The 208,022-nt window shown below is 70.4% G+C and carries 193 protein-coding genes and 3 pseudogenes (1 of these 196 only partly in view); 108 read left to right on the forward strand and 88 right to left on the reverse strand.

Annotation, left to right across the window (positions count from 1 at the left end; genetic code table 11):
• The 5 genes from CLV68_RS21695 to CLV68_RS21705 form a co-directional block, all read left to right on the forward strand.
• Positions 1-228: the end of an inositol monophosphatase family protein gene (locus CLV68_RS21695; protein ID WP_121392728.1), read on the forward strand. The gene continues 495 nt to the left of window position 1, outside the view; only the last 228 of its 723 coding nucleotides appear in the window; its start codon lies off the left edge, out of view; it ends in the stop codon at positions 226-228.
• A 572-nt stretch (positions 229-800) separates the two neighbouring features.
• Positions 801-977, forward strand: a complete 177-nt coding sequence (locus CLV68_RS34135) for a hypothetical protein (protein ID WP_170224509.1) — start codon at positions 801-803, stop codon at positions 975-977.
• Between the two features lie 391 nt (positions 978-1,368).
• Positions 1,369-3,951, forward strand: a complete 2,583-nt coding sequence (locus tag CLV68_RS21700) for a winged helix-turn-helix domain-containing protein (RefSeq protein WP_121392729.1) — start codon at positions 1,369-1,371, stop codon at positions 3,949-3,951.
• 37 nt (positions 3,952-3,988) lie between these two features.
• Entirely contained in the window at positions 3,989-4,153 is a 165-nt protein-coding gene (locus CLV68_RS34140; RefSeq protein WP_170224510.1) for a hypothetical protein, read from the forward strand.
• 80 nt (positions 4,154-4,233) lie between these two features.
• The gene (locus CLV68_RS21705; protein ID WP_121392730.1) at positions 4,234-4,638 is read left to right on the forward strand and encodes a DUF7144 family membrane protein; all 405 of its coding nucleotides are present in this window, start codon (positions 4,234-4,236) and stop codon (positions 4,636-4,638) included.
• Between the two features lie 41 nt (positions 4,639-4,679).
• On the opposite strand, the gene CLV68_RS21710 is transcribed toward CLV68_RS21705, so the two are convergent.
• Positions 4,680-5,027 carry a DUF1801 domain-containing protein gene (locus CLV68_RS21710; protein ID WP_121392731.1) on the reverse strand — a complete coding sequence of 116 codons (348 nt, stop codon included), beginning with the start codon at positions 5,025-5,027 and terminating at the stop codon, positions 4,680-4,682.
• 191 nt (positions 5,028-5,218) lie between these two features.
• On the opposite strand from CLV68_RS21710, the gene CLV68_RS21715 reads away from it, so the two are divergent.
• From CLV68_RS21715 to CLV68_RS21725, 3 genes are all read left to right on the forward strand, one after another.
• Entirely contained in the window at positions 5,219-5,836 is a 618-nt protein-coding gene (locus tag CLV68_RS21715; RefSeq protein WP_121392732.1) for a hypothetical protein, read from the forward strand.
• 1,008 nt (positions 5,837-6,844) lie between these two features.
• The gene (locus CLV68_RS21720) at positions 6,845-7,645 is read left to right on the forward strand and encodes an MHYT domain-containing protein (RefSeq protein ID WP_121392733.1); all 801 of its coding nucleotides are present in this window, start codon (positions 6,845-6,847) and stop codon (positions 7,643-7,645) included.
• 473 nt (positions 7,646-8,118) lie between these two features.
• Positions 8,119-9,075, forward strand: a complete 957-nt coding sequence (locus CLV68_RS21725) for a hypothetical protein (RefSeq protein WP_147460099.1) — start codon at positions 8,119-8,121, stop codon at positions 9,073-9,075.
• Here CLV68_RS21725 and CLV68_RS21730 read toward each other — a convergent pair.
• Positions 9,072-9,491: a hypothetical protein gene (locus CLV68_RS21730; protein WP_121392735.1), complete on the reverse strand. Its 420-nt coding sequence runs from the start codon at positions 9,489-9,491 to the stop codon at positions 9,072-9,074. The genes CLV68_RS21725 and CLV68_RS21730 overlap by 4 nt on opposite strands.
• Before the next feature lie 294 nt (positions 9,492-9,785).
• Between CLV68_RS21730 and CLV68_RS21735 the strand changes: the two genes are divergently transcribed.
• The 5 genes and pseudogenes from CLV68_RS21735 to CLV68_RS21755 form a co-directional block, all read left to right on the forward strand.
• Entirely contained in the window at positions 9,786-11,066 is a 1,281-nt protein-coding gene (locus CLV68_RS21735) for an extracellular solute-binding protein (RefSeq protein WP_121392736.1), read from the forward strand.
• Entirely contained in the window at positions 11,063-11,950 is an 888-nt protein-coding gene (locus tag CLV68_RS21740; RefSeq protein WP_121392737.1) for a carbohydrate ABC transporter permease, read from the forward strand. The genes CLV68_RS21735 and CLV68_RS21740 overlap by 4 nt, the downstream gene beginning before the upstream one ends.
• A complete protein-coding gene (locus CLV68_RS21745; protein WP_121392738.1) occupies positions 11,947-12,786 on the forward strand; it encodes a carbohydrate ABC transporter permease in 840 nt (279 codons plus the stop codon). The genes CLV68_RS21740 and CLV68_RS21745 overlap by 4 nt, the downstream gene beginning before the upstream one ends.
• 148 nt (positions 12,787-12,934) lie before the next feature.
• Positions 12,935-13,690: an iron-containing redox enzyme family protein gene (locus CLV68_RS21750; protein WP_121392739.1), complete on the forward strand. Its 756-nt coding sequence runs from the start codon at positions 12,935-12,937 to the stop codon at positions 13,688-13,690.
• A gap of 294 nt (positions 13,691-13,984) precedes the next feature.
• Positions 13,985-14,824, forward strand: a pseudogene (locus CLV68_RS21755) (LysR family transcriptional regulator); the annotation flags it as partial.
• Positions 14,825-15,007: 183 nt separating this feature from the next.
• Here the strand turns inward: CLV68_RS21755 and CLV68_RS35365 are convergent.
• Complete coding sequence (locus CLV68_RS35365; protein ID WP_121392741.1) at positions 15,008-15,865, reverse strand: EamA family transporter; 858 nt, start codon at positions 15,863-15,865, stop codon at positions 15,008-15,010.
• A 123-nt stretch (positions 15,866-15,988) separates the two neighbouring features.
• Between CLV68_RS35365 and CLV68_RS21765 the strand changes: the two genes are divergently transcribed.
• From CLV68_RS21765 to CLV68_RS21800, 8 genes are all read left to right on the forward strand, one after another.
• Positions 15,989-16,531 (forward strand): CGNR zinc finger domain-containing protein, encoded by a 543-nt coding sequence (locus CLV68_RS21765; protein WP_121392742.1) that lies wholly within the window; start codon positions 15,989-15,991, stop codon positions 16,529-16,531.
• Positions 16,532-16,635: 104 nt separating this feature from the next.
• The gene (locus tag CLV68_RS21770) at positions 16,636-17,016 is read left to right on the forward strand and encodes a hypothetical protein (protein WP_121392743.1); all 381 of its coding nucleotides are present in this window, start codon (positions 16,636-16,638) and stop codon (positions 17,014-17,016) included.
• 204 nt (positions 17,017-17,220) lie between these two features.
• Complete coding sequence (locus CLV68_RS21775; RefSeq protein ID WP_121392744.1) at positions 17,221-18,417, forward strand: LLM class flavin-dependent oxidoreductase; 1,197 nt, start codon at positions 17,221-17,223, stop codon at positions 18,415-18,417.
• A gap of 13 nt (positions 18,418-18,430) precedes the next feature.
• The gene (locus CLV68_RS21780; protein WP_121392745.1) at positions 18,431-19,774 is read left to right on the forward strand and encodes an NtaA/DmoA family FMN-dependent monooxygenase; all 1,344 of its coding nucleotides are present in this window, start codon (positions 18,431-18,433) and stop codon (positions 19,772-19,774) included.
• Complete coding sequence (locus tag CLV68_RS21785) at positions 19,771-20,814, forward strand: LLM class flavin-dependent oxidoreductase (RefSeq protein WP_121392746.1); 1,044 nt, start codon at positions 19,771-19,773, stop codon at positions 20,812-20,814. The genes CLV68_RS21780 and CLV68_RS21785 overlap by 4 nt, the downstream gene beginning before the upstream one ends.
• A 50-nt stretch (positions 20,815-20,864) precedes the next feature.
• Positions 20,865-21,527: a peptidylprolyl isomerase gene (locus tag CLV68_RS21790; RefSeq protein ID WP_121392747.1), complete on the forward strand. Its 663-nt coding sequence runs from the start codon at positions 20,865-20,867 to the stop codon at positions 21,525-21,527.
• A gap of 123 nt (positions 21,528-21,650) precedes the next feature.
• Positions 21,651-22,253 (forward strand): nucleotidyl cyclase domain-containing protein, encoded by a 603-nt coding sequence (locus CLV68_RS21795; protein WP_246010033.1) that lies wholly within the window; start codon positions 21,651-21,653, stop codon positions 22,251-22,253.
• Between the two features lie 158 nt (positions 22,254-22,411).
• Complete coding sequence (locus CLV68_RS21800; protein WP_121392748.1) at positions 22,412-23,002, forward strand: TetR/AcrR family transcriptional regulator; 591 nt, start codon at positions 22,412-22,414, stop codon at positions 23,000-23,002.
• 197 nt (positions 23,003-23,199) lie between these two features.
• Here the strand turns inward: CLV68_RS21800 and CLV68_RS21805 are convergent, their stop codons facing one another.
• Positions 23,200-24,165, reverse strand: a complete 966-nt coding sequence (locus CLV68_RS21805; RefSeq protein WP_121392749.1) for an aldo/keto reductase — start codon at positions 24,163-24,165, stop codon at positions 23,200-23,202.
• 106 nt (positions 24,166-24,271) lie between these two features.
• On the opposite strand from CLV68_RS21805, the gene CLV68_RS21810 reads away from it, so the two are divergent.
• The 5 genes from CLV68_RS21810 to CLV68_RS21830 all read left to right on the forward strand — a co-directional run bounded on the left by CLV68_RS21810 (position 24,272) and on the right by CLV68_RS21830 (position 27,899).
• A complete protein-coding gene (locus tag CLV68_RS21810) occupies positions 24,272-25,621 on the forward strand; it encodes an amidohydrolase (protein WP_246010034.1) in 1,350 nt (449 codons plus the stop codon).
• Between the two features lie 2 nt (positions 25,622-25,623).
• Positions 25,624-26,376, forward strand: a complete 753-nt coding sequence (locus CLV68_RS21815) for a dioxygenase family protein (RefSeq protein ID WP_121392750.1) — start codon at positions 25,624-25,626, stop codon at positions 26,374-26,376.
• A gap of 116 nt (positions 26,377-26,492) precedes the next feature.
• Entirely contained in the window at positions 26,493-27,068 is a 576-nt protein-coding gene (locus CLV68_RS21820) for a GtrA family protein (RefSeq protein ID WP_121392751.1), read from the forward strand.
• A gap of 62 nt (positions 27,069-27,130) precedes the next feature.
• Positions 27,131-27,583: a carboxymuconolactone decarboxylase family protein gene (locus CLV68_RS21825; RefSeq protein WP_092774478.1), complete on the forward strand. Its 453-nt coding sequence runs from the start codon at positions 27,131-27,133 to the stop codon at positions 27,581-27,583.
• A 124-nt stretch (positions 27,584-27,707) separates the two neighbouring features.
• Positions 27,708-27,899 carry a ferredoxin gene (locus CLV68_RS21830; RefSeq protein WP_121392752.1) on the forward strand — a complete coding sequence of 64 codons (192 nt, stop codon included), beginning with the start codon at positions 27,708-27,710 and terminating at the stop codon, positions 27,897-27,899.
• Positions 27,900-27,905: 6 nt separating this feature from the next.
• Here CLV68_RS21830 and CLV68_RS21835 read toward each other — a convergent pair whose 3' ends face one another.
• The 12 genes from CLV68_RS21835 to CLV68_RS21890 form a co-directional block, all read right to left on the reverse strand.
• Positions 27,906-29,210 carry a cytochrome P450 gene (locus tag CLV68_RS21835; RefSeq protein ID WP_121392753.1) on the reverse strand — a complete coding sequence of 435 codons (1,305 nt, stop codon included), beginning with the start codon at positions 29,208-29,210 and terminating at the stop codon, positions 27,906-27,908.
• Positions 29,211-29,311: 101 nt separating this feature from the next.
• Positions 29,312-30,553 (reverse strand): DUF6297 family protein, encoded by a 1,242-nt coding sequence (locus tag CLV68_RS21840; protein WP_121392754.1) that lies wholly within the window; start codon positions 30,551-30,553, stop codon positions 29,312-29,314.
• The gene (locus CLV68_RS21845) at positions 30,550-31,173 is read right to left on the reverse strand and encodes an ABC transporter ATP-binding protein (protein ID WP_246010035.1); all 624 of its coding nucleotides are present in this window, start codon (positions 31,171-31,173) and stop codon (positions 30,550-30,552) included. The genes CLV68_RS21840 and CLV68_RS21845 overlap by 4 nt, the downstream gene beginning before the upstream one ends.
• A 105-nt stretch (positions 31,174-31,278) precedes the next feature.
• A complete protein-coding gene (gene htpG, locus CLV68_RS21850; RefSeq protein ID WP_121392755.1) occupies positions 31,279-33,183 on the reverse strand; it encodes a molecular chaperone HtpG in 1,905 nt (634 codons plus the stop codon).
• Positions 33,184-33,342: 159 nt separating this feature from the next.
• Positions 33,343-34,065, reverse strand: coding sequence for a hypothetical protein (locus CLV68_RS21855; RefSeq protein ID WP_121392756.1), 723 nt, complete (start codon positions 34,063-34,065; stop codon positions 33,343-33,345).
• A complete protein-coding gene (locus tag CLV68_RS21860; protein WP_211346712.1) occupies positions 34,058-34,597 on the reverse strand; it encodes an RNA polymerase sigma factor in 540 nt (179 codons plus the stop codon). The genes CLV68_RS21855 and CLV68_RS21860 overlap by 8 nt, the downstream gene beginning before the upstream one ends.
• Positions 34,598-34,727: 130 nt before the next feature.
• Entirely contained in the window at positions 34,728-35,228 is a 501-nt protein-coding gene (locus CLV68_RS21865; protein WP_121392758.1) for a DUF305 domain-containing protein, read from the reverse strand.
• A 46-nt stretch (positions 35,229-35,274) separates the two neighbouring features.
• Entirely contained in the window at positions 35,275-35,643 is a 369-nt protein-coding gene (locus tag CLV68_RS21870; RefSeq protein WP_147460100.1) for a DUF6153 family protein, read from the reverse strand.
• A 9-nt stretch (positions 35,644-35,652) separates the two neighbouring features.
• A complete protein-coding gene (locus CLV68_RS21875) occupies positions 35,653-38,835 on the reverse strand; it encodes a discoidin domain-containing protein (protein ID WP_211346713.1) in 3,183 nt (1,060 codons plus the stop codon).
• A 234-nt stretch (positions 38,836-39,069) separates the two neighbouring features.
• Positions 39,070-39,912 carry an FG-GAP repeat domain-containing protein gene (locus CLV68_RS21880; protein WP_121392760.1) on the reverse strand — a complete coding sequence of 281 codons (843 nt, stop codon included), beginning with the start codon at positions 39,910-39,912 and terminating at the stop codon, positions 39,070-39,072.
• On the reverse strand, positions 39,912-40,781 hold the full coding sequence (locus CLV68_RS21885; RefSeq protein WP_092774468.1) for an FG-GAP repeat domain-containing protein: 870 nt from the start codon (positions 40,779-40,781) through the stop codon (positions 39,912-39,914). Before CLV68_RS21885 ends, CLV68_RS21880 begins: the two co-directional genes overlap by 1 nt.
• A 111-nt stretch (positions 40,782-40,892) precedes the next feature.
• A complete protein-coding gene (locus CLV68_RS21890) occupies positions 40,893-41,195 on the reverse strand; it encodes a hypothetical protein (RefSeq protein WP_147460101.1) in 303 nt (100 codons plus the stop codon).
• 121 nt (positions 41,196-41,316) lie between these two features.
• Between CLV68_RS21890 and CLV68_RS21895 the strand changes: the two genes are divergently transcribed.
• Complete coding sequence (locus CLV68_RS21895; protein WP_121392762.1) at positions 41,317-42,822, forward strand: alkaline phosphatase D family protein; 1,506 nt, start codon at positions 41,317-41,319, stop codon at positions 42,820-42,822.
• An 11-nt stretch (positions 42,823-42,833) separates the two neighbouring features.
• Positions 42,834-44,039 carry a hypothetical protein gene (locus tag CLV68_RS21900; protein ID WP_121392763.1) on the forward strand — a complete coding sequence of 402 codons (1,206 nt, stop codon included), beginning with the start codon at positions 42,834-42,836 and terminating at the stop codon, positions 44,037-44,039.
• Positions 44,040-44,292: 253 nt separating this feature from the next.
• Here the strand turns inward: CLV68_RS21900 and CLV68_RS21905 are convergent, their stop codons facing one another.
• Positions 44,293-50,106 (reverse strand): ExeM/NucH family extracellular endonuclease, encoded by a 5,814-nt coding sequence (locus CLV68_RS21905; RefSeq protein ID WP_121392764.1) that lies wholly within the window; start codon positions 50,104-50,106, stop codon positions 44,293-44,295.
• A gap of 662 nt (positions 50,107-50,768) precedes the next feature.
• On the reverse strand, positions 50,769-50,921 hold the full coding sequence (locus CLV68_RS34145) for a hypothetical protein (protein WP_170224513.1): 153 nt from the start codon (positions 50,919-50,921) through the stop codon (positions 50,769-50,771).
• Between the two features lie 75 nt (positions 50,922-50,996).
• Between CLV68_RS34145 and CLV68_RS21910 the strand changes: the two genes are divergently transcribed.
• Positions 50,997-52,469, forward strand: a complete 1,473-nt coding sequence (locus CLV68_RS21910) for an aminotransferase-like domain-containing protein (protein ID WP_121392932.1) — start codon at positions 50,997-50,999, stop codon at positions 52,467-52,469.
• 106 nt (positions 52,470-52,575) lie between these two features.
• Here the strand turns inward: CLV68_RS21910 and CLV68_RS21915 are convergent, their stop codons facing one another.
• Positions 52,576-53,166, reverse strand: coding sequence for a TetR/AcrR family transcriptional regulator (locus tag CLV68_RS21915; protein WP_121392765.1), 591 nt, complete (start codon positions 53,164-53,166; stop codon positions 52,576-52,578).
• A 402-nt stretch (positions 53,167-53,568) separates the two neighbouring features.
• Between CLV68_RS21915 and CLV68_RS21920 the strand changes: the two genes are divergently transcribed.
• Genes CLV68_RS21920 through CLV68_RS21930 form a run of 3 tightly spaced genes read left to right on the forward strand, consistent with a single transcriptional unit; the run spans position 53,569 to position 56,870 of the window.
• Complete coding sequence (locus CLV68_RS21920; RefSeq protein WP_121392766.1) at positions 53,569-54,924, forward strand: TrpB-like pyridoxal phosphate-dependent enzyme; 1,356 nt, start codon at positions 53,569-53,571, stop codon at positions 54,922-54,924.
• 33 nt (positions 54,925-54,957) lie between these two features.
• Positions 54,958-55,644 (forward strand): beta/alpha barrel domain-containing protein, encoded by a 687-nt coding sequence (locus tag CLV68_RS21925; RefSeq protein ID WP_121392933.1) that lies wholly within the window; start codon positions 54,958-54,960, stop codon positions 55,642-55,644.
• Positions 55,641-56,870 carry a UbiD family decarboxylase gene (locus CLV68_RS21930; protein WP_170224514.1) on the forward strand — a complete coding sequence of 410 codons (1,230 nt, stop codon included), beginning with the start codon at positions 55,641-55,643 and terminating at the stop codon, positions 56,868-56,870. The genes CLV68_RS21925 and CLV68_RS21930 overlap by 4 nt, the downstream gene beginning before the upstream one ends.
• A 16-nt stretch (positions 56,871-56,886) precedes the next feature.
• Here the strand turns inward: CLV68_RS21930 and CLV68_RS21935 are convergent, their stop codons facing one another.
• Genes CLV68_RS21935 through CLV68_RS21950 form a run of 4 tightly spaced genes read right to left on the reverse strand, consistent with a single transcriptional unit; the run spans position 56,887 to position 59,592 of the window.
• Positions 56,887-57,276, reverse strand: a complete 390-nt coding sequence (locus tag CLV68_RS21935) for a DUF3037 domain-containing protein (RefSeq protein WP_121392768.1) — start codon at positions 57,274-57,276, stop codon at positions 56,887-56,889.
• A complete protein-coding gene (locus CLV68_RS21940; RefSeq protein ID WP_121392769.1) occupies positions 57,260-58,039 on the reverse strand; it encodes a HipA family kinase in 780 nt (259 codons plus the stop codon). The genes CLV68_RS21935 and CLV68_RS21940 overlap by 17 nt, the downstream gene beginning before the upstream one ends.
• Positions 58,040-58,081: 42 nt before the next feature.
• Positions 58,082-59,251, reverse strand: a complete 1,170-nt coding sequence (locus CLV68_RS21945) for an RNA polymerase sigma factor (RefSeq protein ID WP_121392770.1) — start codon at positions 59,249-59,251, stop codon at positions 58,082-58,084.
• Positions 59,248-59,592 carry a YciI family protein gene (locus CLV68_RS21950; RefSeq protein WP_121392771.1) on the reverse strand — a complete coding sequence of 115 codons (345 nt, stop codon included), beginning with the start codon at positions 59,590-59,592 and terminating at the stop codon, positions 59,248-59,250. Before CLV68_RS21950 ends, CLV68_RS21945 begins: the two co-directional genes overlap by 4 nt.
• Positions 59,593-59,794: 202 nt before the next feature.
• Here CLV68_RS21950 and CLV68_RS21955 point away from each other — a divergent pair, with 202 nt between their 5' ends.
• Positions 59,795-60,694, forward strand: coding sequence for a hypothetical protein (locus CLV68_RS21955; protein ID WP_147460102.1), 900 nt, complete (start codon positions 59,795-59,797; stop codon positions 60,692-60,694).
• On the opposite strand, the gene CLV68_RS21960 is transcribed toward CLV68_RS21955, so the two are convergent.
• Complete coding sequence (locus CLV68_RS21960) at positions 60,695-61,468, reverse strand: pentapeptide repeat-containing protein (RefSeq protein ID WP_246010036.1); 774 nt, start codon at positions 61,466-61,468, stop codon at positions 60,695-60,697.
• A gap of 70 nt (positions 61,469-61,538) precedes the next feature.
• Here CLV68_RS21960 and CLV68_RS21965 point away from each other — a divergent pair, with 70 nt between their 5' ends.
• Positions 61,539-65,618, forward strand: a complete 4,080-nt coding sequence (locus CLV68_RS21965) for a tetratricopeptide repeat protein (protein ID WP_147460103.1) — start codon at positions 61,539-61,541, stop codon at positions 65,616-65,618.
• A 16-nt stretch (positions 65,619-65,634) separates the two neighbouring features.
• On the opposite strand, the gene CLV68_RS35915 is transcribed toward CLV68_RS21965, so the two are convergent.
• Positions 65,635-65,955 (reverse strand): alpha/beta fold hydrolase, encoded by a 321-nt coding sequence (locus tag CLV68_RS35915; RefSeq protein ID WP_342772800.1) that lies wholly within the window; start codon positions 65,953-65,955, stop codon positions 65,635-65,637.
• 35 nt (positions 65,956-65,990) lie between these two features.
• Here CLV68_RS35915 and CLV68_RS21975 point away from each other — a divergent pair, with 35 nt between their 5' ends.
• The 6 genes from CLV68_RS21975 to CLV68_RS22000 all read left to right on the forward strand — a co-directional run bounded on the left by CLV68_RS21975 (position 65,991) and on the right by CLV68_RS22000 (position 71,413).
• A complete protein-coding gene (locus tag CLV68_RS21975; RefSeq protein ID WP_246010038.1) occupies positions 65,991-66,551 on the forward strand; it encodes a TetR family transcriptional regulator C-terminal domain-containing protein in 561 nt (186 codons plus the stop codon).
• Between the two features lie 17 nt (positions 66,552-66,568).
• Positions 66,569-67,468, forward strand: a complete 900-nt coding sequence (locus CLV68_RS21980) for an AraC family transcriptional regulator (RefSeq protein ID WP_121392775.1) — start codon at positions 66,569-66,571, stop codon at positions 67,466-67,468.
• A gap of 96 nt (positions 67,469-67,564) precedes the next feature.
• Positions 67,565-68,287, forward strand: a complete 723-nt coding sequence (locus CLV68_RS21985; RefSeq protein ID WP_121392776.1) for a VOC family protein — start codon at positions 67,565-67,567, stop codon at positions 68,285-68,287.
• A 219-nt stretch (positions 68,288-68,506) separates the two neighbouring features.
• Positions 68,507-68,965, forward strand: a complete 459-nt coding sequence (locus tag CLV68_RS21990) for a hypothetical protein (protein WP_121392777.1) — start codon at positions 68,507-68,509, stop codon at positions 68,963-68,965.
• 587 nt (positions 68,966-69,552) lie between these two features.
• Entirely contained in the window at positions 69,553-69,873 is a 321-nt protein-coding gene (locus CLV68_RS33460) for a hypothetical protein (protein WP_147460104.1), read from the forward strand.
• A complete protein-coding gene (locus tag CLV68_RS22000; RefSeq protein WP_170224515.1) occupies positions 69,866-71,413 on the forward strand; it encodes a Helicase associated domain protein in 1,548 nt (515 codons plus the stop codon). The genes CLV68_RS33460 and CLV68_RS22000 overlap by 8 nt, the downstream gene beginning before the upstream one ends.
• Before the next feature lie 441 nt (positions 71,414-71,854).
• On the opposite strand, the gene CLV68_RS22005 is transcribed toward CLV68_RS22000, so the two are convergent.
• The 4 genes from CLV68_RS22005 to CLV68_RS22020 all read right to left on the reverse strand — a co-directional run bounded on the left by CLV68_RS22005 (position 71,855) and on the right by CLV68_RS22020 (position 76,275).
• On the reverse strand, positions 71,855-73,330 hold the full coding sequence (locus tag CLV68_RS22005; RefSeq protein WP_147460105.1) for a hypothetical protein: 1,476 nt from the start codon (positions 73,328-73,330) through the stop codon (positions 71,855-71,857).
• Between the two features lie 744 nt (positions 73,331-74,074).
• Positions 74,075-74,467 (reverse strand): histone-like nucleoid-structuring protein Lsr2, encoded by a 393-nt coding sequence (locus tag CLV68_RS22010; protein ID WP_121392781.1) that lies wholly within the window; start codon positions 74,465-74,467, stop codon positions 74,075-74,077.
• A 264-nt stretch (positions 74,468-74,731) separates the two neighbouring features.
• The gene (locus CLV68_RS22015) at positions 74,732-75,826 is read right to left on the reverse strand and encodes a tyrosine-type recombinase/integrase (protein WP_121392782.1); all 1,095 of its coding nucleotides are present in this window, start codon (positions 75,824-75,826) and stop codon (positions 74,732-74,734) included.
• Entirely contained in the window at positions 75,823-76,275 is a 453-nt protein-coding gene (locus CLV68_RS22020; RefSeq protein ID WP_147460106.1) for a hypothetical protein, read from the reverse strand. Before CLV68_RS22020 ends, CLV68_RS22015 begins: the two co-directional genes overlap by 4 nt.
• A gap of 967 nt (positions 76,276-77,242) precedes the next feature.
• Here CLV68_RS22020 and CLV68_RS22025 point away from each other — a divergent pair.
• Both CLV68_RS22025 and CLV68_RS22030 read left to right on the forward strand, forming a co-directional pair.
• Positions 77,243-78,238, forward strand: a complete 996-nt coding sequence (locus tag CLV68_RS22025; RefSeq protein WP_147460107.1) for a hypothetical protein — start codon at positions 77,243-77,245, stop codon at positions 78,236-78,238.
• 771 nt (positions 78,239-79,009) lie between these two features.
• Positions 79,010-80,959, forward strand: a complete 1,950-nt coding sequence (locus tag CLV68_RS22030; protein WP_170224516.1) for a S53 family peptidase — start codon at positions 79,010-79,012, stop codon at positions 80,957-80,959.
• Between the two features lie 58 nt (positions 80,960-81,017).
• On the opposite strand, the gene CLV68_RS34150 is transcribed toward CLV68_RS22030, so the two are convergent.
• Positions 81,018-81,161: a hypothetical protein gene (locus tag CLV68_RS34150; RefSeq protein ID WP_170224517.1), complete on the reverse strand. Its 144-nt coding sequence runs from the start codon at positions 81,159-81,161 to the stop codon at positions 81,018-81,020.
• Between the two features lie 281 nt (positions 81,162-81,442).
• On the opposite strand from CLV68_RS34150, the gene CLV68_RS22035 reads away from it, so the two are divergent.
• The 16 genes from CLV68_RS22035 to CLV68_RS22110 all read left to right on the forward strand — a co-directional run bounded on the left by CLV68_RS22035 (position 81,443) and on the right by CLV68_RS22110 (position 98,927).
• The gene (locus CLV68_RS22035) at positions 81,443-82,405 is read left to right on the forward strand and encodes a L,D-transpeptidase (protein WP_121392786.1); all 963 of its coding nucleotides are present in this window, start codon (positions 81,443-81,445) and stop codon (positions 82,403-82,405) included.
• A 71-nt stretch (positions 82,406-82,476) separates the two neighbouring features.
• Positions 82,477-83,178, forward strand: a complete 702-nt coding sequence (locus CLV68_RS22040; RefSeq protein ID WP_121392787.1) for a hypothetical protein — start codon at positions 82,477-82,479, stop codon at positions 83,176-83,178.
• A gap of 387 nt (positions 83,179-83,565) precedes the next feature.
• Complete coding sequence (locus tag CLV68_RS22045; RefSeq protein WP_121392788.1) at positions 83,566-84,654, forward strand: DUF3558 family protein; 1,089 nt, start codon at positions 83,566-83,568, stop codon at positions 84,652-84,654.
• A gap of 33 nt (positions 84,655-84,687) precedes the next feature.
• Entirely contained in the window at positions 84,688-85,383 is a 696-nt protein-coding gene (locus CLV68_RS22050; protein ID WP_147460108.1) for a hypothetical protein, read from the forward strand.
• Between the two features lie 38 nt (positions 85,384-85,421).
• The gene (locus tag CLV68_RS22055) at positions 85,422-86,666 is read left to right on the forward strand and encodes an MFS transporter (RefSeq protein ID WP_170224518.1); all 1,245 of its coding nucleotides are present in this window, start codon (positions 85,422-85,424) and stop codon (positions 86,664-86,666) included.
• The gene (locus tag CLV68_RS22060) at positions 86,663-87,319 is read left to right on the forward strand and encodes a hypothetical protein (RefSeq protein ID WP_121392791.1); all 657 of its coding nucleotides are present in this window, start codon (positions 86,663-86,665) and stop codon (positions 87,317-87,319) included. The genes CLV68_RS22055 and CLV68_RS22060 overlap by 4 nt, the downstream gene beginning before the upstream one ends.
• Positions 87,320-87,322: 3 nt before the next feature.
• Positions 87,323-88,459 (forward strand): C40 family peptidase, encoded by a 1,137-nt coding sequence (locus CLV68_RS35730; protein WP_281274684.1) that lies wholly within the window; start codon positions 87,323-87,325, stop codon positions 88,457-88,459.
• 218 nt (positions 88,460-88,677) lie between these two features.
• Positions 88,678-89,601: a MinD/ParA family ATP-binding protein gene (locus CLV68_RS22070; RefSeq protein WP_147460109.1), complete on the forward strand. Its 924-nt coding sequence runs from the start codon at positions 88,678-88,680 to the stop codon at positions 89,599-89,601.
• Between the two features lie 18 nt (positions 89,602-89,619).
• The gene (locus CLV68_RS22075; protein WP_246010039.1) at positions 89,620-89,955 is read left to right on the forward strand and encodes a hypothetical protein; all 336 of its coding nucleotides are present in this window, start codon (positions 89,620-89,622) and stop codon (positions 89,953-89,955) included.
• A gap of 15 nt (positions 89,956-89,970) precedes the next feature.
• The gene (locus CLV68_RS22080) at positions 89,971-90,657 is read left to right on the forward strand and encodes a DUF8175 domain-containg protein (protein WP_121392793.1); all 687 of its coding nucleotides are present in this window, start codon (positions 89,971-89,973) and stop codon (positions 90,655-90,657) included.
• A gap of 20 nt (positions 90,658-90,677) precedes the next feature.
• Positions 90,678-92,927: a Na/Pi cotransporter family protein gene (locus tag CLV68_RS22085; RefSeq protein WP_121392794.1), complete on the forward strand. Its 2,250-nt coding sequence runs from the start codon at positions 90,678-90,680 to the stop codon at positions 92,925-92,927.
• Between the two features lie 2 nt (positions 92,928-92,929).
• A complete protein-coding gene (locus tag CLV68_RS22090) occupies positions 92,930-94,438 on the forward strand; it encodes an SCO6880 family protein (protein ID WP_246010040.1) in 1,509 nt (502 codons plus the stop codon).
• Positions 94,438-94,836: a WhiB family transcriptional regulator gene (locus CLV68_RS22095; protein ID WP_121392795.1), complete on the forward strand. Its 399-nt coding sequence runs from the start codon at positions 94,438-94,440 to the stop codon at positions 94,834-94,836. The genes CLV68_RS22090 and CLV68_RS22095 overlap by 1 nt, the downstream gene beginning before the upstream one ends.
• The gene (locus CLV68_RS22100) at positions 94,830-96,299 is read left to right on the forward strand and encodes an ATP/GTP-binding protein (protein WP_246010041.1); all 1,470 of its coding nucleotides are present in this window, start codon (positions 94,830-94,832) and stop codon (positions 96,297-96,299) included. Before CLV68_RS22095 ends, CLV68_RS22100 begins: the two co-directional genes overlap by 7 nt.
• The gene (locus CLV68_RS22105; RefSeq protein WP_121392796.1) at positions 96,299-98,203 is read left to right on the forward strand and encodes a type IV secretory system conjugative DNA transfer family protein; all 1,905 of its coding nucleotides are present in this window, start codon (positions 96,299-96,301) and stop codon (positions 98,201-98,203) included. Before CLV68_RS22100 ends, CLV68_RS22105 begins: the two co-directional genes overlap by 1 nt.
• On the forward strand, positions 98,196-98,927 hold the full coding sequence (locus tag CLV68_RS22110) for a hypothetical protein (protein WP_121392797.1): 732 nt from the start codon (positions 98,196-98,198) through the stop codon (positions 98,925-98,927). Before CLV68_RS22105 ends, CLV68_RS22110 begins: the two co-directional genes overlap by 8 nt.
• A 627-nt stretch (positions 98,928-99,554) precedes the next feature.
• Here the strand turns inward: CLV68_RS22110 and CLV68_RS33465 are convergent.
• Positions 99,555-99,866, reverse strand: a complete 312-nt coding sequence (locus tag CLV68_RS33465; RefSeq protein WP_147460110.1) for a hypothetical protein — start codon at positions 99,864-99,866, stop codon at positions 99,555-99,557.
• Between the two features lie 440 nt (positions 99,867-100,306).
• On the opposite strand from CLV68_RS33465, the gene CLV68_RS35735 reads away from it, so the two are divergent.
• The 8 genes from CLV68_RS35735 to cas1 all read left to right on the forward strand — a co-directional run bounded on the left by CLV68_RS35735 (position 100,307) and on the right by cas1 (position 107,454).
• The gene (locus CLV68_RS35735; RefSeq protein WP_121392798.1) at positions 100,307-101,035 is read left to right on the forward strand and encodes a CRISPR-associated endoribonuclease Cas6; all 729 of its coding nucleotides are present in this window, start codon (positions 100,307-100,309) and stop codon (positions 101,033-101,035) included.
• Positions 101,032-102,435: a hypothetical protein gene (locus CLV68_RS22120; protein WP_121392799.1), complete on the forward strand. Its 1,404-nt coding sequence runs from the start codon at positions 101,032-101,034 to the stop codon at positions 102,433-102,435. The genes CLV68_RS35735 and CLV68_RS22120 overlap by 4 nt, the downstream gene beginning before the upstream one ends.
• Positions 102,432-103,457 carry a type I-B CRISPR-associated protein Cas7/Cst2/DevR gene (gene cas7i / locus CLV68_RS22125; RefSeq protein WP_121392800.1) on the forward strand — a complete coding sequence of 342 codons (1,026 nt, stop codon included), beginning with the start codon at positions 102,432-102,434 and terminating at the stop codon, positions 103,455-103,457. Before CLV68_RS22120 ends, cas7i begins: the two co-directional genes overlap by 4 nt.
• Entirely contained in the window at positions 103,454-104,125 is a 672-nt protein-coding gene (cas5, locus tag CLV68_RS22130) for a CRISPR-associated protein Cas5 (protein WP_246010042.1), read from the forward strand. Before cas7i ends, cas5 begins: the two co-directional genes overlap by 4 nt.
• The gene (cas3, locus tag CLV68_RS22135) at positions 104,122-106,518 is read left to right on the forward strand and encodes a CRISPR-associated helicase Cas3' (protein ID WP_121392801.1); all 2,397 of its coding nucleotides are present in this window, start codon (positions 104,122-104,124) and stop codon (positions 106,516-106,518) included. The genes cas5 and cas3 overlap by 4 nt, the downstream gene beginning before the upstream one ends.
• Complete coding sequence (locus CLV68_RS35740; protein ID WP_281274685.1) at positions 106,515-106,688, forward strand: Dna2/Cas4 domain-containing protein; 174 nt, start codon at positions 106,515-106,517, stop codon at positions 106,686-106,688. Before cas3 ends, CLV68_RS35740 begins: the two co-directional genes overlap by 4 nt.
• Positions 106,689-106,732: 44 nt before the next feature.
• The gene (locus CLV68_RS35745) at positions 106,733-106,918 is read left to right on the forward strand and encodes a PD-(D/E)XK nuclease family protein (protein ID WP_281274686.1); all 186 of its coding nucleotides are present in this window, start codon (positions 106,733-106,735) and stop codon (positions 106,916-106,918) included.
• 95 nt (positions 106,919-107,013) lie between these two features.
• The gene (cas1, locus tag CLV68_RS22145) at positions 107,014-107,454 is read left to right on the forward strand and encodes a CRISPR-associated endonuclease Cas1 (RefSeq protein WP_211346714.1); all 441 of its coding nucleotides are present in this window, start codon (positions 107,014-107,016) and stop codon (positions 107,452-107,454) included.
• A gap of 695 nt (positions 107,455-108,149) precedes the next feature.
• Here cas1 and CLV68_RS22150 read toward each other — a convergent pair.
• Both CLV68_RS22150 and CLV68_RS22155 read right to left on the reverse strand, forming a co-directional pair.
• Positions 108,150-108,503, reverse strand: a complete 354-nt coding sequence (locus tag CLV68_RS22150) for a DUF397 domain-containing protein (RefSeq protein ID WP_170224519.1) — start codon at positions 108,501-108,503, stop codon at positions 108,150-108,152.
• 17 nt (positions 108,504-108,520) lie between these two features.
• Complete coding sequence (locus CLV68_RS22155; protein WP_121392803.1) at positions 108,521-109,372, reverse strand: helix-turn-helix domain-containing protein; 852 nt, start codon at positions 109,370-109,372, stop codon at positions 108,521-108,523.
• Between the two features lie 282 nt (positions 109,373-109,654).
• On the opposite strand from CLV68_RS22155, the gene CLV68_RS22160 reads away from it, so the two are divergent.
• From CLV68_RS22160 to CLV68_RS22200, 9 genes and pseudogenes are all read left to right on the forward strand, one after another.
• Complete coding sequence (locus CLV68_RS22160) at positions 109,655-110,095, forward strand: hypothetical protein (RefSeq protein ID WP_147460111.1); 441 nt, start codon at positions 109,655-109,657, stop codon at positions 110,093-110,095.
• The gene (locus CLV68_RS22165; RefSeq protein ID WP_211346715.1) at positions 110,092-110,625 is read left to right on the forward strand and encodes a 6-carboxytetrahydropterin synthase; all 534 of its coding nucleotides are present in this window, start codon (positions 110,092-110,094) and stop codon (positions 110,623-110,625) included. Before CLV68_RS22160 ends, CLV68_RS22165 begins: the two co-directional genes overlap by 4 nt.
• Positions 110,626-110,634: 9 nt before the next feature.
• A complete protein-coding gene (locus CLV68_RS22170; RefSeq protein ID WP_121392805.1) occupies positions 110,635-111,129 on the forward strand; it encodes a phosphoribosyltransferase in 495 nt (164 codons plus the stop codon).
• Between the two features lie 140 nt (positions 111,130-111,269).
• Positions 111,270-111,752 (forward strand): annotated as a pseudogene (locus tag CLV68_RS36030) (class I SAM-dependent methyltransferase); the annotation flags it as partial.
• Positions 111,753-111,939: 187 nt separating this feature from the next.
• Positions 111,940-112,659 (forward strand): hypothetical protein, encoded by a 720-nt coding sequence (locus tag CLV68_RS35385; RefSeq protein ID WP_246010043.1) that lies wholly within the window; start codon positions 111,940-111,942, stop codon positions 112,657-112,659.
• The gene (locus CLV68_RS22185; RefSeq protein ID WP_121392808.1) at positions 112,643-113,674 is read left to right on the forward strand and encodes a radical SAM protein; all 1,032 of its coding nucleotides are present in this window, start codon (positions 112,643-112,645) and stop codon (positions 113,672-113,674) included. The genes CLV68_RS35385 and CLV68_RS22185 overlap by 17 nt, the downstream gene beginning before the upstream one ends.
• On the forward strand, positions 113,671-114,729 hold the full coding sequence (locus tag CLV68_RS22190) for a DegT/DnrJ/EryC1/StrS family aminotransferase (RefSeq protein WP_121392809.1): 1,059 nt from the start codon (positions 113,671-113,673) through the stop codon (positions 114,727-114,729). Before CLV68_RS22185 ends, CLV68_RS22190 begins: the two co-directional genes overlap by 4 nt.
• Positions 114,711-115,364, forward strand: coding sequence for a 3'-5' exonuclease (locus CLV68_RS22195; protein WP_211346716.1), 654 nt, complete (start codon positions 114,711-114,713; stop codon positions 115,362-115,364). The genes CLV68_RS22190 and CLV68_RS22195 overlap by 19 nt, the downstream gene beginning before the upstream one ends.
• A gap of 44 nt (positions 115,365-115,408) precedes the next feature.
• Positions 115,409-116,140 (forward strand): nucleoside/nucleotide kinase family protein, encoded by a 732-nt coding sequence (locus CLV68_RS22200; protein ID WP_170224522.1) that lies wholly within the window; start codon positions 115,409-115,411, stop codon positions 116,138-116,140.
• Between the two features lie 9 nt (positions 116,141-116,149).
• On the opposite strand, the gene CLV68_RS22205 is transcribed toward CLV68_RS22200, so the two are convergent.
• Positions 116,150-116,683, reverse strand: a complete 534-nt coding sequence (locus CLV68_RS22205; RefSeq protein ID WP_246010044.1) for an NUDIX domain-containing protein — start codon at positions 116,681-116,683, stop codon at positions 116,150-116,152.
• Positions 116,684-116,873: 190 nt separating this feature from the next.
• Between CLV68_RS22205 and CLV68_RS22210 the strand changes: the two are divergent.
• Positions 116,874-117,243, forward strand: a pseudogene (locus tag CLV68_RS22210) (NAD-dependent DNA ligase LigA); the annotation flags it as partial.
• 1,161 nt (positions 117,244-118,404) lie between these two features.
• Here the strand turns inward: CLV68_RS22210 and CLV68_RS22220 are convergent.
• From CLV68_RS22220 to CLV68_RS22260, 7 genes are all read right to left on the reverse strand, one after another.
• Positions 118,405-118,788, reverse strand: a complete 384-nt coding sequence (locus tag CLV68_RS22220) for a DUF7674 family protein (protein WP_121392811.1) — start codon at positions 118,786-118,788, stop codon at positions 118,405-118,407.
• Between the two features lie 372 nt (positions 118,789-119,160).
• Positions 119,161-120,288, reverse strand: a complete 1,128-nt coding sequence (locus tag CLV68_RS22225; protein WP_121392812.1) for a hypothetical protein — start codon at positions 120,286-120,288, stop codon at positions 119,161-119,163.
• A gap of 137 nt (positions 120,289-120,425) precedes the next feature.
• Entirely contained in the window at positions 120,426-120,722 is a 297-nt protein-coding gene (locus tag CLV68_RS33470; protein WP_147460112.1) for a hypothetical protein, read from the reverse strand.
• Positions 120,723-121,164: 442 nt separating this feature from the next.
• The gene (locus tag CLV68_RS22235; protein ID WP_246010045.1) at positions 121,165-121,374 is read right to left on the reverse strand and encodes a DUF397 domain-containing protein; all 210 of its coding nucleotides are present in this window, start codon (positions 121,372-121,374) and stop codon (positions 121,165-121,167) included.
• Positions 121,371-122,225, reverse strand: coding sequence for a Scr1 family TA system antitoxin-like transcriptional regulator (locus CLV68_RS22240; protein WP_147460113.1), 855 nt, complete (start codon positions 122,223-122,225; stop codon positions 121,371-121,373). The genes CLV68_RS22235 and CLV68_RS22240 overlap by 4 nt, the downstream gene beginning before the upstream one ends.
• 799 nt (positions 122,226-123,024) lie before the next feature.
• The gene (locus CLV68_RS22250; RefSeq protein ID WP_170224523.1) at positions 123,025-124,752 is read right to left on the reverse strand and encodes a hypothetical protein; all 1,728 of its coding nucleotides are present in this window, start codon (positions 124,750-124,752) and stop codon (positions 123,025-123,027) included.
• A gap of 505 nt (positions 124,753-125,257) precedes the next feature.
• The gene (locus tag CLV68_RS22260; protein WP_147460114.1) at positions 125,258-125,977 is read right to left on the reverse strand and encodes a hypothetical protein; all 720 of its coding nucleotides are present in this window, start codon (positions 125,975-125,977) and stop codon (positions 125,258-125,260) included.
• Positions 125,978-126,730: 753 nt separating this feature from the next.
• Between CLV68_RS22260 and CLV68_RS33475 the strand changes: the two genes are divergently transcribed.
• On the forward strand, positions 126,731-126,928 hold the full coding sequence (locus tag CLV68_RS33475; protein WP_147460115.1) for a hypothetical protein: 198 nt from the start codon (positions 126,731-126,733) through the stop codon (positions 126,926-126,928).
• Between the two features lie 647 nt (positions 126,929-127,575).
• On the opposite strand, the gene CLV68_RS33480 is transcribed toward CLV68_RS33475, so the two are convergent.
• From CLV68_RS33480 to CLV68_RS22280, 5 genes are all read right to left on the reverse strand, one after another.
• Complete coding sequence (locus CLV68_RS33480; protein ID WP_147460116.1) at positions 127,576-127,764, reverse strand: hypothetical protein; 189 nt, start codon at positions 127,762-127,764, stop codon at positions 127,576-127,578.
• Between the two features lie 586 nt (positions 127,765-128,350).
• The gene (locus tag CLV68_RS22265) at positions 128,351-128,881 is read right to left on the reverse strand and encodes a hypothetical protein (RefSeq protein WP_147460117.1); all 531 of its coding nucleotides are present in this window, start codon (positions 128,879-128,881) and stop codon (positions 128,351-128,353) included.
• 232 nt (positions 128,882-129,113) lie between these two features.
• On the reverse strand, positions 129,114-131,123 hold the full coding sequence (locus CLV68_RS22270; RefSeq protein ID WP_121392820.1) for a pentapeptide repeat-containing protein: 2,010 nt from the start codon (positions 131,121-131,123) through the stop codon (positions 129,114-129,116).
• 156 nt (positions 131,124-131,279) lie between these two features.
• Positions 131,280-131,603: a GntR family transcriptional regulator gene (locus CLV68_RS22275; protein ID WP_121392821.1), complete on the reverse strand. Its 324-nt coding sequence runs from the start codon at positions 131,601-131,603 to the stop codon at positions 131,280-131,282.
• Between the two features lie 440 nt (positions 131,604-132,043).
• A complete protein-coding gene (locus CLV68_RS22280; RefSeq protein ID WP_483902892.1) occupies positions 132,044-133,207 on the reverse strand; it encodes an NsdA family TPR-like regulatory protein in 1,164 nt (387 codons plus the stop codon).
• On the opposite strand from CLV68_RS22280, the gene CLV68_RS22285 reads away from it, so the two are divergent.
• Both CLV68_RS22285 and CLV68_RS22290 read left to right on the forward strand, forming a co-directional pair.
• Positions 133,175-133,399, forward strand: a complete 225-nt coding sequence (locus CLV68_RS22285; protein WP_483902893.1) for a hypothetical protein — start codon at positions 133,175-133,177, stop codon at positions 133,397-133,399. The two genes, CLV68_RS22280 and CLV68_RS22285, sit on opposite strands and share 33 nt — an antisense overlap.
• Positions 133,400-133,899: 500 nt before the next feature.
• Positions 133,900-134,130, forward strand: coding sequence for a hypothetical protein (locus CLV68_RS22290; protein ID WP_147460118.1), 231 nt, complete (start codon positions 133,900-133,902; stop codon positions 134,128-134,130).
• Here CLV68_RS22290 and CLV68_RS22295 read toward each other — a convergent pair.
• Positions 134,127-134,783, reverse strand: coding sequence for a YdcF family protein (locus CLV68_RS22295; RefSeq protein ID WP_121392825.1), 657 nt, complete (start codon positions 134,781-134,783; stop codon positions 134,127-134,129). The two genes, CLV68_RS22290 and CLV68_RS22295, sit on opposite strands and share 4 nt — an antisense overlap.
• An 11-nt stretch (positions 134,784-134,794) precedes the next feature.
• Positions 134,795-136,021: a helix-turn-helix domain-containing protein gene (locus CLV68_RS22300; protein WP_211346717.1), complete on the reverse strand. Its 1,227-nt coding sequence runs from the start codon at positions 136,019-136,021 to the stop codon at positions 134,795-134,797.
• Positions 136,022-136,400: 379 nt separating this feature from the next.
• Between CLV68_RS22300 and CLV68_RS33485 the strand changes: the two genes are divergently transcribed.
• The 20 genes from CLV68_RS33485 to CLV68_RS34165 all read left to right on the forward strand — a co-directional run bounded on the left by CLV68_RS33485 (position 136,401) and on the right by CLV68_RS34165 (position 157,351).
• Entirely contained in the window at positions 136,401-136,610 is a 210-nt protein-coding gene (locus CLV68_RS33485) for a hypothetical protein (RefSeq protein ID WP_147460119.1), read from the forward strand.
• A gap of 217 nt (positions 136,611-136,827) precedes the next feature.
• Entirely contained in the window at positions 136,828-137,931 is a 1,104-nt protein-coding gene (locus CLV68_RS22305; RefSeq protein WP_121392826.1) for a hypothetical protein, read from the forward strand.
• 94 nt (positions 137,932-138,025) lie between these two features.
• Positions 138,026-139,144, forward strand: coding sequence for a S1 family peptidase (locus CLV68_RS22310; protein ID WP_147460120.1), 1,119 nt, complete (start codon positions 138,026-138,028; stop codon positions 139,142-139,144).
• A 129-nt stretch (positions 139,145-139,273) separates the two neighbouring features.
• Entirely contained in the window at positions 139,274-140,446 is a 1,173-nt protein-coding gene (locus tag CLV68_RS22315) for a hypothetical protein (RefSeq protein WP_121392828.1), read from the forward strand.
• A 32-nt stretch (positions 140,447-140,478) separates the two neighbouring features.
• Positions 140,479-141,567, forward strand: coding sequence for a hypothetical protein (locus tag CLV68_RS22320; RefSeq protein WP_121392829.1), 1,089 nt, complete (start codon positions 140,479-140,481; stop codon positions 141,565-141,567).
• 46 nt (positions 141,568-141,613) lie between these two features.
• Positions 141,614-142,024 (forward strand): RNA polymerase-binding protein RbpA, encoded by a 411-nt coding sequence (locus CLV68_RS22325; protein WP_121392830.1) that lies wholly within the window; start codon positions 141,614-141,616, stop codon positions 142,022-142,024.
• A complete protein-coding gene (locus CLV68_RS22330) occupies positions 142,021-144,030 on the forward strand; it encodes a tetratricopeptide repeat protein (RefSeq protein ID WP_170224524.1) in 2,010 nt (669 codons plus the stop codon). The genes CLV68_RS22325 and CLV68_RS22330 overlap by 4 nt, the downstream gene beginning before the upstream one ends.
• A 17-nt stretch (positions 144,031-144,047) precedes the next feature.
• The gene (locus tag CLV68_RS22335) at positions 144,048-144,599 is read left to right on the forward strand and encodes a MarR family winged helix-turn-helix transcriptional regulator (RefSeq protein ID WP_121392832.1); all 552 of its coding nucleotides are present in this window, start codon (positions 144,048-144,050) and stop codon (positions 144,597-144,599) included.
• An 89-nt stretch (positions 144,600-144,688) separates the two neighbouring features.
• Positions 144,689-145,387 carry a helix-turn-helix domain-containing protein gene (locus CLV68_RS22340; RefSeq protein WP_121392833.1) on the forward strand — a complete coding sequence of 233 codons (699 nt, stop codon included), beginning with the start codon at positions 144,689-144,691 and terminating at the stop codon, positions 145,385-145,387.
• Between the two features lie 40 nt (positions 145,388-145,427).
• Positions 145,428-146,624 carry a tetratricopeptide repeat protein gene (locus tag CLV68_RS22345; RefSeq protein ID WP_121392834.1) on the forward strand — a complete coding sequence of 399 codons (1,197 nt, stop codon included), beginning with the start codon at positions 145,428-145,430 and terminating at the stop codon, positions 146,622-146,624.
• Positions 146,621-147,088 (forward strand): hypothetical protein, encoded by a 468-nt coding sequence (locus CLV68_RS22350; RefSeq protein WP_121392835.1) that lies wholly within the window; start codon positions 146,621-146,623, stop codon positions 147,086-147,088. The genes CLV68_RS22345 and CLV68_RS22350 overlap by 4 nt, the downstream gene beginning before the upstream one ends.
• A gap of 239 nt (positions 147,089-147,327) precedes the next feature.
• Positions 147,328-148,050, forward strand: a complete 723-nt coding sequence (locus tag CLV68_RS22355; protein WP_121392836.1) for a CPBP family glutamic-type intramembrane protease — start codon at positions 147,328-147,330, stop codon at positions 148,048-148,050.
• Positions 148,051-148,385: 335 nt separating this feature from the next.
• Positions 148,386-149,282 (forward strand): tetratricopeptide repeat protein, encoded by an 897-nt coding sequence (locus CLV68_RS22360; protein WP_147460122.1) that lies wholly within the window; start codon positions 148,386-148,388, stop codon positions 149,280-149,282.
• Entirely contained in the window at positions 149,279-152,101 is a 2,823-nt protein-coding gene (locus CLV68_RS34160; RefSeq protein WP_170224525.1) for a hypothetical protein, read from the forward strand. Before CLV68_RS22360 ends, CLV68_RS34160 begins: the two co-directional genes overlap by 4 nt.
• On the forward strand, positions 152,098-153,720 hold the full coding sequence (locus CLV68_RS22365) for a helix-turn-helix domain-containing protein (protein ID WP_170224526.1): 1,623 nt from the start codon (positions 152,098-152,100) through the stop codon (positions 153,718-153,720). The genes CLV68_RS34160 and CLV68_RS22365 overlap by 4 nt, the downstream gene beginning before the upstream one ends.
• Before the next feature lie 360 nt (positions 153,721-154,080).
• Positions 154,081-154,431 (forward strand): hypothetical protein, encoded by a 351-nt coding sequence (locus tag CLV68_RS33490; protein ID WP_147460123.1) that lies wholly within the window; start codon positions 154,081-154,083, stop codon positions 154,429-154,431.
• 405 nt (positions 154,432-154,836) lie between these two features.
• Positions 154,837-155,436 (forward strand): hypothetical protein, encoded by a 600-nt coding sequence (locus CLV68_RS22370; RefSeq protein ID WP_121392839.1) that lies wholly within the window; start codon positions 154,837-154,839, stop codon positions 155,434-155,436.
• 120 nt (positions 155,437-155,556) lie between these two features.
• Positions 155,557-156,195 (forward strand): Crp/Fnr family transcriptional regulator, encoded by a 639-nt coding sequence (locus CLV68_RS22375; protein ID WP_170224527.1) that lies wholly within the window; start codon positions 155,557-155,559, stop codon positions 156,193-156,195.
• A 312-nt stretch (positions 156,196-156,507) separates the two neighbouring features.
• Entirely contained in the window at positions 156,508-157,218 is a 711-nt protein-coding gene (locus CLV68_RS22380; RefSeq protein WP_147460124.1) for a hypothetical protein, read from the forward strand.
• Complete coding sequence (locus CLV68_RS34165) at positions 157,211-157,351, forward strand: hypothetical protein (protein ID WP_170224528.1); 141 nt, start codon at positions 157,211-157,213, stop codon at positions 157,349-157,351. Before CLV68_RS22380 ends, CLV68_RS34165 begins: the two co-directional genes overlap by 8 nt.
• Here CLV68_RS34165 and CLV68_RS22385 read toward each other — a convergent pair.
• Positions 157,327-158,604, reverse strand: a complete 1,278-nt coding sequence (locus tag CLV68_RS22385) for a hypothetical protein (RefSeq protein WP_147460125.1) — start codon at positions 158,602-158,604, stop codon at positions 157,327-157,329. The two genes, CLV68_RS34165 and CLV68_RS22385, sit on opposite strands and share 25 nt — an antisense overlap.
• A 913-nt stretch (positions 158,605-159,517) precedes the next feature.
• Here CLV68_RS22385 and CLV68_RS22390 point away from each other — a divergent pair.
• Both CLV68_RS22390 and CLV68_RS22395 read left to right on the forward strand, forming a co-directional pair.
• On the forward strand, positions 159,518-160,183 hold the full coding sequence (locus tag CLV68_RS22390) for an HNH endonuclease family protein (protein WP_246010046.1): 666 nt from the start codon (positions 159,518-159,520) through the stop codon (positions 160,181-160,183).
• Between the two features lie 1,198 nt (positions 160,184-161,381).
• Positions 161,382-162,014 carry a hypothetical protein gene (locus CLV68_RS22395; protein ID WP_121392844.1) on the forward strand — a complete coding sequence of 211 codons (633 nt, stop codon included), beginning with the start codon at positions 161,382-161,384 and terminating at the stop codon, positions 162,012-162,014.
• A gap of 9 nt (positions 162,015-162,023) precedes the next feature.
• On the opposite strand, the gene CLV68_RS22400 is transcribed toward CLV68_RS22395, so the two are convergent.
• The 3 genes from CLV68_RS22400 to mobF all read right to left on the reverse strand — a co-directional run bounded on the left by CLV68_RS22400 (position 162,024) and on the right by mobF (position 169,818).
• Entirely contained in the window at positions 162,024-163,217 is a 1,194-nt protein-coding gene (locus CLV68_RS22400; protein ID WP_170224529.1) for an RES family NAD+ phosphorylase, read from the reverse strand.
• Between the two features lie 800 nt (positions 163,218-164,017).
• A complete protein-coding gene (locus CLV68_RS22405; protein WP_147460126.1) occupies positions 164,018-164,338 on the reverse strand; it encodes a hypothetical protein in 321 nt (106 codons plus the stop codon).
• A gap of 947 nt (positions 164,339-165,285) precedes the next feature.
• On the reverse strand, positions 165,286-169,818 hold the full coding sequence (gene mobF / locus CLV68_RS22410; RefSeq protein WP_121392847.1) for a MobF family relaxase: 4,533 nt from the start codon (positions 169,816-169,818) through the stop codon (positions 165,286-165,288).
• A gap of 365 nt (positions 169,819-170,183) precedes the next feature.
• Here mobF and CLV68_RS22415 point away from each other — a divergent pair, with 365 nt between their 5' ends.
• Genes CLV68_RS22415 through CLV68_RS22430 form a run of 4 tightly spaced genes read left to right on the forward strand, consistent with a single transcriptional unit; the run spans position 170,184 to position 175,190 of the window.
• Positions 170,184-170,825, forward strand: a complete 642-nt coding sequence (locus tag CLV68_RS22415) for a TnsA-like heteromeric transposase endonuclease subunit (RefSeq protein WP_281274689.1) — start codon at positions 170,184-170,186, stop codon at positions 170,823-170,825.
• Positions 170,822-172,870, forward strand: coding sequence for a Mu transposase C-terminal domain-containing protein (locus CLV68_RS35750; RefSeq protein WP_211346719.1), 2,049 nt, complete (start codon positions 170,822-170,824; stop codon positions 172,868-172,870). The genes CLV68_RS22415 and CLV68_RS35750 overlap by 4 nt, the downstream gene beginning before the upstream one ends.
• Positions 172,861-173,931 carry an AAA family ATPase gene (locus CLV68_RS22425; RefSeq protein WP_121392849.1) on the forward strand — a complete coding sequence of 357 codons (1,071 nt, stop codon included), beginning with the start codon at positions 172,861-172,863 and terminating at the stop codon, positions 173,929-173,931. Before CLV68_RS35750 ends, CLV68_RS22425 begins: the two co-directional genes overlap by 10 nt.
• Positions 173,931-175,190 carry a hypothetical protein gene (locus tag CLV68_RS22430; protein WP_121392850.1) on the forward strand — a complete coding sequence of 420 codons (1,260 nt, stop codon included), beginning with the start codon at positions 173,931-173,933 and terminating at the stop codon, positions 175,188-175,190. Before CLV68_RS22425 ends, CLV68_RS22430 begins: the two co-directional genes overlap by 1 nt.
• A gap of 369 nt (positions 175,191-175,559) precedes the next feature.
• Here CLV68_RS22430 and CLV68_RS22435 read toward each other — a convergent pair whose 3' ends face one another.
• Positions 175,560-176,891, reverse strand: coding sequence for a hypothetical protein (locus CLV68_RS22435; protein ID WP_121392851.1), 1,332 nt, complete (start codon positions 176,889-176,891; stop codon positions 175,560-175,562).
• Positions 176,892-177,178: 287 nt separating this feature from the next.
• Positions 177,179-177,331, reverse strand: a complete 153-nt coding sequence (locus CLV68_RS35395) for a Tn3 family transposase (protein WP_246010048.1) — start codon at positions 177,329-177,331, stop codon at positions 177,179-177,181.
• Positions 177,332-178,075: 744 nt separating this feature from the next.
• On the opposite strand from CLV68_RS35395, the gene CLV68_RS22445 reads away from it, so the two are divergent.
• Positions 178,076-178,597, forward strand: coding sequence for a hypothetical protein (locus CLV68_RS22445; RefSeq protein ID WP_147460127.1), 522 nt, complete (start codon positions 178,076-178,078; stop codon positions 178,595-178,597).
• Here the strand turns inward: CLV68_RS22445 and CLV68_RS22450 are convergent.
• From CLV68_RS22450 to CLV68_RS22460, 3 genes are all read right to left on the reverse strand, one after another.
• Entirely contained in the window at positions 178,594-178,782 is a 189-nt protein-coding gene (locus CLV68_RS22450; RefSeq protein ID WP_147460128.1) for a hypothetical protein, read from the reverse strand. The genes CLV68_RS22445 and CLV68_RS22450 overlap by 4 nt on opposite strands.
• A 548-nt stretch (positions 178,783-179,330) precedes the next feature.
• The gene (locus tag CLV68_RS22455; RefSeq protein ID WP_121392854.1) at positions 179,331-179,576 is read right to left on the reverse strand and encodes a hypothetical protein; all 246 of its coding nucleotides are present in this window, start codon (positions 179,574-179,576) and stop codon (positions 179,331-179,333) included.
• A 94-nt stretch (positions 179,577-179,670) separates the two neighbouring features.
• Positions 179,671-180,087, reverse strand: coding sequence for a single-stranded DNA-binding protein (locus tag CLV68_RS22460; protein WP_170224530.1), 417 nt, complete (start codon positions 180,085-180,087; stop codon positions 179,671-179,673).
• Positions 180,088-180,829: 742 nt separating this feature from the next.
• On the opposite strand from CLV68_RS22460, the gene CLV68_RS22465 reads away from it, so the two are divergent.
• Positions 180,830-181,135 (forward strand): hypothetical protein, encoded by a 306-nt coding sequence (locus CLV68_RS22465; protein WP_147460129.1) that lies wholly within the window; start codon positions 180,830-180,832, stop codon positions 181,133-181,135.
• A gap of 62 nt (positions 181,136-181,197) precedes the next feature.
• On the opposite strand, the gene CLV68_RS22470 is transcribed toward CLV68_RS22465, so the two are convergent.
• The 19 genes from CLV68_RS22470 to CLV68_RS22560 form a co-directional block, all read right to left on the reverse strand.
• Complete coding sequence (locus tag CLV68_RS22470; protein WP_121392857.1) at positions 181,198-181,545, reverse strand: hypothetical protein; 348 nt, start codon at positions 181,543-181,545, stop codon at positions 181,198-181,200.
• A gap of 714 nt (positions 181,546-182,259) precedes the next feature.
• A complete protein-coding gene (locus CLV68_RS22475; RefSeq protein ID WP_121392858.1) occupies positions 182,260-182,877 on the reverse strand; it encodes a hypothetical protein in 618 nt (205 codons plus the stop codon).
• Positions 182,878-182,990: 113 nt separating this feature from the next.
• Positions 182,991-183,203, reverse strand: coding sequence for a hypothetical protein (locus CLV68_RS22480; protein WP_147460130.1), 213 nt, complete (start codon positions 183,201-183,203; stop codon positions 182,991-182,993).
• A gap of 181 nt (positions 183,204-183,384) precedes the next feature.
• Positions 183,385-184,104 carry a hypothetical protein gene (locus tag CLV68_RS22485; RefSeq protein WP_121392860.1) on the reverse strand — a complete coding sequence of 240 codons (720 nt, stop codon included), beginning with the start codon at positions 184,102-184,104 and terminating at the stop codon, positions 183,385-183,387.
• 80 nt (positions 184,105-184,184) lie between these two features.
• Positions 184,185-184,415 carry a hypothetical protein gene (locus CLV68_RS22490; RefSeq protein WP_121392861.1) on the reverse strand — a complete coding sequence of 77 codons (231 nt, stop codon included), beginning with the start codon at positions 184,413-184,415 and terminating at the stop codon, positions 184,185-184,187.
• Positions 184,416-184,485: 70 nt separating this feature from the next.
• Positions 184,486-184,620, reverse strand: coding sequence for a hypothetical protein (locus tag CLV68_RS35755; RefSeq protein WP_281274687.1), 135 nt, complete (start codon positions 184,618-184,620; stop codon positions 184,486-184,488).
• A gap of 533 nt (positions 184,621-185,153) precedes the next feature.
• Positions 185,154-186,104 (reverse strand): bifunctional DNA primase/polymerase, encoded by a 951-nt coding sequence (locus CLV68_RS22495; protein ID WP_121392862.1) that lies wholly within the window; start codon positions 186,102-186,104, stop codon positions 185,154-185,156.
• Positions 186,105-186,147: 43 nt separating this feature from the next.
• On the reverse strand, positions 186,148-186,777 hold the full coding sequence (locus CLV68_RS22500) for a hypothetical protein (protein WP_121392863.1): 630 nt from the start codon (positions 186,775-186,777) through the stop codon (positions 186,148-186,150).
• Between the two features lie 726 nt (positions 186,778-187,503).
• Positions 187,504-187,776 (reverse strand): hypothetical protein, encoded by a 273-nt coding sequence (locus CLV68_RS22505; RefSeq protein WP_121392864.1) that lies wholly within the window; start codon positions 187,774-187,776, stop codon positions 187,504-187,506.
• A 302-nt stretch (positions 187,777-188,078) separates the two neighbouring features.
• Positions 188,079-188,495: a DUF7715 family protein gene (locus CLV68_RS22510; RefSeq protein ID WP_121392865.1), complete on the reverse strand. Its 417-nt coding sequence runs from the start codon at positions 188,493-188,495 to the stop codon at positions 188,079-188,081.
• Between the two features lie 204 nt (positions 188,496-188,699).
• A complete protein-coding gene (locus CLV68_RS22515) occupies positions 188,700-189,200 on the reverse strand; it encodes a hypothetical protein (protein WP_121392866.1) in 501 nt (166 codons plus the stop codon).
• A gap of 971 nt (positions 189,201-190,171) precedes the next feature.
• Positions 190,172-190,762, reverse strand: coding sequence for a hypothetical protein (locus CLV68_RS22525; protein ID WP_121392867.1), 591 nt, complete (start codon positions 190,760-190,762; stop codon positions 190,172-190,174).
• A gap of 125 nt (positions 190,763-190,887) precedes the next feature.
• On the reverse strand, positions 190,888-191,154 hold the full coding sequence (locus CLV68_RS22530) for a hypothetical protein (protein WP_121392868.1): 267 nt from the start codon (positions 191,152-191,154) through the stop codon (positions 190,888-190,890).
• 393 nt (positions 191,155-191,547) lie between these two features.
• Positions 191,548-193,281 carry a ParB N-terminal domain-containing protein gene (locus CLV68_RS22535; RefSeq protein ID WP_121392869.1) on the reverse strand — a complete coding sequence of 578 codons (1,734 nt, stop codon included), beginning with the start codon at positions 193,279-193,281 and terminating at the stop codon, positions 191,548-191,550.
• Positions 193,282-193,718: 437 nt separating this feature from the next.
• Complete coding sequence (locus tag CLV68_RS22540) at positions 193,719-194,132, reverse strand: hypothetical protein (RefSeq protein ID WP_121392870.1); 414 nt, start codon at positions 194,130-194,132, stop codon at positions 193,719-193,721.
• Between the two features lie 482 nt (positions 194,133-194,614).
• A complete protein-coding gene (locus CLV68_RS22545) occupies positions 194,615-194,809 on the reverse strand; it encodes a hypothetical protein (RefSeq protein WP_121392871.1) in 195 nt (64 codons plus the stop codon).
• A 121-nt stretch (positions 194,810-194,930) separates the two neighbouring features.
• Positions 194,931-195,188: a hypothetical protein gene (locus tag CLV68_RS22550; protein WP_121392872.1), complete on the reverse strand. Its 258-nt coding sequence runs from the start codon at positions 195,186-195,188 to the stop codon at positions 194,931-194,933.
• Positions 195,189-195,270: 82 nt separating this feature from the next.
• Positions 195,271-195,768, reverse strand: coding sequence for a single-stranded DNA-binding protein (locus CLV68_RS22555; protein WP_121392945.1), 498 nt, complete (start codon positions 195,766-195,768; stop codon positions 195,271-195,273).
• Positions 195,769-196,178: 410 nt separating this feature from the next.
• Positions 196,179-196,667, reverse strand: a complete 489-nt coding sequence (locus CLV68_RS22560) for an AcrVA2 family anti-CRISPR protein (protein WP_121392873.1) — start codon at positions 196,665-196,667, stop codon at positions 196,179-196,181.
• Positions 196,668-197,039: 372 nt separating this feature from the next.
• Between CLV68_RS22560 and CLV68_RS22565 the strand changes: the two genes are divergently transcribed.
• Positions 197,040-197,228, forward strand: coding sequence for a hypothetical protein (locus tag CLV68_RS22565; RefSeq protein ID WP_121392874.1), 189 nt, complete (start codon positions 197,040-197,042; stop codon positions 197,226-197,228).
• 229 nt (positions 197,229-197,457) lie between these two features.
• Here the strand turns inward: CLV68_RS22565 and CLV68_RS34170 are convergent, their stop codons facing one another.
• From CLV68_RS34170 to CLV68_RS22625, 12 genes are all read right to left on the reverse strand, one after another.
• A complete protein-coding gene (locus CLV68_RS34170) occupies positions 197,458-198,387 on the reverse strand; it encodes an NADAR family protein (protein WP_170224531.1) in 930 nt (309 codons plus the stop codon).
• A gap of 261 nt (positions 198,388-198,648) precedes the next feature.
• Positions 198,649-199,029, reverse strand: coding sequence for a hypothetical protein (locus CLV68_RS22575; protein WP_147460131.1), 381 nt, complete (start codon positions 199,027-199,029; stop codon positions 198,649-198,651).
• A 362-nt stretch (positions 199,030-199,391) separates the two neighbouring features.
• Entirely contained in the window at positions 199,392-201,260 is a 1,869-nt protein-coding gene (locus tag CLV68_RS22580) for a vWA domain-containing protein (protein WP_121392876.1), read from the reverse strand.
• The gene (locus CLV68_RS22585) at positions 201,257-202,228 is read right to left on the reverse strand and encodes an AAA family ATPase (protein ID WP_121392877.1); all 972 of its coding nucleotides are present in this window, start codon (positions 202,226-202,228) and stop codon (positions 201,257-201,259) included. Before CLV68_RS22585 ends, CLV68_RS22580 begins: the two co-directional genes overlap by 4 nt.
• Positions 202,225-202,620: a WGR domain-containing protein gene (locus tag CLV68_RS22590; protein WP_121392878.1), complete on the reverse strand. Its 396-nt coding sequence runs from the start codon at positions 202,618-202,620 to the stop codon at positions 202,225-202,227. Before CLV68_RS22590 ends, CLV68_RS22585 begins: the two co-directional genes overlap by 4 nt.
• 205 nt (positions 202,621-202,825) lie before the next feature.
• Positions 202,826-204,043 (reverse strand): FHA domain-containing protein, encoded by a 1,218-nt coding sequence (locus CLV68_RS33495; protein WP_147460132.1) that lies wholly within the window; start codon positions 204,041-204,043, stop codon positions 202,826-202,828.
• Positions 204,040-204,771, reverse strand: coding sequence for a hypothetical protein (locus tag CLV68_RS22600; RefSeq protein ID WP_147460133.1), 732 nt, complete (start codon positions 204,769-204,771; stop codon positions 204,040-204,042). The genes CLV68_RS33495 and CLV68_RS22600 overlap by 4 nt, the downstream gene beginning before the upstream one ends.
• 578 nt (positions 204,772-205,349) lie before the next feature.
• Complete coding sequence (locus tag CLV68_RS22605) at positions 205,350-205,940, reverse strand: hypothetical protein (RefSeq protein WP_121392881.1); 591 nt, start codon at positions 205,938-205,940, stop codon at positions 205,350-205,352.
• A 441-nt stretch (positions 205,941-206,381) separates the two neighbouring features.
• Positions 206,382-206,990: a hypothetical protein gene (locus CLV68_RS22610; RefSeq protein ID WP_121392882.1), complete on the reverse strand. Its 609-nt coding sequence runs from the start codon at positions 206,988-206,990 to the stop codon at positions 206,382-206,384.
• Positions 206,983-207,171 (reverse strand): hypothetical protein, encoded by a 189-nt coding sequence (locus tag CLV68_RS22615; RefSeq protein ID WP_121392883.1) that lies wholly within the window; start codon positions 207,169-207,171, stop codon positions 206,983-206,985. Before CLV68_RS22615 ends, CLV68_RS22610 begins: the two co-directional genes overlap by 8 nt.
• A gap of 104 nt (positions 207,172-207,275) precedes the next feature.
• A complete protein-coding gene (locus CLV68_RS22620) occupies positions 207,276-207,674 on the reverse strand; it encodes a hypothetical protein (RefSeq protein ID WP_121392884.1) in 399 nt (132 codons plus the stop codon).
• Positions 207,675-207,700: 26 nt separating this feature from the next.
• Positions 207,701-208,022 (reverse strand): transposase family protein (locus CLV68_RS22625; protein ID WP_147460134.1); only part of this gene is annotated, 322 nt, incomplete at its 5' end.

A 208,022-nucleotide genomic window follows, 5' to 3' on the forward strand; every position in this document is an offset into this window, starting at 1 on the left:
GTCGCCGAGGTCGGCGCGGGTCGTGTCGACCTGTTCTGGGTGTTCGGCCGGGACGCGGAGAACCTGCTCGGCGCCGGTCTCGTCGCGACCGAGGCCGGGGCGGTCGTGTCCTCGGTCGACGGGTCGCCGTGGACGCCCGAGGCGCCCGGGTTCCTCGTGGCCGCACCGGGTCTGCACGCGGCCGCGGTCGCCGCGCTGGCCGGACGGGATCTCCCCCGCTCCAGGTGATGATCTTCGCAGGCGCGCCGCGGCAGACTTGTCCCAGACGGCGCGACCGGGACCACCACGGAACCGAGGTCCCCGAGTCCCCGTCACCCGGTGTCGGGTCCGCCGCCCGAGGCGCGTGCAGCGAAGTCGGGGTCGCGACCACGCAGCCCAGCGGCCGACCCGACACCGGGGTAAACCACCCACGACCGCCACCGAGCCACGCGGAACGCCGAGGCATCAACGCAGTCCACTCCCCGGAACCAGCCTGCCGCGGGCGATATGGCCGTGGCCCACGCGCCTGAATCGAGCGGCAGACCTATCCGACAAACCGAGGCGTACGTCGCGGATCCGCCAAGCCACTCGCACACACAGTCGAACGATCCACACATCGACGACGCACCCGCGCACCCGAACTCGGCGGTCAGAGCGGCACGACGCCGATCCCGGGGCAAGCGGCGAACCACGGACTTATCAGGTCATTGCCATCCGCGCCGAACACCAGTCCGCGGGCACCCGGGCGCCGCGGCGCGTCATCCCGGCCTTACAGCGAATAGCGCGACCGACAGGGGTCGCGGCGAAACGGAGGAGGACCGATGAGCACGAGGACGTCGTTGGACGCGGCCTACGCGTTGTCGCAGCCGCGCAGACGGGGCAGGCGGCGGGTGCGGGCCACGGCCAGGCTGCTGCTGCTGTCGTGCTCGATCGGCCTCGCGCTGGCCGTGGCCGCGCTGCCCTCGGTCGCCACCGCGGCCCGGGTGTTCGCGGGCTGAACCCGCACCCGCGAAACGCCCCGTGTCCGGCCAGGACGCGGGGCGTTCGCGCGTGGTCGGCCGCTGGGATCGTCACCCGCGCCGGGTGATTCCGGCGGCTCGTTCCCATTTGCCACCGAATACTGGGAATGCCCGGAGGGGCGGGCGTCGGGCATTCGGGCCGGATTCGCGGTCGAGGCACGAGGCGTGAATCACAGAGTGGCCGCCCGCGGCACCGAATCGGGACGGACAAACCGATCCGAGCGGACACGATCTTGGTCTTTCGCCCGTCGGAGGTGACGCCGGTCATTCAGTCGTACCGCTCTACTCGCCGAAAAGAAGATATCGGCCCCGCTATTCGCGACGGATAACCCGGGGTCGGGCGAAACAGCGAACAGGAGTGCGACAACCGATGTCCGAGCACGACCAGATCCTCGTCATCGACGACCACCGCGCCGTCCCAGCCGGGAAAGTGCGCGTCCCGTCCACCTCAGCCGCGGGCCCGTGGCGGGACCGGCTGGCCGCGGTGGTGGAGCGCAACGTCCGCGCGGCCTGCACCCCGCCGCCGGTGACCGTGGTGCACGGGCCCGCCGGGTCCGGCAAGACCACCGCGCTCGCGGCGTGGGCGAGCACGGCGACCGGCCCGGTGCGGTGGGCGACGCTCGACCAGCGCGACAACGAACCCGCGCTGCTGTGGGCGACCGTCCACGCCGCGCTCGGCCTGCCCAGCGCGGCGACGTGCGCGGGCGACCCCATCGGCGACCTGGTGCGCGCGGTGGCCGCGCTGTCCGACCCGGTGTGCCTCGTCCTCGACGACGTGCACGAGTTGCGCGAACCCGCTGTCGTGCAGGCGATGGCCACGCTCATCCGGCACACACCGGACAACCTGCGGTTGGTGCTCGCGGGCCGCGTCCCGCCGGTGCACCTGTCCCGGTTGAGCCTGGAGGGCCGGTTGCGGGAGGTCGACGGCCACCAGTTGGCGATGACCGGGCCGGAGGCGGCGGCACTGCTGGCCGAGCACGCGGCCGGGCTGGGCCCGGAGCACGTCGAGCCGCTGCTGGCGCGGACCCAGGGTTGGGTGGCCGGTACCCGGCTGGCCGCGCGGTGGTTGGCCCGCGAGGACCGGGACCTGGCGGGGTTCCCCGCGGAGGACCCGTTCGCGACCGCCTACATCGCCGAGGAGGTGCTGGGCGCCCATCCCCCGCACACGCGGCAGTTCCTGCTGTCGACGAGCGTGTGCGACCGGGTGAGCGCGGAGTTGGCCACGGCGCTGTCCGGGTTGCGGCACGCGGGGACGGTGCTGCCCGGGCTGGTGCGGACGAACTCGATGGTGGTGCGGTGCGACGACGTCCCCGGTGAGTGGTACCGCTACCACCCGCTGCTGCGCGACCACCTGCGGGCCGAGTTGGCCAGGACCAGGCCGGGTGCGCCGCAGCGGTTGCACCGCACGGCGGCCAGGTGGTTCCGCGACGACGGCGACCTCGCCGCCGCCCTGCGGCACGCCGAACTGGCCCAGGACTCGGACCTGGCCGCGGAACTGGTCGAGTCCGACGGGGTCAGGGCGGTGACCCGGGGTCAGGGCGCGAGCGTCGCCGCCGTGGTGGCGACGCTGCCCGACGAGCGATTGGCCAAGCCCCGGGTGGCCGTGATCGCGGCGCTCGCGGCGCTGGAGGTCCCGGACCCCCTTGCCGCGGACGGATTCCTGTCGCGGATAGCGGGCACCGACGCGACACCGTGGCCGGACCGGGACCGCGCGCTGCACGACACCGTCCAATCGCGACGCTCGCACCTCGACGCGACGCGCGTACCGCGGCAGAGCAGGGCCAAGCCGACCGGCGACACGCACGTCGACGTGCTGTCGCGGCACGCCCGCGGTGTGTCGGCGTTGTGGGCCGGGGACCTGGAGGCCGCGGAGTCCGAGCTGAGCCGGGTCGTGCAGACCTGCTTGCGCGACGACCTGCCGTGGCTGGCGCTGCGGGCGAAGGCGCACTTCGCGGTGGCCGCGGCGATGCGGTCGGACCTGCCGGAGATGGAGCGGCGGGCGCGGCGGGCGTTGCACCTGGCGAACTCACGCGGGTGGCAGCTGAGCTGGCCGTGCTCGGTGGTCTACGTCGTGCTCGGCGCGTACGCCTACCAGCAGGGCGACACCGCGGAGGCCAAGCGGTTGGCGGCGTTGGCGGTCCAGACGGCGCCCGCGCACCAGGAGCCGACGATCGCGTTGGCCTCGCACAGCCTGACCGCGTTCGTCGAGTTCGAGGGCTCGGACGACCCGCACGCGGTGGTGCGCACGGCCGCGCGGCACTGGCACCGGTTGGGCGGGAACCGGGTCTGCCCCCGGGTATCGGCCCTGCTGCTGCCCACGCTGGTGCGGATGGCGCTGCGCGTCGGCGAACCCGGCCGCGCGGTCGAACTTGTCGACAGTGGACACTCCGCGTTGGAGGGTCGGGCGGAACTGTCGGTGTTGCACGCGATCCTGCACGCCCACCACGGTCGGGTCAGCCAGGCGCGCAGGCTGCTGGTGCCGGTGCTGGCCGGGACGATGCCCCCACTGGTCGCCACCACGACCATCGACGCCTGGCTGCTGGAGGCGACCCTGGTCGACCGGGCGGAGAACCCGCACCGGGCGCACGAGGCGCTGGCGAAGGCGTTGCGGGTGGCCGAACCCCTCAGCGCGGTGCGGCCGTTCCTCACCGCGCGCCGGTCGGTGCGGGACCTGCTCGCCGAGGGGGCGGGCCGGTTCGGCCGACTGGACGGCTTCGCGGTGCGCACGCTCTCGGCACTGCCCGCGGCCGCGGCGACCACGGACCCGTTGACCACCAGGGAACTGGAACTGCTGCTGGAACTGCCGTCGATGCGCACGGTGGACGAGATCGCCGAGTCGATGTTCGTCTCGGCGAACACGGTGAAGACGCACCTGCGCGGCATCTACCGCAAGCTCGGCGTCCGCCAGCGGCGCGACGCGGTCGTGGTGGCCAGGCGGCAGGGCCTGTTGTGAGGAACCTCTTTGTCCACACGGGAGTGAGGGAGGCAGCATGCGGGTTCGCGGAAAGGCGTTGATGTCGGTGTTGTTCGTGCTGGTGGTGCTGGCGGCGCAGAAGCGCTCGGCTCGACCAGAGGACCCCCCTGACCCGGTGGCGAGCGTCGTGCTCGGCGCGTTCGAGGTGTGGCAGTGGGGCGGGCGGCTGCTGACCCGGTAGCCGCTCACCGGGATCGGGCGATGCGCGGGCGGCGCGGGCGGCGAAGAGTCCACGGTGACACGACGAATCGGAGGTAGTCGATGAACACACCGGTACACCAGAGCACCCGGCCGACCGGCTGGACCGGCTGGATCCTCTTCGCCGCGATCGTGATGGTCCTGGTCGGGCTGTTCACCGTCGTCTACGGCCTGGTCGCCCTGCTGCACGGCGACTACTACACCGCCACCCCCGGCGGTCTGCTCGTGTTCGACCTGACCGGCTGGGGGTGGACGCACCTGGTGATCGGCACCGTCGCCGCCGCGGCGGGCATCGCGCTGCTGACCGGCGCGGTGTGGGCCAGGGTCGTCGCGGTGCTGCTCGCGGGGGTCAACGCGCTGTCGCAGATCGCGTTCCTGCCCGCGTCCCCGGCCTGGTCGATGATCGCGATCGCGCTGGACGTCCTGGTGATCTGGGCGGTGGTCGTGCACGGCAGGGAACTGGCCTGAGCCTGAGGTGAACGCCCGGAGCTCCCGGGCGTTTCCTCATCTCAGCCCTCGAGGTCGCGGGCCTGCCGCAGCCAGCCGGCGAACCGCGCGGCGTCGACGTCGGCGAGGGCGGTGAGCCTGACCGACGCCATGGTCCGGGAACCGGGTTCCAACCCGGCCGGGTCGGCGATCTCCTGACCGCGCCAGAGGCCGAAGGTGACGTGGCGGGGGTACGCCTTGACCAGGCAGACCGGCTGCTTGCCCGGCGCGGGGCCCAGGCTCCACACGGGGTGCCCGTGCCACACGGCGCCCCTGCCGGGCAGGACGGTCTCGATCAGGGACATGAGCGCGTCGGCGATCTCCTTCTGGTGCGCGGGCAGGGTGGCGTTGTACTCGGGGACGGTGGTCATGGCGGGGTGTCCTCTCCCTGGTCGGCGGAGCTCGGCGGTGGTCAAGGTGGTTGCCGCTCGGTGCCGGGTGCTCGACCAGACGTCGACCTGCCGATGTGACAGGGAACGCGCGGTGGTGGGGAATGGTGGCGAGCGAGATTGTGGATGAGTCGACGTATTCTCCTGGTCGGGCTGTGTGCTAATTTCCGGGAATGCGCTCATCGGGTTTCGGCAAGGTATTCGCCGCCTTTGTGCTGGCGGGATCACTGCTCGGTTCGGGAACGGTCGCGGTGGCCGAGGGCGGATTGTCGTCGCGGCCCGGGTGCGAGTGCGCGACCCCGTCGATCGACCGCTACCAGCAGTGGCTCGCCTCCGGTGAGGGCACGACGGTGCCCGCCACCGGCAGCCTGCTCGTCCGCGACGGCCGCCAGTACACCGCGAAGGTCACCTTCCTCAACGCCGAGTGGCACGTCGTGGTCCTGTGGCTGGCCAACCAGTTCGAGGCCCAGGCCGACCTGTCGCGCTCCAAGGGCTTCTGGCTGACCTACAGCGCCACCGCCGACCTGCACGTCCAACTCCGCCCCGCATCGGCCTGGAGCGGCGGCGACAAATGGCTCACCCGCATTCCGTCGACCGGCGGCAAGGTGGTGCGGAAGTTCTTCAGCCTGTCGCCCGACAATTGGACATGGCTCCCCGAACTGGGCAAACCCACCCACCCGTTCAGCACCGCCACAAAAGAAGCCCGCGGCCTGGTCTTCGTCGGCAAAACCGCCAACACCCTCACCTTCCACGGCCTCACCGTCGACGGCTACCGCCCCCCCTGCCGCTGACCGCCCCACCCGCCCCCTCGTAAACCACCCCGCCCCACCCGCCGCGCCCTTCCCCACCGCGCTCCACCACGCCGCGCCCCGCACCGCCTAGCCCCGCCTTGCCCTGCCCTGCCCCACCGCACCGCGCCTCATCCCTGCCCCACCGCGCCCTACCGCGCCGCGCCCCGGCCTACCTCGCTCCGCCGCGCCGCATCTCACCGCGCCTCACCCCTGCGCCGCGCCTCACCGCGCTCCGCCTAGCTCCGCCCCACCGCGCCCCACCGCACCGCGCCTCGTCCCTGCCCCACCGCACCGCGCCCTACCGCGCTCCGCCGCACCCCACCCCACCGCGTCTCGCCCCTGCTCCGCGCCTCACCGGGCTCCGCCCCACCGCGCTAACTCCGCCCCACCGCGCCGCGCCTCGCTCTGCCCCACCGCGCCCCGCCCCACCGGGCTCCACCTCACTCCGCCCAGCCCTACCCGCGCTCCGCCCGCCCCGCCCCACCGCGCCGAGCCCCGCCTCGCGCGCGCACGCCAGTCCTGCCCCAGCCCCCACCCACTCCGGGGGGCGTCCCGGTGCCAGTCTATTGGGAGGCGCCGACAGTCGATCTTGAAACGGGGCGCTGAAGATCCACATGTGGATAACTTCTGTCGCTGGAACGGGTGAACATCCAGGCAGGTGGCGGCAGGAAACGCCTGGTCAGGGGCCCGGTGGCGCGGGCGAGGGGGCGGTGCGGGTGCAAGTCGCACGGACGTAGATCGACAAGTCGCGGGCCTGTCCGATTCGCGTCCATAGTGGACAGTTCGCCACCTCCCGGCGACAAGGGGATCGGGGCAGGTCCCGAGGGGGGCGAAATCGGGTGACGGTCCGTGGTCGGCCGGGCGCCGGGGTCGAGGTCCGCGCGGGTATACCCCCAGGTCCAAGGGGTCCACAAGAGACAGTGAGCATGAGTCATCTCTCACGCCGGGGAATTGGAGTGGCGGGGGTGCGCGTGGTCTGCTCGCGGGGACTCCTCGACCGTCGAACGGATGACCATGGACCACGTGCACCACTTCTCGGCGGGCGCGGTGACCCCGGCGTTGTCGTACCTCATCTCGTGCCTGGGGTGCGCGCTCGGGCTGATGAGCATGCAGCGGGCCAGGGCGCACAGCGGGTGGTCGCGGCGGGCGTGGTTGGCGCTGGGGGCGGTGTCGATCGGCGGGACCGGGATCTGGGTCATGCACTTCGTCGCGATGATGGGGTTCGCGGTGGACGGCACCGAGATCCGCTACGACCTGTTCCGCACCGTGATCAGCCTGGTGCTGGCCGTCGGCATCGTGGCGATCGGGCTCAGCGCGGTGGTCAACGGGCACGCCGGGTGGGCACGGCTTGTCGGGGCGGGCACCATCACCGGCATCGGTGTCGCGTCCATGCACTACGTGGGCATCTCGGCCATGCGGATGAGCGCGTCGGTCACCTACGTCGTCACGTTGCTCGTGCTGTCCATCGTGATCGCGGTCGTCGCGGCCACGGCGGCGCTGTGGGCGACGCTGAACGTGCGGGGCATGGCGGCGACCGTCGCCGCGGCGCTGATCATGGGTGTGGCCGTCAACGGCATGCACTACACCGGCATGGCCGCCATGGAGGTCACCACCCCGACCGGCCGCACCGGCACCGTCACCGGCCTCGACGCGTACGCCTTCTTCGGTCCGCTGGCCATGGTCCTCGGCGTCCTCACGGCGCTGTCCCTGCTCGCGGTCGGCATCGGCTCCACCGAGAAGGAGATCGAGGAAGACCTCTGGGCCGAGCAGCAACTCCGCACCCTCCTCGGCGACCGCGCCGACAACTGACCCGAGGGGCAGACTGCCGACCCAGGCAGGCAAGCCCGCGTCCGACGCCGACCGCGAGAATCCTGACCGAGCCGCCGACGGTCACGAGCGCCACCGCCGAACAGACCGGGGCCACGACCACAGCAGCGAGCACCGAACCCGGCCCGAGTCAGTCCGGACTCTGGGCTTCCCAACCACGCGGGCAAGCAAGACGCCGTGGCCACCGCGCGGGCAACCGACCCGAGGCGGACGACCAGCCCGAGGCCGACAACCCTCCGGGACGACAACCTTCCCGAGACGACAACCTTCCCGAGACGACCACCCTCCCGAGAAGACAGCCGGCCCGAGAAGACCACCGACCCGAGGCCGACACCCGAGCGGACGCAGGCGAACCCCGACTGGGGCACGCACCCGACACGCCGACGCGGACCGCGGAACCCCGGTCGAGGCGCGGAGTAGTCTCTGCGGCTCAAGGCGATCAGGTGGAGGTGCCGGTGACCGAGGTGCGGTGGCCGGAGGTGGCGGTGCCGGTGGGTGACCAGGAGGTCCGGCTGGCGACCGAGGCGCTGCGGGCGGGGCAGGGTTGGGCGGTGCAGTTCACCGCGGCGGCGTTGAACGAGCGGCTCGAGGACCTGTACCGGCGTGGTTGGTGCAACCAGGCCGTCACCAGGGCGGTCGTGTTCCGCCCGGACAACACCCGCTACGGGCAGCCCCCCACCTCGGCGCAGGACACCGCGCGGCGGTGGGCGGCGTGGTCGTCTCCCCCGGTCATCGGCCACGAGCTCGGCATCGCCCTCGCCGCGCAGTTCCGGCGCGACAGCGAGCACACCGTCCGCGACGACTGGGGGAACAAGACCATCCCCACCGATCCGGTGCAGGTGTTCCGGGCCGCGCGGTGGATGCGGTTCACCTGCGGGTGGTCCACCTTCGGCGCGCTGAAGTCGCTGGTCGTGGTGTTGGCGCCGTGGTTCGCGGCGGGGTGGTGCCCGGCGGCGATCGTGTGGGCGGTGGAGAACCGGCCCAAGGGCACCAAGTACCCGGCGACGGCGGAGAACATCGAGCAGATCCGGTCGCGGCTCTCGGCGTGGGAGAGCAGGCGGGACTCGCCGCCGATCGCGGGGGCCACCTGGGAGCGGACCGTCACCCAGCGCCGGGAGCGGGCCAGGCGCGAGTCGTCGGCCTCCGGGGACACGGTGCGGCGCTGGCGGGGCACTCGGCAGGTGCACGACGAGCGCTGGAAGTACCGGCGCACCGTGCACGCCAAGCGGGAGGCCGACCAGCGCACCCAGCAGGTCATGGAGGCGCTGCACCCCGACCCGCGGCGCATGGTCGGGACCGACGCCAGGTCGACCTACCGCGCCAACCCCGAACTCTGCCGGTGCAAGCGGTACGAGCGACTTCCCGGCCAACCGCTGTGCGTCGCCTGCATCAACGAACGGCGCGGCCGCTAGGCGTACTTGGCCGTCAGGTCGGTGAAGAATGCCTCGGCCAGCGCGAGGAACCCCGCTTCCCGCACCTCGATCCGGTCCCCCGGCGCGTACCCCAGCACGGTCGACGGCGGGTCCCACCTGATGCCCTTGTCGACCCGCAGCACCCCGTCGTCGGCGAGGACCGAGGCGCTGATCAGCCGGACCTCGTTGAGCGGGTTGCCGTCCTTGTTCTCCTTGCCGCGCAACCGGTGGACGAACGAGGTCTCCAGGACGTGCACCAGGTTGGTGAAGAACACCGGCTCGAACGCGGCCACCGCGGCGGTGAACTCGGCCCCGTCGCCGGTGGCGGTCATCGCCCGGTAGGCCGACACGTGGTCGGCGACCCTGGCGCGGCAGGTGTCGATGTACTCCTGGCTGTACGTGCTCACCGCGAGCATGCGGCTTCCTCCGAGGTCCGGACCGAGACGCCGATGGGACGACCCATCCCGGGGGCGGCGGACGCCCGGCGCGGGTGGGTGCCCTGGACGCGGTGGGTGGTCCGCGCGGGGCCGGACCGCCGGGATCACCGGCCGGACCGCGCTCCATCGTGCCACGCCGGGGCGCTCGGTGAGCATTCACGCGAATGGTCCAGACCTTGCCATGCTCCGGCATCCCTCTTACGATCGCCGACACGTTGCTCTCCATGAAACGGAAATTGCGCCGAGCGCAACATCCGGGGACGGGGTCGAGAGATGCGCAAGGTATTAGCCGGTCTGGCCGCGCTGGTCGTGGCCGCGGGGTGTGCGCCGGTGCAGTCGGGTCCGGCGGCCTCGGACACCGATGAGAAGTCCGGGCAGCTGCGGGTGTGGCTGTTCGACGAGGTCAACCGCTCCGCCAAGGAGAAGGTGATCCAGGAGGCGGTCGCCGAGTTCCAGGGCGGGCACGCGGGGGTGAGCGTGGACGTGCAGTACATCCAGGTGCAGTCGCGGGCCGAGCGGTTCAAGGCGGCGTTCAGCGACCCGGCCAGCGCGCCGGACGTGGCCGAGTTCGGCAACACCGACCTCGCGGGCTACGTCGCCGCGGGCGGGTTCGCCGACATCACCGCGGATGTGACGGCCTGGGACGAGGGCAAGGACCTGGTGCCCGCGGTGCTCGACACCGCCAAGGTCAACGGCAAGGTGCACGGGATCCCCTGGTACGTCGGGGTTCGAGCGCTGTACTACCGGACCGACGTGTTCGCCGAACTCGGCGTCCAGCCACCGTCCACTCTGGACGAGATCGCGCCGCTCGCCCGCCGGATCCGCGCCGCGAAGCCGGAACTGCTCGGCATCTCCGTCGGTGGCAAGTACGTCTACGGCGCGCTGCCGTTCGTGTGGGCCAACGGGGGTGACATCGCGACCAAGTCCGGCGACAAGTTCACCGCCGCGATCGACTCGCCGCAGGCCAAGGCCGGTATCGCGAAGTACACCGAGCTGCTGCGCGACGACATCTGCCCGCCCGCCCAGTGCGCGGGCAACGGTGGCGACGCCAGCGTGGAGAACTTCCGCGGCGGCAAGGCGGCGATGACCATCGGCGGCGACTTCAACCGCAAGTCGGTCGACGCGAGCGCGGCGGCGGGCAAGTACGGGGTGGTCCCGCTGCCGGGCAAGGACCCCGGCTCGGTCGCGCCCGCGTTCTCCGGCGGCAACCTGCTCGGCGTGCTGTCCGGTACCAAGCGCAAGACGCTGGCGACGGAGTTCACCAGGCTGTTGGCGGGCAAGCAGTACCAGCGCAAGATGTACGACGCCATGGGCAACCTGCCCACCTTCGCCGACGTGCAGCGCGCGGTCGCCGATGCCGACCCCTTCCTCAAGCCGTTCACCACCACGCTCGAGTCCGGCACCCGGTTCGTGCCGGTCACCCCGAGCTGGGCCAAGATCGACGCGCAGGCCGTGCTGCCGACCATGCTCCAGGAGATCGTCAGCGGCGGCAAGGACGTCGACACCGCCACCAAGACCGCCGCCGACGCGATGAACGCGGCGTTCTCGTCGTGACCACCGCCCGCGGGCAGGGCAGGGCGGCGCTGGCGTACCTCAGCCCCGCCCTGCTCGTGCTCGTCGCGCTGCTCGGCTACCCGGTGTACCAGCTCGTGGTGATCTCCTTCTTCGACTACGGGCAGGAACAGGTCAGCGGTGGCGCGCCGCTGGAGTTCCTGGGGCTGGGCAACTACTCGACACTGCTGGGCAGCGCGAAGTTCTGGTCCGTGCTCGGGCAGACAGTCGGGTTCGCCGCGGTCTGCGTCACCGGGACGCTGGTGGTCGGCGCCGTGCTCGCGGTGCTGTCCACCAGGATCCGGCCGTGGGCGCGGACCTGCCTGTTCCTGGCCGCGCTCGGCGCGTGGGCCACGCCCGCGGTGGCGGGGTCGACGATCTGGCTGTTCCTGTTCGACGCGAACTTCGGGCTGGTCAACAGCCTGCTCGGGCTCGACGGGTTCTCCTGGACCTACGGCAAGTGGACGGCGTTCGGGCTGGTGGCCGCCGAGGTCATCTGGTGCTCGTTCCCGTTCGTCATGATCACCCTCTACGCCGGGATCCGCGCCGTCCCCACCGAGGTGCTGGAGGCAGCGGCCCTCGACGGCGCGTCCGGGTGGCGCACGGCGCGGTCGGTGCTGCTGCCGCTGCTGCGGCCACTGCTGATCGTGGTCACCATCCAGTCGATCATCTGGGACTTCAAGGTGTTCACCCAGGTGTACGTGATGACCGGGGGCGGCGGCATCGCCGGGCGCAACCTGGTGCTCAACGTCTACGCCTACCAGGAGGCGTTCGCCGCGTCGGAGTACGGGCTCGGCGCGGCGATCGGCGTCGTGACGACCCTGATCCTCCTTGCCATCACGGTGTTCTACCTGCGCGCGCTGCGCCGGTCCGGGGAGGTCCTGTGAGGGCGGGCCGCTCGCTGGCCGAGGCGGTGGCCGTGATCGTCGCGGGGGTGGTGGCGTTCCCGTTGTTCTGGATGGTGTTGACCGCGGTCAAACCGCGCGACGAGGTGATCTCCACCGAGCCGCGGCCGTGGACCACGCGCCCCACCCTGGACAGCTTCGTGCGGGCGCTGACGGTGCAGGACTTCGGCCGCTACTTCCTCAACAGCGTGGTCGTGGCGGTCGCGGTGGTGGCGTTGAGCATGCTGGTGGCGTTCCTCGCCGCGGCCGCGCTCACCCGCTTGCGCTTCCGCGGCCGCACGACCATGTTGGTCATGCTGCTGGTCGTGCAAATGGTGCCGGTGGAAGCGCTGACCGTTCCGTTGTTCTTCCTCATGCGCTCGGTGGGGCAATCGGTTCCCGCGTTCGGGTTGAACCACCTCGGTTCGCTCGTGCTGGTGCACCTGGCGTTCAGCCTGCCGTTCGCGATCTGGATGCTGCGCGGTTTCGTCGCGGCGGTCCCGGTGGAGTTGGAGGAGGCCGCGACCCTCGACGGCGCGAGCCGGTTCCGCTTCCTCTGGGGCGTGCTGTTCCCGCTGGTGGCGCCCGGTCTGGTGGCCACCAGCGTGCTGTCGTTCATCCACGCCTGGAACGACTTCCTGTTCGCCAAGACGTTCATCATCTCCGCCGCCGACAACCAGACGCTCCCGCTGGCGCTGCAGGTGTTCGTCAAGCCGGACGACAACGACTGGGGCGCCATCATGGCGGGCTCCACCCTGATGACGATCCCGGTCCTCGTATTCTTCGTTTTGGTCCAGCGCAGGCTCGTCTCCGGGCTCGCCGGTTCGGTGAAGGGGTGAGGGCGGTGAAGGGCTGACCGGCGCCGATAGCGGAATGGAATAATGGTCATCAGGCAATGCGACTGGACTGCCGGAGCGGGCCGTGGATACGGTCGCCGGGCACGGGCGCCATTCGGGCGCCGCGACGAGCGAAGGGGATCCTCCTCCGATGACGCTGGTCCACCAACCCACGGCCGACCGCGCCGCGCGCATCGCCGCCACCGTCGCCGACATCGACACCTCGGCGGCCATCGACAACGACTTCTACCGGCTGTGGATGGGCGGCCCGCTGCCCTACTCGGCGGTAGCCGTGTTCGCCAGGGAATACCTGGCGCGCACGAGGTTCACCGCGGTGATGGTCGCGCTGTCGGTGCTCAACACCACCGATCTCGCCGCCCGGGTGGAATGCGTGAAGAACCTGTACTCCGAGTACGGCAACGGCAACGCCGAGAAGGCGCACCTGGTGCTGCTGGAGAACTTCCTCGCCGACCTGCTCTCCCGGCTGGCGGGCCGCGAGGTCAGCACCGGGGAACTGACCCTGGAGGAGCCGCTGCCGAGCACCACGGCGTTCAGCGCCGGGCAGCGGGAACTGTTCTCCGACACCGACCAGCGGGTGGTCCAGGGCGCCCTGCTCGCGCAGGAGCACCTGGCGTTCGCGATGCTGACCCGGCTCTACGAGGGCGTGCGCAACTACAAGCCCCTGTGGCCGCGCGAGGACGACTTCCACGAGGCGTGCGAGTACTTCTACGTCCACATCGGCGAGGCGGAGAAGGAGCACAAGCGGGAGGCGGTGGTCTCCGCGGCGGCGGTGTCGCGCACCGAGGCCGACTTCGCGGTGGTGCTGCGCGCCTACGACACCTTCGTCACCCTCACCGCCGACTACTGGCGCGGTGTGCACCAGGCGGTCACCGCCGCGGCCGCGTGAGCCCCCCGCGCATTCCCGGGTGACCTAAAGCACTATTTCTTCGGATAACTGGGAACACCACCGGAAAAAGGTCCTAATACCACCGGTAGCGGGCGGCAAAATGCCAGGTCACGCCTCGTGCGGGTTGTCCTACCCAGTGCGAAACAATCCGGCGATCAACGGATGTGGTCACCCGATCGGCGGTAGCCGCGTGGAGTTCCGCGTCGATATTTTAAGCCTCGACCCGCCCTTTTCGGTGGTGACATCCAGTCAGGGTGGACTGATCAGCGCGAACACGCCGACTTCGGGTGTGGCATGCCCATTGCGGTGAGCGAACGCCGAGGCGGTGCGGTGGTGGTGAGCGACCGGTTCCCCGGTACCGAGAAGGTGCGGTCCTTCCTGGTGCTGGCCGACGAGTTGCACTTCGGCCGCGCCGCGCGGTACCTGCACCTGAGCCAGCCCGCGCTGAGCCAGCAGATCGCGGCGTTCGAGCGGGAGATCGGGCTGCGGCTGTTCCACCGCAGCACCAGGCAGGTGCGGCTCACCGAGGCGGGCAGGGACCTGCTCGCGGTCGCCACCTCCGCGATCTCGGTGCTGGACACCGGGTTGGCCGACGTGCGCAGGCGCGCGGGGGCGGGCAGGCCGCAGGTGCGCATCGGCCACGTCGGCTGGGGCACCGGGCAGGTGATCGCCAGGGCGGCGCGGGTGTTGGCGCCGGAACCGGTGCAGCTGGTGCCGACCTACACGAACTTCGGCAACCAGCTCAACCAGTTGCGGCACGGCCAGGTCGACACCGCGCTGCTGTGGCGGCCCTACCTGCCCAAGTCCCCCGGCGACGTCGAGGAGGCCACCGCGGCCGTGGTGCCCACCTGCCTGGTGGTGCCGTGGGACCACGCGCTGGCGGGCCGCTCGTCGGTGGCGGTGGCCGAGGTGGGCGCGGAGCGGCTGATCCGCATCGGGGTCGAGGACGCCTTCCCCGTTGCCGGGATGCGGTTCGTCGAGCACACCGCCGACTACGCGGTGGACACGCTGGCCGCGGTCGCCGCCGGGGTCGGTCTCGCGCTGTGCCCGCGGTTGGCCGAGTGGGACGCGGTGCACCGGGACCTGCGGTTCATCCCCATCGAGGGCGCGGAGTCGGAGCTGGTGGTCGCTTGGCGCTCGACGACCGACACCGCGGACGGCTCGGCGGTGCACCGGGCGGTGCGCGGCCTGTGCCAGGCGGGGCGGGAGACCGCGGCGATGCTGCCGCACCACTCCGGCACCGCGCATCCCGTTGGGGCGCACCCGGTCCCGGGGCACACCGGGTCGGTGCAGCTGCCCAGCGCGCCCGCGGACGGGTCAGCCGGTCTGCTCGACGCGCGGCGTGGTGAGCACGCTCGCGGTCCCCGCCAGCACGACCGCGCCCACGCCGCACCACTGCGGCGGGGAGAGGCCCTGCCCGAGCAGCACCAGTCCCGCGAGCGCGCTCACCGCCGGTGACAGCGCCAACAACACGCTGAACGACGCCGTCCGCAGCTTGCGCAGCGACGCCATGTCGCACAGGTACGGCACCGCGGAGGACAGCACCGCCACCGCGGCCGCGAGCCCGAGGACGCCCACGTCGCCGAAGCCGGGGAAGGTGCCCACCGCGAACGGCGCGGCGACCACGGTCCCCACCAGCAGCGCGACGAACAGCCCGGACGCGCCGTCGAACTGGTCGCCGACCGCGCGGGTCAGCACGATGTAGCCCGCCCGGCAGCCCGCGGCGAGCAGCCCGAGCGCGAGCCCGGTGCCGCTGACCTCCCCCACGCCCGCGATCAGCACCACCCCGGCCGCGGCGACCAGCGACCACAGCAGGTCGGCGGCCTGCCGTGCCGAGACCAGCCCGACCAGGAACGGCCCGAGGAACTCGATGGTGGTGGCCAGCCCGAGTCCCAAGTGGACGACCGCGCCGAAGTAGGCGGTGTTCATCACCGCGATCACCACGCCGAGCGCGGCGGCGAGCAGCAGCGAGCGCCGGTCGGCGACGCGCGGGCGGGGCCGCAGCAGCACGCCGACCACCGCGCAGGCCAGCGCGACCCTGGCGAAGGCGGCGCCGACGATGCCGACGTGCGCCATCAGGCCCACCGCGACGGCGGCGCCCACCTGCAGGCTGAGCATCTGCACGGCCACCAGCACCAGCGGGTTGGCCGCGCCCGGGGTCGGCGCCCGGCTCATCCCCGGCGCCCCCGGGCGCGCGGGGCCGACCGGCGTGGGGCGCTCGGCGCAACGGGTAAGGCCGGGAGGTCGGCACCGGGTTGGTCATTGCCAAACACACCGGGAGTGTGGAGTAATGGCAATATGCGCTTCAACACTTATGGCGGAGCGGCCGCGGCGATGGCCGCGGACCTGGTCAACCTCGGCCGGGGCGGCACCTTCGACCGCGAGCAGGTGGCCACCGTCATCCACCGCCACGCCCCCACCCTCCCCGAACCCGCGGGCCCGGAGGCCGCGCGGATCATGCAGTGGACCCAGCAGTTGGACGCCGCCTTCGGCGAGATGTCCCAGCAGCGCCGGGTCGACGTGATCAACGCGCTGCTGCAGCAGGCGGCCAGCCGACCGATGATCTCCACCCACGACAACCAGCCACCGCACCTGCACTACCACGGCGAGGGCGAGGGCGTGGTCAACCGCGTCCGCGCGGTCACCGCGACCGGGCTCGCCTACGTGCTCTGCGACGAGGGCGGGCACCGCCTCGGCCGCTGCGCCGACGACCGCTGCGCGGTGGTGTTCATCGACATCTCCAAGGGCGGCAACCGGCAGTTCTGCACCACCAGGTGCGCCAACCGGGTCAACGCGGTGCGGCACCGGGCCAGACAGCGGGCGATGGCGATGGCGGGCTGACCCCGCGGCGCCCGGCGGCGGCCCCATCCGCGCCCAGCCGTACACTTCGGACAGTCTTGAGTGCTGGTTGTCCGGACCACGCACGGCTCGGGGAGGGGCTTCGGATGGGGTTGTTCGGCCGGGAGCGCAAGCTCGGGCGACACGCGGGTGAACGGCAGCCGAACACCGGTGCGACAAGGGTTTCGGTCGCGGGCGCGCAAGCGGCGCTGACCGCGTCGGCGTCGCTGCCCGCCACCGCCCAGCACCTGCTGGCCATGGGCGCGCAGGCGACCAGGGCGCGGGTCGAGTCGGTCACCGCCACCGGGCACGTCGTCGACAGCGACCCGGTGGTCGACCTGCTGGTGCGGTTGGAGGCCGGGTCGCGGCGACCGGTGCCGCTGCGCACCGTGGTGCCCAGGATCACCGTGCCGCGCCAGGGTGAGGCGGTGCTGCTCGTGGCGGACCCGAACACGGGCGCATACCTCTACGCCGGTCTTTCGCTGTAACGCTTCCTCCCGCCGCTCGTCCCGCCCGGCACCGTTCCCGACTTGGCGGGGCCGGGCAGGCACCCGCGCCGTCGCCGCGGCGTGGCGCACTAGCGGTTTATTCCCGGCCCAGGTCGGATTCCCATCCCGTGGCCGTCCCTGCCCCGGCGCGCCCGTGCGGCGCACAATCCGGTTCGGGACGATCACGAGGGAAGGGAGCCGCCGGTGACAACCGGACCACATCTGGCGGTGGCGTTGGACGGCGCGGGCTGGCACCCCGCGGCGTGGCGGGCGGCGGACGCCCGTCCCGGCGAGCTGCTCACCGCGGGGTACTGGGTCGACCTGGTGCGCGCGGCGGAGGCGGCGCGGCTGGACTTCGTCACCATCGAGGACACGCTCGGGCCCAGGACCGACGCGGCCAACCCGGGCGGGAACGGCACCGACCGGGTCGTCGGGCACCTGGACGCGGTGCTGGTCGCGGCCAGGGTGGCGCCGCTGACCGCGGGGATCGGCATCGTGCCGACCGCGGTGGTCACCCACACCGAGCCGTTCCACCTGTCCAAGGCGATCGCCACCCTCGACTACGTCAGCTCCGGCCGCGCCGGGGTGCGGGTGCGGGTCGCCTGGACCGAGGAGGAGAACCGGCTCTTCGGCAGGCGCGAGATCGGCGCGGTCGACCTCGACGACGCCCGCGACGGCGACCTGGTCAGCCCGGTGTCGGAGCTGTTCGACGAGACCGCCGACTACGTCGAGGTGCTGCGGCGGCTGTGGGACAGCTGGGAGGACGACGCGGAGATCCGCGACGCCGCGACCGGCCGGTTCGTCGACCGCGACAAGCTGCACTACATCGACTTCGCGGGCAAGTGGTTCTCGGTCAAGGGACCGTCGATCACGCCGCGGCCGCCGCAGGGGCAGCCGGTGGTGACCTCGTTGGCGCACACGGTGATCCCGTACCGGCTGGCCGCGCGCTCGGCCGACGTCGTCTACGTCACGCCGAACGACCGCGCCGAGGCCGCCGACACCCTCGCCGTGGTGCGCCAGGAGCAGGCGAACGCCGGTAGGGAAAGTGAGACGCTGCACGTGTTCGGCGACCTGGTGGTGTTCCTCGGCGAGACCGCCGCGGCCGCCCGCGAGCACAAGGCGCGGCTCGACGACCTCGCGGGCGCCGAGTACGCCTCGGACACCCGGATCTTCGTCGGCACGCCCGCCGAGCTGGCCGACGACCTGCTCGACCACCACGCGGCCGGGCTCTCCGGTTTCCGGCTGCGGCCCGCGGCGCTGCCGCACGACCTGACCGCGATCACCGGCGGGCTCGTGCCGGAGCTGCGGTCGAGGGGCGCGTTCCGCTCCGAGTACGAGGCCAAGACCCTGCGCGGGTTGCTGGGGCTGGGCAGGCCCGCCAACCGCTACGCGGCAGTCTGAGGAGGACGAGCAGATGAGCAAGCCGGTCAAGCAGATCCACCTCGCCGCGCACTTCCCCGGGGTGAACAACACAACGGTGTGGAGCGACCCGCAGGCGGGTAGCCACATCGAGTTCGAGTCCTTCGTGCGACTGGCCCAGACGGCGGAGCGGGCGAAGTTCGACTTCTTCTTCCTCGCCGAGGGCCTGCGGTTGCGCGAGCAGGGCGGCGAGATCTACGACCTGGACGTGGTCGGCCGGCCGGACACGTTCACCGTGCTCGCCGCGCTGGCCGCGGTCACCGAGCGGCTCGGGCTCGCCGGGACGATCAACTCGACGTTCAACGAGCCCTACGAGGTCGCCCGCCAGTTCGCCTCGCTCGACCACCTCTCCGCCGGTCGGGCCGCGTGGAACGTGGTGACCTCGTGGGACGCGTTCACCGGCGAGAACTTCCGCCGCGGCGGGTTCCTGCCGCAGGACGAGCGCTACACCCGGGCGCAGACGTTCCTGGACACCGCGTTGGAGCTGTTCGACAGCTGGCGCGGCGACGAGATCGCCGCGGACGCCTCGACCGGGCAGTACCTGCGCGACGCCGCGGCCGGGTCGTTCCAGCACGAGGACGACCACTTCGACATCGCGGGCCGGTTCTCCGTGCCGCGGTCGCCGCAGGGCAGGCCGGTGGTGTTGCAGGCCGGTGACTCCGACGGCGGCCGCGAGTTCGCCGCCGCCTCGGCCGACGCGATCTTCAGCAGGCACGGCACGCTGGAGGCGGGGCAGGCGTTCTACGCGGACGTGAAGGGGCGGCTGGCCAAGTACGGCAGGCGGCACGACCAGCTCGTGGTGCTGCCCGCGGCGACCTTCGTGCTCGGCGACACCGACGCCGACGCCCAGGAGCGGGCCGTGGTGGTGCGCCGCCAGCAGGTCAGCGGGCAGACCGCGATCAAGCTGCTCGAACAGCTGTGGAACGCCGACCTGTCCGGCTACGACCCGGACGGGCCACTGCCGGACTTCGACCCGGTCGTCGGCGAGAACACCATCGCCAAGGGCCGGGCCAGCGTGCGGATGCACCGCGACCCGGTGGCCACCGCGCGCGAGTACCGGGCGCTGGCCGAGGCGAAGAACCTCTCCATCCGGGACGTGATCATCCAGGTCGGCGGGCGGCAGACGTTCATCGGCTCGGCGGCCACCATCGCGACCCGGATCAACGAGCTGGTGCAGGCCGACGCGAGCGACGGGTTCATCCTGGTGCCGCACGTGACCCCGGGCGGGCTCGACGGGTTCGCGGACTCGGTCGTGCCGCTGTTGCAGGAGTGGGGCGTGTTCCGCGAGGAGTACACCGGGACGACGCTGCGCGAGCACCTGGGGCTGGACGCGCCGTGAAGTTCCTGCTGATCACGCTGATCACCCACACCGCGGACCCGGTCACCGGCATCCAGCTCAGCCCGCGTGACCGGTTCCGCGAGGTGGTCGACACCGCGGTGCTGGCCGAGGAACTGGGGTTCGACGGCTACGGCGTCGGCGAGCGGCACGAGCGGCCGTTCATCTCGTCCTCGCCGCCGGTGGTGCTGAGCAACATCGCCGCCCGCACCTCGCGGATCCGGTTGTTCACCGCGGTCACGACGTTGAGCCTGCTCGACCCGGTGCGCGCCTACGAGGACTACGCGACGCTGGACAACCTGTCCGACGGCAGGCTTGAGCTGATCATCGGCAAGGGCAACGGGAGCGCGCAGCGGGAACTGTTCCACGTCACGCCGGAGGACCAGTGGGACCGCAACGCCGAGGGCTACGAGCTGTTCCGGCGGCTGTGGCGCGAGGACAAGGTCACCTGGTCCGGCCGGTTCCGGCCCGACCTGGTCGACGCCGAGGTGTGGCCGAAGCCGTTGCAGCAGCCGATCCGGGTGTGGCACGGCAGCGCGACCAGCCGCGACTCGGTCGACCTGGCCGCGAGGTGGGGCGACCCGCTGTTCTCGGCGAACGTGACCAACCCGATGGAGCCGTACGCGGAGCTGATCTCGTACTACCGGGACCGGTGGGCGCACTACGGCCACAACCCGGCGAAGGCGATCGTCGGCGCGGGCACGGCCGCGTTCTACGTGGCGCCGACCTCGCAGGAAGCGCTGGCGGTGTACCGGCCGGTGTTCGAGGCCAGGCAGAACCTCCAGCTGCGACTGGGGTTGGCGCCGGTGTTCACCACGCTGGAAGACTTCGTCGAGCGCAGTTCGGCGCTGGTGGGATCCCCGGAGCAGGTCGTGGACAAGGTCGGGCGGTACCACGAGCGGTTCGGGCACCAGGTGCTGCACATCAGCGCCGACCGCGACGGGCTCACCCCCGCGCGGCACCGGGCCACGTTGGAACTGTTCCAGTCCGAGGTCGCGCCGGTGCTGTCGAAGGCGATCCCGGACCCGCACTGGCTCGGCTGAACCGTTTCCGCGGCCGGGCAGGGGTTGCGTCGGCCGCTAGCGTGCGGGGCATGAAGCGAATCTTGGTTGTCGCTGCCCTGGCGCTGGCGGCCACGACCCTGCCCGCCGTCCCCGCCCTCGCCTCCCCCGCCCTGGCGGGTGGGACCGTGAAGTGCCAGTTCACCCCCACCCCGGAAAACCCGGCCGCCCGTCCCGTGACCGTGCCCAAGGCGCGGGTCAAGGCCCACGGCAAGGTCGAGGTCACCATCCGCACCAATTACGGCCGCATCGATCTGCTGCTGGACCGGGACAACGCGCCGTGCGCCGTGCAGAACCTGGTGCACCTGGCGAAGGCCGACTTCTACGACGACTCGCAGTGCTTCCGGCTCACCAACAGCGCCCGGCTCGGCGTCCTGCAGTGCGGTGACATCTACCGCGCCGAGGAAGGCGGGCCCGGCTACAAGTTCCCGGACGAGGTCACCGGCAAGGAGACCTACCCGCGCGGGACGATCGCGATGGGCAACCAGGGTCCCGGCACCAACGGCAGCGAGTGGTTCATCGTCCACTCCGTGGCCAACATCAGTCCCGTATACACCGTATTGGGGCACGTGACCCGGGGCATCGAGGTGCTGGACCGGATCGTGGCGGCCGGGATCACACCCGACGGCGCGACCGACGGGGCACCGAAGCGGCCGGTCCGCATCCACGACGTGCGGCTGGGCCGAGGCTGCTGAGCTGGGCCGAAGTCGTGTTCCGAGGGGCCGGTCACCTGACCGGCCCCTTTTCTTGGGTTCCTCTCAGGGAGATCTCCGCGCCGCCCGCCACGTCCCGGTCAGCATCGGTGGTGTGGAGGGAGAGTGGTTCGAGTGGCGCAGCGGGTGCGGCCGGAGCACCGGTCCATCGTGGTCGTGGACATGGTGGGGTCGTCGCGGTGGGGGAACGTGACCCAGTTCCACGCGCGGGCGGCGTTGCAGCGGTTGGTCCGGCGGGCGTTCCGCCGGGCCGGGGTGCCCTGGTGGCGGCTGGCGGTCGAGGACCGCGGCGACGGGATGATCATCCTGGTGCCGCCGTCGGTGTCCAAGGTGGACCTGCTCGACCCGCTGGTCCCGGCGCTGGTGGCCGGGTTGCGCGCGCACAACGCCCGCTCGGGGTCGCGGACCCGGCCGCGGATCCGGCTGCGGGTGGCGGTGCACTCGGGTGAGGTGCTGCGGGCCAGGACCGGGTGGGTGAGCGCGGACGTGAACCTGGCCTGCCGGTTGGTCGCCGGTGAGCCGCTGTACCGGGAGTTGGCGCGCACCGGCGCGGACCTGGTGCTGGTGGTGTCCGAACGGGTGCACGACGGCGTGGTGCGGCACGGGTACCGGGGCATCGACCCGGCGGCGTACGCGCCGGTGCGGATCGTGGTGAAGGAGGCCGATGTGGCCGCCAGGGTCACCGTCCCGGCGGCTTGCGGCGGGTGAGCGGTTCGTGCGTCCCCGGTCGTGGACGTTCCCAGTGGACGGATCCACCCCCCGGTCGGCGGAAAACCGTCGCGAGTCCCCCGGATGTGTGCGCACATCCCACCTGTTGACCGTTACACTACCGCGACTGATCGGCCGACCCACCCCGAAGGAGCACGATGCCCAAGGTCATCGACCACGACGAGCGTCGCGCGCACATCGTGGAGGTGACCTGGGGCCTGATCATGCGGGGCGGCCTGGAAGCCGCCACGATGCGCGAGATCGCCGAGGCGGCCGGGTTCGCCAACGGTGCGCTCAAGCGGTACTTCCCCAGCAAGGACGTGCTGGTGGAGGCCACCTTCGAGCGGGCGCTGACGATGGTCGACACCCAGGTGGACGTCTCGGCGGGCCAGTCGGGGCTCGAGGCGCTGCGGGCGCTGTGCAGCGTGACCATGCCGCTGGACACCAAGCGGGTGACCGCGGGGCGAGTCCTGCTCGCGTTCTGGGAGATGTCGCTGTCGAACAAGCGGCTGCACGACCGCTACCTGGTGCACCTCAAGGCGTGGCGCGGTCTGCTCACCGACCACATCCGCCGGGCCCGCGCCGAGGGCGACATCCGCACCCCGGTGCCCGACGCGCAGTTGGTCGACGAGTTGGTGCTGCTGCACGCGGGCGCGAACGTGATGAGCCTGGTCGGCGCCCGCTACTCGACGCGCAAGCTGCAGAAGGCGCACCTGGAGGCGTTCTTCGACCGGATCACCAGCGCCTAGGCCGGGGACCGGGTGGGGGACCTGTTCGACAGGCAAGTCCCCCACCCGCCCGCGCGTCGCCGCGCGGTACCACGGTCGGACCCGGTGTCCAGGTCCCCAACCGTAGACGCAAACCGGTCAAAGAAGAACCACCGGCGACCGGCGCTCCACTGTGGACCGACGGCATAAGCCGGGGCCATCAGGTCCGGGCTACCGGGTCACCAGGTGCCGTCGGCGTTGACCGCCTTGTCGGCCCAGAGCGGGTCGAGGGCGGCGCGCAGGGCGGGCCCGTGCTCGTCGGCGAGTGCGATCGCGGCGAGGTTGTCCTCGAGCTGCTCGATCCTGCTGACGCCGAACAGCACGTTCGACACCGCCGGGTTGAGCAGGCAGAACGCGATCGCGACCTGGGCGGCGGTGACCCCGTGCGCCGCGGCCACCTCGGCGACGGTGTCGGCGGCCTCGCGGATGCGGTCGCGGATGCCGCCGGGGTCGGCGCCGATCTTGCGCTCGGGGAACTTCCGGCCCGCCAGGATGCCGCCCTCGAAGACGTCCGACGCCTGCAGTGCCAGCCTGCCCTCGGTGAAGTGCGGCTGGTAGAACGGGCCCTCGGCCATGGTGCGACGCGCGATGCTGTACTTGAGCTGCGCGAAGATCGGCGGCGTCATGCCTTCCGCCCCGGCGAAGTCCAGCGCCCGCCGCAGGTCGGCGGCGACCCAGTTGTTGACGCCCCAGTGCGCGAAGCGGCCGGCGCGGATCTGCTCGTTGACGTCGGTGACGATCTGGGCGATGTCCGGCGGGGACATGTAGTCGCCCACCACGACGCTGTCGGCGCGGTCGGTGCCGATCCGGTCGAGCGAGGTGGTCATCTGCTGCTCGAAGCTGGTGGTGGGGTACTCCCACAACCACAGCTTGCCGCACAGGTGGTAGTCCTCGCGGGCCAGACCCGCGGCCCTGGTGACCTCGCCGAAGATGATGTCCGTGCGGGCCTGTTCGGCGTGCGGGCCCATGTTGTAGTGCGCGACGTCGAACAAGGTCACCCCGGCCCCGATCGCCCGGCGCACCAGCGCCACCGCGTCGTCGAACTCCATCCGGTCCCAGGTGTTCCACGATCCGAGACCGAACAGCGACACCTCCGGGCCACCCGGTCCCAACGGCCGGACGGGGATGCCGTTGACCTGCGCCATATGTCCTCCTCGGCACTGAACTCGTGTCGTTAGTCTACATGTATAGACGAAAAACGGGGATATTCCGGCTGATGACCCTATACTGGCCCAGCTTCATCTACGCCTGTTGACGGAGGACACCGTGGCCGACAAGATCACCGCCGACCTCGTGCTGACCGGTGGCACGGTGCTCACCTTCGACGCCGCCGACACCGAGAGCACCGCGCTCGCCGTGGCCGGTGGCCGGGTCATCGGCCTCGGCGACGTCGCCCACCTGATCGGCCCGAACACCCGGGTGGTCGACCTCTACGGCCGCACCGTGCTGCCCGGCATCAACGACTCGCACCTGCACGGCGCCTGGCTCGGCGCGTTATGGCCGGGGACCCTGATGGGCGCGGGCGGGATGGGCGATGGCGCGCCCGCCCCGCAGCTGACCAGCCCGGCCGAGCGGCGCGCCGCCATCACCAAGGCGGGCGACGTCCTCGCCGCGCTGGGCATCACCAGCTACACCGAGCCGGGCCTCGGCCCCGGCGAGGACAGCGGGCAGACCGGCTGCTTCTCCACCGGCGTGCTCGACGAGTACGCGGCGATGGCCGCCGAGGGCCTGCTGCGCGCCAGGGTCACCGTGCTGCGCCTGTTCGGCGAGCTGGACGGGCCGAGCACGCTGGCCGACTTCGAGCGCGGCATGGCCAGCCGGGTCCCGGCGACCGACCCGCGCTGGCTCGACATCACCGGCGTGAAGATCTTCGCCGACGGCATCCCGCCGATGCGCTCGGCGTGGACGCACCGCTGCTACGCCGACGGCAGCCAGGGCCACCTGCTCGTCGACGGCACCGACGCCGCCGAGCGCGAGGCCAACCTGCGCAAGATGATCGACCTGGCGCACCGGGCAGGCGCGCAGATCGGCGTGCACGCGACCGGCGACCGGTCCATCGAGGTCACCGTCTCGGCGATGGCCGACGCCATCGAGGCGCACGGCCACGCGGGCAGGCACTACCTGATCCACGGCGACCTGGTCGGCCCGGACGTGCTGGCGCGGCTGCCCGGGCTGGGCATCGGCCTCAACACCCAGCCGGGCATCGCGGTGCTGACCGCCCCGTGGCTGGCCGCCGCGCTCGACGAGGACGCCGCCGCCGGGGCGTGGCCGCTGCGCCGGGCCCTCGACCTGGGCGTGCGCGTCTGCCTGAGCTCGGACGCCCCGGTCATCGAACCGGACTGGCGGCGCTGGGTCGCCGCGGCCGCCGAGTGGATGGCCGCCTCCCCCAGCCCCGAGCTCATGCGCCACCTGCTGCGCGCCTACACCGTGACCCCGGCCGTGCAGGACGGCGCCGAGTCGTGGAAGGGCACGCTGGAGATCGGCAAGGCCGCCGACCTGTGCGTCCTGGAGGCCAACCCGCTCGACGCGGCGCCAGCGGACCTGCCGCACATCGGCGTCACGCTGACGGTGGTCGACGGCCGCGTCGTGTTCGAGGTCTGACGGTGGGGCACGACGACCCCGTCGGGCGGGTGCTGGGCAGGCGGCAGGTGCTGCTCGGGCTGGCCGCGCTGGGGGTCGTCGGGTGCTCCCCCGCCGTGGTCGACTGCGTGGTGCGGCCGGAGCAGATGGAGGGCCCGTACTTCGTCGACGAGAAGCTGGACCGCTCCGACATCCGGGCCGACCCCGACACCGGTGTCCAGGCGGTCGGCACGCGGTTGCAGCTGGGCCTGACGGTGTCGCGAGTCGACGGTGACCGGTGCGTCCCCCTCCCCGGCGCCGTCGTCGACATCTGGCACTGCGACGCCGCGGGGAACTACTCGGACATCGCCAGCGAGGGCACCACGGGCCGAAAGGAACTCCGCGGCCTCCAGGTCTCCGATCCCGACGGCGCGGTCACCTTCACCACCGTCCTGCCCGGCTGGTACGAGGGCAGGACGGTGCACATCCACCTCAAGATCCGCACCACCACCCCCGACGGCAAGCCCTACGAGTTCACCTCGCAGCTCTACCTCCCCGACGAGTTCACCGCCCAGTACCTCGCGACCGGGCCGTACAGCTCCCACGGCCCAGCCGACACCACCAACAAGACCGACCAGCTCTACGCCCTCAACGGCGACCAACTCCTCCTCCCCACCCCCACCCGGGTCGACTCCGCCCCCGCCTACCGGGCCGCCTTCAGCGTCGCCATGGACCTCGCCAACGCCAAGACCGCCGCCGACGACGCCATGGCCCCCGGGGCCTTCCCCACGCCCTGATCCGGCACTCGCCCGAGCCGGTGTGGCCGCATCCGGGTGCGCACTGGCAAGGAAAGGTCTGGACCAATTTGCGTTCGTACAGGTCCGCGTAAAGGCGGGTCGGTTAGCCTGAGCGCATGTCCCTTCGCGCCGCGGTCCTGCGGGTGTTGCCTTCCCGGGTGCGGCCGCTCGCGCTCAAGCACCGGGAGTTGTTGAAGTTCGCCGCGGTGGGCAGCGTCGCCTATGTGGTGGACAACGGCACCTGGTACCTGTTGAAGCTGACCGTGCTCGAGCCCAAGCCGGTCGCGGCGAAGGCCATCGGGGTCATCCTGGCCACGATCGTGTCGTACGTCCTCAACCGCGAGTGGTCGTTCGACACCCGCGGCGGGCGGGAGCGCCACCACGAGGCGGCGTTGTTCTTCGCCATCAGCGGGGCGTCGCTGTTCTTCTACACCGCCCCCCTCTACGTCTCGCGGTACGTCTTCGACCTGGAGCAGCCGCACGTGAGCGCGGTGTCGCAAGAGGTCGCGGACTTCCTCTTCGGATCCATCGTGGGCACCGTCATCGCGATGCTGTTCCGCTGGTGGGCCTTCAAGAAGTGGGTCTTCCCGAACGCCGACGCCCGGGCGCCGCGGCGCGATCGCAAGCTCGGCAAGCTGGTCCCCTACCCGGCGCCCGTGAGTGTCGTGGATCACACCGCAAGCAAGAACTGACCTGTCACGTCCCCCGCCGCCACCCCGTCTTCCCCGGGACAGCGAGTGAAGGGACAGGACACATGCAGGCACGTATGGACAATCCGGCCATCGTCATCCCCGAGGCCATGAAGGCGCTCGTCGCGTTCGGCAACACCGCGGCGGGCAAGGGCGTGCCGGAGTCGACCATCGAGTTGGTGAAGCTGCGCGCCAGCCAGGTCAACGGGTGCAGCGCGTGCGTCCACATGCACGCGCGGGACATGCGCAAGGCCGGGGAGAGCGACGAGCGGCTGTTCACCGTCGCGGCGTGGCGGGAGGCGCCGTTCTTCTCGGAGCCGGAGCGGGTCGCGCTGGAGCTGACCGAGGTGCTGACCCGGCTGGCCGACACGGCGAACCCGGTCACCGACGAGCTGTGGGGGCGGGTCAGGGCGCACTACGACGAGCGCGCGGCCTCGGCGCTGCTGGTGGCGATCGCCAACATCAACGTGTGGAACCGGCTCAACGCCGCCGTGCACCAGGTCGCCGGGACCTTCTGAGCACTCGGCCCTCCCGGGCGCTCGGTCGTTCCGGGCGCTCGGCCTTTCCGGGCACGGCGCGTGCCCGGGTGGGCGCGGTGCGTGCATGATGGTGGGGTAACGCCAACTCGGGGGAGGTCGGTCGATGAGGGTCGTTGTGGACAGCCACCGGTGCGTCGGGTCGGGCATGTGCGTGCTCACCCAGCCCGACGTGTTCGACCAGGACGAGGACGACGGGACGGTCGTGCTGCTGCGCGCCGAGCCGGGGCCGGAACAGGAGCGGGACGTGCGCACCGCCGTCCAGTCCTGCCCGGCCCAGGCGATCAGCGCGACCTGACGGCGCTCACGCGGTCCGCGCGGCGTCGGCGTCCCAGGTGACCGGGAGCGCGTGCACGCCGTAGATGGCCATGTTGTCGCGCAGCGGCACCTCGTCGGCGGGCACCGCCAGCCGCAGCCCGGGCAGCCTGCGCAGCAGCTCGGTGAACCCGACGGTCATCTCGACCCTGGCCAGCTGCTGGCCGAGGCACTGGTGGATGCCGTGCCCGAAGGCCAGGTGCGGGCCGCGCGGCCGGGTGAGGTCGAGGGTGTCCGGGTGCTCGTAGTGCTCTTCGTCCAGGTTGGCCATCTGGGCGGAGATCACCACGTTGTCCCCCGCCCTGATGTGGTGACCCGCCAGCTCGACGTCGACCAGCGGGGTGCGCCGGATGCCGAGGTGCAGGATGGTCAGGTACCGCAGCAGCTCCTCGACCGCGGTGCCGACCAGCGCCGGGTCGTCGCGCAGGACGGCGAGCTGGTCCGGGTGCTCCAGCAGCGCGAAGGTGCCCAGCGCCAGCATGTTCGCGGTGGTCTCGTGGCCCGCGATGAGCAGCAGGTTCGCCATGCCGACCAGCTCGTCGTCGGTGAGCGGGGTGTCCTGGTCGGCGTGCACGAGACCGGACAGCAGGTCGTCGGTCGGCGTCGCGCGCTTGGCCGCGACCAGGGCCCGCATGAACTCGCGCAGCGCCTCGGCCTGCTCGACGACCTCGTCGAGCGGGGTGTCGAGGTTGAGCAGCTTGGCGGTGCGCTGCTGGAAGGTGCCCCGGTCGGCGTAGTCGACGCCGAGCAGTTCCGAGATGACCAGCGACGGCAGCGGGAGCGCGAAGGCGGGCACCAGGTCGGCCGACGGCCCGGCGGCGATGAGCGCGTCGAGGTGCTCGGTGACGATCTGGGTGATCCTGGGCTCCAGCTGCCGCATCCGGCGCACGGTGAACTGGCCGGTGAGCAGCTTGCGGTAGCGGGTGTGCTGCGGGGCGTCCATCCCGAGGAAGTTGCCCGCCCGGTTGCGCGGCGACAGGAACTGCTCGCGGATCTGCTCGGGCAGCCGGTTCATCGCCACGGTGGAGCGGGTCAGGTCGGAGCTGAACCTCGGGTCGGACAGCAGGGCCCTTGCCTGGGCGTGGCCGGTGACGACCCAGATGTCCTCGCCGTCGTCGCCGACGACCCGGTGCACGGGTCCGGTGGCGCTGAGCGCGGTCAGCTTGGTGGCGGGCGAGAACGGGCAGCCCGCGGGCCGCTCGGTCAGTTCCAGCGGGAGGCCGAGCAGTCGGATGGAGCGCGGCTGCTCGGGAACCGGCGGGTTCTCGGGTGCGGTGGTGGTTGGCGTGGCCATGGGAGCTCCTGTTCCCGGGCCGATCCCCAGCCGACCCGTAGCGTCTAGGGGCTGTTAACCCACGGTACCAGCGCGCGCACTCTCAGCTCCGCGATTTTCGGCTAGGCCAGCAATGCTGCCGCGCCGAGGGCGATGACCACCGGGATCTGGCCCGCCGCGAGGAAGGTGGCGCCCAGCAGGAGGGCGTCGGGCCCGCGCGCCACCTGCACCACGAGTCCCATGGGTACCAGGACACCGCCGAGGTCGACCACGCCGACATTGGCGAAGTCGATGGGGTCGCGGGTAACCGACCGCACGGCCGCGGCGGCCGCTAGAGCTACCGCGACCAAGGATGTGGTGTTCCAGTCGATGCCGAGCGCGGTCACGGCGGCCAGCCACAAGGTGGAGACAAGAGTCAGTACGACGGCCGCGGTGAGCTTGACGGCTAGTGTGGAGTTGTTGAGCCAGCGGCGAAGTCCTGGTGTGCGGCGTAGTTGGGCGACGGGGGCGGCGAACGGGATCGCCGCTAGGTAGGCGCCGATGGCTATCCACCAGACGGGCGGTACGGCGGGGAAGACGCGGTGTAGGGCGGCCGCGATAAGAGCGATCAGCGCGGCACCTACCAAAGCCCTCGGACGCGCCAAGAGTCCAGCGAACAGGTAGCGGAGCAGGATGGGCCTACCGGCGAAGATCCTCGGTAGGGCAAGAGGTTGCGCTGACGGGAGCAGGCCCCACACATCCAAGAACGCCACCGAGACGCGTTGGGTCATACGGGCGGCGAAGTTGCGGACCAGTTCTTCGCGGCTTGCGGTCTCGGCCAGCGAAGTCTTGCGTAGCAACAAGAAGCCAGCGACAGCGGCGGCTACGGCGGCAATGGCGAGCGGGATCTCGAAAGCGGCGTAGGAGCCCAGGGCCGCCAACAGCAACGGGAGGGCGCTTTCCCATACCCCAGGTGAACGGACGCGCGCGACGGACAGTGCCAGGAAGCCGAAACCGGCGAAAAGGACAGCGGTGTAAGGGATCCCGTGCCAGCCTAGGACCGCGCCTGACACGGCCGCGCCATACGCGAGTGCGGACCACCTGGCTGCCCATCCGAGCGTGAGCCGTCTACCCAGTACGGCGGATCTTGGCGCGGTCAGGTCGTCCCAGGTCAGTTTCGCCGGGTCGGCCCAGAGGTAGCCGCGACCCTGGGTCGACCACCAGGCCACGGCGACACCCAGGCACATCACCACCAGGGCGGCATTCGGCGCCGGGACGGTGTCGCCCAACAGAGCCAGGCGGGTGGCATCGGACTGGTAGAACGGCGCCCCACCAATACCGACTGCGAGGACGACCCCGAGGGTCCGACTTGCGGTGTCACTCACCCGAGGTCGATTCGAGTGGCAGCTACCCGCTCAGCCAGGGAACTGTGGTGGCTCGCGACCACGACAGCGGCTCCTCGGCGGGCATCGGCGGCGATGAGGGTGGTCATCCACTCGCGGCCCGCGGTGTCGAGGGCGCGTTCGGGCTCGTCCAACAGCAGGACGTCGTGGGAACGGGCCACCGCGCCGATGAGCAGCAGGCGTCGCCGCTGCCCCGCCGAGAGATCGATCGCCGGGACGTCCGCCCGCTCGTCCAGCCCCGCCGCGACGAGCCACTTCGGGACGCCGCGGCTGTCCACGGCGGGGAAGGAGCGCAGCAGGAGGTCGAGGTGCTGGCGGGCGGTCAGGTGGTCGAACAGGGCGGAGTCGTCGAGCACCACCGAGACCTGGCGGCGGAACCCGACCTTGCGCTCGTCAGGCGCGGAGCCGCCTACCCGGACGATCCCGGCTGAGACCTCGTGCGTGCCATAGAGACAACCAAGCAGGGTGGACTTACCGGAGCCATTGCGGCCGGAGAGCACAACGCACTCCCCCGACCCCGCGGTGAAGCTGACGCCCTCGAACAGCACCGCGCCACCCACCCTCGCGGCGATAGCCAGCGCCTCAACGCCCGTCCCTCCCACGGCCACCACCGTAGGGCCTGCGGTGACAGTGGCGCAGAGTGGACACCCACCCGCAAACGTCAGGTGGGGCGGTCTCGGGTAAGAGGCCGCCCCACCTGACGAGGACTAGAGGGCCTTCTCCAGCTTGGTGGCGAGCAGCCGGACAAAGCGGGTGGGGTCGGGCAGGTCCCCGCCCTCGGCCAGCAGGGCGGCGCCGTAGAGGAGTTCGGCGGTGTCCGCCAGGTCGGGGCGCTGCTCGGCGTGGGCGGTGCGCAGGGCGGTGACCAGGGGGTGGCTCGGGTTGAGCTCGAGTACCCGCTTGACCTGGGGCATGTCCTGGCCCATCGCCCGATACATCTTCTCCAGGGTGGGGGTCAGGTCGTACTCGTCGCCGACGACGCAGGCCGGGGAGGTGGTCAGGCGGGAGGAGAGGCGGACCTCCTTGACGGCGTCGCCGAGCTGCTCGGTCAGCCAGGACAGCAGGCCGGAGAACTCCTCCTCGCGCTCCTTGGCGGCTTCCTTGTCCTCGTCGGCGTCCAGGTCGACCTGGCCCTTGGCGACCGACTGGAGCCGCTTGCCCTGGTACTCGGGCACCGAGCCGACCCACATCTCGTCGATGGCGTCGGTGAGCAGCAGCACCTCGTAGCCCTTGGCCAGGAACGCCTCCAGGTGCGGGGAGTTCTCCAGCGCCGCCCGGGACTCGCCGGTCAGGTAGTAGACGTGCTCCTGGCCGTCCTTCATCCGCTCCAGGTACGCGGCCAGGGTGGTCGGCCGCTCCTTGTCGTGGGTGGAGTCGAAGGAGGCGATGTCGAGGATGGCGTCGCGGTTGTCGGCGTCGTCGAGCAGGCCCTCCTTGACCGCGCGGCCGAACTCCGACCAGAACGTGGTGTAGGACTCGGGCTTGTCGGCCATCAGCGACTTGACCGTGGCCAGCACCTTGCGCACCAGCCGCCTGCGCATCAGCTGGATCTGCCGGTCGCGCTGCAGGATCTCGCGGGAGACGTTGAGCGAGAGGTCCTGGGCGTCGACCACCCCCTTGACGAAGCGCAGGTACTCGGGCATCAGCTCCTCGCAGTCGTCCATGATGAACACGCGCTTGACGTAGAGCTGCACCCCCCGCTTGCGGTCGCGGGTGAACAGGTCGAACGGCGCCCGCTTGGGCAGGAACAGCAGCGCCTGGTACTCGAACACGCCCTCGGCGGAGAGCCGGATGGTCTCCAGCGGCTCGGTCCAGTCGTGGCTGACGTGCTTGTAGAACTCGGTGTACTCGTCCTCGGTGACCTCGCTCTGCGAGCGCGCCCACAGCGCCTTGCGGGAGTTCACCGTCTCCGGCTCGCCGCCGCCCTCGGGAGCCATCCGGATCGGCCAGGTGATGAAGTCGGAGTAGCGGCGCACGATCTCGACGACCTTGCCCCGGGAGGCGTAGTCGTAGAGGTGCTCCTCGGTGTCCTCCGGCTTGAGGTGCAGGGTCACCGCGGTGCCCTGCGGGGCGTCCTCGACCGGCTCGATGGTGTAGGTGCCCTCGCCGGTGGACTCCCAGCGGGTGCCCCCGGTCTCGCCCGCCTTGCGGGTCAGCAGGGTCACCTTGTCGGCGACCATGAAGCTGGCGTAGAAGCCGACGCCGAACTGGCCGATCAGGTCCTGGCCGCCCTGGTTGTCCTTGAGCTTGCGCAGGAACTCGGCGGTGCCGGACTTGGCGATCGTGCCGATCAGGGTGACCACCTCGTCCCTGCTCATCCCGATCCCGTTGTCGCGCACGGTCAGCGTCCGCGCGCCGGGGTCGACCTCCAGGTCGATGTGCAGGTCCTCGGTGTCGGCGGCCAGTTCCTTGTCGCGGAACGCCTCCAACCGCACCTTGTCCAGGGCGTCCGAGGCGTTGGAGACCAGTTCGCGCAGGAAGGTGTCCTTGTTCGAGTAGATCGAATGGATCATCAACTGCAGCAACTGGCGAGCCTCGGACTGAAACTCGAGCGTCTCGACATTCGCGCTCACGGGAAACCTCTCGTCCGGCCTGCGAAACAGCGCGGGCATCGTAGCGAAACCCGGTCGTGCCGCCCGCGGTTCCACGCCGCCGCTCACCCGTGTGGCACAGCTCTCGTCGGCCAAGTAGGGCCCGGGGGCCGTACCCACTCCCCTTTGGGTGCGGCCCCCGGTCCCGCGGGCGGCGTGGGCCCGCCGCCCGCCCCCAGGTCAGGGCATGCTCGTGGCCAACTCGACCAGCGTCGTCTCCTGGACGGTGCCCGACAGCGCGAAGATGGTGCCGTTCGGGGTGAGCCAGGTGAGGCGGCTGCCGTCGCAGATGATGGAGACGCGGTCGAGGACGCCGGTCGAGGACTCGATGGTCGTGTTGACCCGGTAGAAGCTGTCGGTCCGAGGTCGTGCCCACTGCGCCGGATATGAACCGATCTCGGTTGTCTCCACGTCGCCCGCGCCCACGGGGTGCGGGTCCATGCGCATCGGCGGTGGGTAGAACTCCAGGGTGAGCATGTCCTCACCGCGGGTGTACTGGACCATGGCGGCGGGCTTGTTCGTGCTGGTCGGCCGGGTGAAGTACTGGTGCGCGGTCCACATACCGAGGTCGGCCGGGGGTGACCAGCCGGTCTCGACGGTCATGTCGGTGCGGGAGACCACGTCCATCGCCGCCCACGCGGAGCAGTCGCCCGCGTTGGGGCCGGGGCGCGCGCCCGTGCCGTCGGTCTCGACGCGCAGCAGGTCGTCGGCGTGGACGCTGAGCACGAGCACCGCGGCGACGGCCGCCGCGGCCAGCAGGACGCGGGTCCGGGGCGGCCGGGGGGCCCGTTCGGCGGCCTTGGCCACGATGGTCGCGACCGCGCGCGGGGACGGCGGGCGGTCCATGGCGCGACCGAGTTCGACCAGGTCCCTGCCGAGCAGCCACTCCTCGTGCTCACCCATGTCGCCGCTCCCCCGCCATCTCCGGTTCCACCAGGACCCGCAGCCGGGCCAGCGCGCGGGAGGTCCGCGACTTGACCGAACCGCGCGGCCAGCCGAGCACCTCCGCCGTCTCGGCCTCGGACAGGTCGAGCAGGAACCGGCACCCGAGCACCTGCCGGTCCTTGTCCGGCAGCGTGCGCAACATCGCCAACAGCCTCTTGTCCCGCTCGGCCACCAGGACCACACCTTGCGGGTCGAGCACGTAGCCGTCGGCGCGCAACTGAGCGGCCCGGAACACCAGGCCCGCCCTCCGCACCCGCGACCGGTAGGAGTTACGGGTCAGGTTGACCACGATCCGCAGCAGCCACGGCCGAAACGCCGAGTCGGCCCGGAACTGCGCCAACGCGTTGTAGGCACGCACAAACGCCTCTTGGACGACGTCGTCCGCGTCATCACCCGCCCCGGACACCAAGGCGAGCCGGTGCGCCGCAGAGTGATGCCGCCGCACAATCTCGGCGAACGCGCCCAAGTCCCCGGCGCAGGTCCGCGCCACCAACTCCCCGTCCTCGTCCGTGACGCCCCCAACCCTCGGCGTTGTCGAACCCCATGCCCGCTCTTACACCAGGCACGTCGGGTTGGTTCCACTTGGCCGGGCCCCGCGAACGGGACCCGGCCAAGGTTGTCTAACGCAAGAGCTCTCGCATCTGGTCTATCTCGGCTTGCTGCGCATCGATGATGCGCCGCGCCATGGCCTTGGCGTCAGCGTTGACGCCCTCGGCGAGCTGAGCACGGGACATGGCGACGGCGTCCTCGTGATGCGCGGTCATGAGGGTGAGCCACTCCTCGTCGAAGTCGGCGCCAGTACTGCCCCGCAGCCGCGAGTCGTCCATGTGGCCGCTGTGGCCGTTCTGGGGGGACACACCCCAGTCGTCGAGCCACCGGGTGAGGGCCGTGATCTCGGCGTCCTGCGCGGCCGCGACCCGGTCGGCGAGGGCCAGCACCTTGGGGTTGGTGGTACGCCCCGCGGCGAGTCCGGCCATGTCGACGGCCTGCTGGTGGTGCGGCACCATCCCCCGCGCGAACGCCACGTCGGCCTGGTTGTGATCCGGCTGCTCTTGAGCTGAGCAGGCGGGAAGAGCGATCAGGAGGGCGAGCGCCAACCTGACCAGGGGTTTGCTGGTCATGAGGTTTCCTCTGTGCTGGGCGGACAGGTCGGGACGAACCCGCCCGTCAGCGCCTGGACACGCAGAGGGTGAGGAGTAACCGGCCCGGCGGTGGCGCCCTGGGTGCCAGGGCGACCACAACGCCGGAAGATCGCCGAGCCGGGGCGGTGGTCACCGCGGTTCCCAGCACCAGCCACAGCATCCCGAGGCCGAGCGCGGCACCGAGTACAGCGAGGCACAGGTGCAGCAGGTCGTGCGCGGGCACCGGTTCCTTCGGTACTTCGGTGTCTACCGTGAGAGCGGCCGGTTCTGTGGTGTGCATGGCGTGGGAGCCCGGGTGACCGGTCGAGGTGGGATGGTCGGTCAGGTGGTGCATGCCGACCACGCCCAGCAGTAGGGCGCTCAGCAGCACCCACCGCGCTATCGACCGGTCCACCCGGGCAATCTAGCCAATCTTGATGACTGGGGCGACGCTGGGGACGCCTGCTGCATCTAGGGCGAAGAGCAGGTAGTGGCCCGGTAGGGCGACACCTCGGTCAGTCGGGATGGTGAGTTGGTAGGCGTTCTGGCCGACCGAGATCGGGGTAAGAGGGATGCGTCGTTGGTCGTTGTCGACGGAGTGGGTGGAGGAGCTGGTGCGGACCAGGGCGAAGCTGGTGACCGCGCGGTCGGAGGTGACGCGGATGGCCGCGCCGTTCGCCGCAGTCGTGGGCGCGGTGGTGATGGTCGGGCGGGCCTTGAGGGAGCCGTCCGGGTTGAGCAGGTAGGGCGGGGTGAGGATCTGGCCGTCGAAGTGGTTGGTGGCGCAGTTCCCGCACAGTCCGCCGCCGCCGGAGAAGACGCGGCCGTCGGGGAGGAGGTTGGCGACGCTGTGGTAGGTCCGGGGGACGGCGACCGGTGCTAGAGCGGTGAAGGTGCCGGTAGCCGGGTTCCACAGCTCTGCCGTCAACACGGCGGTCTGGTCGCTGAACGGCACGGGCCGCTGCTGACCTCCGATGACGACGACCCTGCCGTTCGGCAGGACGACGCTGTTGGCGAACGCGCGCCCTAGAGCCATATCGCCGACTCTTGCCACTACCGGGCTGGAGCCGTTGATGTCGACCGTGTACGCGCGAGTGGTCGCGTCAGCGTCCTGGTAGGCGGTAGCGCCACCGACGGTCAGGATCTTGCCGACGTCGTAGAGGACGGCGTTGCCGTTCATCGCGTCCTGGCTGTCGCCGCGTAGACCGGCGTTGACGACGGACCCGTTGCCGGTCGTCGTGATCCAGTGCATCTGCTTGCTGGGACCGGCGTGGAAGAGCCGCCCGCCTGAGGCCGCGAACAGCCAGGTGTGGTTGTCAGCGCGGTAGGCGCCGCGCGGGTCCGCGGTGAAGAACGGGTCCGCGGGGATACCGGGCAACGTGCGCCACGAGTTCGTAGTCGGCGAGTAGACCTCCGCGGGCCTGGGTCCACCCTCTAGCCCGCTCCACGAACCGCCGACGGTGAACGCCTCACCGGTGGCCAGGGTGGTCTGGCCCTGGTAGCCCCGGGCGACGTTCATCGGGGCCGCGGCGGTCCAGGTGTCGTTGAACGGGTCGTAGATGCTGGCCTTGTCCGCGTTGCTGCCACCGGTGACCAGGACGCGCCCATCGGGCAGGGTCGACGTACCGGGGCAGAACATGTCGTGGCCGGTGTTGTCGATGCGGCGCTGGGTGACCTGACCGGTGGTGAGGTCGTAGATCGCGGTCTGGGTGTAGCCGTTGGCGCCGCCGAAGGTGTCCGCGGCGTAAGCGGACCAGGTGAGCAGCTTGTTGTTGGGCAGCAGGGCCGAGGCGACCGGGACGATCGGGAACCCGATCATCGGCCCCCACGACCCGACCGCGCTGGGGTCCGGCGCCGGGGCCGGGGTGAGCACGTTGATCTCCGAGGCGGTGGTCCACGGTCCCCGGTTGCGTGCCTCGGATAGCGCTGTCAGCCGCACATAACGCGCCGTCACCGTTGCGCCGAACATGGCCGTCTGCACGTTGGAGCTATCCGGCCAAGTCCCGTCTGCCTGGAGGGCTCCGAATGTGACACCGTCATTGCTGACGTGCACCTGGTACTGGCCGATGTTGCCGTTGCCGTCGTCGCCGCGTGGGATGACGGAGATCCCGGCGACCGACCGCGCCGACTTCATGTCGATCGTGATCCAGTGCGGCAGCGGTGTCGTCGTCGAGTACCGGGAGTGCCAGATCGTGCGGCCGTTGCCGTCGAGGACGTTGCTCGCGCGGCCGTTCTCGCTGACGGTCTCCTCGTCGCTGGCCACCGCCGTCCACCCGGTGCGGGGCAGCGGCGCGACCGAGCCGGGCGCCGTCGACGGGCCGTAGCCGTGGAACTCGGTGATGGAACCGGCCACGGTCAGCCTGATGTAGCGCGCGTTGGTGCCGGTGAACCGGGCGGACTTGGCGCTACCGTCGGTCGCCCAGGTGCCCTGCGCGACGGGGGCGCCGAACGTGGACCCGTTGGTGCTCAGCGCGACCGCGTAGGTGGTGATCCTGGCCGTCGCCGGACCCGGGGTGACGGCGATCGCGGACACCTTCTGCTCGCGCTGGAGGTCGACGGTGAACGTGTGGGTGCCCGTGGTGGTCGCGCTCTGCCAGTACGTGCCGAGGCGGTTGTCCAGGGCATCACCCGCCGGGTGGCCCGCGGCGGACGACGACGCGGTCGCGACCCAACCGGTACGCGGCAACGGCGGGTCGACCGTGGTCGGCGAACCCAACAGCTCGATCTCGGCTGCGGTGGACCACGGTCCGCGGTTACCGGCCTCGGTCAACGCTGTCAGTCGCAGGTAGCGCGCGGTGGTGGGTCCGACGAACAGGGCATGCTTCAAGGTGCTGTCATCGGCCCAGCGACCGGATGACACTGGTGCACCGAAGGTAGTGCCATCTGTGGAGGTCGTGATCCGGTACTCGCCGATGTAGCCGTTGCGCGTCGACTCCGGGCGCGGTCGGTAGACCAGTCCGTTGAGGACGGTCGGCTGCTTGAGGTCGATGGTGATGCTATGCGGGAGCGGGGTCAGCACGTCGTACCTGCTGTACCACCTCGTCGTGGGGTTGCCGTCCAGCACGTTGCTCGCGCGGCCGTTCTCCCCCACGGTCTCCTCGTCGCTTGCCGTGGCAGTCCAACCGGTACGCGGCAGAGTGACCGTCTGCGGTGGCGCTCCCGGGTCGCCGAGTAGTCCGATCTCCGCCGCGCTGGCCCATGAACCGCGGTTGCCCGCCTCGGTCAGCGAGATGAGCCGAACGAACCTGGCACCGCTGACCGCGAAGCTGAAGGTCTTCACCGAGGGATCATCGGCAGCGGTACCGGCCGCGACAGGGTTACCCCACGTCGTGCCATCCACGCTGAGGCGAACCTCGTAACGGCCGATGGTGCCGTTGCCGCCACCAGGTCGAGGTGTGTAGACGACACCGGAGAACCGTTGTGTGGCCTTGGTGTCGATGGTGATCGATTGCGGTAGCGGGGCGGGCGCGGTCCACTGGCTGTGCCAGAACGTCGCCGGGTCGCCGTCGAGGACGTTGGCCGCGCGGCCGTTCTCCCCGGCGGTCTCCTCGGTGCTGGCGACGGCTTCCCAACCGTCGCGCGGTAGCTCTGTCGCCGTCGGGATCAAAGCGTCCGCGTTGGCGACAATGTGTTGGTGGTCAAGAGGATGCGAGTCCGGATGTTCCTCCAGTGATTGCATGAGGTAAGGGGTGCAAACAACCCCGACTGCCAGTGCCACGACTAATCGGCCGACGCGCATGATCGTCTCGTCGTCGACATCCGGAGATCATTACCAGGTGAGACCCAGCTCACGAAACCGCTACCCCTGTGGGGGCAGGGGTAGCGGCTGATCGGCGCAACATCACGGCAGCAGGGTGAGTCCCCCGGTGCCGTCGTTGACATACCGTTCCGTGACGAGCGTGTAGTCCGGTTGCGGCACACGCACCGTCAGATCCGGGTACTGGTCGCCGTTGTGGTCGGCAAGAGCCACCACAAAGGATGGTCCAGGACCGCTGACCGAACCGAGACTCCGGGCCGGTTTGCCCCCGCCGAACAGCAGCGAGGCCGATCGGTTGCCGCAATTGAGTGCGGCGAGCATGTCCTGACCACCGTCACCGTCGAAGTCCGCGAACACGTGCTGCGGTAGGCCATCACTGCACACGTCGATGGATCCCGGCACGAGCCCGCCCGCGGCGGTGTTGTCGAACGAGCGCAGCCGGAAGCTCTGGTCACTGTAGAGCCAGACGTCCTGGCGGCCGTCGCCGGTGAAGTCGACCTGGCGGATGAACTTGGGGTAGTTGACGCCCTGGTACGTTCCGAGGACATCGGCGGCGTACCCGTTGGGGCGCAACGCCACCAGGGAGTACTCCTCACCCCAGAAGTTGGTGGCGACGATCTCCTTGGTGCCGTCACCGCCGAGGTCGACGATCTCGCCCATGTCCGGGCAGTAGGGCGCATACACCACCGGTGACTCGTACCGGTGGTAGGTGGCGCTGCCGTACCCGCCGCCCGATTGGCCTGGCTCCACCAAAACGTCGCAGTAGTTGTCCCACGCCTCTTGGAAGGTGACCCGGTCAGCCAACCCGTCGCCGGTGACGTCACCGATGACCGGTTGCGCACGACCTCCCGCAGCGGCGTCGACGGGGACAAGGAGCGGAGCGAGTGCGGCCAGTGCGACCAGCGCCAGCTTCCGGAGTGCGGGCATCAGGCCACCTCGGTGAAGGCACCGGCACCGTCGTTGTGGAAGCGCCGGATGGTCGTGGGGCCGTCGCCGCTGGTGATGACGCCGACGTCGAGGGCCTCGTCGCCGTTCTGGTGGTTCGCGTAGACCTCGTACTGGAGGATGCCCTCGTCGTCGCGGGCGAAGGTGACCGGCGGCTTGCCGTTGCCGAAGTTCAACTCGGCGGTGGTGTAAGCGAAGCCGCATTGCCTCGACAGCAGCAGGTCTTGGCCACCGTCACCGTCGAAGTCCGCGATCACGTGCTGCGGGATGGGGCGACGAGAGCAGACGTCGATCGCGCCGAGCTCCAAGCCGCCCGCGGCGGTGTTGTTGAACGACTGCAACCGCACGCTCTGGTCGGAGGACACCCAGATGTCCACGCGGCCCTCACCGGTGAAGTCCGCGGTCCGGATGGTGCTCGGGTAGGCCAACCCCGGGTAGGTCGTGACCAGCCGGACGGTGTTGGCGCTGGTGTTCTTGCGCAGCACCACGAACGCCTTGCTCGCGTCGCCCCAGCTGAAGCCGGTGGTGACGATCTCGGGCTTGCCGTCGCCACCGAGGTCGACGACCACGCCCATGTCCGGGCAGTACGGCGCCGCGACCAGCGGCGAGGTGTAGCGGGACTCGACCGGCGCGCCGAGGGTCCCGTTGGCGCGCCCGTAGGCGACCTTGACGGTGCAGGAGTTCGTGGTGCCGTTCGGGCCGAGGGTCACCTGGTCGGCGATGCGGTCCCCGTTGACGTCACCGCGGAATGTCCCGGCAGCGGTGGTCCCGGCCTCCGCGACACCCGCGAGGGCAGCGGGCAGTGCGAGCGCGACGAGGGCGGCTAATGCAGCGGTTCTGAGCTTGCGCATGGTCTCCCCATGAATCGGCGACGGCCCGGCCGCGGCTGCGACCGTCCACCGCCAAGATCGCCCACACCCACCCCGGCGTTGGGGCTGATGCGCGGAGTTCGGCCACCCGGGCTACGAACTCGCCCCACCCACGAGCGAACGGCCTTTCCGGCTGCCCAGGACGGTCCACGCCGCCCTACCGGCGGCGCCGAGACCCAGGACACCGACAACCCCGAGCGCAACCCGGAAATCGACGACAGCGACCAAGGCCGCGCCAAGCGCCTGGGTGAGCGCGTTCGGCGCGTACATGATCAGCTGCACGGTGCCCGTGATCCCGGCGATGAGCAGCATCGCGCCGCTGCCGAAGCTCGATACCACTACCGCGCCGCGGTAGAGCGATGCGTTGCGGTTGCGGAGTACAGCCCCTATAGCCACTGTTCGATAATGCCAGCACCCGTACGGTCCACGACGGGGTACGGGACCGCTGGTCGGGGATCTCGTGAACATCAGGTGCGGGGGCTGGTTCCCACGGTAGGGGCGTCGTAGGAACGAACGCATGACTCTGCAACGAAGGACCTTCCTCATCGGTGGTCTTGCCAGCGCGGGGGTGGTGCTGGCGGGTTCGACCGCGGCCACCGCGGTGGCGTACCCGTTCACGCTGGGCGTGGCGTCCGGTGAGCCTGCCGCGGACGGTTTCGTCATCTGGACCCGGTTGGCGCCCAGCCCGCTCAACGCCGATGGGCTCGGGGGCATGACGGGCGCGGACGCCGCCGTGGAGTGGCAGGTCGCCACGGATGCCAACTTCACCCAGATCGCCGCGTCTGGCACGGTCGCCGCCACCCAGGCGTGGGCGCACAGCGTGCACGTCACGCTGACAGGGCTTCAGCCGGGCCGCGAGTACTGGTACCGGTTCCGGGCGCTAGGGCACATCTCGCAGGTCGGTAGGGCGCGCACGGCCCCCGCGGTGGGGTCGTCCCCGGCGCTGACGATGCTGTTCACCTCGTGCTCGCACTACGAGGCCGGGTACTTCACCGCGTACCGCAGGATGGCCGAGGAGAACCCGGACCTGATCCTGCACCTGGGCGACTACATCTACGAGGGCGGCGCGGGCTCGGGGGTGCGCACGCACCAACCGTCCGGGGAGATCACCAGCCTGGCCAACTACCGGGTGCGGCACGCGCTCTACAAGCGCGACGTGGACCTACAGGCCGCGCACGCCGCCGCGCCGTGGTTGGTGGTGTGGGACGACCACGAGGTGGAGAACAACTACGCGAACCTGGTGCGCGCGGACAACTCCCCCGCCGGTGGTGACTTCGCGGCCCGGCGAGCAGCGGCGTACAAGGCGTACTACGAGCACATGCCGCTGCGGTCCGCGCAGGCGCCGTCGGGGTCGAACCTGCAGCTGTACCGACGCCTGCGGTGGGGCAGCCTGGCGACTTTCCACATGCTCGACACCCGCCAGTACCGCGACGACCAGGCTTGCGGCGACGGTACGAAGCTGTGCCCGGCCGCGGACGACCCCGGCCGCACGTTGACCGGCGCGGCGCAGGAGTCCTGGCTGCTCGACGGCCTGGGGCAGCGGCTCGGCACGTGGGACTTCCTCGGGCAGCAGGTGTTCTTCGCGCAGAAGCTCGCAGCGGCCGATGGGTCCAAGAGCATGGACTCGTGGGACGGCTACACCGCCAACAGGGGCCGTATCCAGGCCGGTTGGCAGGCTCGCGGTAACACGCCGGTAGTGCTCACTGGCGACGTACACCGCCACTGGGCGTCGAACATCATGGACAACTACGCCACGCAGAACAAGGTGATCGGCACCGAACTGGTCACCACGTCTGTCACCTCCAGCGGTGACGGCAACGCGGCCGAGACGGGCACGTCGAGCCTCAACCCGCACGTGAAGTTCTACAAGAACCAGCGCGGGTACGTCCGCACGGTGACCACACCGACGCAGATGACCGTCGATTTCCGCGTGCTGGACAAGGTAACCGTGCGCGATTACCCCATCAAGACCGCGCAGAGCTACGTGATCCAGGCAGGCACCCCCGGCCTGCAGGCGCCGTGAACAGGAGAACCATGCGTGCACTAGTCGTGGCGGGCGTTACCGCCGTCTGTTCGATCCTGTTCGCGGGCAACGCGCTCGCCGACGGCACGACCCCGGCCGACGTCACGTGGGTCACCGCGAACTCGGTCGCCACCGGGGACCAGGACAACTCGGCCGTTGCCACTGTCCGAACCGGTTACACCGCGGTCGTTTGGGAAGACGACCGCGATGACACCAACCCGACCGACGCGGTCCACAGCGAGATCTTCCTTCGCCTGTATCGGGATGGTGTGTCGCTATACGAGAAGAAGCTGTCCGCGGGCGGGACGGGCAATTGGCGTCACGTGCAGCCGGATGTCGCGTTGCATGAGGACGGTAGTGCTGTGGTGGTGTGGTCGGAGGACCCGGATGCCAACGGGTACTACAACATCGCCGTGCGCGTAGTGAACACCGCCGGAACTGTCACCGGTTCCGCTACCGCGAACGCCAGTGCTGACGGCCAGCAGCTCAACCCGTCGGTCGCAGCCGACCCGGATGGCCCGGCGTTCGCCGTCGCCTTCGAGGACAAGCAGGGCACCGCGGCCGAGACGGTCCGCCTGTCCGGCTTCGCCTCGGTCACTTCCAAGACCTACGAGGTCCAGGTGAACAACGCGGGCGGCACCCACCAGCGCCCGGACGTCGCGATGGGCGCCGCGGGCAACGCCATCGTCGCCTGGGACGAGGACGGCGACGCCAACGGCTCGTTCAACATCGGCCGCAAGATCGTCACCCCCGCCGGTGCCGTGAAGCTCGCCCAGGGCGTGGCCAACACCACCACCGCGGGCCAACAACGCCGCGCCTCGATCGCCGCCAACTTCAACGGCGACTTCGCCATCACCTGGCAGTCCGACGCGCAGACGGCCGCCAGGTCCTTCACCGCCACCGGCACCCCCCGAGCCGCCGCCGAGACCCTCCTCCCCGGCACCGACCCCCAGATCGGCATCGACGACCAACTCGCCGTCGTAGTCACCTGGACCGACGCCGCCGACATCTACGCCCAGGGCCTCAACCCCAACGGCACCACCACCGGCCGCCTCCCCCGCCTCCGGGTCCACACGGTCATCACCGGCACCCAAACCGAACCCGCCCTCGCCGTCAGCCCCTTCGGCCAGATCACCCTCACCTACACCGACGACAACGACGGCAACCTGTTCGACCAGATCTACCTGGGCACCGGCCTGATCAACTCCACCTGGTAGGCCATCCCAAACCCACGCACCCGGCCACCCTCAGGGGTGACCGGGTGCGCGCGTGCTCGGACCTAGCGAATAAGGACGGGCTTAGTGACTCACCCGGGGGTGAGGACTCACCACGCCCAGGGCTTCTCATGCCCAGCCGTGCTTAACGGGCTAGACCGTGCCTAGAGGTTTGTCTGTGACTAGGGCTTGCCTGGGTCCAGGAACGCCGATGGGGCGCACCCCGCGCCGGGTGCGCCCCATCGGACCGGTGGGGTCAGCTCAGGGTGATCCTGGTGGAGACCCGCTGGACGGGTGCGTCGGGGTAGGTGATGGACACGGTGGCCGTGGTGGCGCCGGTGGGGCGTTTGGCGGTCTTCCAGAGGACCACGAAGGAGTCGCTGAACGGGTCGTACAGCGGGGCGGTGGGGCGCAACTGCTGCACGCCGTCGACCGACACCGAGATTCGGCCGCTGAGCATCAGCAGGGCTGAGGCGAGGGGCGGGATCGGGGTGCCGTTGGCGTCGACCAGTTGGAAGCGGATCGGGACGATGTCGCCTGCGCGGACCGGGCCGGTGGGGGCGAGGAACTTGACGCCGATCTGGACCACCTGGGTGGTGGTGCCCGCGCTGGCGGTGAACGACGGTGAGCCGCTGTAGTCGGCGCGGACCTGGTGCTGGCCGATGGTCAGTGCCGACACCGGGGCGCTGGTGGCGGTACCGCCCACGAGCGCGACCGGGGAGCCGGACGGGCGGCCGTCCACGACGAACTGGACCGTGCCGGTCGGGGTCGTGCCCGCCGGGCCCGCGACGCGGGCGGTGAAGCGGACCTGGCCGCCGATCACCGACGGGTTCGGGTCACCGACGACGGTGGTCGTGGTGGCGGCGGCGAGGACCTTCAGCTGGAACGTCTTCGTCACCGACGACACCGCGTTGGTAGCGGTAACCGTCACCGTGAAGATGCCCGCGGCAGCGGGGGTACCCGTGACGCGACCGTCCTGGCCGAGGGACAGGCCCTGCGGAAGGCCGGTAGCGCTAACGGTCTGCGGCGAGCCCGTGATGGTCAACGCGCCCGTGTAGGGCGAACCGACCCGGCCATCCGCCAAGGTCCCCTCCACGGTGACCGGCGCGAGCACCGACACCGTTGCCGCGGCCGTCGAAGGCTCCAGTGCGTCCGAGCCCGAGTAAGAGGCCGTGACAGCGCGAGAGCCGGCAGGCAGCGTCGTCACCTTCAGGACGGCAGTACCGTCGGCAACCGGGGCCTGCCCGAGAACCGTGGCACCATCGCGGAAGGTCACCGAGCCGGTCGCAGCAACGCCACCGCTAACGCGTGCCGACAACGTCACCTCGGCACCAACAGCGACCGGGTTAGGTGTCGCCGTCAATGCGGTAGCGCTAGCGCCCTTCGCGACGCGGATGGTCGCAACGGCCTCGGTGGAGCCGAAGCTGTTGGTCGCGCGAACGGTGAAGGTCCGCTCGCCTGCCTCGGTAGGCGTACCGCTGATGACGCCTTCCTCGCTCAGGAACAGCCCAGCGGGCAAGGTGCCGGAAGCGAGCGTTACCACAGCCGGGCTGCTGAGGGAGAAGCCGAAGGTGTAAGCCTCACCAACAGTCGCCGGGGTGGGGGTGCCGGAGATCGCGGCAGCGCTACCGGGCCGGATGCCGACCAGGACCGGGTCGTGGTCGCTGGTGCGGAACCGGTCCGGCGCATAGAGGGACTCGATCTGCGCCGCGGTCTTGAAGTCGGTGTTGTAGTCGAGCACCGACGGCTCGTCGGCGTTGGTGTGCGCCTCGCCCGCGCCGGTGACCTGAGGGGCCAACGACCGCGATGCGAGAGCGTGGTCCAGGTAACCCCACTGGCCGTCGAACACGTAGGAGTACGCGTCAGCGCCACCGTATGCCTTGGCCAGGTTGACGTAACCGGCCTGCTCCAGGACCGCGATCGGGTCCTCACCGGCGTAGGAGTTGAGGTCGCCGACGATCAGGACGTCCTCGTCGCCCGCGGCGGGGACCACGGTCTCCCGCAGCCACCTGGCCAGCTCGGTCGCCTGCGCGGTCCGGCGGACGTTCCAGCAGCTCTGTCCGTCACCCTGGTCGGTGTCGGGACCGCTGGTCGGGCAGGAGCCCTTGGACTTGAAGTGGTTGGCCACCACGGTGAACCGGGCGCCGTCGGCGGTGGCGAAGGTCTGCGCCACCGGACGCCGCTCGAAGACCGCGTTCTGGTCGACGGCGGTGGTGCCCGCGACCGGGCTCACCCGGTCGGCGCGGTAGAGCAGCGCCACCTTGATCGCGTCGGTCCCGGCCACGTCGACCACGCCGGTCGCCGCGTCGGAGTCCACGTAGGACCAGACCGCGGCACCCTCGGCGGCGTTGAGCGCGCCCACCAGGGCCTGGATGGCGCTGCCCTGGCCGTAGCCGTCGTTCTCCAGCTCCATGACCCCGGTGACGTCGGCGTCCAGCGAGCGGATCGCGGCGACCTCCTTGGCGAGCTGGCGCTGGTACTCGGTGTCGTCGCCCGCGCCGCGGCAGTCGGTGACCGCGCCCTGGGTGCCGAGCTTGCAGCCGGTGTAGGTGTTGAAGAAGTTCAGCAGGTTCGCGCCCGCGACGTGCAGGGTGGCGTTACCCGTTTCAGGGCGCGCGGTCGGACGCTGGTTGACCGCGTCGAACACGGCAGTGCCACCGAGCGCGCCGATGGGACGGAGCCGGTAGGCGTTACCGCTGGCCGCGTTGCCCGCCCAGGTGTAGGTGAGGACACCGATCGGCGCGGTGACCGAGTCGCCGCCGCGCAGGGTGTTCTGCGCGGACAGCGGCTGCCCGCCCCGGCCGAAGACGATCGGGTCGGGGTTCTGGCCGTTGGTCGCGTCGTCGATGATCAGCCGGTTGAGGTTGTTCTCGGTCTGCTTGGCGGCGACGGCGGCCTGGTCGGTGGCCCGGATGACCGAGGTGGGCTGCTGCAGCCGACCACCGGAGGACACCACGACCTGGCCGAACCGGCCGAGCTGGAAGTGCTCGGTGACGGTGAGGGTCTGCGCGACCTTCACCAGCATGCCCTCGACGCGCTCCAGGTCGGTGGCGTTGGGCAGCGGCAGCGTCACCGCGGTCGGGGTGACCACGGCCTGGGTGCCGCAGCGCTGCACGCCGGTGGTGGCCGCGGTGATCTGCGTCTGCCCCTGGAACTCGGAGGCGACACCGGTCACCTGCACCACGTCGCCGTTGGCGACGAGGTTGGCGCCGTTGTCGAAGACGAAGACGCCGTCGGAGGTGGCGGGGTCGCCGTCTCCGCTGTCCTGGAGGTAGAAGCCGCGCAGAGCGGGCTGTGCGCCTTCGTAGTCACCGACGACGGTTCCGCGAACGGTGACGGTCTGCCCTGCCTTGGGCGTGATGTCAGTCGTGCCCTGGACCGAACCGATGGTGATGACCGGAGTGGAGCAAGCCGGGCCTGCGCCAACGGCGACGGTGGCGCCCACGGCCTTGCGCTGCCACTGCGGCAGTTCCTTGGCGATGGTGCCGTCACCGTAGAAGACGGTGTCACCGTCGTCGGTCAGGACCTGCACGGTGGCGGTGTCCGTGAGCGGGTTCGGGACGTCGACGATGACCTCGGGCTTGCCGACCGGGGTGAACGCGTCGAGCGAGCCCGCGCGCGGCTGCGGCTGGTGGGTGGCGTCGCCGTCCCAGGTGAAGAACTTGTACTCCCCGGCGGCGCCGGTGCCCGCGTCGGACGGACCCGCGATGAGCAGGTACTGGTTCGCGGCGTTGCGGCGGATCTCCCGGATGCCGCGCCCGCCGAGGTCCCAGCGCAGGGCCTGGCCGAACGAGGCGGTGACGCCCGTGGTCGGGTTGGCGGTGACGAGCGCGGCGGCGTTGGTCACCGGCACGACGATGGCCTTGCCGTCGCTGGTGAGCGGGCCGCGGAAGGCCAGCAGCAGCGTGGTGCCGTCGGCGGCGAACTCGGCGCCCTCGATGTTGACACCGGTGGGGCCGCCCGCGCCGTCGCCCTCGGGGGCGCGGGTCGCGGCGGCGGCGATGCCCAGGGTGTCGCCGTTGGCGTGGTCCCAGGCGATGAGGTCGTCGCGCAGGGTCTGGTAGCTGCCGCCGAGGGCCAGGGACGCGCCGGTCCCGGTGCCGGTCACCGTGGTGGTGAACAGCTCCTGGCGGTTGAGCCGGGTCTTGGCCGAGGAGTTCTGGCCCTGCGAGCCGATCCAGAAGATCGTGTCGCCGGTGCGGGCCGATGCCTCGATGTCGATCTCACGGGTCACGTCGGTGTCGCGAAGGGCGAGGCCGGCGGCGCGGACGTCGAACGCCTGCGCGGGGTAACGGGAGTGCTCGCGGTCGTAGACGCGCAGCACGTTGGTCTCGTCGTCGGACACGACCATCGCTCCACCACCGAGGTCGATGGCGGTGCTCGCGTCGGCGGCGCCGTAGTAGCTGCGCTGGCCCGCGGGCAAGGCAGCGGAAACAGCGACAGGAAGGGTCGTCGACGCGGTAGCCGCACCGTCGGAAACGGTGACAGTCAGCGTTGCACGGCCCACGGCGGCGGGAGTGAAGGTAAGGGTGCGGACATCGCCGCTGCCGGTAGCGCCACCGGTCACGATGGCCGGGTCGCTGCTGGTGACGGTAACGGTCAGCCCGCTGGACGGGGTCTCGGCGTCGCCAACGGTCACGGTGCGGACGGCGGGCGGGTTGTCCAGGTCGGCGACAGTCAGCGCCAACTCCTGGGTGCCGGTGATGGTCGGCGGGGTGTTCACGGTGCTCGCGATGGACACGGTGACGGTGCGGCTGTCGACCTGGCCGCCGGGACCGGTCACGCGAACCCAGTAGGTGGCGGTCGCGGTCAGCGCGGACGTCGTGAAGGACGCGTTGGTGGCACCGCTGACGGGGTTGGCCGTGTTGCCGGAAACACCGGCGTACCACTGGTAGCTCAGCGGACCCGTGCCCGAGGCGGTGACGCTAAGGGTCGTGGTAGCGCCAGAGGCGACCGTCGCGTCCTGGGGCTCCGCGGTGATCGCGGGCGCCGAAGTCGAGGCGGCCGGGGCCAGCGCGACACCGCGCAGCACGGTGTTCGTCGCGGCGGTGCGCAACGTGGTGGACGTGGCGGCGATGGGGGCGGCCGCGGCGGCGGTGTCGTCGACCTTGACCAACGCGTTGGTCGTGGTCGTGGCGAAGAGGGTCACGCTGGAGCCGGTGACCTCACCGGTGATGCCGCGCACGGCGCTGTTGGCCGGGCGGAACGAGCCACGCGCGGTCCAGGCGGTGCCGTCGCTGGAGAACTTGAGGATGCCACCGGTCGCGGAGTCGTCCGCGACGTAGATGGTGTCGACACCCGGGACGGCCGGGTCGCGATCCAGCGCGGCCAAGGCGTACGGGCTAGGGACGGGAACGGTCAGCGCCGGGGTCTGTCCACCGGTGGTGGGGAGACCCGTGCCGACGGAGTAAACGCCGGTGGTACCGCTACCCGTGCTGATGTAGAGCTGCCCGCCCGCGACAACAGCCGCGCGGATGTTCGTGGGCGCGGCGGAGTTGATCTGCGTGGACGCGCCGGTGGATCCGAGTGCTGCCAGGCGAACGCCGCCGTTGGCGCCAACGACCCAGAAACGCGAACCGTCGTCGGTAACCGCACCGCGAACGTTGTTGGCGCTGAAGGTGTCGGTGACGGTCGTGGTGGTGTCGACCGCGCCGGAGCCGTCGACGCGGGCGACGACCCGGTTGACCGCGGCCGAGGTGGTGCCCGCCACGCCCGCCGTGCCCGGGTCGGCGTCGTAGCCCGCGATGGTCAGGTAGCGGCCGTCCGCGGAGCGGGCGAGGGCGCCCTCCGAGGTGGCCGAGCCGCTCAGGGTCAGGCGCTTGCCCGCGCCAGAGGCGGTGGGCAGCGGCACCGACTGCACCAGGGTGCCGGACGGGGTGAACTCGTCGAGGAAGACCGCCGTGGCCGCACTGCTCAGCGCGCCGTCACCGGTCCCCACCCTGGCCACCACGATGTTCCCCGGCGCGAACCCGACAGCCGCGGCGGACTGACCGGTCACCACGGCGACGACGGAGGCCGCCAGCGTGGTCACCACCAGTCCGCCGAGGAGACGTCGCGGACGTGAGCGCACGTCAACTCCTCTTCGTTCACAGATCTCAACCGACATTGCCGGCTGAAAGTAGATCGTGGAACGAGGGGGCGATAGACCTGTTCGGGCAACGTTCAACAGGCGTGCATCCACCGTCCGTGGCGGTGAACGCCCCACCAACCCCGTGCGGTCAGTCCCGGCGCTGCAACAGGCTCGGCCCGATGATCCGGCGCACTACCCGGCGCAGCAACGGCTTCTGCTCACCCGTCGCGCTTGGCGCTACCGGAGCCACTGGCGTGACCGGCGCTACAGGCGGTTCGACGTCAACGGTCGAGGCAGGCTCAACGGGCGCGATGACCTGCACCGGGCTCGGAGAAACCGGTGCGGGACCAGGAGCGAGCACGGCACCGATAGCGGGAACGGGGCCAGGAGGTGAAACGCTCGCGGGGGGTGCGACGACACCGTCAAGGGGAACGTCAGGGCCGGGGGGCACGACAGGGGTGAACAGGTCCCGCTGAGGCGTGAACAGGTCCACGGACGACTGGCGCGGTGGCACTCTCTGCGGCGGCACCTGCTGGGTGGGGATCACCGGTGCGGCAGTGGCCACCGGGGCGAACCGGACGGTGGCCGCGTGCGGTACCGGGCTGGGCGCGGGCGGTCGGGGTGCGGGACTCGGGGTCGGGTTCGGCACGGCGTCGATCATCTCAGCCCGGTCTCGGCGACGTGATCCGGGGTCCGGCGCGACCCCCGTGGACCGGCGCCGCGATCCCGGCCGCCGAGTCGCCGATCAGCGCGGCGACAGCCGCGATCTCCAGCGGGAACGCCCGGTCGCCCGCGGATCGGCCGGTTTCCGCCATCCACCCCGGGGACCAGTCCAATACAGCCCGAAGTGGACCGGTGTCGAACCGCCCCGGACCGGTACCTTGATGATCATGGACCGCCTCTCCGACGCGCACAGCCTGGTCGAGCTGCTCGGCGACTGGACGACCGCGGGTGGTCCGCTCTACCGCAAACTGGCCGGGGCGGTGGCCAAGGGCATCGAGGTGGGCGACCTGCCCGCGGGCGAGCGCCTGCCCTCCGAGCGCGACCTGGCCAAGCTGCTCACCGTCAGCAGGGCCACGGTGGTCGCTGCCTACGACGAACTGCGCGGCAAGGGCCTGGTCGACAGCGTCCGCGGCAGCGGCACCCGGGTGAGCGCGCGCCCCAGGGTCAACGGCGCGCACGGGCGGGTGCCCGGCGGCCGGGCGACCTCGATCTTCCAGCGGCTGGCCGACGGCCCCGGCCCGATCATCTCGCTGGCGATGGCGATCGAGCCCGCGGCGCCGGAACTGGCCGAGGTGTACCGGGACCTGGCCGACGGCGGCGAGCTGACCGAGCTGATGACCGACGTCGGCTACCACCCGAGGGGCTACCCGCCGCTGCGGGCCGCCGTCGCCGAGCACTACACCGCGGTCGGCCTGCCCACCGACGCCGACGAGGTGCTCATCACCACCGGCGCGCAGCAGGTCATCGGGCTGGTCGCGCAGATGTACCTGCGGCCGGGCAGCACCGTCGTGGTGGAGTCGCCGAGTTGGCCGGGGTGCCTGGACGTGTTCCGGGCGGCCGGGGCGCGGCTGGTCGGGGTGCCGCTCGACGACGAGGGCGTTCGCGCGGACCGGCTGGCCGCGGTGTTCGCCGAGGAGCGGCCGGTGCTGACCTACCTGATGCCGACCTTCCACAACCCGACCGGGCAGATGATGTCGGCCGCGCGCCGAAGACGGGTCGCCGAACTGGCCGCCAGGTACAACGTGCCGGTGCTGGAGGACAACGCCTACAGCGGCTTCCACGGCCGCACCGGTGCCGCGCCGCCGCCGATCGGCGCGTTCGCCAGGGGCAACGCCGAGATCCTCAGCGTCGGCTCGGTGGCCAAGTCCGTGTGGGGCGGGCTGCGGATCGGCTGGGTGCGCGGCCCGTCGGCGATCGTGACCAGGCTCGCCCGCTACAAGGTGCGCGCCGACCTGGGCAGCCCGGTGCTCGACCAGGCGCTGACCGCCCGGCTGCTGCCGCGGCTCGAGGAGATCACCGCGACCCGCGCGGCCACCACGCGGGCCCGGCTCGACCACACCAGGGCGCTGCTGGCCGAGCAGCTGCCGAGCTGGCGGTGGCGGACCCCGGACGGCGGGTCGGCGCTGTGGGTGGAGCTGCCAGACACCAGCGCGCAGATCTTCGCCCAGGTGGCGCTGCGGCACGGGGTGGAGGCGGTGCCCGGCTCGGCGACGGACCCGACCGGCGCGCACGACAACCACATCCGGGTGCCGTTCAGCTTCCCGATCGAGGTGATCACCGAACTGGTGCGCAGGCTGGCGGGCGCGTGGGCGGACCTGCAGCGACACGGCCCGGTCACCGACTCGACCCCGGTGGTCTAAGAGGCCCTGCTGGTCCAGCGGCTCCGCCCGAAGAGACTCCGTTGGTCCAAGAGGTTGGCCCGAGAGGTTGGTCTAAGGGGACGGCTCTCGGCGTGGCGCCGAGGACCTAGGCGCGCACACCCGCGATGGCGAGTTCCAGGAGTCGGGTGACGGTCGCCGGTTCGCGTTCCGCGGCCGCGACGATCGCGTTCACCAGGCGCAGCAGGTCGGCGAGCGTGGCGTCGGGGTTGACCGCCTTCGCCTTCTGCGCGCGGCCGAGCACCTTCTTGCCGATCTCGCGGACCTGGGCGTGCGCGCTGGTGAGGTCCTTGGCGCCCTCGGCCATGGCGAGGAACTTGGCCAGCCCGAGGTGGGCGGTGAAGTGCCGGACCAGGGTGCGCAGCCAGCCGACCAGCGCGTCGCCGGGGTCGGCGGCGGTCAGCAGCGGCGTGGTCTCGGCGACCAGGGCGTCGACCCGGTCGTGGAAGACGATGTCGAGCAGGATGATCCGGGTCGGGTAGTGCCGGTAGAGGGTGGCCGAGCCGAGGCCCGCGCGGCGGGAGATCTCCTCGAGGGAGGCGTCGGCGCCCTGTTCGGCGACCACGATCCCGGCGGCGGCGCGCAGCTTCTCGTGGTTGCGCTTGGCGTGCGCCCGCATCCCCTTCTCGGGCAGGGCTTCCTCGACCGGGACTTGCTGCGGGGCTGGCTTGGACGCCACTGGGGGTTCCTCCGTCGCGCGGTTCCGCGGGGTTGTCCCCCGAATCGTACCGGGCCGTCAACGGGGTGGTACCCCGGTACCCTCGGCAGTGGTCGGACCATTCGGGTCCTGGGTGGAAACCACGCCCATTCCCGCGTTCCGCCCAGCTGGGCGACACCTGACCGGGGGACGTGGTAGCGCTCGGCGCCGCAGGCCCGGGCGAATCTGGGTAGCCCGCACCCATGTCCGGCCCCCACCCCCGGCCCTAGCTTGAGCGGCAGGACGTGCTCCGACGCCGGATAGTCCACTGTGGATACCGCGCCGGGTCGGCGCGGCGAGCGCGAGGAGGGTGCCGGTGGGCCTGTGTCGCGGCTCGCGGTCGCGCGAGCCGAGCGGTAGCGACCGACACCTTGGAGCCGTCCGATGATCGACCGTGTGCAGTTCTCGCTCAGCGCGGCGGACATCCCGCGCGCTTGGTACAACCTCGCCGCCGACCTGCCCGACCTGGCCCCGCCTCGACACCCGGCGTCCGGTAGGGCCATCACCTCCGATGACCTGTTGGCGATCGTGCCCGAGGAGTTGGCCAGGCAGGAGTTGACGCTGGACCGGGAGGTGGAGATACCCGAGCCGGTGCGCCAGATCTACGCGCGGTGGCGGCCTTCTCCGCTTATCCGTGCGCGTGGCCTGGAGCGGTCGTTGGGTACACCCGCGCGGATCTACTACAAGTACGAAGGCGTTAGCCCTACCGGCAGCCACAAGCCGAACACGGCCATCGCCCAGGCGTACTACAACAAGCAGGCCGGGATCACGAAGCTGGCCACGGAGACGGGCGCGGGCCAGTGGGGGTCGTCGCTGGCTCTTGCAGGCGCGCTGTTCGGCCTGGATGTCAGCGTCTACATGGTTCGGCTCAGCTTCGACCAGAAGCCCTACCGCCAGATGTTGATGCAGACCTACGGCGCTCGGTGCGTGGCCAGTCCCAGCACCGAGACCGAGACCGGTAGGGCCATCCTGGCCAGAGACCCCGACTCCCCCGGCAGTCTCGGTATCGCCGCCTCGGAGGCGGTGGAGATCGCGGCGAACGACCCGGCCACGAACTACGCGGGCGGCAGCGTCCTCAACCACGTGTTGTTGCACCAGACCGTCATCGGCCAAGAGGCGATCGCGCAGTTCGCCATGGCTGATGACTATCCGGACGTGGTTGTGGGGTGCGCGGGCGGCGGGAGCAACCTCGGCGGGTTGGCTTTCCCGTTCCTCGGGGCGCAACTGAGCGGCGGTCGGTCGGTTCACGTGATCGCCGCCGAGCCCGCGTCGTGCCCGTCGATGACGCAGGGCACGCTCGCCTACGACTTCGGCGACACAGCCGGTTTCACACCACTGCTGCGGATGTACACCTTGGGGCACGGCTTCATCCCACCGCCGCTGCACGCAGGCGGGTTGCGATACCACGGTATGGCGCCTCTAGTGAGTGAGGCCGTGGCGCAGGGGTTGATCGAGCCGGTGGCGGTAGCGCAAACGGCGTGTTTCGCGGCGGGGGTCCGGTTCGCGCGTACGGAGGGAATCGTGCCCGCGCCGGAGTCGACCCACGCGGTCGAGGTCGCGATCCGGGAAGCGTTGCGGTGCCGGGAGGAAGGCGTGAGCCGGACGATCCTGTTCGGGTTGTCCGGGCACGGGCACTTCGACCTGGGCGCCTACGAGGACTACCTGTCGGGCACCCTGCGAGACGGGCGGTTCGAGGCGGACAAGATGACCGCCGCGCTGGCGGAGCTACCGGATGTCTGACGGTGTGGGCGCCGTGGTGGCCGGGTGGCGGCGATGAGCAGGTTCATCCACGCGGTGGTGGGCGCCGCGATCCCGGTGATCCCGGAGGTGAAGGTCCGGGCGGCGGACGGGGTGTCGCTGGTGGGTGAGCGGTCGCCGGTGGCGATCGCGGCCGCCTACGAGGCCGCCGGGGTGGGGTGCCTGTCGGTGGTGACGGGCCGGTGGTTCGGCGGTGACCTGCGGCTGTTGTCCGACGTGACCGCGCGGTGCGGGTTGCCGGTACTGCAGAAGGACTTCCTGACGAGAGAGGCTCAACTGATCCAGGCACGTGAACTCGGTGCGGCAGCGGTACTACTGACTGCGGCGTTGTTGCCGCAGCGGGTACTGGCCACGCTGGTCGACAAGGCGTTGGTGTTAGGGCTGACTCCGTTCGTCGAGGTGGTGAACGAGGCAGAGGTCAGCGCGGTACCGCACGCCGACGAGTGCGTGATCGCGGTGAACAACAAGGACATCCAGGTTCATGAACGGGGTCCGGCGGACCTGAGTCGCAGCGAACGCCTGTTGCCCGCCATCCGGGCCACTGGCTGCCTGGCGCCGGTCAGCGCCAGCGGCATCGACCATCCCGCGCAGGCCGCGAGGTTGGTGCGCGCGGGGTTCGTGGCGGTGTTGGTCGGAACGGGTCTCTTGCGCTCCCCTGATCCCGCGACCTGGTTGTCCCGGCTCACCGTGGCGCCGAGGTGACGGCGATCCCCGCGCCGCGATCCCCTCTCGCCGACGAGCCGACCGCGTTGTCCCTGCGTGCCGCGGTGCGCAGGGTGCCGCTGGAGGAGCACCGGCTGGCAGGCCGGGTGTTCGAGCGGCACGAGATCGCGGCCGACTTCACCGAGCGGTCCACCGGTGTCCCCGCGAAGCTGTCGTCGCGGTCGGAGACAGTGGTCCGGTACCGGGTGTCGGACTCACTGATCCCGGTGACGCTGGGGTTCTACGGTGACGTCAACCGTGTCCGGTCTTGCCTACCTGGCCTGCCCGACCGGGCGAACCACGAGTCTGTGGCCGCGTTGGCCAGGGCGGCGGCGTCACCCGTGTACGTGATGCGCCCGAGGGAGCGTTGGCCCGAGGTAGACATGGACACGTTGCCAGTACTCCCCTGCCGCAGCGCCAGGCCCAGCATCACGATGGGGGTCGTCTACGCGAACCAGTGCGGGGTCACCTCGATGTCGGCGCACCGCATGGTGGTGTTGGACAAGACGCACCTGACGCTCTGGATGGGGCAAGAGGGCGGCCTGCGTGCTCTACACGCGGATGCGATGGCTGCTGGGGAACGGCTCGCGGTGTCAGTGAACCTGGGCCCGCCACCTGCGGCGATGGTGGCAGCCACGCTGGCGTCACCGCTGTGGCCGGCAGGTAGGCCCGCCATGGCCGGGGCGCTCGCAGGTGCGCCTCTAGCGCTGTCTGCAGGTGTCAGTACCACCATCCTGGCGGACTCGGAGATCGTCTTGGAGGGCCACCTCGACGACACGGTGAGCGGCGGCCACCCGGTGCTGACGGTGACGGCGATGACGACGCGGCCCGACCCGACCTACCACGCGCTGCTGGAGACGGGCCGGGAGCGCTCGGTCGTGCTGGGCCTGGCAGGCGCGCTGTCCGTGGCGCACGCGCTCGGCGACGACCTGGTCACCGACGTCCACCACAGCCCGGCGGGCGGCACCCTGCTGCTGGTGATCTCCGTGCACAAGCGGTGCCCCGACGACGACCACCGGCTCTCCGAGATCGCGCGCCGGGTGTTCGAACACCACCAGCACGGCGAGCTGATCGTCTTCACCGACGACGACGTGGACATCTCCCGCGCGGAGGACGTCCTGTGGGCGATCGCGACCAGGGGCACGCACCGGTCCGAGTGGTCCCGTGGGCGTGCGTTCGTGGACGCCACCGTCCCGTTCGGACGCACGGCGTCCCAGTCCCGCTAGGCCCACGTGTCAGCCGCTAGGCCCCTACGGGGAGCACCAGTCGTTGGTACAGGCGTTCCAGGTCCGCGTCGGGGTCGGTGGTGAGGCCGGTGTGGGTGGGTGAGGTCTGCACGAGGGTGCTGCGGGGCGCGGTGAGCCAGCGGAAGCGCTGCCCGAGCGAGATACCGGTGACCGGCGCGCGCTTGTCGCTACCGTCGCACGCTCCGCACAAGAGCGTCAGCGCGGCCGCGAGGGTGTCGACGTCCAGGTCGGGGTCTAGTGCACGCAGGCGGTCGGGGTCGACGTGCGTGCGACACCGCAGGTAGGCCAGGTCGGCGCAGTAGAGCAGCACGCCGACGTTCATGGCCTCGCCGCGGTCCTGTCTGGGGATGGCCCGCAGCAGCGCGTACTCAAACACGTGCGACACGAGCCGCCTCCAACTCACTGACCCAGCGCGGCGCGTCCGCCAGCCTTGCCTCGAAGTACGCCCGGTAGGCCGCCCTGGTCCTGTCAGGTGTGCCGAACACGTCGTCGAGCCAGTCGTCGGGGACCAGCGCGAGGACGTCGTCGAGCACGGGCAACACCTTGGGGCCCAGTTCCGCGTCGACCTCGGTGACCGAGCCCGCCACCGGGAGCATGACGTGGTCGGCCGCGTCGTACCGGTAGGTCGGCGCGGGCTGCCACCCCTCGGCGAACCGGTGGTGGAAGTAGAGAGAGGCACCGTGGTCGATGAGCCATACCTCGCGGTGCCAGAGCAAGAGGTTCGGGTTGCGCCAACTGCGGTCGACGTTGAGAACCAGACCGTCCAGCCACAGGACCCGCGCGGCGAGATCGGGTCCGGGGTCGCGCACAAGCGGCGTGAAGTCGAACGATCCGGGCAGGTAGTCCAAGCCGAGGTTGCGGCCACCGCTGACGCGCAGCAACTGCTGCACCTCTTCGTCCGGTTCCGCTCTACCCAGCTCCGGGTCGAGGTCGATGAGCACGATCTCCGGCACCGGTAGGCCCAACGCGCGCGCCAACTCCCCCACCACGACCTCGGCCACCAACGCCTTGAGGCCCTGGCCCGCGCCGCGGAACTTGAGCACGTACATGCCCAGGTCGTCGGCCTCCACCAGCCCCGGCAGCGATCCGCCCTCACGCAGCGGGGTCACATACCGGGTGGCGGAGACGGCACGCAGCGGCGATGGCACTCCCGAATCATGCCGTGCGACCGCCGCCACCGCGCCACCTGGTCAACCCAGGGCATCCCGCACGCGACGTAGGTGGACCTGCTCGATGTCGTCCGAAGTCAGGTCTATCGCGCGGGTGTACTCGGCAACCGCCTCCGGCGCGCGACGCAGTCGCCGCAGGAGATCGGCTCTTACCGCGTGGAAGACCGGGTAACCGTCCAGGTCCAACTCCTCGACCAGTGCGAGAGCCTCGCCAGGGCCGAATACCTCAGCGACCGCCACCGCACGGTTGAGCCTGACGACCGGCGTCGGAGCTACCGCGAGGAGTTGGTCGTAGAGCGCCACGACCTGGATCCAGTCGGTGGGTGGGTCTGTGTGGACGGCGTTGATCGCGGCCTGGATCTGGTACGGACCGGGCAAGCCGACGCGGAGACACCGTCGGACGAGGTCATGGCCCTCGGCGATCATCGCGTGGTCCCACCTGGCGTGGTCCTGCTCGGTCAGCGGCACCAGCGCGCCCGCGTCGTCCACCCGCGCGGCGCGACGGGCATCGGTGAGCAGCACCAAGGCGAGCAGCCCGAGCGCCTCCGGCTCGTCGGGCATCAACTCCACCAGCAGCCGGGCCAGCCGGATGGCCTCGTCGCACAGGTCGGCGCGGCGGCGGGCGTGGCCCTCGGTGAACACGAGGTAGACCACGGCGAGCACCGACCGCAGGCGCTCCGGGAGGTCGGCGTCGGCGGGGACGCGGTACGGGATCCGCGCGGCGCGGATCTTCCCCTTGGCCCGGACCAACCGCTGGGCCATGGTCGGCTCGGGGACCAGGAACGCGCGGGCGATCTCGGCGGTGGTGAGCCCACCGAGCAGCCGCAGCGTTAGCGCTACCTGCGCGGGTCGGGCGAGAGCCGGGTGGCAGCAGGTGAAGACCATCCGCAGTCGGTCGTCGCGCACGGGTCCCTCCTGCACTGGTTCGGTCGTGGCGTGCAGCAGGGCGGCCTGGGCGTGCCGGTCGTCGCGGTCGGCCTCGCGGCGCAGCCGGTCGACGGCCCGGTTGCGGGCGGTGGTGATGATCCACCCGGCCGGGCTCGGCGGCACGCCCCGCTCCGGCCAGGTGCGCAGGGCCTGGGCGAAGGCGTCCTGGACCGCGTCCTCGGCGAGGTCGATGTCGCCGAGGACGCGGGTCAGCACGGCCACCGCCCGCCCGTACTCCCGGGCGAAGACCCGCTCGACGCTCACCCGCCTGCCACGGGCCGGACCTCGATCGGCAACGTCACCGCCAGCGCTGCCCGGCGACCCCACGCCAGCGCCGCGTCGAGGTCGGGCGCCTCGATGACCCAGAACCCGCCGACGTGCTCACGGCCCTCCGCGTAGGGCCCGTCGGTCACCAGGACGTCGCCGTCCTTGGGGTGCAGGACGGTCGCGGTGTGCGCCGGGTGCAGGGCCGCGTTGAACACCCAGGCCCCGGCCGCCCGGAGGTCCGCGTTGAACGCCGCGAGGTCGCGCATGATCGGGTCGAGGATCTCGGGCGGGGGCGGGTCGCCGTCGGGCTGCTGGATGCTGAGCAGGTACTGCGTCATGTCGGTTCCTCCGGGTCTGGACCGGTGCGTGTCCGGTTTCTGGCGGGTTTGACTACCCGCACCTCTTACACGAACGGCTATGTCGCGGATCGACACCTCGGGGACGGCTGTTTTCGAGCGGTCCTGACTGTACGGTTCGCTCATGTCGCAACCGCCGCCACACGACCCCCGGTTCCCGAACCAGGGTGGCTACGGTCCGCCCGTGGGCGGCGGCCCGTACCGGCCCGGTCAGCAGGACCAGCCCTACCCCCAGCAGCAGGGCGGGTACCAGCAAGGCGGGTATGGGCAGCCGGGGTATGGGCAGCAGGGGTACGAGCAGCCCGGCTATGAACAGCCACGGTACGACCAGGGTGGCCGTCCGGCAGGCGGGCAGCGACCGCCCGCTCAACCCCAGCAGCGCCCGGCAGCGCCACAGCAGCAGTCAGCGCAACCGGCGCAGCGGCCCGCTCAGGCTCCACAGCGGCAGGCAGCGCCACCGTCGCGGTCGTCGGGGCCGCGCCGGATCCCGGGTGTCGGGTTGGTGCTGGCCATCGTGGGATCGCTGGTGCAGCTGCTGAGCCTGACGCTGCTGCCGTGGATCGCGCACGGCGGTGACCCGAAGTCGCTGGTCAGCCTGGTGGGTGACCTGTCGGACGGCCAGCCGCACGGCTTCGGCGACTGGTACGTGGTGCTGTTCAGCTACCCGCTGGTCGTGCTCGGCGTGCTGCTGTCGTTCTCCGCGGTGCTCGAGTCGGTCGCGATGAAGGTCGTGTGGGCCGGTCTGGTGCTGCTCGGGGTGGGGTTCCTGCTGCTGCGCTTCGGCGTGGGGCCGATGACCGGCCTGTTCGGCGTCGAGAAGGACTTCAGCACCCGGGACGTGGTGGTGGCCGTGGCCGCGGTCGGGGTGGCCGTCGTGGTCATCTTCGTGTTGAAGACCGCGGTGAGCATGTTCCGGCGGGTCGCGGGTCTGATCCTGTTGGCACTGTCGGGCGTGCACGTGGCCGCGGTGGCCGACTTGGCCGACGGTCTCGACAACCTGAGCGTGGGTGCCTTCGGTCCCGTTGTCGGCTACGTGCTGATCGGCGCTGCCGCGTTGGTCGGGCCTAAGAGGTTCGCCCCGTAGTCACCAGTGCCGCGGATGCGACAAGGTCGTAGGCAGCTTGGTCGTCTTGTCGCCGCGCGCGGAGTCCACTTGTGACTGGATGAGGAACAGGGCGCCGGTGAGGTTCGCGCCTCTGAGGTCGGCGCCGCGGAGATCCGCGCCGATGACATCCGCTCCGCGCAGGTCGGCCTCTCGTAGGTCCGCGCCGATCAGGTAGGCACCGCGCAGGCTCGCGCCCCGCAGGTCCGCGCGGCGGAATCGGGCGCCCATCAGGTTCGCGCCGCGGTGGTCCTTGCCCCGGCTGCCCGCGCGGGCGCGTTCACTCACCTTGAGCAGCAGCGCGTTGACCTTGTGCCGGTGCGCGGGCACGTCGAGCGACCGCAGCGCGGCCGGGTCCGAGTCGGTGAGTGCCTCGGTCTCGGCGAGTGCGCGGTCGAGGTCCGCGCGCAGCGGTGCGGCGGCGGCGATCCCGCGGGCCTCGGTGAGGTACCAGAGCAGTTCGTGCAGGTCGCGCATCACCGGGAACACGGTCTGGGCGGCCTCCGGCGCGACCCGGGTGACCTTCTGACCCGCGCCGAAGCAGTCGTAGACCGTGCAGCCAACGAAGCCCTTGGGGCGGAGCTGGTCGTGGATGCCGCAGCGGTGGTCGGCGAGCAGGTTGGGGCAGGCGCGGCCCGCGGGCTTGTCGATGGCGAAGTCCGTGGAGGCGGAGAACGCGGGTACCCGACAGCACAACGCGTGGCAGTTGGCGCAATCCGCGCGCAGCGCACCGAAGGGATCTTGCGTTTTTGGCACAGCGCTCCCGTGCGGTAACGGAACGTGAGAGGGTTCACGACCAGATGGGATACCGAGCGTAAGGGGCGCCGTGACCACTGCCGACATCGACCTCCTCCGTCGTCGCTGGGAACTCCCCACCGCTCTGGCGGCGAGTGAGCGGGCCTTGGCCGAGTCCCCGCACGATCCCCAGGCGGTCGTCGCCCACGTGAGGGTCTTGCTCGCGATGAACCGGGAGGATGACGCAGTTGAGCTCACGTCACGGCAGCTAGAGGACCCCTCGATCTCTACCTGGCATCTGGTGGCCTTATCGCAGTCGGGTGCCTACGGGGACGCGATCGCCTTCGGCCTGGAGGCCATCAAACGCTTCCCGGAGCACGCCTTGGCCCGTGTCGCGCTAGGCCGCGCCTACTCCGGTAGCGGCTACGAGGAAGAAGCACTAGAGCTGTATGCCGCCGCGGCAGCCCTGTCGCCATCCGACTGGCGTCCCGCTCGCTGGTACGCACTGGGACTCGCCGACCTCTATCGGTGGTCTGAGGCGGTTATCGCTGGCGAGCGGCTGGTGGCGGAGTATCCGACCGTCGCGAAGTGCCACCACACGCTCGGGCAGATCCACCTCAAGCGTGACGCCCCACAAGAGGCGCTCCCCCACTTCGACGCGGCGATCGAACTCGATCCGGACTTCTCTTACCCCTACCAGTACCGGGGCACGGCGCTGGTCGAGATGTCGCGGTTCACCGAGGCCCAGGAGTGGGAGGCCAGGGCGATCGAGCGGTTCCCGCGCGCGGGGGACCTGCTGGTGTCGGCGGCGTGGACGTTCAGCATCCAGGACCGTGAGGGCGAGGCCGTCGCGTTGGCCGAACGCGCGATCGCGCTCGACCCGCGGTCCAACTGGGCGTTGTGCAGCCTGGCCGACTTCGAGAGCTACCGGCTGCGCCACGAGGCGGCGGCCACCGCGGTGGGCAAGGCGATCGCGCTGCGCCCGCGGGCCGCCTCGGCCCGGCTGACGGCCGCGTGGCTCGCCTTGCGCGACGGTGATGACGACGACGCGGTCACCGCCATCGCCGAAGTCGTGCGGCTGAACACCAGGAACGGCCAGGCGGTGAACTCGCGGATCGCGATCCTGCGGCTGGCGGGCAGACTGGCCGACTCGGTCACCGCGGCGGAGGAGGCGTTGCGGCTGCGACCGCCGAGTCCGTGGACCGCGATCGCCGCGGCGACGACCTTCCAGCAGGCGAAACAGCCGGACCGAGCGCTTGAGGTGCTGGCGAGCGCGCTGGAGACGCACCCGCTGCACTCGAACCTGCTACGGACACGGGTCAGCCACCTGCAGAAGGCAGGGCGCACGGCGGAGGTAGCCGAGGCGGTACAGGTCGCGCTGAGCCGACGTCCGGACGACGTCGAGATCAATGTCGTGGCGGCGGCGCACCACAGCGGCCTCGACGACGAGAGCAAGGCACTGGAACTCGTCGACCGGGCGCTGGCCGTGCGCCCGGATCACGCGAGTGCTCTGGCCGGCCGCGTCGACTATCTGCGCTACCTCTCTCGGTATGGAGATGCCTGTGAGGCTGCCTCGCGCGGTCTCTCTCTTCACCCTGACTCAGCGGCCTTGCAGCTAGCGGCAATCAACGCCTACATGGCGCACGACCGCTATCAGGACGCGTTGGCCCAAGCCGAGAAGGCTTTGGCTGACGACCCGACCAACACATCCTTGTTGGTCAAGCATGTCGACTGTTTGCGCTACCTGTGCCGGTTCGCGGACGCGCACAAGGTGGCTGACGAGGCGCTGGTCGACCAGCCGGACAGCATCACGCTCCGCATGGCCAAGGCCGAGGTGTTCCACTCGGAGGGGCGCTACCCCGAGGCGATCGCCATCGTCACCCGGGTGCGCGCGGACCTGCCCGAGTACACCTGGGCGCTGCGCAGGCACCTCAGCTACCTGGCGAACGCGCACCGCTTCGCCGAGGCGAGGGCGTTGGCCGACGAGGCGGTCGCCGCGCACCCGGACGACGCGAACGTGCTGCTGGGCGTGGCGTGGCTCAGGAGCATGCTCAGCCACGAGGGCGCGGCGGCGGAACTGGGGCGGCGAGCGGTCGCGCTGTCACCGAGCAACCTGTGGGCGCGGCAGAGCCTGATCCAGTTCCTGCGGTACGCGCGGCGGTTCGACGAGGCGCTGGCGACGTGGGAGCCGTTCGGCGGCTCGCCTGACGCCGACGGGCTCGTCACCCGCGCCTGGCTCGCGTCCGACATGGGGGACGACGAGGGCGCGATCGCCTGGTGCGAACAGGCTCTTGGATCCGCACCCCGCTACGTGTGGGCTCTGACTACGCGCGTGTGGCTTCTACACAAGGCGGATCGGCTCGCGGACGCTCAGGCTGCTGCCGCTGCCGCGTTAGCGCTAAGGCCGGACAACGTCGATGTCCACGCAACCGACGCCTGGCTGAGGCTAGAACTGGACGACGCCGAGGGCGCCTTAGTGGCCGCCGACCGGGCGTTGGAGATCAGCCCACGGGACTCGGACGCGGTGGACCACAAGATCCTGGCGCTGTTCCGGCTGCACCGGGTCGAGCAGGCGGAGCGGGTGATCCGGGCCGCGCAGGAGCGGCAGCCGTCGAACCTCGGGCTCCAGTTGGCGCTGGCGAAGGTGCACGAGCATCGGTTGGCGTTCGACGCCGCCGCGCAGTGCACCACCGCGGCGATGCGGGACGTGCCGGACGACCCCGACTGCGGGGTGGCGCTGTCGTCGACCCTGCGGTCGCTGCGGCGGTACGGCGAGGCCGAGCGGGTCACGATGGGCGTGATCAGGACGCACCCGCACCGCAGGGACGCGCGGGCGGAACTGGGGTGGATCCACCACGACGAACGCCGGTCGGCCGACGCGCGGCGGGTGTTCCAGGACCTGCTCGACGACGCCGTGAACGAGCGGGAGCGCCGGTCGGCCCGCTACGGGCTGGGCTGGGTGGCGTTCAGCGCGGGCGACCACGCGACGGCGGAGGCCGAGTTCCGGCTGCTGCCCAAGACGGACTTCGCGTATCGGCTCGCGTTGGCGTGGGCGTTGACCAGGCAGGACGGGGTAAGCCGATGGCGGGAGGGGGAGGCGATCGCGGCGGAACTGGTCAAGCTGCGTGATGACCCGTCGGCGCAAATCTGTCTAGGGGTCGCCGCGTTCCGGCAGGGCCAACTCGCTTCCGCCGAGTACCACTTCAAGCGCGCGTTGGACATCGACCCGTACCACGGCAGCCACGCCGATCTCGGTGCCCTCTATGTCCAGATGGGACGCTATGAAGAGGCTGAGGTAGAGCTGAACCAGGCCATCTCGCGGGATTGGTACGACGCGGCGGCGCATGTGGAGTTGGGCGCGTTGCTGTTGCGCACGGACCGTCTCCCGGAGGCAGAGCGCGAGTTCCGTCAGGCACTCGCCGTTGACCCTGCCTCCGGGGCAGCCGCTATCGGTGCCGCGCAGGCACTAGCGAAAGCGGGTGACGAAGCAGAAGCTGAGTCCACTCTGCGCGCGGCCCTCTTACGCCAAGAGGCCCCGGCCCGCTGGCGCACCAACCTCGCCATAGCCCGCCTCTTAGTCCAACGCGGCGACAAGCAACAGAACGCCGACCTTCACGCCGAGGCATACGCTCACGCCCAAGGCGCCCTCGAGACCGCCCCCGACAAGGAAGCCGACCCGCACTTCGTCGCCGGAGTGGCCCACCACCGCATGGGTTCTCTAGCCGCCGATGCCCGAGGCCGCTTCTGGTATCGCCAACGGGCCCTCTCACACCTACGCGAGTGCCTCAAGCGCGACCCCGGCCACGCTGACGCCCAACGCAACCTCCACCTGCTGGAACGCGAACTCAAGGCGGTAGCCCCAGCGATCTGGGGCGGCTACGCGGTCGCCGTGGTCTCCATCGCGCTGCTGGCCACCCTCTGGATCACCTTCTTCACCACCACCAAGGTCACCGCCGTCATGCTGACCACCACGACACCGATCCTGGTGGGCCTGTTCACCATCGCCGTGCTCCTGCCCTCCCTGATCCGCCTCAAGCTCCCCGGCTTCGAAGCGGACCTGCAGGCAGGCACCGGCCCCATCTCCCCCGGCCCCACCGGCCAGGTCACCTTCGGCCCCGGCCGCTTCACCGTGACCACCGGTCCCACCGGCCAACTCCCCCGCCGGGAGTGAGGACTTCCCGGCCTACTCAGGGCGTGTTGGCCGGGTTGGTCAGGGCGAGGATGCGGGAGCGGATCGCGGGGTCGCCGGTGGCGATGAGGCGCAGGACCGGGGCGGGCAGCGGCCAGCGGAAGATCTCCAGGAAGCTCCAGAGAATGAACCTGGTGCCGATCCAGCGGAAACCGCCCGGTTCGACGGCCACGACGCTCGCGATCCTGGCCGGTGTGCGGAGGGCGAGGTTGAGGGCGAGGAAGCCGCCGCGGGAGAGGCCGACGAGGTGGACCTCGTCGTGGCCGAGGCCCGCGAGCAGGTCGGTGAGCCAGTCGGCCAGGTCGTCGTCGGTCTCCAGGGGGCGGGTCTGGACCGAGTGGCCGAGTTCAGGCGGTGACGTTGCGTGCGGTCGCGGCGGAGGCGGGCATCTCGATGAACCTGGTCCAGTACTACTTCCCGACCAAGGAGGAGATGCTGCGGTTCGGCTGGCAGCGGGTGGCCGAGCTGGGTGGCGAACGCGCTGGCGTCGGCATCGCGCGGGCGCTGGAGACCGGGGACGAGCGGGCGGTGATCAGGGCCTACCTGCTCGGTGTGCTCCCCACGGACGAACGTGGCCGTGTGCTCGGTGCGGTGCAGATCGCGTACTTCGCCGTTGACGTAACCCGCGGCAGTCAGGACCCAGAGCAGGAGGCGCTCGTACCGCATCTGGTGCGCGCGCTCACCGAGCAGCTACAGAAGGCCCAAACGCGCGAACGGGTCCCGGCGAACCTCGACCCCGCGCTGGAGGCCGACGCGCTGGCCACCATGGCCGGTGGGCTGCTCACCGGCATGCTCATCAGGGCCTACGACACCGATCGGGCGACGGCGCTCGTCGAGCACCGGCTGGACCAGCTGTTCGGATCGGATCGGTCCACAACGGTCGGGCGCGGCGGGGGTGCGGCCGGGCAGGGTTGACGGCGGAAGGAGGCCCCGTGATCTCGGCTCTCAACCGGCTCGTCGACCTCGTCGAGGACCATCTCGTCGAGGGCCACCTCGCCGGGGACGGTCTCGTCGGGGAGTTCGACGTGGCCGAGGTGGCGTCGGCGGTGGGCACGACCGAGTACCACCTGCGGCGGATGTTCTCGTCGCTAGCGGGCATGCCGCTCTCGGAGTACGTGCGGCGCCGCCGGATGACGGTGGCGGCCGCCGAGGTCATCCGGGGCTCGGGCGACCTGCTGGGCATCGCGGTCCGGCACGGGTACGGCTCGACCGAGGCGTTCGGGCGCGCGTTCCGGGCGGTCCACGGCGCCACCCCCGGCGAGGTCCGCCGGGACGGGGGTCCCCTCCGCGCACAACCACAGCTCAGGTTCCGCCTGACCGTCGAAGGGAGCTCACCCATGGACACCCGCGTCGTCGACCGCCCCGCGTTCCGCCTCGTCGGGCACGCCGCCCGCGTCCCGCTCATCCACCGGGGCGTCAACCCGCACATCCAGCGGCACATCACCGCCCTGCCTCCGCAGGCCCACGTCCGGCTCAAGTCCCTCGGCGACACCGAACCGGCCGGCCTGCTCCAGGTCACCGACGACATCGACCCCGACAGCGCCGAGGGCACCGAACTGACCTACCTGCACGGCGTCGCCATCACCCAGGACACCCCCACCCCCGACGACCTCGACACCATCGACGTCCACCCGGGCCGATGGGCCGTCTTCCGCTCGGAGGGCCTGTACCCACAAGCCCTGCAGGACACCTGGGCCGCCACCGCCACCGAATGGTTCCCCGCCAACCCCTGGCGCCTCCGCCCCGGCCCCTCCATTCTCACAATCCTCGACCGCGCCGACGACTTCAGCACCGCCACCTGCGAGTTGTGGCTACCGATCGAACCGGCGTAGCAGCCAATTCCTTTGCGTGGCCGTTACCAGGGCATCTAGCGTGGGCCTCTCCGGAGGGCGCGAGAGGTGCCCTGGTCTCGGAAGGCTAAGAGCTGCATGACTTGTCACTTGGTCGCGCTCTGTGTGGACGCTAACGAGCCAGCGGTGGTCGGGCGGTTCTGGGCAGGGGTGCTGGGGTGGGACCTAGTGGACGACCCCCAAGACGGTGTGGCGTTGTTGCCTGCTGATGACAGTGGGTTCCGGATCCGGTTCCTGCCCACGGACACGAAGAAGTCCGGTCAGAATCACGCGCACTTCGATCTGACCAGTGCGTCCCTGGTAGACCAAGAGCGGACCGTCGCGAGGGCGCTGGAGCTCGGCGGTAGGCATATCGACATCGGGCAGCTGCCGGAGGAGGAGCACGTGGTGCTCGCCGATCCCGAGGGCAACGAGTTCTGCGTCATCGAGCCGGGCAACAACTTCCTCGCCGACTGCGGGTTCATCGGCGCGCTGGCCGGGGACGGATCCCAGCGAGTCGGGTACTTCTGGAGCGCGGCGCTGGGGTGGCCGCTGGTGTGGGACCAGGACGAGGAGACCGCGATCCGGGCGCCGCACGGCGGTCCGAAGTTCACCTGGGGCGGTCCGCCGCTGATGCCCAAGGTCGGCAAGAGCAGGCTGCACCTCGACATCGCCCCACCCGCGGGCGGCGACCAGGCAGCGGAGGTCGAGCGACTGGTGTCACTCGGGGCGCGCCGAGCGAACATCGGGCAGGGCGACGTGGACTGGGTGGTCATGGTCGACCCGGATGGCCGCGAGTTCTGCGTGCTGACGCCCCGCTAGCGCGTCCAGACGACCGTCAATTGCCCCACCGGTCCGAGATTTACCCGCGGCGAACAGAAGCTGTGGGGTACGGGTCAAGACCGCCTCGGTGATGCGCGGAAGAAGCTGCCGCCTCCACGCGGCCATTAGCTCATACGGCCGAAGACACCGCCCACAGGTGGGTGCTAACGTCGAATAGTCGAGATAACACTAATTCCTGGGGGAAGTATGTTGTCGCGGATGTTCCGCATTCTCTGTGTTGCCCTGGTCGCGGTCGCCACCATGGTGGTCGGCAGTGCGCTGCCCGCGGGCGCCGCACCAGGTCAGGACGCGCTGCAGGCACGTGCCAACCGCTACCTGGCCGAGTTCCCGGGCAGCGTGCAGACCTCACCGACCACGATCCGCATCCCCGGTGGCGAGCTCCGCCTCGGCACCGGGGAGACCAGGGCGCCGAAGCCGTGCTCGTTCGACTGGCTCTGCCTGTGGGCCTACGACAGCAACGACTCGGTCGCCTACTACTACTGCGGCACCTACGCCCTGCCGAACTGGGTCGGCAATGGCGCACTCGAGAACAACCAATCGACTGGCACCATCTCGCGTTTCAAGAACAGCAGCCAACAAACGCTCTGGACTTCCACCGCCTACGATTTCCTGCCGAGCGTGAACTGGACGCCGGTCTGGTACGTCACCCCCTGCTGAGGTCCGGCGCGGCGCCCGGCTGATCCAGTGCGCCGGGCGCCGCGGCGCCGGAACACGCGGGTGGTCCGGAACCGTTCGCGAGCTCTCGGTAGAGCGGGCGCGGTCGAGGAGTGGCTCACCGGCACGGCCCTGCCGCCGCGATAGGACCAGTGCGTGGTCGGATCGCGCTCCAGGCATGATCATCTCGCGGCGGCGTGTCGCACTTCCAGCGGGTGGGATCGGTCAAGAGAGCGTCTTGACCACGCTTCTACGGGACTCATCCCCAGTTCGAACGCAAGGCAGTCTGCCGCACGCCCGCTGAGTGACCGATCCGAGGCATCTCGGCGGTGGTCACGGTGAGTGATATTGACGAGTTCGGTCGGAGTGCTCCGTTCCGTCTTGTCAGGCCTCCAGGCGATCCCGAGCCGACGCGATCCGGACAGGCAGCCCCCCAGCGGCCAACTCATCTGGGAAGACCTCGCGTTCTCGACCTTCGGCGCACGGCGGCGCCGGCTGTCGGTCACGCCCCGATCGAGCGGGCCCGGCCGGTAAACCTGTACGCGATCGCGGCGTTCGACGAGTCGGGGCGCCTCGCGGAGCGGCGCCTCATGCGCGCACTCGGTTGGGGCGCGGGCACGCGGGTGAAGGTCTGTGGTGGCAACGGCGTCGCGATTGTCGAGAAGTCGGCGGTGGGGACGACAACGCTGACGTGCAGGGCGATGGTTGCCATCCCCGCACGCATCCGCAGGCGATGCGGTTTCCTCGACTGCGAGCAGGTGCTGTTGGTCGTCGAACCGCACGTGCAGGTCCTGGGTGTCTTCGGACTCGGGATACTGGAGCAGGCGTTGCCGGATGCCCGGGACCTCGTGGCCCTCCACACCTCGCAAGGCACCGATAGCGAGGCCCCGTCGTGGGGTGGGGGTGAGTAGCCGCGACGACGTCGGCATGGTGCTGGAGCTGATGGAGCGGGTGGGTGTCAGCACCCAGGACCTGGTCGACGACGACCGATCGTCTCGAGTCATCCCGACTTTCGCTGAGGTCATGCCGGCGGTGAGGCAAGCAGCGTCGGAGGCGCATCTCACTGCCTACCGCAGCTACTGGAACAGAGTGCAGGCGATGTGGGGTGAGCTCCGCCTCCACGAGGTCAGCCCGAATCAGGTGCGGGAGTTGCTGGCCCACACCCAGACCACCGCTCAGGTCAGACGAACCTCCAGCGATCCAGGGGCTAGTGCCGCGATCAACATGTTCGGGGCGCTTCGATTCGTCTTCAACTACGCCGTCGGGGCGACACACCTGCGTGGCGAGCAGAACCCCATGAACCACGTCACCAAACCGCGTAAACCCGAGCCTGACAGGTACGCGATCCGACCTGAGCTATGGGAGCGAATCCAGCACGTCGCGGGCGAGATGGGATACGACCCGGACCTCTATCAGCTCATCCTGCGGTTGGCCTTGGAGAGCGCGGCCCGCAGCGGCGGGATGATCAGTATCAGACTGGGCGATGTCGACGAGAAGCAGGCCGTGGTCCTGCTGCGGGAGAAGGGTGGGACGCAACGCTGGCAACCGGTGACACCGACTCTGGCGAGGTGGATGGTGCGCCACGCCCGCGAACGCGGAGCGTCCGATCCGGATGATTTCGTGCTGCGGCGCTTCACCGGTCTGCCTGTGTCGTATCGAGACTTCGCTTCGATGTGGCAGGGTATCGGCAAGCAGGTGCCCGTGGTGGCGAAGTTGGGAATCACCAACCACTGGATCCGTCACACGACTCTCACCTGGGTCGAGCGCAACTTCGGGTTGTCGGTGGCGCGGGCATATGCCGGTCATTCCACGCGAGCGCTCTACCGCGAAGGTATTACCGCAAACTATACGAAGGCCGATATCTGGGAGATCGCCGCGGCGCTGGAGGCGCTGACGGGCGAGGATCACCCGTTCGTGTCCGGATCCGCGGCAGCGGGAGGCATCGTGCTGACCCCTATGCTGCCGCGACGAAACGGCAGGTCCACACTGGCTTCCACGGTGACGAACGGATGGCCGCACGCTATCGCCGCCGCTCGTCAGTACATCGCAGCTCACGGCGATCTCCGAGTGCCCCGAACCTATGCCAGTCCGGGCCCCGAGGGATTCCGCTTGGGAGAGTGGGTTTTCAATCGACGCAGCGACTACCGGGCTGGCGAACTGTTGCCCGATCGGATCGCCGAGTTGGAGTCAATCGGAATGATCTGGCACCCTCGGAAGGTTGCCTGGGCCAAGAGGTACGAGGTTGCGGAGCGATATTTCCGTGATCGCGGCACGTTGAAGATGTCGAGGTCGTACGTTGATCCGATGACCGGGATCAAGCTTGGGTTGTGGGTCTTTCACCAACGCCACCGGTACCGACGTCACTTGCGTGGCGAGGTGTCACCGTCATCGGGCGTGATCACAATGGAAGAGATCGAGCTGCTGAACCAGATCGGCATGGTGTGGCGGTAGAGCCAATCAGGTTTGCGGGGCGGTCCACTTTCAGCCGGGCCGCCTCACAAACAGGGCCTACCGACGATGATCGGACACGTTGTACGTACCCTCACCTGGCACAGCCCACCCTCGGCGCGGCGATCAGCGACCCGGCCGTCGCTACTCCCGCGCCCGCTCCACCGGCACCACCAACCAGGTGCCCCTCGGTGGCGTGCAAGCCTCCACCTACGACCTCGTGCGGGGCGTCGTGCTGGCGACCGCGCTGCCCGCCGCGCACACCCTGATCGCTCAGGGTGCCCGGTTCGTCGCCCCGCCGACCCCGGCCACCGCCCCGCCCCAACCCGGCCCGGCCTGGACCGGCCATGGCAAACCGCCGGACGCACCCGCACCTGGCGGATCGTGCTTATCGACCCCGTCAAGTGATGTCCGGCTGGGCCAGCCTCGTCGCACTTGTGGCCCTCAGGTCGTGAGTGCGGCCTGGAGCTCGGCGCGGGTCAGTACGGTGCCATTAGGCATCTTCCTACGGAACAAGGTGATCAGGCCATCGTCGGCCGGGTCGTCGAGGCGGGCGCCGCGAGCGGTGATGTCGGTGAGCAGGGCCGTGATCAGGGCGGCTAGGACACGGGGGCCGCTTCCGCTGTAACCCCAGTTCAGGCCGTAGTAGGCGTCCTGGGGTGCCGGGTAGAGCACGCCGTTGTCGGTGCGGACCCAGATCGGGCCGTCGAGGATCAGCTCGGCCAGGGGATTCGTGGTGGGCAGCCGGTGAGTGGCGAACGCGCGGATCTCCTCGAACTCCTTGTACTCCTCGACGGGGACCGCGACGGGGATGTCGGTGCGCGGGTCGATCATCGCCGTGGTGCGCCGGTGGGGGTCGAGGCCGTGGTAGAGGGCACGGGGTGGTGCGGGTTCGAGCCGTGCGAGGAACTCCGCGCCGTAAGGGTTGGCGGGGATGGTGATGGTGTGGGCGTGTGCCCAGTCCTTGCCGCCACCTGAGGCGAGCATCACCTCGACGCACTCCTGGGCGAGGCGGTCCTCGCGGTGCAGGACCTCGCGCCACCCGGCGCGGCGGATGGTCTCGTCCAGGACCGGTTCGTCGCGGGCGGGGTTGGGCGCGGCCTCGGCGGCGAGCATGATGTGCTCGCCGCTGAGGCTTTCATCGGCCAGGCGCTCAGCCAGGATGGGCAGGTCGGTGCAGTCGCCGGCGTCCCCGCGGTTGGCGATCACGCGGGCGGAGTGGATCAGCGCGCGGTGCGCGACGTGGTCGTCGGGGTAGAGCAGCGCCATGCGCGTGAGCGGGGTGATGTCGAGGCCGAGCACCCCGACGTGACGGACCACGGGGTCGCCCGGGGTCCAGCCATGGATGAGGTCGGGGTGGCGCAGCCGGCTCGGCCAGAACGGCACCGGGCGACCAAGCACCCGCGCCAGGCGCGACCACTCGATCTCGGTCGCCTCGAGCTGCCGTTCGTCGCCCGTACGCGCCCACAGGCTGGGCCCGTAGGCGCCCCAGTCCCACCCGGCGACCACGAAGGCGTCCGCGTCCGGGGCCCACTCCGCCATCTCGCCATCGCGGACACGCCCTCGCGCGGTCTCCCAGACCACCACGATCACGCCCGGCCCGGTCCTCCACCGGTGTAGCACCGCCGACGGCCCGGCGGCCAGCGCGTCCCGGCGCACCACCTCGGCGCCCAGGTACGCGGCGGGCTCGGTCGCGTCGGGCCACCACTCCACCAACAGCCCACGCGCGGGCAGGTAGCCGGTCTCGGCCAACCATGCGCGGATCTGATCGTGGGACCACCACGTCCCCTCCGCGTCGGTCCCGATCGGCGCGGGCAGACCAAGCCGCCGCGTCAACCTGTCCAGGTCGCGGTCCTTGACCCGTAGCAGCGCCGCCAGCTCGGCCCGGTTGATCTTGTTCACGTACTGGATGGATGTCATCCCAGAACCCCCTCTATCAGCGTGCACACCGCCTACGACTATCACGGAACGAACACAACACCACACTGACGGTTCATGTTTGGAAGCGGGCCTGCCGACACCCGGCGGAGATCCTCGTCGTTGCTTGGCCGTTCCCTGTTGAGTGATCGTCACTCGACCGTGGGGCGTCGACGCGCACCCACCCGCCGGCGTGGGGGTGCTGTGGGTGAGCGGTCGGATCCCGGGGCGGTGAGAAGTCGGTTCGTCCGGTTAGGCGCAGCGCCACTCGCCGGTCGTGACCTCGCGCCGCCGCTCACTGGAGGACACCGCCACGTTCCAGCGCGCCGACCACGGTCAGGTGAACTCGAGGAGGCGTCGAGAGGGTGCGCTGCCTCGGCGGACCCGTTTCGAGACAACCCTCATAGCCTGTGCAGCGCCGCAACGCCCATAGACGATGGGTCGGGGCGGCTGATCAGAGCACGCTTGGCCACGGCGCGACGGCGCCCTCGGGACCCACAGATCGCAGCCGGTTGGGACGCACGTCACCTCGGCGGGGTGAGAGGATGCCCCATCAGCGGACCGTGTGTTCACTCGGGTCCGGTTACAGCGGGTCGAGCGCGGCCGGACACGAGTCGGTGATCGGTGGCCCGGTAGGGCCGCCATGTCTGTCATGTCGGCCACCGGCCACGTCGTATGACGGCCGTGTAGCCGTCTTCTTCGTAGAGGTCGAGGTCGGTATTCCTGCCGGTGAACTGGCTCGTCCTCCTAGGCGTCAGCAGCCCTACGGCGAGCAGCGCGAGTCGGTTTTGTGGTGTGAGCTTTCTCGAAGGCATCGATGATCGCGGTCGGGATACGGCCACGATCAGAGACGTCGTGGCCGCACCGCCTAGCCCACTCGCGGATCGCCGCAGTCTGTTCCCGGCCACGCCCCTCGCTGGTCGGCTTGGCAGAAGTTGCGGAGCTTCGCTTCACTCGCCCGCCGGTTCGACGTGCGGTGGACACGAAGCCAGCGAACTGCTCGCGGAGACGCTCCGCATTGCGACCGTTCAAATCGATCTCATAGCGCACACCGTCGAGCCCGAATTCGACAGTGGTGACATCTTCACTGGCCAGGTTATCGAGGTCATCGACAAGCTGGATGATGGTCTTCTGGGCCACACCACACCTCACAGCGCTCAAGCGGACTTGGTTGAATCTAGCAAGGGGGTACGCCAATCTGTGACATGCCACGCGGCCGAGAAGCGAGCACTGTCGTCCGCTGGCTGACGCCTGCTACTCGTCTGGTTAGGTAGCGCCCCCGGCACACGCTTGCTCTACTGACGTTCTGGGCTACATCTGTCACGTGCAGCAAGATTGGGATCGAGCCAAGCCAGTCATACCGTACCTGTGTGTGTCGCGTTGAGGCCGCGGTCTTGGATATCCTCAGGCGACGGTCGATGCGGGATCGAGCCCGGTTGGCGCTGCGGGTGGTGTGGCCATGCCGACTCGCCCCAAGGCTCGGGCCTGGGTCGCTGCGAGAGGGTGGGATTCTCTTGTGAGCGTGGCGAGGGCGGTTGCGACGTCGTAGAGGTCAGCTTTGACATATGTTGCTGTGATGCCGAAGCGGTTGTTCGAGGCGGTACCGTGTCCGGCATAGGCGCGGGCGACGCCGTAGCCGAACGCTCGCTCGACCCAGGTGAGGGTGGTGTGGCGAAGCCAGTGTGCCGTGATGCCTTGGGTTCTGACGGGTTCGATGTAGTCGCCGAGGCGTGCCCAGAGGTGGTCATAGCGGCGTCCGGTGACGGGTCGACCGTTAAGGTATCGCAACACCGTGTCGTTCCCATGCTCGGCCCCTCGGCGTCGTGCGTGGGCTACGAGCGCTGTCATGAGGGTTGGCGAGACGGGTTGCCATCGGCTCCGGTTGCCCTTCTCCCGCAGGAGCGCGAGTGACTGTGCGGTGTCGAGGTCCTGGAGCCGCAGGGCCAACCCGCCGCCGCGTCGTGCAGCGGTCTCGAGGTGGAAACGGATAAGGAGTGAGTCGAGTTCGGGGTCATGGCCGGTCGTGGCCGCGACGTCGACGATGTCGTCGACTAGGGCAGGATCGAGGGCGCGGCGCAGTGAGGCAAGTCGCAGTGGCTTGTCGATCGAGCTGGTCGGATCGTCCCAGGGGTGAATGATGCGTTCGGCGATGCCGTATCGGTAAAGGCAGCGTAGTGCGTGGTAGCCGTGTTCCGCGGCGCTGTGTCCGCCTCGCGAGGATTTCCTGACTTGGGCAGTCTCCCTGGTGTGGTTGATGAACCACCGGACGTCTCCGGGTGTGATGGTGTGGGCTTCACGCTCGGGCCAGGCTCTCAGCGCCTTGTTCCAGTAAGGATTGAGCAGCTTTCGTGTGGGATCGGGGACGACGTCCGACACCCTAGGTACCAAGGCGTTGAGGGTCAGCGTGGTGGCGCGGTCGCGTTGTTGTATGAGGTCTTGCGGAGTTACGCCGAGGCGTTCGAGTATGAGCCGTGCGGCGGCTGCGTCTTCGATCTTCATTGGGTCCGGCTGCGCCGGCTGATGGCGAGGTCGGCGTGGAAGGTACGGACCATGTGGGCCAGATTCGCCATGGGATGGACCACCAGGCTGCTGTAGTCGGCGATGGCGATCATGAGCACGCGGTCGCCGGCGGCCACACGGCACTGCCGCAGGGTGGTGGCGGGAAGCGGGAGGCGCATCCTGGGGTCCAGCGACAAGGGCCCTGCTTGATCGCGGACGAACTGGACGCACGATCCTCCGAGTAGCGAGCTGAGCGGCTCGCCGGGAGCCCAGCCGAGGTAGCGGAACAGCGCACTTTGGGCGAGCCGTCCGCTGGGGTCGATCAGCGAGATCGCGAACCTCTGCGACCCGGTTCCCAACGCGACGCGCAGGTCGCCTAGGTCGACTCGTGGTATGCGTGTCTTGGCGGTGGGGACCTCGGGCAGGGTGAGTGCCTGCACGATGCGCATGTCGGACACCTGGGCTTGTTCAACCTGGCGTTGCGGCATCCGGTGTGGGCGCGGTCTCCTGGTCACCCTACTCCTCGCAAATGATCGTGGTGCATATGTCGTCGGGTTGCCCTCGGTTGAGGGTGGCTTCTTTCTCTTGGCGACCTTGTCACACGATCAACTTTGCGCCTATTCGCAAAAATTGCGTAGTCGTGGAACGCAAGTCGGTGACGGCTTAGTACTCGCTTGACCAGTGCTTGCGTCGAGCAGGTGGGTACCTTCTATGAGCGGGAGCCGTCTGCGCAGGTCAGCGACACGAGTTTGCCGTGACTGGGGCACGTCGTGTTGATGGTCAGGCGGTTGGTACGGGGTTCTTGGAAGTATCTCGCCGACGGTCTAAGTAGGGAGCAATGTCTTCTAAGTAGGTTGCCGCAAGTGGAGATCAGCGACAGGTAGGAGATTTCGGGAAATTACGGATAGACCGCCGGCGTTTGGCGCGGTTATGGTCAGCCCGCGTGAATCGCGTGGAGGTGGACGCAAGCAGCTGTGTGCGTTGGTCGGCCGGGGGAAGGGGATGTGCACGAACACCATCGCGGTAGCAGCTGTGACTGCCACGGACAAGCTCGCCGATGCGGAGGCTGCGTTGCAGCGCATGACCTGCTCGAGGTGTTGACGTGGTTGACACCGTCGCCACGTCGCCTGGGCGCGGAGACCAGCACGGATCGCGTGACGTCTCCGTAGGCGAGCTGACAGCCCGGGCAGGGGAACAGGTCGATCTTTCGCCTGAGCTCCAGATGGTCAGCGACATGGAGCCGATCCGGAAGGCGAGGGCTGGCGCGCGGGTATGCCCGTGATGCACCCGCGCCACATCAGCGCGCCAGTCCACGCCTTGGTCCACTCACAGGGTGCATGCGTTCTCGGCCGCCAGGCGGCGCATCCCCTGCATTGACATGGAGTAACGGCATGGCGCGAACACAGGTGCTCGCGTGTGCCGAAAGCCGTGAGTGAGAAGGAAGGTATGTCGCACCATCACACGCCGGTCTGGCGATACACCGAGAACGGGCCGACGATCAGGGTCGGCCATCGCGCCGACCCGGTGCCCGAACCGCTCTGGGCTCGGCTGGTCGACCCCAGTGGCGCCGGTGTCTCCGCGGACCCCGCCAAGGACTTAATGGTATTGGAGGCATGCCTGCGGCGAGTCATCGCAGAACTGGTCGACAAGGTCGGGACCGCCGACCGCGATGTTGTCGTCGCGCGCGCCGAAGTCGAGGACTCGGCCGCGCCGCGACGTCTGTTCAGGACGGTTCGACGACGTCTCCCCCGTGCGAATCTGACCTCGGCGCTGCAGCGGCACACCGCCACAGTTGCGCTCTTGCAGGAAGCTCGCGGTGTGCAGAGGGCGCTGCGACAGTTCGTCATCGACTTGGACCTGCCGTCGGGCCTGCTGGCTGAAGCCGCCGTCGGATGGCGGCGCGGCGACGGGGTGCCGTCCGGTGTGGTCGTGTTCGAGGATGAGGATTCCTTCTTGACTGTCGACACGCGCAGGGCTTGCAGCGACTGGGGTTTCGCGGGCGCGGCCGCGGATATCTATGGCAGGCAATGGCGCCGGGACAGCGATGACGACCCGTTCGCCGATCCGCCTGGTCATGGCGGAACCTGGACTCTCGGGCACATCCCGCGCACAGGGGAGATCTATGCCGCCCGATACGGCGACCATCGGCAGGTGTGGTTGCTGGGCCGGGGCTTCATGGCCGACCGTGCCCGTCCGTTACTCACCGGTCTCGAATCGAGGATGCGCGAGCCGAACTCGATCGTGTTCGCGGCGGACACCGTACACGCGGCACGATTGCAACCTGCGTCCTTGCAGGATCGGGGGTCGGATGCCTCGGTCGACGATGGATCCACCGGAGACGATCCGGGGAACCCTGGCCCGACCTCCCGGGCGGTGGACGTCGATCGGCACGACGCGGAGGCCGCCGGGTGAACCGCTTCGCACGTCGTGGTGGGCTGTCGGTTCACGCGTGTTCGCTCAGCTCGGTGGCTGCTCATGCCCGTCAGCACTCTCGTCTCCTCAACAGGCGTTGCCGAGGTGCGACAGCACCGTCGACCCAGTGGCGTTTCCTGCGCTGCATCAGCGCGCCGATCGGGTCGGGTGGGGGGCCAGGCGGCCGGGTCGGTTTCGCGGCCGGATGTGTGTTGTTGGATTTCCGTGGCCGCTGATCCTTCCAGTTCATCAGAGCCCGTCCAGCTGGCGACGGTCACGGCGAGGACGCGGGTGACCGACCGGCTGCGCGGTAACTCAGGCGTTCACCGGCTTCGTACCGCTGGCGAGAGCGGCCGTGGGCGGGTGCGGGTCTTCGTCACCGAGAGGATCGTCGTAGTGAAGTATCAGTGACGGTTCCCGACTATCGATAATCGCTCCTTGGACCCGGATTCTCCGCCGATGACCGGGCGCGAAGCCATGCCCGGAAATAGGAACATGCCCCCGAACCCGGGAATAGGCAAGAACCTGGAACTAGCAGTTGACATTGCACTCGACGACATTGCACAGTGGATATCGACGGGCAGATAGCCTGTTCAACGGGCCAGCGAGACAACGCAGGCGACGCCAGGTCGACACGGCCGCGACGGCATGAATGACGCTCCCGAACGCTCCATACTTCGGGCGTTTCCCGCTTCTATCACTGATTGATAAATGGGCGGCCGTGCGAGGTCAGATCTGAACTTTCAGTAGAGCTACGAGTTTGGGGGTTTCATGACAGCACGACCAACCCGCGCATCGGCGTTACTCGTCGGGTGTGTGGCGCTGGCCGGGATCGCGGGCGCGGTGCCCGCGTCCGCGCAGACGTCGGCGGGCGGTTCGGAGGTGAGCGTCGTCGAGGGGACCGCCCCGGCGTGGGCCACCCCTTCGGCACGCGTCGGTGCCCTTGACCTCGGCCAGGTCCGTCGCGTGCAGGTGGCGGTGGCGTTGAAGGATCCGCGGGGCGCGCGGGAGTTGGCCGCGGCGGTGTCGCGGCCGGGCGACCCGCGGCACGGCCGGTTCTGGACCGCGGCGCAGTTCACCGCCCGGTTCGCCCCGGAGCAGGACACGGTCGACGGTGTCACTGGCTGGCTGCGGGGGCAAGGATTGAAGGTCACCAGTGTCTCGGCGAACAGGCACTTCATCGACGTGGAGGGGTCGGTCGGTCGGCTGCAGAACGCTTTTCGGGTGACGCTGTCGACCTACCGGCACACCGCCCGAGGCAAGAGCGTCATCTTGGTGGCGCCGGATCGCGCCGTTTCCGTGCCTCGGGCGCTGCGTGGTGCGGTGGCCGCGGTGGTGGGCCTGGACGACTCGGGTTTGACGATCGCCCCCGACCGTGTTCGGCGCACGCCCCACGGTGGTGGGCCTGGGAGCGCCTCGGGTGTGGCGGGAGACGGGCTCGGGTGTGCGCGTTACTGGGCCGAGACGAACAACGCGGCCGTGCCGCAGAAGTTCGCGGCCGGACGGCAGTCCAACTCGATCTGTGGTTACAACACCGGGCAGGTACGGGGCATCTATGGTCTGAACAGCGCCAACACCGGCGCCGGGACGACTGTGGCGATCGTGGGCGCCTACAACCACGCTGGGACGGAGGCCGACAGCAACCGTGCTGCCGACACCTTCGGGTCTCCTCGGTTGGGCGCGGGGCAGTACAGGGCGGTGCTCCCACCGACCTTCACCGACCAGAACACGTGTGCGCCGCAGGCGTGGTACGGGGAGCAGGCGCTGGACGTGCAGGCGGTGCACACGGTGGCCCCGGCGGCGCGGATCGTCTACTACGGGGCGAGCAGTTGCTACACGCTGCTCGACGCGGTGAACCGTGCGGTGCAGGACAACGTGGCGTCGGTCATCAGCAACTCGTGGGGTTACACGGGAGAGTCCGCGGTGCCCACGGCGACACGGCAGCAGATGGACTCGATCGTGCTGCAGGCGGCTATTCAGGGGCAGGCCATCGTGTTCTCCAGCGGCGACGCCGGGGACAACTCCGGCGGCTCGTCTCTCGGCCGGGTCGAAGCCGACTTCCCCGCATCCCACCCCTGGGTGACCGCCGTGGGTGGCACGTCGGTCGCGGTCGGCGCGGACAACCAGGTGGTGTTCCAGTCCGGGTGGGAGTCCGGCGGCTACACCCGGTCCGGCGCAGGGTGGGTGGCGCAGTCCGACGCGGACGGGCGTTTCGCCGGTGGTGCGGGCGGGGGACGCAGCCAGCTGTTCGCCCAGCCGGACTACCAGAAGGGCGTCGTGCCGGACGCGGTCGCGCAGGGGCGGCGGGCGATCCCGGACATCGCCGCGCTCGCCGACGCCTATACCGGGATCGGGGTGGGCTACACGGTGCCCGGGCAGGGCTGGGCGATCTTCGCCTCGGGTGGTACCTCGGCCGCCGCGCCGTTGGTGGCCGGGTTGGTCGCCGACGCCCAGCAGGCGCAGGGCGTGGCGAGGATGGGGTTCCTCAACGCCGCGCTTTACCGGCTCAAGACCGGCATCAGCGATGTCCGCCCTGTTCAGGCGGGTGTGTGGACGCCCTACATGGTCGGCTACGGCAAGGTGACCGTCCCGGCGCAGGCCGGGTCCTACCTGGTCGAGGTCGATGCGCGCCCCCAGTCGCTTCAGAGCTCCGCAGGTTGGGACGCGGTGACCGGTGTGGGCACCCCGGCCGCCGGTTTCCTCACCGCCCTGGGCAAGTAGACCCACCGATCTAGTCCACACAGGACTCCTTCGGTGCGCTGTGTCGCCCCTCGCGGCCTCACTCCACCTCGTGCGGGCGCGGGCGGGCGGCATGGCACTCACCATCGCAGCGGAAAGCCAATCGATGCCACTTCTCCATCGTCTGTTGGGCCTCGTCGCCCTGGCGGTCAGCGTAGCCATAGGCATGCTGACCGATCACCACCCCACTCGCTCCTCGTCGCCCATGGGTACCGCGGTTCCCGCTACGTCCACACCGGACATCACCACTCCGGTAGCGACAGCGCCCACACCCGCCGAGGCGACAAGGTGATCGGGTCACCGCCCTGGCACCCCTTGACTGACCGGATGTCTCGGCCAGCCCGACGAGCGATTCTCGGCCTGGCGGTTCGCCGCGACCGGGAATGGCCTTGGCCGCCGCTGTCGAGGGCGAGCGGCGCAGGGCATCGGCGCTTCCCCACCAAGTAGAGAAAGGAGGTCTGCGACATGAATGAGGAAGATCGACTCGGGCAGGATGACGCGGTTACCGGCTCGCGGCCCGCCGCTCCCGACTCGGCACCTGCCGCGGATAGGGCCGGCCGCAGGCCCGGCCCGCCGGTCATCGCCGCGTTGGTCGCTGTCGTCGCCGTCCTTGTCGGGCTGGTCGTGATCCTGAGCTCGACGACACGGGAACGCCCCTCCGTGTCCGCGCCGGCCCGGACGCGGGCGGGTGCGGTGGCCTTGGTGGACTCGGCCACGATCGCTCCACGGCCGGTCAGCGCCGATCAACTCGCCGCGCTGCCCATCGCCACGACCTTCGGCACGACGGCGAACGCATCCCGTGACCCGGCCCCCGATCAGGTCCCCAGCGGACTGGTAGCGCACCCGACGACCACCGTCGCGGTGTTCGCCGAACCTGGCGGCGAACCGGTAGCAGCGGTCCCCGCCGGCCAGCCGATCGGCCTGGCCCCGCGGCAGAGCCTGAGCGACACCTGGCTTCCGGTGTTCGACCAGAGGCCCGGATGGGCGCTGGTGGGACTGCCGTCGCGCCCGAACGGGTCAGTCGCCTGGCTGCATATCGACCGGTCGATACAGCTGCGCGTCTCACCCTTCCTGGTCACTGTCGATCGGGCCGGGTTCACCTTGACGCTTGCCCGTGACGGAGCCCGGGTCGGGCAGTGGCCGGTCGGGACGGGCAAGACCGGCAGCCCGACCCCGGCCGGGCGGACGTTCCTGCTCGCCGCGTTGCGCGACACCGAATCGACCTTCAGCGAGTTCGTGCTCCCGCTGGGAGCGCACTCCGACACCCACCAGATCTACGGCGGCGGTCCGGGGACCATCGGGGTGCACACCTGGCCCAGCGCTGCCGTGTATGGCGAGGCCAGTTCCGACGGCTGCGTGCGGGTTCCGCCCGATGCGCTTCGCATCCTCGTCGGCGTCCCGCTCGGAACGCCGGTGTTGATCAAATGATCACCTCTCACAACAGTCCAAGGGGGACACCAGTGGTTGCCACCACTCCTGCTTCTCGCGCGTCTCGGCTCATGCTGGCCGGGATCACCCTCGGCGGTCTCGCCGCCGGGGTCGCGACGATCACCCTGACCGGTACACCCGCTGCCGCCGCGGGATCGGCCTCGACCGCCTACGGCGTGTCCGCGGCCGGTGTGGAGGGCAAGACGGCGCAGCCGTCGGTGTCCTCCACAGGTGAGGTCAAGACCGCGTCCGGGGCGGTGTCCGGGATGGGATGGAGCGCCACCGGCATCACCGTCACGGCCCGCGCCGGATACGCCCAGGCCGTGGTCGGCGGACTGACCGTGGGCGGCCGCTCACTCGGGAGCGCGTCGGCGACCTGCGAGAACGGCAGGACCAGTTACAAGGGCCTGGGCGCGATCGAGGACTCCAAGTTGCGAGTGCTGCCGCCCGGAGGTGGTGCCGCCGCGACCGTCCAGATTCTCGGCGCCGGGGACACCCCGGTTCAGACCATCACCGTCGCGGTTGTCTCCTGCGACGACAGCGGTGATCCGCCGTTGAGCACGACCTCACACCCGACCACCGAACCCACCGAGCCGTCCGAGCCGACGGCCACGCCCACCGACGAGCCGAGCGGCGCACCGGACCCCACCGGCAGCACCCGACCAACCAGGAGCGGGACCACCACTGCAGGCACGAGCCTGCCCGATCGGGAGCCGGTGCGGCCCGCGCCGATGCCGGTGATTCAGGAGGCGCACCACCCGGTCACCGGCTGACCCGGGAGGCGGTGGCCCGCCCCACTTCCCCGGGGGCGGGCCACCGCGGACCCGGATTCCCGCGACATGACTCTCGGCGCGGGAGTGGCCCGGCGCCGGAGCGAGGCGCTCACCGGGTGCCTGGTGTCGCTGGAGAGGGCGCTGGGCGCGGTGCGCGCTGCCCGTACTTCGTCACCCGACTTGACGGCCCGCCACATGAGGACGCGCCCGAGTCGGTGCCACACCACGCCGGCCCGGGTGCAGGGCCGGTGACCATGACCCCGCGGGCCGCTCGCGGATGAGACGTCGCGACCACACGGTGCCGGGGAGGGCATCGGTCGCGGCTTACGGGGCCGGCACCAACCAGGACGGTGCCGGCCCCACCACACAAGCCAAGGGGGACAACAAATGCGCAGTTCGAGAGAGCATCGTCGCGGCGCGGTCGTCGCGGCGGGGATGCTGTGGGCCTTGACCGGCTGCTCCACCGGCGTGGCCGGTGCACCTGCCACAGCGGCGGGAGGGACACCGTTCCGAGCGGTCGACTCCACCGTGACATCCGAGGCAGCGGGGCCGAGCACGGCGGGCGCGGCGTCGGTCAACCCCGTGCAGGCGGTGATGCGCAAGGTCGACCCGTGCGCGCTGCACTCGGTGGGAGCGGCGGCGGCCGCTACCGGGATGGTGCCCGACAGCATCATGCCCACCACCAGCCTGGCCGCGTGCGACCTGGACCTGAAATCAGGACCGGGTCAACCGCAGGTGTGGACGTTGACCACCACCGTCGGAATCGGCTTCGACGACGGACGCAGGCAGCAGGCCGCTGAGGAACGGATCGGTGGCATCCGGTTCTTCCGGGTGCCCGAACCCCCGGGGACCGGCGCCGACAAGTCCTGCAGGCACGTGATGGCCTTCGGCAGCGACACCGGCATCGAGCTGCGCGTGCGCGCGGTCGACCTGGACGCGCCACCGAAGCCGCCCTGCCAGATCGCCGCCGCCTACCTGGCCGAGGTCGCCCGCTACTGGAAGAACCCCGCGACCCGCGCCGACAAGGTCACCAGCCCGGTCCTGCGCGCCGGTGACCTCGACCCGTGCGCCGGGTTGGACACCCTCGCCGACGCGCTCGGCGGTCCGGTGCGCACACGTGCTTCCGCCCCGTACAGCTGCTCGGCGGTGCCGGCAAAGCCGGGCGCGGCCGCCGGTTCGGCCGGTGTGGTGAACACCGAGGTCGGTGTCGGGACGGACCCGCGTCCACTGGTCAACCCGAAGAACCAGAACTTCCGGGCCATCGAGGTGGCCGGGCGTCCGGGCGTGGCACGCGAGCTGCCCAGCGCCAAGGGAGCGACATGCTCGCTCACGGTGATCGCCGACGAGAGCGCGGCGCTTCAGGACGACCAGTCCCGAACAGACGGTCGCATGTCCTATCAGGTGCTCACCGTTCGCGCCGGGGATTGCGATCTTGCCGTCCGCGCGGCCAACGGCGTGTTGGCCGCGCTGCGCTGACACCCATTCAGATCACGACACAGGGAGGCAACCATGAGGACAGTCCGACAAGGACAAGCGGCAGCTGCTCTTGTCGCCGTTGCGGCGGCGCTGGGTGTCGCGGCGTGCACGACCATCTCCGGGGGGAACACGGCGTCCGGACGTGCCGGGTCGGCGGTCACCGACGGCTCGGGGAAAGACCGGCAGGCCGCTGAGCGACGCGGTGACCGCACCGAGGGCTCGATCGTGCTCGGCGACCTCGACAGACCCAAGACCGCCCAGGAACTGGGCGCGCCGTTCGACCCGTGCAAGGACTTGTCCTGGAATGACTTCCCCGCCCAGGTGCGTCCCGACCCCGCTGGGCCACCGAACACCCCACGCCTGGGCGAGGTGGCACAGGATGACGCGTTCGACATCAGGTGCGTGTGGAGCAACCACGCCACGGCGCACATCGGTACGGACGGCACCAGCCGGACAGGCAGGCGGTTCGTGGTCAGCATCGTGTGGGCCGCGGGCGACAAACTCGACGCCGACCCGACGGGCAAACCCGATGTCGAGGCCAAAACCTGGAACGGCAAAGCAGGATTGCTGCGACGTGTCCCCGCCAACGAGGACGGTAAGAACTGCCTCGGCATGGCCCGGCTCGGTAACGGGGTGGGCGGCGCGGCGGTGACCGATGGCCGATTCGGGATCGACCCCTGCGTCGTGGTCGAGGCATTGATGAACGCGATCACCGCGAGGGCGCGATGAACGCGCACCGCGCTGCCACCCGTAGACCTCTGCGCTTGGTGTCCGCACCGGCCTCGCGGCGGGCACCGCTGCCGAGCAGCGTCTACGTGCTGGCGTTGGCGACGCTGGCAGTGGGCACCAGTGGCCACGCTGTGGCCGGGCTGCTGCCGTGGATGAGCGCCGACCTCTCGCTCGACCTCGCCACGCTCGGGCAGTTGGTGACCCTGTTCGCGATCACGTGCGCGCTGGCCGGGCCGGTGCTGGCGGTGGCCACCGGTCGCTGGGAGCGCAGGACGCTGCTGGTCACCTCGCTGCTGGTCGCCGCGCTGGGCAACGCCGCGGCTGCGCTGGCATCCGGGTTCGGGGTGCTGGCCGCCGCACGGGTGCTCACCGCGCTCGGCGCCGCCTCGGCGACCGCCGTGGCGGTCGGGATGGCCGCCCAGTCAACCCCGGCGCCGCGGCGGGCCACGGCGATGGCCGTGACGTTGACCGGGGTTGCCGCCGCCGTGCTGGTGGGCGTGCCCAGTGCCGCCGCTGCGGCGCGGGTCATCGGCTACCACGCGGTGCTCGCCTCGGTGGCCACCTTGTGCGCGGTCGCCGCGACCGCGGTGGCTGTCGCCGCACCGCCGGTGCCCGCGCCCCCGGTGCTGTCGCTGCGCGAGCGGGTAGCAGCCGCGGGGCAACGCCGGGTACTCGCGGTACTCGGCGGCGGGTTGTTGTCGTGGACGGCGACCTTCATCGTCTACCCGTACCTCGCGGCGCTCGTTGACCGCCGCCCTGGGGGTGGTGCGCCGCTAGTGGTGTTGTTGGCCGCTTACGGTGTCGGGGCGGTGCTCGGCAACGCGGTCGCCGGACGTGCCGCCGACAGGTTCGGGCCCCGCGCACCGCTGGTCGCCACCACCGCGGTCACCGCGGTGATGCTGCTGTGGGTCATCCCCGCCACCGTGGACGCCTCGGTCGGTGGGCCGGTGGCGATGCTGGTGTGGGGCATGGCCGGATGGTCGGCAAACCCAGCGCTCAACGCCTGGTTGGCGCAACTCGACGAGGACCGCTCGGCGGTGCTGTTCGCCGTGGCCGGGTCGGCGATCTATCTCGGGATGGGCTTGGGCACCCTGGTCGGCGGCGGCGTGCTGGTGTGGGCGGGGGCGGACCTCCTTGGTCCGGTCGCGGCGGGATTCACGCTCGCGGCGTGCCTGCTGCTGGCCGTGACCGGTCCTCCCGCCCGGCCGTGGCGGGAGGATCTGTTGCCCTCCCAACAGCTTCTCGTGCCCGAGGGCGCGTTGCTGCGGTGGCGGCTGCGATGAGCCCGCGTCGACTCGCGCTCTCCCTCGTCGTCGTGTTCACCACGTTCGTCGCCGCGTGCACCACCCACCCCCCTGGCTCGAACCCCGGGTTAGTCACGGACACGGTGCCGGACACCGCGGCCTCGAGCCGGACCCGTACGCCGGGGCAGGCGCCGAGCGCCGGGTTGGAGGTGCCCACCGCGACGCCGGTCGTTCCCTCGCTGCTGCTGCCGACACCGTCCACCGTGCCCGCCGAGCCCCCGCCCGCAGATGTTTCCCCCGCCACCTTCCGCGACCCGGTCGCGGTCGCGCGGGCGTGGATGACGCAGTGGTGCGCCGGGGACTACCGGGAACCGCGAAACGGCAACGTCCTACGCGCCGCGGTCTTCGCGACCGAACCGGCTGTGGTCGAGGACCTGGCGCGCGGCGACACCGAGCCCGGCTACCGGGAAACGGTGCGCCAGCGGCTCTCGGCGCGGTGCGACAGGTTCACCGCCGAGGTCAGCCCGGAGGCACCCGCCACGCCGGAGCGGGTGTTCGTGGTGCTCACCGCCTCTCGTACCCGGCTTGCCGCCGGACAGGCGCTGCAGGTCGAGCCTGTGGCCCTCATCCGCGCCGTGGTGCGCGGTCCGGACGGGCGCTGGTCGGTCGGCACCCGGGTCGAGGCGGGCTGAGCCGTGAAGCCCTTGGGTCGCATCCTCACAGGCGCCGCGTTGGTGGTCGCCGCGCTGATCGTCGGCGGTCTTCTGCTGCTCGGTGGCGGTGACGCCGAGGCCGGACCGACCCCGCCACCGACCTGCACCGCGCCCGGCGCGGCACCACGCCAACCAGCCGCGCCGCGCGACTACGCGGGTGTCACTCTGTCCCCGTCCCAGATGGACGCCGCGCGCGCGATCGTCGGCGTCGCCAAAGGACTGTCCATAAGCCGCCGCGGCGTGATCATCGCGGTGCAGGCAGCGATGCAGGAGTCCACGCTCAACCCCGCCGCGGAAAACGGCAACGCGCTCGGTCTATTCCAGCAGATCGCTCCGGGACCGTTCAACGCCTACGCCGGATACGACCGCCACGACCCCGAACCGGCGGCTCGAGGCTTCTTCGCGGTGCTGGCCAAACGGGTGCCCGGTTACGAGACCGACTCGCGCCCCAACCACGAACTCGCCGAGGAAGTCGAACGCTCAGGCGAGGGCCACCGCTACCAAGGATGGCAGGCATTCGCCGAGGCGGTCGCCGGCGCGCTGCTCACCGGCTCCGGTAATGGTGGGCTGCGGTGCACGGACCGATCGGTCAAGGGCCGGGTCCCGGTCACCGTGCGCGGCACCGAGGTCGACCTGCCGGCACAGTCCAGCTATAGCGGGGTCGTGGTGACCGCCCACCCGCGCATCGCCGCTGCCCTCGCCGCCGGGCTGTCCTGGCTGGGCACCACCTACGCGTGGGGCGGGGGCGACGCCAACGGCCCCACCAAAGGCACCCGGGACGGTGGTGTCGCCGACGAGCATGGCGACTACACCAAGGTCGGGTTCGACTGCTCCGGGCTCACCCTCTACAGCTACGCCCAGGTCGGGGTCACCTTGGTCCGGCCCTCCAGCGCGCAACGGACCACCGCCGAGGTCGTGGTCCCCTTCGCCCAGGCCCGGGCCGGTGACCTGCTGTTCTGGGGAACCCACCACGTGGCCCTCTACCTGGGGAAAGTCGCGGGGCAGGACCTGATGCTGGAAGCGCCCAGCAGCGGCGACGTCGTCAAGGTCTCGCCCGTGCGGGTGGGCAGCGGTGACTTCCGCGACGTCGGCGCCCGACCCATTCCCGAAGGACGGTGACCATGCGCGAGCACGCATCCGGATACACGGCCGAACCACCGGTGGACCTCACCCGGACCACCTCCACCGCGCCCCTTCCCACGGCGACGTCGAAGCAAGCCCCGATAGTGGGCCCTGCGCTGCCGATGCAACACGTCGTCGGGGAACCCGCTCGGTGGGGATGGCGCGGACGGACGCGACGGTTCACCGGTGGTCTGATCGCCCTCAAACCCGGCCGCGTGGAGGCCCGACACCGCCAGGCCGAGGCCGCCGCGCGGCAACCGCTCGGCGGGCCCCGTCTGGTCATGGTCGCCGGTCTCGAGGGCGGTGCAGGGGTCACCACGACCACGCTGATGTTGGCGCACGCTTTCGCGTCTCTGCGCGGCGGCGCGGTGGTCGCCTGGGACAACCGCGAATCCCACGGCACTCTGGGGTTGCGCGCCGAGGTCGGCGTGCCGGACACCCACGTCGGTCACCTGCTCGACGCGTTCGACCGGCTGATCGGGCCGACCGGCACCGCCGGAGATCTGGGCCATTACCTGCGTTCGCAGCCCTCGCGGGCCGAGGTGCTGGCCGCCAACACCGACCCCGCGCGGCCCGCGCAGATCGCCGCGGCCGACGCGGGCCGGATCGGGTCGGTGTTGTCGCGGTACTTCCCGCTGGCGATCGCGGCGACCGGCACCAACCTCTACGCCGAAGCATGGCAATGGACCGCCGCTGCGGCCGGGCACCTCGTGGTGCCCATCCGACTCGAACCCGATGTGGTCCAGGCGGCGGCGTTCATGCTCGACGCGCTCGCGCGGCGCCGCCCCGATCTCGTCGCGGGCGCAGTGACCGTAGTGAGCCCGTCGAGCGCGCCCGCACCGGCGCCGGTGCGCGCCCAGATGCTCGCCTACTTCGCCACCCGCACCGCCATCGTCGTCGAGGTGCCCGCCGACCCACAGCTGGCTGGGGGCAGGCAGATCGCGTTCGCGCGGATCAGCGAGGCATCGCGGCGCGCGTGGACCGTCGCCGCCGCCGCGGTCGCCGACCGACTGGCCGCGGTGCCCGCCCGCCGCCCGGACCAGATCACGGCACTGCGCCCACCACCGGACCCATCCGGGCGGGCACGGCAACAGTCCGCCGATCACGGGACACCCGCGGCCGAGGAGGCGGGGCCATGACCAGTATCAAGGGGGAACATGTTCGTCCACATCACCACGACTTTGGGGGACCTGCTCGCCCAACCGCCTGCCGGAGGCAAGAACCCTTTCGACGGGATCACACCCGACTTCTCCGTGTTCGGGGTCGAGTTCACCCAGGGCTGGCAGAAATTGCTGGCGGGTTTGTGGGGGCTGGCGTTCGTCGTCGCCGCGTTCGGTGCTGTCCGGGCGGTGCTGGAGCTGCAGCACGCCAAGAAGGGCGGCTATCAGGCATCGGTGCACGAGCACACCGAGTCGGCCAAGCGTTCAGGGTACGCGGTCCTGGGTCTCGCGGCGTTGGGGATCATCTTCGGTGCGGTAGTCGCACTGTTCTAGCCCGAGGGGGATCTCATGACGACCAGCAACCAGTACGCCGCGCCCGGCAACCGACCTCGCACAGCCCTGTGGGTCGGAGCGGTGGCGCTCGCGCTCCTGGCCGGTCTGGCGATCGGCTGGCTCGTGTTGCCACACGACGCTGCCTCGCCCGTGGCGGCCCCGCCGCAGAGCACCGCGTCGCGCGTCGACGGTCATGTCGGGGCGCCGCACGGGCCGCGGGTCATCACCCGCGGTGTGCCCTCCGGCTACACCCGCGACGAGGCCGGTGCCGCCACTGCGGCGGTCAACTGCGTACAGGTCCAGGTCAACACCGCACACGGGCTGGCCGACCCGGCCACCGTCAAGGCCACCTGGATCGCGCGCACCGCCGACGCGACCGCACGCGGCGCCCTCTCGCAAGGCCGCAACACCGACGGCGACGACCGCACCACCAAGCTGCCCGCCAGCCGCAGGGTCGTGGAGTTCACCCAGGACAAGGCCGTGGTCGAGGTCTGGGTCGCCTCAGTGGGGATCGGCACCGGTATCGGCGGTGGCACCGTGACCGCCCAGACCTGGACGACCCAGACGATCACCTTGGCCTGGGAGGACGACTGGAAGGTCGTCTCCATCAAGACCCGACGCGGGCCCGAGCCCGGCGAGAACGGCGCGTCCGCGCCCGCCCTGCCCACGCAGTCCGCGCTCTACACCTTCTACGTGGAGTAAGCCCAGGCCCTGGGGGAAGCATGTTCCGACGTTCGATCCTGCTGCTGCTCGCGGTGATGGCGGTGCTGACCGGCACCGCCACCACGGCAGCGGCCCAACCGGGCGACATCGCCCAAGTCCCGCAAGGGTTCCCCGCCGACTTGAAGAGGTTCGTCGGTGGCACCGAGGAGTTCCGCGAGGCGAACTGGTTCACCGACCCGGATTGCGCCGATCGCGGCGGAAAGATCGGTGACTACCTCACCCAGGTCATGTTCGCCGAACCCCGGTTGTTGTACTGGACGATCCCGCCGGGGTCACGGAAAGCCTTCTGGATCACCGACTCGCTCGACATCCCGGAGCACATCGACCTCACCAAGGAGCCGCCGGACCTGCCCAAGACCTTCCCGGCGGTCGATCCGCAACGCGAAGCCTATGGTCTTCCGCGCGGCCGTCGCTTCTGCACCGACTTGGTCAAGCAGTGGACGACCCCTGCCGACAACACCTGGGGACTCAGCTGGGCTCCCGCCCCTGACCCGGAGTCGTTGGAGAAGATGAAGCCGTTCGCCTCTGCGGGCGACGACGAGGACATGATCCACAACTTTACGCATGCCTGCGAGATCAAGCGAAGTCCGTACTGCCAGAAGGCGATGTTCGTCGACTGCGGGCGCATCGACCCGACGGACCATCAGCAGAAGGACCTGTGCTTCTCCTGGAACGTCCAGGTCGCGCAGCTGTTCGTCGGCATAGGCAAGTGGATCGACGACAACACGTCCTGGTTGGAGAAGGTCGGTCAACTCTTCCTCAAGGTCGGCCTCGACGTGGTCGCCGCGGGCAAGGTCTTCGTCGACGCGTTCGTCGGGATCCTGAAGTTCGTCCTCGGGATCGCCAAGTTCGTTCTCAATCCGGCTGGGGCGCTCGACGACCTGGCCAACTCGATACACGAGTCGGCGGTCGATTTCACCACCACGGTCCTGCAAGGACTGGCCTCTGTCGGCAGATTCGATCCGGGTACCGACTGGTTCCTCAGTACCTACGCCGCCAGCGCCGGCGTCGGGATCGTCGTCATGGCCTTCATGACGACCCTGATGCTGATGCGCGCCGCCTCGGGCAAGGGCTCCCGCGAGGAGTTGACGGAATCGCTGTTCAAGCACCTACCCACCGGCGTGTTCCTCGCGGTGTTCGCCCCGGCTGCGGCCACCGTGCTGGTCAAGACCGCGCAGGCACTGACCAACGGGATCATCGCCTGGCAGGCCCCGCACCTGACCGACGCCGTCGGCAAGATCGCGTTGCTGGGTGGGATCACCGCCGCGGCACTACCCGGAGGCGTGTTCATCGGCTTGTTGCTGTTCCTGTTCATGGTGATCGGCACAGGCGCGCTGTTCGTGGGCCTGGCCATGCAATCGTTCGCCCTGCCGATGTCCGGACTGGTCGCGGGCATCGCCTGGGGTATGTGGGTACACCCACGCTGGCGAGCGAAGGCGATGAAGGTCCCGTTGACCTTCGCGGGATTGCTCGCCTCACAGCCCTTGGTCTTCCTGATGCTCGGGTTCGCCTTCTCCCTGATCGACGCCACCGTCAACGGCGGGACCGTGCAATCGGGCGGGTTCCGACTGTTGGCGATGATGGTGCTGGTGGTCGTGGCGTTGTTGATCACCGGGTTCGCGCCCTGGAGCCTGCTGAAGTACAGCCCCCTGCTGCCCACGGCGGCCGACAGCCACGACGGGCAGCCCGGCCCCGGGTTCGGAACCTCAGCGGTGGTGGGCGCGTCCGTCGCGACTTTGGACCGCGGCGGTTCCGGCGCTGAAGCTCGCCCCGCCCCATCGAGCGGGCCCAGCCAGGCATCGAACGGCGGCGGGACGCCCAGCATCCAGTCCGCCTACGCCCGGCAACAACAGCCCCAGGGGGGCGGAGCGCAGCGGCCGCGCGCGGCCTCCCCTGTCGCGCCCGCGGGCGCGACGGCGGGAGGGCGCGGAACCAGGCCCGCCGCCGCGACCGGTGGCGGCGCCACCGGATCAGGTGCAGGCGGACAGCAACGCGTGGCGGGCGCCGCCACCGGTGGCGCACCCGCGGGCGCGGCGGGGGCAGGAGGCGCCGCGCAGCAGGGCGCGGCCGGCACCGGTGCGGCCGCGGCGAAAGGCGGCGCGGCCCTCGGCGGCGCGGCCCTCGGCGGCGCGGCGGGCCCTATCGGTATCGCAGCGCAGGTCGGGGTGGCCGGTTTCAACAAGGCGCGCTCGGCGGCGCACGCCCGCCACACTCCCGAGATCGACCACGACACCCCCAAGGAGGACTGAGGATGACGATGCGGATCGCGATCCTGGGCGGGGAGATCCGCCGCCGCGGGCTGTTCGGATCGTTGCCCCGCCCGGCCTACCTCGCGCTCGGCTCGGCACTGGCCGTGGCGTTCACGGTGTGGCTGACCGTGGACGGTCAGGGTGGCGCGATCAGCGGGCTTCTCGTGCTGGCCGCCACCTACGGGGCGGTCAACCCGTGGTCGGGGCGCCGGTCGGTCGCCGAGGGCTGGGTGTGGGCGTGGCGTTGGCGGTGGCGGCGCCGCGCCGGCCACACACGGTTCGTCGCGCCCGCCCAGGTGCGGGCGCACATCGAGCGCGCAGAGGAGCAAGCCGGTCGGCTGTGGCGCCTGCCAGTCCCGCTGGGTCTGGTCGAACCGTTGAAGTTGGCCGGGACCGAGTACGCGGACATGTTTGTCCTGCGCCACCACAACCCTGGCGAACCGGACTACCTGAGCGTGGTGCTGGAGGTACAGGGCCAGGCCAGCGGGCTGCGCACCGACAGCGCGTACGAGTCGGCTTCCATCCGCTACGGCGTGATGCTCGCCCAGCTCGGCAAAGCAGGCAGTCATCTGCGCGGTCTGCAGCAGATCACCCGGATCCTGCCCCACGATCCGGCACTGCACCGGGCGTTCATCGCTGAACGGGTCTCTCCACGCCCTGGGCTGGAGGACGTGGTCGCCTCCTACGAACAGCTCGTCGACACGACCGCGCGCACCGCCGAACAGCACCGCAACTTCCTCGTCGCCAGATTCCCCCTCACCGCGGCCTTCTACGAGGACGCGGCCGGTTATGGGGCCGACATCGCCGGGTGGGCGGGGTTGGTGCGCGAGGAGCTGGCGCGGTTGGCCGATCTCGCCGCACGCGCGGAGCTGACCCTGCCCCGGGTGCTGGGCGAGCAACGTACCTGCGCGGTCCTGCGGTCGCTGCAGGACCCGTCCTGGCCGATGGACCGACACGAGGGCGTGCGGTGGGACACCTGCTGGCAGACCTACCACACCGAACGCGACCGCTTGGTCGTCAACGACTCCTGGCACACCCGGGTGGCGTTCCTTCCGCGCGAGGGCATCGCACCCGCGCCGCTGGGGCCGCGGTGGCTGGCACCGCTGCTGCAGGTCAGTCCCTCGGTGATCCGCACGATCACGGTGCGGATGGAGTTCGTGCCCGACGCGCTCGCCCGCGCCAAGGCCGTCGCCGACGTCTCCCAGGACGGCGCGTCCCTGATCGGCGACGCCGAGAAGGGTCGCGTGGACGACGGCACCGACGAGGTGATGCTCTCGGCGTCGCAGCGGCGGCTCCGAGACTTGGCGCCGGGGTCCGGGCACCAAGGCGTGGACTGGGCGATGGCCATCTCGGTGACCGCCCCGGGCCCCGCCGAACTGCGGCGAGCGTGCATGCGGGTCGCCAACGAGGCAGCCCAGTCAGCGTTGACCGATCTCGACTGGCAGGACACCCGCCACGACACCGCGGCCCTGGCCACCTACCCGCTGGCGCGCGGCATGGCGGTGGCCTGATGCGCGCGGTGACGGCCTTCCACCACGACCGTCTCGCCGAGGTCGACGCCCTGTTGCCCGCCGAGCTCGCTGACCTGCAAGCGGTCCTCGACGCGGCGCCAGGGCTGCGCTGCCGCGACGTGGGACCTGAGCAGTTCTTTCCGCCCGAGGGCAGCAGGTTCCCCCGGCACGCCCTGCTCGCCGAGCGAGAACGCCTGCGGGCGTTGTGCGGCGACTGCCCGGTCCGGGTGCACTGCCTAGCGACAGCGCTGGTGCGCGGAGAGACCTACGGCAGCTGGGGCGCGGTCGCCCAGCCCGACTACCAGCTGGTGCGGTCGCTCTGGCGCGGCCGGGACAGCACGAGCGCCGACCGGGACGAACCCGGCGGCATCCCCGAGGAGATGGGATCGGGATGGTGACGCGCGCACACGGGATGCGGGCACGACGGCAAGCGCTCACCGTGGGCTGGCAGCCACCCCGACCGCCGACGCAGGCTTCTGCCGAACCGGTGTTCCTGCCGCCGCCGCGTCGACGCCGTGGTCGTGACCGGTGGGGCTGGTACGAACCGCGCGTCGCGGCCATGCACACCACGACCCGCCAGGCCGAGGCCCTGAACCTGGCGCTGAGCTCGCCGCCGACCTCCTACCGCGGCCTGATCGTGGGAACCGATCTGCTCTCCGGGCAGTTGGTCGTCCACGACCCGTTCACCGCCTACGAGGACAAGCTGATCAGCTCCCCCAACGTGGCCGTGGTCGGGGACGTCGGGAAAGGCAAGAGCGCGTTGCTCAAGACGTGGGGCTGCACCCGGCAGTTGCTGCTGCGGGACCGGCGGGTCGTCGTGCTCGACAAGAAGTTGCAGGGCGGGGTGGGTGAGTACACCCCATTGGCGCGGTTCTTCGGTGCGCCGAGCATCCGGTTCACCACCGACGGCCGCGGGAGCAGGCTGAATCTACTCGACCCGGTCATCGGCGTCGGCGGCGACCAAGTCGACGACGCCGGGGTCGAGATCGGTCCCGGTCTGGCGCGCCCGACAGGGCAGATGATGTTGCTGCGCGCGGTGCTGGCAGAGGCGCTGGGGCGGCCGGTGGGCGAACGCGAGGGCAAGGCGCTGCGGATCGCGTTGATGGCCGCCACCCGCGACGCCCGTGATCGCGGACGGGTGCCGGTCATCGCCGACATCGTCCACCACCTCCTGCGTCCCGCCGAGGACGACGCCCACACACTGCGCCGTGAGCCGCGTGAGTTGCAGGAGTGGGGCCTTGACCCGGCGTTCGCACTGGAGCGGATGATCGAGGAGGACCTGGCCGGTTTGGTCGACGGGGAGACCAGCCCCGATGTCCATCTCGACCACGCGTCCGGGTTCACCCATTTCGACATCTCCGGTCTCCCGTTGGACGGACCGGCACTGCGCGTGGTCATGACCCTGATCAACACCTGGCAGGCCAACATGCTGGCGCGGCGCTCCGAGCGGGCGCAGCAGACCGTGAACGTCGTCGAGGAAGGGTGGCACGTCGCGGCGGGCAGCATCGGCACCATCTTCCGCCGCAACACCAAGCTCAGCCGCGGGCTGGGGTTGGCGACGATCGCCGGGTTCCACCACGTCTCCGACCTACCGGTGGACTCGCCCGCCCGCAGCCTCCTGCAGGAGGCCGAGACGGTGTTCGTCTACGGGCAGGGCAGTGCCGCCGACGCGCTCGCGTGCACCGAGCTCTACAACCTGCCGCCGGGCACGGCGGAGACGATCATGTCCCTCGGGCAAGGGCAGTGCCTGCTCAAGGTCGGCAACGGCGATCCCATCCTGCTGCGCCACGAACGCAGCCCCCGTGAGGTGGCGCTCACCGACACCGACAGCGCGCTCACCGGGACCCCTGCGACGCGGTAATGAACGCCCCCGCGCCGCAGCGGCAGGAACAGCAACTTCCCACGGCGATGCGGCCGGTCATCGGGATCTTCTACCCGATGCTGGCAGCGCTGCTGATCAGCGTCGCGATCGCCGCCATGGTCGGTGCCGCGCTCTCCGGGCTGCTCGCCGGGTCGGGGTGGGCCTGGCCGCCGGTCCGCGCCCTCCCGGCCACCCTCGCACGGTGGGTGACCCATCCCGGCAACCCAGCCGACGCGTGGGCAACGGATGCCCGGCCCGGATCAGCGGTGCTGACCTACACCATGGCTGCACTCGTCGCGGCCGCAGAGGCCACCGGTTGGGTGTTGATGCTCCGATGGCGACGGCGGGTACGCGACCGCAAGGCCGAGCAGCGATCCGGGCTCGCGTCGGCCCGCGCCCTGGACGCTCGCCTCGGGCGCAAAGCCGTCGTCCGTGGAGCGGCGCGGCTTCGGCCGTCGTTGGCCAAGCAGCGACGCCCCGATCCTGACGCCGCCGGTGCCCGGTTCGCTGCGCAGCGCTTCACCGGAAGCCCGCTCTACGCCACCCACGAGGACTCCAAACTCGTCGTCACCCCGGTCCGGATGGGCAAAACCGGCCGCCAGGCCGTCGCCGATGTCGTGCGCGCCCCCGGTGCCGTCATGGCCACCAGCACCCGGTTCGACCTTCTGGAACTGACGATGGGCATCCGCGAGCAGCACGGTCGCGTCATGGTGTTCGACCCTGAAGGGCGCACTCCCTTGCCACGGACGTTGCGGTGGTCCCCCATCGCCGGGTGCGGGAACTACGACACCGCGCAACGCCGCGCGGTCGCGATCTGCTCCGCCCGCCCCCTCGGCGACACCAAGAACGGCGGCTACTTCACCGGACAGGCGGAGGGCGTCATGGCCGCGCTGCTGCACGCCGCCGCCCTCGCCCAGGTCGGGGTGGACGAACTGCGGCTGTGGACCAACACCCAGTCCCGCCGACCCGCCGAGATCCTCGACACCGATCCCCGCGCCGCGTTCGGTGTCGCCGCCGAACTCCGCGCGATCATCGACAGCGCCACCTCGACCAACGACTCCTCCGGCGCCGCCGGCATCTACGCGACCCTGTCGCTGCTGCTGCGGTCACTGGCCTCCCCCTCAGTCCGAGCGGCGTGCAGCCCCCACCCAGACGACGAACCACTCGACGTCGACGCGTTCGTCCGCGGCGGCCGCGACACCCTCTACCTGGTCAGCCGCGGTCGCGCGAACAGCGCCGCGCCGATCGTCAACGCTCTCGCCAAGGAAGTCCTCCACCGAGCCGAACTGCTCTCCCAACACCCCACCATCGAGCAGCTGAGCGGACCCGCCGACGGCGACCTACGTCTCGACCCGCCGCTGCGCGCGGTGCTGGACGAGGCCGCCAATGTCAGCCCGCTCGACGACCTCGCCAGTCTCATGGCCGACTCCGGCGGCCGGGGCATCCAGCTCTACGTCTACGCCCAGTCGATGTCGCAACTGCGGCAACGGTGGGGACCCGAACAGGCCCTTGAGATCTGGGACAACGCCAGCATCAAACTCGTCCTTGGTGGAATGAGCGCCTCGCGCGACCTCGAGGAGATCTCCCGACTGCTCACCATGCGCGACATCGCCCAGACCAGCGTGTCCACCGGCACGGGCAGCGGACAGGTCACCGTGTCCCAACGACGGCAACGCGCGCTCACCGGCAGCGAGATCCGCGAACTGCCCGAAGGGCAAGCGCTGCTGCTCTACCGCAACGTCGCCGGCACCGTCGTGGACCTACTGGGCTGGTGGGAAACCCCCGACCTACGGGAATCGGTGCAACGCTCCCGCGCCGAGATCCGCCGTCGGGTGTTGGAGGCCACCGGCGCCCGGATCTCCGACGCCCGCGACGAGGACCAGCGCGGCGGCATCCATGACTGACCGCCACCCCGAGCGCGAGCCCAGGAAGATCGCGTACTCCGAGCAGGACGAACCGGACCTGTTCCTGGACAAGCCCCCGGTTCTCGACGACTCGATGCTGCCCGAGTTCGTCGCAGACCTGTCCTACACCAGCGACCGCCACACCGTCCGACTCAACAACCTCGACCAGGTGACCGACCGCCACGGCGAAGAGCTGGGCGGACTGCACCAGACCTTCAAAGACCTGGAAGACCGCCTCACCCACCAGGTCGACATGACCAAGCCGTCGCGGTGGACCTGGCCGTTCCTCACCCGCGACGAAGCCGCCGAGCTGTGGAAGGAAACGCGCTGGTTCGTCGACTATCTCACCCACCGCTACCCCCTACCCAGCGAGGTCAGCATCCCGCCCTGCTGGTACCGGCACACCATCGCCGTCGACGAACTATCCGACCTCTACGCCGCCTGGCGCGAAGCCTACTGCGGCAGCGACCGACCCTCAGCGACCATGACCGGCTGGCGCGACCGATGGCTATGGCCGATGCTGCACCGACTCGCCGGATACGCCGACTGGCGCGAATGCAAAGAACGCCGCCACCACGTCCAACCGTCAGCCCGCCAGGACCAAACCGACAGCGAGTTCGACACCTTCGTCGACGCTGACCTCGCCGCACGACAAGTCGAACGCTCCACAGACCTGCCATGGCCCATCCTTACCAACGAACACGCGCCAAATGGACGCACCTGACGACCATTCACTACGACAAGCCGCTTCAAAGGCGTGGTTGCCGATCCAGCCGTACTCGGCTGCCGGGGTGGCCGAGTGGAGGATCGCCTGGCCGTGCCGCGTGAGGCGGCGTGCAGGAGGGTGGCGTGGGCGGGCTCGTCGAGGGACAGACGCAGCGTGGGGTCCGCGTCGCGGAGTTCGACCACGTCGGGGCAGCCCCAGCGGTGCCGCCAGCGACCGACGCGGTGGAACGAGTCCAGGTTGGTGCGTTGCGCCCCCTCGTAGGGACGATGAGGACCTGACCGTCGGCGCCTTCCGGGGTCCGGGCGTGCCGTTCGAGTTGTGAACCCTCGTAGGGGCGATGAGGACCAGCATGAAGCTCAGCGAAGCCATCAGGATCGTCGCGTTGTGAACCCTCGTAGGGGCGATGAGGACCCGGGTACGCGCGTTCGCCGGGGGGCTCCTCGTACAGTTGTGAACCCTCGTAGGGGCGATGAGGACCCAAAGGTAAAGGTGCTGGTCAGGTGAGGTGTGGCGGGGTGTGTGATGGTCTGTCGTGCAGCGAACCTCCGGTTGTGTTGTACGGCCCGGGTGTCGCTGAACGGTGGCATGTGGTGGTCGGGTGTGGTCGCACCTTGATCGGGAGTGTCATCGTGAGGTGTCGTGCACATCGTAGGCATCCACACTGCTTGCGATGGGTTCGCCCATGGAGTCCTTCGTCGATCCGCGAGGCAGGCATGATCCACTGCGGTGGATTGTGGAGCGGCGCGTGAAATTGGACCAGTTTTGACTTCTGTCGTCTTGGCATCCACCGACCAGTACTCGCCGCAGGGTCCAGCGGCCTTGATCTGCGCTGACGCGACGAATGACGCCGTGTCCGGTGAACTTGTCCGTGTCGGCAGTGTCACCGTGATTGCGCTGGCAGATGCGGGTGTGGTCGTTTATCGTCTCCTTGATCACCTGGTTGGACCAGTCTCCCTATGAGGGTTCGCAATTTGTGTTGTTCGTCTGCGTGTAACGGGTCGTCTCATCACCCCTTCGAGGGTCTTCGGGTATGAGCCCTGCGGGCTTGGCCCGTGGGCGGGCGGCTTCAGGAGACTGAAGCCGCCCGCATTCCGGTGGGTGGCCTTCAGCGAGAACCCGTCGTTGTGATGTTTATCCGCATCTAGTTTGACGAGGATGCTAGCCTCGGGGCCTAGTTGATCAAGCAGTGGCAACGTGGTGTGGATGATGCGCGGCCACACCGACAGTCTCGATCGCGTCGTCGGCTGGTTGACCGCGAGATGCGGGCTTGCCGGTGGTGAGCGTGCCCGGAGGGTGTTCCCGGGAGGTGCTCGTGTTGCCCGGCGGCTTCGTTCCCACGTGGTCAAAGGCGACGGCTTTCTGAGGAGGGTTTGGGGATGCGGTTGCGTTTGGGTGTATCGACGGCTGCCGGGGAGTTGGAGTGGAAGGAGGTGTTGGCCCCTGGTCGGGGGGTGGTCTACGAGATGATCACGCACGCGGATGCCGGTTTGGGGACTCGGTTGCACGAGTCGGGTTTCGGGGTTCATGGGATGGCGCCGTGGGGGTATGGGGCGCCGGTGTTCCCGGCGGCTCGGCGGCGGCGTGGGTGTTACGCGGTGGGTGGGTCGGGGGTGGTGGAGTTCGGCAGTCCTGTCCCGGAGGTGGTGGAGTCGTTGGGGCGGGGGTTGGCCGGGCAGCGGGTGATCGCCTGGGGTGGGGTCGCGTTGCGGGTGACCGGGATCGAGGTTGTGGAGCCGCCGAGGTTCGGTTCGGAGCGGGCGCGGTTCCGCACGGTGACGCCGGTGGTGATGAAGGGGTCCGGGCGCGATGAGTCGGGGGTGCGATCGACTCGGCAGGACTGGGTGTTGCCGGGCGAGCCGCAATGGGCGGAGTACTTCCAGGGGAATCTGCGCCGTAAGGCCGAGACGTTGGGATTGGCGCCGCGGGTGAGTCTGGAGTCGGTGACCTGGATCGGGCCGAAGCGGTCGTTCTCGGTGGGCAAGGGCGCGAAACCGGGAGCGGCGGTCGAGGTCGAGGTCGCCGGGTCCGCGGAGGTGTTGCGGGCGCTGTGGAGCTGGGGCCTCGGGCAGGCCAACTCGGTGGGCATGGGCTGGGTCGGCGCGTGACCGGCGTGGACCTCACCCAGTCGACCGTGGTGCTGACGGCGCATCCCTTGCAACGGGTGGGTGCCTACGCGATGGCCGCGTTGGCCGGGCAGAGTGGTGATTCCAGGCCGTATCCTGTTGCGCCGCAGGACTTTGAGCGCGTCATGGGGGTCGTCCGCGGGGACTTGGTGAGGGCGGCGTTGCTCAAGGACAGCAAGGTACCCGGGGGTTTCTGGTTGAAGATGAGCTATTCGTTGTTCCCCAACACGCCGGTGAACCATCCCAGCAATGGCAGGAAGTCGGCGTCTGAGATCGAGGCCGCGGTGGGGCGGTGGTTCACCCGGCCTGAGGCCGAGAAGTGGCCGGGGACGGCTTGTGTGTTGTGCGGTCGTGCGGCGGTGGGGTTCTACGGCAAGGCGGATGTGGCGCTGGCCGAGAGCGAGTCCTACCGCAACAGCACCCCGCGCGGGCATGCGGGGATGAGTCTGTGCTGGCCGTGTCTGATGTGTTTTCGGGCGTTGCCCTATGGGTGTCGGTTGACCGGTGGGCCTTCGATCACCGTGCACAGCTGGGATGAGCCTTTCCTGCGCCAGACGGTGGGTCGGCAGGTGCGGCGCACTCGGCGGCTGGCGGTTGTGGGAGACGCGGACGCGGTGGAGACCGAGGCGCGTGAGGTCACGGTGTTGACCGCGTTGAGGGACTATCACGGGCGTGTGCGCGCCGGTGTGGACTTGATGGTGTTCAACAACAACAACCGGGGTCAGATGCTGGAGGTCTGTTCCTTGTCTCAGCCGTTGGCTGAGTGGCTGCGGCGCGTCCCCCACGAGAAGGGGTGGGCCGCGGTGGAGCGCGCCCAGGCCGGCAAGGACACCCCGGGCAAGGTCGGGTTGGCGCGTAACGCGTTTCGCCGCCCGGAAAGCATCTTCGTGCGCGCGGTGCATGCGCTGATGCCCGCGGTGCTGGCCGGTGAGCGCGAGCACGTCCGAGCCGTGGTCACGCTTCTTCGTTCCTTCGTCACCGAGGTGTTGCTGATGCACGACAACGATCTACGGGAAATCGATGCGACCGCGGCCAAGATCGCGCTGCTGTTCGGGAAGGAGACCAGTGGCGGGAAGCTCAAGGGGTTGCGGGCCGCGCTGCGCGAGCCGCAGAAGCTGCGGAGCTGGTTGTCCACGCGCGCGGTCGAGTGGGCCATCGACCCGCGAGACGACGCCGCGGCGCCGTTTGTGAGCAGACGGGCTCTGGTGCTGATGTTCGGCCCCGATCCGGACAACCCGGCGTGGTTCTACCGGCAGTACCTCCTGATGGGTGTCCTCCAGGAGTTGGCGGTGGCCGGATGGCGGTCCCAGCATCCCGAGGACGACACGGACGGCCTCGACGAGGTCGACAGCCTGAGCGCAGACAAGGAGACCGAGCAGTGAGCTTCCTGGTGGGCAAGATCGCCCTCGACGTGGTCGCGGGCGCCCCCAACAACGGTAAATCCGAGGACAACATCAGTTGGGTCAAGCAACTCAGGGCGGGTAGAGACATCTTCCCCTACGTCTCGGCACAGGCGTTCCGCCGGTGGTTGCGTGATTCCCTGCCGCGTGAGGAACCGCGATCGACTGTGCACCGCTCCGGCAGCAAGGCCAAGCAGCAGGCGTTCACCGCGGGCAGGCCGGACCTCTACCTCGATGACGATCTGTTCGGGTACATGGTCGCGGTCAGCAAGGAGAACTTTCAGCGCGACACCGTGCTGGCGACCGGCACCCTGGTCTCGGTCGTCGCGCAGCGGCCGACCATGGACTACGGCACGATGAGCCGGGACTTCCCGGCAGACGCGCACCCGGTGCTGCACCACCACGAGCTCTACAGCGCGGTGCTGGCCGCGGACGTGCTGTTGGACCTGCCGCGTGCCGGGGTGTTCGAGACCGACGGCAGCGGCCTGCGGACGGCGTTCTCCGCCGACGTCGCCCGGGAGGCCGTGGAGAACGGGGCGCAGAGCACCACGTTGCGCGGAGTCAGCGCGGTGCGGCTCCCGATCGAGGAACGCAGGCGCCGCGTCGCGTTGATCCTGTCCACGCTGGCGATGGTGCGAGGCGGGGCGAAACAGGCCCTGCACTACGGGGACCGGGTCCCGAGCCTGGTGCTGCTCGCCCCCATGAAGGGCGGGGTCAACCCGTTCACCCGCGTGCTGGGCGCCGACCAGGGCAGGCCGGTGCTGCGGGCCGATGTGCTGCGCGAGGAGCTTGGGGCGTGGAACGACGAGGTGGACGGCCCGGTCCTGCTCGGTTGGGCGCCGGGGTTCCTCGGTGAGCAGCGCGAGCAATGCGCGACGGAACTGGCCGACCTGATCGAGGACGGGAAGGTCCTGCTGGGCCATCCGAGGGTGCTGCTCAGGGCGCTGGCCGAGCAGATCCGCCGCGGTGAGCGCGACGCCTGGTTCGAGGACCCCTCGGCGTGACCCACAACCGGATCCGCGCGCTGCGGGTGACGATCACAGCGCCGGTGGTGTCCTTCCGTGATCCGCTGTACCGGGGAATCCAGGTCGGACTGCCGTGTCCACCGCCCTCGACCGTCGCGGGCCTGCTGGCCGCGGCGGCGGGGGGCTGGGACCGCGTCGACGAGCGGACGCGGTTCGCCCTGGCCTTCCACGCCCGAGGCGTGGGCGTGGATCTGGAGACCTACCACCCGCTGGTCGCCTCCGGGCCTAATGCCTCGCCCGCGCCACGCACCCGGGAGTTCCTGGCGGACGTGGAGCTGACGGTGTGGTTGAGCGAGGACATCGACCGGTGGCACGCCCGGCTCCGCCGCCCGGTGTGGCCGCTGCGGCTGGGACGGAGTCAGGACCTGGTCGGGCTCTCGGTCGACACCGTCGAACTGTCCACCGGGCCCGGCACCCAACGCGGCGCGCTCGTGCCCCACACCGCCGCGGCAGCGGGCACGTTGTTGCGACTGCCCACCGCGGTCAGCGTGGCCCGCGACCGCACCCGATGGGACTCCTACCGGTTCGACCCCACCGGCAAGGCCGACAACCAGGTGGTGGACTCGTGGTCCACCGCAGATGGTCAGGCGGTGGTACTGCTGCCGCCCACCCACCCCCAGCGCGTGACCGAGGGGGTGCCTGAATGAGCACCGCGGCCGACGACCTCGCCGGGGTCATGGCCAAAAGCGCGGCGCGGGGCCGCAACGAGGAGTCACTGACCAGTCATCTCACCGCCACCCTGGCGGCGGCGCGGGAACTGCGTGACCGGGTGGGACGGATCCGGGTGACCGACACCATCCTGGGAGATCGTTTCTGGCCGGTCGTGTTCCTCGCCGCGCTCACCCACGACACGGGCAAGATCCCGCGGGGTTTCCAAGCGATGCTGGCCGGACGAACCAAGACCTGGGGCCAACGGCACGAACTGGTCTCGCTGGGATTCCTCGCCGAGCTGATCGACGACGAGACGGCGCTCGACTGGGTCGCGATCGCCGTGCTCACCCACCACCAGCCGCTCACCAGCGGCACCGGCGGCCGCAACCTGCAGGCCAGCTACGACGGCCTCGATCCCGCCCGACTGCGCGAGCGGCTCGGCCCGATCGACCCCGCGCAGGTCCGGGCCCTGCGGCGCTGGCTGCGCGCCACAGCCCACCGGGCCAGGCTCCCGATCACCCAGGTGAGCGCACCGGAAGAACCCGAGGACGTGGTCGAGGCCGCCGCCCGACTGTTCACGCACCTGCTGGATCAGTGGGAGGGCGCGGTCGACGCCGACACCGGACTGACCGCGGTGCTGATCCAGGGCGCGGTGACCTTGTCCGACCACCTGTCCTCCGCCGCGGGCTCCCTCGACCTCACCCAGCCCCTCGACGGTGACTTCCGCGCCCGGGTCGACAGGCGACTGGGCCAGAAGGGCCACGCCCTGCGCGAACACCAGGAACGGGCCGCCGAGGTCAGTGGGCACCTGCTGCTGCGCGCGCCGACCGGCAGCGGCAAGACCGAGGCCGCGCTGCTGTGGGCGGCCACCCAGGTCATCGAGCTGATCAACCTCGTCGGGGGCGTGCCCAGGGTGTTCTACACCCTGCCCTACCTGTCCTCGATCAACGCCATGGCCACCCGACTCGGCGCCGAACTCGGCAGCGCCGTCGGGGTCTCGCACTCCAAAGCGGCCTCCTACCACCTGGCGGCGGCCATGGCCTCCGAGGACGGCGAGGACCCCTGCCGGGTCGACGCCGCCACCAAGGCGCTCTCCCGCGCTGCGGCCACCCGCCTGTTCCACGAGTCGGTCCGCGTCGGCACCCCCTACCAGCTGCTGCGCGCCGCGCTGGCCGGGCCCGCGCACTCGGGCATCCTCGTCGACTCCACAAACTCGGTGTTCATCCTCGACGAGCTGCACGCCTACGACGCCCGCCGCCTCGGCTACACCCTGGCCGCCGCCCGACTCTGGGAGCGACTCGGCGGACGGGTCGCGATCCTGTCCGCCACCCTGCCCAACGCCCTGACCGCCCTGCTCGGCGACACGCTGCGCGAGCCGATCACCACCGTGGACACCCCCACCCTCGACCAACCACCCCGACACCGCCTGCGCACCCGCGACCACCACCTGACCGACCCCGCCGCGATCGCCGAGATCCGGCTGCGCCTCGACCGCGACGAATCCGTGCTCGTCGTGGCCAACAACGTCGCCCACGCCCTGGCCCTGTTCGACGCCCTCGCCCCCGCCGTCCTCGACCGCCACGGCCCCGACGCCGCGCACCTGCTGCACGCCCGATTCACCCGCGGCGACCGCTCCCGAATCGAGACCACCGTCCTGGACCGATTCGAAGCCGACCCGCACAAACCCCGACGCCCCGGGCTCCTCATCGCCACCCAGGTGGTCGAAGTGAGCCTGAATCTGGATTTCGACGTGCTGTTCACCAGCGCGGCCACCCTGGAGGCACTGCTGCAACGATTCGGCCGCGTCAACCGGCTCGCCGCCCGCCCGCCCGCCGACGTCATCGTCCACCACCCCGCGTGGACCACCCGCACCGGCGAACGCGGAGAGTTCGCCGACGGCATCTACCCCCGAGAACCCGTCGAGGCGGCCTGGCGAATCCTCACCGCGCACGACGGCGCGATCATCGACGAGGCCGATGCCAACCCCTGGCTCGACCAGGTGTACGCCACCCCCTGGGGCCGACGCTGGCACGACGAGGTCGATCGCTACGTCACCGAGTTCGACGAGAGTTTCCTGCAGTTCACCGACCCCTTCGACGACAGGTCCGACCTCACCGAGCATTTCGACAAACTCTTCGAGGGCACCGAGGCCATCCTCGCCCACGACCGCGACGCCTACATCAGCGCGCTCACACACGCCGACGGCCCCGCCGGACGCCTGCTGGCCGAGGAGTACCTCATCCCCATGCCCCACTGGGCGCACCGTCACTGCCGCTTCGACCGCGATCTGAAGGTCCGCGTCGTCGACGGCGACTACGACCCCGTCCGCGGTCTCCTCGCCGTTCGCGGACCCGCCGCCGCGGCCTACCAACCCGGAATGGTCCTGTGATCGGCCAAGACGACGTCGGCGGGGTCCACGTCAAATACCTCTACCACTGCCACCGGCAACTCTGGCTCTACGCCAGGGGAATCCGCCCGGAACACCTCAGTGCCGTTGTACAGCTGGGCGAGGCCGTGCACGACACAAGTTACACCCGCCGCTCCCCAGTGGAGCTCTGAGCGGCCCGTCTGGACTTCCTCGACGGGAAACTGTGGTCCACGAAGTGAAATCGTCCACCCGGCCAAGTCCGACCGATCAAGCACAGGGCCGCCGCTACTGTCACCGCCTGCGCCAGGTCGGGGTAGACGCCCAAGGCGCGGTCCTGCACTACCCCGCGACCCGTCGCACTCGCCGGGACCCCTACACCCCGAAGCAGCCAGGCAGGCCACGGCCGACATCGCCGAGGTGATCACCGTCGTCACCTCCACCACCTCCCCGCCCACACTGACCCGAAACTCCTGCCGCGGGAGCAGCTTCACCGACTACTGCTGGACGGAATGACCCATGCCCGCCGCGTCGAGGACCTACTGGCTGACCACCACCTGCCGAATCCGCCGCAAGGACGAGTCCCTCGTCATCGAACGACCCGACACGGACAAAGTCCACATCCCCATCACCGACGTCCGCGACATCGTCGCCTGCGCCGAAGTCGACATCAACACCGCCGTGGTCGCCCTGCTCAACCGACACCGCATCAACATCCACCTGCTCAGCCACTACGGCGACTACGCAGGCTCACTGCTGACCTCCGACACCAGCACCTCAGGCGAGACCGTGCTCGCCCAAGCCCGCACCGCGGGCGACCCCACCAGAAGCCTGGCCATCGCCCGCTCCCTTGTCGACTCCTGCGCCTTCAACGTCCGCCGCGTCACGCCACGAATGGGGACCCACAACCACCGCACCCCACGACATCCTCTGACCACCCCAACAAAACACCCCGGCTAGGGCCACAGACCATGCCGCTTTCAGCGACACCCCGAGCCCCACAACGCAACCGGAGGTTCGCTGCAAACCCACCCCAACCAACCCGCCCAACACCATTCCTGACCAGCACCTTTACCTTCGGGTCCTCATCGCCCCTACGAGGGGTCGCAACCGGCGAACTGCCTGTCCTGGGCGCTGGAGTCCGGTTAGGTCCTCATCGCCCCTACGAGGGGTCGCAACCTGCGCGCGGGTCCGAGGCGTGGGCGGTGCTGTGCAGGTCCTCATCGCCCCTACGAGGGGTCGCAACCGGCGAACTGCCTGTCCTGGGCGCTGGAGTCCGGTTAGGTCCTCATCGCCCCTACGAGGGGTCGCAACCTGCGCGCGGGTCCGAGGCGTGGGCGGTGCTGTGCAGGTCCTCATCGCCCCTACGAGGGGTCGCAACATGTAGCAGTGCTCGCACCCGGCGCTGACCTTGGTGTCCTCATCGCCCCTACGAGGGGTCGCAACATGGATTGCCCTGGGACCAGTCCGTCCGGTGACCTGTGCTCATCACCCCTACTAGGTGTAGCAACAACCGGTGAGCGATCAGCCCAGTCCTCGGTGCGGCCGTGCTCGCTCCGAGGCCGAGTCGATGTCCGTCCAGGCCAGCGGTCCGCGGTATCGCGTGACGCGGACCGGCCGGAGGGTTGACTATCGGGGCGGCGAGCGGCGGCGGGTCAGGGGGCCACCAGGTCGGCGCTGAACTCGCCGTCGGCGACGCCTGCCCGGAAGGCAGCCCACTCGTGGTCGGTGAAGGTCAGAGTGGTCGTGGTGTCGCGGGCGCGGACCGTCCACGCGTTCGGTGTGGTGCTGACCTCGACGGCGCCGTTGTCGTTGGTCAACCGCCCGGCGGTAACCTCGTCGATCCAGCGAGTCCACTGGGCGCGGGTAAAGGTAATGGCGGGGCTGTCGGCGATCTTGGTGTCACGGATCTCGGCGCCGGTGTCGGTGAGCCTGACCTCGACGCAGCCGTTGCCTTGGTCGCTGTGGGACGACTTGTGCCATCCGGTGCGGCGCGGGGTGCTGGGCATGGCTCCTCCGGAGGTGTTCATGTGACGGCGTCGAGGTGGGAGCGGATGGCATTGATGCTGTCGGCCGGCGACAGCGCGGCCTGCCTCAACCGCTCGACGGTGCGAGTGTACCCAGCGACCTGATCTTGGTCTTGGACGTAGAGGGCGCCGTTGACGACCTCGACGTAGGCGATGGGCTGTGCGGCGGTGAAGTGCAGCACCGAGAACGGGGTGACTAGGCCGTCGTGGGCGCCGAGCGCGGTCGGCAGGATGCGCAGGTCGACGTTGTCGCGGTCGGCGAGTTCGACCAGGCGCCGCAACTGCTCGAGCATGACCGTTGAACCGCCGATGGGGCGTTGGAGGACCGCTTCTTCTAGGAGCGCGGTGACGCGCAGGGGCGGGTCGCCGTGGAAGAGGCGTTGTTGGCGCTCCATTCGCAGGCGCACGACCCGGTCGCCGTGGTCGGGGCTGACGCGGATGTTGCCCGCGGTCACTCCATGGGAGTACTGCTGAGTCTGCAGCATGGCGGGCAGTACCAGCGGCGAGTACCAGTGGGCGTCGCAGGCGAGACCCTCCAGGCCGACGTAGGTACGCAGCCAGTCCGGGACCACGTCGGTCCACGGCGCCCACCACATCTTCTGCCCCGCGCTGCCCGCGAGTGAGGCGAGCCGGTCGACGTCGGCCTGGTCGGCTCCGTAGAGGCGCAGCAGCGTGGTGACCTCGTCGGGTCGCTGCTGGTTGCGGCCCGCTTCCATGTGGCTGATCTTCCCGACCGAGCAGCCGATCGCCTGGGCCGCCTCGGTGACAGTTCTGCGCGCCTGCTTGCGCAGTCGGGTCAGCTCGACGCCGACCAGCCACTGGACGGCGAAGGGGTCCTCGCGATCGGGCACCGGTGTCGCTCCTCTCGTCTCGCGGGGCGTCACCTCGGGTGACCACGGTGAGTGGCAGGCGACGCCACCCAGAAGCCGTATAGCTCTACGTAAAAGTTTACGTAGACTTCTCGCATGGTCGAGGCCACCGTAGCGGGCGATCGGCCACCCCGGCGGGGCGGCGCACAGGCCGCCGACACCCACGACCAGGAGTCGCGCATGACCTGGTGGCGTCGATCGCGGCAGCCTCGCGCCTGGCAGGCGACAATCCGCTGCAGAGATGGGCGCGGCCGCCGAGCCAGGATGGCGGTGCGGCTCACCGGCAACGGTCACATCGCCCTCACCGGAGCCGGGATCGGCCCGACGGTGCTGAGCCTGCGGCAGGCCGCCCTGCTCCGCGATGACCTGCACCGGGCCGTGTTCATGTACCCGGGCTACGGCATCCCCGCTGGCTCCGCCATCACGCGCGCCGTCGTCACCGTGGTCCGTCACGAGAAGGGACGGATCGCATTGATCACCCCGGTCGGGCACGTGGACCTGGCTCTGTTGCAGGTCGGTCGACTTCGACGAGCCCTGCTCACTGCGAACGCGGAGTCGACCTCGCGGACATACGTGGGCGCACCCACTGAACCCGCGATGCGACAGGGCATCGAAGCCGTCGTGGCTTCACACGCCATTCCCGACCGCGTCGTGCGCACCACACGATGCCTCTCACACACGTCGAGCACCGGAGGAGCACTGTGACCGACGCCGACACCATGATCGACAGTGGCCGGGTCACCATCGGCAAGCGGTTCGAGTTCAGCGCAGGCCACGAGCTGAGGACTCTCGGTTCCGGGCATCGGTGCTTCGGCAACCATGCCCACAACTACGTCGTGACCATGACGGTGGTGGTCGCCGACGCGCTCGACGAGCTCGGGTTCGTCACCGACTTCGCCACTCTGGCGCCGTTCGGCCGGTATCTGGCCGGCGCCTTCGACCATCGGTTGCTCAACGACATGGTCCCCGACGTGCGAGGCGCTGGCGGTGTATCTGGGTCGGTGGTTCATCGAGCGGATCGAACCGGGGATCTGCGGGCAGTCGGTGTCGATGCGGGTCGCGCAGACCCCGCGATCGGGGGCGACATGGCACCGGGCCTGAGCGCCGCCCTGCCCTGCACTGGCGCTGGTAGGCGGCCGGGGTCCGAACAGGTGCTGGCGGAGCGGTTCGTGTCGGTGTTGGAGCTGGGCTGGAACCTGTCCCCGTGCCTGTACGTGCTGACCGGGGCGAGGTGACCACGCCCGATGGCGTCGATCGCGTTGGACCTGTCGTGGACCGAGTTGCACGCCGCCGCGGCCGAACTCGCCGAGGCCGTGCGCGTGGACGGGCCGCCGGAGGTAGTGGTCGGGGTGCTGCGCGGCGGGATGATCCCCGCCGTCGCCCTGGCCCACCTGCTCGGGGTACGCGACGTGCGCGGAACGGCGGTCACCCACACCCTCGCCGATACACCCGGCGCTGCCAAGACCACGCGGCCGCGAGTGGTGAACCCGGCGTCGCTGGGCGAGCTCGGCGGGCGCGACGTGCTGCTCGTCGACGACGTCGCCGGGTCCGGCGACACCCTCGACACCGCCGTGGAGCTGATCAAGGCGGCGGGAGCGCGGCGGGTGCGCACCGCGGTGCTGGTGGTCAACACCGTCAACTGGGCCGCGCGCGGCCGCGCCGAGGCCCCGCACGCCACCTACGACTACCTGGCCCGCACCTGCGCGGGATGGGTCCGATTCCCCTGGGAGACACGATGACCACCCCCGTCCCCACACCGGTGCTCACCGAGGAGTACCGGACTCGGCCGGGCACCCCGATGATCGGGCCCTACAGCGTCAACCAGATGGACGACTTCTACTCCGCCCTCGCGCGCGGGGAGGTCAAGCCGACCGGGATCATGAACTACCTGCAGCGGCTGTTCATCACCGAGCGGGTCCGCGACGGCGACCGGGTACTCGACGTGTGCTGCGGGCGCGGTTTGCAGCTGCCGCCGCTGCTGCGCTACCGGCCCGGCCTGGGCGGCTACGTCGGCGTGGACATCAGCCCCGACAACCTCACCGAGGCACGCACCCGCCTCGACGCGCTGCGCGGGATCTACCCCGACGGGTTCGGGGTCGAGTTCCACGAGTTCGACGTCGCGGGCCCGTGGCCTGAACTGGGGTTGTTCGAGGTGGCGGTCTACACCTCCGCGCTGGAGCACCTGCCCCGTGACCTCGGCGTGGCCAGCCTGCGCCACACCGCCGCCGCGCTGGCCCCGGGCGGGCGGCTGTACCTGTCGACGCCGAACACCCCCGGCGACCCGCCGCGCCGGTTGCAGCACCGGGTGCACGTCTACGAGTGGTCGCACGACGAACTCGCGGCCGTACTCGGCGAGGTGGGGTTGGCCGTGCTCGATGTCGTCGGAATCCTGCCCCGGTCACCGGCGACGTCGAGCCGCTGCTCGACGAACGCTTCGGGCCTGGCGCGGCCGCGTTGCACCGGGAGATGGCCCGCCACGCCCCCGCCGCGTTGCTGGGCCCGGTGGTCTCCACCGCCCTGGGCGGGCATGCCGGCGAGGTGCTGTTCGTGTGCGAGCGGCGGACCTCGTGACAACCGGGCCGTTGTGGGTGTCGTTGGAGGGTCCCGAGGGTGTGGGCAAGACCCACCTCGCCCGCAGCGTCGCCGCCCGGGTCTCGGGGTGCCGGTTACTCGAGGAGATCACCGACAGCGACGTCGATCCGTTCACCGGCGCGGTGGTCGCCGCGCTGAGCGCGGGCGGGGACCGGTTCCTGCGCACCGGGCACCCGCGCGCCGAGACCCTCGCGCTGCTCGCGCTCAAGGCCCGTGCCCGCGAGGCCGTCGACGCACTGCCGGCGCCGCCGCCGGTGGTGCTGGAGGATCGCGGGATCGACACCGTCGCCCTCTACCAGGCCGTGATCCTCACCCCCGCCACCGGCGACCCCGCCACCGACCATGACCGCGCCTGGTCGGTGGCGCAGCAGCTCTACCGGGCCGCGGCGGCGTGGGTGGCGCTGCCGGATCTGACGGTGCTGCTGCTCGACGACCCGGACGCCTGCGCGGCCCGCTGGCACATGCGCGAAGGCACCCCGTTCACCCCCGACGAACAGGACCTGGTGCGGCGCGCGACCGCGCTCTACCGGCGCCTGGCCGATGCCGAACCCGGCCGGGTCGTCGTGCTCGACCGGGGCGACCGCACCGAGGAGCAGATCGTCGACGCCCTGGAGAAGATCGTCACTGCGGCGCTGCGCGCCCGCGACACCGGAGGTGGACATGTCGCCGCGTCGTGACCGGACCTTGTTGTGGGCGCTGCGTTCCCCGTGCAACCTGGCCTGCGACTACTGCTACTTCGGCACCCTGGAAGAGCACCGCGAGACCCCACCCACCCAGCCGGGACAGCTCAGTCACCTGCCCCATGGGGACCTGCCCTTGTCCACGATCACCCGGTTCCTGTCCACCGCAGGCGATTCCGGCATCGGCCGGGTGTTCCTCGCCGGGGGCGAACCGCTGATCTGGACCGGCACCCCCACCGTGCTGCGCCTGCTGCGCGAGGCGGGGATCGAGACCACGGTGTGCACCAACGGCGTCCCGCTCAACCGCGACCACGTGCGCGCGACGCTGGCCGAGCATGCGGTGGGGGCGGTGTCGGTGTCGCTCGACTCGCTCGACCCGGCCGTGAACGACTCCCACCGCTCGGCCCGCAACCACAAGGACGGGTGGCGCACCGTCGTCTCCGGGCTGCGCGCCCTGCTCGACGACCCCGCCCACACGGACACGCGGGTCGCGGTCTGCACGGTGATCTCCCGCCACACCCTGCCCACCCTGGCCGCCACAGCCGCGTTCGCCGCCGACCTCGGTGTCCACTACTTCGTCCCGCAGCCGATCTCCCTGGCCCACGACCACCCCCTGCACGCCGAACTCAGCCTGCGTCCCGAGGACGTCGACACCGTCACCACCGTCCTCGACCGCGTCCACCGCGAGTTCGGGGACCGGTTGGCGTTGCCCGCGCCCGCCTACACCCGCCAGATCGCGTCCACCATCACCACCCACCACCAGTCGGTCCGGTCCAGTTTCGGCGGGGCGCGGCTGGCGTTCGTCCAGCCCGACGGCAGCGTCTGGGACTGCCCCTCGGCCTACCGCATCACCGCCACCGTCGGCACCCACCGCAGCATCGCCACCGCCACCGCCGCCGACCTGTTCCCCGCGGGTCCCACCGGCGACGGCCGCGAGTGCGGCGTGTTCAGCCGCGACTGCGTGAGCATGTGGCCACTCATGGACTTCCCCGCCCTCACGGGCACGACATGACCACACCGACCGCGCCCACCGGGCATCCGGCCGCCCCCGACCCCGTGGTGGAGATCTATGAGCGGCGGCTGGCCGCGCGGCTCGGTGTCGAGCACGTCGTCGCGGTCTCCAGCGGCACCGCCGCCCTGCACTGCGCCCTGGCCGCGCTCGGCGTCGGCCCCGGCACCGAGGTCCTCGTCCCCGCCCTCACCGTGATCATGTCCGCCGCCCCCGTGGCGCACCTGGGTGCGCGGCCGGTGTTCGTCGACTGCCTACCCGACGGCGACCTCGACCCACACGACGCAACCGCCAAAACCACCCCGCGCACCGCCGCCATCATGCAGGTGCAGCTGTGGGGACGGACCGGGAACCAGACGCTGGCCCGCGCCCTCGCCGACCGCCACGGGTTGCCGCTGGTGGTCGACTCCTGCCAGGCCCTGGGCAGCACCGTCGACAGCCACCAAGCGGGCCTGCACGGTGACGTCGCCTGCTTCTCCACCCATGACCTGAAACTGCTGCGCACCGGCGAGGGCGGATTCCTCACCACCGACAACCCGACCATCGCCGCGCACGCCCGCGCCTACCGCTCCCACGGCCACACCCCCGACGGACCCGCCGGGCTCGGGCACAACTACCGGCTCGCCGCTGCCCTCGCCCACCTCGGACTCGCCGAACTCGACCACCTCGACGACACCTTGGCCCACCGCGTCGCCCTCACCACCCTCGCCCACCAGTTGCTCGCCGAGGTGCCGGGCCTGGAACCGGTCCCCGCCGATCCCGGGTGCAACCACTACGCGCCCCTGGCACGCATCACCCTCCCCCGCCCCCGCGCGTTCGCCGAACACCTCGCCACCCGCGGGGTGCCCAACTCCACCGGCACCTTCGGACTCGTCCCCCTCGACCACCGACCCCAACTCGCCGACACCGAGGCCACGGGTGCGCGGTGTGCGACCGCGGCCGAGGTGCTGGAGGGCATACTGGCCCTCGTGCTCACCCACCGTGACGACGAGGCGAGCGTCCGCCGCCACGTCGACACCATCGCCCGGGAGGTGGCCCGATGGACATCCCGCCACTGATGGCCGACCTGCAGGACCTCGACATCACCCTGGTGGTGATCGACTTCGAGTACACCACCCCCACCGGCCGCCCCTGGGTGCCCATCGAGATCGCCGTGCAAGCCGTCCGCGCCCGCGACGGCCACTGGCAGCCGGGGACCGGGCACGCCGAGCTGATCCGCCCCGACGACCTCGCCGACGTCACCGACTTCGACATCGGCCAGACCGGCATCACCCCGGCCATGCTCGAGAGCGCGGCACCCGCCGCCGAGGTCATGGCCCGCCTCGACGCCCGCTTCGTCGACGGCCCCTACGTCCTGGTGGCCCACCACGCCCCCGCCGAGGCCCGCCTGCTGCACGCGCTGCGCGACCACTGCCCGCGACTGGCCCGCACCGAGCTACTCGACACCGTCCGCCTCGCCCGCGACCTCTACCCCGACCTGGGCGGCGGGCACGGCCTGGACAACCTCACCCGCCACCTCCAGATCCCCGTCCCCCCGGACCGACACCGCGCCATGGCCGACGTCCGACTCACCACCAAACTGCTGCGCCGCATGACCGACACCGGCCACTGGACCAGCCTGCGGCACCTGCGCGAGATCGCCGGACTCACCCCCGAATCCGCCCGCCCCCACCAAGCCAGCCTGTTCGGTTAGCCACCAAGCAGACACCGCGCTCCGACCATCCCCGGGAGCCCCCCGTGATCCCCTCCCCCACCGCCGGCACCGGCACCGGCACACCCAGGGGAACCCTGGTCTCGATCGAGGGCGTCAACGGCGTCGGCAAGACCTACCTCACCCACCGCCTCCTCGAGCAGATGAACAGCCGTGGACTCCCCGCGCCACGGGTGATCGAGGAGTTCTCCGCGCGCACCGGCACCACCGACCTCGGCCGCGCCCTGCTCACCGCCCTGCGCGCCGCCGCCGGAGGCGACTACTTCCTGCGCGGCGGACACCCCCGCTCCGAAACCCTGCTGCTGGCCATCAAAACCCACGACCACCACACCGCCGAGCCCGCGCTCCGCGCCGGGCACACCGTCATCGAAGGCCGCGGCCCCCACACCACCGCCGCCTACCAAGCCGCGATCCTGCACCCCGACGACGACACCGCCGCCGAACACACCGCCACCAGAATCCTCGCCGAGACCACCCGCTGGCGGCCGCTGCCGGACCTCACCGTCATCGTCACCGACGACCTCGACACCGCCCTGGACCGCGCCCACACCCGCGACCGGCGCCCCTTCAGCGCCGACGAGCAGCGACTCCTGAACCGGGCCGTGCGGCTCTTCGAGCACCTGGCCACCACCGACCCCGACCGGGTACGGCTGCTCGACCGACGCGTCCACAACCCGGTGGCCGCCGTCGCCCTGCTCACCGAGTGGATCGCCCACACAACTCCACGCCCACCCGCGCCACCACTCGACGCGGGCTGACACCCACGGTCAGGCCAGGTTCGCCGACTCCAACACCCGCCACGACCGCGCCGCGTCCCCAGCGGAGATCAGCTCGTCGATGATCGGGAACAACGCCCCCGCCAACATCCTGGTGTCGTCGAACATCTCCAGCCCAGCCAGCTCGTCCTCGCCATACCAGCCGAACGGGTGCGCTGGCTCCCGCTCCGGCACCAGGGACTCCGCCAACGCCAGATACTGGTGATCCATATGCACATGCGGCACGTCCAGGTGGTTGTCCGCGGGCACTGGCATCTCGTTGACCCACCACGGCGCCACCACCGCCGGATGCGGATACCCCATCGGCACCAACGGTGCCGGGCCCGGCACCAACCGCACCCCCAACCCCGACTCCTCCATCGCCTCCCGAACCGCTGCCTCCGCGGCCGTCTCGTCCGCCTCCACGTGCCCACCCACGATCATGTGCCGCCCCAGACGCGGCTGAACCACCAACCCCAACCGCCACCCCTGCGGGAAACGGTGGAACACGAACGTCGACGCCGTGGAGTGCTTCAGCTTCGTCACACCGAGGATCCTGCCGCACAACCTGGGATACCCCACGACCGGCCGAGTTCGCCCATCCCGGCCTGGCCTGGCCGCTCACCTCGCCGGTGTCGGCTGCGCTCCCAGTGATCCGTCTGGGTGCAGGTGATAGCCGGTCCACCACCAGCGTGGAACCCCCTGCCACCACGGCTTGTCACCGCTGGCGGTGTCCATCTCGGCCACCCGCATGATCGACTCCATCGCCGCCAGCCGCGCCCTCATCGGCCTGACCATCACGATGGCCTCGGAGGGCACCGCCACTCGCCTGCGCCGCGCCGGTTTCGGCTCCTGGAGGGAGCGGCCGACGCGGGCGAGGAGTGCTTGGTCGCGGCCGAGGACATCGCCCCCGGGTCGCCGCCTCGCTGACCGAGCACCTGGGCCGACTGCGCCCCGAACTGCGGCGCCTGCGCCAGCTCGGTGTGTCGTTGGATGTGCTCGAGGACGACCTGTCCCCAGTCGTGGTCACCGACGCGATCAACGACCCGAGTACCGGCGAGAAGGTCCCCAAGCCCGTGTTTCAACACCTGTGCGAGAAGGCGGGCGACCACACCGGACACCGGCGCGCCGGGGTCCTCGCCGACGGGCCCAACTCGCCACGACCCCATTCCTAGCGTCGAGGCGACTGTCAGGAGTCCTCGGGTTGTCGGTCATCGACCGACTCGGCGTAAGGCGTCAGCGGCGTGCGGCAGGCGGGCATCGGAAGTGGGGATGATGGCGATGGCGCGGGCGACTTCTGGGATTGCGAGCCGCGCACGGCTGACGACGACGTGCAGGGTTCACCCGAAATGGCGACCCCGGCGACCGTGACGGTCAAACCGGTGAGCGGAATCACTGTGCCCGCCATGCTCCCTGAGGCGCACCTGAGCATCGACCTCGACAGCCTCCCGCAGCCCGGCCTCCTTCCTGTGGCAGGAACCCGGCCAAAGCCCGCCCGCGCTGACCATGGTGCCGTCGGCCGGTTGTATGCGAACGTGGTTGATCCCACTGGTATCCGGGCGGTGGCAGGAGGCCACCATAGGACGGCTTTCTGGTCCGAAGGGACGGGGCGTGGGTGCGCGGTCCGCTACACCCGCGGTCAGGAGTTCGCCGCCGCCTGCGGCAGCAGGCTGACTGATCGGCTAGTTGAGACCGATCAAGAAGAGTCTGAGATTGGCCACGGCATCCCCCACCAGCTCACCGCGGCTAATCACCGCTTGCGAGTCCGCTTCGCCGTATGCCCGCCAGGTTGAGGCCATGCACTTGGCGACGCCAACTCGTAGTTTGGATGTGAGCTGGTCGTGCTCTACGGAGTGCGAGCTGGACTCGGCCAAGCGGAAGACAGTGTCGGCAGCCGCGTTCGCCCATCTCACTATCTCGCCGTCGTTACCAAGTTTGATCTCCCCTCGTAGTAGGTCTACTGCCTCGCCGACTTGCGACGCAAGTTCAGAGAACCTAGGTGTCGTTGGGGAGTCGGGTCCCATGGCCGCATAGTCTATGCGAGGTACCCGCGCGCCTGTGCGTGGGACGTCGTCACCTGCCCTGACGGAAGGGCTCGCCGCACCGCGTGTAAGTACCCACAAGAGGCGGTCTTGAGGGGCATGCCTCACGGTAAGTGGTCTTCCACGGGATCGGTGCCTGGCAATCCAGCTACCCGACTGCCGAACCGGTCTTGGCCACCCCCGTCTCAGGTAGAGATACCGCCTGATCGCCAACTCCGGCCCGATTCATCCAGGCTCCTGACCGACAGCGCACATCCACTCCGGCGTGAAGACCCCGGTGAACCTGTTCCATGCGACGCAATACTCCCGCGACTCCGGTCCCACGTACGGCCAGATCGACTCGAGGTCGAACCCTTCGTCCCATGCATGGAGTATGGCCTCGAGGAATCCGGTCGCAGCTGCATTCTTCTCCTCCTCGTTCCCGTCCCGCACCGCGTCCTCCACCAAGCGGAATGCCTTCCGCGCCGCCACTCGGTCTAGGGTGTCGAAGACCTCGATGAAGTGCTGCGCCGCCTCGCCCGCCTGCGGTACCGGGAGCTCCTCGGTCATGTAGCTCGGCACGTACCCGATGTCGATGCTGATCTCTCTCAACCATGCGTGTTCGATCATCCCATGCCTCTCCAGGCAACTTTCGTTTACCGAACAAGGGTCATAACAGCCGTACTATCGTCGGTCGCGGGCAGTTTCGCTTGTACGTCAGCGATTCTCAAGGCAGCGCAATGCAGGATCGCATAGGTGCTTCGCGGTGGCGCGGCAAACCCAGGCACGCCAAGTAGATCTTCTGCGGCCGTGTTCGGGTGCATTCGCTTCCGCCGCACGGCCCGGCATGGTCGCGGTCGCCACGGCCAATCCCGTCATCACCGACCCCGAGTATCTCCGGTCGACCTGGATACAAGCAGCGGCCAGCCCGAAACAGGCACGCGACCCGGTGCGGCTCGCAGTGGTGGGAGGGGCGGCGAGCGGCCGGTTCGGTGGCGACCTCTACTTGCGCAACGTCGACAGCCGGTTGGTGTCCGGGCGCAGGGCGAGGTCGTGGTCGAGCAATACGGTGAGCGCCTCGGGTGGACGGATGTCGGTGTGGGTGCGGTACCACTCACGCAGCCAGGCCCGGACGTCGGCGCGGGAGATCGTCAGCGGCTCGCCCCCGCGCCCCCGCAGGAAGGCGCTGGTGAAGTCGTCGATGGGCAGGTCGACGACGTCGACGGGCGAGGCTGCTGTGGCGTCGGTCAGGATCGTGACGGCAGCGGTCCGCACCCCGGACGCGGGCGAGGCGCCCCAGCCGAACGGCCTTCCGGACTGTGCGGTCAGGCGGCGAAGCATCGTGGTGGTGTCCCCGTCGTCGGCTTCCACGGTGAGCCGGTCGGCGGGCGCGGTGTCGGCGCGATAGAAGACGGTGGTGTCCGCGGTGTCGAGCAGAAACGGGTCGATCGGCCAACACACCTTGCACGGCTTCCACGCCCGTCTCCCGCGGCCGCGGGAGTCGAGTGTCCATGCTCGTGCCTCCCGGATCGACAAGCAGCGGGAGCCGTGGCGCGTGCCGACGCGGCCATCACCGGGAGGCGGACCGTAGGGCAGGCCCCACCACTGACCTCCGGGCTCGTGTTCCTCCCACTCGAACTCGACGGCCTCCCCGGGCAGGACCAGTCGGCGCTGGTTGCTGTCGTGACAGTGAACGAACTCTCGCAGGGTGGGTTCCAACGGGGCTGGCTGGGCGTGGGCGAATTGACAGTCGCGCAGATGCAGCGTGGAAGTGGAGGTGGAGTAGGGATAGGCGACCGTCCCGGCCTCCCAGCGCCGCGTGGCTTCCTCGTGCGCGCGACGGTCCCGGGCGTAGACCTCCTCGTGCGCGGCGCACCGCGCGCACCCCTTGGAGTGCAGTAACGGGTTCACCCGCAGGCGCACACCCTCCACCACACCGCTGGCGATCAACTCTCGGGTCACCGCGGTGTACTCGGCTGCGGTGCACCACCCCAGCGCCTCGAACTCCCGCGCGAGCTCGCTGGTCAGCTTGGCCGTGGACCCGTGGTTGTCATCCAACCGCACCAGCACCGCGAAGTGCAGCGGCGAAGGCACCGTCGGCGAGAACAGCGCCTGTGGGTCGAGCCCCATGTCCCCGCGATGTGGATCCCCCGGAACGACCGCACACATCTCCTCCATGCTGGGATGCTCCCATTGTCGCGCCCGAGAGCGTCACCGACCCCGTCTGCTCACGGCCGAGTGTGGGCGCAGGGTCGGTGGTGCAGTCCCTAAAGCCGGTCCACCAAGGGGGATTCGGCGATGCATCGGACGGCCGAGCCATACGGCTGCGAGAGCGATCCTGCGGTCTCTTCGGGCACCGGGCCTCGACACACCGTCACCGACCGCACATCGATCCGCGAAAGCGAGGTGGGTGTTGCCGGGCCAACGATGAGCCGCGTCGGCGCTGATCGCACCGGCGCAGATAGCACATCCACGGCTGCTTGCTCGTCGTGTCCCCGATGGGCGCGCAGGAGGGCCTGAGCGAGTTGACCAACGGCCTGATCGACCGCCATGTCCATGCTCACCTCGACAACGCTACAGGCCATCGATCCAGAGCCGGATGGATGCCCGTTCCTTCGACCGATCAGCAGAGACTAGCTCGTGCGTCCAGTGGCTGGGAGTGGTGCCGGCGGTCCCGGCAACGTCGCTTCGACGGTCGATCTATTCGGTAAATGCGTTTCAGAACAACACAATTCTCTCGGCTTTCGCCAACACCGATAGGGTGATCACCGAGGCCGATGTCGGGCGAGCAAGCTCGGCCGGGGGCCAGGGGCAAGAAGCGGAGCATGGAAGGTCGTCGACCAGTCGGTCCTGTGGGGCGAGCTCATCCAGGACGGGAACCGTCCAGAGCCTGCCGCCGCGCAGCAGAGGCGTGGTGAGCCCTAGGAGGCTTCGGGGGATGGCTATCGGCGGGTCTTTCTCCATGCGCACCACCATCAACGCTGTCAACACACATGGAGTTCAGCGTCAGGCGGAGGCTAAGCGCCGGTCGTCGGGGGTGAGATGTTCCAGCAGCGCGGGCAGCGCCGGGGCGGGCAGGCGCAGGATCGGGCCGGTGGGACTGGTCTTGCTGTCGCGGATCCCCACAGCCCCAGGAAGGTGGGCGATTTCGACGCAGGCCTCGGTCGGCTGGCTGGCAGTGGCTTTGCGCCACCTCGGAGACAAAGCGATGGTCACCGGGAGTCCTTGTCGTAATCGTCGACGATGGCGTGCAGGACACGCCTCGTGTCCTGGGGGGACAGAGCGTTGCTCTGCTGGCGGGCGAACAGCTCTGTGTGGGCGCGGACGCGGTGTGGGTCGCGCAGGTAGTGGGCGTCGCCGGCCTGTTCGACGTAGACCACGGTGAGAGGGTCGACCTCGTCGCGGCCGGGGACGTGCACGACGCTGTAGCCGAGTGAGGCGAACGGCGCGGACGCGGCATCGAACGGCAGCACCCGCAGGTCCACTCGCTCCAGGGCGGCGACGTCGAGCAGCGCACGTAGCTGGTCGGCCATGACCTCGGGGCCGCCGCGAACGCGTCGCAGGCACGACTCAGAAAGCACGAACTCCACTCGCGGCGGATCGTCGCGGGTGAGCAGGGCCTGGCGTTGACGCACGCTGTGGGCGACGAGGTCGCCGCCGGTGACGACCCCCGCGCCTGCCTCCAGCGCCAGCCGGTAGGTCACGGTCTGCAGCAGACCGGGCACGGTCTCGGTCTGGTACTGGCGCAGATGACCCGCGCGTTCCTCCAGGTCGATCATCAACCGGAACGGCGCCGGGAACATCTCCTGGTGCACGCTGCGCGCCCCCGCCGCGCGCGCCAGCCCGGTCAGGGTCTCGGCGTGCTCGGCCGACGCCCCGTACGCGGTGGCGAGCGCGCGGGCGTCGTCCGGGGTGATCCGAGACTGGCCGGTGCGCAACCGGTTCACCTTCGAGGTCTGCCACCCCAGCGCCCGGGCCACCTCGGCATCGCCACGAGCGGCGGTGTCCTTGAGCTTGGCCAGGGCGTGCAGCAGCATGACCTGCGGAACCGTCTGCGTGACCGCCATGTCCGCCACCACCTTCCTCCCCGCCACACCCACACAGCTTCACCCGGACAGCTCAGCAGGAAATAGGAATTCCTACGTACTGTGGGTGGCATGGTCGACGCGCAGTCTAGAGAAGCAGGGCACCCGCGATGATCACCGGTCGACACCCCGACCCCACCACAGCCGAACCGCACCAGGGCGCCCTCACGCCCCGGCGATCATCGATCGCGGTGTGCTGGGGCACCAACCGCCGCCAGGACCTCGATGTCGGGCCGGCCCACGCCGTCCGCCTTGGGGACACCAGCGGCTGGTGCGGCCACCCCGTCACCCACTTATGGCGACAACGCCCCACCGTCGCCGCGGGGACCTGCGCGGACTGCAGCCGCCTCATCATGGAAGCGGTGTTCCCCCTCCGGGACCAACCCGCCCCCATCCCGCTCCCCTGGCCCCACGACGCCCCCAGCCTCGCGCTCATGGGCAGGGTCCTCCACGGCCTCCGCCGCATCCCCACCATGAACTCCGGTCGACACCGCCGCCCCCAACAACCGACACGCTGACCGAGCACGCCCGACCACCATCGGCACCGCGGGGACGCGTGAACGCCGCGATCAGCAAGTACGCCGCTGGCATCGCCGACCATGCGGCCGTGCTCGCCCCCACCCGAGCCGAGGCGTTCCTGTCCAACCGCGGCGCAGCGCCCGCACCGCCTGCGGGACTTCCTCAGAGCAACCGCGACCACCACACCGGGCCACGGCGCGTTGGGCACCTCGCCGACGGGCCGTACTTCGCCACGCCCGCATCCCCGGCGTCGCGGCGGCTGTCAGGTGTCCTCGGGTTGTCCGTCCTCGACCGATGCCACGTGAGGCGTCGGCGGTGTGCGGCAGCCGGTCACCACGGCGTCGGGTGCGGGGATGATCTCGATGGTGATGATGCGGTCGCCGTTGGCCAACGCCGCGCGGATCTCGTCAGGATCGCGGAGCCGGGCCCGGCTGATACCCACGTGCAGCGGGTGGACCGGGATGGTGACCTCGGCGACCGTGACAGCCAAGCCGGTGAGCCCGAGGTCGAGGCGCGCGCCATGGTCGCTGGTGAGGTAGTCGAGGTAGGCGCGCGCCTCGTCCGGGTTGCTGTGCTGGTGGCAGGCCACGACCTCGCGGGGCAGCGGCACCTGCTCACCGCGCAGCCAGCCCGCCAGGAACGCGACCGTGTGTCGGTGCCGCGGCGCGCAGGCCGCGGGCATGGGAAGCACTACCCCGAGTTCGTCGCCGATGAGCACCACGTCCCGCACGGCCACGGCCAGTGCGCTGAACTCCTCGGTGGGAACACGGTGGGCGGGGTCGAGCGGGATCGGGTCGGTGTCGGCGAGGGTGATCGCCATACCGGGCGCGTGGTCGAGCACGTCGAGCGCCTCGACGGTACGTAGCAACACCTCCGGATCCACGACGTCGCCCGGGTCTAGTTCGCCTAGGGCGAATCGCAGTGCCAGACCGACGGTGATCCCGTCGCCCGGGTCGGCGGTGGGCGGCTGGTCGAGCCGGAGCTGGACGGTCAACACACCGGTGGTGTCGCGGCCGTGGACCACCATGCCGCGCTCGCCGACGGTGGCGTGGGTCAGGCTCAGCCTCAGCGGCCGCCCGAACCGGTCCTCGGCGTCGCGCGGGCGCAGGGTCGCCGGTCTCGGGAACCCGGTTCCGACGCGCCGCTCCGGCAGGCGCATGCCCACCTGCTCCCACGGCAGGCCCAGCGCGGCCAGGGCGGCGTTGTCCACACGCGTGATCCGGCCCGGCTCGAGCACGAGCCCGCTGCCGTAGCCGATCGCGTCCGTCACCGCGGCCGTGAGCTGTTCGCCGTCGGGGTCATCCGCGGCCGGGTCGCAGTGGACCGTGATGTGCTGTGGCGGCGCGGTGGGTCTGGGTCGCACGGTGACCGCCGCTCGCCCATCGAGCCAGGCGAAGTCGACACCCCAGATCGGCGACGCCTCCTCGACCCGACGCCCCATCGCCGCCAGCCGCGCCACCAGGTCCGGGACCCCGCCGAGCAGGGCGGCCTGCTCAGCACGCAGTTCCCGCAACGCGGTCACCACCTCGTACTCGGGTGTGGTGAGCACGTACCGGGCGATGCCGGGACTCTGCACGAGCTGCGATTCCAGCCACCTCACGTCATGGAACTGCAGCGCAAACGGAACCCGTTCACGCAACCTCTCGAACCACGCCAGGTCACCGGGTGTCGGGTGCACCGGGGCCACCAACGTCCACGACGCCGGTTCCCGGCGCGCCGCCCGGCCCAAGGACTTGATCACCTGCCTGCGCTGGGACGACCCGAGCCGGGTGAAACTCTTGAACTCCAGGGCACGCCGCTCATCGGCGACCCAGGCGTCGACGCCCCCGTCGCCACCGGCCCCGTTGACCGTGCGCACCCGGCCCGGATAGGCGGCGTGCATGACCAAGTCGAACAACATCTCGGCCTTGCGCGGCGACTCCGCCAACTCGTCCCACCGCACCCGCACCGATCCGCGCTCCAGCCTCTCGCCCCTCGGTCTTTCGACCATGGTCCACCTCCACACCGACAGCGCGAACACTGGGACCACCTGGCTTCAGGCCCATTCCACCGGGTTCGCAGGTCTGCCATAGCCACTCGTATGTCCCAAGGCGCGCCGTGTGTGTGCGGGTAGAGCATCAGGCGCGGCCCGGACCCCGCGTAGCAGTGAGCACAGGTCAACTGGCACCGGCCGGTGACCTCCAACCAGAGAAACCCGGTCCGCACCAACGTGTCGCCGTCCGCCCGATCCGGCCCCGAATAGCCTAGCGGCGTGTGCCGCGTTTCTGGCGCGAATGGGGCCCGGTTGGAGTAGGCAGGCGGAGGAACTTGACCTTGGTGGCCAACCAGGGCGGTCCGCACCCGTGGGCGCTAGAGCACCACGTGCTCCCCGAGCTGAACCCGGCCGAAGACACGCCCGATTGACACCTCCCCCCAGGGGCGGTCCGGCATCCCGGACGACCCCCAGCACCGATACCCCGGCCGGTGCTGGGGGTCGTCGCGTCAGCCGTTGCGGTTCATCGACGCCGAATGGCACGTGCGGTCGAGTTGAGTGTCATGCCGACTACGACTATCGCGATGATGATCCAGAGCAGCCACGTGGAAGCGAACGAGGTCCAGCCGCTCGGCGGCCTACCTATCGGGGTCCCGAACAGCAGCCACCCCTGCTCTGATGGGTCGTTGAGTCGGTCGGCGTGGAAGAAGATCGCGACCGCCTCGGTGATCAGGAAGGTCCTGGCGAGGGTCAGGCAGAGGATCGCGATCGGCCGACCGGGTTCGTGCTCCGCTCGCGCCCTGGCCCTAATGAACCAGAACCGCACCAAGGTGAGCACCCCGAAGACGATGAGGGTAATCACCACGACGACCAGGCGTAGTGTTCCGCCGCCGCCCGTGCGGCCAGGAGACCACGCACCGAGCAGGACGAAGTCCAGCACCGCCCTGGTCTCCGGCAACGCCACTCCATGCTCGAACCACAGCAACCCGCTGGAGATGGCGAGCAGGAGCAGGCCCAGCGGGATGCCCGCGCCCCACGAAGACTCGTCCTCATCGCTGGGCTCCGGCCAGGGAACCCTCTGCCCCGGAGCGGGATCCGAATCGAGGTAGCGGGGCGGGAGAGCCGCCGGTACGGGCTGCGGATAAGGGGCAGGGGGGACGAGAGGAGCCACCGGGGGCACGTCCGGTGGTCCCCCTTGTTGCGGGTCGTTGGTGTACGGACTGTTCGGCTCGTTGAATGCCATCGCCGCCCCCCTCGTCGTGACTCCAGCGTCGTCCCCGCGGGGCGTCCCTGCACAGCGCACGACGTGCTCCACCCATTCGTCGCAACGGACTCGCGGCATCCACCCCAACAACTCGCTCAGGGAGTTCAAGGTGAAGCGCGCACCCTGCGGCGCGCACACCGCGTGCGGGTCTGGGCAGAAAGCCCGGCCCGACACGGCTCGGGTCGGTAGGCACGAGCATCATGGTCCACCGACCGCTGCCGAACCGGTGGAGCACAACGTTATCGCCGCTAATCGTGCAAGGCGCCACACTGTGGTCGCGGCGGGGCGATCATGGTCGAATGCCTGGTTCCACGTCAAAGCCCGGCCCTCAGGGCGAGTCCGGTGTGTTGGCCGTGTGCGCGATCGTGCTCGGCGGGGTCACCCTCGTGGCCTTGGCCGCCGCACTTGACCTGGGTGCTCGACTAGATGCGGGCGGTGCGCACGCGGTGGGCGCTAGAGCACCGCGTGCTCCCCGAACTGAACCCCGCTGGCGACCCGCCGGGCTGACCCCTCACCCCTGGCTATTCAGGCACGAGCCACGCCCAGGGCAACGAAGCTGACGCGCGGGCGTGCGGTGAGCCTCGACATTCCGGGGTCTCGTACGGCGAAGGACGGGCCTGGGTGACCCCGAGCTTTCTCGGAGAGAAGCCCGGCCGCAGCCGATTCGCCCGGCCTTACTTCGCCCGGCGTAGCGGTCGATGCTTGTGGCTGGCGCGCGCCGGGGTGTGCTTGGTGGAACAGCCCGGTGGCCATCCGCCCGCCGGTGATCACGCGCCCGAACGGGCGCCGGTACAACCCACCTATGTCCGGGCCGCCATGGTGTACGGGCTGGAGGGTGCCCGCTCGGGGTACTACGTGCTGGGCACGCGCGACGTCGCCACCGCCCGCCCCGTCGCGATGGCGGCCATGCGGCTCGACGTCGCCCCCTGACGCGACGCAGGGGCAACCCCGCACGGTGTTTGTGGCAACGACCGGAGACCACCGTTCGTGACGTGGTCTGGCTGGACGACCTCGACCAGGGCTAGGCCGCGGTGTTCTTCGAGGTCGACGACCCCACAGCCGTCCTACCCTCCTGGGAAGTCCTCCGCCGGAACGGCTGCCCGCCCCGCCATGACGAGCCGTGGGCCATAGAGCGCCTCCTCGGGGATCGACCCGGTGCGGGGTCGGGTCGGTCTCAGACTCGCCAGCGCCGTAGCACCAGAAGCCGCCCGGCTTCTCCTTCTTCCTTCTTCATCCTCGGCGGGCGGGCGTGGTGGGCGGCGATCAGCCTCGCCACCCGCGCGACCGTGTCCTCCTCCTGCCAGTCGCGCACCGTCACACTCCGACGACTGACCGTCGTTTCGATCCAGCTGTGGGGACGGGCCGAAACCATCGGGTGACCAGGGGATGGCATCCAGGCAGGCCACGCCTCCGACACGTCAGAAACAGGGGCGACGGTGTGTCCCAGCGCGAGGAGATGGCGATACGATGGGATAGACCGTGGAACACCCGACACGATCGGGTGATCGTGGCTGGACCTAGATGGCAGAACGGCCGGGCGGGTGCGTAGCACCCAACCCGGCCGCTGTGGTGGATCTCTACGACGTAGCCGACCAAAGCGTGACGTAGAGGACCACCGTCGAGACGAGCAGCTTGGCGAGTGCCAGTGGGTTGGGGCTCGCCAAGCTCTCGACGAAGAACCCCAACATCACCAACGCTGCCAAGACCACCGCCAGGATCCTGGGATCTCCTCCCCAGAACCATGGCGCCGTCCCTGCGTTCGTCATGAACGCACCTTCCCCTCATCCGCGTGACGGCGCGGTGACCGGGGAAGCCTGGATCGTGCGGCTCCCCCCGGGAGTCCCACGACGATGCGCGTGCAGACGATCTTCGGCACAGCGTACTGGCCTGACCCCCTTTCACTCGACGTCCCCGGCACCCGACACCCCTCCCGCGCCGAACACGGCGCGCTGGGCGGCGACCGGACATGCCGACCACGCTAGGGAACCGGTACCCGCCACAGCAGGGCACAACGGGTGGTCATCGTGCACGACAGGCGAAGGCGCGCAGCTGACCTCGGCCTGGGCCTGGCTCTCGCGCAACAGGGTCAGCAGGGCGAGCCCGCACCACGCTGGACGAGCTGGACGAGCTGTGGCGGCAGGTGGCCACCCAGCGCGATGCGCTATGGTGGTGGTCGCCGCTTGGTCTCCAGGTGGCCTAGCGCCGGCGGTTCACCGCCAGGCGAGTACCCGACTCCGGTCGGGTGCGTGGATCTCAACATGTCGTGCCTTTGCGGTGCAGAAGCACTTCGATGTCGTGACGAGGCCCCAGGACGTTCGTCGTCCTGGGGCCTCGTTCGTGTCGGGCCCCGGTTCAGCCGGTCAGGTCCGTGCGCGCGCCGCGCCCCGGGCCGGGAGGGGTCCACGCGTCCGCGGTGGAGGTGTTCCACTGGGGGCTGCGGCCGCGCATCGCGTCGGGCGCGGGCAGCAGTCCGCGTGAGCGGTAGCTGCGCACGGTCCGATAGGTCAGGCCGCGACGCGCGGCGAACATCTCCATATCCAGCAACGGTTCCGCCCCCCGGCTGGTGACGTAATGGTGGGTGATCCCCTCGCCCCGGGCGAAGCGGCGCATCAACTCCGCGTACTCCGGCAGAAACTCCCCGACCCCCACCGGGCCGGGGCGATCACCGACGTAGCTGCCGAACACCGTCAACCCCCGGGCGCTGTCCCCCAACGCCTCGATCGTGCCGTCGCGCAGGACCCGCCGCGCCGGTGCGGAAGAACCCGAGTCCAGCACGCTGGCCACCCTGCCCTCGTCCGCCCGCGGCTTGCCCTCGGTCACCCAGTTGATCGTGGCGCCGTCGATGTTCGTGCTGTGCCAGGACCACCCCGGGGAGTACCCCATCACCATCTCCTAACGTCATCAACATTGATGTTGACGACATTAGGAGACCGGCACGACATCGTCAACATCAATGTTGATGACGTTGGGCTAGCCGTGCCGTCCTCCCTCGACGCGGCCGCAAGAGCGGGCTTCAGCGTCGATCGGGATATCAGCCTTGGTCGGTCGCCTTCGTGGCGATACGCACCAAGGCTTTCCAGGACGGTGGCGCAGGGATGCTGCGGTCTACATCCCGTCAGCGTTTAACGCGGGCCCGGATCGCCAGGGCCGCCAACGCCAGCAGCAGCGGTCCGAGCGCGCGACCGGCCATGACCGTCCACACCCCCGCCGGGGTGAGGCGTTGGTCGGTGTCGCGGAAGACCACCGACCCGAGCACGACGCGGATCGCCTTGCCCGCGCGGTCGGCGGTCCAGCGCTGCCCCGCCGGTGGTAGCGCTGTCGGGGCGGGCCTGACCTCCAGCACGCCCGTCGACACCTGCCCGGCCGTCGGGGCGGCGGGGACGATGACCTGCTGCGTGGCGCTATTGTCGGGCAGGCCGTAGGTGGTGAGCAGCGCGAACAGGACCCCGACGGTGGCCACCAGCAGGGCCAGGGCGCGGCCGGCGCGTTGCCCGTACCCGGACACCAACCAGTACGCGGTCAGGACCAGGCGTTCGGCGCGGCTGGTGGAGGGGGCGTGACGGCGGGCGTCCATCTCCCCGTAGTAGAAGTCCCCGGCCCCGGCTTCGTTCTTGTTGTCCTCGAACGCCTTACGCAACGACCGGTAGAGCACCGCCAACCGCTCCGGCCCCACCCACAACGTCGACATCTCCGGGTGCAGGTCGGGAAGTTCTTCGGACCAGCCACCATGCTTGCGGTGCTGGGCACGCCACAGGCGCTCCTCGGCCAGCACTCGCCGCTCGGACCACCGCCACACCGGCGGCCACGCCCACCCCACCCGCCACCCCCCCGGCGGCCGATTGAAGGGCGCCACCCCTTCCACCCGCAACTCGTCGAGATGATGAGCGCCTGCGAAGCGACACCCACTCAAGTCCACATCGGCCACGGTCAACTGCGCCACATCGGTTTCCTGCACCGACAACAACCGCGGCACCCACTCCTCAACCCCGCCCCGCCGAACCGACCGCCCGACACCAACCCGCTCAGCCACCCACACACGGACCTGCCCCGGCGTGACACCACGAGGCGCCTCACTCGAGGCGAAGGGTGCCGGTAGCCCGGTCAGGGAGGAGGGGGCACCGAAAAACGCCCGCCGCAAACTGACCTGGGCATAGCCCACCCGCAGCTCCACCCCACCATCGAAACGCGCCCCGACCGCAGAGAACTCCCCCGCCGCTACCTCGACGATGCTGTGCTGCTCGAACCGCGCACCATCCAGCACGAACCGATTCGCCACCAACAACCCCCGCACTACCCCCGTGCAGAAGGTCGCGTCGCGGAAGTCGACGCTGCCGGTGAAGGTCGCGCTGCGGAAGTCGACGCTCCTGGTGAAGGTCGCGCCGATGAAGTTGGCGCCCCCGGTGAAGGTCGCGCCGCGGAAGTCGGCGCCCCAGGTGAAGGTCGCGCCGAAGAAGTCGGCGCCCCAGGTGAAGGTCGCGCCGCTGAAGTCGGCGCCCCAGGTGAAGGTCGCGCTGCGGAAGTCGGCGCCCCAGGTGAAGGTCGCGCCGCTGAAGTCGGCGCCCTTGGTGAAGGTCGCGCTGCGGAAGTTGGCGACCCAGGTGAAGGTCGCGCCGCTGAAGTCGGCGCTCTCGGTGAAGGTCGCGCCGCTGAAGTCGGCGCCCCTGGTGAAGGTCGAGCCGAAGAAGTTGGCGCCCTTGGTGAAGGTCGCGCCGCTGAAGTCGGCGCCCCTGGTGAAGGTCGAGCCGAAGAAGTTGGCGCGCTCGGCGAAGGTCACGCTGCGGAAGTCGGCGGCACTGTCCGAGCTTGTGTGAGGTGCAGGAGGGGGCGTGAAGCGGCAATGTTGAAAGTCCGCGCGGCCTACGCGAGGGCGGGCGGGGCGGTCGACCAGGGATTTCGGGGACATGACTGCGAGCAGGCGGGCGATCAACTTCGGGGTCAAGGAGGTGCCGCGGAGGTCCACGTCGGCGCCGGGGGTGTAGCTGGCCAGGGCGGTGTCGAGGTCGTCGTCGTTCAGGTGGGCTAGGCAGGCGTCGAAGCTGTCTATTCGTCGACCGATACAGCCCTGTTCTGTGGTGCAGGTGGGCCAGTCGGGGGTGACCTCGGGTGCGGCGGTGGTGTCGGGCATCGGGCAGTTGTAGGCGACCCGCCCCCCTCAGAGGGCGCGATACACCGTCCATCGCGCGTAACCAGCCCCGAATGGCCTAGCGACGCGTGCTGCATTCCTGGCGCGCACGGGGGCCTGGTTGGAGCAGGCTGGCGGACAAGCGCCGTCCGGCTCCTGCTACCCGGGCGGCACGCGCCGTTCCAGGACGTCGAGGCGGGCACGGAGTTCGTCGAGTTCGGCGGCAAGGTCACGCGCAGGCGGGTCGGGCACGGCGCGCACGTACACGCGGGCGCCTTGACGCGCCACCAAGCGTCCCTCGTCGACGAGCACGCCCACCGCGCGCTGGACGGTCATCCCGGAGACACCGAAGTGTCCGACCAACTGTTTCCGCGAGTAGATCGCCTCGCCGGGCGCCCACTCACCGGCGTCAAGGGCTTCGCGCAGGGCGTTGGCGATGTCCCGGTAAGGCGGTCCGGAAGCGTCCGGGTCAAGTCCACGCATGCCGCTTACCTAGCCAGCTTGGCTAGCTAGGTTCCGTTCGCGCGCCATCGACAGGCGGTGGTCCGTGTGTGGTCCTCGGCAGGCAAGCAGGCTGTCGCGGCCGCAGGAGAAGCGGCCTCAGCCTTGGGTCGACCGCCGTCGTAGCCCTGCGGTTTCGCCACCAAGTGAGGGTGTCACAACACCACCGACGGTCGGATGCTTGCCGAGCATGGCTTCCGCAGTGGGTGCCACCCGCGCCCCAAGATCGACCGGAATCTCGTGGACTTCCGCAGTCGGGCATTGGCGATCAAGCCATAGAACAGGCACAGCGTCAGCGCGGTGAACACTGCGGCGAGCGCGATCGCGCTCGCCGCAGTGGCGACTCAACCGTCAGTACACCTCGTCGCGCACGGCGCGAGGCGAGACGTGCTCGGCGAGGACCGGGCAGTGATCGAGATGGTTCATCGTGTCAGCGAGACCAGCCCGCGGTACGCGTCGCGCAGGGTGTCGGCTTCAGGGATGTCGAGGGCGTCGATCCGGCGGATGATCTCGGTGACTCGCCAGATGTTGCTGGGGACGATGCGGCCGGACTCGATGGCTTGGGTGGCGGTGTGGCACGCCTCGTCAAACCGACCGGTGGTGGTCAGCGCCATGGCGAGGTCCAGATGGGCGGAAGCGATCCGACGGGGCCATCTCGCGGGGTCGGTGGGAGTCGCGGGCCGGAGACGTTCGATGATCTCGCGGGCATGGCTTTCGGCCGCGGGGTCGCCAGCCCAGGCCAGGGTGGTGGCGGTGTAGGCGATGACCTTGTGCGGGTCGTAGTGGTAGTGGTGCTCGACATCGCGGGCCGGTAGTGGGGTGACGAGTTGGTGGACGGTGGAGATGGCCTGGGTGGTCTGGCGCGTGTCGCCGAGTCGCGCGTGGGCTCGGCCTTCTTGCGCGGCGGCCTGGATAGCGGCCGAGCTACCCCGTGGGGCATGGTGTTGGGCAGCGCGGGACAACTCGATCGCCCGAGGGTAGTCGCCGTCGGTAAGGACGCGCCATGCTTGGGTTTCGTAGCACCAGGCACGGATCTCGGCGTGCTCAGCGTGTCGGGCGAGGCTAGCAGCCGTGCGCGGGTATTCGGTCGCTGAATGCTGATGTTGCAGGTCGATATGGCAGGTGGCCGCCAGGAGTGACAGCCACCCACCGGCCACGATCAAGCGTTGTTTCTCGGCGATCGTGGATCGCTTGTCCATCAACGAGTTCACGTAGGCCAGGTACGTGCGCAGCTGCGGCAGCAAGGCGGCGGGCGGGCTGGTCGAGTAGGCGACGGCGAGATAGTCGAAAGATCGTTCGATGCGACTAACGGTTTCGTTGGAGACGTCGCTGGCTTCGACCCTTCGCGCCAGTTCCCACGCCAACTCGAGGTCGACCGAATCGACGGTCGATGTCGAGGTCGATTGGGCAGAGGCGACCGTCGTTGCGATGATCGATTGTTTCTCATCGAGCAGTTCGACAAGGTGGGCCACGTCCGCGCTTCCCAACTTCGTCACCAACTCCACGGCATCGCCGCCGGGCAGCCCGTCACCGACGTCTCCACCGGGACGAGCGTGCCATCCCCGGGCACCGGTCGGCAGCTCCAACTCGTCGGTGTCGGCATCGACCGCGGCCTCCCGCTGGGCGTCACCGGACTGCGCGCCCGCTGCGACATCAACATCGCACCGCGCAAGGGCCCAATCTACCTCGTCGGCATCTGGGTGTTGCAGCGCCTGGTGTGGGCGTTGGTCACCTTGATTGTCGCCTCCTACATCGGCTTGGTCCGCAAACCCGGCTGACCGGACAACCTCGCCCCCCGGTGCGCGACGACCTCCAGCACCGGCTTAACTGCCGACGGGTGCCTGAGCGCATGCCCGTGGCGCAGCCTCTGTTCCAGCTCCGCGCCCCAGGCCAGGATCGCCGCGGGTTGATCGAGTCGCTCGACGTCCAACTGCCCGGTGGCCAGATCCTTGGGCCGTCTCGGACGCGGAGGCCAACGGCAGCGCCGGCGCGAGGTACATCTCCTCGTGGTCGACGCGCGGGGCGAACGCCCTCGCCCCCTGCCCCAGCTTCGCCAGGTCGGCCAGGATGTTGGCCTCCTCGACGGACACCACACCGGCGGTAACCGGCAGCACGGGCTCACTGTCCGGGGACGCCGCGTCGACGTGCTCAACCCCCGCTCACCGCGTTACCACCTGACCGCCCAGCCGGGCAACACAGGTCAACCGGGATATGGCCGATGAGAAACCGCTGTCGCCGCTTTCGGTTCGTCATGGGGCAACCCGGTAACCTGATGTACATGCCGTTGTTCTCAGACACCGAAGGCCCGGCCCCTGATTGGGCGGCGCGGGCATCGGTCACCGACATGTTGACGATCTGGGCTGATGCCGTACGTCGCGGGCGTGTGGTGTACCTGACCGGGCCGGGTGACGATGACGTGATGGTTGTTGCCCCGGTCGACGTGGTTGAGGCTGGGTTGGCCGCGTTGGGCCGTACAGGCACCGGTGAACTCGGTGAATCTGGCAGCTAGATCAGCCGGCTCGTGAATCCGGCCTCGATCAGACGTCGGTTGGCGGCGTCCACCTCGTCGGGGACTTCTTGTTCGATGGCGAACCCGCGTTTGGCGTACTCGGTGATTCGTTGGGTGTCGCCCACCAGCATGTTGATCACGCGGGCGACGTCGCCGATACCGTGAACGTACTCATCGAGCAGCAGCGGACGCGAGCCGCACAGCACCTGGACTTCCGGCCATACCTTCCTGCAGGTCGCGTAGGCCCGGCGCTGCTGGTACGGCCGGGAGACAAGCAAGACTGAACAGGGTGTGATTCCGGCCTCGGCGAGAACTGCTCGTGTGTTGGTGAGATTCTGGCTCGTGTTGGTCGCCGCAGTCTCCACGCTGATCGCCTCGTCGGGCACGCCAAGTTCGAGGGCGTGTTCGCGGTAGTGGATTGCCTCGCCGCGAGGGAAGCGCTCGATCGTGGTGGGTGCGTTGGCGCCGGTGAACACGATCTGCGGGAACAGGCCCCGGTGGTAGAGCTCGGCGGCGTAGGTTGCGACGCCGAGGTCGTGGCTGCCCAAGCCGACGCAGACGTCGACTGGCCGCAGTTCGTGGTGCATGTCGTGGTAGGCCCACAACGTCTCGACGTCGACACGCAGGTGGTGTGGGATGGCGGTGGTCGACATGCTCGAGGAGATTACGGCTTGCGGGGGTCCGTGCCATGCACGCCCATCCGGCAGGCGAGTTCGATGGCGCGCGAGCTCGGGCGCGGCAGTCGGATCATCTCTCGGACTAGGTTCCGGGACAGGCGGTGGTAGCGGACCTGTTCAGGGGCCTCTTGCTCGGCACGAAGCAGCATCGTGAGCGCGTCGTCGATGCGGTTCCATCGGACGTAGGCACGTGCGGTCTCGATGGCGTGGCGAACCCGTCGTTCGGTGGGCAGTGCGCCGGTGTCGATGCGGGGACCGAGGTCGACGGCGACTTGCACGTCCCCGAGTTCCATGGCGGTGGTCATGCGGTGGATGGCGACGTTGGTGGGCCCGAACGCGGTCCAAAGATGGTTGGCGTCGATGCCTAGCCGGGTGGCGGCTTCGTCGGCCTCGGTCAGGAACGCCATCGTGTCGCCACGGTCGTCGTCGCGGGCCGAAGCGACGGCACCGACGAGGTGCAGCATCCCGTAGACGGACAGGTACTCGGGTGAGGCGGTGCCGAGTCCGGGTTCAAGATGGTCGGCGGCGGCGCGGGTGAGGGCGGCGGACTGTTCGTACTCCCCGATGGATACGAGGGCGTGCGCCACGGAGCGGTACAGCGATCCGATCATCAATGCGTTGCCGCTGGAGTTGGCCGCAGCCAGTCCTCGGGTCGCGGCGGTCGCGGCGAGGTCGGCCTCGCCCACCTTGGTTAGAAACGCTGTCGCCACTTGGTGGACGCTGGCGCAGAGTTCATGTGCTCGGACGCCCTCATCGCTGGTGGCGTCGTACTGCTGGCACGCGGCCTGCACGTCGGTGATCAGCAACGGTAGTCGCCGGGTGAGGCGAGCGTAGCGGGAAGCCTGGTAATCGCCCCACTGCTCAGCGATGTCGCGAGCCAGGGAATCCAGACGGACAAGTTCGGTGGTGTAGGACCCGACGAGGAACTGCCGATGGTCCATCAGTGCGACCCGCAGTGCGGAGACGGTGCGCCTGCCGGTCTCCTCGGTCCAATCCATGAGGACAGGCTCGCCGATAAGGTCACCGAGGCTGACATCCAGCGCGTACGCGAGCCTGCGCAGGATCGACAGTCTGTCCAGCGGGAGGGCATCGTGCTCGACCTTTCGCAACCAGTCGTCGGTGCGACCCACCAGTCCGGCCAGCACGGTCTGGGTCAGTCCTCGCCGTTGCCGGTAGAACGCGACCCTCTCACCGGCTGACATGTCGTCGGTCATCCCTCGCATGGGGTCACCCTCCCATCGCGCACGGCGACGGCCCCAGAGAAATCCTCCCGGTTGGCCGAATCACCTGCCCCTAGCGTCTGGGCAGGCGGGGTAAACGCCCACTGAGCGTGCAAGGCGCCTCCCTGCCTAGTCCAGCGACTTCACAACCTAGGAGTTGCCCGTGATCTCAAGTGCGCAGGGCCTTGCGATCAGGCCACCGGCTCTGCCACTGGGTGCGCGAAGAGGATTCACCCACACCACAGCATTACCGCACACGATCTGTGCGGCCGCAAGGGGTCCGCGAAGGGGCTCCTCAACTTGTCGTGCGCGACGAGCCGCCACGCCCCTCGGCAGTGCCGGGAACGAGCCATCCCTGAGTGGTGGCAGTGAGGTGACCATGGAACACAACGAACCAATCCAGAAGAAGCCACCGGAACGGCAGCTCCCGGTCACCGTCAACCTCACTCCATCCGAAATGTCGGCTATCCGCCGGGCGTCGTTTCTCGTCACCTCGGCAGGCGAGCAAGAGTTCATCAACGCGGCAAACCGGGCGATACACAAGCTGCGGGATGCTGCCCACAAGCACAACGAGTCTTCCTGAACTACCACGAGTCGACCTTCTGGCCGAACTGTCCCCAATGACTGGGCCATTGCCTTCACATCGGGCGAAAGCTGGACCTCGACGATCGAGGCTGCCACCACGTCGGCGGTCGTTTCGAACCAGCGAACGTCCACGGAGCGACGTCACCCGCCGCCCGTGGTGTCCCATCCGCTGTCGGCGCCCGCACTTGGGCCGCCGTGTCCTCGGGGAGTCACCCATGACCGCCACACTGCGCTCTTCCTTCGCCTACAACAGCCCACCACCAGCCGATCACACGGTCGCCCGGGTGCTCGCTGCGGGCAGCGCGCTCGACCTGCCCGGTGTGGACACCACGTGGGCGCGGGAGATCGCCAACTGGGGCCGGGAAGCGGGCGCGCTCGACGAGGAGAGCGTCTCGCGCGACTGGGCCTCGCTGGTGCGCGAGTTCTACACCTACCGCGCGGCTGAGGCCGCGCGGCTGTTGAACCCGTATGACCCTGCGCCGATCACCCCGCGCACTCCTGTGGCGGTGCGCAGCGACGCTGATCGGGCGCGCAGGTGGGGGGTGCGCGAATGGTCGCGGCTCACCGCCCTGACGCGGCGGCGCGGCGCTGCCGCGAACTACGACGCTGAGTGCGCGGCGACCATCACCTTCAACGCAGCGCTGCGGGTGCTGGCGGGCTGGCTCGGCGACCGGCGGCAGGAGCTGCTCGCCGCGCGGGCGGCGGCGACCGCCGCGGTCGAGGCGCGGATCGACGAGTCGACGATCACGGTGTTGGCGTCGATGTGGTGTGAGACGGCTGTGCGCGTCGGGGACGCGGTCGCCGCGATGCCGGCTGGGCAGTTGGCCACGACCCACTCAGGCGGGGATGTGGAGCCGTGGATGCGGTTGCGCGCGGTGGTGGCCCACGCCGAGGCGTGTCGTGTAGCCGGGAAGCCGGCCCGCGCCGCGCGGTTGCTCTCGGGTGTCGAGGTCGGCGAGCTGGTCGATGCTTGTCCGTCGGGTGAGTGGCGGGTGGTGGCCGCCCGCGCTCGCCTGGCCGGGCCTGGGCAGGCGGTCGGGTTGTGGGTGCGCGCGATCGCACTGGCCCGTGCCGGGCGCGACCCGGTGGTCGAGGCCGAGCTCACCGTGTCGCTGGCCTTGGCGCACAAGGCGGCGGGCGAGTTCGTCGAGGCGTCCGGGGCGGTGGCCTCGGCGATCGCGCTGCTGACCGTGTTGGGTCCCGGAGCCGCGTTGCGCCGCGCCCACGACCTCGCCGCGCGGGTCGTCCCGGCCGCCCGGGAGCAGATCACCGACGACCTGGCTCCGTCTCTGCCTGGGCGCGGTCACTGCGCCGCCTGACCTCCCCCATGAACGCCTCGCTGGAGCCGGGCCGGTCGCACCGGTCGGTGCTCACGCGGGACACCGGTAAACACGACAGGAAGACAAGGACACCGTGATACGCACGCGACACACGCCCACCTTGGTGGTCGCCGCCGTCCTCACCGCACTGGCGTTGACGCTGGGGCTGGGCACGCCCGCCACCGCGCAGACCATCTCCTCACCCGTGGCGGGTGTGAGCACCCCGGTGGTCGACGGCCATCCCAGCCCCGCGCATGTTCACGCCGCCGCGCAGGTCAGCACCCCACCCGACGTGGGTGGGGGGATGGGCACCCAGGTTGTCGGTGGCCACCCGGCTTCACAGGTCTACGAGGGCATCGCCTCGTTGCAGTACGACGCCCCCGCCTATGGGCGGGTGGGATGGACCACCTGTACCGCCTCGATGATCGAGCGCGGGTGGGTGGTGCTCGCCGCACACTGCGCGACCAACATCCCCGCTCTCGCCCCGGCCGCGACGGGGTCGATGTTCGGCACGCTGGACGAGCGGGCGGCGCCGATCCCGACGGAGAACAAGCAGTTCTCGGTCCGGGTGGGGTCCCATGACCGCACCCGCGGCGTGGTGCTGCCGGTGAGGCGGTTCGTCGTGCACCCCGGTTGGGACTGGGCCTCCGGTGACGGTCCCGCCGAGGACGTGCTGCTCGCGCAGGTCGAGCAGCAGGAGTTCGCGCCGTTCGAGATCGCGGCCAAGGTCCCTGCGGTGGGCGAGAAGGCGCGGCTGCTCGGGTTCGGACTCACGACCCCGGACGCGTCGGGCAGCCTGCCCCGGTTCGTGCAGGAACTCGACAGCACGGTCGTCGCCGCGAAGCGGTGCCGCGACTCGGCGATCACCGCGCTGGACCTGTGCGTGAACAACCCGCACGGCACGGCGGGGGTGTGCAACGGCGACAGCGGCGGCCCGCTGCTGACCAAGATCGCGGGCACCCGTAGGTGGGCCGTGGTCGGGGTGAGCAGTAGGACGGCGGGCGATTGCGGGCAGTACCCGGCCGTCTACACCTCCATCGCCGACCCGCAGCACCGTCGGTGGATCTACGACGTGATGGCCGGACGGCTCGACACCACGCTCCCGCTGACCCAGGCCCAGGGCGGGGCGATCACGTCCCCGTACGCGCCGATCACCACCACCGGGCCGCTGCCCAAGCCCGTTCGCCGCGCCGACGTCGGCTTGGCGGGCTGATCACCCTCTGACCGTCCCGCCGCGCACCGTGCCCCCGACCGGGGCGCGGCGGGACACCCAGATCCGCGCGCACCACCGCGATTCACCGTCCTTGATCGACTGTCGACTGTCCTGTGTGGAGGCCACCCGATGTTCGGACACCCACCGCGCCGCCGTGTACGCGGAGGCGACCTGCTGGTGGCGGCCGTGGTGCTGGCGACGCTCGCCGGTGTGGTGCTGGTGACGACCGCGACCGGCCCACCCCCCGAGCCCGCCGTCAGCGTGGGCGTCAATCCCGCCTGCCCCTCGATCCCCACACCGGCCGGGTCGGTGGCGCGGTGGTGCGCGCGCGGTTCCCTCGTCCACGACGACGCGCTGCTGGTCGCGGCCGCGCGGGCGTGGTGGGCCACCGGCGACAGCAGGGACCAGCCCCCGCCCGGTGCGCCGCTGACCGGCGTGTTCGCCGACACCGGCCCACCCGGACAGGTGGAACTGACGGTGGTGGTCCTGGTCGCCCCGAGGGTCGGCGGCGGCGAGACGGTCGCCTACCTGACCTCGACCGTCGCCGCGATCCCCGCCACACCGGACACCCGCCTGCATCTGCGCGCACTGCAGCACCTCCCAGCGGGCAGCGCTCCGGCAGCGATCGGGTTCGTCGACACGCGTCCCGATACCGGCGACCCCGTCCTGTCCGCGCCGCTGGTCCCCGCGTTCGCTCTCGCCGCCCCCGGGGGCACGGTCCGGTTGATAAGTCCGTTGATCGACATGCCGCTGACCGGCGGCGCCGCCGGTGACCCGGTGTCCTGGGTGCCGCAGCCCGCGGGAGCCAGTGCGGCCACGACCTTCGCGGCCACCGCGGACGCGACCCTGGTGCCCGTGGCGGCGGGACTCGACGACCCTTCCGTACGCCCTGTCCGCCTGGCCGGGGGTGATCCGACGCGGGTGCTCGACGACCAGGTCGGGGACGTGGTGACCAGTCGAGGGTGGTGGGCTGGGGTCGTCGGTGTGGGTGGCGTCGTGGCCGCGGACACGGTGCCCGAGGGGTGGAGCGCGGTCACCGCCCTCGGGCGACCGCTGCGGTTGGTCACCGACGTGAGCGGTGGGCTGGTCGTGGACGGCGTCCCACCCGACGGCACCGGGGTGCACACCCGGGTGGACCTGCTGGCGCCCGACCGCGCCACCCGGATCCCGATGGGGCACCTGGCCCGCGGCACCGTCCGGTTCCTCGACCGCGACCGCACCCAGGTGGCGAGGTGGTCGGTCGTCGCGGTCGTCGAGGCGCGCACCGCCCCGGCCGAGCCGCTGCTGGCCACCACCTTCTGACCATCCCCCGTTCTCCCCGGAAGGCCATCGACATGATGGACACCTGGCGCCTCGCTCCCGGCGAGTTCCCGCCTCACGCCGTGCCCGCCGACGACCTGCTGATCGACGATCTCGTCCTCTCCGAGTGGGTGTTGGCGCCCACGGCGGTGCGGGTGCATCCCCGCTACGCGCGGTTGCGCGGCGAGGCGCCGCGGCGTTTCACCACCCACCGCGGGGCCTGTGCGTGGGCGCGCGCCCACCGCGATGAGTTGGGGTGCGCGGTCGAGCGGTGGGAGCGGGCGGGCGACGCCGACCGGCTGCTGGTGGTCGCGGAGGCCGGGACGGCGCTGCTGCACCTTGGCGATACCGGTCTGTGTCGACGCGTGCACGACCTGGCCCTGCCGTTGCTGCCCGACGACGAGGACGGTTGTCGCCGGGCGATGGTCCTGGGCAGGCGGTTGACGCACGCGCTGATCGAGTTCGGCGAGCCCCGGTTCGCGCTGGTGGTGTGCGCCGACACCCTGCGGCGTGCTCGGGCGCTGCGCGAGGACAGGACCCAGGTCGAGGCACTGGCACACCGCGCGGCCGCGCACCTGGACCTGGGCGACCCGGCCGCGGCACGCGCCGACCTTCTGGAGGCGTTGTCCGCGCAGGACCGCGACGAGACCCGCCCGATCCGGGGACGCACGGGCGGCGCCATCCGCAAGTACCGCGCCGCGCGCCGGGCGAGGGTGCTGTGCCTGATGGCCCAAGCCTGCGCCCGTGGCGGCGACGTGGACGACGCGGTCACCTGGCTCGACGCCGCCACAGCGATTGCGGCGGTCGGCAAGCGGCAGCCGCGGACGCTGTTCCCTGTGCACGTGAGCACCGCGATCGTGCGGCTGGCCCGCGGTGAACTGGACGTCGCGGCCGCCGTCGGTGAGGCGATCACCGTGCTGCGCGCACGCGACTGCGCCGGCGTTCACACCGACCCCCAGTACCGCCACGCGCACACCGTGGCCGCCGAGATCCACACCGCCCTGGCCCGACAGGCCGACCCCGGCGGACATCACGCTCGACTCGCCGCACTGCACCGCTCTGCCGCCGCCGGCACCCCCTACCTGCCCGCACCGGTCGCGGCCGAGCCGGTGGTCCCGGCATGAGCCGCCCCCGGCACACGCCTGCGCCCCGCATAGTGGGGGTGGCCTGATGTACGTCTCCGGACGGTTGGCCAGTTCCCGCAACGGCCGGAACACGCTGGGACCGGGAGGGATCGACCGCGCGGCGGACGAGTTGGCGCCACGGCGCGACCACGAGTTCCTGTGCCCGCGGGGGCATTCCTTCACCCGGCCCCTGGCCGCGGACCTACCCGACGGCGAACTCCCCGCGCGGTGGCGATGCCCCCAGCATGGCGTGGACGCTGCCCGGGCCGGGGTCGACACCCCCGCGCCCGCACCGCTCGAACAGGGCAGACCGCGCATCGACAAGACCCCGTGGCAGATGCTGCTGGAGCGCCGCACCATCGCCGACCTCGACGCACTTCTCGACCGGCAGCTGCGAGAGCTGCGCTGCCGGCGCGGCGGTGGCCCCTCCGGCGGCGTCGAGGCGGTGACGCGGTGACCGGGCACGGGACGGGCAACGCCGTCTCCGGACTCGTGGGCGGGCATCTGGTGCAGGCCGGACACATCCACGGCGGGGTGACCCTGCACCTGCCCGGATCGACCGGGTTGCCTGTGCGGCCCCGGCAGATCCCCCCGGCCGGTCTGGCGGTCGACCGCGACGAGGTCCTCGCCGACATCACCGGTCGGCTCAACGCCGGCACCGCCGGGTCGACGGTGCTGGTCCTGCACGGGCCCGGTGGGATCGGCAAGACCACGATCGCGGTCACCGCGCTGCACCACCACGAGCACCGGCTCCCGGACGGGCTGCTGTGGGCCGATCTCACCCATCCCCTCGTCGCCGACCCGGTCGAGGTACTCGGTTCGTTCCTGCGCGCGCTCGGTGTCGCGCCGGACCTGGTCCCCGACGATGAGCGGGAGCGGCTCGCGTTGTGGCGGTCGATGACCGCGCCACGCCAACTGGGGCTGTTGTTGGAGTCCCCCGCCACCGCGGCCCAGGTGGTGCCGCTGCTGCCCACCGGGCCGGGCAGCGTCGTGCTGATCACCAGCCGATCCCCCCACGTCGAGTTGGTCGGCCGTGTCGGCGCGCGCGCACTCGTCGTGCCGCCCTTCGACCTGCCCGCCACCACACAACTACTGGCCCACCACCTGCACGCACCCTCGCCGGGGCTGGCGGCACGGCTGCACGCCCACTGCGCGGGGATCCCGCTCGCGGTGGCCGTGACCGCCGCGCGCGCCGCCACCGGCGAGGACGTCGTGCCCGACACCACCGGCGATCCCGCCATCCGTCGACGCTCCCAGGAGGACCCGATGCCTGACACCCCGCCCGCCCCGGTCCCGACCCGGGAGGCGGTGCGCGAGGCCATCGACGCGCTCACCCCGGTGGCCCGCGCCGTCCTGCTCGACCTCGCGCGCGTCCCGGGGCGGTTCTCCCCCGACCTGGCCCGCGCCGTCACCCGCCTCGCCCCCCACGCCCTCGACCTGGTCATCGGCGTGTTGGCGCAGGCGAACCTCCTCGCCCCCGCCGATGACGGCCACCACCGGTTGCACGACGTGGTCACCGAGGTCGCGCTGGCGATCGGCGGCCCCGACGCCGACGGTGTCGACGACCGCGTCGCGGCCCACCGACTCGCGCAACTGCGCGCGCTCGCGACCCTGCTGATGCCCGCCCGGACGCTGCCCCCGCTCGGCGACACCGACCTGCCCGCCCCGGACGAGTCGGCCACCGGGGCCTTGGTTCCCGATGACCGGGCCGAAGCGCTGCTCTGGTTCGACGTCGAGAAGCCCGGCCTGGTGGCCACCGTGCGCGCCACCGCCGCCCGCGGGCGCCACCGGGCGGTGGTGTTGATGGTCCACGCGCTGCGCACTGCCCTGCTCCTGCACAAGGACCACACCGCCGCGGCCGAGGTGAGCGCGCTGGCACTATCGGCCGCGCGCGGACTCGGTGATCGCGACCTGCTGGCGGGCACGCTCGCCGACGCGGTCCGTACCGCCATCAAGGCCGATGCCCTCGCCGGCGCCCAGGGCCTGTGCGACGAACTGGCCGCCCTGGCCGATATCGACGGGGGCGACCTGATGCGGGCGAAAGCGCTCAAGGCCCGCGCGCACCTGCACCTCGCCCAGCGCCGGACCGCCGAGGCCGACGCCCTGTTCATCCAGGTCGCCGACCTGCACCGCGGCCTCGGGCGGCCCCGCGCCCGCGCGTTGGCGCTCACCGAACTCGGGACCCTGCGCCTGGACAGCGGGCACGCCGCCGAGGCCATCCCCCCGCTCACCGAGGCCCACACCCTGCTCTCCGAGCACCCGAGCGACGAGACCTACAACCGGGGCCGCGCCGGGCTCGCCCTCGCTCGCGCCCATCAGGCCACCGGCGCCCTGCGGGACGCGCTCGTCCTGGCCCGCGCCGCCCTGAGCGACATGTCCGCGGCCGGATCCCCCTCCGGGGCCCGACTGGCCCAGGACCTGATCGACACACTCGACACCCACCGCAAGTCCACACAGGACTAGAAGGATTCCCGATCGCCATGACCACACAGTCGCCCGTGCGGGCCCCCGACACCACAACCACGCCCACGGCGTGCGGTACCGATCCCGGCGCGGGTCTCGACACCGCCTTGGTGGCGGCGGTGGTGGACCTGCAGGTCGGCCTCCGGCAGTTCGACGAGTGGTACGCCGCGGCCCGCGGCCTGCACCCGATCGACCTGCGCGCGGTGATCGTCGTGGGCGGCCACCACCGCACCGAGAACCGGTACCCCACGCCGAGTCTGGTGGCCGCCAGGCTGTGCCTGACCACGTCCTCGGCCACCTCTCTGATCGCCCGTCTCACCGCGACCGGTCTCCTCCAGCGGGTCCGCGACGACCGGCTCGTCCGGGTCGAACTCACCGACACGGGGTGTGCGTTGCTGGCCGATCACCACGTTCGCCTCGGCGGCTTCCTCCCGCGCGGCGGCCTGTCGGGGCCGTTCGCGGAGTGGTCGGCGGCGGTGACCGCGGGCATTCGCGGTGATCACCGTCCCGACACACTCGCCCCTACCGGTCCGACCACCGGCCGCGGCGACGCGGGAGCGGGTCGATGACGCCACCCCGCGCCCCCTCCAGCCCACCCGCCCTCACCGTCCACCGCGGACACGACCCGGCCGGGTCGGAGGGCCGCCGGAGCGGTGTGATGTCGGGAGGATCCGTCGAGCGCGCGTCGCTGGACGGGACCCGGGCGGCGACCCGGCTGCTGCCCGCCGACACCCGCGCGCTGCTCGCGGCGCTCACCGGTGCCCTCGCGGACGCGGACGACCACGCGGCGGCGACCGCCGAACCCCAGCAACACCAGCACGTTCTGCTCACCGCGGCCAGGGCACGGCTGCGAGCCACCCAGCGGGCCGAACCGGCCGTCGCGGCGCTGCTGCGCCACGCGCGTCTGCTGGGCGTGGACCTCCCCGCGCTCGTGGGTGATCTCGACGTCCCCGTCGAGGACATCGGCGACGCCGACCGCGCCGCGCTGGCCGGGGTCGCCGTCGTCGGTCGTGCGCGGGCCGCGTGGGTGGTGGGTGATCTGCTCGCGGCGTTGCGGCACGGTCGGGAGTGGACCCGGCCGCGACTGGCCGCCCGCGTCGATTCCCCGGTATTGCCCGCTGGGCGGATCGGTGACCTGGAGTCGGGTGTGGTGACCCTCTACCTCGGGGACCTGCACCTGCTCTGCCGAGCCCTAGGGGTGCCGACCGCGGCGGTCTTGGCCGCCGCCGAGACCCTGCTGCCCTCCCGCGCCGGTCTCCTCCCGCTCAACGCCAACCCCGGCCTCGAACGCTACAACCACCCGCCTGACCGCACACATCCCACGCAAACAGCGTCCCGATCCCGCCCCCGCGCGTGACCCGGCCCGCCCCCACGCCACGTTGGACCTGGAGAACACCGTGCCCGAACCACTGCCCGCCCTACAGCGCCCCGTCCCCGAGATCCTCGCCGGACTCGACACCGCCGCCCGGGAGGGCCTGCGTGCCCTGAGTCGGGTGTCGGGACCGGTCGACGACATCACCGCCCGCGCCGTGACAGGACTGTCCCCCGCGACCGCGGACGACGTGCTGCGGCGATTGATGGCGGCACGCCTGCTCGAACGCGACAGTGTCGACGGAGACATCGTCGACGGAGACATCGTGGTGCCCGATCACGTGATCACCGCGGCCACGCGCGGCGAGACCCCCCGCGCTCTCGACCATCTCGACGACCTGGTCCTCGACCGGCTCGTCACCACCGCCCGCCACGCCGCGACCCTCGCCTGGCCCGCCCGCGACCTCCTACCGCCGGCCAACGCCGACACGCGCGTGCCGTGCACCGGGCCTTGGACGCTCGAGGAACCGGAGCAGGCCCGTCTGTGGCTCGACCGCGCCCAGCCCACCCTGATGACCGTCCTGCGCGGCGCCGCTGCCCGGGGCCGCCACCACGCCGTCGTGCTGCTGGCCGACGCGCTGCACACCCCGGCCATCCTCAACGCCGACACCGCGACCGAGGCCGACCTGGTCGAGTTGTGCCTGCCCGCCGCCCGCGCCCTGGGCGACCCCGCCCTGCTCACGCCGATCGCGACCCGCGCCACCCGCCGCTGGATCGCCGACGGCGACCTCGACCGAGCCCGGGCCCTGCTCGTCGAGCTGACGCAGTGGACCGAGCGGGACGGCGACGCGAACCCCGAGATCCTGGCGATCCAGGCGTCGCTGCTCGCCGCCGACGGCGAGCACGACACCGCCCTGGCCCTACTCGATGCCGTGGTCGAGGCGCACGATCAAGCCGGTGACGCGCGCGGTGAGGCGCAGGCGCTGATCCAGACAGGACTGCTGCTGCTCGCCCTCGACCGCCCCGGCACCGCCGTGGGGCCCCTGGCCCGGGCGGTCAGCTTGTTCCACGGGATCCTCGCCGGCGACCACTACCACCGCGGCCGCGCGGCCCTCGCCCTCGCCCACGCGCAGCTGGGCTGCGGGTTCATCACCGCGGCCAAGTCGACGGCCATTCTGGCGGTGGAGGCCATGACCGCCGCCGGATCCGCCCCCGGCGTCGACGCCGCGCGGAAGCTGATCACCACGATCACCACCCCGCAGTCCACACCGGACATCCCGTGACCACTGCCCCCGCGCGCGACACGCCGGTCGTCGACGGCGAACGCACGGAGATCCCCGCGCGGGATCCCTACGGTCGCCCTGCCCAGCTCACCGTCACCGGCGGCGTGGCCCGGGCCAGGGCCTCGGTGGTGGTCACCATCGTGGTGTCCGCGGTGAGCACCATCGCCCTCGACCACGACGCCGTCGACACGCTGCGCGCGGTCCTGGCACACCACGGCAGCACCGACACCGATCCGAGCAGGGTGCTCTGGTCGATCGCCGACGGGCACGCCACCATCCCCTGCCGGGACATGGCAGGCAGGGACAGCGCGCTGCTGCTCATCCCCGACGCCGACACGGTCCTGTTGGCCGCACCCGCCGGGCAGTCGGCGGCACTGGGCCGCGACAGCGTGGGAATCCTGCTGCGCGCCCTGCACGAGGCCCACCACCACCGCACCACCGGCCCAGCCGACACGACAGCGTGAACGCCATCCCTGTCCGCGCCGGGGAACCGATTCCGCCGACCGACATGTCGGTCGGCGAGGCGGTGGCGTCAACCGGTCCCCGGGTGGTGCCGCACACGGACACGGCGCCCCCGCGCTCCCTGCACGGACCAGTGACCCACCGAGCCCGGACTCGGTCGTGGCGCGCCTCGGGTACCTGCCCGCCGGTCGCCTCGACCGAGGACATACGACCCCGAAGACCAGGACGAAGGACACACTCGATGGCCGAGGACCCGACACCGACCACAGCACCGACCATGCCCCACCGGCTGGCGGACCCGTTCGTCCTGCGCCCCGCGCGGCACGACGAGACCCGGCTCGGTCTGTGGGTGGCGGCCGCCGCGGTCGTGGTGATCACCACCGGACCCGCCATCGTCAACGCGGCGCAACTGGCCTCCGGGATCGCGTTGCAGCTGCGGGAACACCGCACGCCGCTCACCGCCACCCTCGTCGCGGTCCTCGTCTGCGTGACCGCCGTGGCGGCGGCGTGGCTGAGCACCGGGTTGCGCCCGGTGGGACTGATCCCTCCCCCTCACAGCGACACCGGACGCTGGCAACAGCTCGCCCTGGTCGGCCTGTACGCGTTCGTCACGTTGCGCGGCGGCGCGCTGCTCGTCTCCTGGCTGCTCCAGGCGGGAGCTCCCGGCCCGGTGGGACTCGACACGGGTTTCGAACTGTGGCCGGTGTTGCTGGCCGGGTTCGCCGAGGAGTTGGCCGCCGCGACCGTCATCGCGTTGCTCTCCGCCGCCCGCACCCCCACCTGGGTCCTGGTCACCGTGGTGGCCTGCTACCGGGGGCTCGCGGGCCTGCACCTGGGGATCACCGCCGCCGCGGTGACCGCGGTGTGGTCGGCGGTGATGGCGGTGCTGATGCTGCGCCACCGCTGCGTTCTGCCGCTGATAGCCGGGCACACCCTCCACAACGCCCTGACCCTGCCGGCCTGAAAGGACAGTCCGCCATGCCCGCCCCCCACACACCGACACCGGCAGACGGCCCGTTCCCGACGGCGCCCGCACCCGCCGAGCAGCCCCGCGAGAACACCCGGCCCCCTGCCGGCACGACGATGTGTTCCGGGTGCGGCGGGAACAGTCCACTCGGGAACCAGGGGACCGCGCGAGCGGGGTCGTGCCCGTGGGACCGTCCGGTGCCCATCGCCCGGGCCGCGGCCGGGGCGTTCGCCCCCGAACACGCCCTGTTGCCTTGGAGGGACTCGGTCGCCGCTCGCGCCCCGGGTGGGCGGGTCTCGGCGCGTGTGTGGTTCGACCGCCACCATCGCGCCGTGATCGAGGCGGCGACGGACGCGGTGGATCGGGGGCATCCCGGGGCGGCGGTCGCGCTGGCCGACGCCCTCTACCCGTGGCTGACGGTCCGGGCCGATCCCGACCGCGGTGTCGCCGTGCACGCGCTCGCGGTGGGAGCGGCCCGCGCGCTGGGCGACCCGGCGGTGATCGCGATCATGCTGCGCAGGCTTGCTGGCACCCATCTCGCCGCTGGGGCGCACCGGCGGGCGGCGCCGCTGGTCGCCGAGGCGCTGCTGCTGGCCGGGTCGCGCCCCGGGGACCGCGCCGAGGCGCTTGTCCTGCGGGGCCGCCTCGCCGGGGCTCGCGGTGATCACGCCGAGGCCCTCGCCCACCTGGCCGACGCGCGAGACCTGCACCTGCTCGCGGGTCGGCCCCGGGGGGTGGCATTGGCGCTGGCGGCGACCGCGCAGAGCCTGCTCTGTCTCGGCCGGGTCGACGACGCCCGCGACGCGCTGCACACCGCCCGCCACACAGTCGTGGATGTGGCGGTGCCGCATTGGGAACACGCCGCCGTCCTGGTGGTCCTGGTCCGGGCGTGGGTCGCGGCCGGGCGTGTCGCCGACGCGGTCGACCTGGCACGACAACTGGTGGACCACCTCACCGCGCTGGGCTACGGCACCACGGGCGCGTTGGCCGAGGCCCGCGCGGTGCTCGACCGTCCGCGTGCTCATCGGCCGGAGTCGCGGGCCACCACCATATCCGCCGTTGGCGAGTCCGGTGAGGACACTCGGGTACAGGAGGCCGCGGCAGGGCCGGAGGTGACCACGCCGCCACCCACCGGGGCGCCGGACGATCAACCACGCACTCCCGAGTCCGAGTCCGAGTGCCGGGCCGGTGGGGCGGCTCGGCGCCGGTCGTGGGTGGGATCGGCGTGACAGCAGGGCAGACCGGTTCCGCGCATCCTCCCTGTCACGCCTGGCGATCGAGCGCGGCCGCGCTCGGCTCCCGGGTCGAGCCGGGCCGCGCCGGGTCACCCGGGCACGGGTACCTCCACGACTCGGCCACGCGCGCGACGCTGGCCAGGGTGGCCGCGGCCCTGGGGCGTGTCCAGCGCGGCGCCGCCGACCGCGAGACCTCACTGGTGTCCCGCATCGCCGGCACCCGCGCGAGCACGCCGAGGTGGACGGTTCATGGCGGCGAGTCCTCGGTGGCGGGGTTGCTGGAGTGCTGCCGGTCCCTGGGGGTGTCGGCCGCCGCCCTGCTCGGCGGCGTCGACCTCCCCGCGCGCAGCGTCACCCGCGCCGACCGCGCCGTCCTGGTCACCGCCACCACCACCGCCGACGGTGTTCGGACACCGGCGGCCCTCGGGGCCCTGCTGCGCGCGCTGCGGTGCGGGCGGGGCTGGAGTGAGCAGCGGTGCGCCGTGATGGCGAAGGACCCGGCGATGCCCGCGACGCGGATCAGGGCGCTGGAGCGCGGGGACGAGATCCTGCATCTCGGGGACCTGGTGGTGCTGTGTCGGGCGTTCGCCGTGCCCGCCGCGGCCGTGCTGGCGGTCGCGGAGGCATCGACGAGGCCACGGTGGCGGGTCGCCGGCCTCCTCGACAGGCCCCTCACCACCCCGCGCCCCCACTCGGCGCCCACGCCGCCGCCCACCCCTGTTCGGCCCGTGCCGCCACGACCGATCCCGGATCGACGCATGGCCGGGCCGGCACAGGGTCAGGATGAGGTCGATCGCGACCCCGAGGAGTCGTTCGCGATCTCGACGGCCGCCGCGATGATCACCGCCCTGGTGGCGGTGGTGGCGCGGCGGGCGGGCAAACCGGCACCAGCCCATACCGGCGGCGGGGGCCTGGCCGCTCTCGATGTGGTGTGCCAGCGGTATGGGATGAGCGCGGCGGGAGTGCTCGCCGCGCTCGAAGGCGCCACACCGCAAGCGTTGCGGGACGCGATGACCCCCGCCCCCCGCTCACGCACGCGGCGGCCGACCGGACCGCCCCCGCGGGTCGGTGGGGTGGGCGGGCCGTGGGCGGACGAACTCCTGCACCAAGCCCCGGCGCTCACGACGCCCGCCGCGGTGCTCGCCGCGAACCTCACCCGGATGCCCGTCGAGCAGGTCGTGGCCGACGCCGGGGTCGCCGCCCGGGCCCTCGGCGAGGCCGCCGCCGCGGGCGCGCTGCCCGTTCCCCTGGCGCTGCTGCGGGGGCGCGCCATCCCCGACGCGGCGGTCCTGCCCGACGGGTATGGGCAGGTCCCGTCCTGCCCGGACACCGTGGGCGCCGCTCTCGCGGCCCTGCTGCGCCAGGCCCGCGCAGGGGTCACGCTCGACGCCGCCGCCGCAACCACCCACCTCGACCCGGACACGCTGCGGCTGTGGGAGAGCGCACGGGTGGACCCGCCGCTGCCGGACCTGATCGAGCACTGCGACCGCCTCGACATCGATCCCGCCGCCCTCATCGCGCGGATCGACCAGCGCGACGCCCGCCGCTGCCAGGCCATCGCGACGTGGGAACCCGCCACGCGGGACCCGCGTGCGGTCGCGGGCGAGATCCTGGCCCACCTGCGGCGCCGTCGCCGCCTCGGCGTCGCCTCCGCGGCCGCCCTGCACGGCCCCACCCTGGGCGCGCGGACCCTGGCGCGTCACGAGAGCGGGCGGCGGCCGGTGCCCACCGGGCTCTGGATCCTGCTGGTGCGGCGCCTGGGCGGGTGCCCGGTCGCGGCCACCAAGGCCCTGCTCGATCGCCTCGCCCACCTGCCCGGAACCCACCGCCGCACCCGCACACCCGCCCGGGTGCTCCTGGCCCCCGGGGCCCGGCTGGTCGACCTCCACACCCTCGCCACCGACCCCCGCCCCGACGCCGCCCTGCTGGCCGGCTGGGCCAACCGGGTCCGCGCCGACACCCGCGCCCGCGTCGCGGCCCTCGACCCGGTCTCGACGACCACCCTCGCCGCCCTTCTCGATCAGCCCCCGAGCACCCAGACCGCCGTTCTCGACCGCCATCCCGCCGCAGCGCCCACGGTCACGCCCAGTCCGTGGCGGCACCAACCCGGCCACGGCACCGGCCGCATCACGGTGGCGCTCGGCACCGACGGCCACCCCTTCGACCTGGCCCTACCCCCGGCCGTCACACGCCCCTACCGGCGTCGACCGAACGAGGCCACCGTCGCCACCGCCCTCGGCGCCCTGCTCGCCGCCATCCGACACCACGCCCCCACCCCCGCCCCCGCGGCGCCGAACGCGGGTCGGCGTCTGGGGTGGGAGGCCGGGGCGGCACCCATGACCGTGACCGAGTTCCTGCGCCACTGCGCCCACCTCGGGGTCAGCGGCGCCGCCGTCATCGCCGCCCTGGACGGCACCACCGCCACCGACCTGCACCGCCACGCCCGCCGCCACGGCACCGGCCGCCGACCCCACGTGGGCGCCCTGGTCACCCAGGCCCTGCACCGCACCGGCCTCGACCCCGAACAGTTGCGGGCGCTCACCCCCGGACCCGGCACCGCCATCGCCCCCAACCAGGGACAGGCGCTGCGCGTCACCCGCCTCTACCTCACCGCCGGAGTCCTGCGCGCCAGCGCCGCCGGATGGCTCGCCGCCCTCGACCCCCACCCCCACACCCGCTGGCGCACCGAACTCCCCCTCCTCACCGCCCTCGTCGACGACCTCGCCCACCGCCGCGTCCTCGACCTGTCCCTGCTGCGCGCCGACCCCCGACTACCCCGCACCCACCTGCCCACCGCGGTGGAGCCGACATGACACCGACCCCAGCGGTGTCCCGATCACAGACAACGGCCCACCCCACCGGCGGGGTGCCCGACCACGGGAGTCGAACACCCCCACAGGCCCACCCGGACGCACCCGGCACCGGCGCCGTCAGGACCGACAACCACACCAGGTTCGCCCAGGCGATCGGACGCGTCCTGCGCGCACGCCGCGAAGCACTCGACCTCTCGCCCGCCGACCTCGCCGCCCGTCTCGGAACCGTCACGGCGAGCACCATCGGCTCCTACGAACGCGGGGACCGCCGCCTCACCGCCTACCGGGCCGCGCACCTCTGCCACGCCCTGCTCATCTCCCCCGAACACCTGCTCACCGCCGCGATCACCGGCACCACCGCGCTGCGCGACCCCCTGCCCCCGCTCCTGCTCATCGACCCCGAACCGCTGCGCGGCCCCGATATCCCGCCCGCCCTGCGCCGCTTCGCCACCCACAGCCTCGCCCCGGCCTGGATCACCGCCGCCACCGTTCGCCACCTCGCCGCCCTCGACGACCGCGACGACCTCGAGGTGCTGCGCCACTGCCACCGCGCCCGCATCACCCCGACCCCACCACGCACGCCACCCCCAACACCCACCACACCCCGGTTCCACTGTCTGCTCGGCGACTGGATCCAACGTCTGCGCGCCCTGCACGGCTGGTCCCGGCAGCAACTCGCCGACCGCGTCACCCACCACAGCGGCGCCGCCATCGCGCCGGTCACCGTGCACACCTACGAGACCGGCACCCGCCACATCGCCCTGCACCGACTCCACGACATCGCCTGCGCCCTCGACGCCTCGGCGGCGCACGCCCTCACCCACGCCACCGACCCCGCGCCCACATCAATCGACCACCCCGGCACCGACCACGACCACCCGATCACGACCCACCACCCACACAGAGGACCACTTGTCCACATCGGACGCAGTCGGAGTCCTGAGCGCACCGACTGGCCCGAGCACACACTCCTGGGCGCACTGACCACCGAGACCAGGACCGCATTGCTCCACGCCGGCCACACAGCGGTTCGACCGGCAGGCACGACGCTCATCCGCGAAGGCGACACCGACAACCAGACCATCCTCATCCTCGACGGCACCGTCAAGATCACCGCCCGCTCCCCCATCGGCACCGAGGTCCTGCTCGACCTACGCTCGGCCGGGGACATCGTCGGCGAAACCGGCGCCCTCACCCCCGACGCCCCGCACCCCACCACCATCCGCGCCGCCACCACACTCGCGGCGCGGATCATGCACAGCGACACCCTCGCCACACTGCTCGCGACACACCCGGACCTCTCGATCCAGATGAGTCGCTCGATCCAGTCACGCCTGCGGTGGGCCGAACGCCGCCGCCTCGACACCGCCATCAAGGACGGCTCGGTCCGACTGGCCACCCTGCTCGTCGAACTCACCGACCACCACGGCGAACTCACCGACGGCCACTGGAGCTTCCCCCAACTCACCCGACACGACCTCGGCTGGCTCACCGGAATGGCCCCCCGCACCGTCGAACATGCGATCGCCGCACTCAAACCACACGGCCTCACCGCCGGCTACCGCACACTCCGCGTCACCAACCTCGACGACCTCCGCCGATACGCCGTTCGACCATGACGCCACCGCGCTGCTGCTCACCAACCAACTCGGTGCCCGTGCCCCGCCTCGCCAGCCGCGCGGCCGCACCCGCAGTGCGGCGGCGTGCCGTTGGCGGTGGCCGTGGCCGCCGCGCGTGGCCGGCGGGAGCATCTCGCGGCCGGATCGGCAACTCCGTCAACAGCCCAGTTCACACCCACTTCTGTCTGACGGCAAAGGAACCCGCCGCCATGACCACATCCGTGCTCATCACCTCCCCCCGCCGCCGCCCCGGAGCCCCCTCTGGTCGAGCCCTCCGCCGACCTCGTCGCGGCGACGGCCCTGCTGCGCCCGTCGCTGTCCCTGTCGTCGTGGCGTCGAGGGTTCGCCTCCGCCAACGGCATGCACCCGACCGATCTGCGCGCGCTGCTCATCGCCGACGCCCACCACCACGACCACCAGACGCACCCGACACGAGGGGCCATGTCCGGCGCGTTGGGACTCAACTCGGCGCCGGTGACCGCGCTGCTCGACCGCCTCGCCAAAGCCGGTCACCTCCCACGCGAGCGGGACACCACACCGACCGCCGCCGCGTGCTGGTCCAGCACTCCAACCAGGGCCGGGCGCTGGTCGCCGAGCGCACCTCGCGCGCGCCTTGCCCTCCGGGTACATCACCAAGGAGAACAGGACACCGGCGACCTGGTCAGCCACCGTTCCGGCGCTCGACGGCGCCGACGTTTGACAGCACAGTAACGATCGCGACCAGGCGCCGGGGAGAGCGCCCCGACCTCCGCGCCGCCGCACGCACCCTCCACCCCGGACCCGACGGTGCTGTCGCCCGCGCAACCGCCTTGGCCTTCCCGGCGCGCGCGGTGACACCGGTCCTGGCGGGTGATCCCGGGTCGCGTGGACCCGTGCGCAGGGGGCCGCTACGACCTGCACGAGGACCTCCGAGAGTGGGCCGAGACCCACCACGCCGACCCCGAAGACCTCGCCGCGCGCCGCCACCTCACGCAGGCCACCGGGCCCCACGCCGCCACCGGCGGCGTGGGGCCGCCGAGTCCGACCGCGCCGCAGCGGCGGAACCGCCCGCCCGACCACCCAGCTCGTGGACCACTTCCTTGTGGCCCGCGAGCACCGAACCCGGAGGTGAACGCCGTGCTTATGTCCACCGACTGCGTCCCCGACACCGACTGGATCACCCACGCCTACGTCTGGTTGACCGTGGCCGTGGGCGGGGACCCGTACCCGCTGCCGCCCCAGATCGGCCAGGTCGTGGTGCTCGGCCTCGCCGGCATCCTCGGGCTCCTCGTTCTCGGGCTCGTTGTGACCCTCGCGCTCGTCGTGACGTGCTCGGCGCTGTCGGCGCTCTACAACCGACTGCCGCACCGTCGCCGGAAAGCAAGGGCGCGGGCACGGGCCAGCGAGGCCGAGCACGACCGGCGGTGCCGGTGCGGAACCGACTGCCGAGGCTGGGCGACGTGCGGCGAGCACCACCCGGAGCGCGACTGTGTCCACTCCCGCAGCGGATGCCTGTCCGAAACAACGAGGACTGTGAGTACGACTGCCGCTGCGACTGCCGCGACTGCCCCGTATACGACCGGCGTCTCGCGGCGCCCCGCGATCAGCGACCACCTGCCCCCGCGCCCGCACCCCCTGACGCCGCCACCGAACGCGGCGGCCGCTCCCCCGACTGCGCGGGCCCCGCTCCGCCCCGGCACCACGCTGAGCGCGCCACCGGAAACGGCGGGGCGCTAGATGCCGGTACCCCCTGTCCTGCCTGGTGCGACGCCAACAGGTCGTGACGCCATCTCCGGCGAACCGGGGGCACCTCCGCCCCCGGCCGACCACCTGCGCCCGGCGCCGACCCTGCTCCAGATGCTGTCCACGCACACCACACAGGCCCTGATGGAGGCCGGAACCCGGGACCGTCACCACCCCGGCAGGCCGCTGTTTCGCGCGGGCGATCCCGCCCGCACCGCCCACCTGGTGCTGACCGGGGCGGTGAAACTGACCACCGCCCTCCCCGATCGCCCGCCCCGCCTGCGGGAGATCCGCACCGCGGGCAACCTCGTCGGCGACACCGAGGCATGGGACCACACGCACACACGCGCCGAGACCGCGCACACCGAAGGCGCGGTGACAACACTGACCCTGCAACACCACCGCCTCATCTCCCTGACAAGCGGATACCCCGACCTGGCCCTGGCGATCACCCGAACCACGACCACGCGATTGCGCTGGTACCAACACCGCGCCGACACCCGCGGCAACGACAGCCACCCCCGCGTGGCCCGCCTCCTGTGCGACCTCGTCGACCTCCTCGGCCTCACCCCCGACAACCAGCTGCCGATCTCCCTCACCCGCGACGAACTCGCCGACCTGGCAGGACTGTCCCCGCCCACCGCCGAACGCGCCCTCCACCACCTCATCCACACCGGCACGGTCATCAAGGGCTACCGCATCATCCGCATCCGCGACCTCCACGCCCTGCGGCTGACAGCAGGCAACGAATGACCGCACACCACCGCACCCAGCCCCAACACCTCACCCACCCCACGGCCCGAAGGAGACATCAACCTGTCCACATCAGACATTCTCGCGACTGCCATCGACACCGGCTCGTGGTCGGGCACGACGGCGCCGGGTCCGCTGTCATCCCCCACCAGGACAGCGCTGCCCGGCCAACGCCCGACCCTCCAGGACCACGCGAGGTGACAAGGCGCCCGTCCAGACCGGGGACGAGGAGGTCACCCAATCGTGGATCGGGCAGGACCTGTCACCCTGGAGACCAACCGGGATTGACCGAGCGGTGGAGGCGGCGGCGTGGTGGGCGAAGGGTCCTGGGCGGACTGGGCAGTGCGCGATGAGGGCGTGGCCCTGCTGATCGTGCGGGGCACCTCGGTCGAGGAGGTGCTACGCCGCTGGGGACAGGTCCAGGGGCCGCTGCGCGAGACCAACTGGGGGCAGGTGCTGCGCGACGCCATCCACCAAGCCGATGCCCCGGCGGCGCGGGGGCGGCTGGTGGCTCTGCGGGTCTTGTCCTCACGGGAGGGCGAGGTGGTCGTGGCGCACGACGTGTCCGGCGTCGGGGTCGCCCACGAGCGGCTGGTGGCCGCGGTGTCCGCCGGTGGCGGTGAGGCGGTGTCGACGTGGGGAGGCGTCGGCGCGGGATGGGTGCACGCCATCGACGGCGACGTGGTGGCCTCGGCGACGACGTCCGGTCAGGTCGTGGGCCCCGCGGCGGGGGCGGCGGTCACGGTGCTGCGCGCGGCCGCAGTGCGGCGGGACGCCTCTGTCGTGGCGGGGTTGATCGTGGCCGCGGACGCCCTCGGCGTGCGGATCGGCCTGCCGGAGCGCACCGACACCGTGTTCGCCGCGGCGCTGCTACCGACAGATCACACGGTATGGCCCGAGCGGGCACCCGTCCCCGGCGATGTACCGGTCGTTCCCCTGGACTCCGGGGAAGCCACCGGGCCGGTCGCCGCCGGGGAGGTCGCCCCGATCCGGGTGCTGGGGCTATATACCGGCGATGCCTGACCGACAGGGGACGACGACCAAGAACCCGACGGCACAGCCGCAGGAGATCCCGATCGCCGTCCCCCACAGGAAGATCGACTTGGCGGAGACCGCCGGGAGCGCGGTCGGTCAGGCCACGATGGACAGCTTGTAGCCGTCACCGTGCAGCAGCCGCTGGTTGACGGTGAAGATCCCGAGCCTGCTGCCCGCCGCTGCGTTGGAGGCGTTGGCGATGTGGGCGCGCATACACCGCTCGGCGCCGGTCGGGGAGTTCAGCGGGCTGATGTACCAACTGGAGCCGGACTTGTAGACCCGCACCTCGGCACACAGCTGCCCCGGCCCCCACTGCGCCCCGGACTCCAGCGATCTGGCGAACGGAAACTCGTCGCAACTGTCGGTGGGCGGGTTCCAGGTGTGGTTGGGCACGAACGTCGAGTTGCAGATCGTGGCGCGGTTGGTGGCGGCGATCGCGTCACTGCCCTGGCGGTGCAGCGGTGCGGCCGTGGTGCCCCAGTGGTCGGCCAGCTTGTTCTGCGCCCACCAGTACCCCGCGGCCGCCTGACCGACCGCGGGGTCGGACAGGCTCAACGCCAACGTGGGGGTGAACAAGGTGTTCACACAGCCGCCGTAGGTGCCGACCTCGATGTCGCAGCGGACGCCGGGCGCGCCGTCGGTCTTACCGGGAGCCACCGGCACCACACCGGGCTGGTAGAAGCTGAAGGTGTAGTCGGTACGGATGGCGCCCTTGGTGTCGGAGCCGAGCTCGGCGAACACGTCGGCGCCGACCTCGATCACCGTCCCGGTGCTCACCGGACCCGAACCGTGACCGTTCTCGACCTCGCACGGGCCGTTGCAGTCGGCGACCACCGAGACCGTCAGCCCGGCCAGGATCCCGGTGCCGCCGGTCATGGTCAGGGTCAGGTCCTCGTTCCACGACAGCAAGGTCGGGTCGAGCTTGACTTCCTCGTCGATCGCGAACGTGGCTGTGGCGATCGAGTTCCCGCCCGCGTCGCGGACGGAGTAGGTCAACGCCAACCCGTGCAGGCAGGCTTCAGTGCGGTTGAGCCACCACTGCCCCGCTGCCAACGAATCGCACCACGTACTCGACCTCGACCGCGTCCGCACCGATGACTCCTCGACCCCGGCCCGCGCGCCGACGGAGACGCACGCGGTGTTCCCACCGGCCAAAGCGGGCACACCGCAGGTGGTCGAGGACTTCGCCGCACCCGCGGACACCACCCGCCGCGCCGCCGCCGTCTCGTGCGTCGCCGTGGCGGCCACAACTCGCACGGTGCCCGGCGGCACCGCCGCGGCCGCCACCGACACCGGCGCGACCAGCACCGCCGCCGCAACGGCCAACACCGCGACGATCCCCTTGCCCCACCGGCATGTTCGGTCAGTTCTCACCCGAAACTCCTGTCCTCGACTTGGTTTCTCACCGCCCGATCACCGGGCGGGTAGGCCGTCGAGACGCTAGCCATGACACAGAAGGCAGACAGGATCAATTCCAGGCGAAGCGCACGATCATGGCCAAGACTGCCCGATCGGCCCACACAGTCCAATCACGCAGCGCAACGACGACCGAAGCCGGATGCCCGACGCGGCGTATCCCGTGGCCCGGCTTCCCGCCACCGCCCGTCCGGGTCACACGCCAGGACCGCACCCGGAGCCGTGCTGCTGGGCGCCGTCGAGCGGCACGGGGCAGCGGACCGGCCGGCCACGCCCTTAGGTCGGGCTGGTGACAGACGAGCTACGACAGCAAGTGGTCCGCGCGCTCGTGCTTGCCCTGGGACGGGCCAAGCTACTGGCCAGCGGCCGGGACGTCGCCTCCTGGTAGGACGAGGACACAGTCGTGATGGAATGGGCGCAGGGTCCCTACTCCCACGAGGTCTCGGCAAAATCGGTCACCGGCAGCGCCTCCGGACTGTTGGATATCGACTCCCTCGCCCCCGAACTCCGGCTCCGCGTGCCTGACATCCCTGACGCGCCCGTGCGGTTGGTGGTGGGTCGGCTACTGGTCTTAGATCCCTGGCTCGTCCACGGCACCTGCAAGGGCAGGGCGACGGCGCTGCCGCACGGGTCCAACGTATCCCGGCCGGAACTGTGCTCGGCCTCAGGTGACCACCTGCAATGCCAGTCGAGTCGCGGCAACGAAAGCCTGCATGGTCGCGCAGTGAGAGCAGGCTCGCCGCCCCAGACTGGAGTACGCAGTCCAAGCTGGCCGGACCTGATCGAGTGACGAAGACACGATGATCAAGCGTCGTCGTCGCTGTCCCGGTAGGACGGTAGTGGTCCGAGACTCCGAGTCGGGGGTGTTGTCGTGCGTGCTGTGATGACGATCGTGGCAGCGTTGGTGGCTGGGGTGATCGCGACGCCGGGCGTCGCACACGCCCAGCAAGTCACCAACCCGGTACACGTGCAACTAGGTCTTCGGGAAGCGATCGCCGCGTTGCCGGTGGCCGACGAGGTACGTGAAGGGTACGAGCGAACCAAGTTCAAACACTGGATCGATGCCGACCGCGACGGCTGCAACACCCGCGCGGAAGTGTTGATCGCCGAGGCCATCACCGCACCGGAGATCTCCGGACGATGCGGCCTCACCGGGGGCGACTGGCACTCCTACTACGACAACGTCCGCATAGACAGGGCCGGTGCCCTCGATATCGACCACATGGTGCCCTTGGCCGAGGCATGGGACTCCGGCGCGTTCGACTGGACGCCGCCGCAACGACAGGACTACGCCAACGACCTCGACGAACCCAGGGCACTGGTGGCTGTCACCGCCAAGACCAACCGATCCAAAGCCGATCAAGACCCGGCGACCTGGCTCCCCCCAGCCCCCGACGCGCTGTGCACCTATCTCGCGGACTGGGTGACAGTCAAAACACGCTGGGGCCTCAGCGTCGACGACACTGAACGCGACACCCTCACCCTCCGGGCACAGGACTGCCCCGATGCCACAATCGACACCAACGTCGCTTACTGACTGGCCCAGACACTCCGACCGGCTGCGTCAGCCGCGTGTAGAAGCAGGACTCAGCCGGTCGACTGCTCACCGCGCTCGACGCACCCGCGACGTCGCGCAGACGGCTGTCCTCGCACTGGCGGGCCCGGCCAGTAAGGGACGGTCGTGGAACTCGACGGTGATCGCGTGGGCTTGAAACGAGGTCGTCACCGCGTCGGCCACCGGCTCTCGATCTGCCGAGACTCCCCCGAACACATACCCCGCCAGATCGACATTCACCACGGGGCCCAGCCACGGGACGGCGGCGACACTCGTGTGGGACTCCCGTTGTCGCGCTTGAACGGTGCACGACGGTCCGCGACCACCGGAGCCGCCAGAACCCGGATGAACACCCCAGGGCATCGTCCGGATTCGCGCGCCCCGTCCCACCAGCAACGTTTTCGCCAGTAATCGTCTTACACCACAACACTCCACCCTCGCCGCCATCGCACGCACCGCAACGAGGGCAATGAGGGCAATGAGGGCACGCCAGAACACGCGCGGTATTATCCGAACGAGCGAATGACTCCAGGTGAAGTCAAATTGACCCTCACCTGGAGTCATGTCTTCTTCGCTCAGGAAGCGGTCAGCCCAAGTTGACTAGGCTCTGACTGGCTGCTACCTGCGGTTTCATCGGGCGCGCTGTCAGCCGGGGATGACCCCGGCGGGCAGCGCGCCCGTGTTGGCGAGCAACATCGTCGTCAGCGCCAACACCCAGGTGATCATCACCCGGCAGCGCGGACAGTCACGCTTCGACATTCCCACACTCTCTTTCTATCCGTCCACCCGCGTTCAGCGGGCCGCGGTGAAGAGTATCGCCAGCCATCCCCCCAGCCTTCATGTCGGGTGCAGTCTCATCGGCCGTTGTTGGCAAGTTCCTTACGTGGCACTGTCAAACTCCCCAATGGTGTCGGTGAATGGCCAGCCAGTCACCAGCGGTTCATCGGTGCACGGCGACTCAAGACCGGTGGGCCATGGAGGCATGCTGCCCAAGGCGACGGTCGGTCAGGCCTGTCCCAGCTGACCGACCCACACCGCAACGGATGTGCGGCATGTTCGGAGCAACGTGCTCGCCTGACGAGATATCGCCCGATCGTGGACGACCACCGGCGCGGCATACCGTGAAGGTCATGACGACGCCCGAGTTCGACCCCGGCCCCCGGCCCCGCCCACCTGTCCCGTGATCGCCGACGATCGCACCCTGCTGCTGGATCTGGAGAACCTCGGTTCCGCGACGTTGAAGCCCAGGCCGCTACGAGCCCGCCTGGAGACGCTGCTGTCCGCGGCGGGCGAACACCACCACGCGATCGCCGCGTACGCGGTCACCGAGGGCGAACCGGATCCGATCGTGTCGGTGCTGGCCGAACTGCGTGTGGCGCCGCTGCGGGTGCGCCCCGGCCCGGATGCCGCCGAGCTCGCGCTGCTGGCCCACGCTCGCCACGTCCATGCCGAGGGCGGCCGGATCTTCCTGGTCGGCAGCGCCGACGGCCGCTTCGCCGATCTCGCCGCCCTGGGCCGGGTCGAGTTGCTGGTCTGGGAGGGGCAACCAGTGGCCACCAAGCTGACCGACGTCGTCCACGCGACCCATCGCGTGCCCCGACCGACCTGCACACCGGTCGAGGATCCCCCCACCGTGCACCACGCTGAACCTGAGCCTGTCTCGGACCCCGGTGCCTCCATTGCCGCTGCACGCCCACCGGACCATCCGAGACAGGCACTCGCGGGCTGGGTGGTGACCGGACTGGTCGGAGGGTTCACGGTCGCCGTTGGTCAGCGACTGCTGGACCTGCTGGCACCCCGCCGGCGGCGGTGACCGACACCTTCATGGCTTGCCGGGTTCGGTGCGCGCTGGGTGGGTCGCCTCGTGCAGACGTGCGGACCCGGCCACGAACCGCAGCATCGGCTCCTGCTGAGCGTGGGGCGGTGAAGTGTCGTTGTCGACGCAGTGGCTCTGTTCGCAGAACAGGACCAGGTTGACCGCGCCATTGCGGGCGCTGCGGTAGCGGATGCCGTGGACCGGGGTGGCGGCGGCTAGGCGCAAGTACTCGGTGACGACCTGTGTGGGCACGTAGTCGATGTGAATGCGCTGATCGAGTATCACCGGCGTGGTGAGGTCGGCGACGAAGTCCCGCAGGAACCGCAAGTCAAACCAGGAGCCCGTGCGGCCCGTCTCGGTGTAGAGACTGGGCTGGGCGGGCAGGTCGACCAGGTCGAGCAGGAGTAGGTCACGCACGGTGTCGAAGGCCCCGATCACGGCGTGGGGTTTGCTGTTGTCGTGGGTGCGTATCTCGGCGAGGGCGGTGTCGGGGTCGTCGCTGCCGTAGAACATGGGGATCCCGGCGGGGCTGAACCGGTTGCTGGAGGCCTCCCGGGGCGGCGGGCTGCCAAGTTCGGCGGCGGTGGCGAACCGAATGAGGTCGGCGGGATTGTCGGCGAGGCGCCCGCGCCAGAACCGTTGTCCGGCGGGCACGACGCGGCGCAGGCCGTGCTCGTCGATGATCCGCTCCAAGTGCCGCAGCAGCCTCGCAGCGGTCAGGTCGCCACAATCCTCGAACTCGGACTCGGGATGGGGAGCGTCTGGTCGTGGGAGCAGAAACACGAACCGCGACCGGTGCTTGACCTGGTCGCAGAGCCTTCCCCACGCCCATGTGAGCATCTCGTCGGGCCGGTTCGGCCCACCGTGGTGCGAGTAGGCGGTCCAGGCGTCGTCGGCGATCGCCGCGGCGATGGCTTCCAGCACGGTGTCGGTGACGTCACCGCGGCACACGCGCTCGGCGACCTCGTCGCGGCGACGGATCGGCGCGCCTGCGTAGGCCTGGGCCTCACCGTCCCACGGCATGCCGGCGTCGTCGGGGGTGCTAAACAGGAATCGCACCGCGGCCATCACCTCGGTCATGAGGTGGTCGAAACCGACCGCGATCGCCGCCGCGCCCGGGTCGGCACGGTTACCGCAGAAAAAGCAGTCGTGCTCGCTCAGATGCTGCCGCAATTGCTCACGCAGGCCGGGGTCGAGCACGCAGTCCAGGCAGACCGGCTGCCGGTCGAAGTCGCCGAAACCACGCTGCCGCAGCTCTTCCCGGTGCCGGTTGCTCCATCCCATCGTCGCATCAAACCAGGACCAAGCCGCCCGCGCCGGGCAGGTGACCGAGGAGGCACGGAAGGCGTCGAGTCACGCGCCCAGGTGGGTTGAGCCGATGTCGGCCAAGCCGGACGACGACCGCTTAAGTTGAGTCCACAATCGATACTCGCTCAACCTGCCCAGTGGAGAGCGCCAGACTATGAGATCATCTCGTTTCACCGCCGGATCTATCCTTGGCGGACGTCGAGTTGATCAGCAACGGTGGTCTGCTGCACAACCCACAATGGGATGACCACCGTGTGCCTCGCGAGGGCGTTCCTACCGGCGCCCCTGCCTATGTCGGTGACTCGATCGCCTCAGTGCCGTAGCCGTGTCGCGCGATGTCGCGATCGATTCACCTTGGTGTGGTGCAGCGCTGCGCTCGGGCACAGGCGAGGCGGTCGTGAGGTGCCACGCTGACAGGCCCCGACGTCACTGAAGTCCGCTCCAGGTGACGTGGTGCGAACTGCTCCCATGGTTCGTCCGCGACTTCGGACGTGGCACTGGGGTTCGCTCCGTGACGTTCGGTTCTAGGCGACGCGACTTGGGAGTTCGCGCGACGGAAAGCGGAGTCCGTTGGATCTCGTTCTCAGCAACGGGCCGACGGTACCTGTAGGGCGTTCGCGGTCGAAGTTGCAGGCGAGTTGTCTCTGCATGGTGGTTGTTCGCCGAAGGTCGGCGGAGAACAAGCGGTGTCATCAGCGCGGGTCGGGGATAGCATCTAGTTCGACCGGTTCCCCATCCTGTTCAAGCGCAAACGCGCGACGTATAAGCATGGCCGCGTACTCGATGTCGTACACGCTGGTCTCCCGTTGCGGATCTTCGTCCCAGCCGCGGGGAAATACAGGCAGGCGAAGGTCTGCCAAGTCGAGTTTGGCTAGGCCCGTGCGGGCGTACTGCCGGACGCGTTCCCTGGACACCCCGAACACACAACTCATGGTGTTGAGGTGGCACGGCCGGCCATCCAGCAACCCGAACGCCATCAGCAGGGTGGATGCCTCCCGCTCGGTCAACACCACGGAGTCAGGTGTGGTGAGAGACCGCCAGAGTGCGGCGTACTCCGCTCGAAGTTCAGCCACTGGCCTTGACTGCACATGTCCTCCTGTCTTGACGAGGGAGCAACTACAGTTTATGTCTCTCCCGCGCGATCATAACAACATGACGGCGGGTGCAGACGAGATTGCCGCGTCTCATGCCGACCCGCTGAATATCGACGCGCCCGAACCACTGCTCCGGCGGCCGGAAAGTCTGTGAACAGTCGCGCCTGACAGTGTCGCTCCCGGATATCGCCCACACCGTAGTGGCCTCGGCGACCAACCATCGACCGACCGCGACGAGGTCTGTGTTTGTGTCGCCCGGCTCGCGCGGCCGCACTAGGCGGCATCACGCTGGAGGCTCGGCGTCGTGCCGATGACGCTACGCGTCCAGCCGTGGGTCGACGTCCGCGGTCGTCATCGCGATTTCACACCACCGATCAGGACATGGGAAGTGCGCTCCTGACGAGCGCTGGCAAGTACCGTGCGCCATCGGACATCGACAACTGCCACACCTCGCAGTGTAGAGCGCTCAGGTGCGGCCACAGCTCTTCGCACGGGGCGGGGTCGACCATCAGGTCAAGGCAGGCTGGTTGCTCGCCAAGACTACGCAGTTCCCGGTTCCTGATCCGGCCGTGTTCCGATTTTGTTGCTGGGGCAGCTGCTCCGCCGCATCACCTGTCCTGCCTGCCTTCTGGTTGTGGGGGTCCACCTCGCCTCGGTGCGTCGCGGTGAGACCTACTGTTGGAGCCTGGTTTCGCGTGCTTCCTTGGGGATCTTCCGCGGTCGTGCATGGTTGGTTGGCTGGTCGCAGTTGGATCTCGACGAGCGACCTGCCCGTTCATCGGGCGCGCTGTTCAGGTGGGCGCGATTTTGGGGAGGAGCTGGTCATCGCGTGACCGGATTCGGGTGGGACTGTGGAGTATGGCGCGTCAGTAGCCGGGCCGGTGTCCGTGTTCTTGATGCTGGGGTCGGGTGTCGGTGATGGGTGGTTGCCTGGTGTCGTGCTGCAGGTCGGCCAGGCGTTGGGCGCGTTCTCGGGTGGCGGTAAGGCGTTTGGTGACTTCCGTCTCCCGTGTGCGAGGTCCGGCGACGTCCTGTGTGGGGCTCTCGGTCGAGGCTTCGGGTGTCGGCGGTGTGGTGCGGGCAGCGGATTGGGCGAGTTGGCGGCGGGCGTGTTGGGCGGCCGCGTATGCGGGTGGGGTGTGGTCGGCGTCTGGTTCGGGGCCGAGGGGGTCGGGGCCGGTGATGGTGTGGAGTTCGCGGTAGGCGGCGATGGTGGTGATGTTGACGAGGTAGTGCGCGCGGGCGGTGGCGCCGTCGGGTGGGGGGCCGAGGGCTTGGACCCAGTCGGGTCGGTCGCGGGCGGCGTGCCGGCCGAGTTTGATGGCGCGGGCGCGGATGCGTCGGGCGTCGGTGGTGGCTGCTGCGGCGAGGGCACGGTCTCGGCCGGTGAGGGTGTGTGGTGGGGGCGGGGTGGGGAGCCAGCTCGGCCACAGGGCGTCGCGCCGCGCGTTCGGCGTTGGTGCTCCTGCGAGTGTGTCGTGTGCCGGGGCGGGGCGGGTCGCGAGTTGGGCGAGGGTGCTTTCGTAGGAGGGCACGATCTGCTCGAGCCGAGTCAGGGCCTGGTGTGGCAGGCCAGGTTGCTCGGGTATGCGGGGTGCCGGGGCGGCGGGGGGTGTGGGGTTGTCGGCAAGGGCGCGGATGCGGGCGGCGGTGTATGCGCTGGGGTTGTGGATGCGGGGCCGGACAACGGTGTCGGGATGGATGGCGCGCAGGATGATGCGGGGATCGAGGTCGGAGGCCGCGGCGGCGAGGTTGTGGACGACCGCGCCGAAGGCGGGTCCGCTGGTGACGCTGTCGACGGCGGGGTGCTCGCCCCATTCCTGCCGCAGGAGAGCGCTGGTTTCGGCGCGCCGGGCGTGTTCGGCTGATTCGGCGCGGGCTCGGCGTTGCGCCTTGGTCATCGGGCGTGGGCCGGTGGTTCTCGGGTCGTGTCGGGCGGCGGTTTTGATCAGGGATGCGGCGAGGCGGCTGGGGTCGCGGACGTGGGGGGCGATCATGTCGTCGGGGTCGATCTCGCGTACGAGCAGGGCGGGGTTGCCGCCTTCGTTGTCGACGTGGTCGAGCCAGCGGGCGATGGTGCGGAACGCGTCGCCCTTGGTGACGCGGTCGACGGCGGGGTGCTCGCCCCATTCCCGGGTGAGGAGGGCCTCGGCCTTGGCGCGGCGCACGATCTCGGCTGCGTGTGCCTTGGCGCGCAGTGCCTGGCGCCAGTGGTGGTCGTCGGGGAGGTCGAGGTCGTCGTCGGGTGGTGCGGGTCGGTCCTTGGGTGTGGCGGGAAGGTCGAGGTGGCCGAGGTCGACCAAGACGGGGATGTCGTTGCGGTTGGTGGCGGTGGCTTCGGCGCGCTCGACGAGTTTGGTGATGACGCGGCGGGTGCGGCCCCATGTGGTGCGGGGAAGGCCGAGCAAGTGCTCGTCCTGGGGGGTTTCGACGTCTTTGCGAGCGAGGAACAGCCACATCGCGAGTTTGTGCCGGGACATGGCGACGTAGGAGCCGGGGTTGTCGGCGCCGACGGCGTGGAAGAGCACGGCGCCGCCGCGTTGTTCGTCGTCAGGCCCTGTCCAGGTGGCGCCGTCGGAGCCGACGGTGAGTCCTTGCGATTTGTGGATGGTGATCGCGTAGCCGGGGCTGAGTCCGCCCTTGGCGACGAACTGCGGGGGCAGGACGGCGGACTCGACGAGGCGACCATCCTCGGTGGCGCGTTCCCAGCGGACGGCGAGGCTGCCGTCGTCGTTGATGGTGTCGATAACGCCTCGGTAGCCATTGAGGACGTCGGGGCCGGTCTGGTTGCGTTCGTTGACCCGGACCATGACGTAGTCGTTCTCGTGCAGGGTGAGCTTGTCCCCGCCAGCGAGGGCGTAGGTGCGGTGGCGGCCGAGTTCCCCGGCGATCAGGCGTAGGGCTTGGGCGCCGTCGTTGAGGCGGGCGACGGTCTCGTTGGCGGCCGCGACCATGAGCAGGCCGCGTTGTTCGGTGAACGCGTCGGGTGCGCCTTGGCGTTGGTCGACCCAGGTGGCGAGCAGCGCGGCGACGGCTTCCTGGCCGGTCTCGGTGACGACCATGCGGTCGCGGTCGGCCCAGGAGGTGAGTGCGGCGCTGTAGTCCTCTCGCCGCCACGCGGCGAGGGCGGCGCGTTCGTCGACGTCGGCCTGGCGGCGGTTGTCTGCCAGCTCGCCGCCCCCGAGCATTGAGTGCACGACTCCGAAGGAGCTACCGACGCCGACGCCGCGTAGCTGTTTGGGGTCGCCGATTTCGAGGATCTTGGCTCCGGCGTCGGCGGCTGCGGTGTAGAGGCGTGCGCGGTCGCGGTCGTTGACCATGCCCGCCTCGTCGATGACCAGCACGTCGACGCCGCGCAGGCCGGGTCCGTTGTCGACGCGCCAGAGCCATTGGGCGATGGTGCGCGACGGGATGCCGGATTCGGCTTGCAGAGTCTGCGCGGTGACACCTTGGGTGGCAGCTCCGGCGACGACGAGGTTGTCGGTTTCGTAGGCCGCGCGCACCGCGTCCATCAGGGTGGTCTTGCCGGCGCCTGGTCCACCGACGAGGGTGTCGAGTCCACGGCCGGAGGTGACGATGCGCAGCAGTTCACGGCGCTGTTCATTGGAGAGGGGGAAACCGTTGGCCGCCTCGATGGCGTCGGCGGCCTGGATGGCGTTGTCGCGGTCGACGCGGATCGGGGTCTGGTCGGGGTTGCTGGCCTGCGCGGCGGCGATGATGATCTTTTCGATGTCGACGACGTCGCTGGTGGTGTAGAGGTCGGCGTTGGCCATGTGCTCGGCGGCGAGCTGGCGGCGTTCGCCGTGGGTGGGCTCGACGCTCCCGGTGGAGGCGCGGAAAGGGAGTTTGATGAACCCGGCGTGCTGCAGTACCTGCTCGGTCAGGTCGATGATGTCGGTGTGGGTACCGCCCGCGGGGAGGGCGTCGGCGACGGCGGCGATGGCCTCGGCGCGGGAGAAGCGGCGGGTGTTCGAGGTGAGCCCGGACTCGATGTCCTGCAGCAGCGTCGCCAACTCCTTCAGGGTCGGCCGTTGCGGGCTCGAGGTGGCGGCGGGGCCGATGGCGGGTGGGGTGCGGAAGACGTGCCGGGTGAGGAGGTCGGGGTCGATACCGGCGTCGAGGGCTTGGCGGCGCCAGTGCCCGGCGAGGGTCTCGTCCGGGGCGGTAGCGTTCTGGTTTCTGCGTTCGCGGGTCACCGACGCGGCGACGCGGCGCACGGCCGCGCCGGCTTCCTCGGGGCTAAGTCCCATCTTGATGAGCGCTTGGTCGATGCTCTGGCCGCGTTGGGAGAACAGGCGGATGGCTTCATCGGGGATCTCGGCGATCTCCCATCGTCCGGTGCGTTCGCTGCGCCGGTAATGCACTCCGTAGCGGCGGGTCAGCACGTCGCGGACGGCGGCTTGCAGGAGCCGGTCGACGACTGGCGCGTGGCGCATCAGGTCCCGGCCGCCGCTGGCGATGGTGGACCATTTGCCGTCGGCGCCGCGGGTCATGTTGGCGAGGGTGAAGTGCACGTGCCAGTGCGGGTCGCCCATAGCCGCGCCGTCGACGGGTCGGGCGGTGCGGTGGAACATCGACCAGCCCGCGAACCCGTTGCCTGGGGTGATCTCCGCGCTCTGGCCGTCGCCGTGGTGGCCGCGCATGCCGTAGGCGGTGGTGTCCTCCAGCCAACCGAGGATCTCCATCGCGGTGTCGGTGTAGATGGCGTCGAGTTCGGCGCGGGTCTGGTCGTCGGCTAGGCCGTGAGCGGCGCGGAAGCTGCCGTCGAGGGTGAGGGTGACGTCGTAGCCGAGGTTGCCGACGGTGATCCGGTTGTCGACCTGGTGCTGGGTGCCGTCGGGCAGCGTGACGGTCTTGGTGAGTTGGGACAGTGCCTCGGTGAAGACGTCGTCGCCCCAGACCTCGTGGGGGGTGAGTCCGGCGGCGTCGGCGAGTTGTCCGGCGTGGTCGGCGCGCAGCGTGGCCCCCTCGCCGTCGCGGTCGACCGCTCGCTGCGCGCGGGCGAACAGGGTGCGCAGCCGCTTGCTGGGCAGCACTTCCTCGACGGTGACGCCTGCTTCGCTGGCGACGCCGTCGATCATGCGGACCAGTGAGGCCAGGTTCACCTTGGCCTCGGGCGGGACACCTTTCTTGTGCGCGACGAGCTGTTCACCAGTGGTGGGGTGGTAGCCGTTGATGAGCGCGCGGGCCTTGCCGAACTGCTCGGGAGTCAGCTCACTGCCAGCCTCGATGCCGAGGTCGGCCAGCGCCTTGCCCACCCACACCAGTGGTCGTTCCCGCGTGTCGGTGTGGTCGTTCAACTGGAGGTCGTTGACGCCTTCGGCCACGCAGCCGTGACCGAGGCCCAGTCGGTAGTCGACCTGGGCCGGATCGGATCCGATGGGCGTGATCCACGCCATCGGGCGCACCTGTCCCTCGCTCGCGCGGGGGAGGGCCGAAGATCAGATTCTTCGAATCGCGATAGCGATACCTTAGCTCAAAGTTGTTGATCTTGTGGGCGGCTTTCTCGCCCACAAGGCCCGCGAAGCTGTCCTGTTCGCGCGAACCTTGCGGGGTTCGGGTCTAGGTTGCGGGGGTTGTTGCGGGGTTCGGGGTTAGTTTGCGGTTCGGTGGCAGCGGAGCACAGGACTCTGGGCAGAATGTCGCCGTGCCCGATCTTGATCTTGTGTATGGCGGTGGCCCGAGCACCGCTGTGGAGGGGTTCGAGGTCGGGTACGTCGATGAGGTCGGTGAGCAGCGGGTTCCCCTGGTTCACGCCAGGCCGGTGTTGTTTGAAGGGTGTCGTCCGGTGCGGGGGTTTCCGTCGTACAAGGGTCAGAGGCACTTCTCGGGGTGGTGGTGGTCGGCGACGTCGTTGTCTCTGGTGGGGTACGAGTCGTGGCTGGAGCGGGACACGCTGATGATGCTGGACTTCGACCCGTTGGTGGTGGGGGTCGCCTCTCAGCCGTTCTGGCTGTTCTGGGCCACGGAGGGTAAGCCGCGGTCGCATGTGCCGGACTTCTTCGCGCGTCTGGCCGATGGGTCGGCGCGAGTGCTGGACTGCCGTCCGGCGGTGCGGGTGAAGCAGCGCGACCGTGCCGCGTTCGAGGCGACGCGGGACGCCTGCGCGGTCCTGGGGTGGCGGTACGAGGTGGTCGACGCCTGGCCGGAGACGCTGGTGGGCAACGTGCGCTGGTTGGCCGGGTACCGGCATCCGCGTCATGGTGTGCCTGCCGTCGCCGAGGAGTTGCGGGCGGTGTGCTCGGCACCGGTCGGGCTGTTGGACCTCGCGGAGAGCGTGGGCGATCCGATCGCGGTGTTGCCGGTGTTGTTCCACCTGCTCTGGCGCCAGGAGCTGCTGGTCGACCTGAGCGTGCCCCTGCGCCCGGAGACGGTGGTCTCCCCGTCGGCGGGGGTGGCGTGGTGAGCGTGGGGCGGCCGGTGCTGGCGGTCGGTGACCGGGTGGGCTTCGACGGTGGCGAGCATCAGGTGGTCGGGTTGGCGGGCACGAGTGTGCGGTTGCGCGATGAGTCCGGCGGCGAGCAGGTGGTGCTGGCCGGGCATCTGATGGCGGCCGCGGACTTCGTGGTCCTCAACAGCCCCGGGCCGGTGGCGGTGGAGCCGTTCGGGTTGTTGGAGTCGTTGCCCGCCGAGGTGGTCGGAGAGGCGGAGCGGTGGCGTGACCACGTGGTCGAGGTGATGACCGGCCTGCCACCGGGTGCCGCCGCTGGCGCGGTACCGCGCCCGGGGTATGACCCGGCGACGACGTCGCTGGCTGATCGGCAGCGGGCGAAGGCGGCCGAACTGGGGGTCGCGTTCCGCACGATCGAGGGCAGGCGTGCCCGCTACACCGCCCAGGGCTTGTGGGGTCTGGTGGACCAGCGCGCGGCGCGAACGTTCGAAGTGGCGGGTCAGGCCGATGCCCGGTTGGTGGAGGTGCTGCGGGAGTTGATCGCGGCCGAGACCGACGCCTCGACGGGCACCCGGTCGCGGTTGATCCGCCGGGCGGGCAAGCGGGTCGAGGAACTCCACGGGCCCGGGGTGGTGCCGTTGCCGGGCAAGACCGCCTTCTACGCGCTGATCGACCGGCTGACCGTCGGCAGGCACACCTTCGGCTCCGCGGTCACCCGCCGCCAGACCGCGAACCGACCGTCGGGTGCGTTCACCGCGACGGTCGCGGCCCGCCCGGGTGAGCAGGTGCAGATCGACTCCACCCCGATCGACGTCATGGTCCTGGCCGCCGACGGTGTCCCGGTGCGGGCGGACCTGACGATCGCCGTGGACGTGGCCACCCGGACGATCTGCGCCGCGGTGCTGCGCCCGGTCGGTACCAAGGCCGTGGACGCGTCCCTGCTGTTGGCCAAGATGCTGGTGCCCGAGCCGATGCGCCCCGGCTGGTCGCAGACGTTGGCCATGTCCGCGTCGCGGCTGCCGTTCCAGCGGCTGGTGGCGGTCGACGCGCGGATGCGGGAGGCGGCGGCCCGGCCGGTGATCGTGCCTGAGCAGGTCGTGATCGACCACGGGAAGGTGTTCGTGTCCGAGACGTTCACCCGCGCCTGTGAACGGTTGGGCATCTCGATCCAGCCCGCCCGCAAGCACACCCCGACCGACAAGGCCGTCGTCGAGGCCACCTTCTCCTCGATCAAGACCCTGTTCGCCCAGCACGTCGCCGGGTACAAGGGCGCCAACAGCCAGCAGCGCGGCCGCGACGTCACCGCCGAGTGGAGCCTGGATCAGCTGCAGGACCTGCTCGACGAGTGGCTGATTGTGGGGTGGGCGCACCGCCCGCACGAGGGGCTGCGCGACCCGCACGCCCCGCGCCGGACGCTGACCCCGAACGAGCGCTACACCGCCCTGGTCGCCGTCGCCGGGTACCTGCCGGTCACCCTGACCGGCACCGACTACCTGGAACTGCTGCCGGTGAAGTGGCGGGCGATCAACGACTACGGCATCCGCATCGACCACCGTACCTACGACGCCCCCGAGCTGGGGGCATTCCGGCGCCAGCACTCCGGGCTGACCGGCAAGCGCGGCCTGTGGGAGGTGCACTACGACCCCTACGACCTGTCCCAGGTCCACGTCCGCACCTCGCAGGGCTGGGTCCACGTCCCCTGGACGCACCGGGCGATAGTCACCGCACCGTTCGCGGACTTCACCTGGCGCCACGCCCGCAGTCTCGCCCATCAAGCCAGCGGCGACACCGGGCACGAGGTCACCGAAGCCGAGATCGCCCGTGCCCTCGACGCCCTGCTCACCCGCGCCGAGCACGGACCGGACAAGACCGGGGCCCGCGTCGCCGCCCGCACCCGCACCGCCACGGCCACCCATCGGCCCAGGCACACCGAACCCGCCGACGCCATCGAGCAGCAACCCGGACCGGGCGCCCTCGCCGAGGGCGGCCTCGCCGAGGGCGGCCAGGTGATCCCGTTCGGCGTCTTCGACGCCGACGCCGAGGCGGAGACATGGCTGTGACCACACGCCCCATCAACCGGACCAGCGCACCGGCGGAGGACCACCTGGCTCCCGACGAGCCGGCCACCACCGTGCGGGGATGGCGTCGTTTCGTCTCCCACCAATCCGAACCACCAGCGGCCCCGACCCCAGAGGAACTGGCCGGTGTCTCGCCGCGGGCGCGGGCGGACCAGGCACGCAAGGACTACCACAGCGACCTGCCCTTGGCGGCGACGCCGACCATGCGCAAGCTGATGACCACCGGTCGGCTGTTGATCCAGCTCAACCGGGGACAGATTTCCGCCCGGCGCGGGATCATCCTCTCCGGCGCCTCCGGCACGGGAAAGACCACCGCGCTCACCCAACTCGGCCGCACCCACGAGCGCGCCGTGCGCAAACGCCACGGCACCGCCGGGGACGGGCGCATCCCCGTGGCCTACGTGACGGTGCCGACCGCAGCCACCCCGAAGATCCTCGCCGTGGAGTTCGCCCGCTTCTACGGCCTCGACCTCGGCGCGAGGGCGACCATGCCCGACATCGTCAACACCGTCTGCGCTGTGGCCGCCCGCACCCACCTTGAGCTCGTCCTGGTCGACGAGATCCACAACATCGCACTCGGCACCCGTACCGGGGCTGAGGTCGCCGACCAGCTCAAGTACTTCGCCGAACGCCTCCCCGCCACCTTCGCCTACGCCGGGATCGAGGTCCAGGAACGAGGCCTGTTCGCCGGTCCCCGAGGCCGCCAGATCGCCGGACGATTCACCCTCATCGACTCACCCCCGTTCGACCACGGCACTGCCGAACAACGCACCGCCTGGCGGGCGTTGATCGCCACCCTCGAACAGTCCCTGCGACTGCGCGAGCACCAGCCCGGCACCCTGGTCGACCTCGCCGAATACCTCTACCAACGCACGGGCGGCATGATCGGCAGCCTCTCCCAACTCATCCGCGGCGCCGCCGTCATCGCCATCGACGAGCACACCGAGGCCATCACCCCGGAACTGCTGGACCTGATCCCCCTCGACCACGCCGCCACCCACACCGCCCCCACCCGCCGCCGCACCGGGCGAGGCACGCGCTGATGGTCTCCCGGCTCCCCATCACCACCCGACCCGCACAACATGAGATCGCCGTCTCCTACCTCGCCCGCCTCGCCGCCCTGCACGACCTGCCCACCGACGAACTCTGGCGCCAGGTCAACCACACCCGCCGCCTTGACCCCGACCTCCTCGCAGTCGTGGCCGACCAGCCCCGAGCACGCCTCAACCGGGCCATCGTCGAACTGCTCGACCCGGAACCGGACTGGCGCGCCTTACGCCACGAACCCCAACGCGGCTGCCACCGCTGCAACGCCCGCCATCCCGGCGGGCCCGTCCTGCAACTGCTCGCCCACCACGACTACGTCTGCACCCGCCACCGGATCTGGATCGGCCCACCCGACCACACCGACCACCCCCAACCCCACCTCGACGCACTGCCCGAGATCGTCACCGCCCAACACCGCCACCGGCGCCTCCTGCACCGCCTGGGCCCCGCGGCCACCTACGACGCCGTGCTCACCGGATTCCTCATCTGCGCCCACCGCTGGAACACCACCCACACCACCCGCGACAGCGACGCCACCTACCACTGGCGACGCCGCGCCGAACTGCTCATCCCACCCGGCACCGAAACCACCACCTTCAGCGCCTCCCGCATCTTCGCCGCCGTCTACCCCGAAGCCGTCACCCTCGCCGAACTCCTCGGATCACTGCACTGGCGGCGCCTCGCCGCAGGCGGCCCCGGTGACCAGGCCGTGTTCGCCGCCGAGATCGGCCGCCGCCTCGGCGACCCCGACTACATACCCCTGGTCGTGCAGGACCCCATCGCGCACTGGATGGAACACGACTGCTGGCGACCACCCAGCCCACCCAACACCACCTACCGGGCACTCAAAACCTTCGCCGGACCCACCCACCCCAAACCCGCCCACAACGCCGACACCCGCCGCCACGACAACGCCACCTGGTTCACCCGCCACCGCCGCGGCGGCGACACCCTCCTGCACCACCGCACCCTCAACCCCATCATCATCCGCGACTGGTCACCCCGCATGGAACTCTTCGCCGGCGCCCTCACCAACACCGCCACCACCCGCACCCATCAACCACCACGACCGCGCAGCGGTCCCGAACAACGCGCCTACCTCACCGCCGCTTGGACCCGACCCGAACCCGTTGCCTCCCCCTGGCTCGACACCGCCACCGAACCCCTGTCCTGGCACGAACGCACCGAACCACGACCCGCACCCGCCGCACGCCCCTACCTCCCCCACGAACGCCCCAGAGTCGGGCGTCGCTGAACTGAATCCGGTCCCCGGATTCGGTGAACGTCTGCGCTTCATCGGCTCGACAGGCGATGATCACCTGGTGACGAGTCGAGGAAGGCGTCGATCGAAGCTCGGACGGGTCGGCCTGCCGGCCGCGTCGGTGCCGGGCGGACGCTGGCGGGTCTCCAGCTTCGTCACTGTCGCCGCCATCGCCGAACCCCCGTCCTGATCGATCTACTGGATAACGTGCACGAGTCGCGCTCCGGTCGGCAACACATTCACCCAGCTCGCTGATCCCTGCCGAGGATCAATCTACCGTATAATGGCCTATTAACCGGTAGATCGGCGCTGGCACAGGACTGCGGACAACGGCAAGGCAGCATCAACATGCTGATTACTCGGCTAGCGAATGACCCCGATGCCCTGAAGGATCTGCGCGATGTTTGCGCCAAAGCTGGTGGTACCTACAATCGTCTTCCGCAGGGCCAATTTCCCTCCCCGCGTGGTGTTGCCGGGAATGTGGCTTGCAGCGTCAATGGCAGCCGACAGGTGCGGAAGGAATGGCTCGGGAACCAATGAACTGCGCAGCGCTTCGATCTCCGCCCGGCGGTTCATTCGCTTCCTGTGTACCGTTTCCATCTCCGCGGCGAAGCGCCGCCATCTCTGTTCGGCGGAGGCCCGGACCATCTTCAACGCCGCCGTGATCGCCATCAATTCTGCTCGCGCCTCCTGTTCGACCGACTCGACGAACTGCGCGCGGCCCGCTACATCAGATCGGAGCAACTGGTTGATCCGCGCAGCGGATGAATTCCGCCCCACGATGGTCAAGGCATCAGCGAGGCGCCGGACCACATGTGCGGGAACGGAGCCCAACTGGAACTCAGTGTTCACCCAGTTTCGCCGCAGACGTTCGACGCATGCTTCGTAGTTGATCACGGCTTTAAGCGCCGCGACATCGTTGATAAAGTAATTTGGTGCAGCCGCTTCCGTGTCATCCGACGACCGCGAGATCATGTCGACAACCGCCGCGCGGTCAGGGTGACTCGACTGGCTGAGGATGGTGAGCAGCTCGCTCGGGGTGGTAGGCATCAGCCAGAAGTACGATGGCCGCCCCGGCCCGGCGTATTCAATTTCCCGGCTCAGTGTCCGGAGCCGTTCGGCCGTCATCACGAAGCGTTGGCTGGCAGCAACCGTCATGAAGCTGGCCATGGCGTCGCGCAGCGTTTCCCACACCTGGTCTGCGTTCGAGAGATCGAGGACGACACAATCTTGGGACTCGGCGTCGTCGACGTTATCGAACGCCACGATACATGGAACGAATGAGCGACTGAGGCCGATGGCGTCAGCGAACTTGAGACTCCAGCGCGGCGAAGCCGTACGCAACTCGCGACTCGACCTCGTGGGCACACCATTCTTCGGGAACGGGTATGAACCGTACGCGATCCGTAGATCCTCGACGATCTGCGGGGACTCACTCGCGTTAAGGTCGCGAGGTTTCGAACTTCGGACTTCCGCGAGGGCTTCGATGTGGTCGAACAGTACAATAACGGCGATCGCCTCGCCGGTCTCGTCATGAACGGCTCGCGCGTAGCGATCGAGGAAGGCGGCCGCCTCGTGGTCGACGTGGCGGGCAAGATAAATCAGATAGCTACAGTACGGCCATTCGAGCAAGTCCTGAACGGCGGGAATCAGCCGACGAACAGTATCCGCATCAGGAACGTATATGCCGTACATCGGACTCCTCGGATCGTCGCGCCGCCGTCAAGGCCATGATGCCAGTTCTCGGCTTGAGGGGTGGACCGGTTCAGTACGAGAGCGTTGAGCGGTGAATGAACACAGTGCTCGCTGCGGCCGCGGAGGACTTCCAGTATCAGTCGATGTCGCCAGCTCCGGTCACAAGGGGTCGCTCGCCGGGGCTACGCGGCCGGGCCACCGGGGAACAGCGCGCGGGGTTCCAGATCCAACCGGGTGGTGGGCACCGCGCCGGGCGGGTCGAGGTCGAGCACCAGGTCGCCGAGCCGTCAGATGGTGTGGGTGATGTACGGGGTGATGGCGGCCAGGTCGTCGTGGTCGACCGGATGCCCCTCGGCCGCCAGTGCGTTCGCAGCGTCGGTGATATCCAGGGCCGTGGAGTAGATGGCGCAGTTGGCCATCAGCTCGTTGAACTTCACCACCAGTCAAGCCAGACCTGGATTGAGACCACGACGATGCCGTACCCCCCAACACGCCCACCAACCCCCGATTCCGCCAACTAGGTCCGGACACCGGACTGGCGACGTGTTCGGACCCAGTTGGCGGACTGCAGGTCAACGACCTAGTCCTCCGCCACCTTCGAGCGGAACGGACAGAAGCGGGCATAGCGCTGTCGGCCGTCAGGCCGTCCGTTGTCCTCTGGCCTCGCCAGCGGCGAGGTGGTGGTCGCATCGCGATCACCACCTCGCTCGCGCCGCGAGCGTGGTCTCGGCGCATCACGCCGCGACCGACAGGCAGGCGGCCGTCAGGCCGTCCGCTGGCACAAGGGGCTGTGAGCCGAGGGCCGTTGGTTTGCAGCCGTCAGGTGCTGACGGGCGGTGGCACGGCGCGGTTGGTGTGCTGTCGGCCGTGCGGCGAGATGGGTGTGCGTTGCCGTCAGGTGTCTCGATGAGCGGAAGCCGTCAAGTCGTGTAGGCGCGTTCGGTAGCGCGCGGGGTGGGGTGGTCGCGGGTTGTGTCCGTCGTTGTGGGCTGGGAGTTGGGAGATGCGTCGGCGGGAGCGACGCAGCCGGACCGGGCTGGGACGTCGTCGATGAAGGCGTGCGGTTTTCGCCGGAGGCGGCTGTGCAGAGGTGGTGGGCTGCGGTTATCGGGTGCTGGAGGATGGCTGGTCGGGTTAGCGTGGTTGACGTAAGGGGAAAGCTTCGATCTTCGGGGGAGGTCGACGTGCCATCAGCACGTGAGATCCGGACAAAGCTGCGCAGGAGGGAAGCCGACGAGCGGCGCAAGCGTGAGGACGCGGTGGTCACCGCGGCCGAGGCTGCGGCGACGGCGGTCAAGACACGGGCGGACAACGACGCCGCGTTGCGCGAGGCGTTCGAGGCCGCGCTTAAGTCGGGTGAGGACACGGCTCGCGTGGCGACGCTGCGGGAGACGTTCGAGGCTGCGCTGGCTGACAACCCACAGGTGGTCGAGGCGGAACGGGCTGCGGGCCGCGCGGTCATCGCGGCGACTGCATTCAAGGTCACGCAGGTCGAGTTGGTTGAGTTGACGGAGCAGCGCGTGGAGGACCTGCGGCGCTGGGCGCAGATGGCGAAGCTGGCCGAGCCGGTCGGCGCATCACTATCGGGCGGTGAGGATTCCGGGCGGAAGTCGCCGGCGCGGCCGGTGGCATCTGGGTTCGCCGTGGTGTCCCACCCGGTGCGGGACGACGACTCGGTCGTCGGCGACGTCTCGGCCGCAGGCTAGACCGAGATGAGTGCGGTCGGGCCGGGGTCGATGTGCGTGAGGACTTCTTTCACGCGGGCTTCGTCCCAGCGGTTCTTGACGGTGTTGCGTGGTTGTTTGGACCGTTCGGCGGGTTCGCGCCGGTTGGGTCCGGACCACTTGCGGCGCCAGCAGTCGCTGTCTCCGTCGCGACCTGTGTGGGCCATGCGGCGGAGGTTGTCGGTCTGGGTGCTCGGCCGGATGTGGCCGAGCACGGGGTGGCGTAGCAGCACGGTGGGTTGTCGCAGTCGATGTGCTCGATGACCTGGTCGTAGGCGACTGTGATCGCGAGCCGCGAGGCGACCGTGTTGAGGTGCGGTTTGACGGTGTACTCGAATCCGTTGCGGGTGATCGAGAAGCGGCCGTAGCTGTCGTCGGTGACGGTGCCGCGCCGCGGTGAGCGCATCGGGCGGGGCGTTCCGTTGGCGGCGGGCGGATGACGACCTTGTCGCTGGAGCGGATGATCATCTCGGGGTGCGCCAGGGGGTTGACGACGTGTTCGAGCGGGCGCGGCGACTGGCGCTTGCGGCCGGTGGGCTCGGCGTGCTCCGGGGTTGTCATGCGTTGAGGGTAGGTCAGCGCCCTGACTGTTTCAGTGCTTGGCCTGGTCGGCGGGCCGGGAACGCGGTCTTGTGTTCCCGGCCGGTCGAAACCGTCAGATCGGTCGTCCGTCGCTGTCGGCGGGTTCGTCGTCGCTGCCGAGGTGCGGCTGCCATCAGCCTGCGTGGACGTCCTCGCCGTGGTCGCCGTCCTCCGACGGTTCGACGCAGGCGTGGCACAGCAGCCAGCCGTCAGCGGTGCGGAGGAATCCGTTGTCGAGGGCGTGCTGGGTAGCCTCGTGTTCGGTTGTCTCCCGGTCCTGCGGGGCGTCGCTGTTGACCTCGAACGGTGCCGGGATGGCGTCTCCGGCGCCGTCGCCGCACTCGTCGCATTCGATCCAGACGCCGTACTTGATGGCCATGCCTGTGCTTCTCCTGTCCGTTGCGGCAGCCGCATGTTCGGTCGGTGGAGGCGCCGGCACCGGGAACGGTCGACCGGTGCCGGCGCGGCGCGGCTCAGGCTGCGGCGGCGGCCAACTGCTCGCGGTTGTGCTCCTTGCCCTGCTCGTCGCGGGTCTTGCTGGTCTTGGTGACCACTGCGGTGGCGAACCGCAGGCTGACCGCGATGTCGAGGGCTTCGAGCTTGTCGCGCTTCACCGGGTAGTCGGACCCGGCCGGGGTGAAGGAGTCGTCCAGCAGCCTGCCGGTGACGGTGACCGCCATGCCCTTGCTGATGGTGTTCTGGGCGTTGACGGCGAGGTCGCGGTAGGCCACCGCGGTCTGGAATCGGGTGCGCGAGATCCACTTGTTCGTGTTCTTGTCGAAGTAGCCGTTGTCGACGGCCAGGTCGAAGCTGAAGATGGTCTCGCCCGAGCGGGTGTTGCGGGTTTCGTGGACCTTGCTGACGTTGCCGGTGAGGGTGATCTCGTTCATGGTCTGGCTCCCTGGTGCTCGGTGTCGGTGGAACGCGGCTTGCCTCAGCGGGTCGTGGAGGGGTCCGAGCGACAGCGAGGAGTGCCGGGGGTTCGGCTCCGTCGACCGGTGTGAGATCGCGCGTGCGCGACCCCGAAGGGGCTTGTCTCGCCCGGTCGGTGCGGGCCGGTTCATCGGCGCCGTAGCCCTTCCGCGGTCTGCTGACCTCGGGGCGGTCCACTGGCTCCGGGCGCGGGATCAGGTGTGAACGAGTGCCGGTCGGCGTGTGCGGCGGCGGGATGCGGGCCGGGCTCTCAGCTTGCGGGCGGGCAGCCTGGTGGGTTCGGCCGGGACCTGGACGTCGCCGGTCCTCTTCCGGGATGGCTGCGGTGTTCGGTGCGGCGCGGAAGCGTCTGCGTGGGCGGGTTCGGTTTTGCGCTCGGCGCCGCCGTTCCGGGCAGCGGGTGGTCGTGCGGTGTTCGCCGTGCGGTCAGCGGGCACGGCACGTAGAGCGGGCGGGAGTGTCAGCGCGGCCGCCGGGGGGTGTCAAGGGGTTGCCGACCGTGCTGGACAGGCGCGGTGGGCAAGGTCGGCGATGGGCTGTTTCACGGTGCCGAGACGAGCAGCCACCGCGGGCTTGGAGCGCGCGGGACGAGGCCGAGGTGGCCGGCGGCGGTGAGCCGTTCGTCCCAGAGTGCGGCCGTGCGTCGGCGGTCCAGGTTGAACAGGTCGACGGCGGGGTGTCGTAGTAGGCGGTGGTGGCGTGCGCGGTGAGGACGAAGGGCGGGTCGGCATTTCAGCTGTTCCGCTCGATGTGGACGCCGGTATGCTCGGCGGAGAGCTCGCGCGGGTCATCGAGATCTGGGTCAGCGTGGACACCGGTGGCTGCGAGCAGGTGCCGGTGGGTCTGGTCGGCGAGGTTCGCGGCCGCGCGGCCGGGTCGTACCAGGGGGGCGGGTCGGTCGGTCGGGTCGGCAGTGGTGAGTTGTCAGGTTTTGTCCCCGCCGCCGAGGTCGTGGCCGTAGGGCAGTGCGCCACTGGTCGTGATGGTCATCGCTGGACTCCTTGACTTGGTCGGGACGTCGGGCGGCGCGGCCGGTGAGCCGCGCCGCCCGGTGAGGTGGCGGGTGGTCAGGCGTGGGTGCTGTCGGCGTCATGTTCGGGCTCGACGCGGGCGGTGGGCGACCAGTGCGTCACGGCGTTGGCTTCCTCTGCGGTGCGGAAGGCCGCGCGGGCGCGGTCGTGGTCGAGCGCTTCCCACAGCTTGTCGGGGATGTGTGCGTGGTCGCGGACAAGGTCGATGACCTGGTTGGCGTACGGCAGTTGCCCGCGCGCGCTGCCCTCCCAGAGCACGAGGTTCGGGTCGGCGCCGGTGTCCTTGTAGACCTGCGCGAAGAAGGTGCCGAGCACCCGGTCGTGGCCGATCATGACAACGTTGGCGGCCTCGGGGTCCTTGGGTGTGAGGAAGTGCTGGGTCATCGGCGCGTGGCCTCCCGTGCGCTGGTGGTCGAGCTGACGGGCCGTGGCCTCAGCACGCCGGGCGGGGGTCCGCGCTTGCGCGGACGCGCAAGCCGGGAGGCTCGTCCGGCTGATGGGTGGACCGCGCGTGCAGTCCATCGGCCGGGCTGGTGGGTGAGGGCGCGGTTCACTCGGGCGGATGTGCCGGAGGTTTGCGCGCTTGCCCTCGACCGGTGTGCTGACTTCGTGCGTCAGCTGACCGCAGGTGCCGGGGGGTCGTTGCTGATGACCACCCCGACCGGGCTGTGAAACCCGGTGCCCGATCTGGGTGGCGGTGACCGGGGTGTTCTCGCCGTGGGGTTCCGGGTACGCGGGGTCGCTGCGCTGCGGCGGTGGGTGGCGGGGAGCGCCCGGTGTTGGAGGGAGGTGCGGTGCGCAGGAGAACCGGGCGGGCTGGGCTCGTGGTGGTGGTCGCGGAGCGCCGAAGGCGTGGAGCGTGCGTGCGCGGCGCCTCCAGGCGCTGAGCACGCCAAGAAGGGAGTAGCCGGGCGGAGGCGCCCCCAGGGCGCCGGAGCCCGGCTTCGACGCAGACCCGGAGGCCGCCCAGGTGGGCGCGGGGAGCACGAGGGGGCGCGAGCCCCCTCGTATCGGTGTGGCCAGCTCGATGTCGGCCACACCGATGCTTCGCGGACCGACCGCCGGCGCGGTGCTCGCGCCCGGCGGTCGGTGCCGTGATCAGCCTTCGATGAGACGGCGGACGGCGTTCAGCACGCGGAGAACCTTGGTGTTGCGCTCGCCGCGCTGGAAAGTGTCGCGGTTGTAGTCCTCGAACCACACGCGGGCGGCGGCGGCGACGGCGTCGGGGGTGAACCGCTGGCCTTGGCGCAGCTTCCACGCGCCGTTGAGGCCGACTCGGATTTGATCGTCGGACAGTCCCTCGCGGATGCTCCACTGAACGGTCATGCGGACGTCGGAGGGCAGCGGCTTGGGCGCGTTGACCTTGGCGGCCTTCTTGGCCTCGACGGCGGCGGTTTCGACCTTGCAGGTTTCGGAGCAGAACGCGGCCCCGGCGAGAGTGGAGATGTTGGCGTCGCAGTTGCCGCAGACGCGCACGCCTTCGTGGGTGCCCGGCTCCTCGGTGCGCTGGGCGGGGATGGGCTCGGCGGTGGCCGGGGTGTCGACCAGGGCGACGGCTCCCCTGTCCGTGCAGTCTTGGCACATGCCTTTCAGCTTCGCGTCATGCTGCTCCACCATCGAGCGCTCCAGCAGGCACGCGGTGCAGAACCGGGTGGGGTTGGCCGCGAACGGGGAGCGACGGGAGCGGACCTTGCGGGTGACGGTGCTGGTGGTCATTGTGTGTTCCCTTTGGATTCGTGGTGTCCGGAGTTTGGCGGCTCCGGCGAGGGTTTTCTCTGCCCCCCTGGCAAGTTCAACATTACCAACGTTACCAACCTTACGGAAGCGGATCAGCCGAATTTCTGGTCACGTTTCATATCGATGCCCGTTAGGGGCGTCGATATTTCCACCGACAAGCGGGGGCCTTGGTGATTCATTCCGTCGGCCTGGCTGAGCGTCCATCGCAGGTTGTCAAGGGGGTCAACATCAGGGCGCTTTTCCCTGGTGTTGACCCCCTTGACAACCTGCGATAGCTCTTTGGCCAGGCTGTCGGAATGAATCACCAAGGCCCCCACGTACCGCAACATTCCCTCCCCGATCCATTCCCGAGTGCCTGCCGGGGGTCCGGGGGCGGCGAGCGCCCCGGAATACCACAACGAAACCGACAGCCGGAGAACTAACGGAAGGAAAGCTTCAGCCGTCCGCAACTAATAGGGCTGCATTCATCCCGTTAATTCTTTGCGGTTAACGGGCGGACCGCTCGCATACTTGCGACCCGCGTCTCTCGCGGTGCGGGACCGGGCCGGCCGGAACGGGTCCGACCGGCCCCGGCAGTGTCAAGCAAGCAGGCGGCGCGCGCAGGCGCAGGTGTCGGTGTCTCCGCCGTGCGGAAGTCGCGACACCGCCTCGACCAGGCCCTCGCCGTGACAGCGCGGGCAACCGCGGCGAGCGAAGAACCTCGACCGGCTGTCGTCGCTGAAGAAGTCCAGGTGCACCCACCGGCTCTCCTCGCCGGGTGCCGGGATGAACGGCCTGCTGGAAGGTGGTCAGCGCCTGAACCGCGACCGGGTCGAGCAAGTCCACGCGCCACTCCCCGTCCTCCTCGGTCCAGCCGAGGTCCTCGGGTTCGCCGAACCCGAGGGCGTAGGCCAGGTGCTGCTCGGCGCGAGCGCGCACCATCTGCCACTCCTCGCCGTGCGGGCTGCGCCATTCCTCCAGCCACGGCGGCGGGCTGAGCGCGGAGGTGGTGGCGTCGGAGCGGACCGCAGTCACTATGGGGCCGATCGGTTTGTCCCACCGCGTGCTCAGGTCCAGCAGCAGGGCCTTGGCGAGAGGAACCGCCGCGCGGGCCTGGCGGGTGATGTCCAGCAGCCGCAGCGGGTAAAGGTCGCGGGCGGACCGGTCACGGGCAGCGTCGGCCTCACTGAGGTAGTTCTCCAGCACGTCCGGGACGAGTTCGAGCATGACGGGCGTCCTCCAGGTAGGTAATGGCATGGGGACCCCGTGCCCGGCCGGGTCGGCCCCGGCCGGGCACGGGCGGCGGGTCAGACACCCAGCAGGAGGGCCACGAGCACGACGAACAGGGTGTTGATCAGCATCAGCAGCCAGATGAAGCCGACGAGGGCGAGGGAGATCAGCGCGGCGCGCTTCCACGACTGGGGACCGCCGAACAGGGCGGGGTTGTGCCGGATCAGGACGGTGAACAGGGCGGCCAGCAGGGCGGAGATAATCAGCAGGGCGAGGACGGCGATCAGGACGAGCAGGGCGAGGGGCACGACGGAACTCCCGTGGTGAGGGGTGGATGTGGGGACGGCCCGCGGAGCGGGCCGGGCGGTGATCGCTCGCTCAGGCGCTGAAGACGGCGACGAAGGCGATCAGGAAGGCCAGGCGCCAGGAGAGCCGGTGGCCACAGAGCCGGATGGCGAGCTTGATCAGGGCGCCCAGGACGAGGACGCCGACGACCTTGGCGAAGAACTCCACGACCGGCTCACCACTGGCCGGTGTCGGCGGCCAGCTCGGTGGCGAGGCGGTCGTTGAGGGCGTCGTGGTCGGTGAACTCGCGCCAGTTGGTGATGCTGGTGAGGGTCTGCGGGTCCATCGGGGCCTCCTGGGGCTGGGGTGTCTGTGGATCGCGGCCCTGGCCTCAGCACGCCGGGTGGGGGTCCGCGCTCGCGCGGACGCACAAGCCCGCAGGCTCGTCCGGTCGATGTGGACCGCGCGAACGTCACCGGCGGCCAACGACGACACCGCAGCGGGCGGTTCATCTCGACCGGATGGGCCGGAGGGTTTGTGCGCTAGCCCCCGCCCGGTGTGCTGACCTCCGGGCGGTCCACGGGCGCTCCAGCCCTCGGGACCCGGTGGGCGCGTGGGCCCGGAGGCGACAGGTATGCGAGGGCGCCAGCCGCGGCGCCCGGACCGGTTGACGTCCGCGCTGGAAGCGAGCTCGATGTGACGGCCGCGACGCGGCCGTCAAGACCGCCGGACGCCCCGGTTTGCCGGGGCAGGGTTGGTGGTCAGCCGGACAGGTCGATCACGCGCGGGTTGTTGCGGCCGCGGGCGATGCCGTTGCCGATGTGGTGCAGCGCTTCGTTCTCGGTCCACCTGTCCACGCCGACGTGGACCCGGGCCGCGAGCAGCAGGGCCTCGACGGCCACGGCCTCGTCGAGTACCTCGGCGCCGACGAGCTCGCCGAGCTTGGCCGCGGCCTTGAAGGTGATGTCCGCGCGGGTGCCCGAGCCGGCGTGGGCGACGCGGTCGGCTTCCTCGTCGAGCGCCTTCTGCACGTAGGCGCCGATGCGCCGCCCTGTCGAGAGGCGGACGGGTTCGCGTTCGGGCAGCGGTGGCGGGGTCAGGGGGGTGATCAGCCACTGCGGAAGCGGCGCTAGCGGGACGTCGCGGGAGATCCGGTAGTACCGGGGCTTGCCGTTGATCCTGCGCACCGATCCTGCGGCGACGATGTAGCCGCCGGAGGCACGCACGTCGAGGTAGGGCCCGAGTCCGCGGCCGGCGGCACCGGCGGTGTTGCGCAGTTCGATGCCCGGTGGAGCCTCGAGGTACCTGTGTTCGCTGTCGCCGGGTGAGGTCACCGTGTAGGTGTCCATGGGATCAGGCTGGCCGGCGCGCTCGGCGAGAATGCGCAGGACGTCGCGGCCGTGTGTGAGGTCGAGGTCGGCCCAGTCCTCCGGCGGTGGCGCGCCGTGAACGGTGTCCAGGTCGAACACGACCAGTCCGGCGGGGCCGCAGGCCACACCGACGTTGTATGGCGCGGCTTCCCACCAGGCGGCGATCTCGGCCTCGTCGCGGGTCGCGCGGTTCTCCCAGTCCTTGACCGCGGGCCTTTTGGAGAACGGGTAGAGCGGGAAGACGGGCCATCCGCGGCGGGCAGCGGCCAGCGCGGCCTCCAGCCGTGGCCGGGTGATCGGTTGGCGTTGGGTGGAACGTCTCCTGATCGGTGTGGTGGTCATGGTCGGAATCCCCCATCGAGAGTCAGCGTAGGCGGGAGCAGGGTCAGCGCGTAGAAGGTTTGCGCTGGTCACGGCTCCGCCGTGGTCGGCGGCGATCGGCGCGGCCGCGGCGGCGGAGCCGGGGCGCCATGCGAAGGCGCCGGTTGCGACCGGTGCAGGTGGGCAGGGGCTGGTGGGCTGGTGGGCTGGTGGCCCCACGGTGGGCATCGGAATCTCCAAGGCGGGCAAGGGAAACGGGCACACGGCACCGGCGGGCGGGTGGTCCGCCCGCCAGTGCCGTGTGGTGATCAGCGCTCGTTCGGGATGAGCGCGCAGGCGACGGCGATCTGCGGAGCAGGTGCTCCTTGACGCCGAGCGGGATGTCGATCCGGTTGTTGCGGCCGTGGTAGCGCAGCCGGTCGGTGGATGCCTCGTCGAGCAGCAGGCTGAACCGCCTCTTGGCGTGGTCGACGGTCTTCACCGTGCCGGTCAGCCCGGCCAGGTACTTCCGCTGGATGTTGGCCAGCATCACCGAGTCGCCGACCTCCAGTCCGTCGGCCAGCACGTCGATGCGCTGCTTGCGGGCCTTGTCCAGCGACTCCAGGTCCGCGGGGGTGGCCTGGCCGTGGACGAACCCGACGAGGTCGACGAAGGACTCGTCAGGATCGGTGACCGCGAAGGCGCTCAGCGGCAATCCGGTGAACGTGTAGCGCTCGGTGGTCGCGGCCCCAGGGTGCGCGGTCTTGCCCTTGCCGCTGGCCAGGGCCTTGATGGACTCCTCGTCCAGCAGCAGGTCGGCGTACTTGCCGTCGTGATCGCCTGCACGGTGCCGGACAGGCCGGTGGCGTACCGGGCGTTGGGATCACGCCCTCGATGACGATGTCGGATCCGACGATGACCAGCGCGGTGCGCAGGTCCCGAAGGATCGAGTGCCGCGCCAAGATGGCGTTGAGCAGGCGGTGCACCTGCGGATGGGTCAGGTTGTCGCGGACGTGGGCCAGGGTGTCGTCGTACTGCACGAGGAACCTCCGTCGGGTTCGGCGATGAGTGGAACGGCCCTGGCCAGGAGCACGCCGGCCGGGGGTTGCCGAGCGGGAACGGCGGGGCGGCGGCTCCGCCGACCGAGTGGGATCGCGTCAGCGACCGAGCGCAGCGAGGCTGGTCCCACCCGTGTCGGTGCGGGCCGGGCCGCCATCGGCGCGTAGCCCCCGGCCGGCGTGCTGGCCTTGGGGCCGTCCACTCGGCCCGAGCCCGTACGGGTGCATTGAGCTGGCCGGTCACACCACGATTCGCTCTTGGCGAACGCGAACGGGGAGCCGAGCACCTGGCTTTCCGCTGGCGAACCTGGAGGGTTCGGCAGCGTGTGGGTCGATCGGCCCAGTGGCCAACGGGGTGATCCGTTGGCCACCGAACCGATCGTTCACACCGCCGCGGGCTGGAGACGGCGCGGCGCGGCGGGAGCCGCAGGACGGCGGCGGCGCAGGTGCAGTACGAACGTGGACAGGTGCGTCGCGCGCAGGGCGTTGCTGTGCGCCAACCCGGCCCACAGGTACACGGCGGTCATGACCAGCGTGGAGTGGCCGTTGAACGCCAGAGCGGTGACCACGTACCCGCCAGCGATGATGTGGTGGTTGACGTCCTCGATCTCCATCGTGCGCACCCGCGTGATCACGGTCGAGAGCTGCTTACGCATCCGGTGGTCCTCCTGTGCCGGTGGTGTTGCGTGGACGGGCGTTGTGCGAGCGGGGCGGCCGTGGAGCGGAAGGGTGGGCCGCAGGCCCGTCGCGTGCGACGCCGAAGGCGCCCTTGGAGCTGTGCGGCCGGGTCTGCTTGCATCGGCTCGTCCTCGTGGCGGCACCGGGACGGAAGACCCGGTGCCGCCACGAGCGCAGGGTTCACTGGCGCGGCTCTCAGACAGCGAAGGCGCGGACGGGCGCCATGTAGGTACTGGTCAGGCAGGTGTGGTCGTCGCCCACGCCGGATTTCGCTGTTCGGTCAACGTGGCGTGCCACCGGTACGGCGAACGATGTGGCGCTGTTGCACCCGCACGCCGCGCTTTTCGACGACGGTGCCGACAGGCCAGTCCTTGAACATGTCGAGGAGTTCATCGGCTTCCTCGACCGCGTCGCCGCGGCGGTGGTTCGTCAGCCCGAAACGATGCTGACTGGCGAGGATGGCATCGACGTACTCGGAGTAGGTCAGGTCGACATCGGCGACGACCGCGGTGGTGGTGGCCTTGCGCGAATCCACTCCCTCGAAACTGCGGTTGCAGCCGCAGCCACCATCCGGGTTGGCCATGTCGCGGTCGCACACGAGCGGGAAGATCACCAGTTCGCCTTCGGTGGCGTGGGCAAAGTCGTTTCGGCGTTGCCCTTGGCCCTGGGCGGTCGCGACAACGGTCCTGATGGGCACAGTCGGCACCTTTCAGCGGGAACGAAACTGGACGTGGTGAGGCGGAACCCGGCCCTCGGCGGCAATCGGGCTGCTCGACGGGGCGGGCCGGCCGCGACGCGGCCGTTCCCGCCGTGGTGGGCGGCATGAACGGCGCGACGGCGGCGTGAGTGATCACCTGGTGGCAGGCTGAGGCGCCCGGTGGGCGCCCGGCTCCGACGCTGGTCAGCGGCGCGGTTGGAACCAGGAGGTCAGCAGCGACCAGAGGCCGCGGCTGGACGCTGGTGCCGAGGAGCGCAGCTCTGGAGGCACGGGCGCCGGACCGGGGTGACGCGCGGGCGCCCGGTGGCAGGAGTCCCGGCCATGGTCCCAGGCGGTGAAGTGGGTGGTGCGGTGGCCGTCGTCCCACTGCACGGTCATCTGCCAGGCCGGGCTGGCGGGGTCGCCGTCGTAGAAGGAGTAGTCGATCGAGACGACGGTGTAGCCGGTTCGCCAGTACCCGCACCAGTACCAGCCACCGGGGCGGCGGGGGCCGATGGCCTGCGCGATGCCTTCCCAGGCGTCACGCGCCCGGTCGGCGTTGCCCCAGGACCGGTACCGCCGGCTGAGCTCCTCGAGGACGTCGACGTCGGGCGTCCACACGCAGTCGCAGTCGTCGGGCTCGCGATACAGCGGAATGACTTCCTCGGGGTCGTACTCCCACCCGTAGATGTCGTGTTCGTACACGGTATGCCAGACGGTTCCGCTGCCCTGACAGCGTTCGCAGCGCGGGTCGGCCCACGTCCACCTCGCATCCGGAACTGCGCTGTAACCGGGTGGTGGGGTGATCGTGAGGTCCATGTGGCTCTCCGTTCCGGGTGGTGTCGCGGGGACGGGGAGCTGTGCGAGCGGGGCCGGGCGCGCAGCGGAAAGGGTGGGCCGCAGGCCCATCGCGTGCGACGCCGAAGGCGCCCTTGGCGCGCAGCGGCCGGTTCTGCTGGCATCGGCCCGTCCTCGCGGCGGCACCGGATTGGAGAACAACCGGGCTGCCGGGCCGCCGCTGGTCAGGCGGTGGTGGGCGTTGTCCAGCGGCGCAACCGCTGCAAGTTCTGGTCCGGCGCGAACGCCAGGTACATGCCGTCTGCGGAGCGGCAGCCGAGTTCGGCGGCGTAGGCCAGGCGGCGTGCAGACCGAGTTTCCAGGCCGTCGAGCCGCCGAGGAACAGCACGTCGAACGCCTCGAAGGGCACGTCCAGGTCCTCGAGCCCGTCCTGCGCGACCAGGGCGGCCCGGTAGCCCAGGTGCCGGATCTCGGGCAGCCACTGCCAGGACCGCTCCAGCGTCGCGCGGGCGTCGCCGCGACCGAGCGCGGGCAGGAACACGTCGGGTGCGGTCGCCCACAGGCACCGGTCCGCGTAGTCGGCGTGACGCTGCAACCACGCGAACCAGCGGTGTTCACCGGGGAACCCGCGGCCGAAGCAGCCGTTGTCGACAGCCCACGTCACGCCGTCCAAGGGCGCGCGGCCTTCGGCGGGCGTGCACATCCGGCCCAGCTCGCCACGGGTCATGGCTGTGCGCACCGCGGGGCTGGAGGCGTTGGCGAGGTAGAGCACGGGCGCAGCTCCTTTCCGGTGTGCGAGGCGTGGCTGTGGCGGCGGCCAAGGCGGAACGCGCGTGTGGCTCGCCCGAGGGCGGTGCTCGGGCGAGCCACACGCGCGTTCAGCGGCGGATGAGACCCCGAAGGGCGCGAGCGCGTCGCAACCCGCGGCGCTTCGTCGTCGCCGCCGCAGCGAGTGTGGTGTTCAGCTCGAACCGCCAGTACTGCAAGGACGCCAGCGCGATCACGAGCTGCGTGCACTCGGGGAGGGTCAGGTCGACGTCGGCTTGGCGGGCGGGGCCGCCGACGCCGTTGACCATGGGCAGGGAGAGGTAGCCCTCGAACCGGTCGGTGTGATGCACCGCCAGTTCGTCGGTCACCTGCCAGGTGACCTCGTCGTCGTTGGCCGTGGTCGGCTCGGCGACTGGAACGGCGACCGAGCCGGTCGCGTCGATCGCCCAGTCCTCGGAGCGAACGTTGGGAACGGCCAGCAGCAACTCGGCAAGGTCGCGGTCGACGTCGCGGTCGAGGCTGTCGGTGGTCGGACGCAGGTAGATGCTGGGGCCGCCGAGCCGCGCCGGGTTCGGCGTGGCGATGACGGTGTCTTCCTCGATCCGCAGCTGAGCCTTGGCAGCCAGCGCGGGTCGTCCGGCCCAGACGGTCCAGACGTCGCCGCGGGCGAAAGGCATCCTGGCGGTAAGGCGGGTGATCACAGGTTCTCCAGTGGGTGTTCGGCGAACGCGCGCACGGCAAAGCCGCGCCGGGGTTCGGCGCGTGCGCGAGGGTGTGGTGACGAACTCGGCCGGTCCCAGGGCTGCGGGACCGGCCGGTGCGGGCGCTAGGCGCCGTAGACGGTGGGGGCTCCGGCGTGGAAGCCGTGTCGGGAGTGGTCCGTGGCCAGCTCGCGGGCGCGGCGCAGCTCGGCGCCGGTGTTCGCGGGCGGAACGCGGGTGATGCCGCAGTGCTCGCAGCTGAAGGAGGCCGTGTGGCGGAAGCGCCAGTAGCTGAGGCGGTCTGCCGCGCAGTTGACCAGGCCCCGCAGCGTCTCGAACGCGCTGGTCAGAAGGTGGGGGTGAGCGGTGGCGATTGCGAGGTGGCGGGCCATGGTCGGCCCCTCTCTGCGGTGGGGGCGTGCTGACGGGCCCTGGCCTCAGCACGCCGGGTGGGGGTCCGCGCTCGCGCGGACGCACAAGCCCGCAGGCTCGTCCGGGCGACGTGGACCGCGCACACCTGACCGCCGGCCGACAACGGCACGCGACGGCGCGGTTCATCTCGACCGGATGGGCCGGAGGGTTTGTGCGCTCGCCCCCGCCCGGTGTGCTGACCTCGTGCGTCAGCTCGGTGCCGCCACAGTGCGGCACCCGGTGGCCCGACGGCTCGGTGACCGCGGCTGGCGATTCCGACCTCCCCGGCTCGACCCCCGCTGCTGACGGTGGCAAGAAAGTGGCAAAAACCCTGGTGAGGCCACCCACATGGGGTGACCCCACCAGCGAGCGTGTCAGGCCGCCAGGTCGTCGGCGTACTCCTCGAACGCCTCCGTCTCGGTGACCTCCGTGCTCTCGACGTCCTCCGGGACCTCGGCGTCACCGCCGTCGACCAGGTCGCCCTGATCCTCGTTCTCCGGCTCGACGTCCTCCTCCGGCTCGTCGTCCAGGTCGACCTCGTCGTCGAAGCCGGCCAGGGCGGCCTTCCCCTCGGGCTTGAGCACCAGCTGCTCGACGTCGGACAGCGAGTAGCCCCAGCTCTCCAACTGGGCGAAGTACGCCTTGGCCTCCGAGGACGGGCTGCGCCAGGTGTGGGTGCCGGTGCTCTTCTCCAGCGCTCCCACCACCAGCGCCACCAGCAGCGTGGTGGACCTGGCCGGGTTCGCGTTCTCGGCCGCGGCCGAGATCACGTGCTTCTCCCGCCGGTGGTAGGCGGAGAACTCCGGCTTCGGCATTCCCAGCATCTCGATGGCCAGCGCGTGGTCGCTCTCCATCGCCTTGCGTACCGGGTGGCTGCCCTCGGCCAGCATCTGCACGGCCCAGCTGATCCCGTCCTTCGGGGCCCGCTTGCGGCCCAGGAAGTCCCGGACCCACTTGCGGCGCACCGTCTCCGCCGACCGCCACGCCTTGTTGTTGGTGACGACCACCTTGCGCTTGGCCTTCTGCTCGGCGGTCATCGGACCGCTGGTCGCGCCGGTGGTCATGCTGTTGTAGCGGCTGACGTGGCCGTGGGCCTTGAAGTCGGTGCAGACGTAGGCGGCGCCGAACCGCTCGGCCACCGGCCGCCACGAGCCGAAGTTCGCGACGAACGCCGCGTGCCCGCGGCAGCCCTTGTGGTCCTCGGCCGTCAGGTCGGTGCCGGAGGGCGACTCGGCCGACGGGCGCAGGTCGTCGAGCTTGCGGACCTTGCCGTCGTGCAGCGAGCTCGGGCGCTCGATGATCGTGACGCCCTGCTCGGTGAGCTGGGCCGTGATCTTCCCGCGGAGCCGGATCTCCTCGCGCCGGTCGCGCAGCTGCTGGGCGACGTGGTCGAACTGCTCGGGCCGCGTGGTCGCCGCGCTGGTCAGCGTCTCGACCGCGGCCTCGTCGTCCTGGAACTCGGCGATGACCGCGGCGTGGGCCAGGTTCTCGACGATGCCCGTCCGAAGCATCTCCACGGCCACCGTGCTCCTGGCGACCTCGACCACGGTCTTGACCCGCTTGGTGCCGATGTGTCGCTTCCTCGCGATCTGACCGGCCGTCAGGCCCAGGTCCAGCAGCTCCTGGGTGGCGTACACCTCGTCGGCGTCGGTGATCGGGGCCCGGTGCTCGTTCTCGCCGAGCTGGTCGATGATCCGGTCGATCTCGGCCTGGACGTCGTCCGTGATCAGTTCCGGCTCGACCAGCACGGGCACCAGCTTGTGCTTCGGTTCGGTGCCCTTGGCCAGAGCCCGTTCCCACACCTCGATGGCGCCGAACGTGCGCCGCTGGCCCTTCCGCACCACGAGGTTCCCAGGTGCGGGTTCGCGCACCGAGATCGGCTCACGCACGCCCCGGTCCGCGATGTCGTCGACGAACCACTTCGGCAGTTCCGGCTTCTTCCGCGTGTTCGCCCCGACCACCAGCGTCCTCGGGTCGACCCAGCGAAGTTCGACTGCGGGACGCTGCTCGGCGTCGGTGGTGGTCTCGACGTTCCCCTGTTCGGACGCGACGTCGCCGGGAGCGATGTCGGTGTCGATGTGCTCGACAGCAATCTCGGTCGTGGCCACTATCATTCTCCCTGTTTGTGGCGAACCGGAGCCTTGGCGGGACTCCGGTGGCAATTCCTCGAATGCACTTCATCGCGGTGCGCGAATTCCGTGCGGTCGGCGTCCCTGTGCGGGACGCACTCGGTTCAGTGCGCACGGCCAGGTCGGGGCGGGGGTTGCGGCCTCGCCCAGCCGGCGTGGACCGGCCGGGATCTTCCCTGTTCGCGGGGTATTCCGGGGCCGTTTCACCCGTGCTGGGCCGGGTACCGCGCCATCGCCCTGGCGGCCGTGCGCGCTAGAGTGCGTCGGCCCGCACAGGACTCCACACGAATTCGCGCAGTGTTGTTCGTCGTGGTGCGCCCGTTTTCCGATGCGCGCCTGTCAATTCGCTGGGCAATATGCTGCGAATACCCCTGATGGGTGCGGGTGACCAACCCGGTCAACCGCACCCATTCGGATCAGAACTCGCGATGATCGTGGATCTTGATCGCCGCGTCGAAGCCGACAAGCCCGTAGAAGCGAGGGTCGTCGCGGTAGGCGAAGTTCCCGCCGTACCTGAGCCCGGTCAGGTCGGGGACGCCGTCGACCAGGTGGGTCGCGGGTACCAGGAACACCCGGTCGAAGCCCTGGTAGATCCACATCGCCGGAGCGTCCGGGTTCGGCATGTCCGATCGGCAGTCGGCCGGGATCGGGTGCAACACCGGACGGCGCCCCACGGCGTCGATCACGCCGTTGACCGTGGCATGCACGTGCCGGTGGCTGAGGCCGTCGGCCAGCGTGGGGATGTCCAGGGCGAGCCGGTAGACGCTCACATACAGGCCGGGCTGGTTCGACCAGTCGACGGCCGCAGGGTCGGAAAGGGTCGCGCTCACGGGATGTTCGGTGTCCTTCCACTGGCGTTCGTGGTGTCACCGGCGTTTGGCGGGCGCCGGTGTGCGGACCAGTCAGGTGACTGGTCGGGCTGATTCCCCCTGGTCGGGGGCGCGACTCGGTCAACCGCGGCCACGGACCGGCCGGGGTGGCGCGCTCGGCCGACCGGGTGGGATCGCGCGCAGCGCGACCCCGCAGGGGCTCGTCTCACCCGGCCGGCTGGGCTGGCGGTGCCTCGGGCGCAGCGGCGGCCGCGGTTAGAGTGCGCCGCCCTGCCGGCCTGGGGGTCGGACGCGATCCAGTGCACGGCTGCGCCGATCAACCCCGGAAACCCCGGGGAATCAGGGTTTACCGGGGTTGCAGCGCGGTCAGCTCGTGTTGGTATCGTCCGGACCCACGCGCGCACGCGCGTGGCGCGCGTGCGCGCAACCGGGTGTCCACCAGGCGCAAGGTGGGTGCGCTGGAGGCACAAGAACATGCCCGGTCAGGGTGCGGCGCCCGGCGTTCCGGGATCGTGGTTCTCGCGGCAGATGCGTTCGATCAGGTCCTGCCGGAACCTGATCGTGTCCCGCCATTCCCGGAAGCGGGCTTCCTGCGCTTCCTGGATTTGCCTGGCCGTGGGCTTGCCGATCTGCACGAAGGTGATGGGCGGCGTGATGCGGTAGTCCAGCCACGCCATCCACTGCTTCCCGCAATCCGGGCACAGCGGCTGCTTCTCGGGACGTGTTTTCGTTGTCGGACAAGGGAGACTCCTTCGTCGGGTACTCCCCCGCTGCTGCGCACGCAGAGAAGACGCGGGTTCAGGCACACCAGCGGGGGAAGTCCGCCGAGGCAGCGACGAGCACGGCGGCGGCGAGCAGGTGCGGCTCCGGGTGGCCGTCGCTGATCGCCTGCAGCGCGGCGCGCATCAGGTCGTCGACGAAGCCGTGAGCGCGCTCGGGGTCGTCGCGGCCGGCGCGCTCCAGCAGGGCACGCAGCTGGGTGGCGGTCATCTCGCCCTCGACGTCGACGAGGTCACAAACGGGGACACGGACGAGGTCGGCAGGGGTGAGGTTCATCGGTGCCTCCGGGCGCGGTCGGAACACACGAACGCCCCGTGGCCGCCGTCGTACGGCGGCCACGGGGCGCAGGTGGTGCAGGTCAGAACGGCGGCTCGTCGCCGAACCCACCGCCGCTGCCCGCCGCGGGCGCGGAACCCCAGGGGTCGTCGGCCGGGGCGCCGCCGCCCGAGGCCGGGGCGCCACCGAAGCCTCCGCCGGAATCGCCGCCGGACCGGCTGACCTTGGTGATCTTGGCGGTGGCCCACTTGAGCGACGGGCCGATCTCGTCGACGTCGAGCTCGATGACGGTGCGCTTCTCGCCTTCCTTGGTGTCGAAGGACCGCTGCTTGAGCCGCCCGCTCACGATCACGCGGGCACCGCGGGTCAGCGACTCCGCGACGTTCTCAGCGGCCTGCCGCCAGATGTTGCACCGCAGGAAGAGGGTCTCGCCGTCCTTCCACTCGCCGGACTCGCGGTCGAGGGTGCGCGGCGTCGAGGCAACGGAGAAGTTGGCGACGGCGGCGCCCGCCGGGGTGAAACGCAGTTCGGGGTCGGAGGTCAGGTTGCCGATCACCGTGATCACGGTTTCGCCTGCCATGAGGTGCTCCTCGGTCGTGGCGCAGCGGATCACCGCTGCTGAGCTGGTGGTTTGTCAGGCCCCGTGGGGCGCACTCGACCGGGGACCGGGCATGGGCAGGGGGTCAACCGCGCCAGAGCACGCAAGGATTTCTGCTCGGTCCGGAGGGGGCGGGGCCCCGCGGATCGAGCGGGAGAAAAGCTCGTGCGGCGGTTGACGCCGGTCCGAGGCCGGTCCAGAGTGCGAAGCCCAGGTGGCCGGTGACGAACACCCGCGAGAGGTGATCCGTCGCGTCCAGCGCCGTGGAGAACGTGGCGACACCGCACCGCGCGGCTGCTCGACTGACCTCCAGCGCCCGTGGGAGCTGACGAAGCCCGCGGGGTCTGCGCCCGCACAACCTGTTCAGCGGCGTCACGCCCCGTTCGGGATGATCAGTCGGCGGGTTCGGGTGGCGCCTCGACCACGGTCACCCTGGGCCTGATCAGCACCGGGGCGTCTTCAGGACCGCGCCAGTGCTCCGGGATCCAGGTGCGTTTGCGCAGCGCACGACCCTTGCCGTACGGCTGATCGCGCCAGAAGCCGCGAACGCGGAACCGGATGTTGACCGTGCGGCCCGACGGCTCGGCGGGCCTGGTGGCTGTGCTGACCCGGCGATGGATGCTGACCACGCGCACCGGCGGCAGAGGACGTCCGGCACGTTCGGCGCGACGACGCTCAGGCCGCGGTGCGCGCTGCTCGGTGATCTCGACGATCGCGGGTTCCTGGATGAGCAGCCAGGCCGCCAGCACCGTCTGGATCCACGGCAGCGTGCGTTCCTTGGCGATGACGCCGCCGACCTCCTCGGACGGGATGTACCGAGGTGTGGTCGGGATGTCGGGTTCCCCGGCCGACCAGCACACCAGCGCCTCGTCGTCCCACACCAGCGGCGGCGAACCGCGTTGACCTCGCGCTGCGCCTCAACCGGGTCCAGGCCAGCCTCGATGCCGGCCTGGACCAGGCGATCGAGGACCGGCGCCGACCAGAAGGTCAGCCACACCGCGCCGGCTGGTGGCGAGCAGTGCGGGGACGGTCCCCAGGAGCAGGCGACGATCGGTGCGATGAGGCCGTCGGTGGCCTCGGAGTGGCCGATCGGCGAGTCGAAGACGAGAAAGCCCTGTTCAGCGGGCAGGTCGGCGGGCTGTACCGACCAGTCGGGCAACCGGGCGCCAGCGGCGAGTGCCTGGGCGGTCGTCTCCTCGTCGACCGCGTAGAGCTCCGCCGAGCCGAGACGGCGGGTTTCCTCCTGGTGCAGGATGACCGCGGCCTCGAGCGGGTTCGCCGCCGCCGGGATGATCGTGCCCTGCCCGGCGTCGAGCGCGTCGATGGTGACCTTGAAGAAGAACGGGTGGCCGAGCCAGGCCCGCAGGCTCGTGTGCAGGGCGGGGATCTCGGCGGGCCGCGGTGGGGTCCACGGCACCGTCGTGCTGTCGGGTTCGGTGTGATCGGTGGCGTTGGGCATGGATCGGCCCTTCGGAGAGCGCTGTGTGGACAAGCGCGGACCGAGCGGGCCGGGCAGTGCGCAGGCAGGGGTGACCGCGTGCGGTCATCGCGCAGCGACGCGAAGCGCCCTTGCCGGTGCTGCCCGGCGTGCTGGGCTGCTGCGTCCACGTGCGCGGCGAGGGTTGGACGGCGCACTCCGGCGGCGGCCAGTTGGCCGCCGCCGGCCGTGCGTCAGCTCGCGGGCGCCGCGCCGCAGCGGGCCGGGGCGCGCAGCGAGGTCCGGCGGTTGCGGACGTCGACGTGGATGACCGGGGTCGTCGCGGACACCCGCTGGAGGGCCTGCCTGGTGCCGCCGGAGCGGTGCAGCGGGTCGAGCACGGCGACCACCGCGTCGCAGTCGCGGAGCATCCAGTCCGACCTGGCGTGCTGGACCTGCACGCTGAACCGGTCGCCGAGGGTGTCCACGCGGTGGGCGATGCCGCGGGCCGCGGTGAGCCGGTCGCCCCAGTCGTGCGGCCAGCGGGAGTCGTGGCCGGTGTAGGGCTGGTAGAGCCAGACCAGGATCTCGTGGTCGTGCGCGGCCTCGGCCCAGATCAGGTCCGCGCCGGCGGCGGCGCCGCTGATCGCGACCTGGGTGCCGTGGTCGGCGGCCAGCTTCGCCGCGACCCGGCGCAGCTCGTCGGCGAGCCACGGTTCGCTGCCCGGCGGCAGGCCCTGCGGGCGGTGGCCGGTGGCCGCGACCCGCACCCAGCGGTTGGCGGGCCTCGGCGCGAGCCGGGCGCGGTGGCCCATCAGGTACCGGCCGAGCAGGTTCTGCCCGGGAACGGCCTGGTGGCGGGAGCAGGAGCAGCAGCCCCAGGTCTGGTCGTGCCAGGTGTTGCGCTCGACCAGCAAGTCGTCACCGGTGGCGAGCAGCTGCGCGGCCAGGTCCGGATCGGTGAACTTGTTCTCGATCACCTGCTGCATGACGACGTGCCGGTGGTGCTCGTCCCAGCCGGCGCGCAGCGGGACCCGGCGGCCGCGGTGCTTGGCCTCTCCCGGCGTCGACGCGGCCGCGATCCAGGCGCGCAGCTGCGGGTCCTCGGTCTTCCCGGCGTGGAACGCGGCCTCACCGGTCGGGTAGCGCTGGCCCTGCCAGGTGACCGGGTGCGGGCTGAACATGCTCAGGAACCGGGTGTCGCCGGTGAACCCGTTGACGAGCCGCGGACGGCGGTGGACTGGACGGCGTTCATCGTGAACTCCGAATCGGCTGGGTGGTGTGCGTGACGGGCGCACGCCCAGCGGGGCGCCGAAGGCGGTGCAAGGGTGTGCGCGGCAGCGGCGCGGTAGCGCCCTTGCACCACCTTCGGCGGTCTGCTCAGCTGCAGCACGTCCCACGCCCACCCCGCCGACGAAGGAGTTCGACGGCGTCGGTCAGCGCCGCTATCGTGAGTCGGGCACGCCAATCTTCTGCCAGGGCACGGACACGGCGTTCACGGCGCTGATCAGTCGGTCGATGAGGGGATGTTCGCCGAGGCCGGGCGGCTGGTTGGTCCTGTGGAGCAGTGGTCGGAGGTCGACGAGTGGCGCCTCCACGTGCTCACCGTCGCTGGAGCGGGCGGTCTCGTCCAACCGGCGCAGAGGTGGATCCAACTCCGCAGGCAGGTGAAGTTCGCTCACGAGTTGGACGAAGGTGGCGAGATCGGCGGTAAGCACGGCAACGGTCCATCGGTGATCGCGCGCAAGGCTCCGGGCCTCTGCACGGTCGCCGGCCCACTGGCTCCACCCGCAGATGCATTCGGCTTTGGCGTTGTGGATCGGCACGTAGCGACCACATTAGCCATTGGACTTCGTCTTGTATCTCTCACCCACGACCCATTCGAGTGTGCGTGTGCGGTGCACTCCGGTTCCGGTCCAGCGGTTACCCGCCATGGGGAAATCTCCTGACTCGGTGAGGAAACGACGAAAGCCGGGACATCCGGCCCGGCCATCACGAGGTGGTGGGGTGAACGCGTGACCGCGGCCCTGATCGCGTGGAGAACCTGCGGGCGCTACGAGCGCGGCGAGGTCCTGGCGTCACTGCGGCGGCGCGAGGGTCTGCTTGATGGCGAAGTCGCCGCCACGGCCGGGAACGGACTTCGACAAGTCCTGTTCCCGGCCGCCCTGTCGAAGCAGCTGCCGCCGGATCAGCGGGCGCGCAACGCCCGGACGAGGATCGTTTCCACCTGCTGTGGGATGTCGGCGACGTCGACAACCGGGATCGGCACGGCCCCGGACGGGACGATCGTGCCGCTGAGCCGCCCATCCCGGTGCAGGTCCAGCCACAGCATCACGACGCCGTGCTCGACGAGCCGCTCGACCATCGCGGCCGCGCGCTTCTTCTCCCCCGGTGCCACGAAGTGGCCGTCGGACACGACGAACACGAGCCGGGCACCGTCACCGCTGGTGAGCCGGAGGCCGCCGTCGAGTGCCCGCATCGCATCGGTGAAGACTTCGCAGCCGTCGTCGGCGATGAACGTCTGGACCTTGACCGGGGTCACCCCGGGCCAGGTGATCGCGGTGACCTCCTCGCCGAAGGCGACCGTGGCGGAACTGCCGCCGACCTGATCGACGGCGTGCGCCACCAACCACGCGACCGATGCCATGGTCTCGGTCGCCCACGTCATCGACCCGGAGATGTCCACCGCGATGCCCACGGTCAAGGGAGGCTCGGGGGTGTCGCGGCGGGTGACCTGTCGGAAGGGGCGGGCTGTCACGGGCGCTGACCGCGCTCGTTGCGCGGCTGCCAGCATCGCTTCGCGGCCCATCAGCCTGCCGGGCGGCACCTGGGAGGTGGTGACGATCCGGGCGCGTTCCCGCAACTGGGCACGGCGCAGCGCCTTGCCCGTGCGCCGCGCCAGGGTCCGCTCCTCGTCGGTCGGCGGGCGGGTCGCTGCGCGAGGATCGGTCGCGCCATCGGCGCTGTAGCCGTGGAAGACCAGTTCGGCCTGCTCCTCGGCGGCCTCGCGTTCCTTGGCTTCGCGTTCCTTGGCTTCGCGCTCCTCGGTGTGCCGGTCACGGAGACTGGTGTTCTCGGCGGGCGCCCGGTCCTCGTCCTCGCGGAGCTCGGCGGTCGCCTGCGCCGAGCCGCGCTCGGCCACCACGGTCATCGCGTCGCGGAACGCCCCGGCCAATGCCTCGGCGAGAGCGCCGCCGTCCTGCTCGCCGGGGTCGATCGAAGGGGCGTCACCGGTGTCGTCGCCAGCACCCTCGTCCTCTTCCGGCTCGCCGTCACCGCCCCCGGCGGGGATACCGTCGGGCACACCCCGCGCGCACGCCGGCGCGGGAGCGTCGGCCGGGTCGTCCACACCGACGATCTCGACCCACCTGGCGGCCAGGTCGACGAGGCCGGGCACGTCGCCGTCAGCGACCGCCAGTGCCTCGCGCCACACCGCGCACAGACGGTTGAAATCCCTGCGTCCCAACGTCTTACGGCACAAGGTGAGGACCTTGCGCACCTCGGCGGTGTCCAGCACGCCGGCATCGACGCGGCCAGCGGTCAGCAGCGCGGCCTGTGCTGCCTGCCACCGGGTCGCGGCCGCCGAGGCCGTGGTGGCTCCCGGCAAGATGATCCGCTGGCTTGCAGCGCGCAGAAACAACCGGTCACCAGGACGGCGCTGCAGCTGGCGATGCTCGATTCGCGGCTCCTCCAGCAGCACGGCCGCCCGCACGACCACGACCGGGACCTCCTCGCCGAAGCCCTCGTCCCAGTGTGTGGAGTGCGCGTGCCCGGCCTCGTGGCAGAGGAGACCGACCAGCACCGGGTGCCGGCGACGACCATCCGGGGTCAACGGGTTGATCTCGGCAGGGTCCGCGCCGTCGAGCGCGACGGGACCGTTGAGAGTGACCTCGCCGCGGGCGTGGGTGAACCATGCGGGCGGCTCGTCGGCGTCGGCGTCCCACTTCACCGACGCGATCAGGTCGTCGCGACCGGCCAGCAGGTTGACGCCCCGGTTGAGGCGCACGACCAGCAAGGTCTGTGCGACGGTCTCGACCGGGCTCTCGGTCCTGGTCACGACTCGAACCTCAGTCCCAGTCGCAGCGCGTCGATTTCCCCGAACTTCGCGGTCAAGACGCGGCCGACGAGATCACGGTCGTCCTGCGGCACCTTGGCGAGCAGGTTGGCCAGCGCGTACTCACGGCCGCGGCGTCGCTCGGTGGAGGCGTAGGACAGCAGGCTGCGCAGCTGCGGGGACCACGCCAGGTCACCCTTACGGCGTTGCTGGTCGAGGTTCTTGGCAACCTCGATGATGTCGGCTGGCACGCCGAGCTCGTTGGCCAGCACCCAGTCGGTGCCGACTTCGATGTGGTGGGCGAACCGGTCGCGCAGTGCCTCGGACATCCGTGCACCGGGCACGTCGGGGTTGTAGGCGCCCAGGACGAACCAGCCCTTGCCCGTGGGCAGGGGATCGAGGTCCGGGTTCATCGGGATGCGGAGCACGTCCCGGCCGTCCATCAGCGGGTACAACACCGACAGCACCCGCGGGTCGATCAGGGCGATCTCATCAACCAGCAGGGGCACGTCGTACAGCACCGAGCGATGCAGCGGACCAGGCCGCCACTCGAACGCGCCGCTGCGCGGGTCCTGCACGAAAGTGCCAAGAAGGTCCGCCTCCGTGGTGTCGGCGGTGCCGACGATGCTCTCCAGGCCGTCGTGCTCGATGGTCGCGTCGGCGGCGAACGCCGCCTCGCACAGCGCGGTCTTCCCGGTGCCCGGAGGCCCGTAGAACAGCACGTGTTCACGGTGATCGCGGGCGTCGCGCAGAAGAGCGACGTCCTCGAAAGCCTTCGCGACTGCCCGCGGGTGGTAAACCGCCCCGTTGGGCCGGGTCTGCTTGCCCAGCGGCGCCAGAGCACCCGCCAAGTCGGCGGTGCTGGGGCTCGCGGAGGCCGGGTCGGTCGAGGTCCCGTCCTCGTCGATCCAGGCGTCAGCGGCGGGAGCCCGGAAGTCCATCTTGGCCAGCATGTCCTCACCCAGGCTCATCGCGACGCCTCCGGCAAAGCGGTGCCCATCCGGGCTGCGGCGGCCTTGAACAGCTTGACGACCTCGTCGCAGATCTTCGGGGACGGATTCTTGATCTTTCCCACAGGCAGGGAGGTCAGGTCGCGCACGATGTCGACGGGCACCGTGAACGGGGTTGCGTCGCGGGTGACGAGGTAGCCCTTGGCGTGCTTGGCGTCGGTCTGCTGGGCGGCCGACCGCTTGGCGACATCGACTGTGTCGACCTTGCGGCCCCGGAACTGGCCGCGGCCATCCCTGGTACCCCAGTTGAACAGGAGGAACTGCTCAACGAGCAGGATCCGGTAGAACTTGTCGTGCCCGGCTGAGGAGTTGTGCAGTTCCCAGCCGAAGGCGGTGACGGTCGGCGTGGCCACCGGTGATCACCTTCTCTTTCGCGTCGTGCTCCCGCCCGGTCGGCGGGGCGCACTCGGCGCGCACCGGGGACGGAGCAGGGCCGCAAGCCGCCCAGGTCTTCCCGGGCGGTGGGGATTGGGCGGCTTGCGGCGCTGCCGACGCCGGTGCAGAGTGCGAACGCCCCGCCGGCCGTTGGCGCGACAGCGCGGGAGGGCACCGATCGAGTCAGTCGGCGCCGCTGAACAGGTCGTCGACCTCTCCGGTGATCCGCTGCCACTGGGCGGTGAAGTTGACGCGCTCCTTTTCCCGCACCCCGGCGACGGTGGCGACGAGGAACCGCTCCGCCTTCGGGTAGGTGGCGAACTCGTCCTGGTGACGCAGCCACAGCCGCCCATCCGGGCCGACAGGACGACCGGCGTCGTTCGCTCTCAACAACGCCCGCGCCTGGTGGGCATTGCCGGTGAACAACGGCTTCACCGACCGCCAGGCGGTGCCCTTGCGCATCGGGTCGTCCTTGGCCGGGAAGTACACGCGCCGGACGTCGTACACCGACCAGGGCCGGGCCTCCAGGCGGCGGTGGAACAGCTCGATCGCCGCGGTGTTGCCGTCCTCGATCAACCGGTCCAACAGGCTGTGGGTGCCGTAGAGCTTGCTGTTGGGATTGAGCATCATCGCGGGAGCTTCCAGCATGAGGGCGATGACGGCCTCCTCTGGGTTTTCCCACATGCGGCGCATTGTGGATTCCAATGACCGACCGCCCGAGTACGGGCAAAACACACAAGCCGACTTTTTCCAAATCACACCGAATTCGGCCATCAAACGGGCCGAACAAGCCGCACGCGTCCACCCCCATTCGATCAATGGATGCGACGGCGTTCTAGTGGCGGTGGCGTAAACGAGATCACGCTTTGCGCGGGTAAGCTCGTCGACCGAGTATCCGATGACGTGCTCGTAACGCTGTCGGCCCACGAACCGAGCGATCCACTGGTCCAAGACCCAGCCCTTGAACTTCAATGAGCAGCGACGATGTGACAGCTGAGGCACAGTTCCGGACCGCTCGGACTCGTCTTCCAGTGTCCACGGTCCGCGCCTGTGGATCATCGCGGGGTGGCGGGAATCATCAAGCACGACGATTCCATCAGCGTCACGCGGTCCACCACGGGCTATTTGAACGGTCCGCACGCCTCTTTCAGCAAGCATCGGGAGCAGAAACCGCTCCGCATCGATGATTGTCGAGTTCCACTCGCCGCCGACAACAGCATGGATCACGACCATCCTGGCGAAGTCGATACCGTATCGCTCGGGCGAGGAAAGAACCTCCGTCAAATATGCGCTCGATTCGACGCCGAGCCCCCAGCTGACGAGGTGCGCGGGCGCGGGCGTGATGGCCGAGCCCGCGTCGTGGTCAAGGCCGAGGAGCAGTTCCAGAGGCTGCTCGCTCATCGTGCGGCGCTCCCGGCGGGCGTGACGCGCCGGTCGGGCACCCTCGCGGACGCGAGGGCGCGCACGGTCGCGACGTGTTCGTCACGCCGGGCCCGGTCGTGCCAGGGCGGCAGAGGCGCCTCCATGGCGGACTGGTTCAGCGCGTCCGACAGGCTGGTGGGCGCTTCCACGAAACGTCCCGGGTGCAGCGGGAGGTGCGGCCCGAGCGCTGTGCCCAAGGTCAGCAGGGTGGACAGCAACTGCTGCCACAGCTTGGCCGCGGCGATGCGGCGGTTGCCGACGAGGTCGCCTTCGTGAAGCAACTGGCTCACGGCCCGCTCCCGGCCACGCAGGTAGTTCAGGTACGCCTGCGTGAGTTCCTCTCGCCCAGCCCCGAACGCCAAGTCGCGCACGCTGTCGGGGAATCCGGTGGTGGAGCCGGTCACGACCTTGTAGATCCAGGGCAGCACGCCGTCACCGGGTGCCTGGATCTGCCACGCGGCCACGGAGTCGGGCGAGCGCAGGAAGTACGAGCCGCCGAGCCAGTTGTGCAGTTGCGCGGGGCCGGCGGGGGTGTCCAGGAGCCACAGCGTGGACTCCTCGGTCGTGCCCAGGCCGAAGTCCGGGCTGCCGAGGGTGGTGGTGAGGTCCCGGAAGCTGGCGCGTAGGTCGCCGCGCCGGGCCCAGCCGGTTCCCGCGTTCTCGAGAAGAAGGTTCAGGACGGTGAGGTCGGGGCGAATGACAGCCATGCCCGTGCTCCGATCTGCTGGCGGCCGTGCGATGGCCGCGCTGGGGTGGTCGCCCCGGTCGGGGGCGCCGCCCGCAGGGCCGCCGCCGGCCAGCGGAGAGCGGGGCGTCGTGCTCACCCGGCCGGTGTGATCCGGCCAGGTGGAGCTGCTGGTCACGGGGTTGGGCCGGATCACCCGCGGCGGGTCGGGCAACGGCGCCTCGGGCGCAGCGTCGGCGGCGGGCACCGTCGGGCGCCCACGGACCGGGTCGCCATCCCCCTGCCTGTGCGGCGGATGTGATTCGGGGGCGCGGGCCGCCACGAGGGATGCCGGGTTCCCGCGTGGCGGTGCCCGGTCAGGAGGGCAGCGTGGCGCCGCCTCGACCTGGAGCGCCGAGCCCGAACGGGAGCCGTTAACCTGGGCGCGCGTTCCGGCGCAAAAGGGCATCCCATCGGGGCCCGTGGTGAGTCGGGGCGTTTCCGCCGCGGGTATTTGGCGACCCGTCCCTTCACCAGGGATTGGGCGACTTCGGTCGGGCCCGCGATGGACGCGGCCCACCCGATCTTGTCGGGTGGGCCGCGCCCCCTACCGGGTGATTGTCACGAGCGCCGCTCGACGGCCCAGAGCGTGGCGAGGAGGACGCCCTCCTGATGCCGCGGCTCAACCGCGCGCCGCAAGTCCTCGGCGAACGCGTCCATCGCACCCCGCAGGTAGGTCATCCAGGCGTCGAGCGAGACCAGGACCCGGACCAGGCACCACCAGTCGAAGGAGCGCATCTCGACGGTGCCGACATCGGGGTTCTCCGCGCCTTGGATGGTGAACTCGGCGCGGCTGGAGCCGGTCTGGTCGACGAGCAGCCGCTTGGCGATGACAGTCCAGGTCGTGCAGTGGGTGCAATCCTGCTCGTCCGGGCGGAGCAGCGGGACATCGACGTAGTCGAGACCACGCAGGTCGACGGGCAGCACCTTCGGCAGGGTGAGCAACCGCTCGGCCAGCAGCTTGGGTTTGTTGCGGACGAGATCGCCCATGCCGCCCATGACCATCAGCGTCGAGTGGCGAACGCCAGCGACCGGGTGGTCCTGGAACGTGCAGCCGGTGCTGTCGAACACGACCAGCGAGTGGGGTCGAGCCTTCCGGACCCGGAGCTGCCGGGTCGCGTCCGGCGGGAACGGATCGAGAATCGGGTGCATCGGCGAGGCCGCCTTCCTGCCTTGGTGGTGAGCTGACGGGCCCTGGCCTCAGCGCGGCGGGGAGGGGCCTGCAGGGCGGGCAAGGACGGCGTGCTGGTCCATCCCGGTGTGATCGCGCGCAGCGCGACCCCGGAGGGGCTCTGTCTCACCGGGATGGACCAGCACGCCGTCCTTGCCCGGAACCCCTCGCCGGTGTGCTGACCTCGTGCGTCAGATCGCTCCACGGCAGGGCGCGGCCCCCGCAGGTCAGCCAGTCGATGAACGTGCCCGGTACTTGGTCGAACTCGACACGCAGTTGCCGCCACGCTTGACAGCCCGCCCCGGCGCTGGACACGGTCAGCGCCGGGGCCAGGCTGGACGGTGCCGGAACACCTGGACGCGGTGGCTGGACATCACCATCTCGATCGCGTCGCCCACTGCGACCCGTCGACGTCCCATGGCTCACCCCTCCAGCAGACCGCAGAGCAGCGCAGCGTTGAATGCCTCGGCATCGCTCATCTCCGAGACCTCTTCGGCTGAGCGGGACTCGGGGAACTTCTCGACGAGCTTGCGGCGAGCGATGTTCGCCGCGCTCTGCTTCTCCCGGGCCGCTGCCACGGCCAGGCGCCCGGCGAGTTGGTCACGGCGACGCGTGAGGGCGGTGTAGCGCTCCAGGTCACGGTCCATTCGCGCAAATCGAGCGCGTCCCGCGCGGGCGGCTGTCTTGCTGCGCGCGAAGGGTGACAGGTTGGCGGCCGCGCGGTCCGTCGGACCGCTGGCGCCGATCGCGGCGAGTTGCGCGTCGACTCGCTTCAGCTCGCCGCGAATCGACGCGGCGCCGCGGTAGACGCGGGGCGTCGTCGTGCGCTTTGGTGCGGGCTTGGGCAGCTCCACGTAGTCGACGTCCTCGTCACGCACGAACCACTCGAGCAGTGGCGGGAATCTGTACGGATGCGCGCCCTGGTAGGCGGCCTGGCGGGCGAGGAGGACCTCGATGTAGTCCTCGCCGCTGATCGGACTCGAAAGCGCCGTCCCGTCAGCAGCGTCGTAGGAAATCCGGAAGTCAGCCACGACGGACTTCCTCTCCGGAGCCTCCCGCGATCGCGGCCACGTAGCAGAGACCGGCGGGCTGTCCGATCACGTCGAAGTGGTGGCGGTAGATGACCTTCTGGGCGTCGGTGAGGCTCAGGTAGAGCTGCCGCTGCTTGCCGGAGACGCCGCGGGGGACGTTGAGGTTGGTCGGGTTCTTCATCGGTGACTCCTGGACGGTGTAGCTCGCTCAGGCGGCGGGGTGCCGACGACTGGCTGCGGTGGTCGTGGACACCGCGGATGGAGCAAGTACGGGTCGGATGCCGATTAGCGCGGGGCACGCCGCCGTTGCGCGCGGCGCTGCTGGCGCGCCCTCCTGCGTTCTCGACGTGTCATTCCGCTAAGCACGTCGTTCCAGTGCCTGCGGCCTGGGCCAGGAGGAATCGGGCGTGGGGACCTCAATTGGCCCTGCTTGCGCCGGGCAGCCTCGTCTACGGGCAGCCGGGTCGCGGAGACGCTGGCGCGGACGCCGCGGACAAGTGTTTGCTCCCAGGCGGCGCTGTAGTTCCACCACCGCCAGCGCTGGCCGGTGAAGAACCACGCGTCGAGCGGGGTGAAGGTCAGCCCGAAGATGGCGCAGTACCGCCGCAGGTCCTCGTAGACGGCGTCGTGCAGGTCGGTTCCCGGCGGATACCGGTCCTCGTAGGCGACCCGGCGAACGTGCACTTGTTCAGGCGGGGAGTCCATGAGGGTTATTCAGAGCGGGCGTAGAAGTAGAGTCCGATGACCGCTCTGATGGTGGTGGCGAAGGTGTTGTAGGGGCGCCTGTAGTCGGTGTGAAGTATTCGCCAGGTCTTGAGGTGGGCGATGGCTCGTTCGACTGCTACTCGGATCTTGTTGTGTCGGAAGTTGTAGTCTTTCTGCCATCGTGGTTGTTCACGTTTGCGGGGTTTACGGAAAGGGATGATCATGTCGCTGTCGATGTAGCCCTTGTCGGCGAGCCAGGAGGTGGTGTCCCGATCTCGCAGGATCCCCGATTGCTTGAGACAGTGGAAGTCGTGACGACGGCCTTCG

Source organism: Actinokineospora cianjurensis, from assembly GCF_003663795.1.
In the GTDB taxonomy this organism is placed as follows: domain Bacteria; phylum Actinomycetota; class Actinomycetes; order Mycobacteriales; family Pseudonocardiaceae; genus Actinokineospora; species Actinokineospora terrae.

Coding starts and splice junctions, on each gene's coding strand:
- CLV68_RS21800 (WP_121392748.1), top strand. CDS start 22,412: ATGCCCAAGGTCATCGACCACGACGAGCGTCGCGCGCACATCGTGGAG.
- CLV68_RS22365 (WP_170224526.1), top strand. CDS start 152,098: ATGACACCGACCCCAGCGGTGTCCCGATCACAGACAACGGCCCACCCC.
- CLV68_RS34145 (WP_170224513.1), bottom strand. CDS start 50,921: ATGGCGGAAACCGGCCGATCCGCGGGCGACCGGGCGTTCCCGCTGGAG.
- CLV68_RS22320 (WP_121392829.1), top strand. CDS start 140,479: ATGATGGACACCTGGCGCCTCGCTCCCGGCGAGTTCCCGCCTCACGCC.
- htpG (WP_121392755.1), bottom strand. CDS start 33,183: ATGCCCGCGCTGTTTCGCAGGCCGGACGAGAGGTTTCCCGTGAGCGCG.
- CLV68_RS21735 (WP_121392736.1), top strand. CDS start 9,786: ATGCGCAAGGTATTAGCCGGTCTGGCCGCGCTGGTCGTGGCCGCGGGG.
- CLV68_RS22615 (WP_121392883.1), bottom strand. CDS start 207,171: ATGAAGAACCCGACCAACCTCAACGTCCCCCGCGGCGTCTCCGGCAAG.
- cas1 (WP_211346714.1), top strand. CDS start 107,014: ATGCCCGCCGCGTCGAGGACCTACTGGCTGACCACCACCTGCCGAATC.
- CLV68_RS22425 (WP_121392849.1), top strand. CDS start 172,861: ATGGCTGTGACCACACGCCCCATCAACCGGACCAGCGCACCGGCGGAG.
- CLV68_RS22555 (WP_121392945.1), bottom strand. CDS start 195,768: ATGGCAGGCGAAACCGTGATCACGGTGATCGGCAACCTGACCTCCGAC.
- CLV68_RS21820 (WP_121392751.1), top strand. CDS start 26,493: ATGTCCCTTCGCGCCGCGGTCCTGCGGGTGTTGCCTTCCCGGGTGCGG.
- CLV68_RS22355 (WP_121392836.1), top strand. CDS start 147,328: ATGGCCGAGGACCCGACACCGACCACAGCACCGACCATGCCCCACCGG.
- CLV68_RS22550 (WP_121392872.1), bottom strand. CDS start 195,188: ATGAACCTCACCCCTGCCGACCTCGTCCGTGTCCCCGTTTGTGACCTC.
- CLV68_RS22050 (WP_147460108.1), top strand. CDS start 84,688: ATGAGGACAGTCCGACAAGGACAAGCGGCAGCTGCTCTTGTCGCCGTT.
- CLV68_RS22090 (WP_246010040.1), top strand. CDS start 92,930: ATGACGATGCGGATCGCGATCCTGGGCGGGGAGATCCGCCGCCGCGGG.
- CLV68_RS22505 (WP_121392864.1), bottom strand. CDS start 187,776: ATGCGTAAGCAGCTCTCGACCGTGATCACGCGGGTGCGCACGATGGAG.
- CLV68_RS21700 (WP_121392729.1), top strand. CDS start 1,369: ATGTCCGAGCACGACCAGATCCTCGTCATCGACGACCACCGCGCCGTC.
- CLV68_RS21710 (WP_121392731.1), bottom strand. CDS start 5,027: ATGACCACCGTCCCCGAGTACAACGCCACCCTGCCCGCGCACCAGAAG.
- CLV68_RS22045 (WP_121392788.1), top strand. CDS start 83,566: ATGCGCAGTTCGAGAGAGCATCGTCGCGGCGCGGTCGTCGCGGCGGGG.
- CLV68_RS21780 (WP_121392745.1), top strand. CDS start 18,431: ATGAGCAAGCCGGTCAAGCAGATCCACCTCGCCGCGCACTTCCCCGGG.
- CLV68_RS35735 (WP_121392798.1), top strand. CDS start 100,307: ATGCGGTTGCGTTTGGGTGTATCGACGGCTGCCGGGGAGTTGGAGTGG.
- CLV68_RS22295 (WP_121392825.1), bottom strand. CDS start 134,783: ATGTCGACCACCGCCATCCCACACCACCTGCGTGTCGACGTCGAGACG.
- CLV68_RS22470 (WP_121392857.1), bottom strand. CDS start 181,545: ATGACCCAGCACTTCCTCACACCCAAGGACCCCGAGGCCGCCAACGTT.
- CLV68_RS21770 (WP_121392743.1), top strand. CDS start 16,636: ATGGGGTTGTTCGGCCGGGAGCGCAAGCTCGGGCGACACGCGGGTGAA.
- CLV68_RS21825 (WP_092774478.1), top strand. CDS start 27,131: ATGCAGGCACGTATGGACAATCCGGCCATCGTCATCCCCGAGGCCATG.
- CLV68_RS21900 (WP_121392763.1), top strand. CDS start 42,834: ATGCGTGCACTAGTCGTGGCGGGCGTTACCGCCGTCTGTTCGATCCTG.
- CLV68_RS22095 (WP_121392795.1), top strand. CDS start 94,438: ATGCGCGCGGTGACGGCCTTCCACCACGACCGTCTCGCCGAGGTCGAC.
- CLV68_RS21720 (WP_121392733.1), top strand. CDS start 6,845: ATGACCATGGACCACGTGCACCACTTCTCGGCGGGCGCGGTGACCCCG.
- CLV68_RS22080 (WP_121392793.1), top strand. CDS start 89,971: ATGACGACCAGCAACCAGTACGCCGCGCCCGGCAACCGACCTCGCACA.
- CLV68_RS22085 (WP_121392794.1), top strand. CDS start 90,678: ATGTTCCGACGTTCGATCCTGCTGCTGCTCGCGGTGATGGCGGTGCTG.
- CLV68_RS22485 (WP_121392860.1), bottom strand. CDS start 184,104: ATGCTCGAACTCGTCCCGGACGTGCTGGAGAACTACCTCAGTGAGGCC.
- CLV68_RS34135 (WP_170224509.1), top strand. CDS start 801: ATGAGCACGAGGACGTCGTTGGACGCGGCCTACGCGTTGTCGCAGCCG.
- CLV68_RS34140 (WP_170224510.1), top strand. CDS start 3,989: ATGCGGGTTCGCGGAAAGGCGTTGATGTCGGTGTTGTTCGTGCTGGTG.
- CLV68_RS34170 (WP_170224531.1), bottom strand. CDS start 198,387: ATGTTCAGCCCGCACCCGGTCACCTGGCAGGGCCAGCGCTACCCGACC.
- CLV68_RS22250 (WP_170224523.1), bottom strand. CDS start 124,752: ATGGTCGAAAGACCGAGGGGCGAGAGGCTGGAGCGCGGATCGGTGCGG.
- CLV68_RS22005 (WP_147460105.1), bottom strand. CDS start 73,330: ATGACATCCATCCAGTACGTGAACAAGATCAACCGGGCCGAGCTGGCG.
- CLV68_RS22225 (WP_121392812.1), bottom strand. CDS start 120,288: ATGGGGCTCGACCCACAGGCGCTGTTCTCGCCGACGGTGCCTTCGCCG.
- CLV68_RS22340 (WP_121392833.1), top strand. CDS start 144,689: ATGTCGGGAGGATCCGTCGAGCGCGCGTCGCTGGACGGGACCCGGGCG.
- CLV68_RS21865 (WP_121392758.1), bottom strand. CDS start 35,228: ATGACCAGCAAACCCCTGGTCAGGTTGGCGCTCGCCCTCCTGATCGCT.
- CLV68_RS35365 (WP_121392741.1), bottom strand. CDS start 15,865: ATGAGCCGGGCGCCGACCCCGGGCGCGGCCAACCCGCTGGTGCTGGTG.
- CLV68_RS22170 (WP_121392805.1), top strand. CDS start 110,635: ATGGCGTCGATCGCGTTGGACCTGTCGTGGACCGAGTTGCACGCCGCC.
- CLV68_RS21885 (WP_092774468.1), bottom strand. CDS start 40,781: ATGCGCAAGCTCAGAACCGCTGCATTAGCCGCCCTCGTCGCGCTCGCA.
- CLV68_RS22475 (WP_121392858.1), bottom strand. CDS start 182,877: ATGACCACCAGCACCGTCACCCGCAAGGTCCGCTCCCGTCGCTCCCCG.
- CLV68_RS21895 (WP_121392762.1), top strand. CDS start 41,317: ATGACTCTGCAACGAAGGACCTTCCTCATCGGTGGTCTTGCCAGCGCG.
- CLV68_RS22430 (WP_121392850.1), top strand. CDS start 173,931: ATGGTCTCCCGGCTCCCCATCACCACCCGACCCGCACAACATGAGATC.
- CLV68_RS22060 (WP_121392791.1), top strand. CDS start 86,663: ATGAGCCCGCGTCGACTCGCGCTCTCCCTCGTCGTCGTGTTCACCACG.
- CLV68_RS22240 (WP_147460113.1), bottom strand. CDS start 122,225: ATGGCGGTCACGCAGACGGTTCCGCAGGTCATGCTGCTGCACGCCCTG.
- CLV68_RS22150 (WP_170224519.1), bottom strand. CDS start 108,503: ATGCCCAGCACCCCGCGCCGCACCGGATGGCACAAGTCGTCCCACAGC.
- CLV68_RS22220 (WP_121392811.1), bottom strand. CDS start 118,788: ATGATCGAACACGCATGGTTGAGAGAGATCAGCATCGACATCGGGTAC.
- mobF (WP_121392847.1), bottom strand. CDS start 169,818: ATGGCGTGGATCACGCCCATCGGATCCGATCCGGCCCAGGTCGACTAC.
- CLV68_RS22315 (WP_121392828.1), top strand. CDS start 139,274: ATGTTCGGACACCCACCGCGCCGCCGTGTACGCGGAGGCGACCTGCTG.
- cas3 (WP_121392801.1), top strand. CDS start 104,122: ATGAGCACCGCGGCCGACGACCTCGCCGGGGTCATGGCCAAAAGCGCG.
- CLV68_RS22195 (WP_211346716.1), top strand. CDS start 114,711: ATGGACATCCCGCCACTGATGGCCGACCTGCAGGACCTCGACATCACC.
- CLV68_RS22460 (WP_170224530.1), bottom strand. CDS start 180,087: ATGAACGAGATCACCCTCACCGGCAACGTCAGCAAGGTCCACGAAACC.
- CLV68_RS21985 (WP_121392776.1), top strand. CDS start 67,565: ATGACTTGTCACTTGGTCGCGCTCTGTGTGGACGCTAACGAGCCAGCG.
- CLV68_RS22565 (WP_121392874.1), top strand. CDS start 197,040: ATGACCGCGGCCTCGAGCGGGTTCGCCGCCGCCGGGATGATCGTGCCC.
- CLV68_RS21790 (WP_121392747.1), top strand. CDS start 20,865: ATGAAGCGAATCTTGGTTGTCGCTGCCCTGGCGCTGGCGGCCACGACC.
- CLV68_RS22160 (WP_147460111.1), top strand. CDS start 109,655: ATGGCGGTGCGGCTCACCGGCAACGGTCACATCGCCCTCACCGGAGCC.
- CLV68_RS22275 (WP_121392821.1), bottom strand. CDS start 131,603: ATGCGTGGACTTGACCCGGACGCTTCCGGACCGCCTTACCGGGACATC.
- CLV68_RS22030 (WP_170224516.1), top strand. CDS start 79,010: ATGACAGCACGACCAACCCGCGCATCGGCGTTACTCGTCGGGTGTGTG.
- CLV68_RS21910 (WP_121392932.1), top strand. CDS start 50,997: ATGGACCGCCTCTCCGACGCGCACAGCCTGGTCGAGCTGCTCGGCGAC.
- CLV68_RS22375 (WP_170224527.1), top strand. CDS start 155,557: ATGCTGTCCACGCACACCACACAGGCCCTGATGGAGGCCGGAACCCGG.
- CLV68_RS21990 (WP_121392777.1), top strand. CDS start 68,507: ATGTTCCGCATTCTCTGTGTTGCCCTGGTCGCGGTCGCCACCATGGTG.
- CLV68_RS22035 (WP_121392786.1), top strand. CDS start 81,443: ATGAATGAGGAAGATCGACTCGGGCAGGATGACGCGGTTACCGGCTCG.
- CLV68_RS21855 (WP_121392756.1), bottom strand. CDS start 34,065: ATGGGTGAGCACGAGGAGTGGCTGCTCGGCAGGGACCTGGTCGAACTC.
- CLV68_RS22190 (WP_121392809.1), top strand. CDS start 113,671: ATGACCACACCGACCGCGCCCACCGGGCATCCGGCCGCCCCCGACCCC.
- CLV68_RS21750 (WP_121392739.1), top strand. CDS start 12,935: ATGACGCTGGTCCACCAACCCACGGCCGACCGCGCCGCGCGCATCGCC.
- CLV68_RS33495 (WP_147460132.1), bottom strand. CDS start 204,043: ATGAGCGAGCAGCCTCTGGAACTGCTCCTCGGCCTTGACCACGACGCG.
- CLV68_RS21835 (WP_121392753.1), bottom strand. CDS start 29,210: ATGGCCACGCCAACCACCACCGCACCCGAGAACCCGCCGGTTCCCGAG.
- CLV68_RS21950 (WP_121392771.1), bottom strand. CDS start 59,592: ATGACGCAGTACCTGCTCAGCATCCAGCAGCCCGACGGCGACCCGCCC.
- CLV68_RS34165 (WP_170224528.1), top strand. CDS start 157,211: ATGCCTGACCGACAGGGGACGACGACCAAGAACCCGACGGCACAGCCG.
- CLV68_RS22305 (WP_121392826.1), top strand. CDS start 136,828: ATGACCGCCACACTGCGCTCTTCCTTCGCCTACAACAGCCCACCACCA.
- CLV68_RS22300 (WP_211346717.1), bottom strand. CDS start 136,021: ATGACCGACGACATGTCAGCCGGTGAGAGGGTCGCGTTCTACCGGCAA.
- CLV68_RS22270 (WP_121392820.1), bottom strand. CDS start 131,123: ATGCCCGACACCACCGCCGCACCCGAGGTCACCCCCGACTGGCCCACC.
- CLV68_RS22110 (WP_121392797.1), top strand. CDS start 98,196: ATGACTGACCGCCACCCCGAGCGCGAGCCCAGGAAGATCGCGTACTCC.
- CLV68_RS22530 (WP_121392868.1), bottom strand. CDS start 191,154: ATGGCCCGCCACCTCGCAATCGCCACCGCTCACCCCCACCTTCTGACC.
- CLV68_RS22450 (WP_147460128.1), bottom strand. CDS start 178,782: ATGGCCCACACAGGTCGCGACGGAGACAGCGACTGCTGGCGCCGCAAG.
- CLV68_RS22545 (WP_121392871.1), bottom strand. CDS start 194,809: ATGGCGTGGCTGGACTACCGCATCACGCCGCCCATCACCTTCGTGCAG.
- CLV68_RS21705 (WP_121392730.1), top strand. CDS start 4,234: ATGAACACACCGGTACACCAGAGCACCCGGCCGACCGGCTGGACCGGC.
- CLV68_RS22290 (WP_147460118.1), top strand. CDS start 133,900: ATGCCGTTGTTCTCAGACACCGAAGGCCCGGCCCCTGATTGGGCGGCG.
- CLV68_RS22495 (WP_121392862.1), bottom strand. CDS start 186,104: ATGACCACCACACCGATCAGGAGACGTTCCACCCAACGCCAACCGATC.
- CLV68_RS22185 (WP_121392808.1), top strand. CDS start 112,643: ATGTCGCCGCGTCGTGACCGGACCTTGTTGTGGGCGCTGCGTTCCCCG.
- CLV68_RS22585 (WP_121392877.1), bottom strand. CDS start 202,228: ATGAGCCTGGGTGAGGACATGCTGGCCAAGATGGACTTCCGGGCTCCC.
- CLV68_RS21730 (WP_121392735.1), bottom strand. CDS start 9,491: ATGCTCGCGGTGAGCACGTACAGCCAGGAGTACATCGACACCTGCCGC.
- CLV68_RS33480 (WP_147460116.1), bottom strand. CDS start 127,764: ATGACGAACGCAGGGACGGCGCCATGGTTCTGGGGAGGAGATCCCAGG.
- CLV68_RS22265 (WP_147460117.1), bottom strand. CDS start 128,881: ATGGGGTACTCCCCGGGGTGGTCCTGGCACAGCACGAACATCGACGGC.
- CLV68_RS22075 (WP_246010039.1), top strand. CDS start 89,620: ATGTTCGTCCACATCACCACGACTTTGGGGGACCTGCTCGCCCAACCG.
- CLV68_RS22335 (WP_121392832.1), top strand. CDS start 144,048: ATGACCACACAGTCGCCCGTGCGGGCCCCCGACACCACAACCACGCCC.
- CLV68_RS21925 (WP_121392933.1), top strand. CDS start 54,958: ATGAGCAGGTTCATCCACGCGGTGGTGGGCGCCGCGATCCCGGTGATC.
- CLV68_RS22100 (WP_246010041.1), top strand. CDS start 94,830: ATGGTGACGCGCGCACACGGGATGCGGGCACGACGGCAAGCGCTCACC.
- CLV68_RS22040 (WP_121392787.1), top strand. CDS start 82,477: ATGCTGGCCGGGATCACCCTCGGCGGTCTCGCCGCCGGGGTCGCGACG.
- CLV68_RS22600 (WP_147460133.1), bottom strand. CDS start 204,771: ATGGCTGTCATTCGCCCCGACCTCACCGTCCTGAACCTTCTTCTCGAG.
- CLV68_RS22435 (WP_121392851.1), bottom strand. CDS start 176,891: ATGTACGGCATATACGTTCCTGATGCGGATACTGTTCGTCGGCTGATT.
- CLV68_RS21805 (WP_121392749.1), bottom strand. CDS start 24,165: ATGGCGCAGGTCAACGGCATCCCCGTCCGGCCGTTGGGACCGGGTGGC.
- CLV68_RS22020 (WP_147460106.1), bottom strand. CDS start 76,275: ATGCGCATCGTGCAGGCACTCACCCTGCCCGAGGTCCCCACCGCCAAG.
- CLV68_RS21715 (WP_121392732.1), top strand. CDS start 5,219: ATGCGCTCATCGGGTTTCGGCAAGGTATTCGCCGCCTTTGTGCTGGCG.
- CLV68_RS33490 (WP_147460123.1), top strand. CDS start 154,081: ATGCACCCGACCGATCTGCGCGCGCTGCTCATCGCCGACGCCCACCAC.
- CLV68_RS22325 (WP_121392830.1), top strand. CDS start 141,614: ATGTACGTCTCCGGACGGTTGGCCAGTTCCCGCAACGGCCGGAACACG.
- CLV68_RS22105 (WP_121392796.1), top strand. CDS start 96,299: ATGAACGCCCCCGCGCCGCAGCGGCAGGAACAGCAACTTCCCACGGCG.
- CLV68_RS21920 (WP_121392766.1), top strand. CDS start 53,569: ATGATCGACCGTGTGCAGTTCTCGCTCAGCGCGGCGGACATCCCGCGC.
- CLV68_RS22015 (WP_121392782.1), bottom strand. CDS start 75,826: ATGAAGATCGAAGACGCAGCCGCCGCACGGCTCATACTCGAACGCCTC.
- CLV68_RS22455 (WP_121392854.1), bottom strand. CDS start 179,576: ATGGCCATCAAGTACGGCGTCTGGATCGAATGCGACGAGTGCGGCGAC.
- CLV68_RS33460 (WP_147460104.1), top strand. CDS start 69,553: ATGCGCGCACTCGGTTGGGGCGCGGGCACGCGGGTGAAGGTCTGTGGT.
- CLV68_RS22260 (WP_147460114.1), bottom strand. CDS start 125,977: ATGGCATTCAACGAGCCGAACAGTCCGTACACCAACGACCCGCAACAA.
- CLV68_RS21830 (WP_121392752.1), top strand. CDS start 27,708: ATGAGGGTCGTTGTGGACAGCCACCGGTGCGTCGGGTCGGGCATGTGC.
- CLV68_RS21765 (WP_121392742.1), top strand. CDS start 15,989: ATGCGCTTCAACACTTATGGCGGAGCGGCCGCGGCGATGGCCGCGGAC.
- CLV68_RS22605 (WP_121392881.1), bottom strand. CDS start 205,940: ATGCACCCGATTCTCGATCCGTTCCCGCCGGACGCGACCCGGCAGCTC.
- CLV68_RS21880 (WP_121392760.1), bottom strand. CDS start 39,912: ATGCCCGCACTCCGGAAGCTGGCGCTGGTCGCACTGGCCGCACTCGCT.